At 36.9% G+C, this 230,686-nt stretch carries 245 protein-coding genes, 4 pseudogenes and 7 other annotated features (2 of these 256 cut by a window edge); of the genes and pseudogenes, 177 read left to right on the top strand and 72 right to left on the bottom strand.

Annotation, left to right across the window (positions count from 1 at the left end; genetic code table 11):
- Window positions 1-211 carry the 5' portion of a gamma carbonic anhydrase family protein gene (locus AABL52_RS03695; protein WP_000640204.1) on the bottom strand. It extends 302 nt beyond the left edge of the window, so only the first 211 of its 513 coding nucleotides appear in the window; its start codon is at window positions 209-211; its stop codon lies off the left edge, out of view.
- 74 nt (window positions 212-285) lie between these two features.
- Between AABL52_RS03695 and AABL52_RS03700 the strand changes: the two genes are divergently transcribed.
- From AABL52_RS03700 to AABL52_RS03710, 3 genes are read left to right on the top strand one after another with little or no spacing between them, the layout of a single operon-like run.
- Complete coding sequence (locus AABL52_RS03700) at window positions 286-1,089, top strand: alpha/beta hydrolase (protein WP_000267432.1); 804 nt, start codon at window positions 286-288, stop codon at window positions 1,087-1,089.
- A gap of 37 nt (window positions 1,090-1,126) precedes the next feature.
- On the top strand, window positions 1,127-2,191 hold the full coding sequence (locus AABL52_RS03705) for a tetraprenyl-beta-curcumene synthase family protein (protein WP_001102483.1): 1,065 nt from the start codon (window positions 1,127-1,129) through the stop codon (window positions 2,189-2,191).
- A gap of 43 nt (window positions 2,192-2,234) precedes the next feature.
- Complete coding sequence (locus AABL52_RS03710) at window positions 2,235-2,468, top strand: hypothetical protein (RefSeq protein ID WP_141524294.1); 234 nt, start codon at window positions 2,235-2,237, stop codon at window positions 2,466-2,468.
- Between the two features lie 37 nt (window positions 2,469-2,505).
- Here AABL52_RS03710 and AABL52_RS03715 read toward each other — a convergent pair whose 3' ends face one another.
- The 7 genes from AABL52_RS03715 to AABL52_RS03745 all read right to left on the bottom strand — a co-directional run bounded on the left by AABL52_RS03715 (window position 2,506) and on the right by AABL52_RS03745 (window position 8,360).
- On the bottom strand, window positions 2,506-3,807 hold the full coding sequence (locus AABL52_RS03715; protein ID WP_341518930.1) for a PepSY-associated TM helix domain-containing protein: 1,302 nt from the start codon (window positions 3,805-3,807) through the stop codon (window positions 2,506-2,508).
- A 115-nt stretch (window positions 3,808-3,922) separates the two neighbouring features.
- The gene (locus tag AABL52_RS03720) at window positions 3,923-4,447 is read right to left on the bottom strand and encodes a hypothetical protein (protein ID WP_341518931.1); all 525 of its coding nucleotides are present in this window, start codon (window positions 4,445-4,447) and stop codon (window positions 3,923-3,925) included.
- Window positions 4,444-5,118, bottom strand: coding sequence for an aspartate/glutamate racemase family protein (locus tag AABL52_RS03725; protein WP_341518932.1), 675 nt, complete (start codon window positions 5,116-5,118; stop codon window positions 4,444-4,446). The genes AABL52_RS03720 and AABL52_RS03725 overlap by 4 nt, the downstream gene beginning before the upstream one ends.
- A gap of 24 nt (window positions 5,119-5,142) precedes the next feature.
- Window positions 5,143-5,823: an ABC transporter permease gene (locus AABL52_RS03730; RefSeq protein WP_097845222.1), complete on the bottom strand. Its 681-nt coding sequence runs from the start codon at window positions 5,821-5,823 to the stop codon at window positions 5,143-5,145.
- 18 nt (window positions 5,824-5,841) lie between these two features.
- Entirely contained in the window at window positions 5,842-6,675 is an 834-nt protein-coding gene (locus AABL52_RS03735) for an ABC transporter ATP-binding protein (RefSeq protein ID WP_341518933.1), read from the bottom strand.
- A gap of 156 nt (window positions 6,676-6,831) precedes the next feature.
- Window positions 6,832-7,404, bottom strand: coding sequence for a tRNA (mnm(5)s(2)U34)-methyltransferase (locus AABL52_RS03740; RefSeq protein WP_000764487.1), 573 nt, complete (start codon window positions 7,402-7,404; stop codon window positions 6,832-6,834).
- On the bottom strand, window positions 7,401-8,360 hold the full coding sequence (locus AABL52_RS03745) for a TIGR01212 family radical SAM protein (RefSeq protein WP_341518934.1): 960 nt from the start codon (window positions 8,358-8,360) through the stop codon (window positions 7,401-7,403). The genes AABL52_RS03740 and AABL52_RS03745 overlap by 4 nt, the downstream gene beginning before the upstream one ends.
- Window positions 8,361-8,471: 111 nt before the next feature.
- Between AABL52_RS03745 and AABL52_RS03750 the strand changes: the two genes are divergently transcribed.
- The 10 genes from AABL52_RS03750 (at window position 8,472) to leuS (ending at window position 19,938) form a co-directional block, all read left to right on the top strand.
- Window positions 8,472-8,735, top strand: a complete 264-nt coding sequence (locus AABL52_RS03750) for a YtzC family protein (RefSeq protein ID WP_000840870.1) — start codon at window positions 8,472-8,474, stop codon at window positions 8,733-8,735.
- Window positions 8,736-8,750: 15 nt separating this feature from the next.
- Window positions 8,751-8,900 carry a hypothetical protein gene (locus tag AABL52_RS03755; protein WP_001129345.1) on the top strand — a complete coding sequence of 50 codons (150 nt, stop codon included), beginning with the start codon at window positions 8,751-8,753 and terminating at the stop codon, window positions 8,898-8,900.
- 136 nt (window positions 8,901-9,036) lie between these two features.
- Window positions 9,037-10,059 carry a DUF418 domain-containing protein gene (locus AABL52_RS03760; protein WP_341518935.1) on the top strand — a complete coding sequence of 341 codons (1,023 nt, stop codon included), beginning with the start codon at window positions 9,037-9,039 and terminating at the stop codon, window positions 10,057-10,059.
- Window positions 10,060-10,291: 232 nt separating this feature from the next.
- Entirely contained in the window at window positions 10,292-11,053 is a 762-nt protein-coding gene (locus AABL52_RS03765) for an ABC transporter ATP-binding protein (RefSeq protein ID WP_000165844.1), read from the top strand.
- A 17-nt stretch (window positions 11,054-11,070) separates the two neighbouring features.
- Window positions 11,071-12,930, top strand: coding sequence for an ABC transporter permease (locus AABL52_RS03770; RefSeq protein WP_341518936.1), 1,860 nt, complete (start codon window positions 11,071-11,073; stop codon window positions 12,928-12,930).
- A gap of 347 nt (window positions 12,931-13,277) precedes the next feature.
- Window positions 13,278-13,844, top strand: coding sequence for a tyrosine-type recombinase/integrase (locus AABL52_RS03775; protein ID WP_000454199.1), 567 nt, complete (start codon window positions 13,278-13,280; stop codon window positions 13,842-13,844).
- A 34-nt stretch (window positions 13,845-13,878) separates the two neighbouring features.
- Entirely contained in the window at window positions 13,879-14,376 is a 498-nt protein-coding gene (locus tag AABL52_RS03780; RefSeq protein ID WP_097845216.1) for a cation:proton antiporter regulatory subunit, read from the top strand.
- Between the two features lie 3 nt (window positions 14,377-14,379).
- Window positions 14,380-15,603, top strand: coding sequence for a cation:proton antiporter (locus AABL52_RS03785; RefSeq protein ID WP_000380190.1), 1,224 nt, complete (start codon window positions 14,380-14,382; stop codon window positions 15,601-15,603).
- A 259-nt stretch (window positions 15,604-15,862) separates the two neighbouring features.
- On the top strand, window positions 15,863-17,056 hold the full coding sequence (locus AABL52_RS03790) for an MDR family MFS transporter (protein WP_001137571.1): 1,194 nt from the start codon (window positions 15,863-15,865) through the stop codon (window positions 17,054-17,056).
- A gap of 188 nt (window positions 17,057-17,244) precedes the next feature.
- Window positions 17,245-17,464 (top strand) — a binding site (T-box leader).
- A 65-nt stretch (window positions 17,465-17,529) separates the two neighbouring features.
- Window positions 17,530-19,938 (top strand): leucine--tRNA ligase, encoded by a 2,409-nt coding sequence (gene leuS, locus AABL52_RS03795; RefSeq protein ID WP_341518937.1) that lies wholly within the window; start codon window positions 17,530-17,532, stop codon window positions 19,936-19,938.
- Window positions 19,939-19,965: 27 nt separating this feature from the next.
- Here leuS and AABL52_RS03800 read toward each other — a convergent pair.
- A pseudogene (locus AABL52_RS03800) lies at window positions 19,966-20,046 on the bottom strand (GNAT family N-acetyltransferase); the annotation flags it as partial.
- A gap of 95 nt (window positions 20,047-20,141) precedes the next feature.
- Between AABL52_RS03800 and AABL52_RS03805 the strand changes: the two are divergent.
- A complete protein-coding gene (locus AABL52_RS03805) occupies window positions 20,142-21,146 on the top strand; it encodes a hypothetical protein (RefSeq protein WP_341518938.1) in 1,005 nt (334 codons plus the stop codon).
- A 44-nt stretch (window positions 21,147-21,190) separates the two neighbouring features.
- Here the strand turns inward: AABL52_RS03805 and AABL52_RS03810 are convergent, their stop codons facing one another.
- The 5 genes from AABL52_RS03810 to AABL52_RS03830 form a co-directional block, all read right to left on the bottom strand.
- Entirely contained in the window at window positions 21,191-21,613 is a 423-nt protein-coding gene (locus AABL52_RS03810; RefSeq protein ID WP_048565795.1) for an HAD family hydrolase, read from the bottom strand.
- A gap of 190 nt (window positions 21,614-21,803) precedes the next feature.
- The gene (locus AABL52_RS03815; RefSeq protein WP_000038782.1) at window positions 21,804-21,989 is read right to left on the bottom strand and encodes a hypothetical protein; all 186 of its coding nucleotides are present in this window, start codon (window positions 21,987-21,989) and stop codon (window positions 21,804-21,806) included.
- A 90-nt stretch (window positions 21,990-22,079) separates the two neighbouring features.
- Window positions 22,080-23,159 (bottom strand): Ger(x)C family spore germination protein, encoded by a 1,080-nt coding sequence (locus tag AABL52_RS03820; protein WP_000416068.1) that lies wholly within the window; start codon window positions 23,157-23,159, stop codon window positions 22,080-22,082.
- A complete protein-coding gene (locus AABL52_RS03825) occupies window positions 23,135-24,229 on the bottom strand; it encodes a spore germination protein (RefSeq protein ID WP_000049079.1) in 1,095 nt (364 codons plus the stop codon). Before AABL52_RS03825 ends, AABL52_RS03820 begins: the two co-directional genes overlap by 25 nt.
- A 16-nt stretch (window positions 24,230-24,245) precedes the next feature.
- Window positions 24,246-26,624 (bottom strand): spore germination protein, encoded by a 2,379-nt coding sequence (locus tag AABL52_RS03830; RefSeq protein WP_341518939.1) that lies wholly within the window; start codon window positions 26,622-26,624, stop codon window positions 24,246-24,248.
- 155 nt (window positions 26,625-26,779) lie between these two features.
- Between AABL52_RS03830 and AABL52_RS03835 the strand changes: the two genes are divergently transcribed.
- Window positions 26,780-27,904, top strand: coding sequence for a homoserine O-acetyltransferase family protein (locus AABL52_RS03835; RefSeq protein ID WP_341518940.1), 1,125 nt, complete (start codon window positions 26,780-26,782; stop codon window positions 27,902-27,904).
- A 49-nt stretch (window positions 27,905-27,953) separates the two neighbouring features.
- Here the strand turns inward: AABL52_RS03835 and AABL52_RS03840 are convergent, their stop codons facing one another.
- Window positions 27,954-28,136: a hypothetical protein gene (locus AABL52_RS03840; RefSeq protein ID WP_000171882.1), complete on the bottom strand. Its 183-nt coding sequence runs from the start codon at window positions 28,134-28,136 to the stop codon at window positions 27,954-27,956.
- Window positions 28,137-28,335: 199 nt separating this feature from the next.
- On the opposite strand from AABL52_RS03840, the gene AABL52_RS03845 reads away from it, so the two are divergent.
- The 6 genes from AABL52_RS03845 (at window position 28,336) to AABL52_RS03870 (ending at window position 34,482) form a co-directional block, all read left to right on the top strand.
- A complete protein-coding gene (locus AABL52_RS03845) occupies window positions 28,336-28,641 on the top strand; it encodes a rhodanese-like domain-containing protein (RefSeq protein WP_000141210.1) in 306 nt (101 codons plus the stop codon).
- 78 nt (window positions 28,642-28,719) lie between these two features.
- Window positions 28,720-28,944, top strand: a complete 225-nt coding sequence (locus tag AABL52_RS03850) for a spore germination protein (RefSeq protein ID WP_000512461.1) — start codon at window positions 28,720-28,722, stop codon at window positions 28,942-28,944.
- 20 nt (window positions 28,945-28,964) lie between these two features.
- Complete coding sequence (locus tag AABL52_RS03855; protein WP_001110860.1) at window positions 28,965-29,288, top strand: hypothetical protein; 324 nt, start codon at window positions 28,965-28,967, stop codon at window positions 29,286-29,288.
- A gap of 121 nt (window positions 29,289-29,409) precedes the next feature.
- Window positions 29,410-32,265: a BclA-related collagen-like exosporium protein gene (locus AABL52_RS03860; RefSeq protein ID WP_341518941.1), complete on the top strand. Its 2,856-nt coding sequence runs from the start codon at window positions 29,410-29,412 to the stop codon at window positions 32,263-32,265.
- A gap of 173 nt (window positions 32,266-32,438) precedes the next feature.
- Complete coding sequence (moaA, locus tag AABL52_RS03865; protein ID WP_001157140.1) at window positions 32,439-33,452, top strand: GTP 3',8-cyclase MoaA; 1,014 nt, start codon at window positions 32,439-32,441, stop codon at window positions 33,450-33,452.
- 16 nt (window positions 33,453-33,468) lie between these two features.
- Complete coding sequence (locus tag AABL52_RS03870) at window positions 33,469-34,482, top strand: molybdopterin-synthase adenylyltransferase MoeB (RefSeq protein WP_048540776.1); 1,014 nt, start codon at window positions 33,469-33,471, stop codon at window positions 34,480-34,482.
- Between the two features lie 37 nt (window positions 34,483-34,519).
- Here the strand turns inward: AABL52_RS03870 and moaC are convergent, their stop codons facing one another.
- Window positions 34,520-35,005 carry a cyclic pyranopterin monophosphate synthase MoaC gene (gene moaC, locus AABL52_RS03875; protein ID WP_000094144.1) on the bottom strand — a complete coding sequence of 162 codons (486 nt, stop codon included), beginning with the start codon at window positions 35,003-35,005 and terminating at the stop codon, window positions 34,520-34,522.
- A gap of 83 nt (window positions 35,006-35,088) precedes the next feature.
- Here moaC and moeA point away from each other — a divergent pair, with 83 nt between their 5' ends.
- From moeA to AABL52_RS03910, 7 genes are all read left to right on the top strand, one after another.
- Window positions 35,089-36,378, top strand: a complete 1,290-nt coding sequence (gene moeA, locus AABL52_RS03880) for a molybdopterin molybdotransferase MoeA (protein WP_341518942.1) — start codon at window positions 35,089-35,091, stop codon at window positions 36,376-36,378.
- Window positions 36,348-36,863 (top strand): molybdopterin-guanine dinucleotide biosynthesis protein B, encoded by a 516-nt coding sequence (gene mobB / locus AABL52_RS03885; protein ID WP_341518943.1) that lies wholly within the window; start codon window positions 36,348-36,350, stop codon window positions 36,861-36,863. Before moeA ends, mobB begins: the two co-directional genes overlap by 31 nt.
- Complete coding sequence (gene moaE / locus AABL52_RS03890) at window positions 36,860-37,324, top strand: molybdopterin synthase catalytic subunit MoaE (protein ID WP_000185929.1); 465 nt, start codon at window positions 36,860-36,862, stop codon at window positions 37,322-37,324. The genes mobB and moaE overlap by 4 nt, the downstream gene beginning before the upstream one ends.
- A 2-nt stretch (window positions 37,325-37,326) precedes the next feature.
- Entirely contained in the window at window positions 37,327-37,560 is a 234-nt protein-coding gene (gene moaD, locus AABL52_RS03895; protein ID WP_048565790.1) for a molybdopterin converting factor subunit 1, read from the top strand.
- A 92-nt stretch (window positions 37,561-37,652) separates the two neighbouring features.
- On the top strand, window positions 37,653-38,072 hold the full coding sequence (locus AABL52_RS03900; protein WP_000717674.1) for a DUF3888 domain-containing protein: 420 nt from the start codon (window positions 37,653-37,655) through the stop codon (window positions 38,070-38,072).
- 36 nt (window positions 38,073-38,108) lie between these two features.
- Window positions 38,109-38,966 carry a glucose uptake protein GlcU gene (glcU, locus tag AABL52_RS03905; protein ID WP_000353526.1) on the top strand — a complete coding sequence of 286 codons (858 nt, stop codon included), beginning with the start codon at window positions 38,109-38,111 and terminating at the stop codon, window positions 38,964-38,966.
- Window positions 38,967-38,979: 13 nt separating this feature from the next.
- Window positions 38,980-39,765, top strand: coding sequence for a glucose 1-dehydrogenase (locus tag AABL52_RS03910; RefSeq protein ID WP_000286681.1), 786 nt, complete (start codon window positions 38,980-38,982; stop codon window positions 39,763-39,765).
- A 75-nt stretch (window positions 39,766-39,840) separates the two neighbouring features.
- Here AABL52_RS03910 and AABL52_RS03915 read toward each other — a convergent pair whose 3' ends face one another.
- Window positions 39,841-40,335, bottom strand: a complete 495-nt coding sequence (locus tag AABL52_RS03915) for a CarD family transcriptional regulator (protein ID WP_341518944.1) — start codon at window positions 40,333-40,335, stop codon at window positions 39,841-39,843.
- Window positions 40,336-40,591: 256 nt separating this feature from the next.
- Between AABL52_RS03915 and AABL52_RS03920 the strand changes: the two genes are divergently transcribed.
- Both AABL52_RS03920 and AABL52_RS03925 read left to right on the top strand, forming a co-directional pair.
- Window positions 40,592-40,828 carry a DUF2553 family protein gene (locus AABL52_RS03920; RefSeq protein WP_000533797.1) on the top strand — a complete coding sequence of 79 codons (237 nt, stop codon included), beginning with the start codon at window positions 40,592-40,594 and terminating at the stop codon, window positions 40,826-40,828.
- Between the two features lies 1 nt (window position 40,829).
- Window positions 40,830-41,012: a sporulation protein Cse60 gene (locus AABL52_RS03925; RefSeq protein ID WP_000621751.1), complete on the top strand. Its 183-nt coding sequence runs from the start codon at window positions 40,830-40,832 to the stop codon at window positions 41,010-41,012.
- Between the two features lie 33 nt (window positions 41,013-41,045).
- Here the strand turns inward: AABL52_RS03925 and AABL52_RS03930 are convergent, their stop codons facing one another.
- A complete protein-coding gene (locus AABL52_RS03930; RefSeq protein ID WP_033659785.1) occupies window positions 41,046-41,273 on the bottom strand; it encodes a DUF3973 domain-containing protein in 228 nt (75 codons plus the stop codon).
- A 454-nt stretch (window positions 41,274-41,727) separates the two neighbouring features.
- Between AABL52_RS03930 and AABL52_RS03935 the strand changes: the two are divergent.
- The 4 genes and pseudogenes from AABL52_RS03935 to AABL52_RS03950 all read left to right on the top strand — a co-directional run.
- Window positions 41,728-42,150 (top strand): annotated as a pseudogene (locus AABL52_RS03935) (IS607 family transposase); the annotation flags it as partial.
- Window positions 42,147-43,304: an RNA-guided endonuclease InsQ/TnpB family protein gene (locus AABL52_RS03940; protein ID WP_199713075.1), complete on the top strand. Its 1,158-nt coding sequence runs from the start codon at window positions 42,147-42,149 to the stop codon at window positions 43,302-43,304. The pseudogene AABL52_RS03935 and the gene AABL52_RS03940, both read left to right, overlap by 4 nt.
- Window positions 43,305-43,460: 156 nt before the next feature.
- Window positions 43,461-43,892: an SRPBCC family protein gene (locus AABL52_RS03945; RefSeq protein ID WP_000437776.1), complete on the top strand. Its 432-nt coding sequence runs from the start codon at window positions 43,461-43,463 to the stop codon at window positions 43,890-43,892.
- Window positions 43,893-44,216: an ArsR/SmtB family transcription factor gene (locus AABL52_RS03950; RefSeq protein WP_000098837.1), complete on the top strand. Its 324-nt coding sequence runs from the start codon at window positions 43,893-43,895 to the stop codon at window positions 44,214-44,216. It begins immediately after the preceding gene.
- Window positions 44,217-44,248: 32 nt separating this feature from the next.
- Here AABL52_RS03950 and AABL52_RS03955 read toward each other — a convergent pair whose 3' ends face one another.
- Window positions 44,249-45,688, bottom strand: a complete 1,440-nt coding sequence (locus AABL52_RS03955; RefSeq protein ID WP_341518945.1) for an MDR family MFS transporter — start codon at window positions 45,686-45,688, stop codon at window positions 44,249-44,251.
- 242 nt (window positions 45,689-45,930) lie between these two features.
- The gene (locus tag AABL52_RS03960; protein ID WP_341518946.1) at window positions 45,931-47,202 is read right to left on the bottom strand and encodes an NAD(P)/FAD-dependent oxidoreductase; all 1,272 of its coding nucleotides are present in this window, start codon (window positions 47,200-47,202) and stop codon (window positions 45,931-45,933) included.
- Window positions 47,203-47,467: 265 nt separating this feature from the next.
- Here AABL52_RS03960 and AABL52_RS03965 point away from each other — a divergent pair, with 265 nt between their 5' ends.
- Together AABL52_RS03965 and AABL52_RS03970 are read left to right on the top strand one after the other, a co-directional pair.
- On the top strand, window positions 47,468-49,120 hold the full coding sequence (locus AABL52_RS03965) for a putative polysaccharide biosynthesis protein (RefSeq protein ID WP_001284025.1): 1,653 nt from the start codon (window positions 47,468-47,470) through the stop codon (window positions 49,118-49,120).
- A 41-nt stretch (window positions 49,121-49,161) separates the two neighbouring features.
- Window positions 49,162-49,890, top strand: coding sequence for a pseudouridine synthase (locus AABL52_RS03970; protein ID WP_071722484.1), 729 nt, complete (start codon window positions 49,162-49,164; stop codon window positions 49,888-49,890).
- Window positions 49,891-49,972: 82 nt separating this feature from the next.
- On the opposite strand, the gene AABL52_RS03975 is transcribed toward AABL52_RS03970, so the two are convergent.
- Window positions 49,973-50,194, bottom strand: coding sequence for a DeoR family transcriptional regulator (locus AABL52_RS03975; RefSeq protein WP_000805512.1), 222 nt, complete (start codon window positions 50,192-50,194; stop codon window positions 49,973-49,975).
- A 357-nt stretch (window positions 50,195-50,551) separates the two neighbouring features.
- On the opposite strand from AABL52_RS03975, the gene pepV reads away from it, so the two are divergent.
- From pepV to AABL52_RS03995, 4 genes are all read left to right on the top strand, one after another.
- Window positions 50,552-51,958 (top strand): dipeptidase PepV, encoded by a 1,407-nt coding sequence (gene pepV, locus AABL52_RS03980; RefSeq protein WP_341518947.1) that lies wholly within the window; start codon window positions 50,552-50,554, stop codon window positions 51,956-51,958.
- Window positions 51,959-52,156: 198 nt separating this feature from the next.
- A complete protein-coding gene (thpR, locus tag AABL52_RS03985; protein WP_341518948.1) occupies window positions 52,157-52,702 on the top strand; it encodes an RNA 2',3'-cyclic phosphodiesterase in 546 nt (181 codons plus the stop codon).
- 138 nt (window positions 52,703-52,840) lie between these two features.
- Entirely contained in the window at window positions 52,841-54,982 is a 2,142-nt protein-coding gene (gene pulA, locus AABL52_RS03990; RefSeq protein WP_341518949.1) for a type I pullulanase, read from the top strand.
- A gap of 227 nt (window positions 54,983-55,209) precedes the next feature.
- The gene (locus AABL52_RS03995; RefSeq protein WP_120450943.1) at window positions 55,210-56,007 is read left to right on the top strand and encodes a phosphotransferase family protein; all 798 of its coding nucleotides are present in this window, start codon (window positions 55,210-55,212) and stop codon (window positions 56,005-56,007) included.
- A 3-nt stretch (window positions 56,008-56,010) separates the two neighbouring features.
- Here AABL52_RS03995 and AABL52_RS04000 read toward each other — a convergent pair whose 3' ends face one another.
- Window positions 56,011-56,289, bottom strand: a complete 279-nt coding sequence (locus AABL52_RS04000; RefSeq protein ID WP_001122236.1) for a YtzH-like family protein — start codon at window positions 56,287-56,289, stop codon at window positions 56,011-56,013.
- 232 nt (window positions 56,290-56,521) lie between these two features.
- Between AABL52_RS04000 and trmB the strand changes: the two genes are divergently transcribed.
- Window positions 56,522-57,175: a tRNA (guanosine(46)-N7)-methyltransferase TrmB gene (gene trmB, locus AABL52_RS04005; protein ID WP_001239381.1), complete on the top strand. Its 654-nt coding sequence runs from the start codon at window positions 56,522-56,524 to the stop codon at window positions 57,173-57,175.
- A gap of 71 nt (window positions 57,176-57,246) precedes the next feature.
- Complete coding sequence (locus AABL52_RS04010; protein ID WP_341518950.1) at window positions 57,247-58,101, top strand: YtnP family quorum-quenching lactonase; 855 nt, start codon at window positions 57,247-57,249, stop codon at window positions 58,099-58,101.
- A gap of 173 nt (window positions 58,102-58,274) precedes the next feature.
- Here AABL52_RS04010 and AABL52_RS04015 read toward each other — a convergent pair whose 3' ends face one another.
- A complete protein-coding gene (locus AABL52_RS04015; RefSeq protein ID WP_000118541.1) occupies window positions 58,275-58,586 on the bottom strand; it encodes a PepSY domain-containing protein in 312 nt (103 codons plus the stop codon).
- 148 nt (window positions 58,587-58,734) lie between these two features.
- Between AABL52_RS04015 and AABL52_RS04020 the strand changes: the two genes are divergently transcribed.
- The 10 genes from AABL52_RS04020 (at window position 58,735) to murC (ending at window position 71,321) form a co-directional block, all read left to right on the top strand.
- Window positions 58,735-59,808: a M42 family metallopeptidase gene (locus AABL52_RS04020; protein ID WP_002123132.1), complete on the top strand. Its 1,074-nt coding sequence runs from the start codon at window positions 58,735-58,737 to the stop codon at window positions 59,806-59,808.
- Window positions 59,809-60,087: 279 nt separating this feature from the next.
- Window positions 60,088-60,597 carry a DUF84 family protein gene (locus AABL52_RS04025; protein ID WP_341518951.1) on the top strand — a complete coding sequence of 170 codons (510 nt, stop codon included), beginning with the start codon at window positions 60,088-60,090 and terminating at the stop codon, window positions 60,595-60,597.
- An 83-nt stretch (window positions 60,598-60,680) separates the two neighbouring features.
- Window positions 60,681-60,995 (top strand): thioredoxin family protein, encoded by a 315-nt coding sequence (locus tag AABL52_RS04030; protein WP_000838193.1) that lies wholly within the window; start codon window positions 60,681-60,683, stop codon window positions 60,993-60,995.
- Window positions 60,996-61,073: 78 nt separating this feature from the next.
- On the top strand, window positions 61,074-61,886 hold the full coding sequence (locus tag AABL52_RS04035) for a DUF1444 domain-containing protein (RefSeq protein WP_000784600.1): 813 nt from the start codon (window positions 61,074-61,076) through the stop codon (window positions 61,884-61,886).
- A complete protein-coding gene (gene ytpR / locus AABL52_RS04040; protein WP_001006763.1) occupies window positions 61,883-62,497 on the top strand; it encodes a YtpR family tRNA-binding protein in 615 nt (204 codons plus the stop codon). The genes AABL52_RS04035 and ytpR overlap by 4 nt, the downstream gene beginning before the upstream one ends.
- Before the next feature lie 195 nt (window positions 62,498-62,692).
- Window positions 62,693-63,037: a thiamine transporter gene (locus tag AABL52_RS04045; RefSeq protein WP_341518952.1), complete on the top strand. Its 345-nt coding sequence runs from the start codon at window positions 62,693-62,695 to the stop codon at window positions 63,035-63,037.
- A gap of 40 nt (window positions 63,038-63,077) precedes the next feature.
- Window positions 63,078-64,016: an N-acetylmuramoyl-L-alanine amidase gene (locus tag AABL52_RS04050; RefSeq protein WP_341518953.1), complete on the top strand. Its 939-nt coding sequence runs from the start codon at window positions 63,078-63,080 to the stop codon at window positions 64,014-64,016.
- Window positions 64,017-64,171: 155 nt separating this feature from the next.
- Entirely contained in the window at window positions 64,172-68,578 is a 4,407-nt protein-coding gene (locus AABL52_RS04055; protein WP_341518954.1) for a DNA translocase FtsK, read from the top strand.
- A 61-nt stretch (window positions 68,579-68,639) separates the two neighbouring features.
- Complete coding sequence (locus AABL52_RS04060) at window positions 68,640-69,758, top strand: nicotinate phosphoribosyltransferase (protein ID WP_000658380.1); 1,119 nt, start codon at window positions 68,640-68,642, stop codon at window positions 69,756-69,758.
- Between the two features lie 252 nt (window positions 69,759-70,010).
- Entirely contained in the window at window positions 70,011-71,321 is a 1,311-nt protein-coding gene (gene murC / locus AABL52_RS04065) for a UDP-N-acetylmuramate--L-alanine ligase (RefSeq protein ID WP_000219461.1), read from the top strand.
- 54 nt (window positions 71,322-71,375) lie between these two features.
- Here the strand turns inward: murC and AABL52_RS04070 are convergent, their stop codons facing one another.
- Window positions 71,376-72,038, bottom strand: a complete 663-nt coding sequence (locus tag AABL52_RS04070; RefSeq protein WP_098258117.1) for an HAAS signaling domain-containing protein — start codon at window positions 72,036-72,038, stop codon at window positions 71,376-71,378.
- Complete coding sequence (locus AABL52_RS04075) at window positions 72,035-72,379, bottom strand: PadR family transcriptional regulator (RefSeq protein WP_000414147.1); 345 nt, start codon at window positions 72,377-72,379, stop codon at window positions 72,035-72,037. Before AABL52_RS04075 ends, AABL52_RS04070 begins: the two co-directional genes overlap by 4 nt.
- 145 nt (window positions 72,380-72,524) lie before the next feature.
- Here AABL52_RS04075 and AABL52_RS04080 point away from each other — a divergent pair, with 145 nt between their 5' ends.
- The 5 genes from AABL52_RS04080 to AABL52_RS04100 all read left to right on the top strand — a co-directional run bounded on the left by AABL52_RS04080 (window position 72,525) and on the right by AABL52_RS04100 (window position 74,672).
- Window positions 72,525-73,073, top strand: a complete 549-nt coding sequence (locus tag AABL52_RS04080; protein ID WP_098670845.1) for a GNAT family N-acetyltransferase — start codon at window positions 72,525-72,527, stop codon at window positions 73,071-73,073.
- Window positions 73,070-73,561: a GNAT family N-acetyltransferase gene (locus AABL52_RS04085; protein ID WP_098258119.1), complete on the top strand. Its 492-nt coding sequence runs from the start codon at window positions 73,070-73,072 to the stop codon at window positions 73,559-73,561. The genes AABL52_RS04080 and AABL52_RS04085 overlap by 4 nt, the downstream gene beginning before the upstream one ends.
- Window positions 73,562-73,638: 77 nt before the next feature.
- A complete protein-coding gene (locus AABL52_RS04090) occupies window positions 73,639-74,043 on the top strand; it encodes a PH domain-containing protein (protein WP_341518955.1) in 405 nt (134 codons plus the stop codon).
- Window positions 74,040-74,222, top strand: coding sequence for a hypothetical protein (locus AABL52_RS04095; RefSeq protein ID WP_340421095.1), 183 nt, complete (start codon window positions 74,040-74,042; stop codon window positions 74,220-74,222). The genes AABL52_RS04090 and AABL52_RS04095 overlap by 4 nt, the downstream gene beginning before the upstream one ends.
- A gap of 15 nt (window positions 74,223-74,237) precedes the next feature.
- Window positions 74,238-74,672 carry a hypothetical protein gene (locus AABL52_RS04100; protein ID WP_098258121.1) on the top strand — a complete coding sequence of 145 codons (435 nt, stop codon included), beginning with the start codon at window positions 74,238-74,240 and terminating at the stop codon, window positions 74,670-74,672.
- 35 nt (window positions 74,673-74,707) lie between these two features.
- On the opposite strand, the gene AABL52_RS04105 is transcribed toward AABL52_RS04100, so the two are convergent.
- Complete coding sequence (locus tag AABL52_RS04105; protein ID WP_097845548.1) at window positions 74,708-75,823, bottom strand: aminopeptidase; 1,116 nt, start codon at window positions 75,821-75,823, stop codon at window positions 74,708-74,710.
- 187 nt (window positions 75,824-76,010) lie between these two features.
- Between AABL52_RS04105 and AABL52_RS04110 the strand changes: the two genes are divergently transcribed.
- The 4 genes from AABL52_RS04110 to ccpA all read left to right on the top strand — a co-directional run bounded on the left by AABL52_RS04110 (window position 76,011) and on the right by ccpA (window position 79,590).
- The gene (locus AABL52_RS04110) at window positions 76,011-76,523 is read left to right on the top strand and encodes a DUF948 domain-containing protein (RefSeq protein WP_001197726.1); all 513 of its coding nucleotides are present in this window, start codon (window positions 76,011-76,013) and stop codon (window positions 76,521-76,523) included.
- On the top strand, window positions 76,523-76,849 hold the full coding sequence (ytxJ, locus tag AABL52_RS04115; protein ID WP_001057490.1) for a bacillithiol system redox-active protein YtxJ: 327 nt from the start codon (window positions 76,523-76,525) through the stop codon (window positions 76,847-76,849). Before AABL52_RS04110 ends, ytxJ begins: the two co-directional genes overlap by 1 nt.
- Window positions 76,850-76,966: 117 nt before the next feature.
- Window positions 76,967-77,983: a CamS family sex pheromone protein gene (locus AABL52_RS04120; protein ID WP_097845547.1), complete on the top strand. Its 1,017-nt coding sequence runs from the start codon at window positions 76,967-76,969 to the stop codon at window positions 77,981-77,983.
- A gap of 608 nt (window positions 77,984-78,591) precedes the next feature.
- A complete protein-coding gene (gene ccpA / locus AABL52_RS04125; protein WP_001103291.1) occupies window positions 78,592-79,590 on the top strand; it encodes a catabolite control protein A in 999 nt (332 codons plus the stop codon).
- Between the two features lie 34 nt (window positions 79,591-79,624).
- On the opposite strand, the gene AABL52_RS04130 is transcribed toward ccpA, so the two are convergent.
- From AABL52_RS04130 to AABL52_RS04140, 3 genes and pseudogenes are all read right to left on the bottom strand, one after another.
- Window positions 79,625-79,987, bottom strand: coding sequence for a DUF4288 domain-containing protein (locus tag AABL52_RS04130; protein ID WP_341519691.1), 363 nt, complete (start codon window positions 79,985-79,987; stop codon window positions 79,625-79,627).
- Window position 79,988: 1 nt separating this feature from the next.
- Window positions 79,989-80,225 carry a DUF3949 domain-containing protein gene (locus AABL52_RS04135; RefSeq protein WP_341518956.1) on the bottom strand — a complete coding sequence of 79 codons (237 nt, stop codon included), beginning with the start codon at window positions 80,223-80,225 and terminating at the stop codon, window positions 79,989-79,991.
- Between the two features lie 80 nt (window positions 80,226-80,305).
- A pseudogene (locus AABL52_RS04140) lies at window positions 80,306-80,601 on the bottom strand (hypothetical protein).
- A gap of 148 nt (window positions 80,602-80,749) precedes the next feature.
- Here AABL52_RS04140 and AABL52_RS04145 point away from each other — a divergent pair.
- Entirely contained in the window at window positions 80,750-81,022 is a 273-nt protein-coding gene (locus tag AABL52_RS04145; RefSeq protein WP_000636600.1) for a DUF3917 domain-containing protein, read from the top strand.
- 49 nt (window positions 81,023-81,071) lie between these two features.
- On the opposite strand, the gene mscL is transcribed toward AABL52_RS04145, so the two are convergent.
- The 3 genes from mscL to AABL52_RS04160 form a co-directional block, all read right to left on the bottom strand.
- Window positions 81,072-81,473: a large-conductance mechanosensitive channel protein MscL gene (mscL, locus tag AABL52_RS04150; RefSeq protein ID WP_061680139.1), complete on the bottom strand. Its 402-nt coding sequence runs from the start codon at window positions 81,471-81,473 to the stop codon at window positions 81,072-81,074.
- A 128-nt stretch (window positions 81,474-81,601) separates the two neighbouring features.
- Window positions 81,602-82,528, bottom strand: a complete 927-nt coding sequence (locus AABL52_RS04155) for a Gfo/Idh/MocA family protein (RefSeq protein ID WP_098238032.1) — start codon at window positions 82,526-82,528, stop codon at window positions 81,602-81,604.
- Window positions 82,529-82,607: 79 nt separating this feature from the next.
- Window positions 82,608-83,288 (bottom strand): ankyrin repeat domain-containing protein, encoded by a 681-nt coding sequence (locus AABL52_RS04160; RefSeq protein WP_341518957.1) that lies wholly within the window; start codon window positions 83,286-83,288, stop codon window positions 82,608-82,610.
- A gap of 149 nt (window positions 83,289-83,437) precedes the next feature.
- On the opposite strand from AABL52_RS04160, the gene AABL52_RS04165 reads away from it, so the two are divergent.
- The 3 genes from AABL52_RS04165 (at window position 83,438) to AABL52_RS04175 (ending at window position 85,972) form a co-directional block, all read left to right on the top strand.
- A complete protein-coding gene (locus AABL52_RS04165) occupies window positions 83,438-84,892 on the top strand; it encodes a sensor histidine kinase (protein WP_097845541.1) in 1,455 nt (484 codons plus the stop codon).
- A 1-nt stretch (window position 84,893) separates the two neighbouring features.
- Window positions 84,894-85,583 (top strand): response regulator transcription factor, encoded by a 690-nt coding sequence (locus AABL52_RS04170; RefSeq protein ID WP_098238034.1) that lies wholly within the window; start codon window positions 84,894-84,896, stop codon window positions 85,581-85,583.
- Window positions 85,584-85,747: 164 nt separating this feature from the next.
- A complete protein-coding gene (locus AABL52_RS04175) occupies window positions 85,748-85,972 on the top strand; it encodes a hypothetical protein (RefSeq protein WP_341519692.1) in 225 nt (74 codons plus the stop codon).
- Between the two features lie 51 nt (window positions 85,973-86,023).
- Here AABL52_RS04175 and AABL52_RS04180 read toward each other — a convergent pair whose 3' ends face one another.
- The 4 genes from AABL52_RS04180 to acuA form a co-directional block, all read right to left on the bottom strand.
- Entirely contained in the window at window positions 86,024-86,890 is an 867-nt protein-coding gene (locus AABL52_RS04180) for an alpha/beta fold hydrolase (RefSeq protein ID WP_341518958.1), read from the bottom strand.
- A gap of 121 nt (window positions 86,891-87,011) precedes the next feature.
- Complete coding sequence (gene acuC / locus AABL52_RS04185; protein WP_341518959.1) at window positions 87,012-88,178, bottom strand: acetoin utilization protein AcuC; 1,167 nt, start codon at window positions 88,176-88,178, stop codon at window positions 87,012-87,014.
- Window positions 88,175-88,819, bottom strand: a complete 645-nt coding sequence (locus AABL52_RS04190; protein WP_000634568.1) for an acetoin utilization AcuB family protein — start codon at window positions 88,817-88,819, stop codon at window positions 88,175-88,177. The genes acuC and AABL52_RS04190 overlap by 4 nt, the downstream gene beginning before the upstream one ends.
- A gap of 17 nt (window positions 88,820-88,836) precedes the next feature.
- Window positions 88,837-89,469, bottom strand: coding sequence for an acetoin utilization protein acetyltransferase AcuA (gene acuA / locus AABL52_RS04195; RefSeq protein WP_000581408.1), 633 nt, complete (start codon window positions 89,467-89,469; stop codon window positions 88,837-88,839).
- A 176-nt stretch (window positions 89,470-89,645) separates the two neighbouring features.
- Here acuA and acsA point away from each other — a divergent pair, with 176 nt between their 5' ends.
- The 3 genes from acsA (at window position 89,646) to tyrS (ending at window position 93,744) form a co-directional block, all read left to right on the top strand.
- Window positions 89,646-91,364, top strand: coding sequence for an acetate--CoA ligase (acsA, locus tag AABL52_RS04200; RefSeq protein ID WP_000862039.1), 1,719 nt, complete (start codon window positions 89,646-89,648; stop codon window positions 91,362-91,364).
- 89 nt (window positions 91,365-91,453) lie between these two features.
- The gene (locus AABL52_RS04205; protein WP_098258126.1) at window positions 91,454-92,011 is read left to right on the top strand and encodes a maltose acetyltransferase domain-containing protein; all 558 of its coding nucleotides are present in this window, start codon (window positions 91,454-91,456) and stop codon (window positions 92,009-92,011) included.
- 176 nt (window positions 92,012-92,187) lie between these two features.
- Window positions 92,188-92,417, top strand: a binding site (T-box leader).
- A 70-nt stretch (window positions 92,418-92,487) separates the two neighbouring features.
- Window positions 92,488-93,744 carry a tyrosine--tRNA ligase gene (tyrS, locus tag AABL52_RS04210; protein WP_000512075.1) on the top strand — a complete coding sequence of 419 codons (1,257 nt, stop codon included), beginning with the start codon at window positions 92,488-92,490 and terminating at the stop codon, window positions 93,742-93,744.
- A gap of 78 nt (window positions 93,745-93,822) precedes the next feature.
- On the opposite strand, the gene AABL52_RS04215 is transcribed toward tyrS, so the two are convergent.
- A complete protein-coding gene (locus AABL52_RS04215) occupies window positions 93,823-94,125 on the bottom strand; it encodes a YjdJ family protein (protein ID WP_341518960.1) in 303 nt (100 codons plus the stop codon).
- Between the two features lie 150 nt (window positions 94,126-94,275).
- On the opposite strand from AABL52_RS04215, the gene AABL52_RS04220 reads away from it, so the two are divergent.
- Window positions 94,276-94,404, top strand: a complete 129-nt coding sequence (locus tag AABL52_RS04220) for a hypothetical protein (RefSeq protein ID WP_000050944.1) — start codon at window positions 94,276-94,278, stop codon at window positions 94,402-94,404.
- 54 nt (window positions 94,405-94,458) lie between these two features.
- Here the strand turns inward: AABL52_RS04220 and rpsD are convergent, their stop codons facing one another.
- Entirely contained in the window at window positions 94,459-95,061 is a 603-nt protein-coding gene (rpsD, locus tag AABL52_RS04225) for a 30S ribosomal protein S4 (RefSeq protein ID WP_000135322.1), read from the bottom strand.
- A gap of 398 nt (window positions 95,062-95,459) precedes the next feature.
- Here rpsD and megL point away from each other — a divergent pair, with 398 nt between their 5' ends.
- Entirely contained in the window at window positions 95,460-96,638 is a 1,179-nt protein-coding gene (gene megL, locus AABL52_RS04230; protein ID WP_000726610.1) for a methionine gamma-lyase, read from the top strand.
- 63 nt (window positions 96,639-96,701) lie between these two features.
- On the opposite strand, the gene AABL52_RS04235 is transcribed toward megL, so the two are convergent.
- A complete protein-coding gene (locus tag AABL52_RS04235) occupies window positions 96,702-97,181 on the bottom strand; it encodes a GAF domain-containing protein (RefSeq protein ID WP_000494320.1) in 480 nt (159 codons plus the stop codon).
- Between the two features lie 147 nt (window positions 97,182-97,328).
- Between AABL52_RS04235 and refZ the strand changes: the two genes are divergently transcribed.
- Window positions 97,329-97,967: a forespore capture DNA-binding protein RefZ gene (refZ, locus tag AABL52_RS04240; protein ID WP_341518961.1), complete on the top strand. Its 639-nt coding sequence runs from the start codon at window positions 97,329-97,331 to the stop codon at window positions 97,965-97,967.
- A gap of 11 nt (window positions 97,968-97,978) precedes the next feature.
- On the opposite strand, the gene AABL52_RS04245 is transcribed toward refZ, so the two are convergent.
- Window positions 97,979-98,923 carry a DMT family transporter gene (locus AABL52_RS04245; protein ID WP_341518962.1) on the bottom strand — a complete coding sequence of 315 codons (945 nt, stop codon included), beginning with the start codon at window positions 98,921-98,923 and terminating at the stop codon, window positions 97,979-97,981.
- A 124-nt stretch (window positions 98,924-99,047) separates the two neighbouring features.
- Here AABL52_RS04245 and AABL52_RS04250 point away from each other — a divergent pair, with 124 nt between their 5' ends.
- The 8 genes from AABL52_RS04250 to AABL52_RS04285 all read left to right on the top strand — a co-directional run bounded on the left by AABL52_RS04250 (window position 99,048) and on the right by AABL52_RS04285 (window position 108,615).
- Window positions 99,048-99,890, top strand: coding sequence for a LysR family transcriptional regulator (locus AABL52_RS04250; protein WP_341518963.1), 843 nt, complete (start codon window positions 99,048-99,050; stop codon window positions 99,888-99,890).
- Window positions 99,891-100,097: 207 nt separating this feature from the next.
- On the top strand, window positions 100,098-101,810 hold the full coding sequence (gene ezrA / locus AABL52_RS04255) for a septation ring formation regulator EzrA (protein WP_000377309.1): 1,713 nt from the start codon (window positions 100,098-100,100) through the stop codon (window positions 101,808-101,810).
- 228 nt (window positions 101,811-102,038) lie between these two features.
- Window positions 102,039-103,181, top strand: coding sequence for a cysteine desulfurase family protein (locus AABL52_RS04260; RefSeq protein WP_000638956.1), 1,143 nt, complete (start codon window positions 102,039-102,041; stop codon window positions 103,179-103,181).
- Between the two features lie 6 nt (window positions 103,182-103,187).
- Window positions 103,188-104,402, top strand: coding sequence for a tRNA uracil 4-sulfurtransferase ThiI (gene thiI, locus AABL52_RS04265; protein WP_000989279.1), 1,215 nt, complete (start codon window positions 103,188-103,190; stop codon window positions 104,400-104,402).
- Window positions 104,403-104,482: 80 nt separating this feature from the next.
- Window positions 104,483-104,680 (top strand): alpha/beta-type small acid-soluble spore protein, encoded by a 198-nt coding sequence (locus AABL52_RS04270; RefSeq protein WP_000091640.1) that lies wholly within the window; start codon window positions 104,483-104,485, stop codon window positions 104,678-104,680.
- 175 nt (window positions 104,681-104,855) lie between these two features.
- Window positions 104,856-106,442, top strand: coding sequence for an acyl-CoA synthetase MbcS (mbcS, locus tag AABL52_RS04275; RefSeq protein ID WP_340421109.1), 1,587 nt, complete (start codon window positions 104,856-104,858; stop codon window positions 106,440-106,442).
- A 102-nt stretch (window positions 106,443-106,544) separates the two neighbouring features.
- Complete coding sequence (locus tag AABL52_RS04280) at window positions 106,545-106,976, top strand: VOC family protein (protein WP_000600354.1); 432 nt, start codon at window positions 106,545-106,547, stop codon at window positions 106,974-106,976.
- A 70-nt stretch (window positions 106,977-107,046) separates the two neighbouring features.
- The gene (locus tag AABL52_RS04285; RefSeq protein ID WP_341518964.1) at window positions 107,047-108,615 is read left to right on the top strand and encodes an amidohydrolase; all 1,569 of its coding nucleotides are present in this window, start codon (window positions 107,047-107,049) and stop codon (window positions 108,613-108,615) included.
- Window positions 108,616-108,722: 107 nt separating this feature from the next.
- Here the strand turns inward: AABL52_RS04285 and AABL52_RS04290 are convergent, their stop codons facing one another.
- Window positions 108,723-109,526 (bottom strand): NAD kinase, encoded by an 804-nt coding sequence (locus tag AABL52_RS04290; protein WP_000785179.1) that lies wholly within the window; start codon window positions 109,524-109,526, stop codon window positions 108,723-108,725.
- Window positions 109,527-109,731: 205 nt separating this feature from the next.
- On the opposite strand from AABL52_RS04290, the gene AABL52_RS04295 reads away from it, so the two are divergent.
- From AABL52_RS04295 to ackA, 5 genes are all read left to right on the top strand, one after another.
- On the top strand, window positions 109,732-110,370 hold the full coding sequence (locus AABL52_RS04295) for a DUF2953 domain-containing protein (protein ID WP_340421111.1): 639 nt from the start codon (window positions 109,732-109,734) through the stop codon (window positions 110,368-110,370).
- Between the two features lie 13 nt (window positions 110,371-110,383).
- A complete protein-coding gene (gene ytfJ / locus AABL52_RS04300; RefSeq protein ID WP_000350005.1) occupies window positions 110,384-110,779 on the top strand; it encodes a GerW family sporulation protein in 396 nt (131 codons plus the stop codon).
- A gap of 134 nt (window positions 110,780-110,913) precedes the next feature.
- Window positions 110,914-111,414 (top strand): thiol peroxidase, encoded by a 501-nt coding sequence (gene tpx, locus AABL52_RS04305; RefSeq protein WP_000024525.1) that lies wholly within the window; start codon window positions 110,914-110,916, stop codon window positions 111,412-111,414.
- Between the two features lie 199 nt (window positions 111,415-111,613).
- A complete protein-coding gene (locus tag AABL52_RS04310) occupies window positions 111,614-112,600 on the top strand; it encodes a class I SAM-dependent methyltransferase (protein ID WP_000084362.1) in 987 nt (328 codons plus the stop codon).
- Window positions 112,601-112,899: 299 nt separating this feature from the next.
- Window positions 112,900-114,093 (top strand): acetate kinase, encoded by a 1,194-nt coding sequence (gene ackA / locus AABL52_RS04315; RefSeq protein ID WP_000034584.1) that lies wholly within the window; start codon window positions 112,900-112,902, stop codon window positions 114,091-114,093.
- Window positions 114,094-114,118: 25 nt separating this feature from the next.
- On the opposite strand, the gene AABL52_RS04320 is transcribed toward ackA, so the two are convergent.
- Both AABL52_RS04320 and AABL52_RS04325 read right to left on the bottom strand, forming a co-directional pair.
- Window positions 114,119-114,553, bottom strand: a complete 435-nt coding sequence (locus tag AABL52_RS04320) for an NUDIX hydrolase (RefSeq protein WP_097845528.1) — start codon at window positions 114,551-114,553, stop codon at window positions 114,119-114,121.
- Between the two features lie 71 nt (window positions 114,554-114,624).
- Window positions 114,625-115,260, bottom strand: a complete 636-nt coding sequence (locus tag AABL52_RS04325) for a DUF1796 family putative cysteine peptidase (protein WP_341518965.1) — start codon at window positions 115,258-115,260, stop codon at window positions 114,625-114,627.
- A gap of 137 nt (window positions 115,261-115,397) precedes the next feature.
- Here AABL52_RS04325 and AABL52_RS04330 point away from each other — a divergent pair, with 137 nt between their 5' ends.
- Entirely contained in the window at window positions 115,398-116,231 is an 834-nt protein-coding gene (locus AABL52_RS04330; protein WP_061679878.1) for an EcsC family protein, read from the top strand.
- A gap of 31 nt (window positions 116,232-116,262) precedes the next feature.
- Here the strand turns inward: AABL52_RS04330 and AABL52_RS04335 are convergent, their stop codons facing one another.
- Window positions 116,263-116,925 carry a YitT family protein gene (locus AABL52_RS04335; protein WP_073516718.1) on the bottom strand — a complete coding sequence of 221 codons (663 nt, stop codon included), beginning with the start codon at window positions 116,923-116,925 and terminating at the stop codon, window positions 116,263-116,265.
- An 853-nt stretch (window positions 116,926-117,778) separates the two neighbouring features.
- On the opposite strand from AABL52_RS04335, the gene AABL52_RS04340 reads away from it, so the two are divergent.
- Window positions 117,779-117,973: a hypothetical protein gene (locus AABL52_RS04340; protein ID WP_000910154.1), complete on the top strand. Its 195-nt coding sequence runs from the start codon at window positions 117,779-117,781 to the stop codon at window positions 117,971-117,973.
- Between the two features lie 28 nt (window positions 117,974-118,001).
- Here AABL52_RS04340 and AABL52_RS04345 read toward each other — a convergent pair whose 3' ends face one another.
- A complete protein-coding gene (locus AABL52_RS04345) occupies window positions 118,002-118,319 on the bottom strand; it encodes a hypothetical protein (protein WP_000417208.1) in 318 nt (105 codons plus the stop codon).
- A gap of 166 nt (window positions 118,320-118,485) precedes the next feature.
- Between AABL52_RS04345 and AABL52_RS04350 the strand changes: the two genes are divergently transcribed.
- Window positions 118,486-119,691, top strand: coding sequence for an argininosuccinate synthase (locus AABL52_RS04350; protein WP_000412331.1), 1,206 nt, complete (start codon window positions 118,486-118,488; stop codon window positions 119,689-119,691).
- Complete coding sequence (gene argH / locus AABL52_RS04355) at window positions 119,688-121,076, top strand: argininosuccinate lyase (RefSeq protein WP_341518966.1); 1,389 nt, start codon at window positions 119,688-119,690, stop codon at window positions 121,074-121,076. The genes AABL52_RS04350 and argH overlap by 4 nt, the downstream gene beginning before the upstream one ends.
- Before the next feature lie 72 nt (window positions 121,077-121,148).
- Here the strand turns inward: argH and AABL52_RS04360 are convergent, their stop codons facing one another.
- Complete coding sequence (locus AABL52_RS04360; RefSeq protein ID WP_000342763.1) at window positions 121,149-121,328, bottom strand: hypothetical protein; 180 nt, start codon at window positions 121,326-121,328, stop codon at window positions 121,149-121,151.
- A 95-nt stretch (window positions 121,329-121,423) separates the two neighbouring features.
- On the opposite strand from AABL52_RS04360, the gene AABL52_RS04365 reads away from it, so the two are divergent.
- The gene (locus tag AABL52_RS04365) at window positions 121,424-122,119 is read left to right on the top strand and encodes a hypothetical protein (protein ID WP_341518967.1); all 696 of its coding nucleotides are present in this window, start codon (window positions 121,424-121,426) and stop codon (window positions 122,117-122,119) included.
- A 41-nt stretch (window positions 122,120-122,160) separates the two neighbouring features.
- Here AABL52_RS04365 and AABL52_RS04370 read toward each other — a convergent pair whose 3' ends face one another.
- Window positions 122,161-122,619, bottom strand: a complete 459-nt coding sequence (locus AABL52_RS04370) for a universal stress protein (protein ID WP_340421114.1) — start codon at window positions 122,617-122,619, stop codon at window positions 122,161-122,163.
- 182 nt (window positions 122,620-122,801) lie between these two features.
- On the opposite strand from AABL52_RS04370, the gene AABL52_RS04375 reads away from it, so the two are divergent.
- Together AABL52_RS04375 and ald are read left to right on the top strand one after the other, a co-directional pair.
- Window positions 122,802-123,560 carry an SDR family oxidoreductase gene (locus AABL52_RS04375; RefSeq protein ID WP_033656227.1) on the top strand — a complete coding sequence of 253 codons (759 nt, stop codon included), beginning with the start codon at window positions 122,802-122,804 and terminating at the stop codon, window positions 123,558-123,560.
- 213 nt (window positions 123,561-123,773) lie between these two features.
- Window positions 123,774-124,907, top strand: a complete 1,134-nt coding sequence (ald, locus tag AABL52_RS04380; RefSeq protein WP_001219387.1) for an alanine dehydrogenase — start codon at window positions 123,774-123,776, stop codon at window positions 124,905-124,907.
- A gap of 51 nt (window positions 124,908-124,958) precedes the next feature.
- On the opposite strand, the gene AABL52_RS04385 is transcribed toward ald, so the two are convergent.
- On the bottom strand, window positions 124,959-125,384 hold the full coding sequence (locus AABL52_RS04385; protein ID WP_000799011.1) for a hypothetical protein: 426 nt from the start codon (window positions 125,382-125,384) through the stop codon (window positions 124,959-124,961).
- On the bottom strand, window positions 125,381-125,644 hold the full coding sequence (locus tag AABL52_RS04390) for a helix-turn-helix transcriptional regulator (RefSeq protein WP_087957171.1): 264 nt from the start codon (window positions 125,642-125,644) through the stop codon (window positions 125,381-125,383). Before AABL52_RS04390 ends, AABL52_RS04385 begins: the two co-directional genes overlap by 4 nt.
- Before the next feature lie 130 nt (window positions 125,645-125,774).
- On the opposite strand from AABL52_RS04390, the gene AABL52_RS04395 reads away from it, so the two are divergent.
- The 10 genes from AABL52_RS04395 to AABL52_RS04440 all read left to right on the top strand — a co-directional run bounded on the left by AABL52_RS04395 (window position 125,775) and on the right by AABL52_RS04440 (window position 131,804).
- On the top strand, window positions 125,775-126,203 hold the full coding sequence (locus AABL52_RS04395; RefSeq protein WP_000534938.1) for a hypothetical protein: 429 nt from the start codon (window positions 125,775-125,777) through the stop codon (window positions 126,201-126,203).
- A gap of 44 nt (window positions 126,204-126,247) precedes the next feature.
- The gene (locus AABL52_RS04400) at window positions 126,248-126,580 is read left to right on the top strand and encodes a cupin domain-containing protein (RefSeq protein WP_000450951.1); all 333 of its coding nucleotides are present in this window, start codon (window positions 126,248-126,250) and stop codon (window positions 126,578-126,580) included.
- The gene (locus AABL52_RS04405) at window positions 126,577-127,365 is read left to right on the top strand and encodes a GNAT family N-acetyltransferase (protein WP_087957168.1); all 789 of its coding nucleotides are present in this window, start codon (window positions 126,577-126,579) and stop codon (window positions 127,363-127,365) included. The genes AABL52_RS04400 and AABL52_RS04405 overlap by 4 nt, the downstream gene beginning before the upstream one ends.
- Before the next feature lie 2 nt (window positions 127,366-127,367).
- The gene (locus tag AABL52_RS04410) at window positions 127,368-127,712 is read left to right on the top strand and encodes a DUF6176 family protein (RefSeq protein WP_341518968.1); all 345 of its coding nucleotides are present in this window, start codon (window positions 127,368-127,370) and stop codon (window positions 127,710-127,712) included.
- A 72-nt stretch (window positions 127,713-127,784) separates the two neighbouring features.
- Window positions 127,785-128,240: a GNAT family N-acetyltransferase gene (locus tag AABL52_RS04415; protein WP_097845520.1), complete on the top strand. Its 456-nt coding sequence runs from the start codon at window positions 127,785-127,787 to the stop codon at window positions 128,238-128,240.
- A 177-nt stretch (window positions 128,241-128,417) separates the two neighbouring features.
- Window positions 128,418-128,927 carry an RNA polymerase sigma factor gene (locus AABL52_RS04420; protein WP_341518969.1) on the top strand — a complete coding sequence of 170 codons (510 nt, stop codon included), beginning with the start codon at window positions 128,418-128,420 and terminating at the stop codon, window positions 128,925-128,927.
- A complete protein-coding gene (locus AABL52_RS04425; protein ID WP_097845518.1) occupies window positions 128,908-129,921 on the top strand; it encodes an anti-sigma factor in 1,014 nt (337 codons plus the stop codon). Before AABL52_RS04420 ends, AABL52_RS04425 begins: the two co-directional genes overlap by 20 nt.
- 103 nt (window positions 129,922-130,024) lie before the next feature.
- Window positions 130,025-130,288, top strand: a complete 264-nt coding sequence (locus AABL52_RS04430; protein WP_000816200.1) for a MerR family transcriptional regulator — start codon at window positions 130,025-130,027, stop codon at window positions 130,286-130,288.
- Window positions 130,285-131,442: an RNA-guided endonuclease InsQ/TnpB family protein gene (locus tag AABL52_RS04435; protein ID WP_341518971.1), complete on the top strand. Its 1,158-nt coding sequence runs from the start codon at window positions 130,285-130,287 to the stop codon at window positions 131,440-131,442. The genes AABL52_RS04430 and AABL52_RS04435 overlap by 4 nt, the downstream gene beginning before the upstream one ends.
- Before the next feature lie 155 nt (window positions 131,443-131,597).
- Complete coding sequence (locus AABL52_RS04440) at window positions 131,598-131,804, top strand: hypothetical protein (RefSeq protein WP_001248905.1); 207 nt, start codon at window positions 131,598-131,600, stop codon at window positions 131,802-131,804.
- Window positions 131,805-131,818: 14 nt separating this feature from the next.
- On the opposite strand, the gene AABL52_RS04445 is transcribed toward AABL52_RS04440, so the two are convergent.
- On the bottom strand, window positions 131,819-132,646 hold the full coding sequence (locus tag AABL52_RS04445; protein ID WP_000941481.1) for a DUF2785 domain-containing protein: 828 nt from the start codon (window positions 132,644-132,646) through the stop codon (window positions 131,819-131,821).
- Between the two features lie 93 nt (window positions 132,647-132,739).
- Between AABL52_RS04445 and AABL52_RS04450 the strand changes: the two genes are divergently transcribed.
- Both AABL52_RS04450 and AABL52_RS04455 read left to right on the top strand, forming a co-directional pair.
- Window positions 132,740-133,114 (top strand): hypothetical protein, encoded by a 375-nt coding sequence (locus tag AABL52_RS04450; RefSeq protein ID WP_000816833.1) that lies wholly within the window; start codon window positions 132,740-132,742, stop codon window positions 133,112-133,114.
- 20 nt (window positions 133,115-133,134) lie between these two features.
- Window positions 133,135-133,500, top strand: a complete 366-nt coding sequence (locus tag AABL52_RS04455; protein WP_341518972.1) for a DUF3221 domain-containing protein — start codon at window positions 133,135-133,137, stop codon at window positions 133,498-133,500.
- Window positions 133,501-133,530: 30 nt separating this feature from the next.
- Here the strand turns inward: AABL52_RS04455 and pepQ are convergent, their stop codons facing one another.
- Window positions 133,531-134,628 carry a Xaa-Pro dipeptidase gene (gene pepQ, locus AABL52_RS04460; protein ID WP_341518973.1) on the bottom strand — a complete coding sequence of 366 codons (1,098 nt, stop codon included), beginning with the start codon at window positions 134,626-134,628 and terminating at the stop codon, window positions 133,531-133,533.
- A 149-nt stretch (window positions 134,629-134,777) separates the two neighbouring features.
- On the opposite strand from pepQ, the gene AABL52_RS04465 reads away from it, so the two are divergent.
- Window positions 134,778-135,461, top strand: a complete 684-nt coding sequence (locus tag AABL52_RS04465) for a metal-dependent hydrolase (RefSeq protein WP_000868951.1) — start codon at window positions 134,778-134,780, stop codon at window positions 135,459-135,461.
- A 40-nt stretch (window positions 135,462-135,501) separates the two neighbouring features.
- On the opposite strand, the gene AABL52_RS04470 is transcribed toward AABL52_RS04465, so the two are convergent.
- Window positions 135,502-135,663 (bottom strand): hypothetical protein, encoded by a 162-nt coding sequence (locus tag AABL52_RS04470; protein ID WP_341518974.1) that lies wholly within the window; start codon window positions 135,661-135,663, stop codon window positions 135,502-135,504.
- 244 nt (window positions 135,664-135,907) lie between these two features.
- On the opposite strand from AABL52_RS04470, the gene AABL52_RS04475 reads away from it, so the two are divergent.
- The 4 genes from AABL52_RS04475 (at window position 135,908) to AABL52_RS04490 (ending at window position 139,113) form a co-directional block, all read left to right on the top strand.
- Complete coding sequence (locus AABL52_RS04475) at window positions 135,908-137,221, top strand: CBS domain-containing protein (protein WP_000201565.1); 1,314 nt, start codon at window positions 135,908-135,910, stop codon at window positions 137,219-137,221.
- A gap of 147 nt (window positions 137,222-137,368) precedes the next feature.
- Window positions 137,369-137,692, top strand: a complete 324-nt coding sequence (locus AABL52_RS04480) for a hypothetical protein (RefSeq protein WP_000348693.1) — start codon at window positions 137,369-137,371, stop codon at window positions 137,690-137,692.
- 126 nt (window positions 137,693-137,818) lie between these two features.
- A complete protein-coding gene (locus AABL52_RS04485; protein WP_341518975.1) occupies window positions 137,819-138,760 on the top strand; it encodes a phosphotransferase enzyme family protein in 942 nt (313 codons plus the stop codon).
- An 89-nt stretch (window positions 138,761-138,849) separates the two neighbouring features.
- Window positions 138,850-139,113, top strand: a complete 264-nt coding sequence (locus AABL52_RS04490) for a DUF3949 domain-containing protein (protein ID WP_341518976.1) — start codon at window positions 138,850-138,852, stop codon at window positions 139,111-139,113.
- Window positions 139,114-139,130: 17 nt separating this feature from the next.
- On the opposite strand, the gene AABL52_RS04495 is transcribed toward AABL52_RS04490, so the two are convergent.
- The gene (locus tag AABL52_RS04495) at window positions 139,131-139,427 is read right to left on the bottom strand and encodes a YtpI family protein (protein ID WP_340421122.1); all 297 of its coding nucleotides are present in this window, start codon (window positions 139,425-139,427) and stop codon (window positions 139,131-139,133) included.
- Window positions 139,428-139,587: 160 nt separating this feature from the next.
- Here AABL52_RS04495 and AABL52_RS04500 point away from each other — a divergent pair, with 160 nt between their 5' ends.
- Window positions 139,588-140,520, top strand: a complete 933-nt coding sequence (locus AABL52_RS04500; RefSeq protein WP_217992277.1) for a DHH family phosphoesterase — start codon at window positions 139,588-139,590, stop codon at window positions 140,518-140,520.
- Window positions 140,521-140,571: 51 nt separating this feature from the next.
- Here the strand turns inward: AABL52_RS04500 and ytrI are convergent, their stop codons facing one another.
- Both ytrI and AABL52_RS04510 read right to left on the bottom strand, forming a co-directional pair.
- On the bottom strand, window positions 140,572-141,075 hold the full coding sequence (ytrI, locus tag AABL52_RS04505; protein WP_001265726.1) for a sporulation membrane protein YtrI: 504 nt from the start codon (window positions 141,073-141,075) through the stop codon (window positions 140,572-140,574).
- Window positions 141,072-141,485, bottom strand: a complete 414-nt coding sequence (locus AABL52_RS04510) for a YtrH family sporulation protein (RefSeq protein WP_116329186.1) — start codon at window positions 141,483-141,485, stop codon at window positions 141,072-141,074. The genes ytrI and AABL52_RS04510 overlap by 4 nt, the downstream gene beginning before the upstream one ends.
- Before the next feature lie 42 nt (window positions 141,486-141,527).
- On the opposite strand from AABL52_RS04510, the gene dnaE reads away from it, so the two are divergent.
- From dnaE to AABL52_RS04550, 8 genes are all read left to right on the top strand, one after another.
- Window positions 141,528-144,854 (top strand): DNA polymerase III subunit alpha, encoded by a 3,327-nt coding sequence (gene dnaE / locus AABL52_RS04515; protein WP_341518977.1) that lies wholly within the window; start codon window positions 141,528-141,530, stop codon window positions 144,852-144,854.
- A gap of 133 nt (window positions 144,855-144,987) precedes the next feature.
- Window positions 144,988-146,196 carry an NAD(P)-dependent malic enzyme gene (locus AABL52_RS04520; protein ID WP_162937158.1) on the top strand — a complete coding sequence of 403 codons (1,209 nt, stop codon included), beginning with the start codon at window positions 144,988-144,990 and terminating at the stop codon, window positions 146,194-146,196.
- A gap of 14 nt (window positions 146,197-146,210) precedes the next feature.
- Window positions 146,211-146,855 carry a FadR/GntR family transcriptional regulator gene (locus AABL52_RS04525; protein ID WP_073516692.1) on the top strand — a complete coding sequence of 215 codons (645 nt, stop codon included), beginning with the start codon at window positions 146,211-146,213 and terminating at the stop codon, window positions 146,853-146,855.
- A gap of 185 nt (window positions 146,856-147,040) precedes the next feature.
- On the top strand, window positions 147,041-147,910 hold the full coding sequence (accD, locus tag AABL52_RS04530; protein ID WP_000942872.1) for an acetyl-CoA carboxylase, carboxyltransferase subunit beta: 870 nt from the start codon (window positions 147,041-147,043) through the stop codon (window positions 147,908-147,910).
- Entirely contained in the window at window positions 147,898-148,872 is a 975-nt protein-coding gene (accA, locus tag AABL52_RS04535) for an acetyl-CoA carboxylase carboxyl transferase subunit alpha (RefSeq protein WP_000818786.1), read from the top strand. The genes accD and accA overlap by 13 nt, the downstream gene beginning before the upstream one ends.
- 128 nt (window positions 148,873-149,000) lie before the next feature.
- The gene (pfkA, locus tag AABL52_RS04540; protein WP_000821161.1) at window positions 149,001-149,960 is read left to right on the top strand and encodes a 6-phosphofructokinase; all 960 of its coding nucleotides are present in this window, start codon (window positions 149,001-149,003) and stop codon (window positions 149,958-149,960) included.
- Between the two features lie 53 nt (window positions 149,961-150,013).
- A complete protein-coding gene (pyk, locus tag AABL52_RS04545; RefSeq protein WP_001232676.1) occupies window positions 150,014-151,771 on the top strand; it encodes a pyruvate kinase in 1,758 nt (585 codons plus the stop codon).
- Between the two features lie 198 nt (window positions 151,772-151,969).
- On the top strand, window positions 151,970-152,359 hold the full coding sequence (locus AABL52_RS04550; protein ID WP_000871694.1) for an FxsA family protein: 390 nt from the start codon (window positions 151,970-151,972) through the stop codon (window positions 152,357-152,359).
- Between the two features lie 629 nt (window positions 152,360-152,988).
- Here the strand turns inward: AABL52_RS04550 and ytvI are convergent.
- Window positions 152,989-154,107: a sporulation integral membrane protein YtvI gene (gene ytvI / locus AABL52_RS04555; RefSeq protein WP_001081381.1), complete on the bottom strand. Its 1,119-nt coding sequence runs from the start codon at window positions 154,105-154,107 to the stop codon at window positions 152,989-152,991.
- Between the two features lie 563 nt (window positions 154,108-154,670).
- Here ytvI and AABL52_RS04560 point away from each other — a divergent pair.
- The 24 genes from AABL52_RS04560 (at window position 154,671) to AABL52_RS04675 (ending at window position 180,262) form a co-directional block, all read left to right on the top strand.
- On the top strand, window positions 154,671-155,132 hold the full coding sequence (locus AABL52_RS04560) for a DUF441 domain-containing protein (RefSeq protein ID WP_000625507.1): 462 nt from the start codon (window positions 154,671-154,673) through the stop codon (window positions 155,130-155,132).
- Between the two features lie 386 nt (window positions 155,133-155,518).
- Window positions 155,519-156,667 carry a citrate synthase gene (gene citZ / locus AABL52_RS04565; protein WP_170956880.1) on the top strand — a complete coding sequence of 383 codons (1,149 nt, stop codon included), beginning with the start codon at window positions 155,519-155,521 and terminating at the stop codon, window positions 156,665-156,667.
- 160 nt (window positions 156,668-156,827) lie between these two features.
- Window positions 156,828-158,120, top strand: a complete 1,293-nt coding sequence (gene icd, locus AABL52_RS04570; RefSeq protein ID WP_000206899.1) for an NADP-dependent isocitrate dehydrogenase — start codon at window positions 156,828-156,830, stop codon at window positions 158,118-158,120.
- A gap of 19 nt (window positions 158,121-158,139) precedes the next feature.
- Window positions 158,140-159,078: a malate dehydrogenase gene (mdh, locus tag AABL52_RS04575; RefSeq protein ID WP_000153242.1), complete on the top strand. Its 939-nt coding sequence runs from the start codon at window positions 158,140-158,142 to the stop codon at window positions 159,076-159,078.
- A gap of 216 nt (window positions 159,079-159,294) precedes the next feature.
- The gene (locus tag AABL52_RS04580) at window positions 159,295-159,768 is read left to right on the top strand and encodes a MaoC family dehydratase (RefSeq protein WP_000914190.1); all 474 of its coding nucleotides are present in this window, start codon (window positions 159,295-159,297) and stop codon (window positions 159,766-159,768) included.
- A gap of 290 nt (window positions 159,769-160,058) precedes the next feature.
- The gene (locus AABL52_RS04585) at window positions 160,059-160,295 is read left to right on the top strand and encodes a hypothetical protein (protein ID WP_001267378.1); all 237 of its coding nucleotides are present in this window, start codon (window positions 160,059-160,061) and stop codon (window positions 160,293-160,295) included.
- A 148-nt stretch (window positions 160,296-160,443) separates the two neighbouring features.
- Window positions 160,444-161,163 (top strand): two-component system response regulator PhoP, encoded by a 720-nt coding sequence (gene phoP / locus AABL52_RS04590; RefSeq protein WP_001065221.1) that lies wholly within the window; start codon window positions 160,444-160,446, stop codon window positions 161,161-161,163.
- Window positions 161,156-162,919: a sensory box histidine kinase PhoR gene (gene phoR, locus AABL52_RS04595; protein WP_063262652.1), complete on the top strand. Its 1,764-nt coding sequence runs from the start codon at window positions 161,156-161,158 to the stop codon at window positions 162,917-162,919. Before phoP ends, phoR begins: the two co-directional genes overlap by 8 nt.
- Window positions 162,920-163,202: 283 nt before the next feature.
- The gene (polA, locus tag AABL52_RS04600; RefSeq protein ID WP_341518978.1) at window positions 163,203-165,836 is read left to right on the top strand and encodes a DNA polymerase I; all 2,634 of its coding nucleotides are present in this window, start codon (window positions 163,203-163,205) and stop codon (window positions 165,834-165,836) included.
- A gap of 12 nt (window positions 165,837-165,848) precedes the next feature.
- Entirely contained in the window at window positions 165,849-166,679 is an 831-nt protein-coding gene (mutM, locus tag AABL52_RS04605) for a DNA-formamidopyrimidine glycosylase (protein ID WP_001114500.1), read from the top strand.
- Between the two features lie 72 nt (window positions 166,680-166,751).
- On the top strand, window positions 166,752-167,384 hold the full coding sequence (gene ytaF / locus AABL52_RS04610) for a sporulation membrane protein YtaF (RefSeq protein ID WP_341518979.1): 633 nt from the start codon (window positions 166,752-166,754) through the stop codon (window positions 167,382-167,384).
- Between the two features lie 53 nt (window positions 167,385-167,437).
- Window positions 167,438-168,040 (top strand): dephospho-CoA kinase, encoded by a 603-nt coding sequence (gene coaE / locus AABL52_RS04615; protein ID WP_341518980.1) that lies wholly within the window; start codon window positions 167,438-167,440, stop codon window positions 168,038-168,040.
- Window positions 168,041-168,149: 109 nt separating this feature from the next.
- On the top strand, window positions 168,150-169,178 hold the full coding sequence (locus AABL52_RS04620) for a glyceraldehyde-3-phosphate dehydrogenase (RefSeq protein WP_061677050.1): 1,029 nt from the start codon (window positions 168,150-168,152) through the stop codon (window positions 169,176-169,178).
- Window positions 169,179-169,566: 388 nt separating this feature from the next.
- Window positions 169,567-169,950, top strand: coding sequence for an adenosylmethionine decarboxylase (speD, locus tag AABL52_RS04625; RefSeq protein WP_002003660.1), 384 nt, complete (start codon window positions 169,567-169,569; stop codon window positions 169,948-169,950).
- A gap of 285 nt (window positions 169,951-170,235) precedes the next feature.
- Window positions 170,236-170,697 (top strand): transcriptional regulator NrdR, encoded by a 462-nt coding sequence (nrdR, locus tag AABL52_RS04630; RefSeq protein ID WP_001203687.1) that lies wholly within the window; start codon window positions 170,236-170,238, stop codon window positions 170,695-170,697.
- Between the two features lie 152 nt (window positions 170,698-170,849).
- Window positions 170,850-172,256, top strand: coding sequence for a replication initiation and membrane attachment family protein (locus AABL52_RS04635; RefSeq protein ID WP_097818348.1), 1,407 nt, complete (start codon window positions 170,850-170,852; stop codon window positions 172,254-172,256).
- A 33-nt stretch (window positions 172,257-172,289) separates the two neighbouring features.
- Entirely contained in the window at window positions 172,290-173,228 is a 939-nt protein-coding gene (gene dnaI, locus AABL52_RS04640; protein ID WP_341518981.1) for a primosomal protein DnaI, read from the top strand.
- A gap of 277 nt (window positions 173,229-173,505) precedes the next feature.
- On the top strand, window positions 173,506-174,387 hold the full coding sequence (ytxC, locus tag AABL52_RS04645) for a putative sporulation protein YtxC (protein WP_000569620.1): 882 nt from the start codon (window positions 173,506-173,508) through the stop codon (window positions 174,385-174,387).
- A gap of 31 nt (window positions 174,388-174,418) precedes the next feature.
- Window positions 174,419-174,647: a binding site (T-box leader), on the top strand.
- A gap of 47 nt (window positions 174,648-174,694) precedes the next feature.
- A complete protein-coding gene (gene thrS / locus AABL52_RS04650) occupies window positions 174,695-176,632 on the top strand; it encodes a threonine--tRNA ligase (protein WP_000786073.1) in 1,938 nt (645 codons plus the stop codon).
- 210 nt (window positions 176,633-176,842) lie between these two features.
- Window positions 176,843-176,963, top strand: a sequence feature (ribosomal protein L20 leader region).
- A 62-nt stretch (window positions 176,964-177,025) separates the two neighbouring features.
- A complete protein-coding gene (gene infC, locus AABL52_RS04655; protein WP_000973214.1) occupies window positions 177,026-177,529 on the top strand; it encodes a translation initiation factor IF-3 in 504 nt (167 codons plus the stop codon).
- A gap of 21 nt (window positions 177,530-177,550) precedes the next feature.
- Window positions 177,551-177,751 (top strand): 50S ribosomal protein L35, encoded by a 201-nt coding sequence (gene rpmI, locus AABL52_RS04660; RefSeq protein ID WP_001125946.1) that lies wholly within the window; start codon window positions 177,551-177,553, stop codon window positions 177,749-177,751.
- Window positions 177,752-177,788: 37 nt separating this feature from the next.
- On the top strand, window positions 177,789-178,145 hold the full coding sequence (rplT, locus tag AABL52_RS04665; protein WP_001138364.1) for a 50S ribosomal protein L20: 357 nt from the start codon (window positions 177,789-177,791) through the stop codon (window positions 178,143-178,145).
- A 470-nt stretch (window positions 178,146-178,615) separates the two neighbouring features.
- Window positions 178,616-179,107 (top strand): dUTP diphosphatase, encoded by a 492-nt coding sequence (locus AABL52_RS04670; RefSeq protein WP_000365056.1) that lies wholly within the window; start codon window positions 178,616-178,618, stop codon window positions 179,105-179,107.
- Between the two features lie 69 nt (window positions 179,108-179,176).
- The gene (locus tag AABL52_RS04675; protein WP_000163547.1) at window positions 179,177-180,262 is read left to right on the top strand and encodes a M42 family metallopeptidase; all 1,086 of its coding nucleotides are present in this window, start codon (window positions 179,177-179,179) and stop codon (window positions 180,260-180,262) included.
- A gap of 40 nt (window positions 180,263-180,302) precedes the next feature.
- Here the strand turns inward: AABL52_RS04675 and AABL52_RS04680 are convergent, their stop codons facing one another.
- Window positions 180,303-180,920: a TetR/AcrR family transcriptional regulator gene (locus AABL52_RS04680; protein ID WP_000023671.1), complete on the bottom strand. Its 618-nt coding sequence runs from the start codon at window positions 180,918-180,920 to the stop codon at window positions 180,303-180,305.
- A 297-nt stretch (window positions 180,921-181,217) separates the two neighbouring features.
- Here AABL52_RS04680 and AABL52_RS04685 point away from each other — a divergent pair, with 297 nt between their 5' ends.
- Window positions 181,218-181,871: an HlyD family secretion protein gene (locus tag AABL52_RS04685; RefSeq protein ID WP_001071407.1), complete on the top strand. Its 654-nt coding sequence runs from the start codon at window positions 181,218-181,220 to the stop codon at window positions 181,869-181,871.
- Between the two features lie 12 nt (window positions 181,872-181,883).
- Window positions 181,884-183,683, top strand: a complete 1,800-nt coding sequence (locus tag AABL52_RS04690) for a DHA2 family efflux MFS transporter permease subunit (RefSeq protein ID WP_000094776.1) — start codon at window positions 181,884-181,886, stop codon at window positions 183,681-183,683.
- A gap of 23 nt (window positions 183,684-183,706) precedes the next feature.
- On the opposite strand, the gene AABL52_RS04695 is transcribed toward AABL52_RS04690, so the two are convergent.
- The 5 genes from AABL52_RS04695 to sspI form a co-directional block, all read right to left on the bottom strand.
- On the bottom strand, window positions 183,707-184,063 hold the full coding sequence (locus AABL52_RS04695; protein WP_000467060.1) for a hypothetical protein: 357 nt from the start codon (window positions 184,061-184,063) through the stop codon (window positions 183,707-183,709).
- Window positions 184,064-184,100: 37 nt separating this feature from the next.
- Window positions 184,101-184,472, bottom strand: coding sequence for a DNA-binding protein (locus AABL52_RS04700; protein WP_341518982.1), 372 nt, complete (start codon window positions 184,470-184,472; stop codon window positions 184,101-184,103).
- A gap of 141 nt (window positions 184,473-184,613) precedes the next feature.
- On the bottom strand, window positions 184,614-185,327 hold the full coding sequence (locus tag AABL52_RS04705; protein ID WP_341518983.1) for a CPBP family intramembrane glutamic endopeptidase: 714 nt from the start codon (window positions 185,325-185,327) through the stop codon (window positions 184,614-184,616).
- Window positions 185,328-185,616: 289 nt separating this feature from the next.
- The gene (locus AABL52_RS04710) at window positions 185,617-186,174 is read right to left on the bottom strand and encodes an HD domain-containing protein (RefSeq protein WP_341518984.1); all 558 of its coding nucleotides are present in this window, start codon (window positions 186,172-186,174) and stop codon (window positions 185,617-185,619) included.
- Between the two features lie 176 nt (window positions 186,175-186,350).
- A complete protein-coding gene (sspI, locus tag AABL52_RS04715; protein WP_000009509.1) occupies window positions 186,351-186,560 on the bottom strand; it encodes a small acid-soluble spore protein SspI in 210 nt (69 codons plus the stop codon).
- A gap of 82 nt (window positions 186,561-186,642) precedes the next feature.
- Here sspI and AABL52_RS04720 point away from each other — a divergent pair, with 82 nt between their 5' ends.
- The 4 genes from AABL52_RS04720 (at window position 186,643) to asnS (ending at window position 193,064) form a co-directional block, all read left to right on the top strand.
- Entirely contained in the window at window positions 186,643-187,440 is a 798-nt protein-coding gene (locus AABL52_RS04720; protein ID WP_341518985.1) for a TrmH family RNA methyltransferase, read from the top strand.
- Between the two features lie 48 nt (window positions 187,441-187,488).
- Window positions 187,489-187,717, top strand: a binding site (T-box leader).
- 43 nt (window positions 187,718-187,760) lie between these two features.
- Entirely contained in the window at window positions 187,761-188,795 is a 1,035-nt protein-coding gene (pheS, locus tag AABL52_RS04725) for a phenylalanine--tRNA ligase subunit alpha (RefSeq protein ID WP_000388217.1), read from the top strand.
- Window positions 188,796-188,813: 18 nt separating this feature from the next.
- Window positions 188,814-191,234, top strand: coding sequence for a phenylalanine--tRNA ligase subunit beta (gene pheT / locus AABL52_RS04730; RefSeq protein ID WP_098872325.1), 2,421 nt, complete (start codon window positions 188,814-188,816; stop codon window positions 191,232-191,234).
- Between the two features lie 134 nt (window positions 191,235-191,368).
- Window positions 191,369-191,620, top strand: a binding site (T-box leader).
- 52 nt (window positions 191,621-191,672) lie between these two features.
- Window positions 191,673-193,064, top strand: coding sequence for an asparagine--tRNA ligase (asnS, locus tag AABL52_RS04735; protein ID WP_341518986.1), 1,392 nt, complete (start codon window positions 191,673-191,675; stop codon window positions 193,062-193,064).
- Between the two features lie 191 nt (window positions 193,065-193,255).
- Here the strand turns inward: asnS and AABL52_RS04740 are convergent, their stop codons facing one another.
- Together AABL52_RS04740 and AABL52_RS04745 are read right to left on the bottom strand one after the other, a co-directional pair.
- A complete protein-coding gene (locus AABL52_RS04740; RefSeq protein WP_341518987.1) occupies window positions 193,256-193,513 on the bottom strand; it encodes a hypothetical protein in 258 nt (85 codons plus the stop codon).
- A gap of 13 nt (window positions 193,514-193,526) precedes the next feature.
- A complete protein-coding gene (locus AABL52_RS04745; RefSeq protein WP_341518988.1) occupies window positions 193,527-193,796 on the bottom strand; it encodes a hypothetical protein in 270 nt (89 codons plus the stop codon).
- Window positions 193,797-193,939: 143 nt separating this feature from the next.
- Between AABL52_RS04745 and AABL52_RS04750 the strand changes: the two genes are divergently transcribed.
- Complete coding sequence (locus AABL52_RS04750) at window positions 193,940-194,794, top strand: CPBP family intramembrane glutamic endopeptidase (RefSeq protein ID WP_341518989.1); 855 nt, start codon at window positions 193,940-193,942, stop codon at window positions 194,792-194,794.
- A gap of 69 nt (window positions 194,795-194,863) precedes the next feature.
- On the opposite strand, the gene rnhC is transcribed toward AABL52_RS04750, so the two are convergent.
- The gene (gene rnhC / locus AABL52_RS04755) at window positions 194,864-195,802 is read right to left on the bottom strand and encodes a ribonuclease HIII (RefSeq protein ID WP_341518990.1); all 939 of its coding nucleotides are present in this window, start codon (window positions 195,800-195,802) and stop codon (window positions 194,864-194,866) included.
- A 124-nt stretch (window positions 195,803-195,926) separates the two neighbouring features.
- Between rnhC and zapA the strand changes: the two genes are divergently transcribed.
- The 12 genes from zapA to srtB all read left to right on the top strand — a co-directional run bounded on the left by zapA (window position 195,927) and on the right by srtB (window position 211,552).
- A complete protein-coding gene (gene zapA / locus AABL52_RS04760; protein ID WP_000082701.1) occupies window positions 195,927-196,196 on the top strand; it encodes a cell division protein ZapA in 270 nt (89 codons plus the stop codon).
- A 1-nt stretch (window position 196,197) separates the two neighbouring features.
- Window positions 196,198-196,737 carry a CvpA family protein gene (locus AABL52_RS04765; protein ID WP_000565407.1) on the top strand — a complete coding sequence of 180 codons (540 nt, stop codon included), beginning with the start codon at window positions 196,198-196,200 and terminating at the stop codon, window positions 196,735-196,737.
- A 55-nt stretch (window positions 196,738-196,792) separates the two neighbouring features.
- On the top strand, window positions 196,793-198,511 hold the full coding sequence (gene polX, locus AABL52_RS04770; protein WP_000867554.1) for a DNA polymerase/3'-5' exonuclease PolX: 1,719 nt from the start codon (window positions 196,793-196,795) through the stop codon (window positions 198,509-198,511).
- A 19-nt stretch (window positions 198,512-198,530) separates the two neighbouring features.
- On the top strand, window positions 198,531-200,891 hold the full coding sequence (locus AABL52_RS04775) for an endonuclease MutS2 (protein WP_341518991.1): 2,361 nt from the start codon (window positions 198,531-198,533) through the stop codon (window positions 200,889-200,891).
- A gap of 195 nt (window positions 200,892-201,086) precedes the next feature.
- Window positions 201,087-201,776, top strand: a complete 690-nt coding sequence (locus tag AABL52_RS04780; protein WP_341518992.1) for a 23S rRNA pseudouridine(2604) synthase RluF — start codon at window positions 201,087-201,089, stop codon at window positions 201,774-201,776.
- A 108-nt stretch (window positions 201,777-201,884) separates the two neighbouring features.
- Window positions 201,885-202,135 (top strand) — a binding site (T-box leader).
- A 114-nt stretch (window positions 202,136-202,249) separates the two neighbouring features.
- A complete protein-coding gene (gene brnQ6, locus AABL52_RS04785) occupies window positions 202,250-203,575 on the top strand; it encodes a branched-chain amino acid transport system II carrier protein BrnQ6 (protein ID WP_120450912.1) in 1,326 nt (441 codons plus the stop codon).
- A 504-nt stretch (window positions 203,576-204,079) separates the two neighbouring features.
- Window positions 204,080-204,787 carry a heme uptake protein IsdC gene (isdC, locus tag AABL52_RS04790; RefSeq protein WP_341518993.1) on the top strand — a complete coding sequence of 236 codons (708 nt, stop codon included), beginning with the start codon at window positions 204,080-204,082 and terminating at the stop codon, window positions 204,785-204,787.
- Window positions 204,788-204,836: 49 nt separating this feature from the next.
- The gene (locus AABL52_RS04795; protein WP_341519693.1) at window positions 204,837-208,034 is read left to right on the top strand and encodes an NEAT domain-containing protein; all 3,198 of its coding nucleotides are present in this window, start codon (window positions 204,837-204,839) and stop codon (window positions 208,032-208,034) included.
- 69 nt (window positions 208,035-208,103) lie between these two features.
- Window positions 208,104-208,985 carry a heme ABC transporter substrate-binding protein IsdE gene (gene isdE / locus AABL52_RS04800; RefSeq protein WP_341518994.1) on the top strand — a complete coding sequence of 294 codons (882 nt, stop codon included), beginning with the start codon at window positions 208,104-208,106 and terminating at the stop codon, window positions 208,983-208,985.
- 27 nt (window positions 208,986-209,012) lie between these two features.
- Entirely contained in the window at window positions 209,013-209,996 is a 984-nt protein-coding gene (locus tag AABL52_RS04805) for a FecCD family ABC transporter permease (protein WP_001036828.1), read from the top strand.
- Entirely contained in the window at window positions 209,986-210,756 is a 771-nt protein-coding gene (locus AABL52_RS04810) for an ABC transporter ATP-binding protein (protein ID WP_097844319.1), read from the top strand. Before AABL52_RS04805 ends, AABL52_RS04810 begins: the two co-directional genes overlap by 11 nt.
- Before the next feature lie 31 nt (window positions 210,757-210,787).
- Window positions 210,788-211,552 carry a class B sortase gene (gene srtB, locus AABL52_RS04815; RefSeq protein WP_000095597.1) on the top strand — a complete coding sequence of 255 codons (765 nt, stop codon included), beginning with the start codon at window positions 210,788-210,790 and terminating at the stop codon, window positions 211,550-211,552.
- A 65-nt stretch (window positions 211,553-211,617) separates the two neighbouring features.
- Here srtB and isdG read toward each other — a convergent pair whose 3' ends face one another.
- Window positions 211,618-211,941, bottom strand: coding sequence for a heme oxygenase (gene isdG, locus AABL52_RS04820; protein ID WP_000587825.1), 324 nt, complete (start codon window positions 211,939-211,941; stop codon window positions 211,618-211,620).
- A gap of 297 nt (window positions 211,942-212,238) precedes the next feature.
- On the opposite strand from isdG, the gene AABL52_RS04825 reads away from it, so the two are divergent.
- Window positions 212,239-213,438 (top strand): class I SAM-dependent rRNA methyltransferase, encoded by a 1,200-nt coding sequence (locus AABL52_RS04825; RefSeq protein WP_341518995.1) that lies wholly within the window; start codon window positions 212,239-212,241, stop codon window positions 213,436-213,438.
- A gap of 39 nt (window positions 213,439-213,477) precedes the next feature.
- On the opposite strand, the gene AABL52_RS04830 is transcribed toward AABL52_RS04825, so the two are convergent.
- Window positions 213,478-213,672 (bottom strand): YwbE family protein, encoded by a 195-nt coding sequence (locus AABL52_RS04830; RefSeq protein WP_001014310.1) that lies wholly within the window; start codon window positions 213,670-213,672, stop codon window positions 213,478-213,480.
- Entirely contained in the window at window positions 213,673-213,846 is a 174-nt protein-coding gene (locus tag AABL52_RS04835) for a hypothetical protein (RefSeq protein WP_001293586.1), read from the bottom strand.
- Between the two features lie 170 nt (window positions 213,847-214,016).
- On the opposite strand from AABL52_RS04835, the gene AABL52_RS04840 reads away from it, so the two are divergent.
- From AABL52_RS04840 to AABL52_RS04870, 7 genes are all read left to right on the top strand, one after another.
- Window positions 214,017-214,709 (top strand): response regulator transcription factor, encoded by a 693-nt coding sequence (locus AABL52_RS04840; RefSeq protein ID WP_000018026.1) that lies wholly within the window; start codon window positions 214,017-214,019, stop codon window positions 214,707-214,709.
- Window position 214,710: 1 nt separating this feature from the next.
- Complete coding sequence (locus AABL52_RS04845) at window positions 214,711-215,646, top strand: HAMP domain-containing histidine kinase (protein WP_341518996.1); 936 nt, start codon at window positions 214,711-214,713, stop codon at window positions 215,644-215,646.
- A 125-nt stretch (window positions 215,647-215,771) separates the two neighbouring features.
- Window positions 215,772-216,695 carry an ABC transporter ATP-binding protein gene (locus AABL52_RS04850; RefSeq protein ID WP_000221077.1) on the top strand — a complete coding sequence of 308 codons (924 nt, stop codon included), beginning with the start codon at window positions 215,772-215,774 and terminating at the stop codon, window positions 216,693-216,695.
- Window positions 216,688-216,849, top strand: a complete 162-nt coding sequence (locus AABL52_RS04855; RefSeq protein ID WP_033691305.1) for a hypothetical protein — start codon at window positions 216,688-216,690, stop codon at window positions 216,847-216,849. Before AABL52_RS04850 ends, AABL52_RS04855 begins: the two co-directional genes overlap by 8 nt.
- Before the next feature lie 34 nt (window positions 216,850-216,883).
- Window positions 216,884-217,588, top strand: coding sequence for an ABC transporter permease (locus AABL52_RS04860; RefSeq protein WP_033691303.1), 705 nt, complete (start codon window positions 216,884-216,886; stop codon window positions 217,586-217,588).
- A 34-nt stretch (window positions 217,589-217,622) separates the two neighbouring features.
- Window positions 217,623-218,495: a DUF4097 family beta strand repeat-containing protein gene (locus AABL52_RS04865; RefSeq protein WP_341518997.1), complete on the top strand. Its 873-nt coding sequence runs from the start codon at window positions 217,623-217,625 to the stop codon at window positions 218,493-218,495.
- Between the two features lie 24 nt (window positions 218,496-218,519).
- Window positions 218,520-219,215: an ABC transporter permease gene (locus tag AABL52_RS04870; RefSeq protein WP_087968430.1), complete on the top strand. Its 696-nt coding sequence runs from the start codon at window positions 218,520-218,522 to the stop codon at window positions 219,213-219,215.
- A 63-nt stretch (window positions 219,216-219,278) separates the two neighbouring features.
- On the opposite strand, the gene AABL52_RS04875 is transcribed toward AABL52_RS04870, so the two are convergent.
- From AABL52_RS04875 to AABL52_RS04885, 3 genes and pseudogenes are all read right to left on the bottom strand, one after another.
- On the bottom strand, window positions 219,279-219,611 hold the full coding sequence (locus tag AABL52_RS04875) for a spore coat protein C (RefSeq protein ID WP_341518998.1): 333 nt from the start codon (window positions 219,609-219,611) through the stop codon (window positions 219,279-219,281).
- Window positions 219,612-219,747: 136 nt separating this feature from the next.
- Window positions 219,748-220,251: a DinB family protein gene (locus tag AABL52_RS04880; RefSeq protein ID WP_341518999.1), complete on the bottom strand. Its 504-nt coding sequence runs from the start codon at window positions 220,249-220,251 to the stop codon at window positions 219,748-219,750.
- Between the two features lie 119 nt (window positions 220,252-220,370).
- Window positions 220,371-220,622: pseudogene (locus AABL52_RS04885) on the bottom strand (iron chelate uptake ABC transporter family permease subunit); the annotation flags it as partial.
- 141 nt (window positions 220,623-220,763) lie between these two features.
- On the opposite strand from AABL52_RS04885, the gene AABL52_RS04890 reads away from it, so the two are divergent.
- From AABL52_RS04890 to uvrC, 8 genes are all read left to right on the top strand, one after another.
- The gene (locus AABL52_RS04890; protein WP_341519000.1) at window positions 220,764-221,936 is read left to right on the top strand and encodes a BclA C-terminal domain-containing protein; all 1,173 of its coding nucleotides are present in this window, start codon (window positions 220,764-220,766) and stop codon (window positions 221,934-221,936) included.
- A 191-nt stretch (window positions 221,937-222,127) separates the two neighbouring features.
- Entirely contained in the window at window positions 222,128-223,813 is a 1,686-nt protein-coding gene (locus tag AABL52_RS04895) for a long-chain-fatty-acid--CoA ligase (protein WP_341519001.1), read from the top strand.
- A 61-nt stretch (window positions 223,814-223,874) separates the two neighbouring features.
- Window positions 223,875-224,507 (top strand): TetR/AcrR family transcriptional regulator, encoded by a 633-nt coding sequence (locus tag AABL52_RS04900; RefSeq protein WP_002001012.1) that lies wholly within the window; start codon window positions 223,875-223,877, stop codon window positions 224,505-224,507.
- An 11-nt stretch (window positions 224,508-224,518) separates the two neighbouring features.
- A complete protein-coding gene (locus AABL52_RS04905; RefSeq protein ID WP_000911294.1) occupies window positions 224,519-225,295 on the top strand; it encodes an enoyl-CoA hydratase in 777 nt (258 codons plus the stop codon).
- Window positions 225,296-225,373: 78 nt separating this feature from the next.
- On the top strand, window positions 225,374-226,147 hold the full coding sequence (gene etfB / locus AABL52_RS04910) for an electron transfer flavoprotein subunit beta (protein WP_063261310.1): 774 nt from the start codon (window positions 225,374-225,376) through the stop codon (window positions 226,145-226,147).
- Between the two features lie 36 nt (window positions 226,148-226,183).
- Entirely contained in the window at window positions 226,184-227,161 is a 978-nt protein-coding gene (gene etfA, locus AABL52_RS04915) for an electron transfer flavoprotein subunit alpha (RefSeq protein ID WP_341519002.1), read from the top strand.
- A gap of 211 nt (window positions 227,162-227,372) precedes the next feature.
- Entirely contained in the window at window positions 227,373-227,687 is a 315-nt protein-coding gene (gene trxA, locus AABL52_RS04920) for a thioredoxin (protein WP_001018943.1), read from the top strand.
- 148 nt (window positions 227,688-227,835) lie between these two features.
- The gene (gene uvrC, locus AABL52_RS04925; protein ID WP_000544269.1) at window positions 227,836-229,620 is read left to right on the top strand and encodes an excinuclease ABC subunit C; all 1,785 of its coding nucleotides are present in this window, start codon (window positions 227,836-227,838) and stop codon (window positions 229,618-229,620) included.
- Between the two features lie 114 nt (window positions 229,621-229,734).
- Here uvrC and AABL52_RS04930 read toward each other — a convergent pair whose 3' ends face one another.
- The gene (locus AABL52_RS04930) at window positions 229,735-230,184 is read right to left on the bottom strand and encodes a YslB family protein (protein WP_000042227.1); all 450 of its coding nucleotides are present in this window, start codon (window positions 230,182-230,184) and stop codon (window positions 229,735-229,737) included.
- Between the two features lie 300 nt (window positions 230,185-230,484).
- Between AABL52_RS04930 and sdhC the strand changes: the two genes are divergently transcribed.
- Window positions 230,485-230,686, top strand: partial view of a succinate dehydrogenase cytochrome B558 gene (gene sdhC / locus AABL52_RS04935; protein WP_000678354.1) — the 5' portion only. It continues 425 nt past the right edge of the window; only the first 202 of its 627 coding nucleotides appear in the window; the start codon lies at window positions 230,485-230,487; the stop codon falls past the right edge of the window.

The raw sequence follows: 230,686 nt of genomic DNA on the forward strand, positions 1-230,686 counted from the left end.
GGGGATACTGTGGGCTTTGATGAAGTGTGCATTGGTCTTGTACATTTACTCGGTTTCCAATGATTGTTGGTGACACGTCACCGCGTATGACTGTATTAAACCAAATACTTGATTCTTCACCAATGGAAACGTCGCCTGTAATGGTAACATAATCAGCGATAAAAGCACTACTCGCAATTTTCGGATTTTTTTCTTTGTAAGGGTATATCATGTAAAGCCTTCCTTTCCTAGAGACTAGTTTCAGTGTATCAAATTATGAGAAAGAGTGAAATGGAGGAGAGCCGTATGTGGAATTATGAAGCAGAGGAAGCGAAAGCTGTCGTTGTTATCGTGCACGGCGCAATGGAATATCACGGACGTTATGAAGCGGTTGCGGAAATGTGGAATCATATCGGCTACCACGTCGTGATGGGAGACCTTCCGTCACATGGAACAACTTCAAGAAATAGAGGACATATTGATTCATTTGATGAATACATAGAGGAAGTTAAATTATGGATGAAAGAGGCAAGAAAGTATAGGTTACCTATTTTTATATTCGGTCATAGTATGGGTGGTCTTATTGTCATTCGTATGATGCAAGAAACGAAGAGAGAAGATGTAGACGGCATTATTTTAAGTTCGCCATGTTTAGGCGTAGTAGCTGGACCTTCTGCACCGCTTCAAGTTGCTTCAAAAATATTAAATATTATTGCTCCAAAATTGCAATTTGCAACGAATCTTACAGTGGAAATGTCAACTCGTAATCATGAAGTTCGGGACGCAATGGAGAATGATTCATTGTTCTTGCGCAAAGTATCAGTACGTTGGTATAGTGAATTGATTAAGTCTATCGAAATTGCTCATAAAAAAATAGATGATTTTCCAGATGTTCCGCTCTTGCTAATGCAGGCGTGTGAGGATAAACTTGTAGATAAAACACGTGTCCGCACTTGGTTTGATAATGTTAAAATGAGTGATAAGGCTTTTAAAGAATGGCCGAATTGTTACCATGAGTTATTAAATGAGTATGAGCGTGATGAAATTTTGAATTATATTCAGTCATTTACTGAAATACGCATCAATAACATAATAGAAACAAATAAGTAAATTATTTGTACATTGAATAGAGGAGATGAAGGAAGAAGTGAACGTACCGAGTAATCCCATAACGCTCATGGCGAAAGTATACCGTGATGTGTTTCCGGTTGTACACCATGAGCTAGCGGTGTGGAAAGAGCGTGCCTACCATATTCCGAATGATGAGCTTCATAGTCAGGCAATCGCAAGTATTGAGAATAAAACGTTTCACTGCGAAGGCGGTGGCATTTTAGCTCTATTAGCAAATGAACACCGAGAGGAATGTATTCGTTTTATCGTAGCGTATCAAACGATCAGCGACTATTTAGATAATTTATGTGATCGCAGTACATCACTTGATCCAAATGATTTTGCCGCGCTGCATGAGTCCATGTTAATGGCATTATCACCTGAAGTAGAAGGTGGCGGTAATTATTATCGTTATCGTGATGATCAAGATGATGGTGGTTATTTAGATGAACTTGTTGAAACATGCCAAGATGTTTTAAAGAAAACGAAGCACTATGACAAAATTGCTCCTGTTCTTCATGAACTCGCTTGTTATTATTGTGATTTGCAAATTCATAAACACGTGAAGTTAGAAGAAAGAGAACCACGCTTACAAACATGGTTTGAAGCACATAAAGAAAACTTACCAGAGATGAGTTGGTTTGAATTTTCAGCATGTGCCGGTTCTACGCTTGGAATCTTCTGTCTTGTAGCATATGCCTTTCATGATGAATTACATGATGAAGATATTGCGAAAATTAGACAAGGATATTTCCCTTACGTACAAGGACTTCACATCTTACTTGATTATTTCATCGATCAAGAAGAAGATCGTATAGGCGGGGATTTGAATTTCTGTAGTTATTACGAAAATGAGCAAGCGATATTAGATCGTATGAAACATTTTGTAGAAGAAGCAGAGAAGAGCATTGGCGATTTACCTCATGCGAAGTTTCATCGTCTTATAAGCCGAGGGTTACTTGGTATTTACTTATCAGACCAAAAAGTATCGGCGCAAAAGAATATGCACAAAATGGCACGGCGCATTGTTAAATACGGAGGCCTCACTTCACGATTCTTCTATTGGAACGGGAAGATGTACCGAAAGAAAATGGCGCAGTGATGAAGAAAACCACTCTTGTAGAGTGGTTTTTTTTTGTTATAATATGGTAAAGGTGGTGATCGAAGTGAAGCGATTGTTTCAAAAGCTATATGACAATATTGAAGTAACATTACTCGTGCTACTTTCCATTTCATTTGTAACTGGAATGTATGTGATGATGAATAAAGCTGGTGGTCCTACAACGATGGATTATGTAGCCCAAGTTATTATTGCATTGATTATTATAGTAGATATTGTCTTTTTAATGAGTGGTAGAAAAAAAGAAAATAGTAAATAAAGAAGCATTTGTACACGAGAGTACAAATGCTTTTTATTTATGATCGTATTTTTGCAAATACATATATGAGAAGTTCAATTGCGAAAATAACTAAAACAGATAGTCCGAATAAAGGCATGACAGCGCCTAGTATAACCATCATGATAAAGAAAAAGGATATGCTTTTCTTATCTCTTTGCTTTGGTGGTGCTGCTAATTTTCCTTTTGGTTTTCTTGCTAACCACATTTTTATTCCGTAATAAATGAGAAGTAATAAAGATAATGTCGTTAGTAAGCATAATATTTTATTTGGCCATCCGAATAAATGTCCTTCGTGAAGCGGGATACCGTAAGTGAACCATTGTGCAAATAACCCATAATCACGATAGTCCGTTTTTGAAATGAGTTCTCCGCTATATTGATCAAAGTACGCTGTTATTTCTTCATTTGGTGCCACATCCATGCCCGTAATACCGGAACCACTTGATTTGGAAACGGTGAATACACCTTTCGGATCAGCTGGTAGTGAGATAACATATGGCTTCTTTATTTCAATTCCTTTTTGTAATTCATCGACAGAAATTGCTTTCGGTTCATTTGAATTCGATTCAGGAGGAGCTTCTTTTCTTGTTGCCCATGGCAATTCTTTTACCTTTGATTCAGGCGGTGCCATATACAACTTTGGATATCCAATCGATTCATTCGACGATGCGATTTTATAAATTTGGTTACCCATAAACCCTGACCATGGCAATCCAGATGCGACTAGCAGAACGAGTGGAATTGTAAATATAATACCGATAATAGAATGACGTCGTTTTGCTTTTTCTCGCTTATTGGATGCTGGTGTGTTTTTGAATTGGCGTATACTCATATACAATCCAGTCACAATTAAAAAGATTGTCCAGCATGCCGCAAGCTCTACAATGTAGTTAACGACAGTACCACCAACTAAAAGAGAACTATGTAATTCCCTCATTATATTGGCAAACGTTTCACTTGCATTTTGATCTCCAACAATTTGATTATTACTATCTAAATACACATATTTTTGTTGCCCAGTATATTCATTTGCAATAGTAAGCCTCGTATTATAATCCCCATTAAACTCACTAATTTTCGCCACACTATAATGTGGATATTTTTTCTCTGTTAAGAAAAGCGAATCAGCCATCGAAATAGACTCTGTTTGGGCGCTCTTCCCAAAATATAAATCTTTATAGATGAAATCTTCAACCTCTTCCCGAAATAAATACCCAATTCCGCTCAGTGACAATGTAATAAGAAGCGGCGTAATAAAAAGCCCAGCATAAAAATGCCAACGCCAAAAAATATAATGAAGCGAACGATTTACTTTCATACTTTCAGTTCCCCTAACCTTCCCTATATGAATAACTACTTATTTAATATAGCGAGATTAAGTGTGATTACTTTGAAAGAATTGTGAAGAAAGTTAAAAGTTTTTAGGGCAGATTTTATCGGTGAGACATACAATACGCAATGCAAAGCTTAGTTGAATGAATTAGCTCTTCATTTCCTTTTTGTAGCCTAATTTGAAGTGCCTTTTGAAAATAAGTAAGGGCGGTGTGGAAGTCACCTTCATCTAATTTACTTTTTCCGTAATGTTGGTAGAAGAAGTCTTCATAGACGGGTAAGTCTGGTAGTGTTTGTAGAAGTTCCGTAAAGAGTGCGTTTGCAGCAGGAAATTTTCTTTCCCAATGATATGTATGTGCAAGACGAAGTTTGTTAATAAAAATTCCTTTGATGTTTTCTATTTGTGTGTAATATTGAATTGCCTCTTGTAAGTAATATTTACTTTTAGAAAGGTTGCCAGCGATTCGTTCATAAACACCGATTAATCCGCAGTTCTTTCCATACGATGAATCTGCATGTAAATGTTCTTTCAAAAATGCAATCCCTTGCTTCATTTCAGCAAGGGATATAGGTTTTTCTCTAAGGTTTTCGTCAAATGTGTATCCCATTTCAAAAGGTATATTCATTGGGACCCCCTTATATTTTTTGCATACTTCCTAACAACCGCCTCTGCAAGACATTGAGCAGAATCAACAAAATCCTCATTCGCCACAACATTCAAATCAGTACATGCGATAATAGCGGTATCTACTTCAGCTTTTAACTGTACAACGAGCACACTCCATAATTCTCGAGCTTCTTCAATTTCTCCGCCTTTAATACAAGTAATGATTTGATTAATCATTGTTTGCCATTTTTCATGATGGATGTACTCTATATTACGTTTTGTAATCCCGTCTTGGTAAATACCAGCTTGAATTGTCGCTTCTGTTGCGAGAAGAGCGACTCTTTTTGTATTTTCAGGAATTGCTTGTAACGTCTCGTCGACTATATTTAAAACCGGAATGGACAGAGAATGCTGTAATTCTTCAAAATAAAGATGCGCCGTATTGCACGGCATAGCGATAAATTCTACGCCAGTACTTTCAAGTTTTTGTGCCCCTTCAATAATCGCTTTTTTCATTGCTTCGTGATCGATAAGGCGATCCATATAAAACGGTGTTGGGCAAGAATAAATCATCATATGAGGAAAGTCCATATCATGCTTTGCTCCGTATATTGTTTGGCACGTTGCTACAACTGTATCAACGAATGGCCCAGTTGATTTTGGTCCCATTCCTGCTAGTATTCCAATCATTGGTTTGTCTCCTTTAAAATGTAATTAAAAACGTTTTTTGCGAACGACAAAAAGAAATAAAGTAAGTAATAAAAATGAATATACGATAGCCCAAGCTGTGAGCCATAGCGTGTGAGTAAGTATATTAAATTTGTATTGTCCAAGCATTAGAAAGCTTTCGACAGGTGGTAAAAACCATAGTAACTCTTTTTTAAACCTGATGGAGGCGATCGTTATAAGTAATATAAATGTCAGGCTAAGCCAAGCCGTGCTTGCTTTTTGAATAATATTTCTAGTAAATAAAGTTGCGATTGAAATTCCAAGTATAGAGAAAGACATATGAGCGAGAAATCCGACTAAAAATAAAGAAACTGTCATTTCTTCATTAAACATTTGCAAAATAATTGGGTAGATTATGGATATAAAAGATAAAACAGTACAAATGAGAAGAGCCGTAATATATTTACCAACATATAGTGCGGAAATATTATTTGTGTGAGAAATAGTAATTTGTTCTTGTACAGGGTCTTCAGTATGAAAAATTGTGACCGTAATCCAGGCAGATAATAAATAAAGCGTGAGAGCTGTTTCTAAGTATGTCGGTACAATAGGAGTCGGTTTATATGCATATACAAAAAGTAAGCTCACAAAGTACATCGCAATAGGAGGGACGTACTTATACGATTTTGTATAGTCGAGAAAATGGTAACGAATAAGAGCAAACATAATAAACCTTCTTTCGATTTAAAAGTTAGTTTGTAGCAGTGTGATAGATGCTTTTTTATGTAATAAAAACTGAAGCATTTCGTTTGTATATTCTTTTTCTATTTGTAATTGAATAAGGTTTTGATTTGAGTTGTGTGCAACGTGTATAAATCCTAATTGTTTCCGTAGTTCTATTGCTGAAAATGTTTCGTGAACGATTGCTTCAATATAGACTTGTGCGGCTGGTTTTTGTACAGAGATATTTTCCGTAATTGTGTGATTTGCTAACGTCACAATTCTATCGGCGAAGTTTTCTAGTAGTTGTTTTTCGTGACATGTGAAGAGTATAGATATGCCGTGTTGTTTTAATGAGAGTAAAATATGTTCTAATTCTTGCTGGGAGTTAGGATCCAGCCCAGAAAGTGGTTCATCTAAAATTAATAAATGGACGTCTGTAAGTAATGCTTGCATAATGCCAGTTTTTTGTTTCATACCTTTTGAAAAGTTTCGTACAACGGAATGCCTTGCATGATGTAAATGAAAAGATTCAAGAAGCAGCGGGATTTTATCTTTTAAATATTTTGTTGATAAACCGTGAATGTGGCCGAGATGATATAAATAATCCTCTAATGTAAAACGAATTCCTTCAGGAAAATGTTCAGGTACATAGCCGATTTGTATATGTTCTTTTCTTTGAAGTGTCCCTGCTGTAGGTGAAATAAATCCTGCAATGATTTTGAGCAGAGTACTTTTTCCAGTCCCATTCCCTCCAATAATAGCGAGTGCCTCTCCTTCTGGAATGGATAAATCAATGTTGTCTAGTATAAGTGATTTGCCGTACTTCTTTTGAATTCCCCTTAGTTCTACTAGCAAAGTTCTATCCTTCTTTCTTCAAATATTGTATACATCCATTATATAGGAGAATAAGAAAAAGACGTGCAATGAGTGCACGTCTTTTTTTGTTATGTTTTGTCGATAAATCAATATTGTGTGTCGAATCGTCGATATATCGAAAAAATCGTTGATATATTATCGCTTCTCAATCGCCACAATAAATGGCGGGTTATTTTGCTGGTTAATGAAGCCGTATCGCAGTACGTGAGCTTGTTTTTGGTCTAGCTCTTCTACAAATTTGAGAACAGCGTCTCGTTCTACTTGTCCTTCTGGATGTCCGTGGTAAATGACAAGGACGATGATACCTTCAGGCGCCATTACTTCTAATAATTGCTCAATTGCCGAGATTGTTGAGTTCGGTTTTGTAACGATATGCTTGTCACCGCCAGGAAGGTAACCTAAGTTGAAGATTGCGCCTGTTACTTTTCCTTTTGCATCGTCCGGTAATACGGATAGAAGCGTATCGTGACTATCGTGAACTAAAACAGTACGTCCGAAAAGCTCTTTTTCTTTTAAACGGATAGTAGAGCTTTCAATTGCTTCTTTTTGAATATCAAATCCAAATACTTTTCCGTTATCTCCAACGATTTCAGCTAGGAAGCAAGTGTCATGTCCATTGCCAAGAGTTGCATCTACTGCGTAATCGCCTTCTTTAACAGCCGTTTGCAGCAGTGTGCGAGCAAACGGTAATACGCGTTCTAATTTCATTTTTGTTTCTCCTCATTTGCATATTTTCCTTGCCAGCTTCCGCGGCGTACAAATTCTGCATCGATGGAATTTAATACTTCCCATTTATTTAAGCTCCACATTGGACCAATCATTAAATCAGGTGGACCGTCACCTGTAATACGGTGCACAATTACGTCTTCTGGAATCATTTCAAGTTGGTCAACAACGAGACTTACGTAATCTTCAAGAGAAAGGAATTCTAATTGTCCTTTTTCATATTGCTTCACCATTGGCGTTCCTTTTAATAAGTGAAGTAAGTGGATTTTAATTCCTTGTACGTCAAGTTTCGCTACTTCACGAGCTGTTTCCATCATCATGTCGTAATCTTCAAGAGGAAGACCGTTAATAATATGAGAGCAAACTCGAATGCCATGTTTACGTAATTTATTTACGCCTTCAATGTAAGAAGGATAATCGTGAGCACGATTAATAAGATTTGCAGTTCGTTCATGAACAGTTTGTAGTCCGAGCTCAACCCAAAGGTACGTGCGTTTATTTAAGTCCGCTAAATATTCAACGACATCGTCTGGTAAACAATCTGGACGAGTCGCAATAGAAAGACCGACAACGTCTTTTTCTGCTAGAAGCGGTTCGAATTTTTCTTTTAACACTTCAAGTGGTGCATGTGTATTTGTATAAGCCTGAAAATAAGCGATACATTTTCCATCTTTCCACTTTGAGCGCATTTTTTCTTTCATTTCATGATATTGCGTTATAACATCATCGCGGCGATCGCCAGCGAAGTCACCAGATCCAGCAGCACTGCAAAATGTACACCCGCCATAAGCAACTGTACCGTCACGGTTCGGACAATCGAAGCCAGCGTCTAATGAAACTTTAAAGATTTTTTCACCAAATTCATTTCGTAAATGGTAATTCCATGTGTGATAACGTTTATTGTCGTTTGTATATGGAAAAGGGTTTTGAACCTTCATTACTTTCCCTCCTAAGCCGAGTCAAAATGAAACAAAATCCATTATAACATACTCATAAGGTTCATATGGAAGGGACACACTAAAGGGGAATTGAAGCAAGGAGGGACAATTATGGCAGAGCGTCAATCACTTGAATCGTATATTACACAAGCGGAACAAGCGGTGGAATATGCGAAAGAACAATTAGACCAAGGTATGAGACAAGAGCATTACAATACGATGGAGTATTCAGATGCGCAATTACAATTAGAACAAGCATATAACGATTTACAAACGATGCAGCAACATGCGAATGATGAGCAACGTGAGCAATTAAATAGAGCACGTATGGCAATTCGCCAATTGCAACATCAAATGATTATTACACCGCGCTAATAAGGAGTGAATGTAATGGCGAAACGTTCAGATCAAAATAACCCAGAGCAAAAAACGCAAAATGGACATAACGCTGAGTTTTCGAATGAGCTTGATCCAGTTGTTCAAGTGAAACAGCGTAACAGTAAAAAGGGACAACCTCAAAGATCGAAGCAATCAGAGTAGACCAGGTCGCAATATGACCTGGTTTTATTTTATTATATTACAATAATGTAAGATTTCTGTAAGGTTTGTCGATAGTTGCGAGCCGTTTTCTCCAGTAGAGTAAGGAAGGATTAAATTTTATACAAGGAGTTGCTTTATGGGGAACAATATTACAAACAAACGAATTGATGAGTTAGATTACATTCGTGGCTTTGCACTACTGGGGATTATTTTAGTAAATATTCTCGCACTACTTAACATTAAAATTCCAGATCCTAATACAGTGGATGCTAGCTATCAAAGATTTTTATACTTATTTGTAGAAGGTCGTTTCTTCTCAATCTTCTCATTCTTATTTGGAGTGGGATTCTATATCTTTATCTCTAGAGCAATTGCGAAAGGGAAAAATGGGTATGTTTTATTTTTCCGCCGCTTAGTTGCACTATTTATTTTCGGTTTGATTCATCAAATGTTTCAGCCTGGAGAAGCACTAGCGTTATACGCAATTTGCGGGTTACTTGTTTTACCGTTTTATAAAGCGAAAAAAGAAGTGAACCTAGTTATAGGCCTTATTTTAACAATTGCCTTTAGCATAATGGGTGTTAAAGAACTATTACCACTCGGCTTAATTTTATTAGGGCTGGCTGCAGGACAATATCGTGTATTTGAAAATTTTCCGCAAAATATAAAGAAAGTCGCTATTTTTACAGGTATTATGTTTGTTTTAAGTGTCGTAGCTGTATGGTATCAATATGGGCACGTTCCTGCTGAACCATTTGTAAATGGGATAATGGAGAACGAAGATGGAACAATGGATGCTGCAAGCCAATTTTTAAAAATTGGTATTACAGTTGGACCAATCATTTCAGCTTTCTATGTGGGAGCATTAATTTTATTACTTCAACTAAAACCAGTTCAAACATTGTTAGCGCCACTAAAATATTATGGACGTATGGCGTTAACAAATTATATCGGACAAACTGCAATGATTTTAATCGCAGGGAGTGTCTTTAACTTTGCAGAAAACTTAACGTACATGCAGACGTTATATGTATGTATCGCAATTTACGCAATTCAAATTGTGTTTAGTGTGATTTGGATGAAAATCTTTAAAATGGGTCCACTAGAATGGATTTGGCGTGTTATTACGTATTGGACGGTAACACCTTTAAAGAAATAAAGAGAGAAGTGGGCTGTTTCTTTTGTGGAACAGCCTATTTTTTATTGTCATCTTTTTCGGTAAGTCGATATTACTTGTCGAATCGCTAATACAATTTCATTTACCAACGAACCTTACACACGCATCTTTTTTATATTACAAAAGTGTAAGGTAAATGTAATGTTAGCAAATAGCAGTTCCCCTCCAAAAGGCGCAAAATAGGTAATGGAAAAACAAGCGTAGGAGGATATATATGACGAAACCAGTTGTAGACGTAAAAAACGTTCAAAAAGTGTACGGTAAAAAAGGTGAGAACCAATCGCATGCGTTAAAAGGTGTGTCATTCTCGATTCAAGAGGGTGAGTTTGTCGGAATTATGGGACCATCTGGTTCTGGTAAAACGACATTATTAAATGTAATTTCAACGTTAGATAAAGCAACAGGCGGCGTTGTTGAAATTGCAGGAACAGATATTACGAAAATGAAGCAAGGTGAGCTTTCTGATTTCCGCTCGCAAAAATTAGGATTCATCTTCCAAGACTTTAACTTATTAGAAAACTTATCTATTTATGAAAACATTGCACTTCCACTTTCTCTTCAAGGTGTTCCATCACGTAATATTGGACCGAAAGTAGAAAAAGTAGCGGATATGTTAGGGATTACAGAAATTCTTCAAAAGTATCCATCTGAAGTATCTGGTGGACAGAAACAACGTTCAGCAGCAGCTCGCGCACTAGTACATGAGCCGGCAATTATTTTAGGGGACGAGCCAACAGGAGCTCTTGATTCTAAAAATGCGACGAGTTTACTTGATGCGATGACAAACTTAAATAAAGATCAAGGCGTATCCATTATGATGGTTACACATGATCCTTACAGTGCAAGTTACTGTCAGCGTATTTTATTCATTCAAGATGGTGAGCTATATAAAGAAATTCACCGTGGTGGTACGCGTGAAGAGTTTTATAAAGAAATTTTAGATGTACTTGCAGATTTAGGTACACAAAAAGCGTAAGGAAGGAGGTCTAGAGCATGTTATTCAAACTTTCCATGTCAGGGCTAAAGAGTAAGCTAAAAGATTACATCGTCTTACTTGTCGGTCTTGTCATGTCGATTTCAATTTTTTATATGTTTCAAACGTTAGCGTTAAACGAAGCCTTCCTTAAGGAGAATTCTACTATTGGTCAAATTGGATTCGTATTCCAAGCAGGTTCATTTTTACTAGCCATTATAACGTTCTTCTATATTTTATATGCGAACTCTTTCTTATTATCTCTTCGCCAAAAAGAGTTTGGTATGTATATGATGTTAGGAGCAAAAAAGCATAAAGTTACATTACTTATGTTTATTGAAACAATCGTATTAGGTGCTGCGTCTCTTGCGATTGGTATTATAGTTGGGGTAGGACTTGCAGAAGGTATCGGTCAGTTATTAATGAAACAATTAGAATTTGCAGGTGAAGGATATAAAGCATTTTATCTGCCATCTATGACTGTTACTTGTATCTTCTTCTTTGCACTATTTGTATTATCAGCAATTATGAATAGTATTAAGTTATCACGTATTTCTGTACTGCAACTTGTACATGCAGATGCACAAACAGAACGTGTTGCGGTAAAAGGAAAAATGACAGGTTTAGTCGCATTCCTTGCGGTTATTTTATTAGGAATGGGCTATGCATCAATGATTTACATGGAAAAACTAAGAGAAATGGGAATTCTTATCGCATTAATTACAACAACAGCTGGTACTTACATGCTATTTGGATCACTTCTTCCAGTTATTATTAAAAAGTTAAAAAGTAATAAAAAGCGTAGTGAAAAAGGGCTTAACGCTTTTACATTTGCACAATTAAACTTCCGTATTAATAGCTTAACAAAGGTGCTTGCGACAGTAGCGATGTTAGTTGCTCTTGGAGCTGGTGCAATTTCAGGTGGTATGGCGTTTAAAAATAACGTTATAAAAATGGTTGATGGTTTAATAATCTATGATTCAGTAGTTCATAATCCAACAGCTGAAGAAAAGAAAATTTTAGACGGTATTACATTTAAAGAGAAAAGCGAATATCGTTACAAAGTTGATGATAAATACGTTTATTATGTAAAAGAGGATTTGGAGAAAAATCGTCCTTTAGTAAAAGATATGACAAATATAAAGTCGATGAAGGATTTAGTGAATACGAAGAAGGCTTCACAGGAACTACCAGTAGGCGCAGTTTCTAGAGAAATGAATGAAAAAGATGCGAACGCTAAAGAACTTCCAGAAGAATGGGTAGATGCTTTTAGCACAATTCATCCGTATTATCTACACGAAGATCATGCAATTAAAATTGTAGATCAAAAAATGTACGATGAGATAAATGGTAAAGAAGGTATAGCATTTATCGGAAAAACAGATGATTTCTTAACATATACAAAAGAATGGAAAAAACTTGACGAGTTGCAACTAGATAAATATAAAAATGTAACAGCTGAAAGAATGAACAGTAAATATCAATCTTACGACATGTTCTACGGCGTTGCGAGCGGAACAGTGTTTATGGGATTCTTCCTTGGAATTGCTTTCTTAGCAATGATGGCAAGTTGTTTAATGTTCAAAATTCTTTCTGGTGCATCAAAAGATATTACGCGTTATCAAATGCTTCGTAAAATTGGGGTGCGCCGTGAATTATTAACAAAATCAATTTATAAAGAGTTATTCTTAGTATTCTTATTCCCAGCAATTGTAGGTATTGCTCACGTATTAGTTGGTATGAATATTTTCGGATTTATTTTAGTTGATCCGTACTTCCGTATTTGGGTACCAATCGTAATTTTCGTAGTAATTTATGCGATTTATTACTTCATTACAGTTCAATTGTATAAAGGAATTGTTCTTCCGAAAGAAGATTAATAGTAGAAACCGAGCAAAAATGCTCGGTTTTTATTATTTTCAGAAAAAAACACTTTGATGTTACTGAAATATATAATATAATATAAATAAGTAACATAACATGTAAGTATCAGCAATTGGAAAGTGAAAGGAGGAATCCAATCTAATAGAAAGAAGCTGAACTTGTACCCCCTATTTTTCTACCCACACCACATTTGTACAATCATAAATTTCCAAATGAAAAATTGTCAGACCTAAGTCGTATATTGTGAAAATAATGGATAATACATGGAAATCTCATAGCATGATAAGGTAAAATGGACAGGATAATGAGAAAATTACCGTTCATAAGATGAGGAGATACATGTATGGAAGTTGTAGAGGCATTAAAAGATATAAGCCAAATTGAGGCTATGAAAAAGTATTTAAAAGAGCACTCGCTGCGAGATTATCTTTTATTTGTTATTGGAATTAACACTGGATTAAAAATTACTGAACTACTTAGTATGAAATTTGAAGAGGTATTAAATGAAGATAAGACTGTTAAAGAGTTTTATTCCCTTCCTGTGAAAGATGAAAAATTTAAACAAGATATTTATTTAAATACAAAAGTAAAAGAAGCTCTCTTAGAGTACGTACAAACTATTGATGCTCAAAGAGAAAATTACGTATTTCAATCTAATAAAACGACAAATTCAATCTCACGCCAACAAGCGTATCGCGTTATTCATAGCGCAGCTGAAGCGGTTGGGATTGTTGGGAAGATTGGAACGAACTCAATGCGAAAAACATTTGGATATCACGCGTACAAAAGAGGAATAGCGATTGCGCTATTGCAAAAGCATTTTCATCACGCAACTCCATCAGAAACACTCAAGTATTTAGGAATCTCAAAAGATGAAAAGTTTAAAACAGAGATTGATGTAGATTTGTAAAAGCCGTAACTAAAAAATTTAGGAGGCGGAAAATATGAATATTAGAGAAAGTGAACTTCCGGGTATTGGTTGTAAGTTTGAAGTAATTACAAAAGGTAATGAAAAAATGGTTATCGTGATTCATGATGATGGCCGGAGAGAAATGTATCATTTTGATGCGGATCATGATGAGAGTATTTCAAGCGTTTCTCTTCGCGATTCTGAAGCGAGACAAATTGCAGCTATTTTAGGCGGAATGGTATATAGACCACAAGCGTTAGATACAATTGAGATGGCTTTTGAAGGATTATCAATTGAATGGTTTAAGGTGGAGAATAAGGCACCAGTAGTACAACAAACAATTGGTAGCTTACATGTCAGAAAAACATATAACGTAACGATTATTGCTATTTTGAAAAAGAATATGAAGAAATTCTTTAATCCAGGTCCAGACTCTATTATTGAAGCTGGCGATATGCTCGTGTTGTCGGGTGAAAGACATGAAGTGAAAAGAATTATTAATGAATTGCTTTCAGCAGGAGGTGATTCCTAATCGATGGATACTTTAATCTTTGAAGTTGGAACTGCGTTAGTATTAGTAGCTTTTGCAGCTATCCTCGCTGCGAAGTTAAAGTTCTCGATTATTCCGTTTCTCATTATACTCGGTATGTTAGTGGGGCCTCATGCCCCAGATTTAGGACTTATCGATTTAAGGTTTATTGAAAGCGGAGAAGTTATTTCCTTCCTCGGCCGCGTTGGCGTCATATTCCTCCTATTCTATTTAGGCTTAGAATTCTCAATAAAAAAATTAATTAAATCAGGAAAGTCGATTGCTTTCGGGGGAACCGTCCACATATCACTTAATTTCATATTAGGTTTGCTTTATGGATATGTGATGGGCTTCCCCTTATTAGAAACATTAATTATTGCTGGAATCATTACAATTTCATCGAGTGCAATTGTTGCAAAAGTAATTGTTGATTTAAGAAGATCTGGTAATAAAGAGACTGAATTAATATTAGGAATCATTATGTTTGATGATATTTTTCTAGCTGTATATTTATCAGTCGTTTCAGGATTAGTACTTGGGGGCGCAACATCATTTGTAGGTGCTCTTACATCGGTATTAATCGCAGTAGGATATATGCTACTATTCTTTGTAGTCGCTAGAAAAGCTACGCCGTTCTTAAATAAAATATTAGATATTTCGTCAAATGAAATTTTTATTATCGTAATATTCGCTATTTTATTCTTTGTAGCAGGATTTTCAGAAACGATTCATGTTGCTGAGGCGATTGGAGCATTATTGTTAGGGCTCGTTTTTTCTGAAACAGAGCATAGCGATCGGATTGAGCATCTCGTCGTCCCGTTCCGTGATTTTTTTGGAGCTATATTCTTTTTCAGCTTCGGCTTAAGTATAGATCCGTTTTCACTTGGAGGAGCAGTGTGGTTGGCGTTAGGGGCAGTTCTTATTACACTCATCGGTAATTTTACAGCTGGAATGATGGCGGGACGTAAAGCCGGGTTATCGCATAAGGCTTCTACGAATATCGGTTTAACTCTCGTATCACGCGGAGAGTTCTCCATTATTGTAGCCAATATCGGCATTGCGGGTGGCTTAATGGCAGCGATTAAACCATTCTCTGCACTGTACGTTTTAATATTAGCATCGTTAGGTCCGTTATTAACGAAAGAGTCTGGGAGAATATACTCTCTATTAGATAAGATATTTAAGTGGAGTGCTAAAGAACGTGCGAAGCGAGAAAAAGAAGTTGGGTAGTACAAAATAAAGGGAGACTGCATGAACTTCATGTAGCCTCCCCTTTCTTATATATTGTTACTGATGTCCTTTTTTGTCGGTAAGTCGATATATTTTAATAATCGCTGATATATTTTTAAGTGGCAATCAATATAATTTCATTTACCAACATACCGTTATCTGAATTTCATCAACTATTAATCAGTTGCCTTCCTATTTAAAAACGACTACAATTTTACTGTTATAGATGAACGAAAAAAATAGAATAGGAGGGGAGACTATGCCAAGGAAAGTATGGCTATTAGTAGCTGGGATGATTATTAATGTCACGGGTGCTTCTTTTTTATGGCCTTTTAATACAATTTATTTGCATGATCACCTAGGAAAATCTTTATCTGTGGCCGGAATGGTATTAATGATCAACTCGCTTACTGGTGTAATCGGAAACTTGCTCGGCGGTGTTTTATTTGATAAATGGGGCGGTTATAAATCAACTTTAGTAGGGATTGTTATTACACTCGTATCGATTTTAGGTCTTGTGTTCTTCCATGGTTGGCCGTTATATGTTGTGTGGCTAGCATTAATCGGCTTTGGTTCTGGAATGGTCTTTCCATCGATGTATGCGATGGTCGGTACGGTTTGGCCAGAGGGCGGAAGACGGGCATTTAATGCGATGTATGTTGGGCAAAACGTTGGTATTGCGATCGGAACAGCGTGCGGTGGTTTAGTTGCATCTTACCGTTTTGATTATATTTTCTTAGCCAATTTTGTTTTGTACTTTGTTTTCTTCTTAATTGCTTTTATTGGATTCCGTGGTATGGAAGACAAGAAAGAGCCAGGAGTGCAAAAAGAAGTCGAAACGAAAAAAGGCTGGACACTTACACCTGGATTCAAAGCACTTCTTATCGTATGTGTAGCATATGCTTTATGCTGGGTTACATATGTACAGTGGCAAGGGGCGATTGCGACTCATATGCGGGAATTAGATATTAGCCTCCGCCATTATAGTTTATTATGGACGATAAACGGAGCGATGATTGTTTGTGCGCAGCCACTTGTTAGTATGTTAATTCGCTGGATGAAACGTTCTTTAAAACAACAAATTATGATTGGAATCGTCATTTTTGCGGCGTCATTTATTGTGTTAAGTCAAGCGCAACAATTTACGATGTTCCTCGTTGCGATGGTGACGTTAACGATTGGTGAGTTATTCGTATGGCCAGCAGTTCCGACCATTGCAAATATACTTGCGCCAAAAGATAAACTTGGATTTTATCAAGGCGTTGTAAATAGCGCAGCGACTGTAGGGAAAATGTTCGGACCGGTCGTTGGCGGAGCGATTGTTGATTTATACAATATGGAAGTATTGTTTATAGCAATCATGGTAATGCTTGTAGTAGCGATTATAGCAACGAGCATGTATGACAAGCGAGTAAAAGTAGAAGAAACAGTTGAAGAAAAAATTGCAGTTTAGTTTGACGGAACATGTAACATGTTTTAGAATATATTTAAATAAAACAACCTTTGGAACAAGGGAGATAGCTCGGCTGTCCTAAGACGAATTCGTTAGTTAGTAAGAGTAACGATTAACCGAGAAGCCTTAGCTTCAAGTAAGCTCTTTAGAGATACGAAGTGGTGGGTAGTTCACATTAACTTATATTTGTAATAACAGTGAGAAGGAGTAGTAGTAATAGAAGCTGGTTTAGAGAGTTGACGGTCGGTGCAAGTCAATCCACGTTTCGTTATGAACTCGCCTTTGAGTTGCAGTTGTGAAACTAGTAGTAGCAATTGCCGTTAATCCACGTTACGGATCTAAGCGAATGTATATTTGTACATTAATTTAGGGTGGTACCGCGGGAATCTATAACCTCTCGTCCCTTTCTAGGGATGAGAGGTTTTTTGTATTTTGGGCGGTGAAAATAAATAGAATTTCAAGGAGGGTATCTCATGAGCTTTAATCATCAAGATATTGAGAAGAAGTGGCAAGGGTACTGGGAAGAGAATAAAACATTCCGTACGCCAGATGAGACAGAAAAACCAAAATTTTATGCACTAGATATGTTCCCATATCCATCAGGTGCAGGCCTACACGTAGGACATCCAGAAGGTTATACAGCGACAGATATTTTATCTCGTATGAAGCGTATGCAAGGATATAACGTTCTTCATCCAATGGGATGGGATGCGTTCGGTCTTCCAGCAGAGCAATATGCACTTGATACTGGAAACAGCCCGGCAGAATTTACAGAGCTTAATATTAATACGTTCCGTAATCAAATTAAAGCGTTAGGCTTCTCTTACGATTGGGATCGTGAAGTAAATACAACAGATCCAAACTACTACAAATGGACACAATGGATCTTCCTAAAACTATTTGAAAAAGGCTTAGCTTACGTTGATGAAGTACCTGTAAACTGGTGCCCAGCACTTGGTACAGTACTTGCAAATGAAGAAATCATTGACGGTAAGAGTGAGCGCGGTGGACATCCAGTTGAGCGTCGTCCGATGAGACAGTGGATGTTAAAAATTACAGCTTACGGAGATCGTCTATTAGAAGATCTAGATGAGCTTGATTGGCCAGAAAGCTTAAAAGATATGCAACGTAACTGGATTGGTCGTTCTGAAGGTGCAGAAGTACACTTCAACATCGATGGTACAGACGAGAAATTCACAGTTTTCACAACACGTCCTGATACACTATTTGGTGCGAGCTACTGTGTACTTGCTCCAGAGCATGCGCTTGTTGCTGACATTACAACAGCAGAGCAAAAAGAAGCTGTAGAAGCTTACATTAACTCTGTTAAAATGAAGAGTGACCTAGAGCGTACAGAACTTGCGAAAGAGAAAACTGGTGTATTCACTGGTGCTTACGCAGTTAACCCAGTAAATGGCGAGAAATTACCAATCTGGATCGCTGACTATGTTCTTGCAACTTACGGAACAGGTGCTGTAATGGCAGTTCCAGCTCATGATGAGCGTGACTATGAATTCGCATCAACGTTCAATCTTCCAATGAAGGAAGTTGTAAAAGGCGGAGATATTACGAAAGAAGCATACACAGGTGATGGTGCGCACGTAAACTCAGCATTCCTTGATGGCTTAAATAAAGAAGAAGCAATCGTAAAAATGATTGAATGGCTTGAAGTAACGAGCGCAGGAAATCAAAAAGTAACGTACCGTCTACGTGACTGGTTATTCAGCCGTCAACGTTACTGGGGTGAGCCAATTCCAGTAATCCACTGGGAAGATGGCACAATGACAGCTGTGAAAGAAGAAGAATTACCATTAGTTCTTCCTAAAACAGAAAACATCCGTCCTTCAGGTACTGGTGAATCACCACTTGCTAACATTGACGAGTGGGTAAACGTTATTGATCCTGAGACTGGTAAAAAAGGTCGTCGTGAAACGAATACAATGCCACAATGGGCTGGTAGCTGCTGGTATTACCTACGTTACATCGATCCAAACAACAGCGAAGCACTTGTAGATCCTGAAAAAGTAAAACAATGGCTTCCAGTTGATATTTATATCGGCGGAGCAGAGCATGCTGTACTTCACTTACTATATGCTCGTTTCTGGCATAAAGTATTATACGATATCGGTGTAGTTCCAACGAAAGAGCCATTCCAACAATTATTCAACCAAGGTATGATTCTAGGTGAAAACAACGAGAAAATGAGTAAATCAAAAGGTAATGTTGTAAACCCTGATGATATCGTAGCAAGCCATGGTGCAGATACACTTCGTCTATACGAAATGTTCATGGGACCATTAGATGCTTCAATCGCTTGGTCTGAAAATGGTCTTGACGGAGCGCGTCGTTTCCTAGACCGCGTATGGCGCCTATTCATTCAAGATAACGGTGAATTAAGCGAGAAAATTACTGATGCACCAAATAAAGAGCTTGAAAAAGCTTACCACCAAACAGTGAAGAAAGTAACAGAAGACTATGCAGAGCTTCGCTTCAACACAGCGATTTCTCAAATGATGGTATTCATCAACGATGCATACAAAGCTGAAACACTTCCGAAAGAATATGTAGAAGGTTTCGTAAAAATGATTGCACCAGTTGCACCTCACATTGGGGAAGAGCTATGGAGCAAGCTTGGTTACAATGAAACAATCACATATGCAAGCTGGCCAACATTTGATGAGTCTAAACTTGTAGAAGATGAAGTTGAAATCGTTGTTCAAGTTATGGGTAAAGTTCGCGCAAAACTAACAATGAGTAAAGATGCATCAAAAGAAGAAATGGAACAACTTGCACTTGAAGCAATTCAAGACCAAATTGAAGGGAAAACAGTTCGTAAAGTAATTGTTGTTCCTGGAAAACTTGTTAACGTTGTTGCAAACTAATTCACTCTAAATAAAAGCTCAGAGTATTTATACTCTGAGCTTTTTTGTGTAGAAAATAATCTCAGGATCACCCTCATCTAAGTTTTCAATCATTCCACTGCGTACAAATAAAAGAGCGGAATTCCAATACAGACAAACACCTATTTTTTTATAGGAAATATGATAAAAAAGGTAGGCTAAATTAAGTAGAAGAGGTGAAAGGAATGAAAGGGATGGACAATAATGCACCACATGGCTTCTTCGGAGGTGGATCGGGTAGTTATGAACAAATGATGTTAATGGGAGGAGCTGACCAACAAGGATACGGTGGAATTCCGAGCTGGATGGGTGGAGCAGCAGGAGGTTTTCCAACATCGGTAGCTGGCATGCAAACTGGAATGCCTACATCAATGGGAGGATTTTCGACATCAGGGGTTGGAATGCCTACAGTAACAGGAGGCTTTCCAACATCAGTAGCTGGCGTACAGACAGGAATTCCAGTAGGGATACCAACTACATTTCCTTCTTTCGTTGGAGGAGTGCAGACAGGATTTCCGGTACCAGGAATAGGTGTTGTAGCTGGAGGAATAGGCGGGTATCCGCAAGTTGTTCACGGTCATCATGGACATCACCACCATCAAGGTCAACATGGCCATCATGGACACCATCATCATCATCAAGGCCAATACGGTCATCATGGACACCATCATCATCATCAAGGTCAACACGGTCATCATGGACACCATCATCACCAAGGTCAACACGGCCATCATGGACACCAAGGACACCATCATCACCAAGGTCAACATGGTCATCAACAACAAGTACATCACCACGGTCACCACCATATTCATCCGCAAGCTGTTCTTTATCAAACGCACCAAGGCCAGCACGGTCAACATGGTCATCAAGGCCAACATGGTCAACATGGTCACCAAGGTCAACACGGTCATCATGGTCAACACGGTCATCATGGTCAACACGGTCATCATGGTCAACACGGTCATCAAGGCCAACACGGTCACCAAGGTCAACACGGTCATCAAGGCCAACATGGTCAACAGCACCAACAGCACCAACAGCACCAACAGCACCAACAATATCAACAATATCAACAGCAACAATCTTCTCCTTGGACAGGTGGAATTGGAGCAGGAGGAGCAGGGGCAGCGGCAGGAGCGGCTAGCATTGGTGGAGCAGCAGGGCACGCTGGACACGTGGGTCATTAATGAATTGCAGAAAAAAAGACATAATAAAAAACTGCTAGGAAATCCTAGCAGTTTTTTTCAGCTTCTTTGCGCTGGCGTTCGATTTCAGCACGAAGTTGTGGTTCTGGTGCTTGCCAGCCTTCTGGTTTTAGAATTTTGCCGTCACCTTCACGGAATCGAGGTTTTCCATCAGGGAATAGTTTTGCCATGTTTGCGTTATTTACAATTTCGAATCCTTTATCAGGACGTACGCCCATTTCCGCAAACGTGCCGAATGCAAAGTAAATAAGGTCAATTAGTGCATCATATTGATCTTCAACAGTCGTTGCTTCTAAAAATTCTTCTAGCTCTTCTTGCATAAAGCTAGCACGAATTTTTGTACGTTCTTCTGTTAATTTCGTTGGAGTATTTGTCACAGGGTGTCCGAACTCTTCATGCATTTTTGCAACAAGTTCGTATCCTTTATCTAAACCTTTTTCGTTTGTCATGTTGTTTCATCCTTTCTCGCTTTGTGCCGAATCTCATTGTAACATAAGGTGATTATGAAATGAAAAGGGACTGTTCAGAAGTTTCATCTTTTAGTTAAGTTAGTGATAGTGAAAGATTATATCGACTTAACGACAAAAATTGTTAATAAAAGAAAGCCATCCCGGAATACTTTTAGGACGGCCTTGCTCGTTATTTTTCTTCTTTTATTAAAATGGATAAAATAAGATCGATGCCAAACATACCAACGAGCAACATTGGAATAACGACAAGTAAATAACGTGTGAAGGAAACATTTTTTAAGTATGTATGAGCAAATAAAAAGACGCCGAGAAATAAAATACCATTTAAAATAGGCTTTACTAATTTTTTAGACATAAGCTCCCCCATAAATATCTTCTCTCTCTATCTAAAATAAAAACTCCTCTTTCCGTTGTATCATGCTGGAGAGAGGAGTTCAATCATTTCTCATTCAATTACACCAGAATTTGTAATATTTACGGTGTATTTTATAGTAACTGGAACATCTTTGTACATTTGTCGCCACTCTTCTAATTTAAATGGACGATAATGTTGTCTATATTTTGCTCCAAGTCCAAGGGGATCAACATTTAGAGATTTAAACTGTTTAATTAGTTTTGTAGCTTTCGCATCTAATTGTTTTTCGACCGACTTAGCTATTTTTGTTGTATTTTTTTTGTTTTCTAAATTAAATTTTCTAGAGAGCTCCTGAATACGAGCTTCCACCTTTACATGAATATAGAAAGAAGGTTTCCCATTTTTTATGTTTACCTCGTAGGTAGGAACGGAACGAATGTTATTAATCATTGCATAGCCAGGATTGGTTTTAAATTCATGTGAGTCCAAGCGGTGCTTTTCTAGCAGTCCTTTGAAAACAAACATATCGTGGTACTTAATTGTTCCGACTAACTTATCCTTTTTCAAGAGACCGATACCAGTAATCTTTATTTTATCTCCATGTTTTTTTAGGATAGGCATATAGGAATCTTGTCCTTCACGGTAGTACCTGAAGGCGCCTAAATACAAATTGTCAGTTGGCAAAGGGCCAGTGTCCATATTATGTTCTAACATTTTTTTTATATAAATCGCAACATTGTAAGATGTACTATATTTTCCTTTAAATAGTTCAGTACCATTGCCTTCTAATAGTCCAACATACAGCGAGTTACCAATATTCACATCACGAATTAATGTGTCAAAGGAGTTGGATAATCCTTTTTTAGCAATTTTTGTTGTGAATAAGGCAACACGCATTTGACCGCTTGCGAACGGTTGCGAAGATTCTAAAGATGTATCTGCCTTTACTTGTTTTACTGCGTTTCCTGTGCCCTCATAGACTTGAACTTTATTTCCCTTTTTTTGTATGGGGCAAACGAATGTAACCTTTACTTTATTATCTTTTGCTGTATCGAAGACAGTTCCTTGAATGAGTTGAACATCATCAATAATATTTTTTTGTAAGCAACCAGCTAGACTGAAGATACTGATGCAAACAAGAAGTATTAATTTTCTTTTGGTTTTTTCCATTTTCTTTTCACCCACACAATAATAAATAGAATTGGGATGTATACATATATAAGCCAAAAACTAACTTTAGATATATTGCTAATAAAATCATTAATATCATGCCTGTTCGTTAAAAGTTGTGAAACAACTAAAGTGATAAGCATAAATGCGATTAAAATACCTCGTTGCTTCACACGAAAGATTTCATGCGTTCCTCTAGTTGCAGCCCATAAAGGTAGAATAAAGCTGGTAATAATAACGAGAGCATAACCGGAAATAGCAATATACTCAAGTCGCTCTATAAAAGGAAGCTTAATAACTTGTGTCATGGACAGCTGAGACCAAATAGTTTTGAGTAATTGTTTTTCGCTAAAGAATGTAAAAGCGAGAATGGTACTAAACAAATATAGAATATTGGAAAATAATGCCCCATATTGCGCAAATTTATGGGATTTCTCTGGTTCTTTAACAAATGGATAAATCATAAGGAAAATTTCAAATCCTGTCATGCTATAAATAGATAGTTGAGCTGCTTTCAAAATATCTGTAAAAGAATGTGAAAATATTGGAAGTAAGTTATCCCAATGTGAGAATTTCAAAATGAAAAGACTTAGAAAAAGATAACCTAGTGTTCCACCAACGGAAATAACACAAATTCCTGCAATGACGCGGAATCCTGATGAAATAATGTAATAACTTATTAAACACATAAAGAATGTGAGCATCCAGGTGGATGCACTAGGAAACATCCATACTTGAATAATTTCGACATATGTTCTAACAACAGAAATGCTTACAATAAAAAAATAAGCCATAAAAATGATATTAATACCATTTCCGATCCATTTTCCAAAAAGTTGTTTGTGTAAATCAATTAAGTTCCCCTCTACATTTTTTAATGAATAATACATCATCCAGATGAGAATATGAATGATGATTCCTGTGAGGAGAACTCCTATCCAGCCGTCGTATCCAGCAGATTTTGCAATAATCCGAGCGAAACCGAGAACCCCGGCACCAAACTGTGCACTGTGAATTAAGAAGAAAACAAAGATAGGAGATATTTGATATTTCTCTTGAACTTTACTCATCAATGCACCTCATTCCTTATTCATCAAAATCCGATCGATGTTTTGTTGAAATTCCTTTTGCTGCTTTTTTTACATGTTGTGGCCTTGCTTGTACATCCCTTGTATCAATCATTGTTAAGGGAAAACGAATCCAAGAATCTTTAACAGATTGTTGTCTCGTTGGATAAAACAAAGCGTATGGTTTACGTAAGGAAGTAAGTCTAAATAGATGGGTAAATAAAAAGATAAATCCAAGAGAGATGCCGAAGAGTCCTCCTATTTCTGCGAATGCTAGAAATGGAAAACGTAGTAATCGAACGGCATTACCCATTTTATAAATAGGTGTAATAAAGGAAGCGAGTGCTGATAATGCAACGATAATTAATAAAATGTTACTCGTTAAACCAGCTTGTACAGATGCCTGCCCGATTACGATACCGCCTACAATACCGAGCGTTTGACCAACTTTCATCGGCAACCTCGCGCCAGCTTCTCTCAGTAAGTCGATTGCAAGTTCTAAAAATAGTGCTTCAATTAAAGGTGGGAACGGTACTTGTGCCCTTGATAAAATCAAGGTTTCAAGTAAATCACTTGGAATAAGTTCATAATGATAATTTAAAACTGCAACATATAGTGGTGTAGCACAGATTGAAAATAGAACAGCGATAAGGCGTAAAATGCGTGAAAATGTAGCGTATAGCCAAGAAACGTTATAGTCTTCTGGTGAAATGAAAAAATCGAAATAGGATACTGGCGTAAGTAGAACACTTGGAGAACCATCCACAAAAATAGCAATTTTCCCATCAATGAGTGCTTTTGTAACTCTATCAGTACGTTCTGTATTGATATAGAGAGGGAAAATCGACTTTTCACCCATTAGTTCTTGTATATAAGCACTATCATTAATTTGATCATATTCAAGAGCACGTAATGACTCCTCGAGAAAATCTACATTTTCTTTTTCAGCGAGGTTGTCTAAATACATCATGACAACTTTTGTTTTGGAAAACTCGCCGACAATCATTTCCTTTGTTTGTAAATCTAAAACAGGAAGACGTTTTCGAACTAAATTAATATTTGTATCAATATCCTCTACGAAACCTTCTTGAGGACCGATAACAGTCGATTCGTTTAAAGGAGGGCTTGGTGCCCGATACGTATCAATTGCAATGTTTGCAAGCATACACTTTTGGTCTTGCTGATTCAATTGAATAATCGCATGTCCCTTTAACACCATGTCCTCAATTTTTTGTAAATCGTTCGTAATTGTAATACCGCTCATTGGAATATGTTCTTTTAGCTCTTCTAGTGAAGCGTTAGGTCGTTCTAAAAGAGTAGGCATTAAATATTTTTGTAATTTCTCTCCATCAAGCGAAGGGCGATAGTAAGAAATCCAATAAGGCATCGTTTCATCGTCAGATGTGTGATAATTAACAAAATCGCTAGATTTTTTGAGTTTCTCTATTAAATCTTGTAGAGAATGAATCCGGTCTTTTTCTGGTTTCGTAAAATCATAAATACTATTATTTCCAGAGTTTTGCTGCTGATCTTGATCCGAGTTACCTTGTTTAGAATGTTGTTGCTGATTCTGATTCTGATTCGAGTCGTTTTGTTTAGAGTTTTGTTGTTGGTTCTGATTCGAGTTGTCTTGTTTAGAGTTTTGTTGTTGATTCTGATTCGAGTCGTTTTGTTTAGAGTTTTGTTGTTGATTCTGATTCGAGTTGTCTTGTTTAGAATGTTGTTGTTGATTCTGATCTGAGTCGTTTTGTTTAGAATGTTGTTGATTCTGATCTGAGTCGTTTTGTTTAGAATGTTGTTGATTCTGATCTGAGTCGTTTTGTTTAGAATGTTGTTGATTCTGATCCGAGTTGTCTTGTTTAGAATGTTGTTGTTGATTCTGATCTGAGTCGTTTTGTTTAGAATGTTGTTGATTCTGATCTGAGTCGTTTTGTTTAGAATGTTGTTGATTCTGATCTGAGTCGTTTTGTTTAGAATGTTGTTGATTCTGATCTGAGTCGTTTTGTTTAGAATGTTGTTGATTCTGATCCGAGTCGTTTTGTTTAGAATGTTGTTGATTCTGATTCGAGTTGTCTTGTTTAGAATGTTGTTGATTCTGATCCGAGTTGTCTTGTTTAGAATGTTGTTGTTGATTCTGATCTGAGTCGTTTTGTTTAGAGTTTTGTTGTTGATTCTGATCTGAGTCGTTTTGTTTAGAATATTGTTGCTGCTGATCCTGAGAAGGCTCTTTGTGTTCCTCTTTTTTTTGCTCGCTATTGCTATCTTTATTATGTTTCATACTTCTAGTCTGTTCTTTGTTATCATTCTCTTGGGTGTTAGGCTGTTGCTCCGAGTTATCTGTTTCGTTTTTCTCTGTCGTGTTTGATTTTTTTTTCTTACGTAGCCAATTCCAAATCATATGTATGCCCTCTTTGATTGTGTAATATAATGCTATTTTGTGGCTAATTTTGTATATTATTCATTTATTTACGAAAAGAAGGAGGAGATTAGTTTGCATAGAAAAAATCCTTTAGTAAGCAGCAGTTCATACTATGACGGGAAGAGGGCGAGTCTGTGCAATTTGTAAAAAAGGAAAAGTTTGTTTTAAGAGAGTTTACGTTTGAAAATGGTAGGGGAATTCCTGTTCAAATGGGGTATGAGACGTATGGTACTTTAAATAGAGAAAGGTCAAATGCGATTTTGGTATGCCATTATTTTAGTGCAACGAGTCACGCGGCAGGGAAATATACAGCGCATGATGAGGAGTCTGGCTGGTGGGATGGTTTAATTGGACCGGGAAAAGCAATTGATACAAATAAATATTTTGTTATATGTACTGATAATCTTTGTAATGTGCAGGTTAAGAACCCTTATGTGTTTACAACGGGACCGAAATCAATTCATCCGAAAACTGGAGATGAATATGCGATGGATTTTCCGGTTTTTACATTTCTTGATGTAGCTCGTGTGCAATATGAGTTAATAAAAGATATGGGAATCTCAAGGTTACATGCTGTAATGGGACCGTCAGCTGGTGGAATGATTGCGCAGCAATGGGCTGTTCATTATCCTCATATGGTAGAGCGGATGATTGGTGTTATTACGAACCCGCAAAATCCAATTATTACGTCGGTAAATGTAGCGCAAAATGCAATTGAGGCTATTCAACTGGATTCAAGTTGGAAGGGCGGGAAATATGGAGAAGAGCAGCCAATGAAGGGACTTCATTTAGCAAATAGAATGATGTTTATGAACGCATTTGATGAGCATTTTTATGAAACGACATTCCCTCGTAATAGTGTAGAGAAAGAACCTTATGAAACATTTGCTGCATTAACATCATTTGAGAAAGAAATAAATAAAGTGACATATAGAAGTATAGAGTTAGTAGATGCAAATTCGTGGATATACACTGCGAAAGCAGTTTTATTACATGATATTGCGCATGGATTTTCGTCTTTAGAAGAGGCATTGTCTAATATAGAAGCAAATGTACTTATGATTCCGTGTAAACAAGATTTGCTTCAGCCGTCACGTTATAATTATAAAATGGTAGACATGTTGCAAAAACAAGGGAAGTATGCGGAAGTGTATGAGATAGAAAGTATAAATGGGCATATGGCAGGAGCATTTGATATTCATTTATTTGAAAAGAAAGTTTATGAATTTTTAAATCGGAGAGTATCTAGTTTGGTGTAGAAAATAAATGGTGTGAAAAAGGTGCGATATATGTAGTAGGCACCTTTTTTTACATGATTTGTAGACGGAAAATATATGTGGCAATTGCTATACCGAAGAACGCTATACTAAGTAATAGAAATAAGAATGATATTTCTTGTGGCGATTTTATCTTTTTATTATTTTTCATACTAAGAGCAATAATTGCAGCGATTAAGAAAATGATGCCCATAATGAAAAGAAAAAGTGTCATTTTCATTGGCTCCTTTCATAAAACAAGTATATTGAGGATACAATGCACGAGTTATGTTTGTAAAGAATAAGTTTTGCGGCAAAATTGAGAAATAAATTTTCCATTCTTTGCGTTCTTTCTTTCGCATGCTAAAATTGATTAGACATGCTTTTTTAAGGAAGAGACTAAAGGTTTTATTGTATATAAGGAGGAACGACATATGACAGAAGTTAAAACAATTACTACAGAAGAAGTGCAAGAGCGTTTAGAAAATGGAGAAACGTTATTTTTAGTAGACGTAAGGGAAGATGAAGAAGTAGCAGCAGGGAAAATTCCGGAAGCTGTACATATTAAAATGGGCGATATCCCAAATAAAGTAGATTTCTTTGATAAAGAGAATGAATATATCTTTATTTGTCGCTCGGGAATGCGCAGTGAAAATGTATGCCATTATTTAAATGAGCAAGGATTTAAAACAATGAACATGGTTGGCGGCATGCTTCAATATGAAGGTGAAACGAAATAAGTAGCTTGAAAAAACTTGAAACGTGTTTGTTTCAAGTTTTTTTATTTTGCATACAGTGTACAAAAGGGGGATAGGTAAATGGGGATTAACTTGCGGAAAGTAAAAATTATTAATAATACAGGGGCTGTTAATGTCGGTGACTGTTATGATATCTCACCTTTAGCTGTAGCAAAAATATATGCAGGTGCTGGAGGATCGAGTGCGGCTATTTTTTTAAATGGGAAAAGACAGCCAGAAGCAGTGATTAGAACATCAGTGTTTCTTCCGCCATTAGCAACGAGTACACGTACATTAGGTTCATAGAGGAAAGGTAGAGTGTGATTATGCCTGCTCATATAAAAGAATTTGTTATTGTGAATAACACTGGTAATATATTTACCGGTGATAATTTGAGTGATACTTCATTTACTGCTACGAAATCGTATAGTGGTTCAATGGGGTGTACTTGGATTGATGTTGTTACAGTAATAGGAACGGAGACGAAGCTTTGTTTACAGCCTGGAGACTCGGTGACGACAACCTATACAAGGGGAACTCCTGCCGGTACTGTAACAGGAGCAAATATGGGGCAAAGTGTAAATGCATCGAGCATAGCACAAGCTGTCCCTAATACAGATAATATGGATTCAATTGCTGGACTCCCTTAAGGAATTAAGGGAGTTTTTATTATTAAAAATAAAAATAGTCTTGGAGATTGTTTTTGTAAATACATATTAAAAAGAAGAGGTTTGTTTGATGTGAAAAAGATGGTGTGTAGGTGGTGAAAGTGTGAAAGGGCGCGATAAACAAAATTCATTAAATTCTAATTTCAGAATTTCACCAAATCTTATTGGACCTACTTTTCCTCCCGTTCCAACCGGATTTACTGGCATTGGGATTACTGGTCCAACCGGTCCCCAAGGTCCAACAGGCCCACAAGGACCAAGAGGATTACAAGGTCCGATGGGAGAGAAGGGCCCGACAGGACCTCAAGGAGTGCAAGGGATTCAAGGACTAGCTGGACAAATGGGTGCAACAGGGCCAGAAGGACAGCAGGGGCCGCAAGGATTGAGGGGACCACAGGGGGCAACAGGAGCGACAGGACCAGAAGGAGTGCAAGGGTTACAAGGTCCGATTGGTCCAACAGGAGCGACTGGGGCGCAAGGAATACAGGGGATACAAGGAATACAGGGGCCGATTGGAGCTACTGGACCAGAGGGACCTCAAGGAATTCAAGGAGTGCAAGGGGTACCGGGTGCAACTGGTTCACAAGGTATACAAGGCCCTCAAGGTATACAAGGTCCACAAGGGCCGAGTGGAAATACGGGTGCAACCGGAGCGACTGGTCAGGGGATAACTGGTCCGACTGGCATAACAGGTCCAACAGGAATAACTGGCCCATCAGGAGGACCTCCTGGTCCGACGGGGGCAACTGGTGCGACAGGTCCGGGTGGTGGACCGAGTGGAAGTACAGGTGCGACGGGAGCAACGGGAAATACAGGGGCAACAGGAAGTACAGGGATAACTGGAGCAGCAGGAACTACAGGTCCAACTGGAAGCACAGGAGCGCAGGGCTTGCAAGGAATACAAGGGGTTCAAGGGCCGATTGGACCAACCGGTCCAGAAGGTCCGCAAGGTATTCAAGGTATTCCTGGTCCGACGGGCGTAACTGGTGAACAAGGAATACAAGGAGTTCAGGGGATTCAAGGGGTAACGGGAGCAACAGGAGATCAAGGTCCGCAAGGAATACAGGGGGCTATAGGACCACAAGGTGTAACTGGGGCGACAGGAGATCAAGGTCCGCAAGGAATACAAGGGGTACCAGGTCCAACAGGAGAAACAGGACCACAAGGAGTGCAAGGAATCCAAGGGCCGATGGGAGATATAGGACCAACAGGACCAGAAGGCCCAGAAGGACTTCAGGGTCCACAAGGAATCCAAGGTGTGCCAGGACCAGCTGGAGCAACAGGTCCAGAGGGTCCGCAAGGAATACAGGGGATACAAGGGCCAGTAGGAGCGACAGGACCAGAAGGCCCGCAAGGAATACAGGGAATACAAGGGATTCAAGGTGTAACAGGAGCAACTGGAGCGCAAGGAACAACTGGAATTCAAGGCGTTCAAGGTATTCAAGGGGCAACAGGTCCAGAGGGGCCGCAAGGAGTGCAAGGTACTCAAGGGGAAATAGGTCCAACAGGTCCAATGGGAGCACAGGGAGTGCAAGGTATTCAAGGAATTCAAGGACCGACGGGAGCACAAGGAGTGCAGGGGCCGCAGGGGATTCAAGGAATCCAAGGGCCAACAGGAGTAACAGGGGATACAGGAGTAACTGGAGCGACAGGGGAAGGAACTACAGGACCGACAGGAGTAACCGGTCCGACAGGGATAACAGGTCCTTCTGGAGGACCTGCAGGACCGACTGGTCCAACGGGGCCATCAGGTCCGGCGGGAGTGACAGGTCCATCCGGTGGACCACCTGGACCAACAGGAGCAACAGGGGTGACAGGAGCAACTGGAGATACTGGGGCGACAGGCTCAACAGGAGTGACAGGAGCGACCGGAGAAACAGGAGCAACAGGGGTGACGGGCTTACAGGGCCCTCAAGGAATTCAAGGTGTGCAAGGGATCCAAGGTCCAACAGGCGCGCAAGGAGTGCAAGGGCCTCAAGGGATACAAGGAGTAACTGGGGCGACAGGAGATCAAGGTCCACAGGGAATCCAAGGTCCCCAAGGAATTCAAGGTCCAACCGGTCCTCAAGGAATCCAAGGGGAACAAGGTCCCCAAGGGATTCAAGGAGCAACCGGAGCCACGGGATCACAAGGTCCACAGGGAATTCAAGGGATACAAGGAGTGCAGGGGCCGACCGGTCCGCAAGGCCCAACAGGAATTCAAGGTGTGCAAGGTGACATAGGTCCAACCGGTCCCCAAGGCGTGCAAGGCTTGCAAGGTCCTCAAGGCCCAACAGGGGATACGGGAGCAACTGGTGCACAAGGCCCGCAAGGAATCCAAGGTCCAACTGGAGTAACGGGAGCAACCGGAGCGACAGGTCCCCAAGGAATTCAAGGTCCGCAGGGAATCCAGGGTCCCCAAGGTCCAACGGGGGCCACAGGAGCAACTGGTGCACAAGGCCCAACAGGAGATACGGGTCCAACTGGTTCACAAGGAATCCAAGGTCCAACCGGTCCAACAGGAGCTGGAGCAACCGGGGCCACAGGAGCGACGGGTGTGACCGGAGTTAGTACAACTGCAACGTATTCATTTGCAAATAATACATCAGGAAGTGCTATTTCTGTTTTGTTAGGTGGTACAAATGTACCGTTACCGAACAATCAAAATATTGGACCAGGGATCACTGTTAATGGTACGAATACTGTATTCACAGTTGCGAATGCAGGGAATTATTATATAGCTTATACAATTAATATAACGGCAGCTTTACTCGTAAGTTCACGTATAACTGTAAATGGGGTTCAACTTGCAGGAACCGTTAATTCACCAGCAGTAGCTACAGGTTCGTTTAATGCGACAATCATTGCTAATTTGCCTGCTGGAGCTGCTATTAGTTTGCAGTTATTTGGATTAGTTGCAATCGCTACATTATCTACGACAACGCCAGGGGCTACTTTAACTATTATTAGATTAAGTTAATAGGAAGAAAACCTTGGGGCTTTTATGCTTCAAGGTTTTTTATCTCGTTATTTGTAGGTAGTCTAATTGGTTAGGAAAGTTTTACTTTATTCACTTGAGCAAAAACATCGCAGTTCGAAAATATATTATAATAGAATGAAAAGAGAGAAATTTGGCAGAAAGGGAGGGTGGCGATGCAGGAGATGGTTACAGATTTTTTTGGACGCCCACTTCAAGATTTGCGCATATCTGTCATTGATCGTTGCAATTTTAGATGTACATATTGTATGCCAGCGGAAGTTTTTGGGCCAGATTATGCTTTTTTGAAAGATGAGTTTTTACTGACGTTTGATGAAATTGAACGTTTGGCAAAACTATTTGTTAGCATCGGTGTACGAAAAATTAGGCTTACTGGTGGTGAGCCACTGCTGCGTAAAGATTTAACAAAACTTATTGCACGTCTCGTGAAAATTGAAGGGTTAGTAGATATAGGGTTAACGACAAATGCAATTCATTTAACGAAACAAGCAAAAGCATTAAAAGAAGCTGGATTACATAGAGTAAATGTTAGTTTGGATGCAATAGATGACGATGTATTTAAGGACATAAATGGCCGGAATATCAATACGAAACCTGTTATAAAGGGAATTATGGCTGCAAAAGAGGCCGGGCTTGATGTAAAGGTAAATATGGTTGTGAAAAAAGGGATGAATGACCATCAAGTACTTCCGATGGCTGCTTATTTTAAAGAGCAAGGAATCACACTTAGGTTTATTGAGTTTATGGATGTTGGTAGTACAAATGGATGGAACTTTGACCAAGTCGTTACAAAGCAAGAATTAATTGAAATGATTCATAGTGTGTATCCACTTGAGCCAGCTGAAGCGCATTATTTCGGTGAAGTTGCGAAACGATATCGTTACGTTGGGACAAATGTCGAAGTCGGTTTTATTACTTCTGTTTCAGAGTCATTTTGTTCCTCTTGTACGAGAGCAAGAATTTCGGCAGATGGAAAGTTTTATACTTGCTTATTTGCGACAGAAGGATTGGATGTAAGGGAACTTCTTAGAGGAAATCTTTCAGATGATGAGTTAGTAAGCGTTATACAAAATGTATGGATGAATAGAAAAGACAGGTATTCGGATGAACGGACAGAAGAAAGTGCAAAGAATCGTCCGAAAATTGAAATGTCTTATATAGGAGGATAAGAAAGGGGGCTATCGTATGCAGGAGCGATATTCAAGACAAATATTATTTTCTGGTGTTGGAGAAGAAGGACAGAGAAAAATTAGAGAGAAGCATGTGCTTATTATCGGCGCTGGTGCTCTCGGTGCAGCGAATGCAGAAGCAATTGTTAGAGCAGGTGTTGGCAAAATAACAATTGCGGATCGTGATTATGTAGAATGGAGTAATTTACAAAGGCAACAATTATATACAGAAGAAGATGCAAAGCAATATAAACCAAAGGCGGTAGCAGCAGCAGAGCATTTACAAGCGATTAATTCTGAGGTGAAAATAAATCCGGTTGTGACTGATGTAACAGTGCAAGAAATGGAAGAGCTAGTGAATGATGTAGATTTAATATTAGATGCGACAGATAATTTTGAAACGCGTCTTCTTATTAATGATATTTCACAAAAGTATAATATTCCGTGGATATATGGTGGTTGTGTCGGAAGCTACGGAGTAACGTATACAATTTTACCAGGAAAAACACCGTGTTTCCGCTGTTTAATGGAACATCCGGCGAGCGGAGCAACATGTGATACGGCTGGTATTATACAGCCGGCAGTACAATTAGTAGTTGCGCATCAAATAACGGAAGCGCTGAAAATATTAGTAGAAGACTATGGGGCACTTCGCGAAACGATGTTATCGTTTGATCTTTGGAATAACCAACAGATGGCATTTAAAGTGAATAGGCAGAAAAAAGACACATGTTTATCTTGCGGAAGATTACGTACATATCCGAGTTTAACATTTGAAGCACAAACGAAAACAGAAGTGTTATGTGGCCGAAATACAGTACAAATCCGTCCAGGTGTGCGGAATGAATTTAATTTAGAAGAAATTAAAAAGCGCTTACAAAGAAGTGTGGATGTAAAAGCTACTCCGTATTTATTATCATTTCCGGTGGAGGAATTTCGTTTTGTTTTATTTACAGATGGCAGGGCGTTCATTCATGGAACGAATGATATAAATATAGCAAAACGCTTATATGCAAGATATATAGGTTGAACCTAAAGGGAGCCCTTTAGGTTCAATGGAAAGAAGATTAAGACTTTCTCGTATAATCTCCACTTTTTCCACCTGTTTTTTCAAATAAGTAAGTTTCGCCAATAATCATACCTTTATCAACAGCTTTGCACATATCGTACACAGTAAGAGCTGTAGCGGAAGCGGCTGTTAAAGCTTCCATTTCAACACCGGTGCTACCTTCTGTTTTAACTTTTACTTCAATAAGTAATCGATATTGTTCTTCGGATTGTTTCCAATCGAAAGAAACGTCAACACCTTTTAATAATAAAGGATGGCACATTGGGATAATATCAGAAGTGCGTTTCGCAGCCATAATACCTGCGATTTGTGCAACTGCTAATACGTCACCTTTCCCAATTTCATTGTGAGAGATTTTATCGTAAATTTCTTTTGTAACGACAATGCTAGAGCACGCAATTGCTGTTCGGACGGTTGCTTTTTTGTCACTTATATCAACCATCTTCGCGCGTCCTTGGTCATTAAAGTGTGTGAATGAAGACATGGAATTCCTCCTTGAAGTAATTTCTATTTAATATATAAAGTTTAATCGAGATAAAAAAAATTGCAAATATGAGGTGAGAAACGATGATAGAAAAACGAATTCCAATTCAAGTTGCTGAGGCAGTAGAGAGAGTAATGGAATATGCGAAAAATGGTGAAGTAGAAGAGGTTTCTATTACGGAAAGTTACGGGAGAATTCTTGGGGAGGATGTTATCTCTGATCATGACGTTCCTCATTTCGATCGTTCTCCTTACGATGGTTTCGCGATTCGAGCAGAAGATACGAAAGAAGCAAATCAAGAGAATGCGATTGAGTTTGAAGTAATAGGAGAAATCGGGGCAGGATCTGTTTTTACAGAAGAAGTAGGACCTTTTCAGGCGGTTCGTATTATGACAGGAGCAGCTATTCCAGAGGGTTGTAATGCAGTCGTAATGCTAGAGCTGACGGAAGGTTTTGAGAAGAATGGAAAAACATATATGAAGGTAAAGCGTCCTTTTCATAGTGGTGACAATGTGTCATTTAAAGGGGAAGATATAAAACAAAATCAAGTTCTCGTTAAGAAAGGCGTTGCAATCAATCCAGGTGTTGCTGCCTTATTAGCGACGTTTGGATATAGTACTGTGAAAGTTGTAAAACAGCCTGTTGTTGGTATCGTGACGACAGGAAGTGAATTGTTAGAAGTACATGAGTCGTTACAGCCGGGGAAAATTAGAAATAGTAACTCGTATATGATTGCAGCTCAAATTATGAAAGCCGGAGGGAAAGTGCGTTATTATGGTCAACTTGCCGACGAGTTAGATGCATGTTTTGCAGCTGTTCAATCGGCGATGGATGAGGTTGATATTTTAATTACGACAGGCGGTGTGTCGGTAGGAGATTATGACTACTTGCCAGCTATTTATGAAAGATTACAGGCGAATGTACTCTTTAATAAAATAGCGATGAGACCAGGAAGTGTAACGACAGTAGCTGAAGTTGACGGAAAGTTACTTTTCGGTTTATCAGGAAATCCTTCAGCTTGCTATGTAGGCTTTGAGCTATTTGTGCATCCGGTTATAAAAACATATTTGTATGCGAAGGAGCCTCACGTATATAGAGCTGATGCCATTTTACAAAAAGATTTTCCAAAGCCAAATCCGTTTACTCGTTTTGTAAGAGCAAACGTGACAATTGTGGACGGGGCATTACAAGCGATGCCGGTTGGTTTAGATAAATCAAGTGCGGTATCTTCACTTGCGGATGCGAATGCTTTTATTGTGTTGCCTGGAGGAACGAGAGGATTTGAGGCAGGAATGAAAGTATCAGTATTATTGTTAGAGCACGCCGAGGGATGTGATTGGCCATGGGCAAAGCCTCTTCAATCTTACAAGTAGTAGGGTATCAAAATAGCGGGAAAACAACGCTTGTTGAGAAAATAGTGCATGCGTTAGCTGAACGGAAAATGAAAGTTGCTACAATTAAACATCACGGGCACGGAGGTTTTCCAGAAGTAGCGCAAAAAGATAGTGAAAGGCACCGAAATGCTGGGGCTGTTGTCAGTAGTGTAGAAGGCGCTGGATTACTTTCACTGTCGTCATTAAGAGAGGAATGGTCCTTGCAAGAAATTATTCGCTTATATGAGTTTTTTGAAGTGGATATAATTTTAATAGAGGGCTATAAAAAAGAGAGCTATCCGAAAGTAGTATTACTTCGTTCTGCGGAAGACGTTGAACTTTTACATAAAGTAGAAAATATAGTAGCGGTTATTACGTGGCATGATGCACCTGCAAACTTACGAGAAGAATATAAAGTATTTCATATAACAGAAGAAGAGTTGTATATAGACTGGTTTATACAAACGGTAAGGAGTACGAAATGACAAATACGTATTATGAAGTAATTGATACAGAAATCTCGATTGAAGAGGTAGCAAAGAAGGTTATTCGCCGCGAATGCGGTGCTGTTACAACATTTATTGGAACGGTTAGGGAGTTTACGAAAGGGCGTCGTACATTATACTTAGAATATGTCGCTTATAAAACGATGGCAGAAAAGATGCTAGAGAAAATTGGCTCAGAAGTGAAAGAGAAGTGGCCAGGTACACACGTTGCGATTACACATCGCATCGGTACACTGCAAATTTCTGATATCGCGGTTGTTGTTGCTGTTTCAACACCGCATCGTAAAGCGGCCTATGAGGCGAATGAATACATTATGGAACGCATAAAACAAATTGTTCCGATTTGGAAAAAGGAGTTTTGGGAAGATGGAGACTCATGGATTGGTGATCAATTAGAAAAAACGCCATATCCGGCAGGGGAGCCTGGGAAGGAGCTGTAAGTATGATTCGAGTATTATTATTTGCGCACTTGCAAGAGGAAGCAGGAACAAGTGAATTACAAATAGAGAAAGAAAATATTACGGTTGCAGAGTTAAAAGCTGTTGTTGCTAAAGAATATAATGTACCAGTGACAGCATCAACTATGGTTGCGATTAATGAAGAATACGCAAATGAAGATGACACGATCCGAGATGGTGATGTTGTTGCACTAATCCCACCAGTGAGCGGTGGTTAATATTGGATTCATTAAAACGACTTTCCTACATAGGGAAGTCGTTTTTTTATGGAAGTTTTGCGAACACTAACTTATAGAACAAGGAGGGTGTTATGAAAAAAATATGTGTAGTTATTACAATGCTATGTGCAATCTTTTTCTCTTCTCCAAGTGATTCTTTTGCAAAAGAATCGAGGGAGCAGCTGTTAGAGAGTGCATTATCAAATAGGTACTATTCAGTTATTAGACAAGTGACAGAAGATCAGTATGAATGTGCTTCCTTTATAAATATAAAACGTCTCGGTAAGAACGGTGAATTCGTTCCTAGATTTGAAATTACGCTACAATTTCTTACGTTCCAAGGTGCACATAATCCGCCGAATGATAAAGTTACACTTATTTTGGAAGATTATTTAGATCACGTAAAAATAAAGAAGGTGGAGCGAGAAAAGAATGTTTCTGGTGCTATTGCAGAAAAAGTTTGTGAACGGGAAAAAGAAAAAATAAAAGCTCACTCTAATGATTCAGAGTGATAACTTATGACATTTAGTAAAGAAAGGTAATGAGCGATGGACATACTTTTAGCGATTTTACCGGCTATATTTTGGGGAAGTATTGTGCTATTTAACGTGAAACTGGGCGGGGGACCGTATAGTCAAACGCTCGGTACAACGTTTGGGGCACTTATTTTCTCGATTGTTGTTTATATTTTTATGAAGCCAGTATTAACTCCTACTGTTATTGGAGTTGGAATTGTGTCAGGTTTATTTTGGGCACTTGGTCAGGCGAATCAATTAAAAAGTATTGATTTAATGGGCGTTTCGAAAACGATGCCCATTTCAACAGGACTGCAATTAGTTGCGACGACTTTATTTGGAGTCATCGTATTTCATGAGTGGTCCACGACTATATCAGTCGTCCTTGGTGTTTTGGCTCTCGTTTGTATTATTATCGGTGTTATTTTAACGTCACTTCAAAGTGAAGAAGAAAAGAATGCAGAGCAAGCAGGGAATTTTAAAAGAGGCATTATCATTTTATTAATTTCAACAGTCGGTTATTTAGTTTACGTAGTAGTGATTAGGCTATTTAACGTAGATGGTTGGTCAGCTTTATTGCCACAAGCAGTTGGTATGGTGTTAGGGGGCGTTTTGCTTACGTTTAAACATCATCCATTTAATAAATATGCACTACGAAATATTATCCCAGGATTAATTTGGGCAGCTGGAAATATGTTTTTATTCATTTCGCAGCCGCGTGTCGGAGTGGCAACAAGTTTTTCGCTATCGCAAATGGGAATTATTATTTCAACGCTTGGCGGGATTGTTATATTAGGTGAAAGAAAAACGAAACGCCAATTAACGGGGATTGTTGTCGGTATCGTTTTTATTATCGCAGCCGGAATAATGTTAGGTGTTGCAAAAAGTTAAAGGGGGTATTGAAATGTATAGTGATTTAGCAGGAAAAGTTGTCGTTATTACAGGATCAGCAACTGGTCTTGGAAGAGCGATGGGAGTACGGTTTGCTAAGGAGAAAGCGAGAGTAGTGATTAACTATCGCTCACGAGAATCAGAAGCGCATGATGTATTAGAAGAAATTAAAAAAGTAGGCGGAGAAGCAATTGCTGTAAAAGGTGATGTCACGAATGAATCTGATGTTGCGAATCTCATTCAATCTGCTGTGAAAGAGTTTGGTACGCTTGACGTTATGATAAATAATGCAGGGATAGAAAATGCGGTACCATCGCATGAAATGCCGCTTGAAGATTGGAATAAAGTAATCAATACAAATTTAACAGGTGCTTTTTTAGGAAGCCGTGAAGCGATTAAATATTTTGTGGAACATGATATTAAAGGGTCTGTCATTAATATGTCTAGTGTTCATGAGAAAATTCCGTGGCCGCTATTTGTGCACTATGCGGCTAGTAAGGGCGGCATTAAACTGATGACAGAAACGTTAGCATTAGAATATGCACCAAAAGGCATTCGCGTAAACAATATTGGACCAGGTGCAATAAATACGCCAATTAATGCAGAGAAGTTTGCTGATCCTAAAAAACGTGCCGATGTGGAAAGTATGATACCGATGGGCTACATCGGAAAACCGGAAGAAATTGCAGCAGTCGCAACGTGGCTCGCTTCTTCAGAGGCCAGTTACGTAACTGGAATTACGTTATTTGCAGATGGTGGAATGACGTTATATCCATCGTTCCAAGCTGGACGTGGGTAATAGAAAAGGACAAAGAGTTTTAGCTCTTTGTCCTTTTTTCTGCAAAAAAAAAAATAGCGGTTGGCTATTTTAAATTTAATGATTAATTGTATCTTGAAGATATTCTGTTGCTTGATGTTCAGAAAGATTTTGCACGAGTGCAACTTCGCTAATCATCATTTTTCGGGCATTATCTAGCATTTGTTTTTCGCTCGCATTTAAAGCTCTCTCTTTATTGCGGCGAAGTAAATCACGAACAACTTCTGCACTATCTTGCAGATTGCCGTTTTTCATTTTTTCCATATTCATTGTATATCTTTGTTTCCAGGAAAGTGATGTATCTGATTCCCCGTTTTGAAATTCAAGAAGTATATCATCTAACGTACCTTTATCTACGATATAACGAATACCTGATTTTTGTAATTGATCCATAGGAAGCATTACTTGCATATCTTTACTAATGATACGTATCACACAATATTGACGTATTGTCCCTAATATTTCTTTCTCTTCAATGGCTTCGATGACTCCTGCGCCGTTCATTGGATAAACGATTTTATCACCAATTTGAAACAAATCATCCACCTCCATATGTGGTAACCATCTTTAATAATAACATAAGTGAATAAAAATGTCAAATTTTATATAATACCATAATAATTATATTCGAGTCAATAAGTAAAAACTCTTTTTTTCTATATATTTTTTTGCTCTTACTTATCTATGATTTTTTTAGAAAAATAGTACAGGTGAAGAAAGAAGGCATATCCACTTATTTTTAAGCATAAAATGTAAAATCGCTAATACAATATACCTAAATCCGTTCTTTGCAAAGGAGGGAGAGAAGGTGGGGCGCACAATAAAAATTGATATTACAAATAAAGTTGTAGCTAAATTTAGACCAGATTGTTTGGAATTATATACGAGTAAATTTATGATAGGTAAGTTTTATGTCTATACTGAAGGTAAACAATATGTGTTAGAAGACGGATATATATATGAAGACGGAAAATTTTATCGCATCATAGATACGCACCGTGGCAATAATCAAGCGGCGGAGGGCTGCGATCTAGGATGGTGTTAACATGATTCGTGTGAAAGTGTTTGATGAAAGTCACGAAAAAGACTTAGAAGACGCTGTAAATGTGTTTTTGAAAAAGATTGATGATAGTAACTTTGTAGATATTAAGTACCAAGTTGGTGTTTCCATTAACGATGATGAGAACCAAATTTATTGTTTTTCAGCAATGATCGTTTATAAAGCATAAAAAAGAGCTGGCTCCCCAGCTCTTTTTTATGCTTTATGTTGGGACAACATGTGTCGGTAATACATTCATAATAGATTGGGGTGTACCTAATTTCTTTGTCGTTAAAAGAGGCTCCCCTGTTTCATGGTTTTGGGCATCAGTACACATACCAAGGTGATAACGATCACCTAAAAATGGATCAATATAAAAACCATTTTTGAATACTTTATCATTCGGATGTTTTTCATGATGAATATCAGAGCAGTTAATGCAATAGAACATAGTTGTCATCCCCTTTTTATTTTTGTTTGAAAAAAGTGAGTCGGTAGTCATTTCGCTCCTAAGGAAATGTTGAGGAGAAGAGAAATAACTACCTACTCAAATGGTGGGCATATTCCTTCTGATTTTTCATATCTCGCGTAGTGTCCCTGAGGGAAGGAGGAGAGACGAAATACGCATGATATAAGCAAGGCTCTTCTTTCAAGATGAATGATGGAGTTTCATGTTAAGAGAAGTTTTTATTTTTTGTTGCCTTTGTGAGTATATTATGAAGGAATGCTGAGAGGGTGTTTGTCCTGTTGAAAAAATGTTGAGAATTTCTCAACATTAAAAAAGAATTAGCGTTGACATGAAACTAAAAGGTGTTATATCATCTAAATGTAACCAAAAGGTGTTATATTTGAGCGCCGAATAAAGGAGAAAGAAACAGTAAACAAAAACATAGACAAAAGTAGGCAAAGTAGTTATTTACACAAGAGTATCAAATTCAGGTCAGAAAGATGATTTAGAAAATCAGGTTGAGTTTTTAAAAACATTTGCAAATGCACGAGGAATGATTGTAGATGAAGTTATCAAAGATATTGGTAGCGGATTAAACTACAAAAGAAAACAGTGGAATAAGCTGATTGACAGTTGTATGGAAAGAAATATTTCGACGATCATCATTGCACACAAAGATAGATTTGTACGTTTTGGATATGATTGGTTTGAAGAGTTTCTTCGTAAAATGGGAGTGGAAATTATGATTGTTAACAATGAAAAATTATCTCCTCAAGAAGAACTTGTTCAGGATTTAATATCTATCATTCATGTATTTAGCTGTAGAATATATGGGCTGAGAAAATACAAAAAGAAAATCTCGGAAGATGAAGACCTATGAAAAGAGCATATTTAATAGAAATCAAACCGACAACTGAACAAGTTAGTAAAATCCGTCAAACTATTGGGGTGTGTCGATATGTATATAACCTGTATATCTCTAAAAATAAAGAGGCATATGAGTCGGAGGGGAAATTTCTTAGTGGCTATGACTTTTCCAAATGGCTAAACAACATTCATACAAAAGAGTGTGATCAGTGGATTAAAGAAGTGTCGAGCAAAGCGGTAAAACAAGCGATTATGAATGGAGATAAAGCTTTTAAGCGATTTTTTAAAGGTTTATCTCAGTTTCCACGATATAAAAAAAAGAGGAAGCAAGATGTGAAGTGCTACTTTCCGAAAAACAACAAAACAGATTGGACAGTAGAAAGACATAGAGTAAAAGTCCCTACAATTGGTTGGGTAAGGTTAAAAGAGTATGGATATATCCCTAAAAATGCAACTGTAAAAAGTGGCACAGTATATCAAAGAGCAGGAAGATATTTTGTATCTGTACTTTGTGAATTGGAAGAAATGGCAACAAAGTTAGCACTCAATAAAATAGGTCTAGGGATTGATTTAGGGGTGAAGGATTTTGCTACACGTAGCGATGGTATCGTTCATGAAAACATCAACAAAACAATAAAAGTAAAAAAGATAGAAAAACGGTTAAAACGTGAACAACGCTCTTTAGCACGTAAATTTGAAAATCTAAAAAAGAGAGGTGAAAAATCTGTTACTAATAAAAGAGTGAATATAGATAAAAATGTTCTTAGAGTGCAAAAGTTGCATGCTCGATTAGCGAATATTCGAATAGAGTATGTAAAGTCTATTGTAAATGATGTGGTGAAAACCAAGCCAACGTTTATTACAGTAGAAGATTTGAATGTGAAAGGTATGATGAAGAACAAACATCTATCTAAAGCTGTAGCACAACAATGTTTTTATGCTTTTAAAACATTGTTATCAACGAAATGTAGGGAATATGGAATTGAACTACGGCAAGCGGACAGATTCTATCCATCTTCTAAAATATGTTCATGTTGCGGTCAAAAAAAGTCGGATTTAAAGCTGTCTGACCGAGTATATACATGTGAATGTGGCAATGTAATAGATAGAGATTTAAATGCGTCAATCAACCTTTTACAAGCAAAAAAATATACAATACTAACGTAAATAGATTGTATATATGTACGGTGGGCTACATCGGAATTTACGCCTGTGGAGTGTCACAGCAAACTGTAGTAGCAAGTGATTAGCGAGGCAGGGCACGTAGAAGCAGAAATACTCTAAGAATATTCATTTGTCTATATTTTTAGTAGCAGAATGAAAATGGAACAACAAAATACATTAACTGATATTAAACAAACAATCGTTTTTAACGCGTCTATTCAAAAAGTATGGAATGTAGTATCAACTGCAGAAGGGATTGCCTCATGGTTTATGCCAAATGATTTTGTATTAGAGGTAGGACATGAATTTCATGTGCAATCACCATTTGGGCCATCACCATGTAAAGTGTTAGAAATTGATGAGCCAAATCATCTATCTTTCTCATGGGATACAGATGGCTGGGTTGTTTCATTTAATCTGAAAGATCTAGGAGATAATAAAACAGAATTTACATTAATTCACGGCGGCTGGAAACATCCTGATGAAATTCTTCCGAAAGCGAATGCGAAGAGCTCTATTATTCGCGATAGAATGAGCGGTGGATGGGTAGCGATTGTAAATGAAAAACTGAAAAAGGTTGTCGAAGGTTAAGTGTCCTCTTCAGCAGCGAAATATGATGTATTTCAAGCAATTGCTGATCCAACCCGCCGAGAAGTAATACGGTTATTAAGTGACAAAGAGTTACCGATTTCAAAAATAACGGATCATTTTCCGATGAGTCGTACTGCGGTTGTAAAGCACCTTCATATTCTTTCAGAAGCGAATTTAGTAAGTGGAAGAAAAAGTGGAAGAGAGAAGATATATCGTTTGCATCCAGAACCACTAGAGGAATTACAACAGTGGCTCTCGTATTATGAGCGTTTTTGGGATAATAAATTGTCCATGCTGAAACATATTGTGGAGAATGAAGAGTAAAAAGAGGATGACCATTTTGGTCATCCTCTTTTTTATTGCTCACTTGTTTGTATAGCTGGCTTTAATAAAAGCCAAGCGATAATTAATGTAAATACTGCTAATACGAAAGTACTCATATAAATGACGTGAACACTTGCTGCTAACGCTTCTTGCGATTCGGTTACTACGTTTGCTGTAGTTCCTCCGTGTCCGCCACCAGATACAAGATCAAGGTTTTTAATACCACGTGCGTGAATCATCGTATTGAAGATTGTGCCGAATATTGCAGCACCTAATGTTTGACTAAATGTATTAATAAATGTGTTTAAACCAACGGCTGTTCCGCGTGTATGAGCTGGTACGGCTGCTTGAATTGTTACCATGTAAATCGGTGTCACAAGCCCCATTCCTAAGCCGAATAATCCGACTGCTACATAAATAAGAAACGATGGTGAATTTGTTGATAATGTAAATAATAAGAACGTAGCGACTGATAAAATGCTAGCTCCAAGTAAAATAATTTGTTTCGTTTTTAATTTGCCAACTAAGTTACCAGAGAACATTGCACCGAATGTCCACATAACAGGAATCGGCATTAAAATGAGTCCGGCTTCTGTCGCGTTTTTTCCTAATACACCTTGGCTCCAGATTGGAAGGTATACCGTAATACTAATAATCATGGCACCGGCAATGAGAGTTAGTATGTTTATCGTAGATAATGTACGATTAGAGAAAAGTGCTAACGGAATTAATGGTTCCGGAGATTTTTTCTCGATGAATAAGAAAATAATGAATGAAACGACGGCGAAGATTAATAGGCCGATAATTGTTATGTCTCCCCAGTTTTGCTTACTGCTACCTGTTAATAATGCGTATAGTAAAGCGATTGTGCTTAATGAAAAGACTGTAGCCCCAAGATAATCGATATGTTGCTTAGATGATTTAATAGATTCTTTGTAGTAAATTGCAATCATTAAGCAAGCGATAATTCCGAATGGAACGTTTAAGAAGAAAATATAACGCCAAGATAGGGAATCAACTAAAAATCCACCTACTAACGGTCCGATAACACCAGATACACCCCAAACGGCACTCATCCAGCCTTGTGCTTTCGCGCGGTCTCTCGCTTCACTATATAAGTCTCCAATAATCGTCATTGTGATCGGCATGACAGCACCAGCACCAATACCTTGAAGAGCGCGGAAGAAAATTAATTGTTCCATTGATGTAACGACTCCGCAAAGTGCAGAACCGACTAAAAAGATTGTAGCTCCGATAAGCAAGACTTTTTTACGACCAAATAAATCAGCGAGCTTTCCATATATTGGGGTCGAAACTGCTGTTGCAAGCATATAAATTGCATATACCCAACTAACAAGTTCGACGCCTGACAAATCACTCGTTATACGAGGGATTGCTGTACTAACAATCGTTCCTTCTACCGCAGAAAGAAACGTCATTAGCATTAAAGACATCATGACTTTTTTTCTCATATGTTTTCCCCTTACCCTTTTTCAAATATTCAACAATATAAAATATAAAGGTACTAAGGTATATAAAGCAACAAAAAAGCAATGGGAAGTTACGTGGAGCGTATATTTGTCGCTTCTTGTCGGTAAGTCGATAAATTCGGGAAATTGCCGATATAAGTTGAAGAATCGTTGATAAATTCGGGGAATCGCCGATATAATTTCATGTACCTATAAAAAAAGAAACAGGAATCCCTGTTTCTTTTTTAATACTGCATTTTCGCGTTTTCTCCAGCCGTTGTCCCGGCAATTCTACCAGTAACGAGAGCGGATGTAATGTTATAGCCGCCAGTATAACCGTGAATATCAAGAACTTCTCCGCAGAAATATACGCCGTTTGTGAATTTAGAAGACATTTCTTTCGGATTAATTTCTTTCACGGATACACCGCCGCCAGTAACGAATGCTTTTTCAATTGACTGCGTACCATTTACATTCACAGTAAATTCTTTAAAGTCTTTCACAAGTGCACGAATCTTCTCGTGAGAAACTTGTCCAGCTTGTTCGCTGCCATCAATTTCATTTTTTTCTAATAAGAATAGGAAGTAACGCTCAGGTACATAACCTTTTAAAACGTTTTTAATTCCTTTTTTCGGATCTTCCTTCATTTGTTTCAGCATGCGCTGGAATAGTTGTTCACTATTTTCCTCTGGCAATGCATCAATACTCATTTGAATCGTATTCGTTTTAAACTTTTTCAGTGCTTTCACGACGAATTGGCTACAACGAAGAGCGGCAGGACCAGATAGGCCGAAATGAGTGAAGAGCATGTCCATTTTGTGAGAAATGATTGCTTTTCCTTTCGGGTTTAATACGCTTAAGTTTACATCGCGTAAAGCAAGACCTTGTAAGGAGCGATCACGAATAAATGGTTCGTTTGAAAGGATCGGTACTTCTGTTGGGAATAATTCTGTAATAGTATGTCCAGCCTTTTCAGCCCAAGCATATCCATCTCCAGTAGAACCAGTTTGAGGAACAGATTTTCCACCAACAGCGATAACGACGTGATTCGTTTCTAACACTTCACCAGTTTGTAGTACGACTGCTTTCGTTTGACCGTTCTCATATTCAATCGTTTCAACAGGTGTATTTGTACGGATTTTTACACCTAAGTCTCTTAATCGTGTTAAAAGTGCATCTACTACTGATTGTGCTTTATTTGATACAGGGAACATGCGACCATGATCTTCTTCTTTTAGTTGCACGCCAAGCTTTTCGAAGAATGTAATAATATCTTCATTATTGAAAATAGAAAAAGCGCTGTATAAGAAGCGGCCATTTCCAGGTATATGTTTAACAATCTCATCAAGTGGTAGACGGTTCGTTACGTTACAACGACCACCACCAGAAATCGCAAGTTTACGTCCTAGTTTATTTCCTTTATCAAGAAGTAAGACATTTGCGCCTTCTTCTGCAGCACCGATTGCAGCCATTAGCCCAGAAGGCCCGCCGCCGATGACAATAACATCATAATGCATAATATATCGACCTCATTTTCTACATTTCCTGCCTAAAAGAATAGCATGTTTTCCCTTAAAAGAAAAATAGAGTGAAGTACTGCTTAAGGAGAGAATTGTGGTACAATACAAAAGTTAGAGTTCAGCACTATCCTGCTATTTGTGGGCAATAAGACTAAAACCTTAATATGTAAGAGAAATAAAAAGGGTATTTGGTAGCCTGTAAATACTTGAATAGTTCAACTAATCATAGTTTCACTTTATGTAGATGTAGGAGGATTTTTGTATGTCCGATTCGAAATTTCTGCGCGGAACGCTTATTGTTACGTTAGGGACATTTTTAGTAAAGTTCTTAGGCATGATTTACGTCTTTCCGTTTCATGCATTAGTAGGTACAGAAGGCGGAACGCTCTATACATATGGATACATTCCATATACGATCTTTTTAAGTATTGCAACGGCAGGGGTGCCGCTTGCTGTTTCCAAATTTGTTTCCAAATATAATGCGCTTGGCGATTATAAAACGAGCCGGAGAATGTTCCGCTCGGGAATGGTTATGATGATAGTAACAGGAGTTCTTTCATTCCTAGTTCTATATATGTCGGCGCCATTGTTTGCAGAAGCAATGCTTGGTAAACAAAGTATACACAGTAATGTAGAAGAAGTTACGACGATTATTCGTCTTGTGAGTTTTGCACTTATTGTTGTACCAGCAGCGAGTTTAATTCGTGGTTATTTCCAAGGTCACCAATCTATGGGACCGACTACTGTTTCGCAAATTATTGAACAAATTATTCGTATCGTCTTTTTATTAGCGGGTAGTTTTATCGTTATTAAAGTACTTGGCGGTACAGTTGCAACAGCAGTTGGGGTAGCAACATTTGCTGCGTTCGTTTCAGCAGTTGGAGCACTCGGCGTATTAATTTGGTACTGGTTAAAACGTAAAAAACATTTGGATCAATATTTAATTGAACAAACTGTACCAGAATCGACAGTGAGTACCGTTCAATTATTTAAAGAATTATTTGCATATGCGATTCCTTACGTTGTAATTGGGTTAACAATTCCTTTATATCAACAAATTGATACATTGACATTTAACTCAATTATGCAAGCGATTGGCCAAGGTGATATCGCAGAACGAGCGCTTGGTATTTTCACAATGTGGACGCATAAATTAATTATGATTCCTGTATCACTTGCAACAGCGTTTAGTTTAACGCTTGTACCAGCGATTACAAAATCATTTACTGAAAAACAATACCGTTATTTAAAGTTACAAATCACACAAACATTCCAGGCAAATATGTTCTTAACATTGCCAGCGGTTGTCGGCATTTCAACACTTGCATATCCAATCTATACTGCGTTCTATGACTCAGATCCATTAGGTGGACAAGTGTTAATGTGGTATGCACCGGTTGCGTTGTTATTCGCTTTATTTACAGTAACAGCAGCAATTTTGCAGGGAATCAATCAACAAAAACATGCGATTGTCGCGCTTATTATGGGTGTTATTTTGAAATTCGTATGTAACGTAATCTTTATTCGTTATTTCGGTACAGTTGGAGCAATTTTAGCAACAGCAGTCGGATTCTTAGCTTCCGTATGGTATACGAATAGACAAATCAAAAAACATGTACACTATTCATTTGGTGTTGTATATAAGAGAACATTCCAAATTGCAGTATTAACACTTGTAATGGTCATTGCTGTAAAGTTATCACAATGGATTCTATCCTTCATGATTTCACCTGATGGACGAATGGGTGCTCTTATTACCGTTGTGGTTTGTGCAGGTATTGGTGGTCTTGTGTACGGATTGTTAGCAATTCGCACAGGAGTACTAGAAAGAGTATTTGGCGGAGAAGCGTTAGAGAAAATCCAACGTAAACTTGGCAATAGATTCAAAATAAAGTTGAAATCAAAAGGGGCGTAATTACGTCCCCTTTTCTATGATAAAAAAAGAAGGTGAAAAGCGTGAGATTAGATAAATTATTAGCGAATATGGGATACGGAAGTAGAAAAGAAGTAAAGAAATTGTTGAAAGACGGCGTTGTGAAAATTGATGGAACGCCAGTGAAAGATGCAAAGGTTCATGTAAATGTAGAAGAACAAGAAGTTATGATTCACGGAGAAGTTGTGGAATATAAAGAGTTTGTTTACTTAATGATGCATAAACCACAAGGCGTTATTTCAGCGACAGAAGATGATAATCATGAAACAGTAATAGATTTATTAGAGTTAGAAGATGCAATCTTTGATCCGTTCCCAGTTGGAAGACTTGATATTGATACGGAAGGTTTCTTATTGATAACAAATGACGGGAAGTTATCACATCAATTGTTATCTCCGAAAAAGCATGTGCCGAAAAAATATTATGCACACGTTGCAGGAGTCGTAACAGAAGAGGATGTAAAAGAGTTTGCTAAAGGTGTTATTTTAGATGATGGCTATGAAACAAAGCCAGGTGCACTTACAATATTAAAAAGCGATGAGATTTCTGAAATTGAGCTTGTCATTACAGAAGGAAAGTTCCATCAAGTAAAGCGTATGTTTGAAGCGGTAGGGAAAAAAGTAGTCTACCTAAAGAGAACAGAGATGGGACCGTTAGTATTAGATGCAGAGTTAGAACTTGGAGAATACCGAGAGCTATCAGATGAAGAAGTAGAAATGTTAAAAACATATCAAGTAGATACTGAGAAATAGTGCTGTTTTTCGGCGCAGAAAAGACCCCTTTCTAATGAGTTAGAAAGGGGTATGTATTTATTTACATACAATTATTTTTTCATTATGAGGTCATTCTCACTTTCTTTCCTGTTGTTGTCCACTTACCGCGGCAAGGGCTATACACGAGTTCATTAAACTGCAACACATTTAGATCACGTTGTATCGTTCGCGGTGTGATCCCGAACTCATCTACAAGGTCTTTCGTCGTTACCGTTCCGTTTTCATTGATGTACATATAAATTGATTTAATGCGTGTTAGCATACGAGTAGTTGTAGGTTTCAAGAGAAAACCACTCCTCTACTAGTTTTTTTGACCCCATTCAGGAAAGAAGGTCGTTACTACCATTGTACTCTACATGATAAAATTCATGCTTTAATCTACTTAAATTTTACAAAAGTTTAACAAATATTCATATAGAAAAATATTGGTAGTTGACATTGTATATATGGTCAGTCAACTAACACATAAAATTCTACGTAAAACGCCAAATTCCTGCAAATTTTTTTGGAAAAATAAAAGAAAAACTAATGGGAAATATCTGAAATATTACAATTGTTCGGTATTTGATTTTCGTGTATGGCATAAGAGATTTCGGTTTGTTATGATGAAAGAAACAATATAGTGAAGGATGGATGCGTGATGTCAGCAATTAATTGGACAGAAGAAGTTGCAAAACGAAAAGACGATTTAATTCGTGATACACAACAATTTTTACAAATTAAAAGTGTATGGGAAGAAGAATCGGCGAAAGAGGGCGCACCATTCGGTGAAGGTGTAGAAAAAGCCTTATCTTTCATGTTACATAAAGGAGAAGCTGAAGGATTTGCTTCTAAAAATTTAGAAGGATATGCAGGTCATCTTGAAATGGGGCAAGGAGAGGAATTAGTAGGTATTCTATGTCACGTTGATGTTGTACCAGAAGGAGATGGCTGGACGACTCCTGCATATAGTGCAGATATTCGCGATGGAAAGATTTTTGCACGTGGTGCAATTGACGATAAAGGCCCAACGATGGCAGCTTATTATGCGATGAAAATTGTGAAAGAATTAGGTTTACCTCTTTCAAAACGTGTTCGCATGATTTTAGGAACAGATGAGGAAAGCAATTGGAAATGTGTAGATCACTACTTTAAAAACGAAGAAATGCCAACAATCGGTTTTGCACCAGACGCGGACTTTCCTATTATTAATGCAGAAAAAGGCATTTCTGATATACAAGTTGTGCAAAGTGGTAGTGAAGAGAAGAAAGGTACATATGAACTTGTTTCATTTGAATCAGGTCGCCGTTTAAATATGGTTCCTGATTTTGCAGAAGCAATTATTATAGGAGAAGATGTAGATGCACTTACAGTAGCATATGAAGAGTATTTACAAACTGCTAAAAAAATAGGTGAAGCAATTGTAGAAGGTAATACGGTGACGTTGCAAATTAAAGGGATTTCAGCTCACGGATCTACTCCAGAGAAGGGCGAGAATGCAGGTTTATTATTGGCAAACTTCTTAGCGAAAGTCGCTCTTGATGGAAAAGGAGCTTCGTTTGCAACATTTGCAACAGAAACATTTACTGGTGATATTTATGGTGAAAAGGCTACTATCGCTTATAAAGATGAAGTTAGCGGTCCGTTAACAGTGAATGTTGGTCGTCTTTCTTATACGAAAGAAAATGGTGGTAATTTAGGATTAAATGTACGTTATCCAGTTACGACTAACTTTGAAGAGATGATTGCGAAGTTAAAAGAATACGTTGGTACTCATGGATTTGAAGTAGCGGACTATTCGAACTCTCGCCCGCATCACGTTGATAAAGACCACGTATTAATTCGTACGTTACAGCGCGTATACGAAGAACAAACAGGTGAAAAAGCAGAACTATTAGCAATTGGCGGTGGTACTTATGCACGTTCATTGAAAGCTGGTGTTGCATTTGGTCCGCTATTCCCTGGAAAAGAAGAACTTGCGCATCAAAAGGATGAATATATTGAAATTGAAGACTTATTAAAAGCGACAGCAATTTACGCGCAAGCAATTCATGAATTAGCGAAGTAATAGATATATAAATAATAAGAGGCCGTCCCGATACATATTTTGGGACGGTTTTCTGTTACGTATTGTTTATTGTTAAGCCAATATAATTTCATTTATTAACGCGACCTGAACTTGGTTAGACTTGTAGGGAAGTTTGATTCTTTTTACCTGAATGAGATAAGAAAGAAAAGCAACAATAGAAAGAAGGAGAAGATGTACATGGAGCCGCATTATTTCGTCGCGATTACGTTACCAAATCATATAAAAGAAGTGCTGTCTAACTATAAAGAGGAAATGCAGGGAGAATTACCATTTCGTTCATGGGTACATAAAGAAGACTATCATATTACCCTTTCATTTTTAGGAAGTGCGACAGAGGAACAAGTAGATGGAATACAGAATGGATTACAAACACTTACGGAAATGAAAGAACTATCGTTCACATTACAAGGATTTTCAACATTCGGTATGGAAGATAGGCCGCGTATTTTTTGGTCGAAGGTAAGTGAGAATCACGATTTGTTCCAGTTACAAAAGCAAGTACACGCTATTTGTGAAGGGAATGGATTTTCTTTAGAAACACGCCCGTATCATCCGCATATTACTGTTGCTCGTAAATGGGTAGGAGAAGAGAAGTTTGATTTAGAACATATAAAGGAAGTGCCGGAAATATCATTTCAAGCGGATACAATTATTTTATACGAATCTCACGTGAAGGAGACACCGAAGTATAAAGCGATTGCTGAAATAAAATTACAAAAATAGAATGTATGAAAACGTTTTTTATACAGGTGAATATACTATAGAGAATAATGTGTTACTGTATAGAGCTTTGCTGATAAGAAAAGCCTTATCGTTTGCAGCTCGTTTCATTTTAACTTTAAGAATGATGGTGATTTTTTTATGTTGAAAGTAAAACGTCCATTTGATGCCTATTTAGATGAAATGAATAAAATTACAATTTTGCTCCCACATGCGTATGGAACAAGTCGGACATTTCGTTTGCAAGAAGGAAGTAACGTGAAAGATTTACCGATTGCTCATACAATTGCGCTTCCGGATGCAACGAAGTATGAGTGCTTTATAGAAGAGCCGCTAGATGTGGGGAAGTATTATACAGTACGAGATGAACGGAATGAAGAAACAGATTTACAAATAGGTGCTGTCATAAGAACAGCGATTTTCGATGAAAAGTATTATTACGAAGGTACTGATTTAGGTGCTGTGTATCAAAAAGAAGCAACGACATTTAAAGTATGGGCTCCAACTGCGAGGCTTGCGAAAGTAAGGATTTATAAAAGTGATAAAGAATATACCGATCATGAAATGTACAGAGGACAAAATGGAGTTTGGACTCATACATTACAAGGCGATTTAGCCGGGGCAAAGTATACATTTCTTGTTTGTATTAATTTAATATGGAATGAAGCGGTGGATCCTTACGCAAAGTCAGTGACTGTAAATGGGAAATACGGCGTTGTTATCGATTTAGAAAAGACAAATGTAACAAAGCAGGAGCAATTACCACCATTACAGGCAATGACAGATGTCATATTGTATGAACTGCATATTCGTGATGCTACTATTCATCAGGGTAGCGGAGTGAGTAAAAAAGGAACATATAAGGGGCTAATGGAAGAAGGAACAACAGGTCGAAATGGGACGTTAACAGGCTTGTCTCATATAAAAGATTTGGGTGTTACACATGTTGAATTATTACCTTTATATTGTTTCGGTGGTGTAGATGAGGCGAATCCTTCCTCTGCATATAATTGGGGGTACAATCCATTATATTACAATGCACCAACAGGATATTATGCTACAGACCTCTCTGATCCGTATAACAGGATAGTAGAGTGTAAACAGTTGATCGAAACATTCCATGAGCATGGCATTAGGGTGATTGTAGATGTTGTATATAATCATGTGTATGAAAGAGAGTTATCATCATTTGAAAAGCTTGTCCCAGGATATTATTTTCGGCATGGTGAAGATGGCATGCCTTCTAATGGGACGGGAGTCGGGAATGATATAGCATCTGAACGGAAAATGATGAGGAAATTCATTGTAGAGTCTATTTTATATTGGCTTACTGAATACAATGTTGACGGATTCCGATTCGACTTAATGGGGATTTTAGATGTCAATACGATGAATATAATAGAAAAAGAAGTGCGAAACATAAAGCGAGATGCTTTGTTATTAGGAGAAGGGTGGGATCTACAAACACCACTTCCTGCCGAAGAGAAAGCAACTTTAAATAATGCAAAGAAAATGCCGTATATTGCGCAATTTAATGATCAATTTCGTGATGGAATAAAAGGGAGTACCTTTCATATAAATAGACGTGGTTTTGCATTTGGTGGGCATGTGGACTGTAATCATTTGCAGTATATAGCATCAGGAAGCCTTTTGAGTATGAAAGAAACAGGTTTGTTTTTAGAGCCTGTGCAAAGCATTAACTATGTAGAATGTCATGACAATATGACGATGTGGGATAAACTAATGCGCAGTAATGAAGAGCCAGAAGAGATTCTGAAAAAACGTCACCTTCTAGCGAGCGCAATGGTGATCCTTTCGCAAGGCATTCCTTTCTTACATGCTGGGCAAGAGTTTTATCGTACGAAACAAGGAAATGAAAATAGTTATAATGCAAATGATGAAATTAATCAATTAGATTGGGATCAAAAAGAGAAAGAGATAGAGACCGTTAACTATATAAAAGGTTTAATTGCGATTCGTAAAGAGCATGGAGCATTCCGATTACAAAACGCAGATCTTATAAAAAAGCACATGACTTTTTTGCAAACATCTCCAGAAGTACTTGCATATCACCTAGAGCATGCAGAATCGTTTGGACCGTGGAAAGAGATTATAGTTTTATTTAATAGCGGTTTAGAAGCTAAAACGGTGCAACTTCCGAAAGAAGAAACGTGGCATGTGTTAGTAAACGAAAAGCAAGCAAAAATAGAGCCAATTTCTTCATTTAGAGGAAAGGAACTTAGGCTCGCTCCAATTAGCACGTATATATTGACGATAATGTGACAAATCGCTACTTGACGATGAGAATGTAATAAATGTAGAATTGACAAAGGTGACGATTTTGATAAGTTGTCATTCTATGACTGGTTTTGTAAAATAAAATAGAGAGTTTTTGGCTTATGCCAAGTTTTCTTTTCATTTACAGTAAAATATATGAATCCACAACATGTGTAGAAATGTTGCGGTTTTTCTTTTCATAACTATAAAAGATAAGGATTTGTTAACGGGTAATGAATATGGAATGGTTGGAACAATTATTAGGAAAAGAGTGGAGTCTTGTACCGGCTGGTGGAGTAACGGGCGATGCATATATTGCGCAAAACGGACAACAGAAGTTATTTTTAAAGCGGAATACATCGCCCTTTTTAGCGGTATTGTCAGCAGAAGGAATTGTTCCAAAATTACTTTGGACAAGAAGGGTAACGAACGGTGATGTAATTTCTGCTCAAAAATGGCTTCCGGGACAGAAGCTAGAGCCAGAGGATATGAAACTAGAACGTGTTGCAAAACTTTTGAAGAAAATACACTCCTCTAAAGCGCTTGTACAGATGATTCAAAGACTTGGGAAGCAGCCGCTTCACGCACAAGAGTTATTACAACAACTGCAACTTGTTTTAAGAGGAGATATAAGGGATGATGAAGCAATTCAGCAAGGCCTTCAATATTTAATGGATTCATTAAAAGATATTGAACACAATGAATTCGTTGTATGCCATTGTGATGTAAACCATAACAACTGGCTATTGTCGGATGAAGATGAGCTGTTTTTAATTGATTGGGATGGAGCTGTAATTGCTGACCCAGCTCTAGACCTCGGTATGTTATTATATTGGTACATTCCGCGCCACGAATGGAGCGAGTGGCTCGAATATTATGATATTGAAATGGATGAATTGCTGCTTAGGCGTATGAGGTGGTATGTAATAGCGCAAACGATTTTGTCTATTCAATGGCACACAACAAAAAAGCAGCAAGCAGAAGCTGAATATTGGCATCAATATTTACAGCAACTACTTGCTTCAGAGTAATACTTAAGAAAAATTGTCCATTCCAGCAATCCACTGAGTAAGTTGTTCTTGATTATTGGAAATGTGGTTGTCCAAATTAGAGGAAGATTTACCCGATTGACTATAAGAATATACATCGTTTAGCATTGCTTTAGCGTCACTACTTATACTATCGTTTGCGAGTAACGATTGAATGAGACGCTCTAATTGCTCGCATTCAGAAACTGTCCCGCAACAATCACTTTGGTGATTGACTAAAATATCTTTCAGCACTTCTAATTGATGTTGTTGATTAATTGGCATGAACGGATCATCCTTTCGATTGTTTTTCTCTTCCTAGAAATGTAAGAGAAAAAGCTGTTTCGTCATGGAATGTTTAATGCTGTATGTAGTTTTTATCAAAATGGTACATCTTATACTTGAAAGAAACGGACCGAGTGCTCGTACGTACTTGGTTTTTTGTTTGGTAGATTGATTAAAACAGAAAGAAGGAATTATTCCTTTAAAATAGCTATGTAAAGAGAGGGAAACATCTATGCGTTTAAGACATAAACCATATGCAATGGATCGAATTAATGAGTATTCACATATCGTAATCGGAAACCCAGAGGAGCGCGCTGGTAATTGGAAAGAAGTATTTGGAAATGAACAACCAATTCATATTGAAGTAGGTACAGGTCGTGGCCGCTTTATGTATGATATGGCAAAAGCAAATCCGCATATTAATTATATTGGAATTGAAAAATTCACAAGTGTTGTTGTAGATGCACTTGATAAATTAATTGAAGAAGAATTACCGAACTTAAAGTTAATTAATAAAGATGCTGAAGATTTAACAGTTTTCTTTGCAAAAGGTGAGATTGATCGCGTTTATTTAAACTTCTCAGATCCATGGCCAAAGAAACGTCATACGAAGCGTCGTTTAACGTATAAAACATTTTTACGCAATTATGAAGAAGTGTTAGTAGAAGGCGGAGAAATTCATTTCAAAACAGATAACCAAGGTTTATTTGAATACTCTCTAATGAGTATGGCTGAGTATGGTATGTTACTAACTTACCTTAGCCTAGATCTTCATAATAGTGATTATGAAGGTAATATCATGACTGAATACGAAGAGAAATTCTCTAGTAAAGGTCATCGTATTTACCGAGTGGAAGCGAAATATCGTACAGAGCCTATGCAGTAATGCATAGGTTTTTTTGTAGCTAAAATAATCAGAATTTTATGTTAAAATTAAATTTAAAAGGGGGATGCGTAATGGAACAGTTACAAATTGGAGATATAAAAGTGACGTGGCTAAAAGGTGGGAACACACATTTAGATGGAGGAGCAATGTTTGGCGTTGTACCGAAAGTACTTTGGTCACGTAAGTATAAACATAATGATACAAATCATATTTATTTACGAACAGATCCGTTACTTTTGCAAACGAAAGACGGAAATATGCTCATTGATTCCGGAATAGGAAAAGGTAAATTGAATGAGAAGATGAAGCGGAATCAAGGTGTAACAGAAGAATCATCGGTTTATGAATCATTAGAAAAACTAGGATTAAAGCCTGAAGATATCCACTACGTTTTAATGACGCACCTTCATTTTGATCATGCATCTGGTTTAACAAAATGGGAAGGTGATCACCTTGTACCAGCTTTTCCGAATGCGAAAATTTACGTAAGCGAAACAGAATGGAATGAAATGAGGAACCCAAATATTAGATCACGCAATACATATTGGAAGGAAAATTGGGAGCCAATTGTAGATCAAGTTATTACGTTCCAAAAAGAAATAGAAATTACAGATGAAATAAAAATGGCGCATACAGGCGGTCATAGTGATGGACATGCAGTTATTGCTTTAGAAAGCAAAGGTGAAACGATGCTTCATTTAGCAGACTTATTGCCGACGCACGCCCATCAAAATGTACTATGGGTAATGGCATACGATGATTATCCAATGACATCAATTGAAAATAAGCAAAAGTGGATGAAGTACGGTGCTGAAAAAGATGCTTGGTTTACGTTTTATCATGACGCGTATTACCGTGCCGTAAAGTGGAACGAGGAAGGGCATATCGTAGAAAAAATAGAGCGGAAAACGAGTATAGAAGCATAAAATGAGGAGGTTGCTCCAGAAGGCTGTTGGAGCAGCCTTTTTATTATTGGCGTTTTTGTCGGTAAGTCGATATATTTCAAAAATCGCTGATATAAACTGAGTTGCGCCGATATAATTTCAATTACTATCCACAATTAAAAAATAAGAGGTTCACCTAATGGGAACCCTCCTTTTTATGCTGCTATAACCTCTAAAACAGTACCTGTTTTAGCATCTACTAAAAATTCAAATCGTTCTTGTATATCATCTAACATCGTTGTAAGACCGCCGCGATAAACTTCATATGCGACATCATATTTTTCAAATGTCTCTGGAACCATATGTACCCAAGAGCCAGTAATTTCACCTTTATGACTTAATGCTTGTTTCACCATTTTCAATGCTTTTTCTGAAGAAATATGGGATTGTTCTTGGACTTTGTTTGCAACAAGATAACCAGCTGCAAATCCAACGCCAAGACCTGCTACTAAACCTTTCCAGCTCATATATTCACCTCAATTCTATAAAATAAAAATAGTGTACCAATAATAATTATAAAGCAAATACAGCTAAAAAAGAAGAAACTAGAAACATTTCGAAAATTTCGTTACAATAAAAGAGGTATTCTACTAAGGTTTGAAAGAAGGGGACTTCGTGAATAAAGAGACATTACAATTATTTCGTACGTTAACAGAATTACAAGGTGCATCAGGTTTCGAACATGATGTACGCCGTTTTATGAAGCAAGAATTAAGCAAATATGCGGATGAAATTGTGCAAGACGGTTTAGGTAGCGTATTTGGTCTGAAAAAAGGGGACGAAACTGGCCCACGTGTTCTTGTAGCAGGTCATATGGATGAAGTAGGTTTCATGGTTACGCAAATTACGAAAAACGGGATGCTTCGTTTTCAAACATTAGGCGGCTGGTGGAGCCAAGTACTATTAGCACAGCGTGTACAAGTTATGACGAAGAATGGTCCTGTTATTGGGGTTGTTGGTTCTATTCCTCCTCATTTATTAAGTGACGCGCAACGTGCAAAACCAATGGATATAAAAAATATGTTAATTGATATAGGTGCAGACAGCTATGAAGATGCGATTGAAATTGGTATAAAACCAGGACAACAAATCGTGCCAATCTGCCCGTTTACGCCGATGGCAAACGAAAAGAAAATTATGGCGAAAGCTTGGGACAACCGTTACGGATGTGGCCTTGCAATCGAATTACTAAAAGAATTAAAAGACGAAACATTACCAAACACATTATACTCTGGCGCGACTGTACAAGAAGAAGTTGGTCTTCGCGGTGCGCAAACAGCTGCAAATATGATTCAACCAGACATTTTCTATGCGCTTGATGCGAGCCCAGCGAACGATGCATCTGGTGATAAAACGCAGTTCGGTCAATTAGGAAAAGGTGCTCTTCTTCGTATTTACGACCGTACGATGGTAACACATAGAGGAATGCGCGAATTTATTTTAGATACAGCAGAAACACACAACATTCCGTACCAATACTTTATTTCACAAGGTGGTACAGATGCGGGCCGTGTACATACAAGTAACTCAGGTATCCCATCAGCGGTAATTGGTGTTTGCGCACGTTACATTCATACACATGCTTCTATTTTACATGTTGATGATTATGCAGCAGCGAAAGAGTTAATTACGAAGCTTGTAAGAGCAACGGATAAAACGACGTTAGAGACAATTAAGAATAACGCGTAGAGAGGAAGGGCGAAAAACCCTTCTTTTTTTAGGTTGAATAGATGATCCATCCATGTGTGGGAGCGGTCAGTGCCTAATTGGTGCTCGAATGGTGTATTAAGAACGTGGGTAGGAAGAAGAAGCCTGTTTTTTTATTTAGGACCAGTAAGATATTGTGGAAAGCCATCTTTTTTTATAGGTAGAAGGGATTCCACGGTGGTGTGTGATAGTGGTTCGTACTTAATTTGTACCGAAGCCGATATTAGAACGAAATGATAAATTTTTATAGAGGTGAATGAAATGAAAGTAGTAGTTGGATCGAAGAATAAAACGAAAGTTGGAGCTGTGGAGAAGGTTTGGAATGGTGCTACAATTACATCTCTTTCTGTTCCTTCAGGAGTAGCGAACCAGCCGTTTTCAGATGAAGAGACGATGCAAGGAGCGGTTAATAGAGCGAAGCGAGCGCTACAAGAAGGTGAAGCTCAAATTGGTATTGGGCTAGAAGGCGGCGTAATGAAAACGGAGCACGGTTTATTTATGTGTAACTGGGGCGCGCTAGCAACAAGTGACGGTAAAACATTCATTGCAGGCGGGGCGCGTATTAAGTTACCAGACGATTTTTTAGCACCTCTTGAAGATGGCAAAGAGTTAAGTGAAGTGATGGAAGAGTTTGTGCAGAGAAAAGACATTCGTAGTCACGAAGGTGCAATCGGTATTTTTACAGATGATTATGTCGACCGTACGGAATTATTTGTACACGTTGTTAAGTTACTTGTTGGGCAATATAAGTATGACGAAAAGCAAGCATAAACCTTGCACCATGCGCGATGTATGGTAGTATAAAAGAAAGATTATAACATGAAAAAATGTACTCGTTAGAGGAGGAAATATAGATGAAATCATTAGAAAGCATGGAGCAATTCCAACAATTAAAAAATGAAGAGAATGTAGTCTTTATGTTCTCAGCAGAATGGTGCCCTGACTGCCGTTTTGTAGATCCATTTATGCCAGAAGTAGAAGAGAAATATAGTGATTTCTCATTTTACTATGTAGATCGTGATGAGTTTATTGATCTATGCGTAAAATTAGACGTATTTGGCATTCCGAGCTTTGTAGCGTACAATAAAGGTGAAGAAACAGGTCGCTATGTAAACAAAGACCGTAAAACACAAGAACAAATCGAAGAGTTCATTGAAGGTTTAAAATAAGGCAATTTGCCAATTGAATTGTAAAACAACCTCTACCTTCGCGGGGGAGGTTATTTTTTTGGAAGGGAGGAAAAAGAGATGAAGATGACAAGTAAAAAGATGAAAGACGAGTTAATGAAGAAATTATCTCGCCCAGAATGGGACTTTCAGTATGATAGCGAGAAAGAAGTTCTACGTATAGAGCAAAAAGACTCGAAAAAAGGTATTAACGTATCGCTTCCAGGAGTTGTGGCAAAATGGGAAGTGAATAAAGAAAAAGCAATTGAAGAGGTTGCTTATTACGTACAAGAAGCGTTAATTGCGATGCATAAAGAAGAAAATAGCGCAGCGAAAATTTTACCTGTTATTCGCTCTACTTCTTTCCCGAAACAAGCAGAAGAAGGAAATCCGTTTATTATGACGGATCATACGGCGGAAACACGTATTTACTACGCATTAGATTCGAATAAAACGTATCGATTAATTGATGAACGTCTATTACAAAAATTAGAACTTACAGAGCAACAAGTGCGTGAGATGGCATTATTCAACGCCCGCTCATTAGGTTATGAATTTAAACAAGACACAGTAGCAGGGAATACATTCTACTTCTTAAACACAAATGATGGGTATGATGCGACTCGTATTTTAAACGAATCGTTACTACAATCGATGCGTGAAAAGATTTCTGGTGACATGGTTGTTGCTGTTCCTCACCAAGATGTATTAATTATTGCTGATATCGTCAACGAAATCGGTTATGATATTATTGCACAAATGACAATGAAATTTTTTGCCGAAGGGCATGTTCCGATTACATCACTTTCATTCGTATATGAAGATGGGGACTTTGAACCAATCTTTATTTTAGCGAAAAATCGGAAGAAGACAGATGGAAAAGAGAAAGGATGAACGAAGTGAACGTTTTTTACAACCTTGAAGGAATTGGTGACACTCTAATTGTTGCCTTACAAGATATTACTTTAGAGAACCGTACTTTTGATCGCAAAGGAGATGTTGCACGCGTATATGATCGTGAAAGCAACGAAACAGCAGGATTCAACATCTTTAATGCATCTTCTTACTTAGAAGTAAAAGAAACAGGTAACTTAACGTTAACGAAAGAGCTTGTAGAACAAATCAACGGAATTTTAGCGAAGAACGGCTTTGAAGAAACAGTAGAAGCAGATCTTTCTCCGAAATTTGTTGTAGGCTATGTAGCTGAAAAAGAGAAGCATCCAAATGCTGATAAGTTAAACATTTGTAAAGTAGAAATCGGTACAGAAACATTACAAATCGTATGTGGCGCACCGAACGTTGATGCAGGACAAAAAGTTGTCGTTGCAAAAATTGGCGCTGTAATGCCAAGCGGTATGCTAATTAAACCAGCTGAACTTCGCGGCGTTCCTTCTTCTGGAATGATTTGCTCAGCACGTGAATTAGAGCTTCCAGATGCTCCACAAGAAAAAGGTATTCTTGTATTAGAAGATAGCTTTGAAGTTGGACAAGAGTTCAAATTTTAATTGATGTAAAACAAGAGAGGTTGTCCTTTTGGACAGCCTCTCTTTTCTATTGAATCGTTGATATATTGTGAGTTGTAATAGATATATGTAGAAAACCGTTCATATTCATAAGGATGTCACCTTTTTTCTTAAAATCTATATTGTATTTTATAAACAAACTAGTTAAAATTTAGAAAAATAGAAGGGGATAGACGTATGAAACAACAACTAAAAATCGCAGAACTTCTGAAACGAATTGAAACTTCAAAACAGCAAGATATCGAGTTAGGTTCCTATGAAATATATTTGTTTAGTGAAAATGAATTAGAAAAAGGACAAATCGGTTATCGATATGATAAACATAAAAATTCATTAATAAGTGAAGAACATGGAAAATGGAAAGAAGAATGGGTTGTTATCGGATATGAAACAGATATGGGGGATCCAGTTTTCGTAAATGTGTCTGATGATACGTATTTAGTTTATACGGCAGAGCGTGGTACTGAAACGTGGCAACCCGTTCATATTGGAAATATGGATGAGGTTATAAAACAATTATAAGAAAAACTTTGAGACCGGTGCAAAGTGATGGGAGAAAAACATGAAGTATATAAAAATAATGAGCATGATTGCATTCATTGGAATATATATGGGTGGTTGTTCGCAAGAAGAGCCGAAACAAGAAGTAACATCTTCTATGCAGGAAGCAAACAAAGATAATAAGGAAGACGCACCGGTAGAAAAACAGAAAGAAGAACCGCAAGCAGTACAAACGAATGAGCAAGTAGAGCAGAAGCAGGAGGAAGTGCCGGCCGAAGAAAAGAAAGAGGAATCGACGCCAGTGCAGCCAACTGAGCAACCGCTACAAAATAATGAACAAAAAGTAGAGAGTAATGAAAAACAAGGAAAGTTTCTTGTCGTTATTGATCCAGGGCATCAACAAAAAGCGAATTTGAATTTAGAACCGATTGGGCCAGGAGCAGCGACGCAAAAATATAAAGTGACAGATGGTACAACTGGTGTTGTGACGAAAAAAAGAGAGGCTGTTCTCGTATTAGAAATGGCTTTCGTATTAAAAGAAAAGTTAGAAGCAAAGGGAATGCAAGTATTAATGACGAGAACGTCACAAGATGTGGATATAAGTAATAAAGAGCGCGCGAAATTTGCAAATGATCATAAGGCAAACTTGTTTTTACGTCTTCATGCAGATGGTTCTGAAAATCCGGATCAAAGTGGATTTGCTGTATTAACGCCGACAGAAGGAAGTCCGTACACGAAAGAGATTTATGCTGAAAGTCTTCAAATCTCTCAAACGATTGTAAATAAAATGAGAGAGAATCAGCAAGTGAAAGTGAATGGAATTAAATTCAGGGATGATCTTTCTGGATTTAATTGGTCCAAAGTACCTGGTGTACTATTAGAACTTGGGTTTATGTCAAATCCTGAAGAAGATAAAAAATTATCTGACTCGCAGTATGTAAATTCTTTATTGCAAAGTGTAACAGATAGTGTAGAGGAATATCGGAAGAGTAAAGCTTAAACGCAGTCTTATATGTAAGGGTGCGTTTTTCTGTATGAAAATACTCGTAAATTAGAATGTTATGGATAAATATGACATGCTTAATTTTACCTGCACTTTTTGCCGAATGCTGATACAATAAAGGATGTTACTATTTAGTAGAAAGAGTGGTAAACATGTTAGATTGGATGAAAAAGCTGTTTAACAAAGAGGAAGAACAAACAGCGATGAATAAAGAAGTGTTAAAGCAAGTTGAAAGTCAGCCGAAAATTCCTCGCGTAAACCACTACACTGAAGCAAGAGAAGCACAAATGGCAAGTAGGAATGCAGGTAAATGCCGTTTTCCATTAGTACCGGATAATGGGTTCGATGAAGAGGATGTTATAGAAACAGGGCATTTTGAAGAACAACCTGTTCAAGCTGTAACATATGAAAATCAGCCTACTCAAAGAGGAATCAAAGTGGAAAGAAGTAGACGACAGTATGTGGAGAAGGTAGTTTCTACATATGAAGAGCCGGAAATGCAATATGAACCGGAGCGAGAGCCTGTCGTAAAGAAAGCATCTGTACCTACGCAAGAAAGTAACCGTAGACCATTTCGTCCAACAGAAATGATTTCGCCAATTTATGGATATAATCGTCCTTCAGTAGAGAAAAAGGTAGAAAAGCAGGAGGAAGAAAAGGAAAGAGAAGACCTTGAAATATCTGTAGAGGGCAAATCAGTCGTTGATGCATGGTTAGAGAAAAAAGGGTATGCATTATCTGATTTCTCAGAAGGACAAGCAACGAATTCTTCCAGTCATGAAGGAGTTGATCAGCGAGATCAACAAAATAAAAAGGAAGAAAAGTCAGTTGTCGATCAATGGTTAGAGAAAAACGGTTATGAAATTGAACGCCAAGAACCTATAGTAGAAGAAAAAGAAGTGGTTCAAGAAATTAGTGCACCGCAGGAAGTTCCAGCGGCTGAATTACTTCAGCAAGAAAGTGATGTAGTGGCCAAAAACACTCTACAAGCAGAATTAGTAGATTCTAAAGTAGAGCACGAGGATACAATATTATTAGAAGAAACTAAACGTAATACAGAAATAGAACAACCTACTATTGAAGTAGAAAAGCAAGCTCCAGAAGAATCAGTGATTGTTAAAGCAGAAGAGAAACTTGAAGAAACAATCATTGTGGAAATACCAGAAGAAGTGGAAGTAATTGCAGAAGCAGAAGCGCCAGAAGAAGTGGAAGTAATTGCGGAAACAAAAGATTTAGAAGAAGTAGAAGTAATTGCAGAAGCAGAAGCGCCAGAAGAAGTGGAAGTAATTGCGGAAACAAAAGATTTAGAAGAAGTAGAAGTAATTGCAGAAGCAGAAGATTTAGAAGAAGTGGAAGTAATTGCAGAAGCAGAAGCGCCAGAAGAAGTGGAAGTAATTGCGGAAACAAAAGATTTAGAAGAAGTAGAAGTAATTGCAGAAGCAGAAGATTTAGAAGAAGTGGAAGTAATTGCAGAAGCAGAAGCGCCAGAAGAAGCGGAACCTGTAGAACTTGAGGAAACGCAGCAAGAAATATTGTTAGATGAAGCAATTGAACAAAAGAATGGGTTCATACATGTTGCTGAGGCTGATGAACAAACGCAGAAAGATGTTCAAAGCTTTGCGGATGTTTTAATTGCGGAAGAAGCACCGATTGCAGAGGAGCAGCCAGTTGTAGAAGAGGCACCGATTGCAGAAGAGCAGCCAGTTGTAGAAGAAGCACCGATTGCAGAGGAGCAGCCAGTTGTAGAAGAGGCACCGATTGCAGAAGAGCAGCCAGTTGTAGAAGAAGCACCGATTGCAGAAGAGCAGCCAGTTGTAGAAGAAGCACCGATTGCAGAAGAGCAGCCAGTTGTAGAAGAAGCACCGATTGCAGAAGAGCAGCCAGTTGTAGAAGAAGCACCGATTGCAGAAGAGCAGCCAGTTGTAGAAGAAGCACCGATTGCAGAAGAGCAGCCAGTTGTAGAAGAAGCACCGATTGCAGAAGAGCAGCCAGTTGTAGAAGAAGCACCGATTGCAGAAGAACAACAAGTTGTAGAAGAAGCACCGATTGCAGAAGAGCAGCCAGTTGTAGAAGAAGCACCGATTGCAGAAGAGCAGCCAGTTGTAGAAGAAACACCGATTGCAGAAGAGCAGCCAGTTGTAGAAGAAGCACCGATTGCAGAAGAACAACAAGTTGTAGAAGAAGCACCGGTCGCAGAAGAACAACCAGTTGTCCAAAAAGAAGAACCAAAACGTGAGAAGAAGCGTCACGTACCATTTAATGTTGTTATGTTGAAACAAGACAGAACGCGATTAATGGAAAGACATGCGGCTAGAGCAAATGCAATGCAATCTTCTATGAGTGAACGAGTAGAGAATAAGCCTGTACAACAAGTAGAAGAAAAACCAGTGCAGCAAGTGGTAGTGGAACCACAAGTGGAAGAAAAGCCAATGCAGCAAGTAGTGGTAGAATCACAAGTAGAAGAAAAACCAATGCAGCAAGTAGTAGTAGAACCACAAGTGGAAGAGAAACCAATGCAGCAAGTGGTGGCAGAATCACGAGTGGAAGAAAAACCAATGCAGCAAGTGGTAGTAGAACCACAAGTGGAAGAGAAACCAATGCAGCAAGTGGTGGTAGAATCAAGAGTGGAAGAAAAACCAGTGCAACAAGAGGTAGTGGAACCACAAGTGGAAGAAAAACCAGTGCAGCAAGTGGTAGTGGAACCACAAGTGGAAGAAAAGCCAATGCAGCAAGTAGTGGTAGAATCACAAGTAGAAGAAAAACCAATGCAGCAAGTAGTAGTAGAACCACAAGTGGAAGAGAAACCAATGCAGCAAGTGGTGGCAGAATCACGAGTGGAAGAAAAACCAATGCAGCAAGTGGTAGTAGAACCACAAGTGGAAGAGAAACCAATGCAGCAAGTGGTGGTAGAATCAAGAGTGGAAGAAAAACCAGTGCAACAAGAGGTAGTGGAACCACAAGTGGAAGAGAAACCAGTGCAGCAAGTAGTGGTAGAATCACAAGTGGAAGAAAAGCCAGTGCAACAAGTAGTGGTAGAGCAAGTACAAAAGCCAATTTCAAGTACGGAAGTACAAGAGAAAGCATATGTTGTAAATCAAAGAGAGAACGATATGCGAAATGTATTGCAAACACCACCGACATATGCAATTCCACCATTAACATTGCTATCGATTCCGCAGCAAGCAGCGTTAGATAATACGCAATGGTTGGATGAACAGAAAGAATTATTAGATACAACGTTTAATAATTTCCATGTTGGCGCACATGTTATTAATGTATCGCAAGGTCCGGCAGTAACTCGTTTTGAAGTACAGCCAGACCCAGGTGTGAAAGTAAATAAAATTACAAACTTAAGTGATGATATTAAGTTAAGCTTAGCAGCGAAAGATATTCGTATTGAAGCACCGATTCCAGGGAAGAGTGCGATTGGAATCGAAGTTCCAAATAAAGAAAGTAAGCCAGTATTTCTTCGTGAAATTTTAAGAAGTCCTGTGTTTACAAAGAGCGAATCACCGCTTACAGTTGCGCTAGGACTTGATATTTCAGGTGATCCAATTGTAACGGATATTCGAAAAATGCCACATGGACTTATTGCGGGTGCAACGGGTTCTGGTAAAAGTGTGTGTATTAACGCAATTTTAACGAGCATTTTATATAAAGCGAAACCGCATGAAGTGAAGTTAATGTTAATCGATCCGAAGATGGTGGAGCTTGCACCATACAATTCTGTTCCGCATCTTGTAGCACCTGTTATTACGGATGTAAAAGCAGCGACAGCTGCATTAAAGTGGGCAGTTGAAGAAATGGAGCGCCGTTATGAATTGTTTGCGCATGCAGGGGCTCGTGATTTAACTCGTTACAATACGATTGTAAGTGGGCGAGAAATTCCAGGAGAGACATTACCTTATATCGTTATTGTCATTGACGAGTTAGCCGACTTAATGATGGTAGCACCTGGTGATGTTGAGGAAGCGATTTGTCGTATTGCGCAAAAAGCACGTGCTTGTGGTATTCATTTATTAGTAGCGACACAGCGTCCGTCTGTAGATGTTATTACAGGTCTAATTAAGTCAAACATTCCAACGCGTATTGCGTTTACTGTATCATCTCAAGTTGATTCGCGTACGATTATCGATATTGGTGGCGCGGAGAAATTACTTGGCCGTGGTGATATGTTATTCTTAGGGAACGGTACATCTAAGCCTGTTCGTGTACAAGGTGTATATGTATCGGATGATGAGATTGAAAAGACAGTTGATCATGTGAAAAAGCAAATGAAACCGAATTACTTATTTAAGCAAGAGGATTTATTAGCGAAAACAGAACAAGCTGAGTCGGAAGACGAATTGTTCTTTGAAGCATGTCAATTTGTTGTAGAACAAGGGGGAGCGTCCACATCTTCTGTACAGCGAAAATTCCGCATCGGTTATAATCGCGCGGCACGTCTCATTGAAGAGATGGAATCGCAAGGGATTATTTCTGAAGGAAGAGGAACGAAACCGAGAGATGTCCTTATTTCTGAGGATGAATTCGCTGCTATGCAGGAAACAAATGTATAGTAAACGGTTTTGCTGTATACTAAGAGAAAATGTTGGATAGTAAAGTAGGGAGTAAAGCGACATGAAAGAAATTGAATTAAAATTAAAAGGTGAAATAAATAGACTAACAAATAGAACATTTAAATTTGACGAACGTGTTGGAGAAGGTTGGTTCTCTGCCGTTTACTTTTTAAAGACTAGAGAAATCATTGAAGAATTTCGCCCGAAAAGTGTTGTAACGATGCAATTTTTCCAAAAGGAAAATGCAGTTCTTTGCGGAACAGATGAAGTGATTGCGTTGCTACAAACATTCGCTAAAAATCCTGAGGAACTTGAAATTAACTCTTTAAAAGATGGCGATAATATTAGTCCGTTTGAAACAGTGTTAACAATTCATGGTCCTTATGAAAATTTCGGATTTTTAGAAGGTGTCATTGATGGGATTTTAGCTCGTCGTACATCAGTTGCGACAAACGTTTATAACGTTGTCCAAGCTGCGCGTAGCGTAGATAAAGAAAAACCAGTTATTTTCATGGGAGACCGTGATGATCATTATACACAACAAGCTGGTGACGGTTATGCAGCATACATCGGAGGTATGAGCGCACAAGCGACGCATGCGATGAATGAATGGTGGGGCAGAAGTGGTATGGGGACAATGCCTCACGCATTAATTCAAATGTTTAATGGTGATGTTGTGGAAGCGGCAAAAGCATATCATAAGAAATTCCCAGAAGATGAATTAGTTGTATTAATTGATTACAATAATGATGTCATTACAGATGCACTTCGCGTAGCGCGTGAATTTGGATCAACATTAAAAGGTGTACGTGTAGATACGTCGCGTACGATGATTGATCAATACTTCATTCGCCACCCAGAAGTACTTGGAACATTCGATCCACGTGGTGTAAACCCATCGCTTGTATTCGCACTTCGTAAAGCACTTGATGAAGAAGGATTCCAGCATGTAGACATCGTTGTAACTGGTGGATTTGATGAGAAGCGTATTCGTGAATTTGAAGCTCAAAACGTACCTGTTGATATATACGGAGTAGGAAGTAGCTTATTAAAAATGAATATTGGCTTTACTGGTGATAACGTAGAATTAAATGGAAAACCAGAAGCGAAAGCTGGTCGTAAATATCGTCCAAACCCACGTTTAGAGCGTGTTCAATTAGAAAAAAGAGAAGATATGTAAAAGAGAGAAAAACTGATAGGTGATTGACCCTATCAGTTTTTCTGTTATCATAGTATAGCGGCTTCTTTTTTGCTATAATGGATTTGTTATGGACATAAAAAAGAAGTACGTACGAGTTTATCCTGATAAGTGAAGGGAAGAATAACTTCACTACATCAAAAATGTATGATGATTACCAAAATAAGAAAAGATTCATATACTGTCTTATAGATAGGCCGTTGTATTAGTTCGAAATGTTGGAGGTTCTTTAAGATGACAGTTTACCATTTTGTAGGAATTAAAGGAACAGGAATGAGTTCATTAGCTCAAATTCTTCATGACATGAAGCATACTGTTCAAGGGTCTGATTATGAAAAGCGTTTCTTTACACAAACAGCGTTGGAAAAGCGTAATATCTCGATCCTTCCTTTTGATAAAAATAATGTAAAAGAAGGACAAGTGATTATTGCAGGAAATGCATTTCCTGATACGCATGAAGAAATCGTAGCAGCAAAAGAATTAAACATCCCAGTACATCGTTACCATCACTTCTTAGGTGACCTTATGAACCAATACACAAGTGTTGCTGTAACTGGTGCGCATGGAAAAACATCAACAACTGGTTTGTTAGCCCATGTAATGCAAGGTGCACACCCTACATCTTACCTTATTGGAGATGGAACAGGGCATGGGGTAGAAAATAGTAAGTATTTTGTATTTGAAGCTTGTGAGTATCGTCGTCATTTCTTGTCTTACAATCCAGACTATGCGATTATGACAAATATTGATTTTGATCATCCAGATTATTTCTCAGATATCAATGATGTATTCAATGCATTCCAAGAGATGGCATTGCAAGTGAAAAAGGGCATTATTGCATGTGGAGATGATGAAGAACTTCAAAAAATTCAAGCGAAAGTACCTGTTATTTTCTATGGATTTGGAGAAGATAATGATTTCCAAGCACGTAACATTCAAAAGAGAACAGATGGTACTATTTTCGATGTATTCGTTCGTAATACGTACTATGACACGTTCAAAATTACAGGATACGGCAACCACAGCGTATTAAATGCATTAGCAGTAATCGCGCTTTGCCATTATGAAAACGTTGATGTAGAAGCAGTTAAGCATCAGCTAACAACTTTTGAAGGCGTAAAACGTCGCTTTAATGAAAAGCCAATGGGAGAGCAAGTTATTATCGATGACTACGCACACCATCCGACAGAAATTAATGCAACGATTGAAGCAGCTCGTCAAAAGCATCCAGAGCGTGAAGTTGTCGCTGTATTCCAGCCACATACATTCTCACGTACAGAAAAGTTCTTAGATGAGTTCGCTGAAAGTTTAAGCAAAGCTGACCAAGTATACTTATGTGATATTTTCGGATCAGCACGCGAAAATAAAGGTGAATTAACAATCGAAGATCTGCAAAAGCGTATTGATGGTGCAGAACTAATTACAGATACAACAACGGATGTATTAAAGAAACATAAAAACGGCGTTCTAATTTTCATGGGCGCAGGCGACATCCAAAAATTCGAAGCAGCTTACGTAAAAGAAGTTCAAGTTGCAGAGAAGTAATAGAAAAGACGCATAGCGGTGGCTATGCGTCTTTTTTGTTGTGCTCGATATATTTTAAAAAGCGTTGATATGTTGGTATTGTTTATTTTTTTTGTATAGTTGTTTTAACAAAATGATATAAATTGAACTAAAAAGTACATATCCGATTAAATAATAGAATGAAAACATGTCGAATTGTTTTGTTATCATAATTCGAATCGCGAAAAAGCTGAATGGGAGAGCAATTAGCAGTCTTGAACTGATGAAAATAATTGTTTTAAAGTATTTTAATAAATCTATATTCCAATGGTTTTCTCTAAAGATAAACCAAATGTTGCTTGCAATAAAGGCTAGTAAAAATGGTAAATTAGCAGAAAAATTTATAAAACCGAGTACAATAGGCACTGATAAAGCGCCGAGTGGACCGATAGATAGGCCGGAATAATATTTAATAAATGTATTTGTAGATTGCTGTGCATCTTGAATAACATCTGTATATTCTACTGCAATTTCCTGTGCTAATTCTTTTGGAGGAAGAAATTCTTCAATTACTTGTGAAGGAATGATTTCTAATGGTACCCCTTCGCTTTCTTTACATAATGCATTTTCATATAAATCCGATTTGATCTCTAGCACATGTTGTTCTCTTGCTGACGCAGGTAAGTTCATTAAACCTTTATGAAGATCGTGTAAGAAAGAAGTAATGAGTTCATTTGAAAAGAATTGTTCCTTGTTCATTTTTTATCCTCTCCTTTAGCTAGTAACATTAGAGCATGATACACTGCATCATAATCATGTAAGCGACTATTTAAAATTTCTCTCCCTTCGTCTGTCATGCGATAGTATTTTCTTTTTGGACCATCACCGGACTCTTCCCAATAGGAAACAGCCCAATTGTTTTTCGTGATTCGATTTAATATGGGGTAAATCGAACCGTTTGGGATATGAAACACAGGGATATCTTGTAATGCACTTGTAATTTCGTATCCGTACATAGGTTGTTTACTTAGTAAAGACAAAATAGCGAGATCAAAAACACCTTTACGTAATTGAATTATAAAATTATCATTTTTTTCCATACTTTAACTATATATGATTGATATCTAGATATCAATCATACATAGTGGTTATTCACATATGAAGTTCAAAAGAAAGTGTGAATATTTAACAATTTACATCTATAAGTGTTAGAATAATAAGAAAACTAAAAGGGAGCTAAAAAACATGTTCACACTTCGAGTAGACGATGAAATCGAATTACAGTTATTAGAGAAGCACCATAAAGAGGAACTATATCAATTAATAGACCAAAACCGTAATCATTTACGAAGATGGCTTCCTTGGGTGGATGGGGTAAAATCTGCTGGTGCGTATGATGAAATTTGTCCAATGTGGTTAAAGAAGTTTGCAGAGGGAGACGGTTTTGAAAGTGGCATACGTTATAAAGGTAAGCTCGTGGGGATGGTAGGCATTCATCCGGTAAGTTGGGGGAAGAAAGCGGCAAGTCTCGGATACTATCTTGCAGAAGATGCTGGCGGGAAAGGCATTATGACGCGTAGTGTGAAGGCTGTACTTCACTATGCATTTGAGAATTTAAAGTTAAATAAAATGGAAATTAGATGCGGTGTTGAAAATGTGAAAAGCCGCGCTATTCCAGAGCGTTTAGGATTTAAGCTAGATGGTATTTTAAGAGATGATGAGTGGCTATACGATCATTTCCATGATATCGCTGTATATAGTTTACTAGCTTCAGAATGGAAGGAGATTCGATGAACGAGAAGATACGCATTATTCCGTATGAAAGTACGTTTCAAGATGAAGTAGTAGATCTTATCGTTCATATTCAGCAAAAAGAGTACAATGTTCCCATTACGAAAGAAGAACAGCCAGACTTACTTGAAATAGAAACGTTCTATCAAAGGGATTATGGAAACTTTTGGGTTGCGATTTGTGATGATAAAGTAGTTGGAACAGTGGCGTTATTAGATATTGAGAATCAGCAAGTAGCGCTAAGAAAAATGTTTGTAAAAAAAGAATTTCGTGGAAAAGAGTGGGGCGTATCACATAAGTTGCTCCAAACAGCAATTTCGTGGGCTGAGAATAAAAAACTGAAAGATATTTACTTAGGAACGACAGTAAAGTTTTTAGCAGCGCATCGCTTTTATGAAAAGAATAATTTCCAAAGTGTGAGTATAGACGAGTTGCCAAAAAGTTTTCCAGTGTTGCAAGTGGATAAGAAATTTTATAGATATATTGTTTAAGAAGGTCATGTAGAAATGGCCTTTTTTTATGAACTAAAATGGAAAAAGTGGTATAATTTAGGTTGGGAGGTGCGTGTATGAACATTCCAATTCAAAGAAGTAAGTCGGTAGTAATTTTCGTTTGTCTCACGTTAGTTTTTATGTTCGTATATCCACTTGTCATGCTTTGCGCAAATAAAGAGCAGTGGATGTCAGCGTTAATTGGAATGGGTTTATGCTTCCTTGTGAATGTGCCACTCGTTTGGGAAGTATTTATTAAAAAGCATAAAGTAGAAAATGGTGTATTAAAGTACGGCATTTTAAATGACGATATTGTATTGAAAGAGATAAGAATCATTCGTCAAGTTGGGAAATCCCTTGAAATTACGACGAATGCATATAAAGTACATATGATTGCGATGCCGCAAAATATGGAGCAGTTTTTATCGCTTGTAGAAAAAGAAAATCCACATGTGAAAATAGAAATGGTAGGTAAGAAATGAAATATGTAAAACCTTTGTTTTGTTTGGAAATTTTGTTTGTGCTTGCTATTTGCACTAGAGTATATATGAAATGGGATCTGCCCTTATATGAACCAATATTAATAGGTACTATCGCAGTGGCGCTTTTATATTATTTTCATTTTCAGCAAACAAAAAACGAAAAAAGTAGCTCTATGTAGTTAGGAGGATTAGAAATGAAAAAAGTCCTTATGTTATTTTTACTTCTGCTAACCGCATCCGTTCTTTTAATAGGTTGTAGTGCGAAGAAGGAAAAGGCTGATATGAACTTTGAAAAGGCACAAAAGGTTGAGATTGAATCACTTACAGATTCAAGTGATAAAAAAGTAATTACCGATAAGAAAGAAATTGAAAAGCTGTTTGAAGTCATGAAAATGGATAAGTGGGAAATGCAATCGGCTCCTTTAGATACTCCACAAGGGAAAACATTCAAAATGTATCAAGAAGATACACCAAAATTATCAGAGTCGAGTAAAGATAAAAAAGAGTTACATGAAATTGGTACAATGACAGTATATAAAGATGTCCCTTATGTCGAAGTTGAAATGAAAAATAAGAAGATGAGTTTTAAAGTGCCGGAAGATGTGGCGAAAGACTTATTAAAGTATTAAAAAACGCTCAGAGAAAATTCCGAGCGTTTTTATTATTATTTTAAGTTCTCTGGGTTTAAAGCTTCTAGTTCAGATACAACGAAACGTCCGTCTTTACGGATTAGTACGTCGTCGAAGTAAATTTCGCCGCCGCCGTATTCAGGGCGCTGGATGCATACTAAATCCCAGTGAATGTTCGAGTTGTTGCCGTTCCATGCATCGTCGTAAGCTTGTCCAGGAGTGAAGTGGAAGCTGCCATCGATTTTTTCATCGAATAGGATGTCTCCCATTGGATGTAAGATGTATGGGTTTACGCCGATTGCGAACTCACCAACGAAGCGTGCGCCTTCGTCTGTATCGAAGATTTTGTTAATGCGCTCTGTATCGTTTGCAGTTGCTTCAATGATTTGACCGTTCTCAAACTTAAGTTGTACATTTTCAAATGTATAACCGTTGTAAGGCGATGGTGTGTTGTAAGAAACTGTACCGTTAACAGAATCGCGAACTGGTGCAGAATATACTTCACCGTCTGGAATATTTAAATGACCTGAGCATTTAATAGCTGGAATGTCTTTAATAGAGAATGTTAAGTCAGTTCCAGGGCCAGTTAAACGAACTTTGTCTGTTTTATTCATTAATGTAACAAGGCTATCCATTGCCTTATCCATTTTACCGTAGTCTAAGTTACAAACTTCGAAGTAGAAGTCTTCAAAAGCTTCTGTGCTCATTTTAGCAAGCTGTGCCATAGAAGCATTTGGGTAGCGAAGAACAACCCAGCGCGTTTTCGGAACGCGGATGTCTCTATGAACTTTTTTACCAACTGTTTGACCGTGAATTTGCATTCTTTCACTTGGTACGTCAGCTTGTTCGTTAATGTTATCGCCAGAGCGAAGACCGATATAAGCGTCCATATCTTTCATTACGCTTGCTTCATATGCAGCGATTTGTTCAAAATGTTCTTCAGTAGCACCCATTAATAAAGAGCGATCTACTTGATGATCTTTTAAAGAAACGAATGGGAAACCACCAGCTGCATATGCTTCTTTTACAAGTGCAGTTACAAGTTCTTTTTGTAAGCCAAAGTTTTCAATTAATACTTTTTCGCCTTTTTGTAAGCGAATAGAGTAGTTAATTAAATTGTATGCTAACTTTTCAATGCGTGGATCTTTCATATGTAAAGCCTCCCTACTAATTATGTATCCTCTCCTATTGTAACCTACTTAGTGGAATTTGTTGAATCATTTATGTTAAAGTTAACGAATAAGTATGAAAATTCTAATGAAAAGATAAGGATTAGAACGAAACGGAAAATGATTGTATAATAGGAGAAAGTATGAAAAAGATAAAGGAAGTGATGAAATGCAAGTTCTTTTATATGTAAGTGCGGCTATTATCGCGGTTGCTTTCGCTGTATTAGTAGTGTATGTATGCAGAACGTTGTTATCGGTTCAAAAGACGTTAGAAAACGTTGCGAGCACGTTAGAAGGTTTAGAAAAGCAAATGCAAGGGATTAGCGTAGAGACGGAGCAATTATTACATAAAACAAATGCGTTAGCTGATGACATTCAACAGAAGTCACAATCATTAAATAAGGTAGTATCGGGTGTAGATGGAATTGGAACGACAATCCATTCTTTAAATACGAAACTTCGTAATGTATCAGAGTCTGTTACAGACGAAATTGAAAACAATGCAGATAAAGTAGCGCAAGTTGTACAGTGGAGCAGCGCAGCAATTGAAGTATACAATCATTATCGTGCGACAAGACAAGAGAAAAAGGTCGAAAAAGAAGAGCGTAAATTAGAAAGACTTGAGAAAAAGGCTGAAAAGAAAGAGAAGCGCTCTAGACTTCGTATGAGAGGTGAATCGTGATGAATATGACAAAAGTTGAAACAATTGAAGAGCTTGAAGTATTAGTAGAAAAAAACGAGCCTTATGTTCTTTTTAAACATAGTACGACATGCCCAATTAGTCACGGTGCCTATACAGAATTTCAAGCGTATTGTAGTGAAGAAAGAGCAGTACCAGCGTATTACTTATACGTACAAGATGCGAGAGATGTTTCGAATCGTGTTGCAGAACAGTACAGCATTAAACATGAATCTCCGCAAGTGTTATACATAAAAGATGGGATGGTAGTATGGAATACGTCTCATTGGAACATTAAAAAAGACGCTTTAGAAGAGAATATTAAGTAAAAAGAAGCAAGCTAAAGGTGCTTGCTTCTTTTTTTTGTTTTTGTTGAAATATATTTAATGGTACACTGTTAATAGTTCAAATTAAATAACTAGATTGTTGAAAGTAGGTTTTAAGTAATGAAGAAAATGGCATTATCCTTCGCGGTCGTAAGTTTATTACTAGGAGCTTGTAGTAATAATACGATTAGTAAGAAGGATGAAGTTATACAAAAGGATACGAAAGAAAAAAGTATGATTCCGAGAACTGCTGTTTCTAAAGATTATTATAGAACTGTAATTCCTTTAAAAGAACAAAAGGTTATAAATACAGCTAATATAAAAACGAATTCTAAATTAGATTTAGCAGAGTATGAAAATGGTTTAATGAATATTGCGAAAGAGCAATTTGATACAGAAAGTCATGTACTGCAATTAAATCAATATATTCCAGAGAAGTTAATTGATGAGCTAGTCGCGAAAGTAGAAGCGCCAGTTTTGACAAATATTATAGAGCAAGACTATTTCGGGAAGCAGAACTCAAATGAATTAAGTTTATCTGGTGTTGTGATTGGGTTAGCAATGTCGTCAAGTGTATCGAATGAAGAAGCAATGTCTAAAGGTACTGAAGTTGCCAAGCAACTTACTGAAGCTATTAATAAAAATGACAAGTATAATAAATCTCCAATTACGTTTGCTATCTTTAAGCAAGAAAATACAAGTTCTTTAAAAAATGGTACGTATATTGCTAGTGCTACCGTTCAAAAGAATGATACGAATCTTGGAAATTGGAGCACGATCGATGAACAAGCATTTTCATATCCTTCTGATGAATTTACAAAAGCACATGGAGAAGATAATACAAAAATAACTGAATTTGCTGATGCAATAAAAGGTTTTTCTACTGGAGATTTTATCCCAGTAAATGCTAAGGTTTCTTATAAGAAAAATCAAATGGATACATTAAATATGAATATTGTTATTAAATATAACGGTAAAACAGAATTAATGGCCCTTACCCAACTGGCTGCTCAAAGTATGTTAGAAAAATTGCCTAAAGATGCGAAAGTGCAATTGCAGATAAAGTCTGAGAGTAAAATCGAGGCAATTATTATAAAAGAGAAAAACGGCGATAAACCATTCGTTTCCTTCTTATAAAAAAAGACAGTGTTTAAACTGTCTTTTTTTATTGTAAGTGAAAATGTACGATGGGAAAGAGCACGTCATATTTCCGCTGTACCAATTTTAAAGGAAGAAATATATTTACCCCTGTCGTTCTTGATATAACGCATTCTACAGGGCGCCGCGCACCTCCAGATCCAGTGCAACAAATGAATATCATTGTCGGTTTCTGTCGGTAAGTCGATATATTTAAAAAATCGGTGATATAATTTGAGTTGTAATCGATATATTTGGAAAATCGCTGATATATTTCGAGTTGCGGTCGATATATTTGAAAAATCGCCGATATAAATTTCATTTACTATCGTACTGCTTAAAATAAGGTTTCTACGTATGGAATATCTATATTTTTACAAAAATTACCCTTTTTTTCATAAAAAATACGAAAATACGAGAAAAGAAGCGAATTTTTTCGAAACTTTTGCGGGAAAATATTGTATGAGCCTGCGTTTTTATCGTATCATTAGTAAAAGGAAGAACTCGGGACGATTGGTGGCATCTGCAAATAGAGTTGATGTCTTTTTTTCATTCAAGTAACCGATACATAAAAATAGATAACAAAAATAGAAGGAGTGTGCGATGAGATGAACGTAACAATCTATGATGTAGCGCGCGAAGCGAACGTTTCAATGGCTACCGTATCACGCGTTGTGAACGGTAACCCAAATGTAAAGCCTACAACAAGAAAGAAAGTATTAGAAGCAATTGATCGTTTAGGATACCGCCCGAATGCGGTAGCACGTGGACTAGCAAGTAAGAAGACAACTACAGTAGGTGTTATTATTCCTGATATCTCAAATACATTTTATGCAGAACTTGCTCGTGGAATTGAAGATATTGCAACAATGTACAAATATAACATCATTTTAAGTAACTCTGACCAAAACAAAGAGAAAGAGTTCCATTTATTAAATACGATGCTTGGAAAACAAGTGGACGGAATTGTTTTCATGGGTGAAGATATTACAGATATTCACATTGAAGAATTCAAAAAGTCTCCAGTACCAATCGTATTAGCAGCGTCATTTGATGAGCAAAATGAAACGCCATCAGTAAATATTGATTATACACAAGCAGCTTACGACGCAATGAAGCACTTTATTGAGCAAGGACATAAGCGTATCGGTTTCGTCTCTGGTCCTTTCATTGATAAAGCGGGAAGCGCGAAGAAGTTACAAGGTTATAAAAAGGCTTTAGAAGAAGCAGGTATTTCATATGATGAAAATCTTATAATCGATGGAGATTACACATATGATTCAGGTATCGAAGCATTCGAAAAGCTTTGGAGCAGTGATGAAAAGCCAACAGCAATCTTCGTATCTTCTGACGAAATGGCACTAGGTGTAATCCATGCAGCACAAGACGCTGGATTGAACGTACCAACTGATGTAGAAGTACTTGGTTTCGATAATACACGCCTTGCATTAATGGTTCGTCCACAACTTTCAACAGTTGTACAACCAATGTATGATATCGGTGCAGTAGCAATGCGTTTATTAACAAAGTATATGAACAAAGAAAAAGTGGAAGATCACACTGTTATCTTACCTCACCGTATCCAATTTAGAGATTCAACGAAGTAAGTATAAAAAAGCTCACAGCATTCGCTGTGAGCTTTTATTCGTATTCGGGATAGTATTTTTGTACGACTGTATCTACCGTTTCATTTTTCTTAACGTGTAAAAATCTTGCGTATAATTCTTTTCCAGTTTCAAATGGTGTATCGTCTAATTCAAACACATGCAACACTTTTCGAAATGTCCATTTCACTTGCTCATCATACATGTTATCGTACGTATCCTCAGATTGCATAGCGATTTTTTCACCTAGTTTGTGTGCTTCTTCTAAACTGTTTGCTTTAACAAGAATAATACTTTCTTCAAAAAGTGTATCGTGATTTCCTTCATAATGCTCAGCCATTTTTGTAGGATTAGGCTCACCAGAATGAACAGATTCAAACAATAATTTTACAGCATACATATTATGCTGCATGTTTCACTCTATAAATAATACTTGCGACAAGCGAAGCAGGTATTGTAAATACGTTACTTTGATAGTGATAGTGTATTTGGGATTCTTCATAAGACATGTTGTCATATAGTTCGTTTTGTGACATGTTCATTTTTTTCTGTTTTGTCTTGAGCATCTTAATATAGTTATATTGTATTGGGACGAGAATGAGGAAATAGGCTAATACGATTAGTGAAATCCAACTCATTATGAAACACTCCCTTATAAAGAATATTTATATATGGTAATTATATCAATTTATATGAAGAATATCCATTTTTCTGGCGGTCAATTTCCTTTCCAAAATGCAAAAAGTTCTTCAGGACTTCGTAAATTATGTTCAAGGCATGTTTGTGCAGTGAGCGTAAAATTTTGTATTAAATGCTCTAACCTAGAAGGATCGTATTGTTTCACATTGCCAGCAATAATGGTTTCATCCTTGTCTAAGTTAAGTGATATTTTAGCAAAGTTATATTTGTTTCTAGTTGTACAACTTCGATATAAAAAAACTTTTTGTCTAAGTCGATTGTAATATAATCGAATCGCTCTACTTGTTTAAAGTATCCTACAATATCATCTTCCAATTGAAATCCTCCTCAGTATATGACCTATTGGTGACTTCGCTGTAAAATAATATGATTCCTTGTTATATGTCACATAAGTGCAAATTTAGCTATTATAGGGCAATGTCATGTATAATAGAAAGAAAAGGCTTGTGAGGGGGGAGAAGAGATGATCGTTCTTTGGATAATTACGCTTTGTATGACTGCTATTTTTGCATATATGACGTTAAAACAAAATGGCTTAAAGCGATTAGTTCCAGGAAGTATTCTTGCAGGAATTGCCCTTATCACGTATGTAATTTCTATTTTTATTGAAAGTGTATCAATGGACATGAGCACAAGTTTAATGTTCATGGGTATTACACTATTTGCAGGTAGTATTATGGTACTTATGGTTGCAGGTATTATTTTATTTATTCATATGAATTCGGAAACGTTATAGCATATAGAAAAGGCATGTCCAGAGGGGACATGCCTTTTTATCCGTTCAATTATGCTCTATCTTTAGAAGAGTTTTGTTGTTTTAATAAGTCGCGAATTTCGCCAAGAAGTTCTTCTTCTTTTGTTGGTTCTGGTAGTTCTTCTTCTTTTTCTTCTTCTTCTCTTTTAGATGTTAGTTTGTTGAATACTTTAATGAACATAAAGATAGCCGCTGCAATAATTAAGAAATCAAAAATAGTTTGGATGAAGTTACCATACATAATAGATGATTTACCGAATGTAATTTTTAAATCTGTAAAGTCAACGCCACCTAATACCATACCAAGTAATGGTGTGATAATATCTTTTACTAAAGAACTAACGATTTTACCGAATGCAGCACCGATTACAACCCCGACAGCTAAATCGATTACATTCCCTTTGAATGCGAATTTTTTAAACTCGTTCCACATGTGTTAATCCCACCCTTTCCACGATTCAATATGAAATTTATAATTCCTATCAACATATTCTATAGAAATTTGCGATAGAAATAAAGGGGAAATGGGAATGAAAGTAAATTCTGAAAAATGTATCCGTTTTACTTTTTATTTGCATCGTTTAGTAGAGATTGCAACAGCTGCTGTGTTTTTAATCCTTCTAATCCATCTACAACAGGCTTTGTATTTCCTTGTACACATGCAATAAAATGATGAACAGCATCTTCAAAACCACGTTGTTTTAACGTCGTATCCCATGATGGTGAACCGCTTTGAGAAACGGAATTTTCCTGCTCAACTTCAAATGTGTTCATATTTTTTACGCGAATGATTTTCCCTGTCGTTACAAGTTCAATTTGTTCTAAATTTGTACCAGCATGGCGATGCATCGCAGTGGAAAGTAACAGTCCACTTGGCGTTGTATATGTATGATGTCCGTAAAGAAGTTCATTCTTTTCATTCATTTGCATCATATTATGAACGACGTTAAGATCATCGTTAGCTAACCAACGAGCAGTATCTACAATATGTAAGTAATCATCTAACATAGTAAAGTCGTACGTATATGGCCCAACTTTATTTGTGCGATGCTTTTCAATTCGGACCCATGAAATATTATGAGCTTGCTCTTTTGCCGCAACATACATAGGAACGAACCTGCGATTAAATCCGACCATTAATTTTCGGTTATGCTTTTCGCTCAACTCGACTAGTTTCTCAGCTTGTTCTACTGTAGCTGCTAGCGGCTTATCAACATAAACGTCGATTCCTTTTTTCAGAAGTTCAGAAACGATTTCATAATGTGTAGCAGTTGAACTATGAACGAAGATTGCATCGCATTCTGAAGCTAACGTTTCAATAGAATGAAAGTCTTGCATGCGGTATTGCTGGCAAACTTGTTTTCTTTTCTCAGCGTTAGGTGTAAACGCCCCTACAAAATTCCAATCTGTTTCTTTTGTAAGTGTTGGAAGGTAGGCTTTTTGCGCAATACTTCCAAGTCCAATCATCCCAATTTTAGGTTTGTTCATGTATATTCCCACCTTATTAATATTGAAGTAACGGGTTAAATGTAGCATAGGGCGGGGGAGGAAGGCAAAGATTAGCTTTTTATTTACGTCCTTCTAACAAAATCTTCTCTATCTCTTCAAAGTTATGAGCACGAGCATGCTCTAGCGGGGTAACACCATCGTTGTCTGGAATATTTACATCAGCACCGTGCTCAATAAGAAGGCGAATGACTTGTTGTTGTGTTTCGTTTCCGTTACTTAGTACGATGGCTTCCATTAAAGCTGTCCATCCGAGATTATTTATATGGTTAACATCAATAGATGTCCGGGTGAGGAGCTCGTTAATAACATCTATATAGCCATGTTCAGAGGCGGGGATAAGAGCTGTTCCGCCGTAACGATTCGTAAGTGATGGATCAGCGCCGGCATCAATCGTTAATTTTAAAATATCCAAGTAACCTTCAGCACCGGCGTATAGAAAGGGATTGTTTTTCATATCGTCTTGGATATTTACGTCAGCACCTGCTTCAATAAGCGCTTTTGCGGTTTTTACATCATTTTTGTATGTAGCAATCATAAGAGGGGTACGTCCTTTACTGTCTGTTATATTTATGTCAGCCCCTTTTTTGAGTAATGAGATAACAGTAGTTGTTTCTTGTTTCTCAGTAGCTGTTAGTAGCGCTGTCTCCATGTTTTTCATCTCCTTTTTAACTTCTTGTTCTTGTGAGCAACCTTGTAAAAAAATTACGCAACAGATCATACTTAATGTTTTTTTGAACATGGAATTTCAACCTCCTCATTTCAACTGTAAAACAAGAATATTAAATTTTTATAAACTGACGCTAAAATTACTATAAAATCGCTTGAGTATTTGAACATATATTTTTATGCTTAGGAATAACAAGGTTTGATAAAGTGAGGATGTAACATATGTCTATTAAAACAAGATTTTTATTCTCTTATATCGCTGTTATTCTCGTTTCCATCACGCTCATATTAGTTGCGGGATTTTTAATTGTTTTTTCCATAACAGGAGACTTGGAATCAGTGAAAAATTTCTATAAAAGTTCCTATATTCAAAAGCCGCTTACGCCAGAAGAAGAGAATACGTATATTGAGTTGAAATTAGCGGCAAAGAAAAATCAATCACAATTATTAGATGAATCGTTCGTTTCATCACTTGAAAAAGAAGGTGTGAAAATAGTTGTAAGAAAGGGAGAAACCATTTCTTATGCTACAAAAATATTTGAAAGTATATCTTTAAAAGAAGCTCTTCCGAAATTTGAATCAGCAAATATTAATAGTCGTGGTACAACGGAACTAGGCGATACATTTTATCGATATGTAAAATTTGATTTTTATTTTCCGGGGGATGAAGAAGGGAGTATATTTGTACTAAAAAGACAAAGTTCATTTGTAGATCTTACACAAAAGTTATTTCCGATTTTGTTCGTAGCGCTTTTACTGTTAGCCATTTTACTTATAGGGCTAGTAAGCTATTTCGTCTCAAGAAGTGTGATAAAGCCAATCTTTGTATTGAAAAATGCGACTGGGAGAATTAAAGAAGGGGATTTAAATTTTCAAATTCCAGTTACATCGCACGATGAAATCGGGCAATTAAATCAAGGATTTGAGGAAATGAGGAAGAAGTTAAAAGAATCGATTGAAGTGCAAACACAGTATGAAGAAAATCGAAAAGAGCTCATTTCAAACATATCTCATGATTTAAAAACACCGATTACATCTATTATTGGATATGTAGAAGGCATAAAAGATGGAGTCGCAAATACGCCAGAAAAAATGGATAAGTATTTAACAACGATTCATACGAAGGCAAAACATATGGATACACTCATTGATGAGCTCTTTTTGTTTTCGAAGCTAGATTTGAATCGAGTTCCTTTTCAGTTTGAAACGATAGAATTAAACGTATTTATGCAGGAATTGTTGGAAGAGATGCAGATGGATTTAAGTGAGGAAGGTATAGAAGTTCGCTTACAATTACATTCATCACCACTATATGTAACGGCCGATTGCGAAAAGATAAATAGAGTGATATCCAATTTAATTCATAATAGTGTGAAATACATGGATAAAGAAGAGAAGAAAATTACTGTAACAGTATTAAGTGATAACAATACAGTCATTGTGAAAGTGATGGACAATGGGTCAGGTATAGAAGCTGATACGCTGCCGTATATATTTGAGCGGTTTTATCGTGCAGAGCAATCGCGAAACTCTAGCACAGGTGGAAGTGGACTTGGCTTAGCGATAGCGAAGCAAATTGTTGAAGAACATGGTGGGGAAATTTGGGCGGAAAGTAAGCTTGGGGAAGGTACAAGTATTTTCTTCTCATTGAAAAAAGTACAGGAATGTGGTGAGTAGAATGAAGAGAATTTTACTAGTAGAAGATGAAATAAGTATTGCAGAATTACAGCGAGATTATTTAGAAATTAGTGATTTTCAAGTCGATGTAGAACATTCAGGAGAAGTAGGTCTACAAATGGCTCTTCAGGAAGATTATGATTTAATTATTTTAGATATTATGCTTCCGAAAATGAACGGTTTTGAAATTTGTAAACAAATACGTGCTATAAAGGACATTCCAATTTTACTTGTTTCAGCAAAGAAGGAAGATATAGATAAAATTCGCGGACTCGGTTTAGGGGCGGATGATTATATAACGAAACCGTTTAGTCCAAGTGAATTAGTCGCAAGGGTAAAGGCGCATATTTCTCGTTATGAAAGATTATCAGGGAATGTGAGTAAGCAACGCGATACGTTATACATTCACGGAATTTCTATTGATCAGCGAGCAAGAAAAGTTTGTATAAACAATGAAGAAATCGCGTTTACAACGAAGGAATTTGATTTATTAACATTCTTTGTAACGCATCCAAACCAAGTATTAAATAAAGAACAGTTATTTGAACGTATTTGGGGACTAGACTCAGCTGGCGATTTAGCCACTGTCGTTGTTCACATTAGAAAGCTACGTGAAAAAATTGAAAGAGATCCCGCTCACCCGCAATATATTGAAACAGTGTGGGGAGCTGGTTATCGCTTTAACGTGTAATGTACCTGCCGAGTCATTGGCAGGTTTTTTATGTTATTCGAACGAAAAGAAAAAGGTAATTTATGTTAAAAAATAAAGAGAGATAAAACATAGGAGAGCATGAGAGGGCGTGCTACATTTTGGGAGATACATGAAAAGATAATAAATCAACCAAGGCTTTAAAGATTGGAACCAATATCATACTTATTTTATTAATTATTGGTGCAATACAAATGTTTTATGATGAAGATTCTACAAATGATCATTTCGGTGGGTTATTTATGATGGTCTTTTTTGGAATTAAAATAATTTCTAATTTTATGATGAGTATAAAAGAAGGAGATAAAAAGTCGATATTCATTGATGTAGGTTTGATGATTTTTTTGTTCTTCTTGCTGTTTTTAGTGTGAAATATTTCTTTTGAAAAAAGCTCATAGTCTTATAGAGACTGCAAGCTTTCCTTAATAATAGCGGAACGATTTATAAAATGTTTGAGTAGTAGAAGTGAACTGAGCAGCTTCTTCTAAAAAAGGATAATGGTTGCTGTTCTCAAATGGAATGAAGATAGAATTACGTATACCCTTATGCATCTCAATAGAATATTGAATCGGGCACTGTACATCATGTCTTCCGCATATAATGAGAGTCTTTGTTTGGATGGAAGATAAATGCTCTCTTAAATCAAATGAAGGATATTCATTGGCGAAAGCATTCATCCGACTAGCGAACATTGTTTTTTGGATTGGTTTACTAAAATAAGAGTTATGGTTTTCGGGTTTATACAATGATAATTTTGTCCTATTAGTAGATAGTTCTTTTCTTTTTGCATTTGTAAGGTGAGGGGTTTTTAAGTTTTCGATGAGCTTTTGCATATAATGAAACTGTGGATGTGCGGGGTGATAAATACAAAATGGTGTTTCGGTATAGTTACTTGCTGCAGCTCCGGCCAAGGCTAATGATTGTAAGGAATTTGGATATGTAATTGCATATAAAAGTCCAAGCATACCACCTGTTGAATGACCGGCGAAATGCCATATTGGAAGGTGCAATGCTTCTCGTATTGCTTCTAAGTCGTGAACTGTTTCAATCATACTTAATTCTTTTTCTGAATTGGCTTTTGCTGAGTTACCAGCGTCTCGTAAATTAATGAGGAATACACGATGCGTAGCAGTGAAAACATCCGCAAAGTAATCACCAGTTTCATTAAATTGTGAATAGTGATGTGTAATGCAAAGTGGCTCGCCATTTCCTTTTGTAAAGAGTTCAAATGTGCCACGTTTTGTGTTAATTATTTGTTGTGTCCACATAATATCACTACCTTTTCTCATAAAAGTTGGACCAGTTAATTATGAAATAAAATATATCAGCGCAACTCGAAATATATCGACTTACCGACAACAGTCGACAATAAATAAAAGGAGGCTATTCAAAAACGAGCCTCCTTTTCGTTTAGTACAAAGATTTTTTCATATTATTCCGAATAATTTCAAGGGATTTCGTTACAGTTAATGCATTCTTTTCTTCAATTTCTGGTTTACGGGGGATAGGTTTATACATGTTGTCTGGATCTTCCCATGTGAGGGGAAGTTCTGTTTCGGCTTGTCCTTTCCAAGCGTCAATCCATTCTGGAGGGAGATAACCTGAGATGTTTTGGATGTTGTTCATTTCGAGCCAAATGAGTGCCCAAGCTCTTGGGACGACGCGCCAGTGGTCATAGCCACCGCCGCCGACAGCAATCCAGCGACCTTCGCAATATTCGTTAGCGATTTCGCGAGCGAGCTTCGGTATTTCACGGTAAATATTCATCGTTGCGCAAAGGTGTGTAAGCGGGTCGTAATAATGTGCGTCAGCGCCATTTTGCGATAAAATAATATCCGGTTTAAAGTAGGCTGCAACTTCTTTTACGACAGTTCGATATGAATTTAAAAACGATTCGTCTTCTGTAAAAGCATCGAGTGGAACGTTAAAAGAATAACTATAGCCATTACCTTGTCCGCGTTCATTTACAGCGCCAGTTCCAGGGAATAAATAGCGCCCCGTTTCATGTAGTGAAATGGTGCATACGTTAGGATCGTCGTAAAAAGACCACTGTACACCATCACCGTGATGAGCATCTGTATCAATATATAAAACACGTAAACCGTATTTTTTCTGTATATATTTCATTGCGATGGAACTATCGTTATAAATGCAAAATCCAGACGCCTTGCCACGGAAGCCGTGATGTAAGCCGCCGCCTAAATTAAGTGCGTGTTTTACTTTCCCGGAAAGAACAGCATCGACAGCAGTTAACGTACCACCAACGAGTAATGCGCTTGCTTCGTGCATATTTGGAAACATCGGTGTATCTTCTGTTCCGAGTCCATATGTCATCGCAATTGATTTTTCTAACTTACCTTCTCCAGCACGTTTTACCGCATTTATGTATTCCTCTGTATGAACGTAGGCAATCTCTTCATCTGTAGCCATCCGTGGTGAGATGATTTGGGAGGGAGAGATAAAACCGCCCTTTTGTAATAAATCATACGTGAGTGTGACGCGCAATTGGTTAAAAGGATGATCAGGGCTAAACGAATAGCCCCGAAAGTCATCCGAATAAATAAAAGCGCTACTCATGCTTGCATCCCCATAATGTTCGGCCACAATACGCGGTAGCCTTCTGCTTCAAGTGCATCAATCACTTTTAGCGGATTCATCGTTTGAATGCGGAAAACGAGTACTTTATCATTCTCATCTTTTGCTGGATAGACGAGAACGCTCACGATATTTATTTGTAACTCACTAAAAATGGCAACGACTTTTCCGAGAATGCCAGGTTCATTTTTTACTTGAATTTCAATTTGTGAACTCGGTTGATGTGCTCCTGTTAATTTCACTAACGTGTGCAGTACAGTAGATTCAGAGATGATTCCTACTAACTTTCCTGCTTTTGTAACAGGGAGACAGCCAATTTTATTTTCAAAAAATAAAGTAGCAATTTCCTCAACGAAATCGAGAGGATGGCAAGTCATAACAGGATGTTTCATAATCAGTTCAAGTGGTTGCTTCAGCATATCGAGTGAAACTTGTTCATCTAAAATAGACGGACTTGCATCTCTTACATCCCGATCAGAAATAATGCCTACGACATGATTATTTTGATCGACAATTGGAATGTGCCGAATGCCTTTCGTGCGTATCGTTCGGATTGCTGTTTCAATTGTATCGTTTGGATGTAGTGTCACCACATCTTGATTCATAATTTCTTCTACAATCATTCCAGTTGCCCCCTTTATTAATACATAAAACGATTGTGAAAACGTAGACGATCAAATGCTTGAATAGAATCCGTATCAACGCGTTTACCGATGCGGACCATTAAACAGTTAGCAGGATGCGAACAAATTTCAGGATCATCTGTAGCCATCCATTGTAAACCGCCAGCATTCATCATTTTTTCCATTACTTTTCGGTACTCCCAAACATTTAAGCCTGTTTGTTTTAAATCCCAGTGCCAATAATATTCAGTCGTCAATATAATGTAATCTTCCATATGGTCGTCCATCATTGAAACTTCTAATAAGTTCTTTCCGACAGCGCAACCGCGGAAGGCAGGGACAACTTCAATCGCCCCGAGTTCAATTAAGTTTTCTATTTTTCCTTCTGACCATCGTTCGAGTGGATCAGGATACAGGTATGTAACATATCCAACAATCGTTTGGTCATGTCTAGCAATAATGAGACGAGCTTCTGGTAATTTAGAAATTTCGACAATTGCTTTATATTGCTGCTCGGCAGGACGAAACGCAATTAAATCTGGATGAAATTTATACATTTCTAAGCTATGTGTAGAGACAGGACCTTCAATAATTAAAGTGCCTTTCGCTGTTTTTAAGTTTCTAGCATTATATATTTTCTTATGAATCAATGTATTGCTCACCACCTTGAGGGTTTGTGAATCTATTCATATCGTACTTTATAATATATGCGATGTGAATCGAAATTTGTCATTAAAAATTTGTCTAAAAATCAACAAATATACTGAAAATTTTAAATAATGTTATTATAATAGATAATAGAATACATAGGAGGGGGATGTAAAGTATGAAAGTAGAAACGCTTCCTGTCATTAAAGGAGAAAATAATTTGCCGAATTATGATGAGGCATACGCGAATTTTAACTGGGAAGAGGTTAATAAAAACTTTACTTGGAATGAGACAGGCCGAGTAAATATGGCGTATGAAGCAATTGACAAGCATGCGAAATCCGATCGTAAAAATAAAGTAGCCCTTTATTATCAAGATGGAGCGCGAAAAGAGAAGTATACATTTAAGGAAATGAAGGATTTTTCTAATAAAGCAGGAAACGTCCTGAAAAATTATGGCGATGTAGAAAAAGGCGATCGCGTTTTTATTTTTATGCCGCGTTCTCCAGAATTATATTTCGCACTTCTTGGTGCAGTGAAATTAGGGGCAATCGTTGGTCCACTATTTGAAGCGTTTATGGAAGGCGCAGTTCGCGATCGTTTAGAAGATAGCGAAGCAAAGGTGTTAATTACAACGCCTGAATTGTTAGAGCGCGTACCATTAAATGATTTACCTGCTTTAAAAACAGTCTTCCTTGTTGGAGATAATGTAGAAGAAGGCGGTAAAACGGTAGCGTTCAATCCTTTATTTGAACAAGCTTCAAAAGAATTACATATTGAATGGTTAGGCCGTGAAGACGGTTTAATTTTACATTACACGTCTGGTTCTACTGGTAAGCCAAAAGGTGTGCTTCATGCGCAAAATGCAATGGTGCAGCATCATCAAACGGCGAAATGGGTATTAGATTTAAAAGAAGACGATGTATATTGGTGTACAGCTGACCCAGGCTGGGTAACTGGAACAGCTTACGGTATTTTCGCACCGTGGTTAGTTGGGGCGTCAAATGTTGTTTTAGGTGGCCGCTTTAGTCCAGAAGCGTGGTATGAAGCACTGCAAGATTACGGTGTAACAGTTTGGTACAGTGCGCCAACAGCGTTCCGTATGTTAATGGGAGCTGGACAAGACGCAATTAAAAAATATGATTTATCACAAGTTCGTCACGTATTAAGCGTTGGTGAACCGTTAAATCCAGAAGTAATTCGCTGGGGTATGAACGCATTTGGACTTCGTATTCATGATACGTGGTGGATGACAGAAACAGGTGGACAAGTTATTTGTAACTACCCTTGTATGGAAATCCGTCCAGGTTCAATGGGTAAACCGATTCCAGGTGTGAAAGCAGCGATTGTTGATAATGAAGGAAATGAAGTTCCTCCATACACAATGGGTAACTTAGCAATTGGTAAAGGTTGGCCAGCGATGATGCGTGGAATCTGGAATAACCAGCAAAAGTATGAATCTTACTTTATGCCGGGAGATTGGTACGTATCAGGTGACTCTGCTTATATGGATGAAGATGGATACTTCTGGTTCCAAGGGCGTATTGATGATGTAATTATGACGTCAGGTGAGCGAGTTGGTCCGTTTGAAGTAGAAAGTAAATTAATCGAGCATGCTGCTGTTGCAGAGGCTGGTGTAATTGGTATTCCTGATCCAGTGCGCGGAGAAATCATTAAAGCATTTATCGCGCTTCGGGCGGGATATGAACCATCTGATGAATTAAAAGAAGAGATTCGTCAATTTGTAAAGAAAGGCCTAGCAGCTCATGCAGCGCCAAGACAAATTGAATTTAGAGATAAATTACCGAAAACGAGAAGTGGTAAAATTATGCGCCGCGTACTAAAAGCGTGGGAATTAAACTTACCAACAGGTGACTTATCAACGATGGAAGATTAAGAGAGGAAGGTCTGAACGAAATAACGTTCAGGCCTTTCTTTTTTTATGGTATCATAAACTTATACATACGAGTTAAAGGGGAGAAGAAAATGAAAACAGAAAAAGAAAAGATGATACTTGGGGAAATGTACATACCAGCTGATCCTGTTTTGATTCAAGAGAGGGAGCATGCTCGTATACTAACGAGAAAATTAAATGAAACACCAGAAGTACAATTAAAAGAGCGTAGCGAAATCGTAAAAGAATTATTCGGAACGACTGGAGATAACATTCATCTTGAATCTTCTTTCAGATGTGATTATGGCTATAACATTCACGTTGGTGAAAATTTTTACGCGAACTTTGACTGTACAATTTTAGACGTATGCCCGGTGACAATTGGAGTGAACTGTATGTTAGCTCCAGGTGTTCACATTTATACTGCAACACACCCGCTTGACCCAGTAGAGCGCATAAGCGGATCAGAATACGGAAAACCAGTTACAATTGGTGATAACGTATGGATTGGCGGAAGAGCGATTATTAATCCTGGTGTAACAATTGGAGATAATGCGGTGATCGCATCTGGCGCTGTTGTAACGAAAGATGTGCCAGATAATGTAGTAGTTGGCGGGAATCCTGCGAAGATTATTAAAAAAATAAAATAATATTTGAACGAAGTGCCTTCCTCGTCTGTATACATTTATGAAAGAATAGATGAGGGAGGCTTTTTTATGTCTAATAAATTACTCTTTGCGACGTTGTAAAGGATTGGCAAGGAGAGAACACCTACCTCTATTTGACATGCCTATATAAATGATGGTATAAAGAAAAGTATATGAATAATTGAGCGTGGAAAGGGAGAAGTAGTGATCATTTCCCTGTTTTAGAGAGCTGATGGCCGGTGAAAATCAGCACATAGATGATCGCGAATTACGCCCCTAGAGCATCTTTTTTCGATTGAATTGTATTCAAAAGGGAAAAGACGGTGCTAAGCCGTTATGTAAATAAGGTGGTAGGCTTTTTTTTGCCTGCAACTAGGGTGGTAACGCGATAATCAAAATCGTCCCTTATTTAAAGGGGCGATTTTTTTATGTTTTCAACCTTCACGCCAGTAATGAACTTAAAGGAGAGTATGTAGGATATGGGTATTTTACAAGATCTTGAATTTCGCGGTCTAATTAATCAGCAAACAGATGCTGAGGGACTTGAGCAATTATTAGAAAAAGAAAGCGTTAAATTATACTGCGGTTTCGATCCGACAGCGGATAGCTTACACATCGGTCATATGTTACCAGTATTAATGTTACGTCGTTTCCAATTAGCTGGTCACCAACCAATCGCACTTGTTGGCGGTGGTACTGGTATGATCGGTGACCCAAGTGGTAAAAAAGCAGAACGTACATTAAATACGAAAGATACAGTTGCTTACTACACAGAAAGCATTAAAAACCAACTTTCAAACTTCTTAGAGTTCGAAAACGTGGACAACCCAGCAACAATGGCTAACAACTATGACTGGCTTGGTAACTTAGATGTCATTTCATTCTTACGCGATATCGGTAAAAACTTCGGTTTAAACTATATGTTAGCAAAAGATACAGTAGCATCTCGTTTAGATACTGGTATTTCATTCACTGAGTTTAGTTATATGATTTTACAATCATACGACTTCTTAAACTTATACCAAAACCATAATTGCCGCTTGCAAATCGGTGGTAGTGACCAATGGGGTAACATTACAGCTGGTCTTGAATTAATCCGTAAATCAGAAGAAGATGCGAAAGCATTCGGTTTAACAATTCCACTAGTTACGAAATCAGACGGTACGAAGTTTGGGAAAACAGAAGGCGGCGCAATTTGGTTAGACCCAGAGAAAACAACTCCTTACGAGTTCTACCAATTCTGGATTAACACAGATGACCGCGACGTTGTTAAATACTTAAAATACTTCACATTCTTATCTCATGAAGAAATTCTTGAGCTTGAAAAGCAAGTAGCTGAAGCGCCAGAAAAACGTGCAGCACAAAAAGCATTAGGTTCTGAAATGACAAAACTTGTTCACGGTGAAGAAGCGTTAGAGCAAGCGATTAAAATTTCAGCTGCATTATTCAGCGGTTCTGTAGCAGAACTGACTGCAAGCGAAATCGAGCAAGGATTCAAGGACGTACCATCTGTAGAACGTACTGCCGAAGATACAGTATTAATCGACTTACTAGTAGAAAGCAAAATCTCTCCATCAAAACGTCAAGCACGTGAAGATGTAACGAACGGCGCAATCTACGTAAACGGTGAGCGTACACAAGCATTAGACTACGTTGTAACAGAAAACGACCGCATCGAAGGTAAATTCACAATCATTCGCCGCGGTAAAAAGAAATATTTCTTAATCCGTTACTAATCAGAAACGAATATAAAACAAATAGTACCCCGAATTGTAGGCTGAAAAGTCTATGATTCGGGTTTTTTATGTATGGATTTAAATCGCCGGATCTTTTCTTTTAAATAGAATATAAAGAATTAATACGAGCATATAAAGTAAGCTAATGAGCATAACAACAAATGCTGTTGGATAAAATTTTGCCGCATATATAAAGAAATCGATTTGATAAATATCTTCGTAATTTGAAACGGTGCCTTTAAAGTAATGCGTAAACTTAGCGCTATATTTCCATTCATCAGGATCATCTATTAAATTACTCCCCTGATACCAACTCATAAGTGCGGAAGTGATAAAGAACATAAATGAACTACCTAACTGAACCATTTGGTTTATTGTCAAAATGAATCAACCTCCTATTTAATGGTTATTATAGCGTGCATTCATATTCCTGTAACCTTTTTGTTGTAATCTCCTTTTCGAGTTCATACGGAAATCACATGTAAGCGGTATGATAAACGTATAACAACTAGAAAGGAGTGGTAAAACAAAATGTCACTAGAAGCGCTTATTATTTTTTCTTTGCTAAACGCGGGTCAGCTTGCAGAGAATTCGAAGGTGGATGTACATAAAGAGCAGAAAGATGCTTATGTATATGTTCAGAAAGAGGAAAATAAATAATTTTATTTTATATATAAACGAAAAAAGCCAATCCACAGGATTGGCTTTTTGTCATTAACGAGAGTAGAACTCTACGATTAATGCTTCGTTGATTTCAGCTGCTAACTCAGAACGCTCAGCGTGACGAGTGTAAGTAGCTTCTAATTTATCAGCATCGAAAGTTAAGTATTCTGGTACGAAGTTGTTAACTTCGATCGCTTCTTTAACAACAACAAGGCTGTTAGATTTTTCGCGAACGCTGATTGTTTGACCAGGTTTTACACGGTAAGATGGGATATCTACGCGAGATCCATCAACTGTGATGTGACCGTGGTTTACTAATTGGCGAGCTGCACGACGAGTGCGAGCTAAGCCCATACGGTAAACTAAGTTGTCAAGACGAGCTTCAAGAAGGATCATGAAGTTTTCGCCGTGCTTACCAGGCATTTTACCTGCTTGGTCAAATGTGCGACGGAATTGACGCTCAGTCATGCCGTACATGTGACGAAGTTTTTGTTTCTCTTGTAATTGTAAACCGTATTCTGAAAGTTTCTTACGTTGGTTAGGACCGTGAGGACCTGGTGCGTAAGGGCGTTTTTCTAATTCTTTTCCTGTGCCGCTTAGAGAGATTCCAAGACGACGAGACAGTTTCCAAGCTGGACCTGTATAACGAGCCATAGTTGACTCCTCCTTTAAAAATGTTTTTATTTACGTAAAATAAAAACAGACGTAATCGATATTTACGGGCATTTTGTTTTCATGTACCTTCGCTCCAGCAGCAGGGAGTTACGAGATACACCTCCGTAGAGGAACAAAATACAAACGATAAACTCACATTACAAGGCTGCCTTTTTATTTTACACAAACGCTATTATATCTTTTACCCAGAGTTTCGTCAAGCGAGTACGTTTTTGTTTTATGCATATAAATTTTGGAAATTAACAAGAAGGAATTTAAAACGATATAAAAGAAGTGATAGAAACACAAATAAAACGCTTACATAAAATGTAGTAAAAAATGTTCATTAATTTTTTTGATGAATATGCGGTAATAAAAACATAAAAGGGGATGTTTTTATGAAAAAGAAGCATATGGAGACAGCGTTAATTCATCACGGTTATACATCAGAGGAACATAAAGGAAGTTTAACACCACCTTTATTTCAAACGTCTACATTTACATTTGAGACTGCGCAGCAAGGGGAGGCGAGTTTTGCGGGAGTGGATTCGTCTTATATTTACTCAAGACTTGGAAATCCAACCGTAAAATTATTTGAAGAACGTATGGCGGTGTTAGAAGGAGGAGAAGAAGCTCTTGCTTTCGGATCCGGTATGGCAGCTATTTCAGCAACGTTAATTGGTTTTCTAAAAGCTGGAGATCATATTATTTGTTCAAATGGATTATATGGGTGCACGTACGGTTTTTTAGAAGTATTAGAAGAGAAGTTTATGATTACGCATTCGTTTTGTGATATGGAGACAGAGGATGATGTCGAAAATAAAATCCGTCCAAATACAAAGGTTATTTTCGTTGAAACACCGATTAATCCAACGATGAAATTAATCGATTTAAAACAAGTGATTCGGGTTGCGAAGCGAAATGGCTTACTTGTCGTTGTGGATAATACGTTTTGTTCACCTTATTTACAAAGACCGCTTGAGCTTGGTTGTGACGTAGTTGTGCATAGTGCAACAAAATATATTGGCGGTCATGGCGATGTTGTGGCGGGTGTAACGATTTGTAAAACGAAAGCGTTGGCTGAAAAAATTCGCCCGATGCGCAAAGATATCGGTGGTATTATGGCGCCGTTTGATGCGTGGTTATTGTTACGCGGATTAAAGACATTAGCGGTAAGAATGGACCGCCATTGTGATAATGCCGAAAAAATTGTATCGTTCCTGAAAAATCATGATGCGGTAGAAGGTGTTTGGTATCCAGAAGGGGAGTTAGCATCTCGCCAAATGAAACGAGGCGGCGGTGTGATTTCTTTTTCAGTAAAAGGCGGAAAAGAAGAGACGCAAGCGTTTATCAATGATCTTCATTTTATTACAATTGCTGTAAGTTTAGGGGATACAGAAACATTAATTCAGCATCCGGCAACGATGACGCACGCTGCGATTCCAGCTGAGCTAAGACAAGAAATGGGCATTTATGATAATTTAATACGTTTATCTGTCGGTTTAGAATCATGGGAAGATATCGTGTCTGATTTAGAACAGGCACTAAAGAAAATATCTGCAGTTAGTAATCAATAAAAAAAGAGTGAGCTATCGGTTTCGTACGTGATGTACGCAATCGATAACTCGCTCTTTTCTTTTTTAAATATGTTTTAGGAGTGTTTCCACAAATTTTTCTAAATAGCGCTGATCTACTTCATCAAAACGATTTTTTTCAGGGCTATCAATATCAAGTACACCAATGACAGTTCCTTCTTTCACGATTGGTACAACGATTTCTGAATTCGAAGCACTGTCGCAAGCAATATGTCCTGGGAATTGGTGAACGTCTGCTACAAGCTGCGTTGTTTTCGTTTCAGCTGCAACGCCGCAAACGCCTCGTCCAAATGGAATGCGCACGCAAGCAGGCATTCCTTGGAATGGTCCAAGAACAAGCTGATTTCCTTCTGTTACGTAAAAGCCAACCCAATTCACACGATCTAAAAATTGGTTTAATAATGCGGACGCATTTGATAAGTTTGCGACTACGTTTGGTTCGCCAGTTAATAATGCATCCAGTTGTTTAATTACTGTCTCATATTGCTCTTCACGAGAACCTGCATAACTTTCTTTTGTAAACATGGAAACAACTCCCTTTTTATCGAGATGTGTAAAATATTAGCAAAATACGATGTATTTCACATGACTTTGTCGATAGAAAATTAAAGGAATTTGTCTTAAAAGTCAAGAAATTTAAACTATAGCTGTTCAGTGAGAGGAAGTGAGCGCATGAAACAGACGAAACAAAAAGTAATTGATGCGGCAATATCATTGTTTAACACGAAAGGTTATGATGGAACGTCGGTGCGAGAAATTGCAAAGCGAGCGGATGTGAATGTAGCGAATATTTCATATTATTTTGCTGGAAAGCAAGGTTTATTAGAACAGCTTATTACTGACTTTTTAGAAGGGTATATTCATGTGATTGAAATGTCGTTCGAACAGAGAGAATATTTGTCGGCTAAAGATGTGATGGTGCAACTGGTGCGTGGGATTTTACGATATCAATTTGAAAATAGGGAACTGACACGTTTCTTCTACCGAGAGCTTTCACTGGATACGACATTAATTCGTGAAGTGATGACCATTTATTTTTCTAAAGAAAGATATTATATAGAGCAAATCATAAAGCAAGGACAAATGAAGCAAGAATTCAAAAAGGTATCTTTTACAATGTTTATGACGCAATTAAAAGGCATGATGAATATGCCGTTTTTATATCCGCAATATATATCAGAAGTGTTGCATTCTTTTCCGTCTGAGACATTTTTCATAGAAATGTACACGAAGGAAATTGAACAATGGATGGAACAAACATTATGTATAACGAATATGTATCAGGAATGGCCAAGGGCTGTTCATATGTGAAAAATCCCCACCTAACGAACTGAGGTGGGGATTTCTGTGCTTTCTTTTCTTTGCCATATATTGTTGCATAATAGCGCGATAATTGTTAAAGCGGATCCGGAAATTTCAATTTTTTCGACTGTATAACCTCGAAAGATGGAACCGATAAGTGCAAGTACAGGAACTAAATTCATAAATAATATGCCATTAATAGATGAAATATAGCGATTTCCTGTGTTCCAGCAAAATACAGCGATAACACCTGCAATAATCGACATATACAAGAGTTCAAAACGAACGTTCATAATGGTACGTAGTGACGGTACAGTAATGAAGTTTGTGTAAGTGAAGAAAGTGACGATAACGATGAGTGAAATTGAGCCGAATAAACAAGTTAACGTCGTATATCGAAGTGGTGACCAAGATTGAAAACGAGCACCGCCGTTCGTGTAAATGACCCAGCAAGTAACGCCGCACAGCATAAGTATATTTGTTGAGAGGTGACTGGCAGCTCCAAATAATAAGTGAATATTTCCTTTTGAAATGACAAGTATAACCCCGAGTAATGCAACGAACATACAAAGGAATGTGTAGTTTTGTGGGCGTTTATTTTTTGTTATCCACTGCAATAATAAAGCGATGAGTGGCATAAGAGACTGAATCATCGCGGCATGGATGGCTCCAGAAGGTCCGGCAAGTTGTTGACCGTAAAAAACGAGAAAACCGTATCCAGCGAAGCCGACCGTTCCGTAAAAGAATAACGAAAGTGTTCTTTTTTCTAATCGGAGTGAAGTTTTTCCTTCAGTAATGAATAGCAAAATAAGAAAAATTATAGCTGCTGATCCGTACCGGATAGTTGTGAAGAAGAACGGATCGATAAACTGTAGGGCATTTGCCATGACAGGAAACATAAATCCCCAAGCAGTTACGGCAAGTAGGCATAAGAGGGATCCGAGTAGCATTTGTTTTTTGTTCAAGAGTTTCATTCCCCTTTATATTTCGTTATAGTAAGTTGATGAAATAAGTATAAAGAGTAATTGTTTATAGTAGGAAATATCGATTTTTTATGACAGTTATAACTTTTTGTTAGAGGTGTGTACGATGGATTTGGAGGCAGTACGATCGTTTATTGAAGTAAAGAATACGCGAAGTTTATCGAAGGCGAGTAAGCTTTTACATATTTCTCAACCGGCGCTTAGTAAGCAAATTCAAAGATTAGAAGCGGATTTAGAGGTTACTTTACTTAAGCGTTCCGCGCAAGGAGTGGAGTTAACAGAGGCTGGAGAGTTATTTATAACAAGAATGTTACCGATTTTGAAACACATATATGAAGTGAAAGCCGAAATGAAGACTTTTCAAGAGAAGCGGAAAATTTCTATAGGCATATTGCCAAGTTTAGCAGCTCATTACATATCAAAATGTAAAGATGTATTAGGTGAAGGATTCGAAGTAGAATGGAAAATTGAGCATACGAAAGTACTAATGGGACTCTTTAAAGAACGGAAGATTGAAGCGATGTTCGTCGATTCAATAGTAGAAGGCGCTACGTGTATAAAAGAAATGCGAGAAGAAACAATTGTTTGTGTCGTTTCAAATGATCATCTTTATAACGAGAAAACAGTGATTCGAATGGAAGATTTGCAAAATGAAAAGTTAATCGTATATCCAGAAATCTGTGATGTAAGGAAAATAATTACGAATATGTTTCGGGGGATAGGTGCGAAACCAATCATTGCATTTGAAACTTCTTACGCAGAACCGATGCTTGCGATGGTCGGAGCTGGACTTGGTATTACGTTACTTCCAGAAATGGCAGTAGAGCAAGCGGTAAAGCAAGGGAATGTGCATGCGATTTCTATTGAACCACCACTTGTGCGTAAAATTTATTTCGTATCTCATATGAAAGAGAACCTGTTATTACACTCATTTGATGATGGGAGATAATCCAAACAGAAGATTGAGAAAGATTACAATTGCATTGAAAGAAACATGAAATTTTAAAAAAAACTAGGTCAAAAACAAGCCATTACATGGTATGATTAGTACATTGTTAGTTGTTAAATATAGGGGAATTCCCTTTTTATACATAATGCCTTCCATTTCATAAACGGAACGGACAAAAAAAGAGATATAACTAGGAGGCTTTTTTGCATGGATTCTATCCTGACGATCGTTATCATTGTAGTAAGCTCTATTCTAGTGCTGCTCATGATAGAGCTTGTGATAAGAAATCGTTCATATAAAGATATTGAAGCACTGGAGCAGTGGAAACAAGAGATAAAAGATAAACCTGTGGCAGATGAACTAAAGCGGGTGAAAGACTTAAATATGACGGGTCAAACAGAAGAACTGTTTGGTAAATGGCGTGAAGAATGGGATGAGATTGTATCAACAACCCTTCCGAAAGCCGACAAAGATTTAGCGCAAGCGCGAAAATTCGCCTCGCAATTCTCCTTCCGAAAAGCAAAGCATGCGATGAATGAATCCATAAGTGGTTTAGATGACGCTGATAATCGTATTACAGACATTTTAAATGAATTACAGCAATTGTTAGAAAGCCATGAAAAAAATAGCTCGGAAATTGAAGGGTTACGTGATACATATCGTAGTATGAAGAAGAGTGTTCTTGCTCATAGACATATGTATGGAGCAGCAGAGCAGAAAATTGAAGAGATGCTAGACGCTGAATCTAATAAATTTAAAAGCTTTGAAGAGGCAACAGATAATGGTGACTATTTAAAAGCGAGAGAAATTGTTATTAGTTTAGAAGAAGGTTTGGCAAGCTTAGAAATCATTATTCACCAAATTCCAGATTTATTGGTAGAGTGTCAAGCGACGTTACCAGTTCAGCTGGAAGATTTATTACACGGACATAATGATATGGTAAGACAAGGTTATGTATTAGAGTACTTGGAAGTCCCTAAAGAAGTTCGTGATATGACGACACAACTACACACATGTTTAATGGATATACAGGAGCTTCATATAACGGAAGCTGCTGAAAAAGTAGAAAACTTAAAAACACGTTTAGATGGCTTCTATGATCAACTGGAACAAGAAGTACATGCGAGACATTATGTGGAGCAAAAAACACTTTCTGTTTATGAAGACTTAGAAGAAATTCGTACTGAAACGATTGAAACAAAAGCAGAAACACAACTTGTGAAACAAAGTTATCAGCTACAAGATAAGGATATTGAGTCTCAAAAAGTAATTGAAAAGCAAATGCATATTTTAACGAAACGTTTTGAAATGCTGCAATTACGCGTTGCGGAACAAGATATTGCCTTCTCTATTATTCGTGAGGAACTAGAAGAGGTTTATGAGCAATGTGAAACGTTAAAAGTACTGCATGCGGAATATAAAGAAATGCTGCAAACGATGCGTAAAGAGGAATTTGAAGCGCGTGAGAAGTTGCAAGAAATGCGAAATATCATTTTTGAAACGAAACGTTTTATGCAAAAGTCGAATTTGCCAGGTCTTCCAGAAAGCATTATGGAAGATTTAAAAAGAGGACAAATGGCAATGCAAGCTGTATATGAACAGTTAGAAGTGAAACCGTTAAATATGAACGCTGTAAATAGCAGTTTAGAAGAAGCGTACACAACTGTTAATGGGGTAGCTGAAATGACAGAAGAGTTAATTGGACAAGCGTATTTAGTTGAAAAATTAATTCAATACGGTAATCGTTACCGCAGTCATGATGAGAACCTTGCAGAGAGCTTAAATTATGCGGAGAAATTATTCCGTGAATATCAATACGATGCAGCTTTAGAACAAGCGGCTTCTGTACTAGAGCAACTTGAACCTGGCGTTGTTCAAAAAATAGCTGAATATGTAGACAATGAACAAACCCTTTCATAGGGGTTTGTTTTTTTGTGTAATTTTGGGGACGATGTTGCTATAATGAATAGCGGAATACAGTAAGGTTATTCGTTTTAAAATATAGTGAAACTGTAATCGGTAGGGCCATCCTCACTAATTATCGGCCTTCACAATCGGGATAAAATGGAACCTTTGAGTAGTCTTAGCGTAATTACACGTATTTGTGATATGATTATATGATGTGATAGCGCTGAAAGGGGAAGAATGATGATCTATTTTGATAATAGTGCGACGACGAAGCCATATCCAGAAGCCCTTCAATCGTACGTAACGGTTGCTGGAAAATATTTTGGAAACCCTTCTTCTATTCATTCGCTTGGGGGAGAGGCAGAGCGTCTATTAACACAATCAAGAACGATTGCAGCGCAGCTTCTGCACGTTAAACCTTCTGAAATTATTTTCACATCAGGTGGAACGGAAGGGAATAACCTTGCGATTAAAGGAATAGCGATGAGGAATCGTTCGCGCGGTAAACATATCATTACAACAAATATTGAACACGCGTCTGTGTTTGAAGCATATAAACAATTAGAAGATCTCGGTTTTGATGTAACATATTTACCGGTTAATGAGCATGGTGTTGTATCGGTAGAGGATGTAAAACGAGCACTTCGTGAAGATACGATTCTTGTGTCAATTATTCACGTGAACAACGAGACTGGAGCAATTCAGCCTGTTGCTGAAATTGGAACGTTATTATCGAACTATCCGAAAATAAGATTCCATGTGGATCATGTACAAGGGATAGGAAAAGTACCGCTTGATTTATATGCTTCTCATATTGACCTTTGCTCAATATCTGGACATAAATTTCACAGTGTAAAAGGAACGGGTCTTCTTTATGTGCGTGATGGCGTAAGGTTAGATCCAATTTTATCAGGTGGTCAACAAGAGCTTAAGTATCGCTCTGGTACAGAAAATTTACCTGGCATTGTAGCGATGGTGAAAGCACTTCGCATGACAATGGAACAAGTGAAAGAAAAGATAGCTCATTTGCACAATTTACAAACAGAGCTTGTCCGTTTCTTTAAAGAGATGGAAGATGTCACGATTAATACGTCGCTTGCCTATGCAGCACCGCATATTTTAAATGTATCATTCGTTGGTTTAAAACCAGAAGTAGTCGTTCATGCTTTAGAAGAGTACGGTGTATATGTATCGACGAAGTCTGCTTGTTCTTCAAAAGCAAATGAAGTGAGCAGAGTGTTAGTGTCAATGGGAGTACCGCATGCCGCTGCTGCGAGTGCTATTCGCATTAGTTTGGCACCAGAAAACACGATGGAAGAAGTAAAACAATTTGAAGGTATTGTGAAAGAGACGATGCCAAAATTATATGAAGTGATGAGGTAAAGAAATATGATGACATATGAATATATTTTAGTTCGTTATGGAGAGATGACGACTAAAGGTAAGAACCGTTCTAAATTTGTAAGCACATTAAAAGATAACGTAAAGTTCAAACTGAAAAAGTTCCCAAATATTAAAATCGATGCAACACATGATCGTATGTACATCCAATTAAATGGCGAAGACCATGAAGCAATTTCTGAAAGATTGAAAGATGTATTTGGTATTCATAAGTTTAACTTAGCGATGAAAGTACCATCAGAATTAGAAGATATTAAAAAAGGTGCATTAGCAGCTTTCTTACAAGTAAAAGGCGATGTGAAAACATTTAAAATTACAGTGCACCGTTCTGATAAACGCTTCCCGATGAAGACGATGGAGCTACTTCCAGAAATCGGTGGGCACATTTTAGAAAACACAGAGGATATCACAGTAGATGTTCATAATCCAGATGTGAATGTACGTATAGAAATTCGCAGTGGTTACACATATATTATGTGCGGTGAGCATATGGGAGCTGGCGGTTTACCAGTTGGTGTTGGCGGAAAAGTAATGGTACTTCTTTCTGGTGGTATCGATAGCCCGGTAGCAACGTACTTAACGATGAAACGCGGCGTGTCTGTGGAAGCAGTTCACTTCCATAGCCCACCTTTCACAAGTGAGCGTGCAAAACAAAAAGTAATCGATTTAGCACAAGAGTTAACGAAGTACTGTAAACGTGTAACGCTTCACCTTGTTCCATTTACAGACGTGCAAAAAACGATTAATAAAGAAATTCCATCTAGCTATTCAATGACAGTTATGCGCCGTATGATGATGCGTATTACAGAGCGTATCGCAGAAGAGCGTAATGCGCTTGCAATCACGACGGGTGAAAGTCTTGGACAAGTAGCAAGCCAAACATTAGATAGTATGCATACGATTAACGAAGTAACAAACTATCCAGTTATTCGTCCACTTATTACGATGGATAAATTAGAAATTATTAAAATTGCTGAAGAAATCGGCACATATGATATTTCAATTCGTCCGTACGAAGATTGCTGTACAGTATTCACACCAGCAAGCCCAGCGACGAAACCGAAGCGTGAAAAAGCGAATCGTTTTGAAGCGAAATACGATTTCACACCATTAATCGATGAAGCTGTAGCGAATAAGGAAACAATGGTATTACAAACAGTAGAAGTAGTGGCGGAAGAAGAAAAATTCGAAGAACTTTTCTAAACCCATAAATTACCATATATAAAACGTGTATGAAGTCATGTTATTTATCACACTCTATACTCACAAGGAGGTGATATAACATGTCACGTAGCACAAATAAATTAGCGGTTCCTGGTGCTGAATCAGCATTAGACCAAATGAAATACGAAATCGCTCAAGAGTTTGGTGTTCAACTTGGAGCAGATGCAACAGCTCGCGCTAACGGTTCTGTTGGTGGTGAAATCACTAAACGTCTAGTTTCACTAGCTGAGCAACAATTAGGCGGTTACCAAAAATAATCCCATATAAGATGGCTTAGAAAGAGCGGGTTCTCCCGCTCTTTCTTTTTGTTGTTTACATCGTTATACATTCATTTCGACATAGACATAAAAAATTTGTCAAAAGAAGAGGGTTCAAAATAGACAGAAAATTCTTTATTATATAAGGGAGGCATAAAGAAAAAGGAGGATGTTTATGAAGAGAGAGGAATTGTTGGCGCCGCCGTCTTATAATTTAGTTTCTGAAATAGAGAAATATACAGGTGATAAAGAGAAGCTTGCTTTAATTTGGCAAGATGATAAAGGGAATAGACGAGAAGTTACATATGCTGAGTTAATGCAAGGTGCGAATAAAATTGGAAACGCTTTTATAAAGAGTGGCCTACAAAAAGGGGACAAGCTTCTTATTATGATGCCGCGTTTAATTGAAGCGTACATGACGTATATCGCTGCAATTAAAGCAGGATTTGTCGTAATTCCGAGTTCGGAAATGTTACGTAAAAAAGATATTGAATATCGAATCGGGCACGGGGAAGTAAAAGCGATCGTAAGTTATGAGCCGTACATTGGACAGTTTGATGATATAGAAGCGATGGGGTCTCTTCAAAAATTCGTTCTGAGCGAGCAGTCAGTAGATGGATGGATTAATTTAAAAACAGCGTTAGAAACAGAAAGTGACCTGTTAGAAATGGCGAAGACAGATAAAGAAGATATGGTCTTTTTATCTTACACGTCAGGGACGACAGGAAATCCAAAAGGTGTTGTTCATACGCATGCTTGGGCATACGCTCATTTACGTACGAGCGCTCCAAACTGGCTCGGAATTGAAGAGAATGATGTTGTATGGGCAACGGCTAGTCCGGGCTGGCAAAAGTGGATTTGGAGCCCGTTTTTAGCAACTCTCGGCTCAGGTGCAACAGGATTTGTATACAACGGTAAATTTGAACCGAAAACATATTTAAATTTATTAGACAATAATAAGGTGAATGTGCTTTGTTGTACGCCAACTGAGTATAGATTAATGGCAAAGGTAGAAGACTTAAGTGAGTACAATTTAGAGGCGTTACATAGCGCTGTATCCGCAGGTGAGCCGTTAAATAGAGAAGTCATTGAAACATTCCAAAAGCACTTTAATATTACAGTGAGAGACGGCTATGGGCAAACGGAAAATACATTACTTGTTGGTGTAATGAAAGGGATGGATATTAGACCAGGATCAATGGGAAAACCAACGCCAGGCAACCACGTTGATATTGTAGATGAGGAAGGCCTTCCGGTAAAGGTAGGAGAAGTTGGTGATATTGCAGTTCACATTGAGACACCGGCCCTCTTTAAACAATATTATAAAGACGATGAGCGCACAGCGATGCAATTCCGCGGTGATTATTATATTACCGGTGATAAAGCGAAGAAAGATGAAGACGGTTATTTCTGGTTTGAAGGGCGCGGTGATGATATTATTATTAGCTCTGGTTATACAATTGGGCCGTTTGAAGTAGAAGACGCGCTTGTAAAACATCCTTACGTAAGAGAGTGCGCAGTTGTCGCAAGTCCTGATGAAATTCGCGGAAGTGTCGTGAAGGCATTTATCGTATTAAGAGAGAATATAGAAAAGAACGAAGAAACATTAATTCCAATACTCCAACAACACGTCAAAGAACTTACTGCACCATATAAATATCCTCGTAAAATTGAATTTGTAGATGAACTACCAAAAACGATTTCTGGAAAAATTCGCCGTATTGAACTTAGAAAACAAGAGATGGAGATTCCGTCAAAATAATTTTGAAAACAGTGAAGGAAATAGTTGAATGAAATGGCAAACAATGATAATATAAAAACGAACACAAGTTCGATTTTATAAACTTAAAAAAGAGGTGTCCGTATGATTTTAGGTATTAATCCGTACTTAGTTTTAGATGGTAGTGGGCAAGAAGCTGTACAGTTTTATAAAGAGGCGTTAGATGCAAAAGTAGAAGTCATGCAAACTTTTGGTGACATGCCTGAAAATCCAGAATATCCGATTCCAGCTGAAGCAAAAGAGCGCGTTTTACATGCTACTTTAAAAGTTGGTAATACGGACCTTATGATTTCTGATACATTCCCAGGTCAAGGGCATGCAATCGGATCTCAAGTAACAATCGCAATTCAAATTAGTAATGCAGAAAAAGCGAAAGAAGTATTCGAAAAGTTACAAGAAGGTGGAGAAGTTATTATGCCACTTCAAGAAACGTTCTGGAGCCCAGCATACGGACAACTTAAAGATAAATTTAGCATTGAATGGCAAATCACAACGTCTACTACTGAACAAAAGTAATTTTTAGAAAAGCACCATGTTTTGAAATGGTGCTTTTTTTTATACAATAAAAACAAAGGAGATGGGATATATGGGAGAAGTTTGGTATGGCGGCACCATTTACACGATGCGAGAAGAGAATGAAAAAGTAGACGCTGTTTATGTTGAAAAGGGCATGATCGTTGATGTCGGGAGTAAAGAAGAGTTAGAAGACCGATATGCTACGGTTAAATTTCACGATTTAGAAGGCAAAGCGATGATTCCAGGTCTCGTTGATAGTCATATGCATCTTATTGGGCATGGAGAGAGGTTACTTCGTCTAGATTTATCAGATTGCACATCTTATAGTGAAGTGCTGAATCTCGTGCGGAAACGAGTAGAAGAAGCCCTGAAAGGTTCTTGGATTATTGGAGAAGGTTGGAATGAAAATAATTTTACAGATACGAAACAAGTCCATGTACGTGATCTAGATGAAATTTCTAAAGAACATCCGATTTTATTAAAGCGTGTTTGTCGTCACGTGACATGGGTGAATTCATACATACTGCAAGAAGCGAACATAACAGAAGCGACGCAAGACCCGAAAGGCGGGAAAATTGGCCGTGATTCATCAAATATGTTAACAGGGCTTTTATATGAACAAGGGCAAGAATTAATTAAACATGTGCAGCCAGAAATTGATGAAGTTTATTTACAAAGAGCTTTGCAAACAGCGATTAAAGACTGCTGGCAATATGGTCTCGTTGGTGGGCATACGGAAGATTTAAATTATTACGGTGGCTTTAGAAAAACGCACAATGCGTTTTCTCATGTCATAAAGGAAATGCCATTTAAAGCGCATTTACTCGTTCACCATGAAGTAGCACATGAACGAAAAGAATATGAAAATGAGCATTATATTGAATTTGGAGCGATGAAAATTTGTTCTGATGGCTCTTTTGGCGGAAGAACAGCTTTATTAAGTGAACCGTATGAAGATGCGCAGGAAACAAATGGAGTTGCGATTTTCTCACGCAAAGAGCTTGCGGAGTTAGTGAAAAAAGCACGTGATTTACATATGCCAGTAGCGATTCATACAATCGGTGACTTATCGTTAGAATATGTCATTGATGCGCTTGAATTATATCCACCAGCAGAAGGATTACGTGACCGCATTATTCATTGTCAGCTTGCTCGTGAAGAGTTGATTGAGAGGATGAAACATTTGCCGGCTATTATTGATATTCAGCCTGTCTTTGTGTCATCGGACTTCCCATCAGTCATTGAAAAACTAGGTGAGCATCGTCTTCGTTATGCGTACGCTTGGAAGACGTTACTGGAAGCGGGATTACATTGCAACGGTGGATCTGACGCGCCAATTGAACAAGTGAATCCGTTTTTAGGCATATATAGCGCTGTTACACGTAGAAGTTTTATTGACGGTATATGTTATATGCCGGAAGAGAGATTAACGGTATATGAGGCTGTCTCTTTATTTACAACAGGAGGTGCCTATGCAATCGGAAAAGAAGCGAAGCGAGGACAAATCGCGAAAGGATATGAAGCGGACTTTACGATATTAAATCGCAATATTTTTGAGATAGAGGCAGAAGAAATAAAAGAAGTGCAAGCAGAAATGACCGTAATTGATGGGAAGATTGTGTATAGGAAAGACGTGTGAAAATATATCGACTTACCGACAAAAGCTAACAAGAATATTGGCCGATAGCGAGAGAAATAAAAAACCGCCGCATTATGGAATATCATAATGCGGCGGTTTTTTTCATGTTATAAAAATGTTCTTTGTACTTTTTCCCAGAAGGAATTGTTTTTTAATTTAACTGTTTTAATTTGTTTATCGCTTAAGCGTACAACAGCTTTTTCTACTTGTTTAATGCTAAGCGCTTCATTATCCATACCGATAACAGGATAATCGTTACCGTCTGGTCGTAGTTTTAAAGTTAATGTACGCTCGTGATTTAAAATGAACGGTGAGCCAAGCGTACGGTATGTGTTGTTATTTAATGATGCTAGTTCGCTTACTTGGAAGCATGGGATAAGCGGATCCACAACCGCACCATGTAATGATTTATTGTAAGCTGTACTTCCTGTTGGGGTAGAAACAACTAAACCGTCCCCTCTAAATGTTTCGAAATATAGATCATCAACGTGAACATCTACAACGAATGTTTTAATAATGCTAGAACGTAATGAGAACTCATTTAAACAATGGAAAGATGTACCGTGATCAACATCTACCTGAATTGTTGGGTATTTTCGCACTTCAATTTCATTTTTTGTAATTTCTTGAAGGGCTGTATCAACGTGATCAATATGGAAATCGCAGTAGAACGAAATTTCATCTTTCGTAGAAATCCCTGCGTATAAGCAATCTTCTCTAAAACCAGTTTTACGAACGGCTTGTAAGAAAGTTGCATCATCTCCAACACTGACGATAGCGTTTGCATTTTTTGGATGATCTAATATGGTAAATCCATTCTCTTCTAAAATACGATAGATTGGTTTCATTTTTTCAACGAGCGTTGCTTTGTCATCACCATAAAAGAAAAATAAATTGCGACGATCTGCCATTATGTATCCCTCCACTGCAGTTAAATTTTCTGTTCTTCGTGCTACATATCATCAGAATACGTTCCCCGACGATATGTTCAAATAATATATTTCGATATAAAATGTCAAAATCCCTTTTTATTTTTAGAAAAATTTTTATATTCAATCTTATGGGATTCTGTTTAATGATGCATAAACTTGTCGATAATGGGTATGGAGTGAAAGGATGATACGTATGAAGTGGCTCGTAATTGGAATAATAATTCTTCTCCTTTTTATTTTGCTTATACTATTGTCGAAAATAAAGCTTAAAGTGACATTTTTATATTCAGAAATGGAAAAGCAATGTTTGTTTCAAGTGAAAATATGGATGATTCGATATACATTCGATGTACTGGAAAGAATTGAAAAACAACAGAAGAAGACAGGACAAAAGATCGAGAAAGCTGAAGAGGACGGCGGATTAGATAATAAAATTATAGCGCAACTTGATAGTATGGGGGAGCTGATAAAAAAGCTGCAAGAAGTTCATACTATTGTTAAAGATTTTCTCAAACGAGTGAAAATCAATGGTTGGAAATGGCACACGCAAATTGGTGCAGGTGATGCAGCTAGCACTGGAATTGTCACTGGATATGCATGGGGGACAAAAGGAATGGCTGCTGGAGTTGTAGGACAATATATGCATATTGTCGATGTACCGGAATTTGAAATTACGCCTGTGTTTCAAGGGAAAGGATTTGCGTCAAGATGTGAGTTAACAGCATCTTTTCGTATATTCCGTACTATAAAAACAGCGGTGAAATTGCTCATGTTTATGAGAAAGCAAAAATCTGGTGTGACAGAAAAATCTGTTCAAGCATAAGGGGGGATATAGAATGGACCATCCAATTCAAGGTTTAATGACAACCGCAATGCAGCATTTAAAACAAATGACTGATGTAAATACAATTGTTGGTGATCCAATTAAAGCGGCAGATGGAAGTGTAATTCTTACCGTTTCGAAAGTTAGTTTCGGATTCGCCGCTGGTGGAAGTGAATTTGGTAAAGTAGAACATTCAGGTCGTCATCCATTTGGCGGGGGAAGTGGTGGAGGAGTTTCGATTAATCCTGTTGCTTTTCTTGTAATAAATGGAGAAGGCGTAAAAGTGTTACATTTAGATAAGCAAACACACGTCATCGATAAAATAATTGAATTAGCGCCACAAGCTGTTGATAAAGTGAAGGAAATGATGGATAAACGAAAAGAAGACGATCCTGAATTTCAAATTTAACGAATAAAGAAGCTGATCAATGGATTGGCTTCTTTAATTTTTTTGTAAATAAAGCGATTTTATTTGCATTATCGATAGGGACAAACTATCATTTACAGTGTACATATTTTGTTTAAATAAGGGAGGATTTTCAAGTGGCAAACGTAACTTTTAAAGGTAATCCAATGACTTTAGTTGGAACAGAAGTTAAAGTTGGCGATCAAGCGCCAAACTTCCAAGTATTAGCAAATGACTTATCTCCAGTAAGTTTAGAAACATACAAAGGCGAAGTAAAATTAATTAGTGTTGTACCTTCAATCGACACAGGTGTGTGTGATGCACAAACACGTCGTTTTAACCAAGATGCAGCAGGTATTGAAAACGCGAAAGTATTAACAATTAGCGCTGACTTACCATTCGCTCAAAAACGCTGGTGTGCAGCAAACGGTTTAGAAAATGTTGTAACACTTTCTGACCACCGTGACCTTTCATTCGGTGAAGCTTACGGCTTAGTAATGAAAGAGCTTCGTTTACTTGCTCGTGCAGTATTCGTAGTAGATAGCAATGACAAAGTAGTTTACGCAGAGTACGTAAGCGAAGGTACAAGCCATCCAAACTATGAAGCAGCATTAGAAGCAGCTAAATCTGCAAAATAATGTGAAGGAAATGACCTCTTATAAAGAGGTCGTTTTTTCTCATATATTGCTGCGTAACGGTACCAATATATGAGAAAAAACGTTATATCGCATATAACTGAAAGGGGAGCTCTTTGCAGGAGGTCGCTTTTTCTTTTTGGAAAAAAACACTTTGTGGTATGATATAAGTTATGTGTAAAAGAGAGAAGGAGGAATGTACGTGAGTCAGACAGTAGAAACATTATTTTCTATTTTTGATTCTTCTGCGGTAGTTTTACGTAAAGAATTAGATGTAACATATTTAGAGGCGCTTGTAGAAACAGGTGATAACTTGTTTGAAGGAGCGATTTTACAAGAGGAATTATCTGAGTCAGCAATTGAAAGGCTGAATCGTGAATATAGTACGTTTAATGAAGAAACATATAAAGGTGAAGAAATTCGTAAAGCATTTCAGTTAGCCATTTTAAAAGGAATGAAAGAAGGCGTACAAGCGAATCACGAAATGACGCCTGATGCAGTTGGCATGTTCATGAGCTACTTATTCCATAAATTTATGCAAGGTCAAAACGAAATTACGGTGTTAGACCCTGCGATTGGAACAGGTAACTTAATGACTACAGTGTTTAATAGCGCCAAAGAAGGACTAGCAATGAGTGGGTTTGGTGTAGAAGTGGATGAAGTGCTAATTAAACTTGCTTTAGTAAATGCGAATTTACAAAAGCATGCAATCGAATTCTTCCATCAAGATGGACTAGCGCCACTTTATATCGATCCGGTTGATGCAGTCGTTTCAGACTTACCGATTGGTTACTATCCAAATGAAATCGGTGCAAGTGAATATAAGTTAAAAGCAGATGAAGGAATGTCATATGCACATCACCTATTTATTGAACAAAGTGTGAAACATACGAAAGAAGGCGGGTACTTATTCTTCCTAGTGCCAAACTTCATCTTTGAAAGTGATCAAGCACCAAAATTACATGCATTTATTAAAGAAACATGTTTTATTCAGGGGTTATTACAGCTACCTGTTTCCATGTTTAAAAACGAGAAAAATGCAAAAAGTATATTTGTTCTCCAAAAGAAAGGCCCTAGTGTAACGATGCCAAAACAGGCGTTATTAGTGGAGTTACCTAAATTTTCTAACATGAAGGCGATGGAGAACATTATGGACCAATTAAATACTTGGTTTGCAACGCATAAATAAGGCTAGGTATATGTAACAGGGTTAGTAATTCATGTAGTACAGTTTTATATGATATGTCATATTTTTAAATATATACTAGATTTAACTGAATTTTTTTGAAATCTGTAATATATATTTTTTCTTGGTGTTACAATTTTTTCACTTGAAATATATGTCGGACGATGTTTAAATTAAAATCGTGAGTATAAAATTTGCTAATGATGAAACGTTTTCATATGTAGTGAATTTAATTAGATAAAATCGAGCGGTTTGTGGAAACATCCACACAACTACCAAGAGAAAAAGGGGCGAAAGACTAGATGTCAAAAATCATCGCGATTAACGCAGGAAGCTCTTCCTTAAAATTCCAATTATTTGAAATGCCAAGTGAAACAGTATTAACAAAAGGTTTAGTAGAACGTATCGGTTTAGAAGATAGTATCTTCACTATTACTGTAGATGGCGAAAAACAAAAAGAAATTACAAACATTCCAGATCACGCAGTAGCAGTTAATATGCTTCTTAACAAATTAACTGAAAACGGAATCGTTAAATCTCTAGATGAGATTGGCGGTATCGGTCACCGTGTTGTTCACGGCGGCGAAAAATTTGCTGACTCTGTTTTAATTACTGATGAAGTATTAGCTGATATCGAAGAATTAAGCGATTTAGCACCACTTCATAACCCAGCAAACCTTGTTGGTATTAAAGCATTCCAAGAAGTATTACCAAACGTACCAGCAGTAGCAGTATTTGATACAGCGTTCCACCAAACAATGCCGGAATCTGCATTCCTATACAGCTTACCATATGAGTACTATGAAAAGTTCGGCATCCGTAAATACGGTTTCCACGGAACTTCTCATAAATACGTAACTGAGCGTGCGGCTGAATTATTAGGTCGTCCACTTGAAAGCTTAAGCTTACTTTCTTGTCACTTAGGTAACGGTGCAAGTATCGCAGCAGTAGAAGGCGGTAAATCTATCGATACTTCTATGGGCTTCACTCCACTTGCTGGTGTAACAATGGGTACACGTTCTGGTAACATTGACCCTGCGTTAATTCCATACATCATGGAAAAAACAGGCCAAACAGTAGAAGAAGTAGTTAGCGTATTAAACAAGAAGAGTGGTATGTTAGGTCTTACTGGTTACTCTAGTGACCTACGTGACATCATTGCGAAAGAAGAAGAAGGCGACCACCGTGCGAAAGTAGCACTTGATGTATTCGTAAGCCGTATCCATAAATACATCGGTTCTTACACTGCTCGTATGAAAGGTGTAGACGCAATCATCTTCACAGCTGGTGTAGGTGAAAACAGTGCAATTATTCGTGAGCGCGTATTAGAAGGCCTTGAGTACATGGGCGTATACTTCGACGTAAAACGTAATAACGTATTCGGTGAAGAAGCATTCATCAGCTTCCCGCACTCTCCAGTAAAAATTATTGTAATTCCAACTGACGAAGAAGTTATGATCGCTCGTGACGTACTACGTCTTGGAAATATTGGTTAATATACTATATAAAAAAGACGAGATCCTATAGGATTTCGTCTTTTTTTTGTTGGATATAGTTTAAAATTCCATCTGGATATAATACTTTCTTCTCCTGAATGAATGCAGTAATGGGAATCCATTTCGCATACGATACTGTTTGCTCATCTTGTATATTCATTTTGTCTATTTCATATAGTGATGTGTCTAATAAGCGTACAGAATATAGTTGAATGATTTCATGACCAATTTCTCCATCAAGATGAAAGATGTTTTCTAAGCAGCCTAAATAATTGGTGATTTCCACTTCTGCATGAAGCTCTTCTTGAAATTCACGAATAACGGTATGTGCTGATTGTTCACCAAGTTCAATTGATCCACCAAGAGGTCGGTAAAATGTTTCATCGCCTGCATGATATTCTTGTACGAGAAGGCGACCTTGATGTGTAGCAAGACCAAAAGCTTTTGCACGTGGATACATATACGATCACTCCTTATTTATTGTGTATAAGGATGATTATAATGTGTTTTGTAATAAAAGATGTCGTGTATTTAAGCTTTTGGTCTAATCGTGATCCCATCAAATAAGTCATTCCAAAATGCTTCATTGTACTGGAATACATCCATAATAGGGCATTTTATAACACAAATGTTTTGTAATCCCCAATCGTCTTGGGTGATAGTTGGTACATCTTCAGGAATGAGTAATAGGACAGAGAATGTATGTTTAACTAATTGAGATAAAATGTGTTCCAAGGAACGTGCTTCTTCGTATGTTCCTCCAGTTCGAATAAACAATGTGGATTCTGCCGTTTCAATTGTAGTTAGAAAACGATGAATTCGATGCTCATAGTTTAACTTAATTTCTGTATAAGAAGGCCAAGAAGTTGGTGTGTTTACATCTGTTTTAAAGTCGTGGCAAGAGTCGATTTCATATAGATTATCACGGAGTCTTAGTTTTGCACCATCATCCCAAAATGAGATGAAGGATAAGTTTTCGAACTTTAAAAAACGGTCAAATCGATTTTGTAATAATACATTCACTTTTTCTAATGAAGGGCTTAGCATAAAATCGATAACACCAAAAAATGGTGATAATTCGAATTGATATAAAGCCCAAGCAGGCCAGCAGTTTTGTCCTAAGCTGAATACTGCATTATAGTTTTGTTTTAGATTGGATAGATTCATGTGAAGTATCTCATCCTTTTTGCTATTATTTTATGTCACTCATAAAGGGTATGTGAAAAGAGATATACAAGCATATTTGCAAAGAATAAGCAGAAATATGTTACAATAGAAAAAAATCGAACGAGGTGGTTGTTACGATGCGATCGAAGCGAGAACAAGCCATTTTAGACAATATAAAAGAATGGGAATCGCAATTAATTGAGCAAGAAGCGACTGATTTTCAAAAAATGTTTGATAAATGGGTACATACTACAATTGCGAAATTACCTGAGAAAAAACGAAAAGATTTCTTTACGAAAGCAGATGGATGGCTCTTTCATTTGCATGCATTGATTCAAAGTTCGCAATCACAGTTAGATGCACGTAATCGTATTTTAGGAACGTCGAGATTATTTGATGAATCGATTGAGCAATTAGAAGATTTAAAAGCGTTATCTATTGATCAGTTAACATACATAGCAGAGCAGCAAACAGCACGACATCGTTTATATTCATTCGTACAAGGCGGAGCAACGGGTGCTGGAGGTTTATTATTATTAACGGCTGATTTTCCGGTTATGATTGCGTTAAATGTGAAGGCTGTCCAACTTATTGCCACATCATTTGGACATGATGTGAACAAGCCTTATGAAATGATGCTTGCGTTAAAGGTGTTTCATGCGTCATTACTACCAGGAAGGCTTCAGCAATACGCATGGTACAATTTACTGCAAGAGCTAGAGCAAGAAGATTCGTTCTTCTACGAAGGAGACGAAGCGGTGTTACAGCCAGCTTCTACTGAAGTTGTATTAAAACAAATTTTAAAAACATTTTCGATTTATGCTCTTCGTCGTAAATTATTCCAAGGTATTCCGGTAATTGGAATGGCAATTGGGTCTACAGTGAATTATCGTTTAACAAGAAACGTTACTGAATTTGCAAATAGATTTTATCAAGTGCGCCACATAGTCGAGAAGGAAAAAAGAGCGTAAAAAAAGCGAGAGGCCGAAGCCTTTCGCTTTTTTAATTTGTTGCATGCTTTTTGGACATTGGAATAGATACTGGTTGCTTTTCTGTTTTCTTCTCTGCTTTTGGATAATAAATTAAGTCCAATGTTTTTGCCTGTACGGCAATCGAAAGAATAGTAAAAGCAATTTCTGTCCAATTTAAATAATATAATGAAAGCGCAAGAACAATCGCGTCAAAGACGAAGAAAATTTGCCCAATTGTAAAACGAGTTCGTTTGCTTAATACAATTGTTAAAATGTCGTCTCCGCCGGTTGCACCGCCAAATCGCAATATAAAACCGAGTCCAATACCAGCTAATGCACCGCCAACTACTGCAGCTATAAATAAATTATTTGATAAATCGACCGTAAATGGAGAATAATTTTCCATAAGAGAATAAAATACTCCGAATGAAATCGAACCTAGGAATGAATAGCCAACCATTTTTCTACCTAAAAATGAAGCACATAGTAAAATAATTGGGATATCCATAATTACAGTTGAAATAGATGGTGAAATATCATAAAAATTTTGGATGAATAGTGCAATTCCTACAAAGCCACCTTCTGTTAAGTGGTTTTGGAAGTGAATGTGATATAGCGCTGCTGCTAAAATAAATGAACCGATTAAAACCATAAAAATTTCTTTAATAATTTGTCGACTTTGGATGTTCCTCATCGTTATTCCTTCTTTCCGTAGTTAGTAGTCCTTTTTGTGTTGTAAACTAACTACGAGCTCACATGTAGCTTCAGTTAGTTTACGAAAAAAACTAACTACGCTATATGTCGCTGAAGAAATAACGAATAATCCTCTCGTCCATCAATTCTCCCTACCTTCGTTTTAGTTTAAGTCTTAAAACGACTAAACAAAACGTGGAGTAGGATTCTTCATTTAGCAATCCTGCTCTTCTTTGTTTTGTTTAGCTAGTAACAATTAAGTCCTAAACAAAACGCTATGTGTAAGAAGAGTCTTTTTTTTGCCAAATTATCCTTCGGGCAATCATAATTTCCCCACTCTCGTATTTTTTTCGCTAGACTAAAGTATCTGAGCTGAAAAATACGCTACGTGTATGATTCGTCAATACGATGCCACATGCTCCTTCGAGCGATCATGATATCAAAATCCCTTCCTTCAAGATTTATATTATTATATCATACTTTCAAAAAATGTATGCGGATGGAAACCGACAATAAACGGAGGGAATCTACAAAAATTGTTATGTTTAAATATTTTTGTAGAAAAGCCTAAGTTGTTTTGTTAAGTCGGACAGTTTTTTAGTTTGTCCAATAAGTAAGAAAAGAAGAGTTTTTATTCAGTTGTATTCTTTTCATCACCTTTTTCTTTAAAAAACGCATCCCAGCTAATCACACTTAAAAAAGTTAAAGCGATAATAACGAAAGCGCGCATAAATTTTAGACCTCCTTTTGTACACATTATATGAATCGTTCACTTTGGAATGTGTCATTTTTTTACAAATGTTAACTATTATGAGAGTATATTAATATAGATAGATAAAGGGGAGAGTGGAGATATGCTAAAAGACATATTCAAAAGAAAAGAATTAACGTGCGTTTCATGTAAGAAAAAGATTCAATATGAAGAAGAACTTGTCGCTTTTGTAAAGTTGCCGAAAGAAAGAAGTATATTAGTCGGTCCATTTGATGTGTGTTTGGCGAAAACAGCACAAGAAATATATTGTAAATCGTGTTACGACAAAAAAGCATGACCCAAAGTGATTGAGGGGCATGCTTTTTTCATTGGTGTGCTTTCCCCTCAGATACATTTTGAGTGAGTCGATACCAAAGCCAAAGGTCATTAATGATGGAAGCGAGATCGGCAATTTCTGAATTCAGTTTGCAAGAAATTTCGAAGTCTTCTTCGTTATTTAAATGATGCTGTTTTGCATTAATAGAGTGTTCGAGTTCTTTTATACGATCAGGAATTTTTCCGCGAACTTGTTCCCATTTCAATAAAATAGCATGCTGCATTTTTTCGGAGATATCTTCCCAATCTTCCTGTAAATGAGGAATTTCAATTCCTAGATGATCATCGTATAAGAAATACTTTTCCATAAGTTCACCCCCGTTTTCCTGCTTATATTGTACATGAAAACAGAAAGAAGCTCGATGGAATTGTTTGAAAAAATTTGAAAATGACTCTTGATACATTTTGTAAAAGGTGTTAAAGTGTGAATTATTATAAAAGAAAATGAATATTTATTCTTTAGGGGGATGCAAAATGGAGAAGAAAAAAGTGGTATTAGCATATTCCGGAGGTCTTGATACTTCCGTTGCAATTAAATGGTTACAAGAGAAGAATTATGATATTATCGCGCTTTGTTTAGACTTAGGGGAAGGTAAAGACTTAGCATTTGTAAAAGAAAAGGCACTTTCAGTAGGTGCAATTAAATCATATATGATTGATGTTCAAGAGGAATTTGCAAATGAATATGCATTGATGGCGATGCAAGCGCACACGTTATACGAAGGGAAATACCCTCTCGTTTCTGCGTTATCACGCCCGCTTATCGCGAAGAAATTAGTAGAGATTGCAGAACAAGAAGGGGCGACTGCAGTTGCACATGGATGTACAGGGAAAGGGAATGATCAAGTTCGTTTTGAAGTTTCTATTCAAGCTTTAAATCCTTACTTAGAAGTGATTGCGCCTGTACGTGAATGGAAATGGTCACGTGAAGAAGAAATTGCCTATGCAAAAGAAAACAACGTACCAATTCCGATTAATTTAGACAGCCCATTTTCAATCGATCAAAACTTATGGGGACGCAGTAACGAATGTGGCATTTTAGAAGATCCATGGGCAGCACCACCAGAAGATGCATATGAGATGACATTAGCTTTAGAAGATACACCGAATAAACCGGAGTTTGTAGAAATCGGTTTTGAAGCAGGCGTACCGACGACTTTAAATGGTACTGCATATTCACTTTCAGAACTAATTAAAACGTTAAATGCACTTGCTGGAAAGCATGGCGTTGGACGTATTGATCACGTAGAAAATCGTCTTGTTGGTATTAAATCGCGTGAAGTATACGAATGCCCAGCAGCGATGACATTAATTACGGCGCATAAGGAGCTTGAAGATTTAACACTCGTAAAAGAAGTAGCGCATTTTAAACCGATGATTGAGCAGAAAATAACAGAACTTATTTATAATGGTTTATGGTTCTCTCCTTTAAAACAAGCGCTTAACGCTTTCTTACAAGAAACGCAAAAGAATGTAACAGGTACAGTGCGTGTGAAATTATTTAAAGGCCATGCGATTGTAGAAGGACGTAAATCTGAGTACTCTTTATATGATGAAAAACTAGCAACGTATACTGCCCAGGACGAATTTAATCATGATGCAGCAATTGGATTCATTTCATTATTCGGTTTACCAACGAAAGTATACAGCCAAGTGAATCAAAAGAAGGTGGAAGCGTGAGCAAACTTTGGGGCGGACGTTTTACAGAAGAAGCGGAAGCGTGGGTTGAAGAGTTCGGAGCATCCATCTCCTTTGATCAACAATTAGTAAATCAAGATATAAACGGGAGTATTGCACACGTAACGATGCTAGCAAAGCAAGGCATCGTTACGAAAGAAGAAGCAGAGAAAATAAAGATAGGTCTTCAATATTTATTAGAAGAAGCGAAACAAAATAAATTACATTTTTCAGTTGAAGCGGAAGACATTCATTTAAATATTGAAAAGATGTTAATTGAAAAAATCGGTGAAGTAGGAGGGAAACTTCATACTGGCCGAAGCCGTAATGATCAAGTGGCGACTGATATGCATTTATATTTAAAAGAAAAAGTAGAACATATTATAAAAGCTACAAAACAATTGCAAACTGTTCTTGTTCATCAAGCAGAAAATAATATTGAAACAATTATGCCTGGTTATACGCATTTGCAACGTGCCCAGCCAATTTCATTTGCTCATCATATTCTCGCTTACTTTTGGATGTTAGAGCGTGATGTAAATCGTTATGAAGATTCGTTAAAGCGTATTAACATTTCGCCATTAGGAGCAGGAGCGTTAGCTGGGACAACATTCCCGATTGATCGAGAATATAGTGCGGAGCTTCTTGGATTTAATGGAATCTATGAAAATAGTTTAGATGCAGTAAGCGATCGTGATTTCATACTGGAGTTCCTAAGTAACTCATCTATGCTTATGATGCACTTATCACGCTTTTGCGAAGAACTTATTTTATGGAGTAGCCAAGAGTTTCAATTTATTGAAATGAGCGATCAATACGCAACGGGAAGCAGCATTATGCCGCAAAAGAAAAATCCGGATATGGCGGAACTTATTCGTGGTAAAACAGGCAGAGTATACGGTAATTTATTTAGTTTACTTACAGTCATGAAAGGATTACCGCTCGCTTACAATAAAGATTTGCAAGAAGATAAAGAAGGAATGTTTGATACAGTAAAAACAGTAGAGGGATGCCTTCATATTATGGCAGGCATGTTAGAGACGATGACTGTAAACAAAGAAAAGATGGGGCAAGCTGTCACCCAAGATTTCTCAAACGCAACAGAAATTGCTGACTACTTAGCAAGTAAAGGACTCCCATTCCGTCAAGCTCATGAAATTGTTGGGAAGCTAGTGCTACACTGCACACAAAAAGGAATTTATTTAGTAGATGTACCACTTGCAACATATGAAGAAATGAGCTCATTATTTGAAGAAGATTTGTATGAAGTTCTTTCGCCGTATGCAGCTGTGAAACGTCGTAATAGTGCTGGCGGTACAGGGTTTGAGCAAATTGAGAAAGCTTTGGAGAAGGCGAAGGGGTTAGTTGGAGAGTTTGTAGGAAGTTGATTGGTAAGAAAGAAGGTGCGCTAACCTTAGTAGAGGGAAGCGTACCTTTTTTGTGATGTTTATAGCTTAAAATCAATCATACTTATGTCGATCTTCCGTAATTCGAATATACTCAATATCCATTAAATCTCGTAGTAATGCACCGTTACTTAGTTCAATTCCGTGTGTCTCTTTAAAATGTTCACGAATCGTCTCTAACATTTCGATTTCTTTCCCATTCACATCTAAAATAATACGTTCAGAATCATCCATGTAGCATCCTCCTTTTTTAAACATATATATTTTGTCCGTCTATTTCTAAAAAATGTATGTTAACCTAATGTTAGGAAATAAGAAAGGGATGGAAAATGAGACGTATTTATTTTATAGGGCTAATTTTGTACACATTAATTGTATTACATGTTGCATTCCCAAATATCTTTTCATTTGAGGATGTAGAAACAGTACACGTTGGGATATTTATCTTTATTCTATTCGTAGTAGATTGCTGTATTTCAATATGGCATTCGAAAAGAAAACATGTACAAAATAAAAAAGAAATGGAACGAAAAAAGAGAAAATGTTCCTTTTGGATGATGACGTACTGTTTGTCTTTATCGCTTACTGCTGTTTTTTTTAGTGAGCATATTCCATTAGAAAGATTAGATATTGGATTTGGGGCGTTCGTATTTGCATACTATTTTTTTATGCACTTTCTTCCTTATATGAAAGAAAAGCGAGGAGAAGAGGAAGATCCGCTTGTAGAAGAAGCGAGAGAACAAGAGCATAAGAGAATAGAAGAAGATATAAAGAAACTCGGAGAACAAAAATGGTATTTAAAATCTAAAATCATATATGTTCTTTGCTTTATCACGCCGCCAATCGGTTATTTGTATGTGTTCTGCTTTCGTAAAAAAATGACAGAAGATGCACGACAATCGTATTTAACGGTTGCGACGATCATGATGGCATTATGGTCTTTGAAGTTTTTACCGCCTTATGTGCTGGCAATCGTTATTGTTGTTGTGGTTTGTCTTGTGTTTATAGTAAAATATGTGAAATGAAAAACACCAAGCCCATGTGGACTTGGTGTTTTATTTATAAATTAAAGATCACCTTGCTCCTCATCACCACGAACAACAAGGACATCGCATTTCGCATAGCGAATAATATGTTCAGAGACACTACCAATTAGGAAACGCTCAACAGCATTTAAACCAGTTGCACCACACATAATTAAATCTACTTTATGATTTGGAGCGATTTCTTTTGAAATTTTAGATTTAGGATTACCAAATTCTAATACAGTTTCAATTTTTTCAAGGCCAGCTTCAAGCGCAGTTTTTTTGTAGTCTTCTAATAAGTCTTCTGCAAATAGATTTGCACGTTCAGCAATTGCACGGCTATAAGCTTCTACTGCTGAGTATGCTTTTACATCAACGATATGAGCAATTGTTAATGTTGCATCGTTTCGTTTTGCGACTTGAATTGCTTTTTTAAAGGCTCTTTCTGCTTCTTTAGAACCATCCACCGCGATTAAAATATTTGTATATGTATTATTCATAGTAAATTCCTCCCAATCATTTTTATTACCGTTTACAACTTTATTATAAAACAAATTTTGGTAATGTGCTTGTCGGAAACGTTACAGAATTTTGAAAACTTTATTTTAATTCATTTTAGTTGTAATTGGAGCGAGAACTTGTTACATATGAACTATGGCAATTTAAAAGGAGGCAGTTTTTTGTGAGACATGCGCTCATTACAGCCGGTACGAAAGGTTTAGGAAAGCAAGTAACAGAAAAGTTATTGGCTAAAGGATATTCAGTAACAGTAACATATCATAGCGATATAGCGGCTATGGAAATGATGAAAGAAACATATAAAAATATGGAAGAGCGTCTACAATTCGTGCAAGCGGATGTCACGAAAAAGGAAGATTTACATAAAATAGTAGAAGAAGCGATAAGCCGTTTTGGCAAAATTGACTTTTTAATTAATAATGCTGGTCCATATGTATTTGAACGAAAAAAGTTAGTCGATTATGAAGAAGACGAATGGAATGAAATGATTCAGGGTAATTTAACAGCGGTGTTTCATTTGTTGAAACTTGTCGTTCCAGTTATGAGAAAACAGAACTTTGGTCGTATTATTAATTACGGATTCCAAGGGGCAGATAGCGCACCGGGATGGATTTATCGTTCAGCTTTTGCAGCAGCGAAAGTAGGACTTGTTTCATTAACGAAAACAGTTGCTTATGAAGAAGCAGAATATGGTATTACTGCAAATATGGTATGTCCTGGTGATATTATTGGTGAAATGAAAGAAGCGACAATTCAAGAAGCACGTCAGTTGAAAGGACATAACACACCAATTGGTAGACCTGGAACAGGTGAAGATATCGCAAGAACCATTTCGTTTTTATGTGAGGACGATTCCGATATGATTACCGGTACAATTATTGAAGTAACTGGTGCAGTAGATGTTATTCATAGACATCGATAGAATAAAATAAAGTGAAGTTTCGAATAATTGGACAGTTTATCCTTTATGCTGAGAGGTGCGGATAATACTGTCCTTTAATGTAAGATTAAATCTATCGGAAAACTTGTATTATTTTTTGTCAAATATTGAGATATTATGTTAGAATATAAGAGCGTAGAAAGCGCTTTAAAAAATGATTCAGGGGTCATTTCATAACTCAAGGGGGAACTAATAATGCGTATCGGTATTCCAACAGAAATTAAAAACAATGAAAACCGCGTGGCAATGACGCCAGCGGGAGCGGTACATTTAGTACAAAATGGTCATGAAGTTTTTGTTCAAAAAGGAGCAGGTATAGGATCAGGCTTTACAGATGAAGAATACGTACAAGCTGGTGCGAAACTTGTTGAAACTGCTGAAGAAGCATGGAATCAGGATATGGTTATGAAGGTAAAAGAGCCAGTTGCAAGTGAATATGGTTATTTCCACGAAGGTTTAATTTTATTCACATACTTACATTTAGCTCCAGAACCAGAATTAACGAAAGCATTAATTGATAACAAAGTTGTATCAATTGCATACGAAACAGTGCAATTAGACAATCGTTCTTTACCATTACTTGCACCTATGAGTGAAGTAGCTGGTCGTATGTCTGCACAAATCGGTGCACAATTCCTTGAGAAAAACAAAGGTGGTAAAGGTATTTTACTTGCAGGCGTTCCAGGGGTAAAACGCGGCAAAGTAACAATTATCGGCGGTGGTCAAGCTGGTACAAACGCAGCGAAGATCGCAGTAGGTTTAGGTGCAGATGTAACAATCATCGACTTAAGTGCAGAACGTCTTCGTCAACTAGATGACATTTTCGGTAACCAAGTAAAAACGTTAATGTCTAACCCGTACAACATTGCAGAAGCTGTAAAAGAATCTGACCTTGTGATTGGTGCGGTATTAATCCCAGGTGCAAAAGCACCAAAACTTGTAACAGAAGAAATGATTCAATCAATGGAACCAGGTTCTGTCGTTGTAGATATCGCGATTGACCAAGGTGGTATTTTCGAAACAACTGACCGTATTACAACTCACGACAATCCAACTTACGAAAAACATGGCGTTGTTCATTATGCAGTTGCTAATATGCCAGGTGCGGTTCCACGTACATCAACTCTTGCATTAACAAACGTAACAGTACCATATGCAGTACAAATTGCGAACAAAGGCTACAAAGATGCTTGCCTAGGCAACACTGCATTATTAAAAGGTATTAACACATTAGATGGCTATGTAACATTCGAAGCAGTTGCAGAAGCTCACGGCTTACAATACGCTGATGCGAAAGAGCTTCTTGAAAAAGCTCCTGCTTTATCATAATAGAGATACATGTAAACCCCTCCTTTTGTAAGGAGGGGTTTTTTACTTGGGTTAATTGTCTAGTTTCTTTACGATTCTCAATCCGAACATCATTGTAAAGAAAAGAATGCCGAATAAATAATACAAGGCATACTCAACTCGTATCATCGAATTTTTGTCAGTGATATATAAAATAAATAGTATCGCAGAACCGATTAAATGAGAGAGACCGAAAATTTGCGCCATAAGTTTTAAACTCATCTTCTCGATTCTTTCATCCATTTCAGGTAATGGATATTTTTCGGGATCGTTCTTTTTTTTCTTAAAGAATATCCGTTTCACTACGAATAGTATCAAGGCTAAGAGTATGTATACACCAGCGAATAGAAGGACAGAACTAATTTTTTCTTCATCATTACTATTGAAATAAAGAAAAGTTGAACCTAACAATAAAATGGTAAGATGCGAAATGAATTCTTGATTAAAAGTGTTTTTCATTTTTTTTCCTCCCCAGTTTTATCTAATTGAAATAAATCTTCTACTTTACAGTTGAAAAACTCACATAATTTCAATGCTAATTCTAAACTCGGGTTGTATTTATTCTTCTCGATAGCGATGAGGGATTGTCTAGTAATTTGAACAGAGGAAGCTAATTGTTCTTGGGTGATGTCTCTAACGACGCGGAATTGTTTCACCTTATTTTTAATCAAATATACAAAGTCTCCTTTTTGTAAATTTGTTACATTTATTATATCCATTTTTAGGTAATAAGTAAATGAAACTTTACAAAAAGTAAATGAAACTTTACGTGAAATATAGCTTGTTAAAATGTTATTTTTTGTGATAATTTGGAATTAAATGAAAAAAGAAGTCGGAAGAGGAGAGTCAATGGGGAGCAAAAAGAGGAAGAAAAAGCAAGCTAAAAGACAAAAGTATATAAAGAAAAAACAGGAACAGAACATACCTCTTTCAAAAAAAGTAGTCATTATGATAGAGAAAACATTTCGGTATATTTGTATGGCTCTGTATGTGATTTTGTGTATGTATTCATTTGGAGTGTTTTACAGTTTTGAGATAACCCCCAATATTATTGAGAGCATTCTAGAATTTACACTTGTCGTAATAGAATTAGTCTTATTCGGTATATTCTTTCATAAAGTATGGCCTAGTCATGAAAGTAAGAAGGATAAGCAAAGAAAAATGAGAAAAAAATCTTCATATGCTTCAAGCTCATCAAGTGGATTTGGTGACTACAGTAGCAACGATTGTAGCAGCTCAAGTGATAGTGGAGGAGATTGTGGAGGTGGTGGAGACTAAGCTAGTTTTTCAGAAGAACGACTAATGAAAGGGTGAGACGGAATATGGAGACTGTGAATTTATTAGAATTAACAAAGGACATTCAAGATCAACATAAAAACTTCGTCGTTTCAAATGTGAATAGTCATTGCTTACGAATCGCTGTATTTAATGGTGAATACGATTGGCACTATCATTCTAATTCGGATGAATTATTCATTGTACTAGAGGGAGAATTACTTATTGATTTTGAAGATGGAGAAACAGCGGTTTTAAAGCCGAATGATTCTATTTTAATTCCAGCGTGTACGATTCATAGAACGAGAGCATTAAAGAGAACGGTAAATCTTTGTTTTGAAAATATAGAGGCGGATACGATTAAAGTGGAGCAATTATGAAAAAATTATCTGTAGCCGAGTATAGAAAAATCCTTCCGATTTTAGAAAGTAATACAACAACGACGACGTTTGCTTATGCGGTATGTGACCAAATGATAGATGGTGAGATTTTTGCCAACGAGAAGTTAACAGCAGGATTAATTCGTACAGCTAATGGTATCTATTATTTATTTGGTGATACGGATGATCAAAATTATAACGAAGATCTATTTGCGTATTTAAAAGTGGCTATTGAAAAAACAGAGAAGAGATTTACACTCTTCACTTCAATTGAAGAGTGGGAAATAATGATTGAAGGGCGTTTTAGTAATGTACTTCGGAATATGCCGCGAATGAAATTCCAAAGAGAAATTTCTGAAGAGAGAAAACGAGATGCAAGCAAAAATACATATGAAGTGAAGCGTATTGATAAAAGTGATATAGAACGAAGCAATGAATTTACAGAGGAGTATTATAAAGAATATTGGGGATCAAAAGAGCTGTTTTTAAACGGTGGTTTCGGATTTTGTATAGAACAAGATGGGATGATTGTAGCTGAATGTGTTTCGATATTTAGCGGGAATGGATTTGCTGAAATTGATATTGTGACGCATGAAGCGTATCAAGGAAAAGGATTAGCACAAGCTGTTGCAACACGATTTATTGAACATTGCATGCAAAATGATATTACACCGTGCTGGGATTGTTATGTAGAAAATATTCCTTCGCAAAAACTAGCTAGTAAATTAAGTTTTTATAATCCAATAGGATATAGATTGTTTGTACGGAAGAAAACGGGGGAATAAAAATGAATGTGGAGTTAACGAGATTCAAAGTGAAACAAGGTAAAAGTCAGCGTGTAGATGAATGGATGCAGCTTCTTAATGACAATATGAAAGAAGTGCTTTTGACATTAAACGACGAAAAGATGTATGTAGAGACAATTTTCCGGGAAATAAGAGGTGGAGAAGAGTACTTATATTGGTATTCTGTGCAAGGAGAAGGCGGGGCTCTTGTCGAAAATTCTCATCATGAAATTGATAAAAAGCACTTAGCGTTTTGGTATGAATGTATTGATGAAGAAGTACAGTCTGTTGATATGAAAACAGAAGTTGTTATGATTCAAGATGTTGTGAAGGAAGTTATGAAATAATAGATTGGTATTTTATAAACGTAAAAAGGTCTTCTTTTTTGTTGGAATATATATTATTGGAGATGCTGTAAGATGAGAATTAGTAATAAATATATCACTCTCGATGAAATAGAAATAATAAGAGAACCCTTAAATAAATTGCATGAATATCATAATAATAAATCAAAACATTTTTCTGGTGATTATCCAAGAATGACATTTGAGGAACGTATTGAAAATTATAAACAGAATTCAAAGTACGGAGAATATAGAATTGAATTATTAGTTGAGGCGGAAACAGCTAATATATTAGGATTTTGTATAGCGTATAGTAAAAGTGTAAGCGGAAAGATTGAAGTTTTATTCGTTGATGAAAAGTACCGAAGAAACGGATTTGGTTTAAAATTAATGAATAGTGCAGTGGAATGGTTTAAAGCGAAGAAGATAGATGAAATTGAATTAACAGTAGTGTACGGAAATGAAGCTGTATTGTTTTATGAAAAGCTGGGGTTTTATCCTCGTTCAATTATTATGGCAACTAAGTCATAACGATAGTTTGGGGAGAGATGAGTGGGAGTTTTTGTTTCAAAAAATGATTCATATGTTACTAAAGTATATGTGTAGAGCACATCAAAATAGATGTGCTTTTTATTATTAAAAAATTTTAAAGAAAAGCTGTATACATTTTACGCTCTCAAACGTTGAGTATATAGAAAGGAGAGCAGAATGAGTCATGATACGTTTGAATCGTTATTAATAGAGAAGTCAAAAGCTGTGTTTGGATACTTAATTAAGATTGGAGCAGATGGAAAAGAAGCGGAAGATATTGTGCAAGATACGCTGTATAAAGCTTTATTGCTTATGGAGGAAATACCGTTAGAGCATTTAACACCGTGGCTCTTTAGGGTTGCGATCAATCAACACCGAGATTTATATCGGAAAGAAAAAAGGCTAAATCCCATTGCGATTGAATCTGTTGTTCTTATTGGCCAAAAGTCATTAGATGAAGTGCTTTTAACAAGTGAACTACAAGGCGAGGTACAAGAAATATTGGAGACGATGACGGAGGATTATCGTCATATTTTACTGTTGAAATATGAATATGAACTATCTTATAAGGAAATTGCCATTTTATTAAGTATGAAAGAAGAAACAGTGAAAACAAGTTTGTACCGTGCAAGAAATCAATTTAAAAAATTGTATAGGAGGAGAAACGATGAGTCGGAAGGACTTTGATTTGAATATGGATGATAAGCAGATGAAGACTTTGATGAAGAAGGCGAAGAGGAAGCAGTTTTGGAGAAATCTCGTGATTTCAGTAGTTGTGACATTGGTCTTGATTATAGGTAGTATGAGTTTGTTAATTTATTTTAACGAGAAGAATAAGCGAGAAATGGATCAGAGAGTATATTTACGACACAGTGTTCAAGGGCCTAATATTATTTTTAATGGACATACAAAACTAAGTATGGGAATAGCTAGCGGTACAATGATGTACAGTTCCTATAAAAATATTCAAGGACAACCAGTTAAATGGATTGATGAAATTTATGAGTATTCGATCTTTGGTTATAGTCAAAAAAATGATAATGGAAATACAGGTTTAGAAGAAGAGAATATAAATAAACAATCAGAATTTGAGACAAGACAAGATTACAATCGACAGACAATGCAAAGAGAAATGCGGTTTTATTTACCTTTTGTAAAGTATTTAAACTATGTGAACGATTTAGAGAGAATTAGTGAATTGCAGAATAAAGTCGCAGAGGTAGCTCTATCTTTTGATAAGGCATATACAGCGGAGGAAGTAGTGAAAATGCTTCCTGAAGGAATACGACCTGTGTGGCTTTGGGTAGATACATATGATGAAACGAAAGCAGAGACGTATACCGGACTAGCAGAACCTGAAACGGGAGCGGTGTTAAATGCAGAGGTATCAATGAATATTTTTGGTTTTGAGGGTAGTTATGCTGATAAGAAGGAAGATGAGTACGAGGATATTAAAGGAAACTCAGCGGGGTTTCTTGGATCTATGAAATCCTTAAGTGAAAATAAAGGGGGATTTCAAGAGTATTTTGGGACAAACTATAATGAAATCAAAAACACCGAACCGAAAGACCTACCAATATACGGTGTAGTTGTAACAGGCAAAACAGAGGATTTACAAAGTTTACAAGGAGCACCATATATTAAGGCGGCTGTTAGAGGTGTAACAGTTGAGAAATATTAATCACAAACGATTAATGTGAATAATCAGAAAATTATGCTATAATATGGGAAAAGGAGAAAGAAACAGTAAACAAAAACATAGACATATATAGTAAAAAGTAATTATGAAACAATATAAACCAAAAGAATTTTCAGAAATGCTTAATGTCTCTGTTAAGACATTGCAAAGGTGGGACAATCAAGGTGTTTTACCTGCTTACCGAAACCCAAAAGGAAGAAGATACTATACAGAAGAACAGTATAAGGAATATATGGGTATTCAAGAAGAACTTGTTCAGGATTTAATATCTATCATTCATGTATTTAGCTGTAGAATATATGGGTTGAGAAAATACAAAAAGAAAATGTCGGAGGATGGAGACTTATGAAAAGAGCATATTTAATAGAAATCAAACCGACAACTGAACAAGTTAGTAAAATCCGTCAAACTATTGGGGTGTGTCGATATGTATATAACCTGTATATCTCTAAAAATAAAGAGGCATATGAGTCGGAGGGGAAATTTCTTAGTGGCTATGACTTTTCCAAATGGCTAAACAACATTCATACAAAAGAGTGTGACCAGTGGATTAAAGAAGTGTCGAGCAAAGCGGTAAAACAAGCGATTATGAATGGAGATAAAGCTTTTAAGCGATTTTTTAAAGGTTTATCTAAATTTCCACGATATAAAAAAAAGAAGAAGCAAGATGTGAAGTGCTACTTTCCGAAAAACAACAAAACAGATTGGACAGTAGAAAGGCATAGAGTAAAAATCCCCACAATTGGTTGGGTAAGGTTAAAAGAATATGGGTATATCCCTAAAAATGCAACTGTAAAAAGTGGCACAGTATATCAAAGAGCAGGAAGATATTTTGTATCTGTACTTTGCGAATTGGAAGAAATGGCAACAAAGTTAGCACTCAATAAAATAGGTCTAGGGATTGATTTAGGAGTGAAGGATTTTGCTACACGTAGCGATGGTATCGTTCATGAGAACATCAACAAAACAATAAAAGTAAAAAAGATAGAAAAACGGTTAAAACGTGAACAACGCTCTTTAGCACGTAAATTTGAAAATCTAAAAAAGAGAGGTGAAAAATCTGTTACTAATAAAAGAGTGAATATAAATAAAAATGTTCTTAGAGTGCAAAAGCTGCATGCTCGATTAGCGAATATTCGAATAGAGTATGTAAAGTCTATTGTAAATGATGTGGTGAAAACCAAGCCAACGTTTATTACAGTAGAAGATTTGAATGTGAAAGGTATGATGAAGAACAAACATCTATCTAAAGCTGTAGCACAACAATGTTTTTATGCTTTTAAAACATTGTTATCAACGAAATGTAGGGAATATGGAATTGAACTACGGCAAGCGGACAGATTCTATCCATCTTCTAAAATATGTTCATGTTGCGGTCAAAAAAAGTCGGATTTAAAGCTGTCTGACCGAGTATATACATGTGAATGTGGCAATGTAATAGATAGAGATTTAAATGCGTCAATCAACCTTTTACAAGCAAAAAAATATACAATACTAACGTAAATAGATTGTATATATGTACGGTGGGCTACATCGGAATTTACGCCTGTGGAGTGTCACAGCAAACTGTAGTAGCAAGTGATTAGCGAGGCAGGGCACGTAGAAGCAGGAATACTCTAAGAATAAACATTTGTTTATATTTTTAGTAGCAGGTTCATATGAGGCAAATACATGGAGCAATTTATATTTACATAACAATGTTTTTCGTGGCGATATCCTATGGATTAGGGCACGTGTATTCGCATCCTATACTAACTTTTTTAAGCGGAGCATGTATGGCGTTTGCGCTTCTTGTCCACCTTTTCTCAGTTTGGATCGTGAAATTTCAATTAAATATTAGTGAAATAGAGGAAGGCACTTTTTAAGTGGCCTTCTTTTTTTAATAATATTTTGGAAGTTCTTGTAGCAATTTTTCAATTTCGCATTCTGTTTCTTTGCATATAGACAGTGTGCGTAGTCTGAAAAATAAGCTGCGTAAGAAAGATTTTATATTTCCGTATAAAAACTCATACGATTTAATCTGTAATGTTTGTTTTTGGACGGGTAATTGAGCTGCTAAATCATGAAGGGCTAATATGAGTGTTTCTTCTTGTAGACCATTTTGTAGCATTGAGACAATTGGATAAACGAGACGCTCGTCTTCTTCATATTTGTAATAGATGGAATGAACACAAACTTTGTTTAATAAAGTTTGTAGTATCTCTTCGTAATATAAATTTTCCAGTTTAGGACTATTCACAAGCGCCTCAAATGTATCAGAAGCATGAGCGATACTATGTGCCCAGCCATGGTCTTGAACATATCCACGGAAATCATGCTCTTTGTTCATATATAGAATTAATTGATCTTTTACAGTTAAAATATCATTCTGTGATAAGAAATTATATTTTGTATCCGCATCAATAAGGAGCGCAATTAATAAGGTCGTAAATGCACGGGTAAATACAGCATCTTCGTCATCTGAACGAATTTTATAAAATAAATAGTTTTCGCTGATGCTTTCTAATAACAATTTCTGTAATTGTGTGTGTGAAATGTAGTCCTTTTTGATGAGATGGTAAAAAGTAGAGTAAATAAGTTTGTCTCTTAAATAGCTATCAGTAACACCGATATGTTTAAGCATATTTGAACTTAAAGAATCCATGTTAATTGTGTTATCCATTATGTAATTATTATTACGAATTTCTTCTAGCTGCTGTTGTAACATATAAACCTCCTATTTTAGAAAATTCTGTATTTTAATAGTATAATAAGAGAAAGAAATAGACAATAAATAAATGCTTTTGAATGGAGGGGCATTATGAAGAGAGCATTAGTCTTTTTTATTAGTATTTTCTTTTTAGGAAGCTGCTCGCTTTCGTATGTTACTTTTTCTAGCGAGAGCAAAAGTTGGACGGGGCAATATAAAGGGCATATTAAGGATGACAGTGAAGATGGAATGTTTACGTTTCAGTATAAAGGCGGAGATGGAAATACAGAATTTAAAAATTTAGAGATTGCTATTAATGAAACCTTTCGTACAATGACACAAACTTCAGAAGTTCATAAAGGAGCAAGGATTGAAATGAAGTCTTCTTGTGTAAGTTGTGCGCCTCTATCTAAAGATGAACCGATAGAGGTTGTGATTAAATGGGATGATAAGTATGAGGAGAAGATGGTGTTAAATTTGAAATAGCCTAGAGTAAGGAGTTAAAAATGAATAGGCGTATGAAAAACTTTATGTTTTTAAGTGTATTTCTAATCATATTATCAACGTGTGATATAAAACAAGTAGAGCAAGTAGCGGTAAAAAAAGTACCTGAAGAGGGGTATGTCATAGTAAGAAATGACACGGTATTTTTTGTCGATGATAAAACGTTTAATACAAAAGTAGAATTGCAACATTATATGGAACAACAAATAAATAAAGAGCATCCATCACATATAGTTTTGAGCTTTAAAGATAAAGGCGCATATAAACAGTTAAAAACAGGGGATAAAATAAAAGTATGGTTTTCTCAAATGCTTGAAAGCTATCCAGCAAAAATGATTGTAGAGAAATTTGAAATAGTAGAGAAATAGAAAAAGGCAGCCATCACGCTGCCTTTTTTCTTATTTCACAAATTGTAATTCTTTCGGGAATTTCGTTAAAATTTCTGATCCGTCTTTTGTGATGTAAATATCATCTTCAATACGAACGCCGCCTACGTTTGGTACGTAAATACCTGGCTCGATTGTGAAGACCATACCTTCTTTTAATGGGGACTCGTTACCAGCTTTTACATCTGGATATTCGTGTACGCTAATTCCAAGTCCGTGACCAAGGCGGTGCGGGAAGAAGTCGCCGTAACCTGCATCTGCGATCACAGAGCGAGCAGCGTTGTCGATTGCACCAAGTGTAACACCTGGTTTACATGCTTCAACTGCTTGTAGTTGTCCAGCAAGTACAGTTTTATAAATGCGAGTTTGTTCTTCAGAAATGTCACCGAATGCTACTGTACGTGTAATGTCAGAGCAATAACCTTCAATGATTACGCCTAAATCAAATAGTACGAAATCGCCGCGTTTCATTTTATTTGCACCTGGAATACCGTGTGGAAGAGCAGAGTTTGCACCTGCTAATACCATCGTATCAAATGACATTTTATGTATGCCTTTTGTTTTTAATTCGTGTTCAATAATTGCTAATACTTCTAGCTCACTACGATCTTCTTTAATTGCATTTACACCAACTTCAACAGCGTAGTCCGCCATTTTAGCTGCTTCGCGTAAAATAGAAAGTTCTTTTTCATCTTTAATTAAACGAAGTTCACGAACTTTCTCCTCAGCTGATTTGAACGCTGCATTTGGGAATAATTTTGTTAGTTCTTCGTAACGTTCTACGTTTAAATGTTCTTTTTCGATTGCAACTGCGTTTGCATTGATGCCGCGGTCTTTAATTGCTTTTGCAATCATATCCCATGGTCTGTCAGTATCAGTAAATCCGATAATTTCATGTGCCCAGCCAGCGTTACGCGCTTGACCTTCTTCCATTTTAGGGCAAATTAAAATAGGCTCTTTTTCTTGGAATACAAACATACCAAGAAGTCTTTCGTGTGGTTCACAGTGGAAGTTTGTCATGTAGAAAACGTTTGGTGTAGAAGTTAAGAACGCAGCTTCTACGTTTTTTTCTTTTAGCCATTGCATTAAATTTTCTAATCTAGCATTCATCGATTGGCACCCCCGAGATATTTAATTACAAATATAACTTTACATCGGAAGAAAGCGTTATGACAAGTAAATAGATGTTAGAAAAGACAGGGAATTGAAAAATCATGTAGAATAAAAAGTGAGAATGTGTATAGGGGAGGAATGTAGTAATGAAAGTATCTTATCACGGGCATTCAGTTGTAAAGATTGAAACGAATGGAAAAGTGATTTTAATTGACCCATTTTTAACTGGAAATCCTACAACAGATTTAAAGGCTGAAGATGTCAAAGTAGATGCGGTTCTTTTATCGCATGGACATGGTGATCATGTTGGAGATACAGTAGAGCTTGCGAAGAAAAATAATGCAGTTGTTGTGGCACCATTTGAACTAGCGACCTTTTTAAGTTGGCAAGGTGTGAATACACATCCGATGCATATTGGTGGTTCGCATGAATTTGGCTTCGGAAAAGTGAAGTTTACACAAGCATTCCACGGTTCTAGTTATATTGATGAAGAAAATAAGACGATTACATATACAGGTATGCCAGCAGGTATTTTATTTACAGCAGAAGAGAAAACTGTATACCATGCAGGAGATACCGCTCTATTCTCTGATATGAAATTAATTGGGGAACTGAACAACATTGATATAGCATTTTTACCCATTGGTGATAATTTCACAATGGGACCAGAAGATGCTGTTTTAGCAGCAAAATGGGTTCAGGCGAAAACTGTTGTACCGATGCATTACAATACGTTCCCAGTAATTGAACAAGATCCATATCAATTTGTAGAAAAGCTACAAAATTGTACAGGGAAAGTATTAGAGGCTGGAGAAAGTATTACACTATAGAAAAGAAACCCTTCATTTGAAAAGACAAGTGAAGGTTTTTTTACGTGTGTAGGACAGCTTTTAAAGTTTGTACTTGTTTTGGTGATTCTTTCCTTTTTGGAAGTGGATGTTCAGGTGTTTCATTCAATTCCATTGCAACTTTTTTCCCGTCTACGAAAGCTAAAAATACAGCACCTACAACTTCTAATAATTTTTTCATCATGTATCCGCTCCTTTGTTTTATTTCTTGTCTTCATTGTATATTGAAGCGGCTGGACAAACTATCGAACGAGATGACAATACCATTACATTGTTGTAATAGAAGAAGTAGTATAATGTAAGGCGTATTTTGTTATAAAAAAAATAGTACAGACATACAAAGAGAGAGTGTAACAGTTTTGAAAATATAGTATACTGAAAATACAACACATGAAGAATTTAGGGAAAAGAAAGTATGGTGAAACCATTTGGCTACCAAGCATAACCAAATTTTAGAACATATTAATGGCCTGCCAGTAGGGCATAAAATTTCTGTAAGGCAAATTGCAAAAGATTTGAGTGTAAGTGAAGGTACAGCTTACCGTGCAATTAAAGATGCAGAAAATAAAGGATATGTTAGTACGATTGAACGTGTCGGAACAATTCGAATTGAACAAAAGAAGAAAGAGAATATTGAAAAGCTGACATATGCAGAAGTCGTTAACATTGTCGATGGTCAAGTACTTGGGGGCAGAGAAGGACTACATAAGACGTTAAATAAATTCGTAATTGGGGCAATGAAATTAGAAGCGATGATGCGCTATACAGAAGCTGGGAACTTACTTATTATCGGTAACCGTACGAACGCACATCAATTAGCGTTAGAAGCCGGAGCTGCGGTATTGATTACGGGTGGATTTGATACGGAAGATCATGTGAAGAAATTAGCAGATGAATTAAAATTGCCGATAATTTCAAGTAGTTACGATACATTTACAGTTGCAACGTTAATTAACCGTGCGATTTACGATCAGCTTATCAAGAAAGAAATTGTACTCGTTGAAGATATTTTAACGCCAATTGAAGAGACATTATATTTAAAACCAAATGATACAGTACAGCAATGGCATGCGTATAATGAAGAGACGATGCACGGAAGATATCCAATTGTTGATGAAAATAAAAAGGTATTAGGTATTGTAACTTCAAAAGATATGATTGGTGTTGCGAAAGAAACACCAATTGATAAAGTGATGACAAAACATCCAATTACGGTAAATGGAAAAATGTCTGTCGCAGCTGCGGCACGTATGATGGTATGGGAAGGTATTGAGTTACTTCCTGTTGTTGATGAAGGAAATAAACTGCAAGGTATTATTAGCCGTCAAGATGTACTTCAGGCATTGCAAATGATTCAGCGTCAACCACAAGTCGGTGAAACAATCGATGATATTGTAACGAATCAATTCATGACGCCGAAAGAAGCAAAAAATGAACATCTATATCAATTTTCAGTGACGCCGCAAATGACGAATTCAATCGGAACGTTATCTTACGGTGTATTCGCAACAATTGTGACGGAAGCAACGAATCGCGTTATTCGTGCGCAAAAGAAGAGTGATTTAATTGTTGAGAACTTAACAATTTATTTCGTAAAACCAGTTCAAATTGACAATGTTGTATCGGTTCATCCGAAAGTATTAGAAATTGGACGTAAATTTGGTAAGGTTGATGTAGAAGTGCATCATGAAGGTAATGTTGTCGGGAAAGCATTACTTATGGTGCAGTTGATCGATAAATAAAAAGATGGAGCAAGCCGCTTTGGTTTGTTCCATTTTTTTATTTAAAAGGATAGAAACAAAAAATAAATAGCGTATCATTTCATAGTTATAATAAAAGACTAAAAAATTTGAAGATGTGGAAATGGAATAGCGATAAGGAGGAAGGGCATGGACGGAATCATTTTCTTTTTAGTGGTCGTATGTTTCATCATTATGCATGTGTTAACGCATAGAAGGATGAACGCTATTAAAAAGAGGCTGTATTTTGTAAGTGTAACTCTTGCTAGTGTGGGCGCCTTTATTCCTATATCAGGAGAAAATGAGCCGGATTTTCTTTACTTTGGTATACCAGCTGAAACGTTTGTTTATTATGGCGGATGGGAATGCTGGTTTAATCCATTAGGTTTTTTCGTTAACTTTATTTTGTTTTATTGGGTTTTGAAGTTAATAATTAAGCTACGTAAGAGTTCGGGTAGAGAAGTGAAAAAATAGAAGGATATGTATCAATGTGGATAGAAAATTAGTTGTTAATCGATTACGCTACTAATCGTTAAGAGATAACAATCGTGTAATTGGATAGGGAAACGATGCTTCACTATATGAACTAGGGGGAGAAGAATGGATTTTCACATTACAGAGCAGTTATGTAAGCAATATAATTTAAATAGCCTTACGAAAGTTTCATTGTTGCATGGGGGAGAAAATCAAACATATATATTCAAATCGGACAAAAATAAATTTGTAGTGAGGCAGTATAGAGAAGGACGTTATACAGCCGAGCAAATAGAGGCTGAAATACATTGGTTAATAGCGATGCAAAAACAAATGTTAGTACCAGAAGTAGTTGTAAATACAAATGGTGATTGGATTACATCTGTTATGAAAGATGAGAGAAGTATTCAGTATTTTGTTGTCTTTAAGTTTATAAACGGAAATGAAATTTTAGAACCAAGGGATAGGGACTATGAAAAACTTGGGTCACTAATGCGAATATTTCATGAAAAAACAAATGAAGTGCTCAAAAGAGTGCCGCAAACTTGGAGAGGTTACGAAAGGCCTATATATAGTGAGAAAAAGATAATCCACGAGCCTTTACAGCGATTACTAAATGCTTCATTTCTATCGCATGCGGATAAGCATAAATGCATGAAAATTGCAGAAAGAATACAAGAACTCACAAATTCAACTCAACTAGGAGAAAAACAATTTGTTCATGGGGATATGCATTTTGGTAATGTTCTTGTAGACAAAGAGGATTGGTATTTACTTGATTTTGATGAATGTGGATTTGGGTATAAAGAGTTTGATATTGGTGTTCCGAGATTACATTTAATTGCTTCGGGACAGTTAGAAGATGTATGGGGGGATTTCATAATGGGGTATGGAGAAAATATTTCAGAACCAGCCATTCGACTTGGGACTGCTTCAAGAATCTTTTATATGGCTGGAAAAATACCATTAAGGCTTGATATTGAACCTATTAGAAAAGATCCTGGCGCTTTTATTCGCCGATATATTCATTATGCGGAAGAGGAATTATGCGGGGAGACAATTGCCTGATAAAAAAACAGAATATTAATTCATTTGGATTCTAGACTATATTATAATTTGATTGTAAGAAAATGGATTTATGGAAGGTGGTATGCATTATGTCATCAACAGTACTCTTTTTTGGTAGTATCGCACTATTTTACTTCCTTGTGATGATACCGTTTCAATATTTATACTTACAAGGTTTACATGAAAAAAAGAAAAAAACAGGATTACCTCAGCGAGAGCCATATGAAAAAATGTCTTTTGAGGAAGAACAATTACATTTCCACGTACAAGGGAATCTCTTTAATATACCGTCTGCGTTTGTTGCATATATGATTTTGAAAGTTAGAGGACGTAAAAAAGCATCACAATATTGATGCTTTTTTACGTTGCTTCAGACAGATTCAGCTTCTTCAACGGCCAATGGTAAGAAATGTTTGTATTGGCGAAATCCATTAAATACACTTGCAATACCAAATAGAACAAATAAAACACCAACGATAATACGAGCGGTTGAAAGTTCTAAAAAGAATTGGTTTATCCCGAAGAATAAGACGAATGAACCGAGTGCCATTGCGGATTTTCCTGAGAGCCAACCTTTCTCCATTGGGCGGTTTGTACGAAAGTATTTTGTTTTGTAGAAGAGGTACAACATAAATGAGACGATAATACAGAAGACTAATACTGGCATAATGCACACTCCCATCGCTTTATGAAAAATAATAGTGAAGAAAAAAGAAATATCTAAACTTTCTAACTTTTATTATAAAGCAATTATTCGCATGTATGAAATACTTTCCGTTATAATGGAAGATAAAGTGAAGAAGTTGAGTAAAAAGGAGATTATACATATGCATGAGCAAATTTTAGGAGCAATTAAAGAGTTTGATACAATTATTATTCATCGTCATGTACGTCCAGATCCAGATGCGTTAGGTTCACAGGGCGGTCTTGGTACCATTCTACAAGAATCGTTTCCAGAGAAAAATATTTATACGGTTGGGTACAACGAACCGTCATTAGCATACTTACGAGTAATGGATGATATTGAAGATAGTGTATATGAAAATGCACTTGTTATCGTATGTGATACTGCGAACCAAGAACGTGTTGACGATCAACGTTATGCAAAAGGGAAGATGTTAATTAAAATTGACCATCATCCAAATGAAGATCCGTACGGAGATATTACGTGGGTAGATACGACAGCAAGTTCTACAAGTGAAATGATTTATGAGTTTTACACGTATGGAAAAGATAAAGGGTTACAGATAACAAAAGAAGCAGCTCGTCTTATTTTAGCGGGTATTGTTGGGGATACAGGTCGTTTCTTATTTCCGAATACAACAGCGAAAACACTTCGTTACGTAAGTGAGCTTGTTGATATGGATGTGAAATTCACAGATTTATACAATGAAATGTATAAGACGAAAGAAAAGATTGCTCGTTTGAACGGCTATATTTTACAAAACTTTACGATGGTAGAAGAAGGAGCAGCTTACATTAAATTAACGAAAGAAGTATTAGAAAAGTTTGATGTGCTTCCTTCTGAGGCATCTGGCGTTGTTGGAGCACTTGGTAATATAGATGGATTAAAGTCGTGGGTTCTATTTTTAGAGGAAGATGATGTGATTCGTGTTCGTCTTCGTTCAAAAGGACCAGTTATAAATAAATTAGCAATGCAATATAATGGCGGAGGGCATCCGATGGCGTCTGGTGCAAAAGCATCTTCTTGGGAAGAAGCGGATCGTCTTTTTGCTGATTTATGTGAGTTGTGTAGATAAGAGATTATATATGAAAACGAAAAGAAGGAGCGGCGCTAAAGCCCTCCTTCTTTATTTTTCTTTCTCTATAGTAATGCTAATTTCAAGCACGGTATCAAAAGATATTGTATCGACTTTAAAGCGGTATAGACGATCGTAATGTTTGTACGTTTTGTTTTCGATTACCTTTTTGAGTAGGTCTTTATTTTTTGCGATACTTTGTATGTTTTTCGTTAAAAGGTGCTGGAGGTCATTATGGATAGATGTGGTCATATTTTCGAGTGTAAGATTGTCTAAATCGTATTTTTCTCGATTTATAAGTTTTATTTTAATCTCTTGAATAGTTAAGAGCCGTTTATTTTCAGTGTTCAATTTTTCTTGATCTTCGAGAAGGACGTGAAGCTTTGCTTCTTGTTTTTCTATAATTTCTCGTTGCTCTGCTATTTTACTAGCTTGTTCTTCTTGAAAAACACCGTATATGTACAAAAAAATAAACCAGCTCAATACGCCTCCAACAGCAGCACCAGCTAAAACTAAATACCATTTTTTTGCTGTATTGGCACTTGGTACTCTCATACATGTTCCTGCGTTAGCCATTTAATAATAGTAAGACCTGTTTGCATACCACCCGTTGCAAAAAAAATAAGGAGAATTTGTTTTACGATATCTTTCATATCTCCGCCAAAGAAACTTCTTTCAAAGCTATAAAAAGTATCAAATGTTCCGCCAATTGCTGCAACGAGTGCCCAAATTTTTAAATTTTGGGCGAATTGATTAATGTAAGTTAGAGTTGGTTTTCCGATAAGAAATGCACCAAAGCCGCCAATTAATGAACCACCGAGTATAACCCCAAAGGCAATAAAGTAACTAATAATAAGCAGAGAGAAAAAAGTGTGTTCTCTTACATCCATCGTCATTCCCCTTTCTTCTTCATATATATGGACAAAGTATAAGAAGTATGTTTTGATTTCCGCTTTCCTCATCACCTATAATAAAAGTAGTCAAATTGGTAAAGAGAGGGTACAACAGTGAAGTTTGTGCATTTACAATGTCAAACCGTTTTTAGTTTATTAAAAAGTGCTTGTAAAATTGATGAGCTTGTAGTCAGGGCGAAAGAACTTGGTTTTTCATCACTCGCTATTACGGATGAAAATGTTATGTATGGTGTTATTCCATTTTATAAAGCATGTAAGAAACATGGTATACAGCCTATTATCGGCTTAACAGCTTCTATTTTTAGTGAAGAAGATGAAAAATCTTATCCGCTTGTTTTACTTGCTGAAAATGAAATAGGCTATCAAAATTTATTAAAGATTTCTAGTAGCATTATGACGAAGTCAAAAGAAGGTATTCCGAAAAAGTGGCTTGCCCATTATGCGAAAGGATTAATTGCTATTTCACCAGGTAAAGATGGGGAAATCGAACAATTATTATTAGAAGACAAAGAGAGTGAAGCTGAAGAATTAGCTCGCATGTATCAAAGCATGTTCGGCAATTTTTATATGAGTTTGCAGCATCATGCGATTCAAGATGAACTGCTTCTGCAAGAGAAATTACCTGCATTTATGGGTAGGATAAATGTTCCAGTCGTTGCAACAAACGATGTACGCTACATCAATCAAAGTGACGCACTTGTTCATGAGTGCTTATTATCTGTTGAAAGTGGAACGAAAATGACTGATCCAGATAGACCGAGGTTGAAAACGGATCAATATTATTTAAAATCATCAGATGAAATGGAAGCACTATTTTCTCACGTAGAAGAAGCGATTTATAACACAGTAGAAATTGCAGAACGTTGCAGAGTAGAAATACCGTTTCATATAAATCAATTACCGAAATTTCCTGTTCCGGCTAACGAGACGAATGATATGTATTTACGCCGCGTTTGTGAAGAAGGGTTGCAGAAACGTTATGGTACGCCGAAAGAAGTACATATAAAGCGTTTAAATCATGAATTAAACGTTATTTCTAGTATGGGGTTTAGTGATTATTTCCTCATCGTATGGGATTTTATGAAGTATGCGCATGAAAATCATATTTTAACAGGACCAGGACGTGGATCGGCAGCTGGCTCACTTGTTTCTTACGTATTGGAAATTACAGATATTGATCCGATTGAATATGATCTATTATTTGAAAGGTTTTTAAACCCCGAACGTGTGACACTTCCAGATATTGATATCGATTTTCCAGATATAAGACGTGATGAGATGATTCGATATGTGAAAGATAAATATGGTCAGCTTCGTGTTGCACAAATCGTAACGTTTGGGACGCTTGCAGCAAAAGCGGCAATTCGAGATATTGCGCGTGTAATGGGGCTTCCGCCGCGAGATATTGACATATTCTCAAAACTTATCCCATCAAAGCTTGGTATAACGTTAAAAGATGCATATGAGGAATCGCAATCACTCCGTGAATTCATACAAGGGAATCTGTTACATGAGCGTGTGTTTGAAATTGCAAAACGTGTAGAAGGCTTACCACGTCATACGTCTATTCATGCAGCTGGCGTTATTATGAGCCAAGAGCCGTTAACAGGAAGTGTTGCAATTCAAGAAGGGCATAACGATGTGTATGTTACGCAATATCCAGCTGATGCATTAGAAGAACTTGGTTTGTTAAAGATGGACTTTTTAGGATTGCGTAATTTAACGTTACTTGAAAATATTATAAAGTTTATCGTGGAAAAAACGGGGACACAAATTGATATAAGAAATTTACCACTTCAAGATGAAAAGACGTTCCAATTGTTAGGTAGAGGGGATACAACAGGTGTATTCCAGCTTGAATCAGGTGGTATGCGAAATGTACTTCGCGGGTTAAAACCGAATGAATTTGAAGATATTGTTGCTGTTAACTCGTTATATAGACCAGGACCGATGGAACAAATTCCGACCTTTATTGAATCAAAGCATGGAAAAAGAAAAATTGAATATTTACATCCGGACTTAAAGCCAATTTTAGAAAGAACGTACGGTGTAATTGTATATCAAGAACAAATTATGCAAATTGCGTCGAAATTAGCAGGATTCTCGCTCGGAGAAGCAGATTTATTGCGCCGTGCAGTGAGTAAAAAAAATCGTGATATTTTAGATCAGGAACGTAAGCATTTTGTGCAAGGTTGTTTACAAAATGATTATGACGAGACATCCGCGGAGAAAATTTACGATTTAATTGTAAGATTTGCAAATTACGGTTTTAACCGAAGTCACGCGGTAGCCTACAGTATGATTGGATATCAGCTTGCCTACTTAAAAGCGAATTATACGCTGGAATTTATGACAGCACTATTATCAAGTGCAATTGGAAATGAAGATAAGATTGTGCAGTATATACGAGAAACGAAGCGGAAAGGTTTTCACGTTTTGCCACCGTCTCTTCAGAGGAGTGGTTATAATTTTCAAATAGAAGGCAATGCGATACGTTACAGCTTACTTTCCATTCGAAACATCGGAATGGCTACAGTGACAGCATTACTCGAAGAACGAGAGAAAAAAATGTTTGAAGATTTATTTGAATTTTGTCTTCGCATGCCATCAAAGTTTGTAACAGAGCGAAATTTAGAGGCGTTCGTCTGGTCTGGATGTTTTGATGATTTTGGTATTTCGAGAACGAATTTATGGAAAAGTCTTAAAGGAGCGTTAGAGTACGCAAATCTTGCACGTGATTTAGGAGATGCTGTTCCGAAATCGAAATACGTACAAGGAGAAGAGCTCTCTTTTATTGAACAGTTAAATAAAGAAAAGGAAGCATTAGGCTTTTATTTATCAAGCTATCCGACAGCGCAGTATGTAAAGTTAGCGAAAGAATTAGAAATTCCATCTCTCGCTCAGGCAATGCGGCATAAGAAAAAAGTACAAAGAGCAATCGTGTATATAACAAGCGTGAGAGTAATTCGTACGAAAAAGTTGCAAAAGATGGCGTTTATTACATTTTGTGATCAAAATGATGAAATGGAAGCAGTTCTTTTCCCGGAAACGTATATACATTTCTCAGATAAGTTACAAGAAGGCGCAATTGTATTAGTTGACGGCATGATTGAGCTTAGAAATCATAAGTTGCAATGGATTGTAAATGGGCTATATCCGTTAGAAGAAATGGATGTGTATGAAGAAAAAAAAGACGCAACTGTTTACGTGAAATTGCCGTCTCAGTATGAGAAAAAGCAGTTAAATCAGGTTACTAAAATATTGTTTGACTATTCGGGTTTTGCGAAAGTACTAATTTATTATGAAAAGGAACATAAAATGGTACAATTATCACGAAGTTTATCGATTCATCCAAGTGAAGAATGTTTAGGAGCACTTCGTGAAATTGTCGGGGAAGAAAATGTGGTTGTGAAAATATAATGGACAATTTCCCTACACTTCGATTATTATAGTAGTAGTGTTCGTGGTCAGACCACTTGGAGAAATTGATATCAGCTAGAATAATTTGAGGAGAGTGGATAGTTTGTCAACACTTCGTGAAGAAGCACTTCACATGCATAAAGTGCATCAAGGAAAATTAGAAACTGTATCAAAAGTAAAAGTAGAAAATGCAAAAGATTTAAGTCTTGCATATTCTCCAGGGGTTGCAGAGCCTTGTAAAGAAATTTATGACGATAAAAGTAAGGTATATGAATATACGATGAAGGGAAATATGGTAGCAGTTGTGACTGATGGAACGGCTGTACTTGGTCTTGGTAACATTGGACCTGAAGCATCTCTTCCAGTAATGGAAGGTAAAGCTGTATTATTCAAGAGCTTTGCTGGTGTAGATGCATTCCCAATTGCCTTAAATACAAACGATGTAGATAAAATTGTTGAAACTGTAAAATTAATGGAGCCAACTTTTGGCGGCGTTAACTTAGAGGATATCGCAGCACCAAACTGCTTCATTATTGAAGAACGTTTGAAAAAAGAAACAAATATTCCTATCTTCCATGATGATCAACACGGAACAGCTATCGTAACAGTAGCAGGTCTTGTGAACGCGCTAAAATTAGTTGGAAAGAAAATGTCTGACATTAAAGTTGTCGCAAATGGCGCAGGTGCAGCAGGTATTGCAATTATTAAACTTTTATATCGCTATGGTGTACGCGACATTATTATGTGTGACCGTAAAGGTGCGATCTATGAGGGTCGTCCTACAGGTATGAATCCTGTGAAGGATGAAGTTGCAAAATATACAAATAAGAATCGTATCGAAGGTTCTTTAGCTGATGTTGTGCAAGGTGCGGACGTATTCATTGGTGTATCTGCAGAAGGTGCATTAACAGAAGAGATGGTTCGTACAATGAATGACGATGCAATTATTTTTGCAATGGCGAATCCAGTTCCAGAAATTATGCCAGAATTGGCAAAAGCAGCGGGCGCAGCTGTTGTTGGAACGGGTCGTTCTGACTTCGCAAACCAAGTAAATAATGTACTAGCGTTCCCTGGTATTTTCCGTGGTGCACTTGACGTACATGCGACACAAATTAACGAAGAAATGAAGATGGCAGCTGTACAGGCTATTGCTGAGCTTGTAGCAGAAGATGAGTTGAATGCAGAGTATATCATTCCTGCACCGTTTGACGCGCGTGTAGCGCCTCAAGTGGCAGCTTACGTTGCGAAAGCTGCAATGGAGACAGGAGTAGCTCGCCGTCAAGTAGATCCAAATGAGATTGCTGAGAAAACAAAACAATTAGCGCTGATTGGTAAAGAATAAGCGAGGAATTTCCATTGACATCATCAAATACAAAAGTATATCTCGAAATTGTAAAAAAAATCCGTTCCATTATGGAAGAAGATGGATTGGTGGCGGGGGATCGTTTGCCGTCTGAGCGTGAGTTAAGTTCACGTTTAAACGTAGGGCGTTCCTCTGTAAGAGAAGCATTGCGTGCTTTAGAACTGGTAGGGTTGATTGAAACGAGACGTGGTGAAGGGACGTTTATTCGAAACTTTTACGATAACGGTCTTGTACAATTGATTGCGCCGTTCTTGCTGCAAGATGAGAAAACAATTCGTGATTTATTACAAACAAAAGGATTGCTCGAGAAAGATATGATTCGAATTGTATGTAATTTACCGAAAGAAACGTTTTCTAAAGTGCTAAGTAAATTACACAAAGTGCTTGAAGAAAATGAAAACTCAATTCCAATGCTTCATCAAACGTTCTTTAAAACACTTATTGAACAAGTCGATAATTATTTACTTTATCGCATTTGGATGATCGTAAATGATTACGTATCAACTCTTTCTTGTAAAGTTTCAGGAGATTCTATCGATATGTATAGAAAGCTTTATGCTACTTTGGAAGAAAAACAAGAAAATGATGCACTAAAAATTTACGATGAATTAGTAGAGAATATACAGTTTCACTCGTAATGTATAAAATTTGTCGAAATGACCATGACACGTTATGACAAACATTCTATCGCGTAGCGGTTAAAGTTAAACGTAAAGAGTGAGGTTATTAGACAGATTGAGAAGATAAGGCTAACATCAAACTTTGGTGTTAGCCCAATTTTCTTCTTGCGCTAACCTTAGCTCTCAACGAAGGGGGTCAAATTGTGCTAAGAGATTTATTCGTGAAAAAGAAAAAGTACGCTGCAATACCTTCAGAACAAGTACGAAAAGATGTACCAGATGGCGTTATGACAAAATGTCCGAAATGTAAAAAAATCATGTATACGAAAGAGGTTCTAAAAAATTTAAAAGTATGTGTGAATTGTGGATATCATCATCCTATGAATGCATGGGAACGTCTTGATAGTATATTGGACGAAGGGTCATTCCGTGAGTATGACAAAGAAATGGTTTCATTAAATCCACTCGAGTTTCCAGGATACGAAGAGAAACTAGAGAGCGATCGTAAGAAGACTGAATTGAACGAAGCGGTTGTAACTGGTGAAGGAACAATTGATGACATGCTTGTTGTTGTTGCAGTAATGGATTCTCGTTTTCGAATGGGCAGCATGGGCTCTGTTGTAGGAGAGAAAATTGCCCGTGCAGTTGAAAAAGCATACGACTTACAAGTTCCATTTATTATCTTTACTGCGTCGGGTGGTGCCCGTATGCAAGAAGGGATATTAAGTTTAATGCAAATGGCAAAAACAAGCGTAGCTTTGAAAAAGCATAGTAATGCAGGAGGGTTATTTATTTCTGTTATGACTCACCCAACGACGGGCGGGGTTTCAGCGAGTTTCGCTTCACTTGGTGATTACAATCTTGCAGAGCCAGGTGCACTTATCGGATTTGCTGGTAGACGTGTAATTGAACAAACAGTGCGTGAGAAACTACCGGAAGATTTCCAAACGGCAGAATTTTTATTAGAGCACGGTCAATTAGATGCGGTGGTGCATCGTGATGATATGAGAGAATCGCTCCGTAAGATTTTAGAAGTTCATCAAGGAGGGGAAATGGCTGTATGGCAGAGCTAGAATTTGAGAAACCAGTTGTTGAGCTAAGAAATAAGATTCGTGAACTGAAAGACTATACGAAAAACAGCCAGATGGACTTCAGTGAGGAGATTCGTATTTTGGAAGACAAGTTAGAAAAATTAGAGGAAGATATATACGGGAATATGAAAGTATGGGACCGTGTTCAAATTGCTCGTCATGCAGAACGACCGACAACGCTCGATTATATTGAGCACTTATTTACTAATTTTTTTGAATGTCATGGAGATCGCCTATTTGGCGACGATGCAGCGATTGTCGGCGGCATTGCGAAATATAAGGGGATGCCAGTAACTGTAATTGGGCATCAACGCGGAAAAGATACGAAAGAAAATATTCGTCGTAATTTTGGGATGCCTCATCCAGAAGGATATCGAAAAGCACTGCGTCTAATGAAACAAGCGGAAAAGTTTAACCGTCCTATTATTTGTTTCATTGATACGAAGGGAGCTTATCCTGGTAAAGCAGCTGAAGAACGTGGACAAAGTGAAGCGATCGCTCGTAATTTATTTGAAATGGCGGGTTTAACTGTACCTGTTATTTGTATTGTTATCGGTGAAGGTGGTAGTGGTGGTGCGTTAGGTCTTGGAGTAGGAGATTACATTCATATGCTGGAAAATTCCACGTATTCTGTTATTACACCAGAGGGTGCGGCGGCAATTCTTTGGAAAGACGCTGGTAAAGCAAAAGAAGCTGCAGAAGCGATGAAAATTACAGCATTAGATTTAAAAGAATTAGGTGTAATTGACGAAATCATTCCAGAGGCAAAAGGCGGAGCACATCGTAATATTTTAAAACAATCAGAAAATATAGATTTAATGCTTAAGAAAACTTTTGAACAATTAAGCGGAATTTCGAAAGATGAGTTAATCGAAAAACGTTATGAAAAATATATGAAAATTGGGCAAGTTTCGTTTTCAAACGCTTCCATTGGGATAAAATAATAAAAGCGTGCGTTCCTCTTCGCGAATGCACGTTTTTATTATGAAAAGACACATCTTCTCCATTGTGTTTTTATATTTTTTCGTGTTATTTTATTATAAGGCAAATAATCTTTATGAGGTGAGTACAAATGAAACGTATTGGTGTATTAACAAGTGGTGGAGATTCACCTGGTATGAATGCTGCCATTCGTGCAGTTGTTCGTAAAGCGATTTTCCATGATATTGAAGTATATGGTATTTACCATGGATACGCTGGTTTAATTTCTGGTCATATTGAAAAATTAGAACTTGGTTCTGTTGGCGATATTATCCACCGTGGTGGTACAAAATTATATACAGCAAGATGTCCTGAGTTTAAAGATCCAGAAGTACGACTAAAAGGTATCGAGCAATTAAAGAAACACGGTATCGAAGGACTTGTTGTTATTGGTGGAGATGGTTCTTACCAAGGTGCTAAAAAATTAACTGAACAAGGATTCCCATGTGTTGGTGTACCAGGTACAATCGACAATGATATTCCTGGAACAGACTTCACAATTGGTTTCGATACAGCTTTAAATACTGTTATTGATGCAATTGATAAAATTCGTGACACAGCTACATCTCATGAACGTACATATGTTATCGAAGTAATGGGACGTCATGCTGGAGATATCGCATTATGGGCTGGTTTAGCTGATGGTGCTGAAACAATTTTAATTCCAGAAGAAGAGTATGACATGGAAGATGTTATTGCTCGTCTGAAGCGTGGTAGTGAACGTGGTAAAAAACACAGTATTATCATTGTGGCTGAAGGTGTTGGAAGTGCAATTGACATCGGTAAGCATATTGAGGAAGCAACAAACTTTGATACTCGTGTAACTGTATTAGGTCACGTACAACGTGGTGGATCACCAAGTGCACAAGACCGTGTATTAGCAAGTCGTCTTGGCGCAAGAGCAGTTGAATTATTAATTGCTGGTAAAGGTGGACGTTGTGTAGGTATTCAAGATAATAAACTTGTTGATCATGACATTATCGAAGCGTTAGCTCAAAAGCATACAATCGATAAAGATATGTATCAATTATCTAAAGAATTATCCATCTAATCGGCTTAACGTCGGATATTTGGGAACGGTTTCATAATTTTCGGAGGTGCAATATGCGTAAAACTAAAATTGTATGTACTATAGGTCCTGCTAGTGAAAGTATTGAGAAATTAGAACAATTAATCGAAGCGGGTATGAACGTTGCTCGTTTAAACTTCTCTCATGGTAGCCATGAAGAGCACGGCGCTCGTATTAAAAACATTCGTGAAGCTTCAAAGAAAACTGGTAAAACAGTTGGTATCTTACTTGATACAAAAGGTCCAGAAATCCGTACTCACGACTTCGTAGACGGACAAGCTGAGCTTGTAACAGGTGCAGAAGTAGTTCTTTCTACTGAGCAAGTATTAGGTACTGCAGAGAAGTTCTCTGTATCTTATGCTGGTCTTTATGACGATGTAGACCCAGGTTCTCGTATTCTAATCGATGACGGTCTTATCGAACTAGAAGTAATCGAAAAAGCTGACGGAAACATCCGTACAAAAGTTCTTAACAGTGGAACTGTAAAAAACAAAAAAGGTGTTAACGTACCAAACGTAAGCATTAAGCTTCCTGGTATCACTGAAAAAGACGTAAAAGATATCATTTTCGGTATCGAGCAAAAAGTTGATTTCATCGCAGCTTCATTCGTGCGTAAAGCGTCTGACGTATTAGAAATCCGTGAATTATTAGAAGAGCATAACGCTCAATACATCCAAATCGTACCAAAAATCGAAAACCAAGAGGGTATCGATAACATCGATTCAATCTTAGAAGTTTCTGACGGTTTAATGGTAGCTCGTGGTGATATGGGTGTAGAAATTCCACCAGAAGAAGTGCCATTAGTACAAAAACGTCTAATCAAAAAATGTAACGTGTTAGGTAAACCAGTTATTACTGCGACACAAATGTTAGATTCTATGCAACGTAACCCACGTCCAACTCGTGCGGAAGCAAGTGACGTAGCTAACGCAATCTTCGATGGTACAGATGCAATCATGCTTTCAGGTGAAACAGCTGCTGGTCAATACCCAGTAGAAGCAGTAACAATGATGGCTAACATTGCAGTACGTGTTGAAAAATCATTACAGTATGAAGATATGTTCAAAAAACGTATTAAAGAGTTCACTCCAACAATTACAGATGCAATTAGCCAATCTGTTGCGCATACAGCACTTGCTCTTGATGTAGCTGCAATCGTAGCTCCAACAGAAAGTGGATATACTGCGAAAATGATCTCTAAATACCGTCCGAAATCTCCAATCGTAGCTGTAACATCTGATGAGCAAGTAGGACGTCGTCTTGCACTTGTTTGGGGTGTACAAGCATTTATGGCTGGAAAACGTGCAGCGTCTACTGACGAAATGTTAGATACTGCAATTCAAACAGGTATGGATGCAGGTCTAATCGGACTTGGAGACACTGTAGTAATCACTGCTGGTGTACCAGTTGCTGAAACTGGCACAACAAACTTAATGAAAATCCATGTTGTTGGTGAAGAAGTTGCAAAAGGACAAGGAATCGGTCGTAAAGCTGCAAAAGGTAAAGTAGTTGTAGCGAAAACAGCTGCTGAAGCTGTAGCGAACGTAAACAAAGGTGATATCCTTGTTACAACAAGCACTGATAAAGATATGATTCCTGCAATTGAAAAAGCTGCTGCTCTAGTTGTAGAAGAAGGCGGTCTAACAAGCCACGCGGCTGTTGTAGGTGTATCAATTGGTATTCCTGTTATCGTTGGTGTAAACGGCGTAACAGCAACTTTAAAAAATGGCCAAGAAGTAACAGTTGATGCGGCACGCGGAATTGTTTATAATGGACATGCGGAAGTGCTATAAGTAATACGGAGAGAAGGATCGGAGTCCTTCTCTTTTTTTTACACAAAAATGAGATATAACTAGCTTGAGACGTCTGAAATTGCTTTTAAAAGCTATTTATTATGAGGTTTGATATGAAAATGTATTTGGCTTTTGTGTGGTGTATATGGGCGTTGTGAGGGTGTTTAAAGTCATGGTATGTGAGAGGAGTGTGGAACTATGAAGTGGTTACTAGTCTTGTTTATTTTAATACCGGCTATTGAGATTACAGTCTTAATTGGATCGAGTCATGTAATAGGTTTGTGGTCTACGTTCGCTATGATTGTATTTACGGGTGTTGTAGGTGTCTATTTGGCGAAAAGGCAAGGATTTAAAGTACTTGGAGAGATTCAATCTAAGTTGAATAGAGGAGAAATGCCAGGAACGGCAGTACTCGATGGTATTTTTATCTTTGTAGGAGGTATTCTTTTGGTACTTCCTGGATATGTAACGGATATAATAGGTTTTATCTTTGTTCTTCCTGTGACGAGGGCTTTATTGAAGCCGTTTGTTATGAAATGGATGGAATGGAAGTTTAGAAAGAACTCTACTATTATTGTGCAGAAATAATGCTTAGATTATAGCGATCTAAGCATTATTTTTTTTGCCTGCAAAAGGATGAGGAGGGTGATTAAAGTTAAGTTAATTAAAGATGCACTTTATCCTACCTTAACATCTGGTGAGTGCAAAGGAGTTAAGTGGAAATCGGACTGCTTATGAAAGTTCATAGTCGGTGGTGGGCAAAATCCTTATTAATCGTTGTCTTACTTTATTGTATTCGCTGTGTGTTTTTGGTTGGATATGTGATTTGGGGAGTTGGTAGCTCTTAATGAGTCTGCTGCGCGAAAATTTTTGTGAACTCAAACTTGTTTTTGTATATAAAAAGAATCAATTTGCATGGAAAAGTTAGATAAGGACAGGGAAGTTATTAGTTTAAGTCTTATTCTAATTCATTTTGTATATTTATTCATTTACATAAAAAGTAATAAATGTAAGTAATAATTATGAAAAAAATAGAATAAAAATGTAAAAAGACATCGAAATATGCGTTTTTTATACAAAAAAACAAGAGAATTATCCTTTTTGGTTGCAATTCTCTTGTTGGATGTAATGAGTATGAAAAATAAGTACAAGGAATAATCAGTGGGAATTTCCCACTGATTACATGTAAGTTTTTGTTGTATATGAATTAGAAACTATTATTTTGAAGGTGAGCCTTTAATATATTTCCACAAATCATGGAATACACGAGCTTTGTGCAATGTATTAAGTAGTACTAAGGTGACTGGACCGATGATTAATCCTAAAAAGCCAAAGAGTTTGAAGCCGACAAATAGAGCAATCAGAGTTGCTAATGGATCGAGGCCGATATTAGAAGAAAGTACTTTAGGCTCCATAATTTGTCTTTGGACAATCACGACGATGTATAAGATGAGAAGACCGATGGCGAAAGCAGTGTCGCCAGTGAAAAATACGTATATAACCCAAGGAACGAAGACGGCTCCTGTTCCTAGATACGGGAGTAAATCTACAACCCCTGTAATAATTGCGATAGTAATGGCGTATGGTACGCGTAATATTAACAGTCCGATTAGTACAATAACAGTTGTCATAGATACGAGTGTAAGTTGCGCTTTAACAAAACCAAATAAAGCTTTTCTTAGATCGACAAAAATAGTTTTTCCGTAGCCATGAACACGATTGGGCAAAAATTTTCTTACTTTCTGAGCAAGACGGTGCCAATCGTAACTAATGAAGAAAGTGGCTAATAAAACGAATACAAGAACAGTTAAAGTTGTTGGTAATGCACTAATGAAATTTGTTAATCCGCTTATAATAGCAGTTAAAAGTTCTTTCATTTGTGTCGTTGCTTCGGTTCCTAAGTTTTGAATGTTTTGTGTAATCGTATAGCGCTGTGGTTCCCCAAGATGATTAAATTTAGAAATTAAATCATCATAGAGAGGCATAATATGATTAAGTGCAAATTGCTCTGCGAATTTAACGATATCTGGAAACTTTACTGTAACAAGTTGTAGTAAGTATGTTGTGGCAGATATTGCTTCTGTTACAAGATATGTAACGAGTCCGACGATAGCTCCGAATACGAGAATTAAGCTAACGAGTACTGCTAGTGCGCGAGGAAATTGTAGTTTTTGATTAAGGAAATTGACGACAGGATTAATCAAATAAGCAAATGCGAAAGCGATAATAAAAGGGTAGATAAGTCCTGACATATATAGTAATGCATAGAACCCGGCTACCGTTGCTACAATGACAAATATAAGTCGCAATATCATATATAGTAAGTTTCGGTTCAAAGATGTATACCTCCCATTCCAATTTGGATTATCCTAATTCGTTCAACTTATAACGAGTGTGTCGCCACTGATTAAAGTTTCACTTTACCCCGCATTAACGGGCAGTAAATCTCCTACCCAAAGTGCGGCTGGATTAAAGGAGTTAGATGGAGATAAACTGCCCGTAAAAGCCCGATTGGTTCAACTAATAATCAGTGGAAAATGCCCCACTGATTAAAGTTTCACTTTATGTTATAGTGGAATGATGGATTTTTCCTGCTTTTTCAGTATATGAGTGACTGTAAAGGCTTGGTGTTGATGCTTCTACTATATGGTAAAAACTTCATTTTCTCTTCTTTTTATTTTACCTGTTTCTTATTAGAAAAGAAAGGAGAGACAATCGTTTTAAAAATGTATACATGCTTAAATCTTTGATGGTGAAAGTCTCAGTTTTTCATTTTAAAATACATAAAAAAATGAAGTGGTTATTGTTGCATATACATCGATATAGCATGTATAACGATAGGTTTAAAGGTATTTTTATTTGGAAATGAGTTCATTATTTTCAGAAAGGAAGTGCAAACATGATTAGTCAGTCAACGTTATTTTTATTCATACTACTTATTATAGGACTTATTGCGAAAAACCAATCGCTTACTGTAGCTATTGGTGTGTTGTTTTTATTGAAATTTACGTTTTTAGGAGACAAAGTCTTTCCTTATCTACAAACGAAAGGGATTAACCTTGGTGTTACGGTTATTACAATAGCAGTGCTCGTACCGATTGCGACGGGGGAAATAGGTTTTAAACAACTTGGTGAAGCGGCGAAATCGTATTATGCATGGATTGCTTTAGCTTCGGGGGTAGCGGTTGCTTTGTTAGCGAAAGGCGGCGTACAATTATTGACGACGGATCCTCATATTACAACTGCGCTCGTTTTCGGTACAATTATAGCGGTTGCTTTATTTAATGGAGTTGCTGTAGGTCCATTAATTGGGGCTGGAATTGCCTACGCAGTTATGAGTATTATACAGATGTTTAAATAAGGAATTTTATAGTAATATAAAATTTTTGAATTCTTTCTGTTCACAAAAGTCAGATAATTGTTTATAATAGGATTAGAAACTTTGAAAAGTTACATAACAGCAGAGACTTTACACCAGATAAAATAAAAACAACATAAAACAATTTTATAATGATATTGTTTTATGTTGTTTTTATCATAAAACTCTTCGGAATTAATTTTCCTCACTAACTTGTTGTTTTGAGCGTGAGGATTCGGGGAGACATTCACGCTCATGCTTTCCATGTAAACAATGGACATAAGAGGGGAACATCGCAACAAATTTGCATGATCGTGCATTTTGCTTGCCTAAAGAGTGAACGGGCGTTCATAATTCAAAAGGGGAGCAAATAGATATAAGGAGCAAGGTTGGGAGAATTTTCAGGAAAAGGAGAGAATGTCATGACTGTTATTCGAGGTTTAGAAGGGGTAGTAGCAACAACATCATCTGTGAGCTCTATTATTGATGATACATTAACTTATGTTGGGTATAATATTGATGATTTAGCTGAGAATGCTACATTTGAAGAAGTAGTGTACTTATTATGGCATCGCAAGCTTCCGAATGAACAAGAACTAGCGAAATTTAAAGAGACTGTATCGGAATACTATAAAGTTCCAGGTGAGATTTTAACATATTTGAAACAAGTAGATTTAAAGATCGCACATCCGATGTCTGTTTTACGAACTGCAATTTCCATGCTATCATTATACGATGAGAGCGCTGAAATTATGGATGAAAACTCCAATTATTTGAAAGCGGTTAAATTGCAGGCTCAAGTGGGAACTTTAGTTGCTGCTTATGCAAGAATTCGTAAAGGTTTAGATGTTGTTGAGCCTAGAAACGATTTATCATTAGCTGCAAACTTCTTGTACATGTTAAATGATCGCGAGCCAAATGAAGTTGAAATTGAAGCTTTTGATAAGGCGCTTGTACTTCACGCAGATCATGAGTTAAACGCTTCTACATTTACTGCACGTGTTTGTGTAGCTACACTTTCAGATGTATATTCTGGTATTACAGCAGCAATCGGTGCGTTAAAAGGTCCTCTTCACGGCGGGGCAAATGAAAATGTAATGAAGATGTTAACTGAAATTGGCGAAGAAGAAAATGTAGAATCATATATTCATAATGCTCTTCAAAATAAAGTGAAAATCATGGGCTTTGGCCACCGTGTATATGAGCAGGGTGATCCGCGTGCAAAACATTTACGCGAAATGTCCAAGAGATTATGCGTGCTTTTAGGAGAAGACAAATGGTATAATATGTCTATCAAAATTGAAGACATTGTAACAAAAGAAAAAGGTCTTCCACCAAATGTTGATTTCTATTCAGCTTCTGTATACCATTGTTTAGGAATTGACCATGACTTATTTACACCTATTTTTGCAATTAGCCGTATGTCAGGCTGGTTAGCTCATATTCTAGAACAATATGAAAACAACCGTTTAATCCGTCCACGTGCTGATTATAATGGACCAACACATCAAGTGTATGTTCCAATTGCACAACGATAAGCGAAAAACACTATTTTGATAGTGAAAATACGCTTTCAAAAGTCTGATTTTTTCGGAAAGACGTAATGATTAGAATATTTTAATTTGAATAACGGTTTGAACTGAGGGGTTATTCCCTCAGTTTCATACATATGAAATTTCAAACATGGGGGTTATCACATTGACGACAGGTGAAAAAATTACTGTAACTAACGGTGTTATGAATGTACCAAACAATCCGATTATTCCATTTATCGAAGGAGATGGAATTGGTCCTGATATTTGGGCAGCTGCATCTCGTGTACTAGAAGCAGCAGTTGAAAAAGCTTATGATGGTGAGAAGAAAATCGTTTGGAAAGAAGTGCTTGCAGGGGAAAAAGCATTCAACCAAACAGGCGAGTGGTTACCAGAAGAAACTTTAAATTTAATCCGTGAATATTTAATCGCGATTAAAGGTCCACTTACAACTCCAGTTGGCGGTGGTATTCGTTCTCTAAACGTAGCACTTCGTCAAGAATTAGATTTATATGTATGTCTACGTCCAGTTCGTTATTTTGAAGGTGTTCCTTCACCTGTAAAACGTCCGGAAGATACTGATATGGTTATTTTCCGTGAGAATACAGAAGACATTTATGCTGGAATTGAATATGCACAAGGATCTCCAGAAGCAGAAAAAGTTCTTGCTTTCTTAAAAGAAGCAATGGGTGTTAATAAAATCCGCTTCCCAGAAACATCTGGTATTGGTATTAAACCAATCTCAGAAGAAGGGACAAAGCGTCTTGTTCGTGCTGCAATTCAATATGCAATTAACGAAAAACGTTCTTCTGTTACATTAGTTCATAAAGGAAACATTATGAAATTTACAGAAGGTGCTTTCAAAAACTGGGGTTACGAAGTAGCGGAACAAGAATTCGGCGACAAAGTATTTACTTGGGCTGAATATGACCGTATCGTTGAGAAAGATGGTAAAGATGCAGCGAATAAAGCGATGGCAGATGCTGAAGTGGCTGGAAAAATCATCGTAAAAGATTCTATTGCAGACATCTTCTTACAACAAATTTTAACTCGTCCACGTGAGTTCGATGTTGTTGCAACAATGAACTTAAACGGAGACTACATCTCTGATGCACTTGCTGCACAAGTAGGTGGAATTGGTATTGCACCTGGTGCAAACATTAACTATGTGACTGGACATGCTATTTTTGAAGCTACACACGGTACAGCTCCAAAATATGCAGGTTTAGACAAAGTAAACCCATCTTCAGTTCTTCTTTCTGGTGTATTATTATTAGAGCACTTAGGATGGAACGAAGCTGCGAAATTAGTAACTGCTTCTGTTGAGAACACAATTGCTTCAAAAGTAGTAACTTATGATTTCGCACGCTTAATGGAAGGTGCAACAGAAGTGAAATGTTCTGAGTTCGCTAATGAACTTATTAAAAACATGGATGTAGCGATAATCAAAAACGCATAATTAAAGCGGGGGGTAAATTATGACAATCAAACGCAAGAAAGTTTCAGTCATCGGTGCAGGATTTACAGGAGCAACAACAGCATTCTTATTAGCACAAAAAGAACTTGCAGATGTTGTATTAGTGGACATTCCACAACTGGAAAATCCAACAAAAGGGAAAGCGTTAGATATGTTAGAAGCGAGCCCAGTACAAGGTTTTGATGCTAACATTATTGGAACATCTGATTACGAAGATACTGCTGATTCTGACGTTGTTGTTATTACAGCAGGTATTGCGCGTAAGCCTGGTATGAGCCGTGATGACTTAGTAGCAACAAACTCTAAAATTATGAAAAGCATTACGCGCGACATTGCAAAACATTCACCAAATGCGATTATTGTTGTATTAACAAATCCAGTTGATGCAATGACATATTCTGTATTTAAAGAAGCAGGATTCCCGAAAGAGCGTGTTATCGGTCAATCGGGTGTATTAGATACAGCTCGTTTCCGTACATTTATTGCACAAGAATTAAATCTTTCTGTGAAAGATATTACAGGATTTGTTCTTGGTGGACACGGTGACGATATGGTACCTCTTGTACGTTATTCTTATGCAGGTGGCATTCCGTTAGAAACGTTAATTCCGAAAGAGCGTTTAGAAGCAATCGTAGAACGTACCCGTAAAGGTGGCGGCGAGATTGTAGGCTTATTAGGAAACGGTAGTGCATATTACGCACCAGCTGCTTCTTTAGTTGAAATGACAGAAGCAATCTTAAAAGATCAACGCCGTGTATTGCCGGCTATTGCGTACCTTGAAGGTGAATATGGTTATAGCGACCTTTACTTAGGGGTACCAGTAATTCTAGGTGGTAACGGAATTGAAAAAATTATTGAATTAGAACTTCTTGCAGATGAAAAAGAAGCGTTAGATCGCTCTGTAGAATCTGTACGTAATGTAATGAAGGTTCTTGTTTAATAATTAAATATAAGCGGAAAAAGATTCGGGGCCCCGAATCTTTTTCTACTATTTATTCAAATGTTTTTTTGGAATAATATGAAAACGCTATCATTTGGTGTATCCTATAATGAAACTATAGATTTATACTATACATTGCCCTCATCATAGTAAATTTCGGATTAGGTATCGGTTTTAGTAGGATAATAAGGTGAAAAAATCGGAGGGGGTTGTAACATGTTAAAGAAAAAAGTTCAAATTGGTCGTAGAATGGATGAAATTACAGTAGGAGAGAAATTATCTATCACTGAAAAAATTGAGGATAAAGATTTGTTATTGTACTTAGGGTTAACAAATGATGCCAATCCATTATATATTCAGCATGATTACGCATCCCAAACTCCGTATGAAAAGCCGATTGTACCAAGCATTATGCTAACGGGAATGATTACAACGGCAGTTACGAAATATTTACCAGGTCCAGGTAGTCATATTACAAGGAAGGACCTTACGTTCGTGAAGCATGTTCACCATTATGAAACGTTACAAATCCACTTTGAAGTTGTGGCTGTCTCTGAGGAGGAACATACAATTGATATGCTTGTATCTGCTCATGATGAAAAAGGAGAAACGGTTGTAAAAGGTTCCTTAACAGTAACGCCGCCTTTTAAATCAGTTTCTATTATGGAAAAAGCATTAGATAATTTTTAAAAAGTAAAAATATGAATAGCGCTAGCATACCTTTGTATAAGGGGGCTAGCGCTATTTTTAGTTAAAGAATCCTTGTGTGAATCCTTCGGCGAAATCGGAACAACCTGTTTTAATCGTGTCCCAGCTTGGGGCGTTGAATGTAAGAATGCACGTTACTATTAAAGACAGAATAGGTAGCACTAGTCGCATAATAGAGTCTCCTTATACCTTATATTTGGATTTTTAGATTAACAGTATTTACTATATCGTGATTTGATAATTGAAGTCAATTTAAGGAGTGGTTTTTTAAGATGAGATGGAAAAGAGAAGATGTTATCTTTGAAACGATAAGAGAAGCTGAAGTGTGGGCAGACGGGGTAGCGAATGAAATGTATGGAAGAGTATTTGATGGATATGAAACGCTAGACTATAAAATAGCGTATGCTCTTGCATTTTTGTTAGCGCAAAATCGAGAATTTAATATTTATACGAATGTGGAATTTAATAATGATATAGAAGTGTATAAAGTATGGATAACAACACGTTAATTGGAGTGAATGAGTAATAACAATAGCACAATCTGAATCCATGTATAGACAATTATATTGAGAGGGACCTTGTTTTCTAGTATGATGAGAATAACGGGGAAAATACTAGGATGAAGAAGGTTTCAAGTCTATAACTTGGAGGAAAAGAATGAACAATCGTATTTTAGTAGTTGATGATGAGGAATTTATCTTAACTTTAATTGAATTTAATCTACAACAAGCTGGGTTTGAAGTGATAACAGCGATGGATGGAGAAATGGCGCTTCAAAAAGCGACAACAGAACGCCCAGATTTAATTATATTAGATTTAATGCTTCCAAAAATGGATGGTATGGAAGTATGTAAAGAATTACGATTGCAGCGCGTTATGACGCCGATTTTAATGTTAACAGCAAAAGATGATGAATTTGATAAGGTGCTAGGTCTTGAACTTGGGGCAGATGATTATATGACGAAGCCATTTAGCCCAAGGGAAGTTGTTGCGCGTGTGAAGGCAATTTTGCGCCGCACGAAATTGCAACAAGAAGAACAAGTTAAAGATACATCAGATGAAGAGAGCATCACAATTGCTGAACTTAAAATTTTGCCAGAATTTTATGAGGCTTATTTCCAAGGAAGAAAGCTTGAATTAACACCAAAAGAATTTGAACTACTTGTTTATCTTGCGAAAAATAAAAGTCGCGTGTTGACACGTGATCAATTATTAAGTGCTGTATGGAACTATGATTTTGCCGGTGATACACGAATTGTTGACGTTCATATTAGCCATTTGCGCGATAAAATTGAACAAAATACGAAAAAACCGACGTACATTAAAACGATACGTGGTTTAGGATATAAATTAGAGGAGCCAAAAGGGGATGAATAAATTTCGTTCCAGGCTTCTTTTTACATTTGTTTCTCTTATTGTTTTTATTTTAGTTGGACTAGGTTTATTGCTGGAAACTGTGTTTGAAAACTACTATATAGAACATGCCAAAGAGAGAATGGTAAAAGAGACAGAGTATGTTGCAGTATTAGCAGAAGAACAGGGTTTTGATGATGTTTTAAAAAATCCATATGTATTTGAAAAGTTAGAAGAAAAAATACAGGCTTCTATTGCATTTGTAGATGAAAAAAAGAAAGTACAATATAGCGGCGGAGAACAGTCTGCGTTTAGCCAAGGGATAATGAAAGAACTTACTTCTGAAACAACGAAACAAAGAAATAAAGTCATTACGAAAGAAACAGATCAGAATAATGAATTTTACCATGCGGTTTTCGTTCAAGATGTGGCAGGAAAACAAGGGTATATTTTGGTGAAAAGTACAATTGAGCCTTTGAAAGCTGTTCATCAAAAAACGTGGGGATTATTAATTATCGGATTTGTTATCGCTTGTCTCGTAGTCGTATTTTTAGGTATGAAAATTACAGGGCAATATATTAGGCCAATTGAATCCGTTACGAAAGTTGCTATCGAATTAGCGAAGGGAAATTATAAAGCACGCGCTTATGAAAGTCATTCAGATGAAACAGGAATGCTGAGTAAAGCGATTAATATTTTAGCCCGGAATTTACAAGAGATGACACTTGAGCAAGAAATGCAACAAGATCGTCTGCATACGTTAATTGAAAATATGGGCAGCGGAATGATTTTAATTGATAGCCGCGGTTATATAAACCTTGTAAACCGTTCGTATAAGGAGACTTTCCACGTAACAGATGAAGAATATTTAGATCGTTTATATTATGAATCGTTTCATCATACAGAAATTATAGAGCTCGTGGAAGAAATCTTTATGACAGAAGTGAAAGTGCGTAAACAAATGTTATTGCCGCTTGGAATTGAGCGAAAGCATTTCGAAGTATATGGAGCACCAATTATCGGGACGAACCATGAATGGAAAGGGATTGTCCTTGTATTCCATGACATTACTGAGCTAAAGAAATTAGAACAAATGAGAAAAGACTTTTTAGCGAATGTTTCTCATGAACTAAAGACACCTATTACTTCTATTAAAGGTTTTTCAGAAACGCTCTTGGACGGTGCGATGGATAATAAAAAATTCTGCGAACATTTCTTGCACATTATTTTAAAAGAAAGTGAACGCATGCAAGGGTTAATTGAAGATTTATTAGATTTATCAAAGATTGAGCAACAAGGATTTAAATTGAGTATGGGGACCGTTGATATGAAGGGACTTCTTGAAGACATTCATATGGTGCTTGATAACAAAGCAGGAGAAAAAGAAATTTCTTTACAAGTAAATGCGCTAAAAGGAGTCTCGGTCATTGGAGATCCGAGTCGTTTGAAGCAAATCTTTATTAATTTAATAAATAACGCAATCGTATACACGCCGGCTGGAGGCGTTGTTTCTGTAGAATTAGCAGAAGATAAATATAATGCTTATATAAAAGTATCGGATACGGGAATTGGTATTAGTAAAGATGAAATTCCGCGTATTTTTGAACGCTTTTACCGAGTGGATAAAGCGAGAAGTAGAAATACTGGTGGTACAGGCCTTGGGTTATCAATTGTAAAGCATTTAGTTGAGGCGCATCACGGTACGATTACAGTGGATAGTGAAGTTGGGGAAGGGACAACATTTACAGTTGTTTTACCAAAATCAGCAACCGAAAAATAGGATGAAGGATGTTTACAATATATTAACAATGGCTTAATTAAATATTAATAAAGCTCTGTTAATATAATACATGAAAACCCCTTCATCCAAGGAGTAATTTTGGACGAGAATAGTTATGCTGTTCTCGTCACTTCCCTTTTATATTAGTAAACGTTTGTATATATAATAGAAAATAGCCGTTATTTTTCTTCTCTCTATTAGTCATGTTAATATAGAGAGAGGAAAGGAACGGTTTTTTTCTGTGAAAAAAATCATTTCAAATTTGTATGGGGAGGTTTCTGTTTTGGAAAAAAAGGTCGTATTAGTAGATGGTAATAATATCGCGTATCGTGCTTTCTTTGCACTACCGCTTTTAAATAACGACAAAGGTATACATACGAACGCAATTTACGGTTTTACAATGATGTTAATGAGAATATTAGAGGAAGAAAAACCGACGCATATGTTAGTAGCGTTTGATGCGGGTAAAACAACGTTCCGTCATAAAACGTATAGTGATTATAAAGGAGGACGTCAAAAGACTCCACCTGAATTGTCAGAGCAATTCCCGTTTATTCGTGAGATGCTTGATGCATTCAACGTACCGCGTTATGAATTAGAAAATTATGAAGCGGATGACATTATGGGAACGCTAGCGAAAGAAGCAAGTGAGCAAGGAGCAAATGTAAAAGTTATTTCAGGAGATAAAGATTTACTTCAGCTTGTTTCTGATAACACGCTTGTATGCATTCCTCGAAAAGGGATTACGGAAGTAGATGAATATACGAAAGAAGCTTTATTTGAGAAATACAGCTTATCACCGAAGCAAATTATCGATATGAAAGGTTTAATGGGAGACCAATCAGATAATATTCCAGGGGTACCAGGAGTTGGTGAAAAAACTGCGATTAAATTGTTAACACAGTTTGGAACGGTTGAAGAAGTGTATGAAAATATAGAGCAAGTAAGCGGAAAGAAATTAAAAGAAAAACTGGAAGCAAATAAAGACCAAGCTCTTATGAGTAAAGATCTTGCAACTATTATTACAGATGCGCCGATTACAGTACATGTGGATGATATGGAGTATAAAGGGTATGAAGCAAGTGATGTTATTCCAATGTTCGAGAATTTAGGATTTACATCTCTTTTAAATAAATTAGGTGTTACGCCAGAAGAAACGGCTCCAGCTGAATTAGATGATATTACATTTGATATTGTGGAAGAAGTTACAGAAGAAATGCTTCAGCAAGATAGTGCGCTTATTGTTGAAGTACAAGAAGATAACTATCATAAAGCGGACATTCAAGGTTTTGGTATTCAAAATGAAAATGGCTGTTACTTTATTCAGACAGACATTGCTCTTAAGTCAGATGCTTTTAAAGAGTGGCTTGCAGATGGAGAAATGAGAAAGCATACATTTGATGCGAAGCGTGCGATCGTTGCACTTAAATGGAACGGGATAGATATGCAAGGGATTGACTTTGATCTATTAATTGCTGCTTATTTACTTGACCCGGCTGATACGGATAAAGATTTCCGTACTGTAGCGAAAATGAAAGAAACGCATGCCGTGAAATCCGATGAAGAAGTTTACGGAAAAGGTGCAAAGCGTGCTGTTCCAGAGCTAGAAGTAGTAGCGGAGCATGTAGCTCGTAAAGTGCACGTATTATATGATGTAAAGCAAACATTCGTAGAAGAGTTACAAAAGAATGAGCAATATGAACTGTTTACAGAGTTAGAATTACCACTTGCGCGTGTATTAGCTGATATGGAAGTAAAAGGTGTAAAAGTTGATACGGAGCGTCTTCGTAATATGGGAGAAGAACTTGCAGGTAGATTAAAGGAAATGGAACAGGAAATTTATAAGCTTGCGGGAACAGAATTTAATATTAATTCGCCGAAGCAGCTTGGTGTTATTCTGTTTGAGAACTTAAACTTACCAGTTATTAAAAAGACGAAAACAGGTTATTCTACGTCAGCTGATGTACTAGAAAAGCTTATGGATCGCCATGAAATCATTCCAAACATTTTACATTATCGTCAATTAGGGAAACTAAATTCAACTTATATTGAAGGTTTATTAAAAGTTGTACATGTAGATTCATCTAAAATCCATACTCGTTTTAATCAAGTATTAACGCAAACAGGTCGATTAAGTTCAACGGATCCGAACTTGCAAAATATCCCGATTCGATTAGAAGAAGGAAGAAAGATTCGTCAGGCATTCGTTCCATCACAAGAAGGATGGATTATGTATGCGGCAGATTATTCACAAATTGAACTTCGTGTATTAGCTCATATTGCAAATGATAAAGGGCTAGTTGATGCGTTCCAACGTGACATGGATATTCATACGAAAACAGCTATGGATGTATTTGGCGTTGAAAAAGATGAAGTAACTTCAAATATGAGACGACAAGCGAAAGCTGTTAACTTCGGAATTGTATATGGTATTAGTGATTATGGTCTTTCACAAAACTTAGGAATTACAAGAAAAGCAGCAGCGGAATTTATTGAAAAGTATTTAGAAAGCTTCCCTGGTGTACAAGAATACATGGACGACATCGTAAAAGATGCGAAACAAAAAGGATATGTGGCTACATTATTAAAGCGCCGCCGTTATATTCCAGAAATTACGAGTCGTAATTTCAATTTACGTAGTTTTGCTGAGCGTACAGCTATGAATACACCAATTCAAGGTACTGCAGCAGATATTATTAAAAAAGCGATGATTATTATGGCAGATCGTTTAGAAGAAGAAGGATTACAAGCTCGTCTTCTTCTGCAAGTACACGATGAATTGATATTTGAAGCACCACAAGAAGAAATTGAAAAATTAGAGAAGCTTGTACCAGAAGTAATGGAGCATGCAATTGAACTCGCAGTTCCGCTGAAAGTTGATTATTCTTACGGTCCAACTTGGTACGATGCAAAATAAGGAAGTGATGAGATGCCTGAATTACCAGAGGTTGAAAACGTCAGACGGACACTTGAAAATCTTGTAACAGGAAAAACGATTGAAGATGTCATTGTTACTTATCCGAAAATAGTAAAACGACCGGATGATGTAGAAATTTTTAAAGAAATGTTAAGAGGCGAGAAGATTGAAAATATAAAGCGAAGAGGGAAATTTTTGCTTTTATATGTAACGAATTATGTTATTGTTTCACATTTGCGTATGGAAGGTAAGTTTTTACTGCATCAAGAAGACGAGCCAATTGATAAGCATACGCATGTCCGTTTCTTATTTACAGATGGAACTGAATTACATTATAAAGATGTGAGAAAGTTTGGTACGATGCATCTCTTTAAGAAAGGTGAAGAATTGAATCAAATGCCTCTTGCTGACTTAGGTCCGGAGCCGTTTGATGCTGAATTGACACCGCAGTATTTACAAGAAAGATTGCAAAAGACCAATCGTAAAATAAAAGTCGTATTATTAGACCAGCGACTTTTAGTAGGGCTTGGAAATATATATGTAGATGAAGTTTTATTCCGTTCTCAAATTCATCCGGAACGAGAATCGTCGTCTTTAACAGCAGAAGAAGTTGAACGAATTTACGAGGCGACTGTTACAACATTAGGTGAAGCAGTGAAGCGTGGCGGAAGTACAATTCGAACGTATATCAACTCGCAAGGGCAAATTGGTTCGTTCCAAGAACTTCTAAATGTATATGGAAAAAAGGGAGAACCGTGTGTAACTTGCGGTACGATATTAGAAAAAACAGTTGTTGGCGGAAGAGGAACGCATTACTGCCCAATTTGTCAGCCGAGAATATAGAAAAGAGATAACATCGGATAGGCATTTGTCATATACATACAGCAGGGCTATGTATAAGGGAGGAGCTTACCGATGTACCTTTATTTATCTCTTATTTTATTAGCTTTTACATTAAGCTTAGATAGCTGTAGTGTAGGGCTAACATATGGTTTAAGAAGTGTAAGAATTCCACTAAGATCAATTATAATTATCGGAATGTGTTCAGCGGCTGTTATGCTTGTTTCAATGGGAATTGGACATATGATAGCGAAAGTATTTTCACCTGTTATCGCAACGCGTATCGGTGGGCTTGTTCTTATTGGAATTGGAATTTGGGTGTTATACCAATTTTTTCGAAGTGAGAAAAAAGAAGAAACGAAGCAAGAGGAGAAGGTTTGGAAATTAGAAATTTCTTCACTCGGGCTAGTGATTCAAATTTTACGGAAACCGACTGTTGCAGATTTTGATAAATCAGGCACCATTTCTGCAGGAGAAGCGTTACTTCTTGGTATCGCTCTTTCTATAGATTCGTTCGGTGCTGGAATTGGTGCATCTTTATTAGGGTATGCACCTGCTATGATGGCGATATTAGTTGCAGTGATGAGTTCTTTGTTTTTATTTATTGGAATGAAACTTGGAACGGTTTTATCAAATATGAAATGGTTACAAAAATTTACATTCCTGCCTGGGGTATTACTCATTATTATTGGAATTTGGAAAATGTAAGTATGGGCGTGGAACATTAGTTTCGCGCCTTTTATATTGTGAGGAGGATTATGATGACAGTAGTAATTGGATTAACGGGAGGCATTGCAAGCGGGAAAAGTACGGTATCAGAAATGTTCCGTGAACTGAGTATACCAGTTATTGATGCGGATATTATTGCGAGAGAAGTTGTAGAGCGAGGAAAACCAGCATATAACAAAATAGTAGAAGTGTTTGGAACGGAAGTATTAAAAGAAGATGGAGAATTGGATCGGCCGAAATTAGGAAGTGTCGTTTTCTATAATGAAGAAAAACGACTGCAGTTAAATAAAATTGTTCATCCTGCGGTGCGTGAGGAAATGAATACGCAAAAGGAAATGTACATAAAAGAAGGTATGCAAGCGGTTGTGCTAGATATTCCTCTTCTGTTTGAAGGGAAATTAACAAGTCTCGTTGATCGTGTTTTAGTTGTAGCAGTTAAGCGACATACGCAATTAGAACGTTTAATGAAACGAAATAATTTTTCAGAAGAAGAAGCAACGGCGCGTATTCAATCTCAAATGCCGTTAGAAGAAAAAGTGAAGAATGCAGATGAAGTGATAAATAATGATGGCACAATTATGGGAACGAAAACACAATTACAGGTGATTTTAAAGAATTGGAACATTATTGACTAAAAAATTGTGAAATTAATGAAAATGCTTAGTGACATATCCCCTTTTTGTGTTATACTATTATTGGGATTGGAGATAAATAGTATAACGCATTCAAGGGGGATAACATATTATGACTCGTGTGGCAATTAATGGATTTGGACGTATTGGGAGAATGGTATTTCGTCAGGCAATAAAAGAAAGCGCATTCGAAATTGTAGCAATCAATGCAAGCTATCCATCTGAAACGTTAGCACATTTAATTAAATATGATACAGTTCACGGCAAGTTTGACGGAACAGTAGAAGCATTCGAAGATCACTTATTAGTTGATGGGAAAATGATTCGCCTTTTAAACAACCGCGATCCAAAGGAATTGCCTTGGACAGATCTAGGTGTTGAAGTTGTAATTGAAGCAACTGGTAAATTTAATTCAAAAGAAAAAGCAATTCTTCATGTTGAAGCTGGAGCGAAAAAAGTGATTTTAACAGCGCCTGGTAAAAATGAAGATGTAACAATTGTAGTTGGTGTGAACGAAGACCAATTAGATATTACAAAACATACTGTTATTTCAAATGCATCTTGTACAACAAACTGTTTAGCGCCTGTTGTTAAGGTGTTAGATGAGCAGTTTGGAATTGAAAACGGTTTAATGACAACTGTTCATGCTTATACAAATGACCAAAAAAATATTGATAACCCACATAAAGATTTAAGAAGAGCGCGTGCTTGCGGACAATCGATTATTCCGACAACGACAGGTGCTGCGAAAGCGCTTGCAAAAGTTCTTCCGCACTTAAACGGAAAACTTCATGGTATGGCACTTCGTGTACCAACGCCAAACGTGTCTCTTGTTGACTTAGTAGTAGATGTAAAACGTGATGTGACAGTTGAAGCTATTAATGAAGCATTCAAAACTGTTGCAAACGGTGCATTAAAAGGTATTGTAGAATTCAGCGAAGAGCCTTTAGTATCTATTGACTTTAATACAAATACACACTCAGCTATTATTGATGGTTTATCTACAATGGTAATGGGTGATCGTAAAGTAAAAGTACTTGCTTGGTATGATAACGAGTGGGGCTACTCTCGTCGTGTTGTGGATCTTGTAACGTTAGTGGTTGACGAATTAGCGAAACAAGAAAATGTGCAACATATTTAAGTGGATAAGGGAGAGGGCGATTGAATATTTGCCCTCTTTTTTTTATTTTTTTCTGAAAAGGAAAAAAATTATATAAGTATATTTTTAAAAGTGGACATACCACGAAACGTTGTGATTACTGTATTTGTGAATCATTTATTTTTTTTAGGGAAAAGTAAAGAGGAAAATATGACAGAAAATCGAAAAAACTGTTGTTGCAAAATGAAAATAAACAAAGTATACTAACACTCGTAAACTTAAGAGCTGAGGTACGTAGTCACTACTTAAAGGGTTAGGACCTCTCTGGACTAACTTTCCCCCGTGGTAGTGGAGCAAGCCAAATTGCAAATTAGTTTTCAATTCGAACAGTTAGAATAAATTTACAAGGGGGAACTGTAGAATGGATACTATGGATACGATGGGTCGTCACGTGATCGCTGAACTTTGGGATTGCGATTTCGACAAGCTTAATGACATGCCGTATATTGAACAATTATTTGTGGATGCAGCACTGAGAGCTGGTGCTGAAGTACGTGAGGTGGCTTTCCATAAATTTGCACCACAAGGTGTAAGTGGAGTAGTCATTATCTCGGAATCACATTTAACAATTCATAGCTTTCCGGAGCACGGTTACGCAAGTATCGATGTTTATACTTGTGGGGATCGTATTGATCCAAATGTTGCTGCAGAATATATTGCAGAAGGTTTAAACGCGAAAACGCGTGAGAGCATCGAGCTTCCTCGAGGCACTGGTAGCTTCGAAATTAAGCAGAGAGAAACAAAAGCTCTTTAAAAAAGAACATAATTGATTTAAAATGTAAAGAGGTGTATAATGCACCTCTTTTTTAGTTTATAAAAAAGGGAAAATATAACGTACTCGTTAGTTAGATAAATTGAGCTCTTATGAATAAGTTAACGCCCCATCTATCATCATAGTTTTGAAAACGAGATGATAAAATAATGTGCGTAAACTTAAAGTGGTAAGAGAGTTAGAATGAGTTATATAATATTATATATATATTGTCAGATGAAGTAAGTAGAGGAAAAATAAAGAGTATAGTGTAAAGGAGTGAATATATTGCGTTGTCCATCCTGTTCTCATAATGGTACAAGAGTGTTAGATTCGCGTCCGGTAGACGAGGGGCGCTCTATTCGAAGAAGGAGAGAGTGTGAAAGTTGTTTAAGTCGCTTTACAACATTTGAAAGAGTAGAAGAATCACCTCTTATTGTTGTAAAAAAAGAAGGCACACGTGAAGAGTTTAATAAAGAAAAGATTTTACGCGGCTTAATTAAAGCATGCGAAAAAAGACCAGTATCTTTAAGGCAATTAGAAGAAGTAACTCAAAGTGTGGAACGTGAACTTCGTAATTTAGGTATATCAGAAGTGAAAAGTGATATGATTGGTGAAATTGTTATGGAAGAACTGCGTGATATTGATGATGTTGCTTACGTGCGTTTTGCTTCTGTATATCGCCAATTTAAAGATTTAAATGTATTTATTGAAGAATTAAAAGATATACTGCAAAAAGAAAGAGAGTAGAAGTTGTATTTTATTCTCTTTACATACCGTAAGGAATGAGATAAGAGAGCTAGAAGCGAAAGCTAATAGCTCTTTTTCGCTAAGAAATTATATAATGAAGATAGAACGAATGAAGTAGAGGATAGATTGGATGAGAGAAAGGAAAAGCAAGAATGGAAAAACAGTCATGGATGGAGCTATTGCCAATTGATCGTTATAAAGTAAGTGCGAAAGGGTTACTGCATAATTACGACCGAAAAGTGTTAACGATGTTGTATCAGCCGTTAGTAGGTAGTAGAGCTTTTAGCTTGTACATGACGCTATGGGGAGAGTTAGAGCAAGATCGTGTGTTTGGAAAAGAGAATACACATCATTCCCTTATGGTGACCATGCAAATGCAGCTTCCCGAAATATATGAGGAACGAGTAAAATTAGAGGCAATTGGGCTTTTGAAGGTATATATTAAGAAAGAAAAAGATATTCGAATGTTTATATACGAATTGCAACCGCCTTTATCTCCGAAACAATTTTTTGATGATATTGTGTTAAGTATCTTTTTATACAATCGATTGAGTCGGACAAAATATAATCAAGTAAAGCAATATTTCTTAGAAGAAGAATTTGATTTTGCTTCTTATGAAAATGTTACGCGTTCTTTCAATGATGTGTTTGGTTCGTTTAATCCAGGACAGCTTGAGCATGCGCAAGAAGATCTTCGTATTCCAAAAACGACAGCTATGCCAAGTAACGAGAAGGGAGACGCTCCAAAGGTTTGGAATGATTTCTTTGATTTCTCCTTATTTGTAGATGGCTTGTCCGCTCTTGTCCCTAAAAAGGCGATTACAGATCAAGTGCGAGAATGTGTCATTACACTTGCTTACGTGTACGATGTAGATGTGTTATCGATGCAAAATATCGTTCTTGGTACGGTGACAGAGATGCAGACAATTGATATCGAAAGGCTTAGAAAAGGAGCACGTGATTGGTATCAGTTCGAAAACGGTCAAGCGTTACCTGTATTAAGTGAAAGAGTACAACCGCACGCTGCACGTATGATGGAAGGGAAAGAGCCTTCTACGCAAGAAGAGATGTTAATAAAACAGTTAGAGGAAATCTCACCAAAACAACTATTGAAAGAAATCTCTGGTGGTGCAGAGGCGACAAAGGCTGACTTGCAGATCGTTGAAGATGTAATGATCAATCAAAAATTAACGCCAGGTGTTGTGAATGTACTTATTTATTACGTTATGCTACGCTCAGATATGAAGCTTGCAAAAACGTATGTGGAGAAAATTGCTGGGCATTGGGCACGTAAAAAGGTCGGTACAGTAGCTGAAGCAATGGCGTTAGCGAAAGAAGAGAATCGTCAATATCAAGAATGGGCTGAGACGAAGAAAAAAGGCCGTACGTCGAAGAAAACGATAAGAAAAGAAATGGTACCAGATTGGCTGAAAGAAGAGCCGAAAGAACAAGAGAAAGAAACAGTGAAGAAAGATGTAAGTAAGAAAAAAGATGCAAGTACGTTAGATGATGAACGAAAACGACTAGAAGAAGTGTTAAAAAAATATAAGCGTGATTAATAGAAGAGAATGAACGCTCTTTGAGGTGAGAAAATGGAGCATATTCAAAATTCATTTGCAAAGTTAATGGAAAATAAAAATTTTAAAAATAGATATGAAGTATTAAAGGCGGAAGTAATGGCACATCCGCGTGTGAAAGAATTTATAGACGAACATCAAGGTGAAGTAACAACTTCTATGATTGAGCGCAGCCTTGTGAAGTTATACGAATATATCGGACAAAGTGTAGGTTGCGCAGATTGTCCGGATTTAGGTTCGTGTAAAAACATGCTGCAAGGATATGAGCCAAAGCTCGTTATTCAGGGGAAGATGATTGATATTCAATACGATCGTTGCGTGAGAAAAGTAGCATATGACGAGAGAAAGAAATATGAAAAACTCGTTCAAAGTGTATATATGCCAACTGACATTTTACAGGCAACGATGGAGAACTTAGATCCTTCAGAGTTAGATGCGCGTATTGATGCAATTGGTGCAGCTAATGAATTTTTAAGTACATATGAACCTGGTAAAAAAGTACAAGGTTTATATTTGTACGGTAAATTTGGTGTAGGGAAAACGTATTTGTTAGGAGCAATGGCAAATGAGCTTGCTCAAAAGAAAATCAGTTCGATGCTCGTATACTTCCCTGAATTTCTACGTGAAATTAAAAGTTCGATTCAAGATAATTCGATTGGGGAAAAGATTGATGCGGTGAAGCGCGTACAAGTTTTAATGCTAGATGATATCGGAGCAGAAGCGATGTCAAGCTTTGTACGTGACGATGTGCTTGGTGCAATTTTGCAATTCCGTATGTTAGAAAACTTACCGACGTTCTTTACGTCTAACTTTGATTTTAAGGAGTTGGAGCATCATTTAACGTATACACAGCGTGGTGAAGCAGAACAAATGAAAGCAGCACGTATTATGGAACGAATTAAATATTTAGCGAAGCCAATTCCAATTGGCGGGAAAAACCGACGTCATAAGTAAAGAGTAAGCTGAAAAGCTTGCTCTTTTTTCGTTTTGAACACTTTTTAGACTAGGTGAATTGTAAAACGAAAAGTTCTTATGGAAAATTCATTGTAGCTTGTATCATTTTTTTCTCCCTCCCTTAATATATATAAAATTAGCAAGCCATATCGAGTGAATCTTCTAACGATAGGAAATGTAATTCTACTAAGAGTGAACTTCACGCGGGACGGACTCTTATAGGATTTGTAACGTATAGATACAATCCTTTAGAGCAGGGATAAAAGGGGGGACAAAAGTGATTGAAATTTGCTTCGAAGAAAAAAATGATGCTATGCATGTATATAGACAACTACTGAAAAGGGCGGAACTGTTATATAAGGAAACGAGTGTGTATTTACAGGAACAAAAAGTGGTGATTCACATACCAGTATGTGAATCGAATTATATTGAAAAGATTTTATTGCCAGTCATGGTATATTTCATTGTGAATGTAAAGCAAAATGAGTGGATGTATACGATCTTAAAAGAAAAGTTTTTTTATGAAGAAGAGGAAGAGTGTCATCAAATATTGCATATGGCACAAGAGATTTTAAAAGGAAGAAGAAAAGGGATTGCTCATGAATTAACACGTCATACATTTGAATCGTATATTAAATCTTCTTTAAATAACTGGCTTTGTGATCCGCTTTCGTTCTCGTTTTCATCATATGTTCGTTTTCGCCTTCGTACATATAGGGAAATGGTAGCTAAGCTTGCTGAAGTGTCGATTGATGAGTATAAGTTGGAACAAGAATATCAAATGTTTATTGAGACGCTAAGGCAACAAGTGCGTAGCCGAAAATCGCGGTTGTCCTGTGTGCATCTTATTTTTGATGAAAGTTTTATTTTCTATGATGATAAAGGTAGACGTTTAAAACAGGAGAAATTGGTCCAATATATAGATGAGGAATTATTGAAGCAAAAGGATGTATATATTGATACGAAAGTAATTGCACCACTTCTCTCTATTTCGCCGAAAAAAATTTATTTATATACGAAAGAACAAGACCATAATATGATTATTACTTTGCGAAATGTATTTCAAGAACGGGTCCAATTACATGGATTACATGAGTTTGAGCGCAATGTGAAAAATTTAAAAAATAAAGGTAACGCCCTTGATTTTCTAAGTTTTTGAGCATATAATTACCTACATAAATGAAATATATTGAAATGTCATGATGAGGACATGAGTAGTTTTCTACGATTTTCAGAGAGGGAAGCCTTAGGGTGTGAGCTTCCTAGTACGGGATTATTACTTACCACCTCTAAACTTTAGCAGTGAACGGTTTTTCTAGTAATTGCTAACGGACAACACCGTTATGTTGAACTTGAGCAATTAACAATAAGGTTAATTGGAACAAGGGTGGAACCACGAATTCAACACTCGTCCCTTTTTACGGGATGAGTGTTTTTTATTTTGAAAAAAAGAGGAGTGACCAGTGATGGCAGATGTAGTTAAAATTACTTTCCCTGATGGAGCTGTGAAGGAGTTTCCAAAAGGCGTAACAACTGAAGAAATCGCAGCTTCTATTAGCCCAGGCTTAAAGAAAAAAGCTGTGGCTGGAAAATTAAACGATGAGATGATCGATCTTGTTACACCAATTGAAGAAGATGGTGCAGTTTCTATTATTACATTAGATTCTGAAGATGGCTTATACATTTTACGCCATTCAACAGCCCACCTTTTAGCGCAAGCGTTAAAACGTTTATATAAAGATGCTAAGCTTGAGCTTGGTATTGGTCCAGTAATCGAAAATGGCTTCTACTACGATATTGATATGGAAGAAGCAATTACAGTTGAAGACTTCAAGAAAATTGAAAAAGAAATGCAAAAAATCGTGAACGAGAACTTAGAAATCGTTCGTCATGAAGTACCACGTGCAGAAGCACTTCGTCGCTTTGAAGAAATCGGCGATGAGTTGAAATTAGATTTAATTAACGATCTTCCAGAAGATGCGGTTATTTCAATCTATGAGCAAGGCGAATTCTTCGACCTTTGCCGTGGTGTTCACCTTCCATCTACAGGGAAAATTAAAGTATTTAAATTATTAAGCGTTGCGGGTGCTTACTGGCGCGGCGATAGCAATAATAAAATGCTACAACGTATTTACGGTACTGCATTCGTTAAGAAAGCAGAATTAGATGAGCACTTACGTATGCTTGAAGAAGCGAAAGAGCGCGATCACCGTAAATTAGGTAAAGAATTAAAACTATTTACTAATAGCCAAAAAGTAGGACAAGGTTTACCACTTTGGTTACCAAAAGGTGCAACTATCCGCCGCATTATCGAGCGTTACATCGTTGATAAAGAAGCAAGCTTAGGCTATGATCACGTATACACTCCAGTACTAGGAAGCAGAGAGCTTTATGAAACTTCTGGTCACTGGAATCACTACCGTGATGGTATGTTCCCATCAATGGAAATGGATAATGAAGAGTTAGTTCTTCGTCCAATGAACTGCCCTCACCACATGATGGTTTATAAAAATGATATTCACAGTTACCGTGAACTACCAATCCGTATTGCGGAACTTGGAACAATGCACCGCTATGAAATGTCAGGTGCGTTATCTGGATTACAACGTGTACGTGGAATGACTTTAAACGATGCGCACATTTTCGTTCGCCCAGATCAAATTAAAGAAGAGTTAAAACGTGTTGTAAACTTAACTCTAGAAGTGTATAAAGATTTCGGTTTAGAGAACTATTCATTCCGCTTATCTTATCGTGATCCAGCTGATACTAAAAAGTACTATGCTGATGACGAGATGTGGGAAAAAGCACAAGGTATGTTAAAAGAAGCTATGGATGAAATGGGTCTTGATTACTATGAAGCTGAAGGTGAAGCGGCATTCTACGGTCCAAAACTTGACGTTCAAGTTCGTACTGCTCTTGGAAAAGACGAAACACTTTCAACTGTACAATTAGACTTCTTACTTCCAGAACGCTTTGAATTAGCTTACGTTGGTGAAGACGGTAAACAACATCGTCCAGTTGTAATTCACCGTGGTGTTGTATCAACTATGGAACGTTTCGTAGCCTTCTTAATTGAAGAATACAAAGGTGCATTCCCAACTTGGTTAGCTCCAGTTCAAGCACAAGTAATTCCAGTTTCTCCGCAAGTACATTTAGACTATGCGAAGAAAGTGCAAGATGAGCTACGCCGTGCTGGTATCCGTGTTGAATTAGATACTCGTGAAGAAAAAATTGGTTACAAAATCCGTGAAGCACAAATGCAAAAAATTCCGTACATGCTTGTAGTAGGTGACAATGAAGTAACTGAAAACGGCGTAAACGTACGTAAATACGGTGAACAAAAATCAGAAACAATCGCATTAGATGCTTTTGTTGATATGATTAAAGTAGAAGGAAAACGATAAGACAGAGCCGCGGTATACCGCGGCTTTCGTATGTATTATAAAAAAGAAAAACTAGAAAAAATAACCAAACAATACTTATCATAAAAAAGTATTGCAAGTATGTTAGTTGTTTGTTACAATATTTCTTGTTGTTAGTAAAACACATCGCGTCTTCTTGACAGACGTCATGTCCTATGATAAACTCATCAAGGATAATAGAATATTGTTTTGTGGAACAAGTAGAAGCACCCGCTTCTCACCTGATGGACGCATTCGCAGTTTACAGGTAAATGTATTTCTTACTTAAGAATTTACAAGTGTGGGTGTCGTATGCCCGCACTTTTTTTGTCGGGTTCTATGACTACAAAAGATGTTCTGAAAAAACCTTGGAGGTGGCTTACTATTAGCAAGGATATGATGATTAACGAGCAAATTCGTGCACGTGAAGTACGTTTAGTTGGTGCAAATGGCGATCAACTTGGAATCAAGTCTCGTAATGACGCTTTAGACTTAGCTGCAAATCTTAATCTTGATTTAGTATTAGTTGCTCCAAATGCGAAACCGCCAGTATGCCGCATTATGGACTACGGTAAATTCCGCTTTGAGCAACAGAAGAAAGAAAAAGAACAGCGCAAAAATCAAAAAGTAATTAGCATGAAAGAAGTTCGTTTAAGTCCAACAATTGATGAACACGACTTTAACACAAAACTTCGTAATGCTATCAAGTTTTTAGAGAAAGGCGACAAGGTTAAAGCGTCAATTCGCTTTAAAGGACGTGCCATTACTCATAAAGAAATCGGTCAACGTGTTTTAGATCGCTTCTCAGAAGCTTGTGCTGAAGTTAGTACAATTGAATCTAAGCCTAAAATGGAAGGACGTAGTATGTTCTTAGTTTTAGCACCGAAAAACGATAAGTAATAGATAGAGGAGGAAATACCTATGCCTAAACAAAAAACTCATCGCGGCTCTGCAAAGCGTTTCAAAAAGACTGGATCAGGTAAACTGAAACGTTCTCACGCTTACACAAGCCATTTATTCGCTAACAAATCTACAAAAGCTAAACGTAAACTACGTAAAGCTGGTGTAGTAAGCGCTGGTGACTTCAAACGCATTCGTCAAATGCTTGACAACTTAAAATAAGTTCGGCTGATATATAGAACAATTAGGAGGTAATATTATGCCAAGAGTAAAAGGTGGTACAGTTACTCGTCAACGTCGTAAAAAAGTTATAAAATTAGCAAAAGGTTACTACGGTTCTAAGAGTACATTATTCAAGGTTGCTAACCAACAGGTTATGAAATCTCTAATGTATGCATTCCGTGACCGTCGTCAAAAGAAACGTGACTTCCGTAAATTATGGATTACACGTATCAACGCAGCAGCTCGTATGAATGGTCTTTCTTACAGCCGCTTAATGCACGGTCTTAAAAATGCTGGCATCGAAGTTAACCGCAAGATGCTTGCTGACTTAGCTGTTCATGACGAAAAAGCTTTCGCTGAATTAGCAACAGTTGCAAAAAACAACATTAACTAATTAATTAGTTGAAACCTTAGAAGATTTTTCTTCTAAGGTTTTTTTATTTGTATGCAAAAGGAAGTATGTTGTTATGGATATGACAAAATCAATATAAAAGCTATAGCGATATAGAAGAATATATATATGAAGCCAGGAGAATTCTCCTGGCTTTTTTCAATTATCTCCCTTTGGAAAGAAGAGTATCTTTCCTACCTGAAACGACACTGCTATAATGGAAAGATGATATGGAACTTTCATCAGATAAAATAAAATTTTTATCAGTGGACAATCCCCGGATAATGATTAACTATCACCAATCGGAGTGAACAATCTAATAGTGATGATTGAAACGTATTTGTAAATTAAGGACAAGCTATTTTGTAAAGAGATAAATGGCTGACTTATTAATAAGAAACGAAAAATAATAATGAACTTTGAGATGAAACAACATTGTTGCGTAAAATGCGATGTTGGAGGAGGACAATAGAATGGACTTACTACAACTATTTAAATTACAAAAAGAATTAGATGACCGTATTGTGAAAGAGCATGATTTACAACCGAAAAAATTGTTAAAAGAAAAAATGTTAGCTCTTCTTGTAGAAATTGGAGAACTTGCAAATGAAACACGTTGTTTTAAATATTGGAGCAACAAACCAGCATCAGAACGTGAAGTAATATTAGAAGAATACGTAGATGGTTTGCATTTTATTTTATCAATCGGAATTGATTTAGGTATTGATAAAAACTTCCTATTCTATAAATGTGCACAAACGAATAAAACACAAGTAGAAATTTTCTTAGACACATATGCGAAGGTGATTCGCTTTACAGATCAACCATCTATTACGAACTATATTGAATTATTTACAAGCTACCTTCGACTTGGACAGGCGCTAGAGTTTGAACAAGAAGAGATTGAAAAGGCATATTTAGATAAAAACGAAGTAAATCATGAGCGTCAAACACAAGGATACTAATTTAATTTTTGAATATTTCAGTTTCCTTTTGTATAATGAAGTGACTGAAGAAAAAGGAGGGTGTTGGCAATGACAAAATTAGACGCGACATTGACAATGCTAAAAGAATTAACAGATGCACGTGGTATTGCGGGTAACGAGCGTGAACCACGTGAAGTAATGAAGAAATATATTGAGCCGTTTGCGGACGAACTTTCTACTGATAATTTAGGAAGTTTAGTTGCGAAAAAAGTAGGGGAAGAAAATGGCCCGAAAATTATGGTTGCAGGTCATTTAGATGAAGTTGGCTTTATGATTACGCAAATTGATGACAAAGGTTTCCTTCGTTTCCAAACAGTTGGTGGCTGGTGGTCACAAGTTATGCTTGCGCAGCGCGTGACAATTGTAACGCGTAAAGGAGATGTAACAGGTGTAATTGGTTCAAAACCACCGCACATCTTACCTCCAGAAGCGCGCAAAAAGCCAGTTGATATTAAAGACATGTTCATCGATATTGGTGCTTCTAGCCAAGAGGAGGCAATGGAGTGGGGCGTACGACCAGGAGATCAAGTTGTACCTTACTTTGAATTCCAAGTGATGAAGAATGAAAAAATGTTACTTGCAAAAGCATGGGATAACCGAATCGGTTGTGCAATTGCAATTGATGTATTAAAACAATTAAAAGATGAAAAGCATCCAAACGTTGTATATGGCGTAGGGACTGTACAAGAAGAAGTCGGTCTTCGTGGTGCGAAAACATCTGCAAACTATATTAAACCAGATATCGCGTTCGCAGTAGATGTTGGTATCGCTGGTGACACGCCTGGTGTAACGGCAAAAGAAGCGCAAAGTAAAATGGGTGATGGACCACAGATTATTTTATATGATGCGTCTGTTATTGGTCATACTGGTTTACGTGACTTTGTAGTTGATGTTGCTGACGAATTAGAAATTCCATATCAATATGATTCAGTAGCGGGCGGTGGAACGGATGCAGGTGCAATTCACATTGCTGTAAATGGTATTCCGTCTATGGCAATTACGATTGCAACGCGCTACATTCATTCTCATGCGGCAATGTTACACCGTGATGACTATGAAAATGCAGTGAAGTTAATTGTAGAAGTTATTAAACGTCTTGATAAAGAGGCTGTACATAACATTACATTTAATTAATAGAAAAAGCGAAGGAGTCTCTCCTTCGCTTTTTTATGTTTTAAAAAGGTCTCTCTAATCCAGCGGCAGTATGAGCTCCTAAAATAATTAAACGAGTTAATTGCATGGCCATAAAATGCGGAGTATATATCATCCCTCTTTTTAACCATGACATAATCATCCCGATATGAGCCCCTGTTACATAGCTAATTAAAATATCACGAGGAACCATAAGATCTTTATCATCTGGTTGTGAAATAGATAAGCTTAATGTTAAATGAGTTTGTATTGTTTTCATCATTTTATAAGAGTAGTTTCCAGCAGCTTTATCACCAAGCATAACGTTATAGAAGTTCGCATTTTCTGCAATATGTTCGAATAAGGCTAGAAAGGTTGGATTTGGTGAATCAAATGTAAGTTGAAACTCTTCTTTATTTCTATTTTTGGGTTTAATAACTTCTGTTAGCTTCTCTAACATTTCTTCAATGCTTTTGTCTAATAAGTCATATTTATCATGGTAATGACTATAAAACGTAGCACGATTTACAGGAGCGCGTTCTGCGATATGTTGAACAGTTACATTTTCAAAGCCCTTTTCGCCTACTAAAGCGACAAAAGCATCCTGTATGAGTTGTCTCGTCCGCTTTACACGTGGATCATTTGTATTTTTAATAGACATTGTTACTTCTCCTCGTTTAATTTTTTATACTTAAACAACACGATGGTATTATATTGTTGTTTAAGCGACATTTCATACGGAAATTGTCGGTTGTAGTTTCAAAATAATTATTTATAATTATAAACGATAGTCCTTCAGAAATCAGCACCGCTCGCAGGTAGACATATTCTCGTTTACGCTGTAAATGGTGTGATTTTTTTGTTTAAAGGTTAATATAATTAACAATTAAACAATCTAAACAATAAGGACGTAAATAGTTTAGAAAAAAATTATATGCGATATAAGGAGAGGAATGCAATGAATCAGTTTCGAAGAATGGTGATTATCAACATTATCACATTAATTGTACTAGTTGGCGGCGGTATTGGCGGTTATTATTATTACAATCAAGCGGAAAATTACTTGAAAACAGACAATGCAAAAATTGATGGAAAGGTAATTTCGATTGCATCACCAGTAGCAGGTAAATTAACTGACTGGAAAGCTGAAGTAGGTAAGAATTACAATGAGAACGATAAATTAGGTGCTGTGACTGTAGCGGCAGCAAATGGGGAACAAACAGTAGATGTAACAATTCCGCAAAATGCAACAGTTGTACAATCAAACGCGACGACAAATGCTTTCGTTGGAGCAGGTAGCCCAATTGCTTATGCATTTGATATGAACAACTTATGGGTAACAGCAAACATTGAAGAAACAGATGTTGACGATGTACAAAAAGGTCAAGACGTAGATGTGTATGTAGATGCATACCCAGATACAACGTTATCAGGAAAAGTAGAGCAAGTCGGATTAACAACAGCGAACACATTCTCTATGTTACCATCAAGCAACGCAACAGCGAACTATACGAAAGTAACACAAGTAGTACCAGTTAAAATTTCTTTAGATCATAGTAAATCAGTAAATATTGTTCCTGGAATGAATGTGTCAGTTCGTATTCATAAGTAAGGGGGAGATGAGATGTCCTCAATTGCAATTGTAGGATATGCACTATTTTGTATAATCGTCTTCTTCCTTGTAAATCGTCTTTTACGAAAGAAAAAAACGAACGTGGGAGAAGAACAAGTCCCAGCCGTAAATAAAATAGAAGTAAGTAAAGTAGAAACAGAAGAGAAAGAAATAGAACGAAAGCAAGAAAAGGAAATTTCTAATGTAGTTGAGTTAGAAACCGGAAAGCAAGAAGAAGTAAAACAAGAAAATGAAGTGCCGAAAAAACAAATGTCTACGCCTGTAGAGAATGTGAACGTAAAAGCAGTTGTAGCTGTATTAATTCTTGGCATGTTCGTTTCTATTTTAAACCAAACAATCATTAACGTTGCATTGCCTCCGTTAATGAATGAATTTAACGTATCAACTTCAACAGCACAATGGTTAATTACCGGTTTCATGCTTGTGAATGGTATTTTAGTACCGATTAGTGCCTTTTTGGTTTCACGATTTACGTACCGTAAATTATTTGTAGCGGCAATGTTATTCTTCACGGTAGGATCTATCATTTGTGCTACTTCAGGAAACTTTACGATGATGATGACAGGCCGCGTTATTCAAGCGGTTGGAGCAGGTATTTTAATGCCGGTTGGTATGAATATCTTCATGACGTTGTTCCCGCCTCATAAGCGCGGAGCGGCGATGGGATTACTAGGTGTAGCGATGATTTTAGCTCCAGCTATCGGACCAACTGTAACAGGTTGGGTAATTGAAAATTACAGCTGGAACTTAATGTTCTATGCGATGTTTATTATCGGTTTAATTATTACGTTCCTATCTTTAAAATTCTTTACACTAGCTCAGCCAGTATCTAAAACGAAATTAGATATATTTGGTGTTGTTAGTTCAAGTATTGGACTAGGAAGCTTATTGTACGGATTTAGTGAAGCTGGAAATAATAGTTGGACTAGTGCAGAAGTTATTATTTCACTTGTTATCGGTGTAATTGGGTTAGCATTATTTATTTGGAGAGAGTTAACAACGGACAATAAAATGCTTGATTTACAAGTGTTTAAATATCCAGTATTTACGTTTACTTTAGTAATTAATGCAATCGTTACGATGGCATTATTCGGAGGTATGTTATTGCTTCCGGTATATCTGCAAAACATTCGCGGTTTCACACCGATAGAATCAGGCTTATTATTACTTCCAGGATCATTAATTATGGGGATCATGGGACCTATTGCAGGTAAACTATTTGATAAATATGGTATTCGTCCGTTAGCGATTGTTGGATTAGCCATTACAACGTTTGCGACATATGAATTCACAACGTTATCGATGGATACACCATATAGCGTTATTATGACGGATTATATTATACGTTCAATTGGTATGTCATTCATTATGATGCCAATTATGACAGCTGGTATGAACGCACTGCCGATGAAATTAATTTCTCACGGTACAGCAACGCAAAATACATCAAGACAAGTAGCTGGTTCAATTGGAACAGCGATATTAATTACACTTATGACGCAACAAACGACTGCTCACGTAGCAGATTACGGCAACATGTTAACGACGTCAAACCCAATTTTAGTTGATAAAGTACATGGTATGGGCCAAAGTTTAGCAGCGATTGCCGGATCAGCTCAAGCAGGAGATGCGATGAGCACGCAACTATTATTCGGACAAATTTCAAAGCTATCTGCAATTAACGGTATTAACGATGCCTTCTTAATTGCAACGATACTCGCAGGTATTGCTTGGGTGTTATCGTTCTTCTTACCATCAGGCAATAAACCAAATAGAAAAGCAGGGAATTAATTTCCCTGCTTTTTTTTGCTTTTTTATGCAGTTAGATATAAAAGATGATAACCAGTTACGGAGCACAGCCCTGTTATGACTAAAATCGTCCCCATAGAACGAATACTCGATATTTGTCTTCCGCTTATAATAGCTAATAGTCCAGCTAAAGAGAAGAAGCACCAATATAAAGTTCCTGAAATTGGAACAATCCCCTCTAAATCTATTCCAGAACCTATACAAATGATAGGAACAACGATAAGTAATATGCTAATTAAACCTGCTATAAGAGTAAGTAATTTACGGTGTTTCATGCCAGCAATAATTAAAAAAATGCCGACGATGAGCTCGCATAACATCAAAGTAAGAGCTAAAATCATCCAAGTTAATATTCCGAACACTTTTGTATTACCTCCAATTTGTGAGTCTCAAAAAATGTTATAGATAGTATGAATCACCTACAGTCATGAGTAACCAGAAGATAACCCCTAACATACCAGCGATAAAAATAATGAATCCCATATTACGTATACTTTTAATTTTTGCTTGTAATCCACTTAAACCTGCCAATAATCCAGTTAAAGAAAACAGTATCCAATATAAAGTAGTTGAAATAGGGAGGATTGTATTGCTCTCCACTCCCATGCCCCAAAAAACAAAAGGTAGTGTGACAAAGGAAAAGCTAAGTAGCCCCATTAAACCGACAAATAATTTACGGTGCTTCACGCTAGTAACAATTAAAAAAATACCACCGAAAAATCCGCATAAAACAAGAAGTGGCATATAAACAACCCAAAGTAAGCTCAACATATGTAATCTCCTTCTATGTAATCAGTTATATTTTACTACATGAGGTTTATTTTAGGTATTATTAATAAATATGTATAAATTGATAGAAATGAGAAGTAACAATACGAATTAATAAAAGAGGTATCGCAATGATACCTCTTTTTAACTCAAGAATGCTAACGTATTATTCATAATATGGAATAAAATAGCTGGAATAATGGATTTTGTTTTTTTACATAAAATAGCCATTAATAATCCCATGAAGAAAGTAATTACCATTACTCCAAGTGAGTATGTATGAGCGATACCGAAGAAGAAACTTGTTATGATGGCTGCAATCCAAAATGGAAAGCGCTCTGAGAAGAAGCGAAGTATAAAGCCACGGAAAATAAGCTCTTCAAAAATTGGTGTAAGTATTGCGAAACCGATAAGTAATAATATTTGATACTGCTTAAAAACGTCTAAGTTTAATGCGGAAGATTGCTGTTTTGTTGCGTCTTGGAACACATAATTTAACAAGATGTAATTGAGTAAAATGTTTATAGCGAAGAAGAGAAGTAAGTATACGTATGTACGCCATTCTTTAAGTGCTTTAAAGTTAAATGATTGTAGTAGTAATTTTTTTGCGGGTTCGAATTTAAAAATGAAGAATAACAACACGGCTAGTTGTAATACGATACTTGTAGTATTTACGCTAGATTCATACAGGGCAATTTGTTTTTTATCTGTAAGACCTGCTGTATAAATTGTTAAGGGCATTGTGAGGAACACAGTAATAAGTCCGGTTCCGAAAAAAGCGAATAAAACGGAGCTAATAAATTGTCCCCATGACATAGAGTATTTCTGTTCATTAGAAAGTTGTGTAGCGGGTTGCATTTATAAAATCACCTCTTTATATTTGTATATTTAATTATAAAGTATTTTGTTTTTATATGTAACATTTAAATATTACATATAAAGTGAAACTTTAATCAGTGGGGAGGTTCATCCCACACTGATTATTAGTTGAACCAATCGGGCTTTTACGGGCAGTTGATTCCCCTACCTAATTTCTTTACTTCCGCTGAATTTTGAGGTGGGGGTCTTACTGCCCGTTAATGCGAGGTAAAGGTGTATTTTCCATAAAATAATAAAAGAGGTATCACCCTATAGTGATGCCTCTTTCTCATTGATAACTATGTTCTGCCTGGTTATTCGATTTTGATTGCTCTATTTGTAATTCACGCTCTACCAATCGATCTAACTGCTGAATTGCTTTTAGTGCTTTTTCATAAGAGATAGTTCGATAGTGGTGTGCGCCGCCTGGTTCTTCGTCTGCTTCATCTGCCCACTTAATAATGTTTTGTAGAGGTGTTCTTTCAATTGATTGTTCTACTAGGAAAGAATCAGTATGCAATAGAATTGCAACAGAAATTTCTTTGGCTTGCTTCGGATGTTCGCCTAATCGGATTAATAACTTATGAGCTCTTTCAGCGCCTTTAATTGCATGGATATCATTCTTTTTATATAAGTCATAGTCCCATTCGCCGCCTGTGTACCAAGTATGATGTCCGATATCATGAAGGAAACCAGCTTTTGTTGCAGCATCGACTGAGGCATGATGCTTTTTCGCTAAGTGAAACGCATGGTAAGCGACAGCAATCGCGTGGACCATTCCAGAACGGTTTACATATTTTTGTGTAATGTGGTGTTTAAAAACTTGTTCAAGCGTAATACGTTGCATAAAACATTCACTCCTTTTATCTAATGGTGTCTGTGAAGAAAATCGATCGGTTTAAATGTATTTTGAACATTGTACTCCATCCGGGTAGCGTTAGTAAAGTAGAAATGTTTAGGAGAAGAAAAAAAATTTCCGCAAAAAAATCACCTTAGCTTATGCGAAGGTGATTTTCAAATTGCTTATTTTTTTAATCCTTGCTCTAGCGTTTCTAACATTTCGTGCTTTTCATTTTCATCAGCGTTTTTCCAAATGACTTCGAATAAAACACCAAGACCTGGAAGCATTTTTTCTTCACCGCTTTGAATTGCATCGACAATTGTTTCTTGTAATTGGTCTTGTGAATTTCCAGATACATTTGCTAATACAGCACCACGTAAATTAAAACTCATTGCTTTCACCTCTTCTTCAGAATTGAAACTGACGTTAGTTTTTGTTCTTTTTTATGTAAATATGTATGAGAAATAGGCTATAATGATAAGACAAGAAGAGAGGGAAATACATATTATGAAAAACATTGATTCAGTACAAAATCCGCGTGTGAAGCAGTGGAAAAAGCTGCAGACGAAAAAAGAGCGCGATAAAAAAGGTTTATTTTTTGTAGAAGGATTCCACTTAGTCGAGGAAGCTTTAAAAGCAGGAGTTGTAACAGAACTTATCGTTTCTGATCAGACAGATCTTCCGAAAGATTGGACAGTTGATGATGTGGAAATGTATATCGTACCTGAAGCAATCGTAAAAATACTTCGTGAAACAGAAACGACGCAAGGTGTGTTTGCTGTTTGTGAGAAACACGAGAGTGAAGTAGCTCTTGCAGATGGTAAGTTTCTTTTATTAGATGGCCTTCAAGACCCAGGAAATTTAGGGACAATTATTCGTACAGCTGATGCAGCTGGTATTCATGCCGTTGTGCTTGGAGAAGGATGCGTTGATGCATATAATAGTAAAGTGCTTCGCTCTACACAAGGTTCTATTTTCCATTTATCAGTTGTAAAAGGTAACTTAGAAGAATGGGTAGACAAGTTAAAAGAAAACAACGTTCCTGTATATGGAACAGCTCTTGAAAATGGAGTTCCGTATGGTGAAGTAACACCAGCTGGTAGTTTTGCATTGATTGTAGGAAATGAAGGAAGCGGCGTAAGCCAAGAAATTCTTGCAAAAACGGATCAAAACTTGTATATTCCGATTTACGGCGGGGCAGAATCATTAAATGTTGCGGTTGCAGCAGGGATTTTAACGTATTATTTGCAAAGCCCAGTTGCGAACAAATAAAAAACTTCTTATAATAAGTTGAAGTATATTATATTAAAAGTTAAATAACGAAAAACGTTGATAGAGAAAAGTAACTTACAAAATCGCCATATAGGGAGAGAATGCCTTAGACTGAAAGCATTCTTATGGTAGACGGAAGTGAATTCACCTCTGGAGTTGACGCCAGGACCATGTATATGTAAAGGCGTTCCGGTCAGAATTGATCGTTATAACTAATGAGTGGGCAGACTTGTTCTGTCAATTTAGGGTGGTACCGCGAATTTACCTCGTCCCTTTTTGGGAGCGAGGTTTTTTTATTTTTAAAATTAGGAGGGTTCCAAATGGAAGCACGTTTAAAAGAGCTAAAGCAAAAAGCGTTAGAGCTTATTGAAGAAGCGAAAGAGCTAAAGGGCTTAAACGACGTACGCGTAGCGTATTTAGGGAAAAAAGGTCCAATTACAGAAGTATTACGCGGCATGGGAAAATTATCAGCAGAAGAGCGTCCACGTATGGGAGCATTAGTAAATGAAGTACGTGAAGCGATTCAAACGCGTTTAGACGACAAAATTGGTAACTTAGAAAAAGCAGTAATTGAAGCGAAGTTAGCTACTGAAACAATTGATGTTACACTACCAGGTCGTCCTGTTGAAACAGGTTGTCATCATCCGTTAACAGCTGTTGTCGAACAAATTGAAGATGTATTCATCGGTATGGGTTATGAAGTAGCTGAAGGAACAGAAGTAGAAAAAGACTACTACAACTTCGAAGCATTAAATTTACCGAAAGATCACCCAGCGCGTGATATGCAAGATACATTCTACATTACAGAAGAAACGTTACTACGTACACATACATCTTCTGTGCAAGCACGTACGATGGAAAATAATAAAGAAAAAGGCCCGATTAAAATTATTTGTCCTGGTAAAGTGTATCGCCGCGATGATGATGATGCGACGCATTCACACCAGTTCATGCAAATTGAAGGTCTTGTAATTGATAAAAACATTCGCATGAGTGACTTAAAAGGTACACTACAAGTATTCGTGAAAAAGATGTTCGGTGAAGATCGTGAAATCCGTCTTCGTCCAAGTTTCTTCCCATTCACAGAGCCATCTGTAGAGATGGATATTTCTTGTATGATGTGTCACGGCAAAGGTTGCGGCACTTGTAAAGGAACTGGCTGGATCGAAATTTTAGGCGCAGGTATGGTTCACCCGAACGTACTTGAAATGGCTGGTTATGATTCAAAAGAATATCAAGGTTTCGCATTCGGTATGGGCGCAGAGCGTATCGCAATGTTGAAATACGGCGTAGATGACATTCGTCATTTCTATACAAATGATGTACGTTTCTTACAACAATTCAAACGAGCGTAAGGGAAGGAGAGGATAAGTATGTTCGTATCATATCGTTGGTTACAAGAGTATGTAGATATTAAAGATGTAACAGCACAAGAACTAGCAGACAAAATCACGAAAAGTGGTATTGAAGTAGAAGGTGTTGAAGTATTAAATAAAGGTGTAAAAGGTGTTGTAGTTGGTCACGTATTAGAATGTGAAAAACACCCAGAAGCTGATAAATTAAGCAAATGCTTAATCGATATCGGTGAAGAAGAGCCAGTTCAAATTATTTGTGGAGCTGCTAACATTGCAAAAGGTTTAAAAGTACCAGTTGCAAAAGTTGGAGCTGTACTTCCTGGCAACTTCAAAATTAAAAAAGCAAAACTACGTGGTGAAGCTTCTCACGGTATGGTTTGTGCTCTTCAAGAGCTTGGTATTGATGGGAAACTAGTTGCGAAAGAATACGCAGACGGTATCTTCATCTTCCCAAGTGACGCTGAAGTTGGTGCAGATGCACTTGAAATTTTAAACTTACATGACGAAGTACTTGAGCTTGGTTTAACACCAAACCGTGCAGATTGCTTAAACATGTTAGGTGTTGCATATGAAGTCGCTGCTATTTATGGTCGTGAAGTAAAACTTCCAGCTATCAGCTTACAAGAAGCAACAGAAAAAACTTCTGATTACATTTCTGTAAGTGTAGAAGCGAAAGAAGAAAACCCATTATATATTGCAAAAATGGTGAAGAACGTAAAGATTGGTCCATCACCAATGTGGATGCAAACGCGCCTTATGGCAGCTGGCATTCGTCCAATTAGCAATGTAGTTGATATTACAAACTACATTTTAATGGAATACGGCCAACCGTTACATGCATTCGATTACGATAAATTAGGTTCAAAAGAAATCGTTGTTCGTCTTGCAAAAGAAGGCGAAAAAATTGAAACGTTAGATGATCAAGAGCGTACGTTACAAAGCCACCACCTTGTAATTACAAACGGAACAAAAGCTTTAGCTGTTGCTGGTGTAATGGGCGGAGCGGATTCTGAAGTTACAAATGAGACAGTGAACGTTTTAATCGAGTCTGCATACTTTGCAGGTCAAACAGTACGCCGTACATCAAAAGACTTAGGTCTTCGTAGTGAATCAAGTGCACGTTTTGAAAAAGGAATCGATCCAACACGTACATTTGAAGCAATTCAACACGCAGCTGCTTTAATGGCGAAATACGCTGGCGGAGAAGCACTTGAAGGTGTAGTGGAAGCTGATAACTTACAAGTACAAGAGCATACAGTATCTGTTACTGCTGAAAAAGTAAACCGTGTATTAGGTACAAATATTTCTGCAAGTGAAATGGGTACAATGTTCACAAACTTGAAGTTCCCATTCACAGAAGTAGAAGGAACATTCCATATAAATGTACCGGCACGTCGTCCTGATATTACAATTTCAGAAGACTTAGTAGAAGAAGTAGGTCGCCTATACGGTTATGACCACATTCCAGTTACATTACCTTCTGGAACAATGACACGTGGTAAATTAACATCAGCACAAACGAAACGTCGTAAAGTACGTCGCTTCTTAGAAGGTGCTGGTTTATATGAAGCAATCACGTATTCGTTAACAAGTGCTGACAAAGCGAAACAATATATGGTTGAGCCAAACGAAAAGGCGCCTGTAAATCTTGCACTTCCAATGAGTGAAGAACGTAGCCAACTTCGTTTAAGCCTAGTGCCACAATTGTTAGAAGCAGTTTCATACAATGTTGCACGTAAAAACGACAGTGTAGCTTTATACGAAGTAGGTTCTATCTTCTTACCAACAGAAGCAGGAGAACTTCCGAAAGAAGAACAACATCTTGCAGGTGTTATGACAGGTCTTGCTCTTCACCATGCATGGCAAGGTGAGAAAAAAGTAGTAGACTTCTTCGTTGTGAAGGGTGTACTAGAAGGATTATTTGACGTACTTGGCGTTGCAAACCAAATCACTTATGCACCAGCAAAACGTGAAGGTATGCACCCAGGTCGTACAGCTGACATCGTATTAGATGGCGAAGTAATTGGTTTCATCGGTCAATTGCACCCAGAAGCAGAAAAACAATTAGATGTGAAAAATACATTCGTATTCGAACTATCTCTTGTAAAAGTATTCGGTGCAGATGCTGAAGAAACTTACTACGCAGCAATTCCACGTTTCCCATCTATGACACGTGATATGGCTGTTGTCGTAACGAAAGAAACAAAAGCTGGCGAAATGAAGCAAGTTATTGCTGAAGCTGGCGGAGAACTTCTGAAAGACGTAACACTATTCGACTTATACGAAGGTGAAAAAATGGAAGAAGGCAAGAAATCACTTGCATTCTCTATGACTTACTTCGATGCAGAACGTACGTTAACAGACGAAGAGGTAACAGAAGCACATAACCGTGTATTAACAACGGTAGAAGAGAAATTTGGTGCGGAGTTACGTAAGTAATGAGAAATTGCCGGATTCATTCCGGCAATTTTTTTATGGCACGATTGTCGATATATGATAAAAATCGCCGATAAATATCAAGGTATCTTGCATCTTTCTCTCGAATGTAGTACATTAATTTTAGTTTAACAAAATGAAAGACGATGATAAGGAAAAGTAGTATATACTATAATCCAAAGCGAGTCAGGGACGGTGAGAGCCTGATGAGGCGGTATATGTGAAGAACACCTTGGAGTTGCTAACCGAAATTGAATCTTGTATTCAAGAGTAGACTTAGACGGGAATCCGGCCTGTTACAAACCGGGAAGTATGTATTACATACGAGTTAAAGTTGGTCTTTATGACAAATTGGGTGGTACCGCGAAGTTTAACCTTTCGTCCCTTTATGGATGAAAGGTTTTTTTGTATTTAAATATATGTGCAAAGGAGAATTTCACTATGGAAAACACATTAGTAAAAAGTCTGTATAGAGATACAGATAAATACGCAGGTCAAACAGTACAAGTATCAGGGTGGATTCGTAACTTACGTGATTCAAAAGCATTTGGTTTCATCGAATTAAACGACGGTAGCTTCTTCAAAAGCGTTCAAATCGTTTTCGATACAGAGTTAGAAAACTTCAAAGAAATTGCAAAGCTTCCACTTAGTTCTTCAGTTAAAGTAGAAGGTAAAGTAATTGCAACGCCTGGAGCGAAGCAACCATTTGAAATTAAAGCAGAAAAAATTGATATCGAGGGCTTATCAGATTCTGATTACCCACTTCAAAAGAAACGTCACACGTTTGAATACTTACGTACAATCGCTCACTTACGCCCAAGAACAAATGCATTCTCTGCAACGTTCCGTGTACGTTCTGTCGCAGCATTTGCGATTCACCAGTTCTTCCAAGAGCGTGGATTCGTACATGTTCACACACCAATCATCACTGGTAGTGATACAGAGGGTGCAGGCGAAATGTTCCGCGTAACAACGCAAGATTTAAACAACGTACCAAAAGGTGAAGACGGACAAGTTGATGAATCAAAAGACTTCTTCGGCAAAGAAACAAACTTAACAGTAAGTGGACAGCTGAACGCTGAAGCTTATGCATTAGCATTCCGTGACGTATACACATTCGGACCTACATTCCGTGCAGAAAACTCTAACACAACTCGCCACGCGGCTGAGTTCTGGATGGTTGAGCCGGAGATTGCATTCGCTGAATTAGGCGACGTAATGGATCTTACAGAAGATATGCTGAAATATGCAATGAAATACGTACTAGAGCATGCACCAGAAGAAATGGAATTTTTCAACAGCTTCGTTGATAAAACAGTTCTAGAGCGCATGAACAACGTGATCAACTCTGACTTCGGTCGCATCACTTATACAGAAGCAATTAAAGTACTTCAAGAATCAGGTGCTGAATTTAAATACCCAGTAGAATGGGGTATTGACTTACAAACAGAGCACGAAAGATACTTATCAGAAGAAATCTTCAAACGCCCTGTATTCGTAACTGACTATCCAAAAGACATTAAAGCGTTCTACATGCGTATGAATGAAGATGGAAAAACAGTAGCTGCTACTGACCTTCTAGTTCCTGGCATCGGCGAGTTAATCGGCGGAAGCCAACGTGAAGAAAGAATGGACGTTTTAGTAGACAGAATTAAAGAACTAGGTATGAACGAAGAGGACTACTGGTGGTACTTAGAACTTAGAAAATACGGCGGTACAAAACACGCTGGATTCGGCCTAGGTTTCGAGCGCTTCCTAATGTACATCACTGGCATGGCTAACATCCGTGACGTAATTCCATTCCCAAGAACTCCAGGTTCTTCTGAATTCTAAAATATGAAAAAAAGCGAGAGGATTTCCTCTCGCTTTTTTATATGTATTACATCTTATCCCGCTTTAATGGGCAGTAAGACCCCCATCTCAAAATTCAGCGAAAGTAAAGAAGTTAGGCGGGGGTCGGGCTGCCCATTAAAGTCCGATTGGTGAGGGCTAATAATCAGTGGGGGGATGAACCCCCCCACTGATTAAAGTTTCACTTTATTATCATTAATCTCTTTTGTAATCTTATCTACATCTTTGTCTAATCGATCTAAATAGAAAAACCATAGTAAGCTCATGAGCACGTAGTAGATGGCCATCACACCAAGATTATCAGATATATTTTCGAATGTGGATTTAGTAGTGAAAAAAGCTCCCCAAATGATAGAAATAGTGAGGAAAGAAAGTGGGCCCACGAGGTGTACGAAAACATATAATAACTTTTTAACTTTTGCAGCGTTCATATGAATTCCCTCCTTATGTAAACAATCCTTTTCTTCTAATCATAAATTCAAGTTCCTCACAGAAGTGTTGTAGCTTTGCTGGATTATGTATTAACAAGCGGGCATCGTGTTTCCCGATAAATCTTCGAATGCGAAAGTTTAATAAGAAAGATCGACCATATCTTTCAATCAAATTTTGGAACTCCTTTTGCTCACTTAGTAATTGAATATTTTCCCTAATTTCGAATTGTCTTTCGTGGGGATCGCCTAGTAAAATATTTAGAATCATTTGTAGAAGTAGCAATGGGAATCTCCTCCGTTGTTGTAACTTAATTCTGTATATTTAGATTATAACAAAAATAGGGTTTTTTTGTAAATTTTATATGTTATGATGAAGTAAAAAGTGGTTTGAGGATGTTTATATGATTGAGGAGAGGGAGTAATACTTTGACAAACAATGCATTGTTTATATTGAAATTTCGTTATATGCTACTATACTTATTAGCTGGATTTTTCCTTATGGAATGCTTAATTAGATTACCGTTGTTTCATGGAGCATCTATGGCGTTAAAACAGGAAATTGGTTTGCTCACTGTTTTGTATGTTATCCCAGTTTTATTCTTTTATAAATATTGCAGAAAGCATGGTATAAATTTTCAGAGGACGTTTTTCGCAAAACCATCTGTAATATCTACTAGAATGGTTGTTATGCCAGTTGTAATGTTATTGGTATTTCAACTAGGTTGCCTTATGGCGCTGGGCGTTCTAATATTGAGTTTTAGTTCCGGGGAATTAGCTACTTCAAGTATTGCAAAAACGAAAGAAACAGCAGATGTATTACAAGTGTGGATTCGGTGTATTGGGGTGGCATTTTTTGCACCTATTGCTGAAGAAATACTGTTCCGTGGATATTTATTGAGTAAGTTACATTTGAAATTTAGTATAAAAACGAGTGTAATAATCTCCTCGATTATATTTGGTATATTGCATTTGCAAGCAACATTTAGTGCTATTCTTTTTGGAATAGTTATGTGTTTATTGTATATAAAATCTAAAAGCCTTGTTTTGCCGATTATTGTACATATGATATCCAATGTATTAGTAGTAATAAAAGACGTTATTATTATTTCTAATCCATCTGAATCTACCAGTGTATCTACTGCTCCTATGGGTATAACAATTGGAATTATCACAGCATTGCTCTTTTTAGGAGTCGGGTTATTATGGGTTATTCCATTTTTAAAAAGAAATTGGCGTGACTGTATGGAGAAGGGGCTGCCGAAAATAATATATCATCCATAAAAGGCGAAAAGAATTCAATTCTTTTCGCCTTGTTTAGTTCATGCAAATCATGTCGATACTAAAAATTAGTTATTTTTTTAATAAGCGAAACGCCTTCTCCGTATTAGCAAAATGCAGTTTCACAAACTCGGGTAATCTTTCTTTGCCAAGCCTTTGGATTAATTTAGCGGCTGCGATATCAACTTGTTTACCGGCACCTTTTGGAAGCGGCATACCAGCTTTCTTGCTTAGTTCGTCAAACTGTTTTACGAATGAGTAACGGGCTAAAATGGAAGCAGCGGCTACTGCTAAATGGACACTTTCGCCTTTCGTCGCGAAGTAAACATTTTCACGCTGTACCTGTTTTTGTTTTGCTAAATATTTGTAGTATGTATCAGGTTGTGTGAATTGATCGATTAAGACGCCTTCAGGTTTTGTAGGTGCGATTTTTGCTAATAAGTTTGTAATAGCTTTATTATGTAGTAAAGCTTTTAACTTACCTTGGTTGTTTCCTTTATCAAATAGCTCATTATATTTTTCGTTATGAAGGACAAGAGAGCTGTAAGGAACAACGTGTAGAAGTTGTTTCGCAATGGCAGAAATTTGATCGTCATTTAAGTTTTTAGAGTCTTTTACACCAAGTTCTTTTAAAAGTGGAATTTGCTTCGCATCCACATATACAGCAACTACTGTCATCGGTCCGAAGAAATCGCCAGTACCAACTTCATCTGAACCTACGATAGACATTGTACCGATGGAAGCAGGCGGTGCATAACGGTGTGAATCGACAGATTTTTTTACAGCTGTTTTCGGTGTTTGAGAGACAGTTTGCCAACGAGAAGCTTCTGCTTCAGCACGTCCACCTTGGAACATTACTTTTCCAGATTTATACGCTGTAATTGTGCAAGATGGCACCTTTGCCATGAAGATTCCGCCTTGTGGAATCTTCGGGCTAAGCGATTGTTTATATTGTTGTTTCATGTCTTCAATTACTGTAGAATTTGTTTGAATTACGATAGAATTTGACATAGTGGTCGCCCCTTTTTTTATATTGTTATTTTTATCATATCGGATTGTTCTTTCTGTTTCCATAATATGATGGTTCATGGTATGATAAACTTTAGGATTCTGTACGTGATTGGAGGCCGGTGAGTTGTCACAACAAAAGGGAAAGAAAAGTCGAATTAATGTAGAAATCTATGGTCAACAATATTCAGTTGTTGGCGATGAAAGTACAAGTCATATCCGCATGGTAGCAGCGATTGTGGATGATAAAATGCGCGAACTCAATGCCAAGAATCCTTCGCTTGACACGAGTAGACTAGCGGTATTGACGGCGGTAAACGTCATACACGATTACATAAAATTAAAAGAAGAACATGAGAAATTGAAAGAAAGTATGACAAAAAAAGGAATGGAATAACATGATTGATATTATTATCATTTTACTGCTTGTTATGGGATTTTTCCTCGGCTTACGCAGAGGGTTTATTCTGCAACTTGTAAAGTTAACAAGCTTTATTATCGCATACCTTGTTGCATACTGGTACTGTAAAGATTTAGCGCCAGCACTTGCGAAATTTATTCCGTATCCATTTGATAAAAACGTATCTGTTCCAGAATGGATTGATGCAAATAATATTGAGACAGTATTTTATCAAGCGCTTGCGTTTATCATATTGTTTATTATTACAAAAATTGCACTTTCATTACTTGGTAATTTGTTAAATATGTTTGCAGAAATACCGGTTTTAAAGCAAGTCAATGCGTTCGCGGGGGCAATCCTCGGATTTTTAGAAGTATATATTATTTTGTTTGTGTTAATTATCATTGGAAACATTCTTCCGATTGAACAACTACAAACACCATTACAAAAATCATCAATTAGCAAAATAATTGTAGACGATACACCGATTCTCTCTGAAAAGGTGAAGGAACTATGGCAGACAGGTAGCAGAGTATAACTTCTCTTTTTTCGGAAAGAGGAGTTTTTTTCTATGAAAGAAAGGCGGGGTAATGATGAAAGTAAATAAAAAACAAGTTATTAAATTATTAGAGACAATCGGCCTGTTTATGGAACTAAAGGGCGCGAATCCATTTAAAATATCTGCATTTCGTAAAGCGGCAGCAGCACTAGAAAGTGATGATCGTAGTCTTTCTGAGATTGAAGATTTCACGAAGATTCCGGGCATTGGAAAAGGAACAGCAGCAGTTATTCAAGAATATATAGAATCGGGAACATCTGAAGTATTACAAGAGCTTGAACAAGAAGTGCCAAGTAGCTTATTGCCGTTATTAAAATTGCCAGGCCTTGGTGGTAAAAAGGTAGCTAAGTTATATAAAGAACTTGGTGTTGTTGATATGGAATCGTTAAAAGCGGTTTGTGAGGAAAATAAAGTACAAGCTTTAGCAGGTTTCGGTAAGAAGACAGAAGAGAAAATATTAGAAGCAATCGATCAAGTAGGATCTCGTCCAGAGCGTTTACCAATCGCGATGGTATTGCCTATTGCCGGGGAAATAGAGGAGAAATTGTCGAATATTGCTGAAGTAATTCGTTTCTCTCGCGCTGGTAGTTTGCGCCGCGTTCGTGAAACGGTGAAAGATTTAGACTTTATCATTGCAACGTCAGAACCAGCTGCAGTACGTGAGCATTTACTGCAATTCGATAATATGATTGAAGTAATCGCAAGTGGAGATACGAAAGTTTCTGTTCGTCTTCAATATGAGTATGATATTTCAATCGATTTCCGTTTAGTAAAACCAGAAGAATTTATTACAACTCTTCACCATTTCACAGGATCAAAAGACCATAACGTAAAAATGCGTCAAATCGCGAAAGATAGAGGCGAGAAAATTAGCGAGTACGGTGTAGAAAACTTAGAAACAGGTGAAGTGAGAACATTTGAAACAGAAGAGGAGTTCTTCGCTCATTTCGGTCTTCCATTTATCCCGCCAGAAGTGCGTGAAGATGGAAAAGAAATTGAATTAATTAAAGAGTATCCAAACTTAATTCAATTCTCTGATATACAAGGTGATTTACATATGCATACAACATGGAGTGACGGTGCTTTTTCAATTGAGGAAATGGTACAGGCATGTCGTGCTCGTGGTTATAAATTTATGGCAATTACCGACCACTCTCAATACTTAAAAGTAGCGAACGGTTTAACGAAAGAGCGCCTTCGTGAACAAGCGAAAGAAATTGAACGCATGAACGAAAAGTATCCAGACATTACAATTTTACGCGGAATTGAAATGGATATTTTACCGGATGCAACACTTGATTTTGATGATGAAGTATTAGCAGAATTAGATTATGTTATTGGAGCGATTCACTCTAGCTTCTCACAAGACCGTGAAACGATTATGAAACGTCTTCGCACTGCGCTAGAGAATAAGCATGTCACAATGATTGCGCATCCGACAGGACGTCTTCTTGGGCGACGCGCAGGCTATGATGTAGATACAGATTTATTAATCGAACTCGCAAAAGAAACAAATACAGTTTTAGAATTAAATGCGAATCCAAACCGTCTAGATTTAAGCGCGAAATTATTAAAACAAGCACAAGATGCTGGTGTAAAAGTAGCGATTAATACGGATGCTCATACGCTTGAAATGTTAGAAGATATGGAAACCGGTGTAGCAGCAGCACGTAAAGGTTGGATTCAAAAAGATAACGTGATTAACACGTGGGATATTGAACGTTTATTAGATTATATTAAACGTAATAAGTAACACAAGGGGGACCTGCAACATGTTAGAAAGAACGTTGCGTGTATTAGAATATAATAAAGTAAAAGAACAATTACTTGAACATACAGCCTCTTCACTTGGCCGTGATAAAGTGAAACATTTAGTGCCGAGCACTGATTTTGAAGAAATTGTAGAAATGCAAGATACAACGGATGAAGCAGCGAAAGTCATTCGTTTAAAAGGTAATGCACCATTAGGTGGTATTACGGATATTCGCTCAAATGTGAAGCGTGCAAAGATTGGAAGTATGTTAAGCCCAAATGAACTACTTGATATTGCCAATACGATGTACGGTAGTCGCAATATGAAACGTTTCATTGAAGATATGGTTGATAATGGTGTCGAGTTGCCAATTTTAGCAACTCATGTCGCTCAAATTGTATCTTTATATGATTTAGAAAAGAAAATTACAAATTGCATCGGTGACGGCGGAGAAGTAGTCGATAGCGCAAGTGATAAACTACGCGGTATTCGTACTCAAATTCGTACTGCGGAAAGCCGTATTCGTGAAAAGTTAGAAAGTATGACGCGTTCTTCAAACGCGCAAAAGATGCTATCTGACGCGATTGTAACGATTCGTAACGAACGTTACGTAATCCCAGTAAAACAAGAATACCGCGGTGTATATGGCGGTATTGTTCACGATCAATCAGCTTCTGGACAAACGTTATTTATTGAACCACAAGTCATTGTAGAGTTAAATAATGCGCTTCAAGAAGCACGAGTGAAAGAAAAACAAGAAATTGAACGCATTTTATTAATGTTAACAGAAGAAGTGGCAGTAGAAGCGGATATTGTTTTATCTAACGTAGAAGTAGTTGCGAATCTTGACTTCATTTTTGCGAAAGCTTTTTATGCGAAGCGTATTAAAGCAACGAAGCCAATCGTAAATAACGAGCGCTATATGGATTTAAGACAAGCGCGTCATCCGCTTATTGATCCAGAAATTATCGTGCCAAATAACATTATGTTAGGTAAAGATTTCACGACAATTGTTATTACAGGACCGAATACAGGTGGTAAAACAGTTACGCTGAAAACAGTTGGTATTTGTGTATTAATGGCGCAATCGGGTCTTCACATTCCAGTAATGGATGAGTCAGAGATTTGTGTATTTAAAAATATCTTTGCTGATATCGGTGATGAGCAATCGATTGAACAAAGTTTAAGTACGTTCTCCTCACATATGGTGAACATTGTTGATATTTTAGAAAAAGCTGATTTTGAAAGCTTAGTTTTATTCGATGAATTAGGTGCTGGAACAGACCCGCAAGAAGGGGCTGCACTAGCAATTTCAATTTTAGATGAAGTATGTAATCGTGGTGCTCGCGTTGTTGCTACGACGCATTACCCAGAATTAAAAGCATACGGATATAACCGTGAGCAAGTTATTAATGCGAGCGTTGAGTTCGACGTGAATACATTAAGCCCAACGTATAAATTATTGATCGGTGTACCAGGACGTAGTAATGCCTTTGAAATTTCGAAGCGTCTTGGCTTATCTGATCGCGTGATTGATCAAGCTCGTAACCACATTAGTACAGATACAAACAAAATTGAAAATATGATTGCGAAGTTAGAAGAAAGTCAAAAGAACGCAGAGCGTGACTGGAACGAAGCAGAAGCACTTCGCAAGCAATCTGAAAAACTGCATCGCGAATTACAGCGTCAAATTATTGAATTTAATGATGAGCGCGATGAAAAATTATTAAAAGCGCAAAAAGAAGGGGAAGAAAAAGTCGAAGCTGCAAAGAAAGAAGCAGAAGGCATTATTCAAGAACTTCGTCAATTGCGTAAAGCACAGCTTGTGAACGTGAAAGACCATGAGCTTATTGAAGCGAAGAGCCGTCTAGAAGGTGCGGCGCCAGAGCTTGTGAAGAAACAAAAAGTAAACGTGAAAAACACAGCGCCAAAACAACAATTACGTGCAGGCGATGAAGTAAAAGTATTAACGTTCGGTCAAAAAGGTCAATTACTTGAAAAGGTAAGTGATACAGAGTGGAGCGTACAAATTGGTATTCTGAAGATGAAAGTGAAAGAATCCAATATGGAATACATTAATACACCGAAGCAAACTGAGAAAAAAGCAGTTGCAAGTGTGAAGGGTAGAGATTATCACGTTTCATTGGAACTTGATCTTCGCGGTGAACGTTATGAAGATGCAATGATGCGCGTTGAAAAATATTTAGACGATGCACAGCTTGCAAGCTATCCTCGTGTATCAATCATTCACGGTAAAGGAACAGGAGCACTTCGCCAAGGTGTACAAGATTACTTGAAGAAGCATCGCGGTGTGAAGAATTACCGTTACGGTGACATGGGCGAGGGAGGCCTAGGCGTAACAGTTGTCGAATTAAAATAGAAAACAACGAAACAAAGGGGAAACCATTATATGTTTATGGACAAACTTGCAAAAGTATTGTTAGCTTGTTGTGGAATATTTTTGGTGATTGGGGTTATTTATTTAGTTGTTTTTGCGAAGTAAAAGAGCGTCAATCGTGGCAGAGTGATATTGCCATAGATTGACGCTTTTAATATATAGGAAAAGGAATAAGCTATGAAAATCAACCAATACATAAGCGAAGCAAAATCTTGCTCAAGACGCGAAACAGACCGTCTCATTAAAGCAGGACGCGTGGCTATTAACGGTGAAATATGTACGCACGGTGCACTTGTGAGCGATGGTGATGTTGTAACAATTGATGGACAGGTTATTGCAAAGGAAGAGAAAGAAAAGGTGTATATTGCCTTTCATAAACCAGTTGGCATTACTTGTACAGCAGCCGATCATATTGAAGATAATATTATTGACTATATTAATTATCCAGAACGAATTTTTCCTGTGGGACGATTAGATAAAGCATCGGAAGGACTTATTTTATTAACGAATGATGGCGCCATTGCCCATCAAATTTTACATGGTGATCATGAGCACGAGAAAGAATATGTTGTTACTGTCGAGAAGCCGTTTACAGATTGGTTTATTAATGAAATGTCCAGCGGTGTAAAGATTAAAGATGGAATGACGAAACCATGTAAAGTGACGAGAGTGGATCAATCTACATTTCGCATCGTTTTAACGCAAGGAATGAACAGACAAATTCGTAGAATGAGCCGTGCTTTCGGGTTTACTGTAACAAAGCTAAAGCGAGTTCGTATTATGAATATAGAACTAGATAATCTAGAAGTGGGAAAATGGCGGAGCGTTACATCTGAGGAATTAGAAATATTAATAGGGCAGTTATAGGGAGGGAAAATTTTCTCCCTATATTTTTTTGTCAGAAAAAATAAAACTATTGATTTTTTAAAAAATAGCCCATATAATAAAAAACAACAAGTTTCGACAAGATATTTTATAAAAGTAATGATGAGGACATGAGTTGTTTTTGACGATTCTCAGAGAGGGAAGCCTAGGCTGTGAGCTTCCTAATACGGAAAGACAAACTTACCACCTCTAAACTTCAAGAGTGAACTGCTTGATGCATTGTAATTCTTGGCGGATAAAACCGTTATCAATTTACACGAGCTATAAAATGAGCTTATTTTGCTATAAATTCATTTTATTAGAATAAGGGTGGAACCACGATTTCAACACTCGTCCCTTTGTTAGGGACGGGTGTTTTTTGCGTTCTTTTACGGGGAAGTATGCTTGAAAGAGGACATATGACGGATTTTGATTCAGAATATTTTGTCAATAAATCATTTAGGAGGTTAGTAGAAATGAAATCATCTTTAAAGTTTTCTGAGATGTTTGCAATAAGTTTAATGTTATTTGCACTATTTTTCGGTGCAGGTAATATGATTTTTCCGCCAGCGTTAGGACAAGGTGCTGGAACAGATGTATGGATTGCGTTGTTTGGTTTTATCGTAACAGGTGTTGGATTGCCTTTATTAGGAGTTATTGTTATAGCTCTAAAGGGAGATATTAATGAGCTAGCGGGACGTGTACACCCTGTATTCGCACTTGTTTTTATTACTGCAATCTATTTATGTTTAGGCGTATTCGTAAGTGTGCCGCGTACAGGAACTGTTGCTTATGAAATGAGTGTTGCACCATTTTTACCAAGTGAGATAGCTGGTCAATCGTATCCACTTGTTATCTTTACATTCATTTTCTTTGCCGTAACTTTCTATTTAGCTTTAAACCCATCGAAATTAGTGGGCCGCATCGGTAAAGTATTAACTCCGATTTTATTAGCTGTTATTGCAATTATCGTAGGTAAAGCACTTATTACACCAATTGGAGAATTTGGTGCACCGACAGAAGCATATAGTGCTCCGCTCTTTAAAGGTTTTATTGATGGATATTTAACTTTAGATGGACTTGCAGCACTTGTTTTCGGAAATGTTGTTATTAATGCGTTAAAAGCAAAAGGTGTTACAAATAAGAACAGCATTGCAAAAGTAACAATCTTTGCAGGGTTTATTGCAGCGCTTGGTTTACTACTTGTTTATTTAGCGCTTGCTTACCTTGGAGCTTCTAGTGTATCTCTTGGAATGGGGGCAAACGGAGGAATTATTTTAACAAACGTTGTAAATCATTTATTTGGTAGTTACGGCACTCTATTACTAGGAATCGCAATTACAGCAGCATGTTTAACAACTTCTGTAGGTATTGTTGCAGCTTGTGGGGAATATTTTTCTTCCTTATTACCAAAGCTTTCTTATCAAAAGGTCGTTTTCATTTTCTGTGTATTAGCATTTATGGTAGCAAACCTTGGGTTAACTCAGTTAAACGCATTAGCATTACCGATTTTAATTGCAATTTATCCAATTGGTATCGTACTGATTGTATTATCAATTGTTGAAAACTATATTCGTCTTCCATTAGCGATGTATGTAGGCGGTATTGTAGGTTCATTTGCAATTAGCTTCTTTGATGGATTGCATAATGCAAATCTTCAAGTAGCGGCCCTTGCTCCTATCTTAGATAAGATTCCATTATATAGTGTAGGGATTGGTTGGCTAGTTCCGGGTATCATTGGAATTGCAATTGGATATGTAGTTTCTTTATTTCAAAAGCAAGAAGTTGCTGTAGAAAAATAGCGAAAAGAGGCTTTCTTTCATAGAAAGCCTCTTTTTTTGTAGGGAAAATTGCATATAGGGAAATTTAGATATTAAAAATTTTATACGTAATATAGTTGACAAAAAAATTAGCATTAGGCTAAGATTGACTTAGTTGTGGAAATATTGGAAGGAAAGTGAGGAGTGAAAGGTTTAAGGTTTTCTATAACGATATCATTTTGTAGATAGAGGTGATAGAGTAGGAGAATGGTTAGTTTTATTTTTTTTGACCTTCATTGAGAATGATAATCACCAAAAGAAATAGGGACTTATGTTAAAATGTAAATCGCTCTTTATAAGGAATAGGGAGGGATATTATTTTTAACACGTAGTGAGAATGATAATCAATAATATCTATATTACATAAATAAATTACAATTAAATAATGATAGAATAGAGGATTATTATTTTTTTCTCATAAATTGAGAATAATTATCATTTTCAAAAAAGTATGGATGAAAGATAAACAAGGAGGAAGTAAGCCAAATGAGAAAGATTTCTGTATTACCCGCTTTTATTATGACATTCGTATGTATGCTAGCTTTTTTCGTAGTGCCATTTGGACAAGCTTCGGCAAATGTAGCTGACGGTACTTATGATATTAACTATGTCATACAAAAAGCAGAAAATGATTCAGCTTCAATGGCAAATGATTATTTTGAAAAACCAGCTAAGTTAATTGTGAAAAATGGTGAGATGAGAGTACAAATTCCGATGAATCATAGTGCTTGGATTACAGAATTTAAAGCACCAGAGAACGGGAACTTTGTTGATGCAAAAGTTGTTAGTAAAGATGAATCAGCAGATAAAAGAACTGTAGAGTTTAAAATAGACGATTTATCTAAGCCAGCAGCTGCAAAAATTCATGTTGTTGTACCTAACGTAAATTATGACCATAACTACACAATTCGCTTTGCGTTTGATGCAAATGTAAAAGCGGTAGGTGGAGAAAATAAAGTAACTGCTGCAACAAAGAATAATGATCAGACAAAAACAGATACAAAAGTAAAAGAAGAAGTGAAGAAAGAAGAGAATAAAGAAACAAATAAAGAGGCGAACAAAGGAACAAATGAAAGTGGTAAAGCTGAAAAAACAGATAACCCAAAAACAGGCGATGAAGCACGCATCGGATTATTTGCAGTGTTAATTCTTATTTCAGGTGTTTTCTTAATTCGTAAAGTACGTCAAAACTAAATAAAGGAGCGTTATCCCATTGAATAGATATCTTAAAATTGTTGTTGCGATGTGTTTAATGATATTTACATTCGTATCAACATTACAACCTCTTGCAGTTCAAGCAGCAAGCCAACTAGCTGACGGTGAATATTCAATCGGTTTCAAAGTTCTTAAGGATACATCAGATGAAGAATCTATGATGAATCAATACTCTGTAAGTCCAGGAACTTTAAAAGTAAAGGATGGGAAGAAGAAGGTATCCTTTACGTTAGAACATAGTTCATGGATTACGAAGTTTGAAACAGAAAAAAGTGGCCAGTTTGTTGCGACAAATGTAATTAGTGAAGATAAAGAAAAAGATACACGAGTAGTAGAATTTGAAGTGGACGATGTAGAGAAAGTATTAAATGCGAAAGTAAAAGTAGACATAGACTTTTTAAGTTATCATCATGACTATGATGTGCGTATTGCATTTGATCAAAATAGTATTACACCGATTCATGTAGAAAAACCAAATGAAAAAGAGGATCCAGCAAATAAGCCAGATCCAAATGAAAAACCGGATCCAAGTCAGAAGCCCGACCAAAAGCCTGACCCAGATCAACAACCCAATTCTAACACAATTAACGATGGGAATTATAGTATTCCATTTAAAGTGTTAAAAGATCAAACAGATGAAGAATCTAAGATGAATACTTACATGGTAAATCCAGGAGTATTAAAAGTAGAAAACGGTAAGAAAAAGGCAATTGTAACACTAACAAGTAGCTCATTAATTAAAAATTTCCAAACGGAAAAAGATGGCGCATTTGTTGATGCAAAAGTAGTGAGTGAAGATAAAGAAAAAGATACAAGAGTAGTAGAGTTTGAAGTGGACGATTTATCTAAAAAAATAAATACAAAAGTATTTATTGAAGTGGCATCACAAGGTTACAAGCAAACACATAATGTACAGCTTTTATTTGAACAAGATAAACTTGAACAAATTAAAAATGAAGAAAAACAACCGGATGGAGATAAAAAGCCGGAAGTAGAAAAACCAGAAGTTGAAACAATTAAAGATGGAGAGTACAGCATTCCATTTAAAGTATTAAAAGATAAGACAGATGAAGAATCTAGAATGAAAGACAAGCTAATAAGTCCAGCAGTATTAAAAGTAGAAAACGGTAAGAAAAAAGCGACTGTAACATTAACAGATAACGCATCAATTAAAAATTTCCAAACAGAAAAAGATGGTTCATTTGTTGATGCGAAAGTAGTAAGTGAAGATAAAGAGAAAAATACAAGAGTAGTAGAATTTGAAGTAGACAGTTTATCTAAAAAGTTGAATACAAAAGTATTTATTGAAGTGGCATCACAAAATTATAAACAAACGCATGAATTACAACTTCAATTTAATCAAGATAAACTTGAGCCAATTAAGAACGAAGAAAAGCAACCAGATGGAGATAAAAAGCCAGAGGTAGAGAAACCAGAAGTAGAGAAGCCGAATGTTGAAACAATGAAAGATGGCGAATACAGCATCAGTTTCAAAGCTTTAAAAGATCAAACAGAAGAAATTTCAATGATGAACACGTATACGAAGAGTCCGGGCGTGTTAAAGGTGAAAGATGGTAAAAAATATGTATCATTCACATTAACGAATAGTGCATGGATTACAAAGTTTGAATTTGAGAAAAATGGTTCGTTCGTTGATGCGAGTGTATTAAGTGAAGATAAAAAAGCTGATACACGCGTAGTGGAAGTAGAAGTAGATGATTTATCTAAAAAGTTAAATGCAAAAGTAAAAGTAGATATCGATTCAATGAATTATCATCATTTCTACGACATTCAATTCGCATTTGATAAAGATAGCGTTAAACCGTTAGACAATCAAGGCGGAAACGATAATCAAGGCGGAAACGATAACCAAGGCGGAAACGATAACCAAGGCGGAAACGATAACCAAGGCGGAAACGATAACCAAGGCGGAAACGATAACCAAGGCGGAAACGATAACCAAGGCGGAAACGACAACCAAGGCGGAAACGATAACCAAGGCGGAAACAACAACCAAGGCAACAACACAACCATTGATCCAAAAGCCCTTAAAGATGGTGAATACAGTATTGGTTTTAAAGTTCTAAAAGATAAAACAGAAGAAATTTCAATGATGAACACATATACAAAGAGTCCAGCTGTACTAAAAGTGAAAGATGGCAAGAAGTATGTATCGTTTACATTAACGAATAGTGCATGGATTACAAAATTTGAGTTTGAGAAGAATGGTTCTTTTGTTAACGCAAAAGTCTTAAGTGAGAATAAAGAGAAAAATACAAAAGTAGTAGAGTTAGAAGTAGATGATTTATCGAAAAAATTAAATGCAAAAGTAAAAGTAGATATTGATGCAATGAATTATCACCATTTCTACGATGTTCAATTTGTATTTGATGAAAATAGTATTAAAGCTTTAGGTAATCAAGGCGGAAATGATAACCAAGGTGGAAACGACAACCAAGGTGGAAACGACAACCAAGGCGGAAATAACAACCAAGATGGAAATAACAATCAGGGCGGAAACGATAACCAAGGTGGAAACAACAACCAAGGCGGAAATAATCAACCAAAAGTAATAGTTGATCCCAAAAATTTAGTAGATGGTGAATATGATATTCCATTTAAAGTGTTAAAAGATAAAACAAATGAGCTTTCAAAGATGCATGACTATACTGTACATCCAGCAAAATTAATCGTGAAAGATGGTAAAAAGTACATTGAGATGACGTTAAAAAATAGTGCATGGATTACAAAATTCCAAACGGAAAATAACAGTCTTTTTGCTGATGCGAAAGTAGTAAGTGAAGATACAAATGCAAATACGAGAGTAGTGCAATTTGAAGTAAGTGATTTATTTGCAAAATTAAATGCAAAAGTAAAAGTTGATATCAACGAAATGAACTACCATCATTTCTACGATGTCCAAATTCAATTTGATACAAATAATATTGGGGGGTTAGGAACGATTAAAGAGGATCCAAAAAAAGATCCGAAAAATGATCCGAACAATCCAGTGATTACACCGAAAGTAGATAATGTAAAAAAAGTAGATAATCCTGATTTTAACCGAAATGCAGATGATAAGAAGAAAAAAGAAGGTCAAAAAAATGATCCGAAAAAAGAGAAAAACTCAAAAACGGCAGATACAGCACAACTAGGTTTATACATGGTGCTACTGTTTGGATCACTTGCTTTACTAGTTCGTAAATATAGAGTAGGTAGATTGTAATTTTTGGAGTCTTGATGCATGTTCGTATGCATCAAGACTTGTTTCATATTGTTTGGAAAGGAGTGGTGATTGAGAGTGAAGAAAATTGCAAGTGTACTAATGGCTATCATTTTATTAGTGAGTATAGCTGGATGCTCGGCGCCAAAAAAAGAAGCTGCAAAACAGGTGAAGAGTGAGAGTAAAGAGAGAGTCGTTGCCACAACAGTCGCTGTTACTGAAATTATGGATGCGTTAGAAGTAGATTTAGTTGGTGTTCCAACAAGTACGAAAGATTTACCAAAGAGATATAAAGGTTTACCTGAAGTCGGGAATCCGATGAGTCCTGATATGGAAAAGGTAAAATCATTAAAGCCGTCAGAAGTATTATCCGTGACAACACTTGAATATGAATTAAAGCCAGTTTTTGAAGGTGTAGGTATGAAAGCAAACTTTGTAGATTTAACTAGTTTAAAAAATATGCAAAACTCCATTAGTAATTTAGGTAAGCAATATGGACGTGAAAAGCAGGCTGAAGCAGTTGTAACGAAGTTAGATAACAAAGTTGCAGAGATTAAAAAAGCAGTAAAGGGAAAGAAAGAACCGACAGTGCTTATTTTATTAGGTGTACCGGGGAGTTATTTAGTAGCAACAGAGCATTCTTATATTGGAGATTTAGTGAAACAATTAGGTGGTAAAAACATTGTACAAGGTGAGCAAGTAGAGTATTTAGCCTCTAATACAGAGTACTTAAAAAAAGCAGATCCAGATATTATTTTACGAGCAGCTCATGGTATGCCTGATGAAGTTGTGAAAATGTTTGATAAAGAATTTAAAACAAATGATATTTGGAAACATTTCGCTGCAGTTAAAAATAACCGTGTTTATGATTTAGAAGAGCGCTTATTTGGGACGACAGGTAATTTAGCAGCAATTGAAGCGTTAGATGAATTGAAAAAAATGATGTATCCGTGATGCATTTTAATATAAAGGAAGAGTGGAATGAATAAAAAAACTTGGAGTTTCCTCATTGTTACTGCATTGCTTATTGTTATGACATCATTGTCAGCGATGAAAGGGAGTTTAGAAATAGGTATTGTTGAGCTTGTGCAAGGGATATTTACAGGGGGGAATGAAGATGTTGAAGTGATTAAAGATTTACGTTTCCCGCGTATTATTATTGCACTATTTACTGGAGCAGCTCTGGCCGTTTCAGGTGTGCTGTTTCAAGCTGTTATGAAAAATCCACTTGCTGATGCTGGAGTGATCGGTATTTCTTCAGGAGCAAGTTTTATGACACTTGTTATTATTACGTTATTCCCGCAATTCTTTTTCTGGACACCAGTATTCGCCTTTTTAGGTGGTGCGTTCGCATGTTATCTCGTTTATGCATTTTCGTGGAAGTCAGGGTTAAGTCCACTTCGCATTATTTTAGTTGGTATAGCTATTAATGCGATGTTCACTGGATTAAATGAATCGTTCATTACGATTTGCGGATACTTCATTAAGAGTATTAAGCAAACGACGACTTCTAACATAACGATGAAGACGTGGGGCGATGTAGAAATAATGGTTACGTATGGAACAATTGGTCTTATTCTTGCTCTGTTTGTAGGAGCTTGGTGTAACTTATTATCGCTACAAGATAAGACTGCGAAAAACTTAGGCTTGCACGTAACGAGAGTTCGCCTTATTATTTCTGCTATTGCAGTACTTTTAGCGGCAGTATCAACAGCGATTGCAGGAGTTATTGCTTTCGTAGGATTGCTCGTTCCGCACATTTCAAGACAATTAGTCGGTTCAGATCATAAAGTATTAATTCCATTTTCTGCTCTTGCAGGAGCGTTGTTAATTTTGACGGCGGATACGATTGGAAGGTTAATTGTGCCACCTAACGAAATTCCAGCGGCGACGATTATGGCAGTTATTGGTGGTCCATTCTTAATATTCTTGCTTAGAAAGAGTGATAAAGTTCATGGAAATTAAAAATGTAACCTTTTCGTATGATAATGTAACGGATCGATTAAAGTCGGTTAGTAGTGAAATAGAGCTTGGTAAAATTACAACAATTATTGGTCCGAACGGTTGCGGGAAATCGACATTACTTGGCGTGATGTCAAGAAATCACGATCCTCGTAGCGGAGAGGTAATACTGGATGGGAAGGCGATTACCCAATATAAACCGAAAGAGTTTGCTAGAAAGTTAGCCGTTGTTCATCAACAAAATGAAGCACCGGCAGATATGACGGTTGAGAAATTAACAAGTTTTGGTCGTATGCCTCATAAAAATATCTTTTCTTCGCAAACTGATGAAGATAGAGAGGCGATCGAAAGGGCTTTAGCATGTACGAATTTGCTAAGTAAACGTGATAAAGAGATTCATGCTTTATCTGGTGGAGAAAGACAACGTGTTTGGATTGCCATGACGTTAGCTCAGAAAACACCAATGCTCTTTTTAGATGAACCGACAACATATTTAGATATTTATTATCAACTTGAAATATTAGAGCTAGTAAAAGAGTTAAATGAAGTACATGGATTGACGATTGTTATGGTATTACACGATATTAATCAGGCTATTCGCTATAGTGATCATATCATCGTTATGAAAGACGGCGAAATTGTTACGAAAGGTAAGCCGGATGATGTTGTGACAGAAAGTATGATAAAGACGATATACGGTGTAGATGTCGTTGTAAAGCAAGATGAAGATACAGGGTTGTATATGGTCCCAATGGGTATTTAAATATACGAACAATCCGTTTTGAGGTGATAATTTGAGTAGTAAAAAAGAACGGAAGAAGAATTCTTTTTTTCAACGAATACTTACAGTTGTTTTTTTAGGTACCTTTTTCTATTCAGTATATGAATTAGGTGATATTTTCATGGATTACTATGAAAATCGTAAAGTAATGGCCGAAGCACAAAACATTTATGAAAAAAGTCCGATGGAAGAGCAATCACAAGACGGGGAAGTGCGTAAACAGTTCAAAGCTCTGCAGCAAATTAACCAAGAAATAGTTGGATGGGTTACGATGGATGATACACAAATTAATTATCCAATCGTTCAAGCGAAAGACAATGATTACTATTTATTTCGTAATTATAAAGGTGAAGATATGAGAGCAGGAAGCATCTTTATGGACTATCGTAATGATGTGAAATCTCAAAATCGAAATACTATTTTATATGGTCACCGTATGAAAGATGGTTCTATGTTTGGAAGTCTAAAGAAAATGTTAGATGAAGATTTCTTCATGTCGCATCGTAAATTATATTACGATACATTATTTGAAGGATATGATCTTGAAGTGTTCTCGGTGTATACAACAACAACTGATTTTTATTACATTGAAACGGATTTTAGCAGTGATACGGAATACACCTCATTTTTGGAGAAAATTCAAGAAAAGTCACTGTACAAAACGGATACAAAATTGACAGCAAGTGATCAAATCGTAACACTTTCAACGTGTGACTATGCACTTGATCCGGAAGCAGGAAGGTTAGTCGTGCATGCGAAACTAGTAAAAAGACAGTAAAAAAAGTATAGAATATGAGAAGCGGTAACGCTTCTCATATTCTATACTTTAAAAAAGAAATATGTTTACTGTGCTGCAGCCATTGGCATACGTACAACTTCAACATTGTAGTAAGTGATCTTATTATCAAGAATATATTCTGGCATCCCGCCTTGATGTGAGTGAGCATCTTTAAATGCTGAGCTCTTCGTCCAACCTTGGAAATCTTCTTTTGCATTCCAGCGTGTGCTAATTGTTACTTCATCATAATCAACTGTATTTTGTGTTAAAAGAACTTCTAATCCTAAAAAGCCTGGCATCGTTTCGACTTGACCTACTTTATTAAAACGCTCAATTAATTTATGCCCATTTCCCTTTGTAATTTTAGCTGTATTTGTAACAATAATCATGTTTTATTCCTCCTATTAAATGTAGCCTGTATTTTCGAGAACTCATATACATTAAATGATAATGAAAATCATTATCATTGTCAATGGTAAATGTGAAATAAATAAGTTTTTTTATTATTTTGGAGAGTAAGATTTCCATTTCAAAATGTAGTAAATATGGGGCAGTTAAGCGAGAGAATGAGCTAGTTGTACTAGCAAAGCAATAATATGGTATAGTGAAACGAGGCTGTTTATTCAGTCTCGTTTTTTAAATGCTTCCTATAGTAGAAAGCATGCAAATGGAAAGGAAGTTATTATATGCGATCAGAAGTTACTATAAAAATAAAACCGAAATTTATAAAAGAAATTAAAAGTGGATATCCGCTTATTTTAAAAGATGCGATTCAAAATTCAAATGATGTTCAGGAAGAAGGAACAATCATTAAAGTGGTAGATGAGAAGAACAAATTCATCGGAAAAGGCTATTATGGAAAACAAAATAAAGGATACGGCTGGATTTTAACGAGAAAAGAGAGTGAACAAATTAATCAATCTTTCTTTGAAAGTAAAATAAAATCTGCCTTACATAAACGAAAGCAATTTTACAAATCAAGTGATACGACAGCATTCCGCGCCCTAAACGGTGAAGGTGATGGTCTTGGCGGACTAATTATCGATTATTATGATGGCTATTATGTAGTAAGTTGGTATAGTGAAGGAATTTATACTTTCAGAGATGAGATTATAGCAGCTCTTCAAAAAGTAGCAAACTTTAAAGGGATTTATGAGAAAAAGCGTTTTGATACGAAAGGGAAATACATTGAAGGCGATGATTTCGTAGCAGGAGAGCGCGGCGAGTTCCCGCTTATCGTAAAAGAAAATGGTGTGAACTTTGCGGTGTATTTAAACGACGGAGCGATGGTTGGTGTATTTTTAGATCAGCGTAACGTTCGAAAACAAATTCGTGATAAGTATGCAAAGGGAAGAACTGTGTTAAATATGTTCTCTTATACAGGTGCTTTCTCTGTATTTGCAGCGCTTGGCGGAGCGAGCAAAACGACGAGTGTTGACCTTGCAAATCGTAGTTTAAGTAAAACGATTGAGCAGTTTAGTGTAAATGAAGTTGATTATGAAGCGCAGGATATTATTGTAGAAGATGTCTTTCTTTACTTCAAATATGCAGCGAAGAAAAAGATGAAATTTGATATGGTCGTACTTGACCCTCCAAGCTTTGCACGCTCAAAGAAATATACATTTAGTGCAGCGAAAGATTATAAAAACTTATTAAAAGAAACAATTGCCATTACAGAAAATAATGGGATTATCGTTGCTTCTACAAATTGTAGTGCGTTCGATATGAAAAAGTTTAAAGGCTTTATCGATACGGCATTTAAAGAAATGAATGGCAAATATAAAATATTAGAAGAACATTCTTTACCAGAAGATTTCCGTACCATTGATCAATTTAAAGAAGGAGACTATTTAAAAGTAGTTTTCATCGAGAAAATTAAAGGTTAATAAAGAAAAAGGAGCTCGAGTTTACTTGAGCTCCTTTTCTTATTGAACGATATTTTGTACTCTACCGACTTGCCCGTCCTGCAATCGCACTTTAATGCCATGCGGATGGGAAGGGGAGTTTGTTAAAATATCTTTTACAATTCCACGTGTTAATTTGCCTGTGCGTTGATCTTGTTTTAATACAATATCAACTTCAAGGCCGGGTGCGATATTAGAACGTTTTTGTCCGTTCATTTATACACCTGTACGTCTACGTTGGTTGTTTGTTTTCTTCGTTTGTTGGTTTTGTAATTTTTTTGTTTCTTGGCTTTGGTTTTTGGCATTTTGACCATTACCGCTACCTTGCTTTTTCTTTGCAAGTTGTTCACGCATTAAATCAGCTAAGCTTACTTTTTTATTTTCTGACATGATAAAGTCTCCTTTATATAAAGTTAATTATGAACTATCGTCGTAAATTTCATCATATCATTGTTATGGAAGGAAGGGAAGTTGGTTTGAAAATTCATATAATTCTTCACAGTATTCATTCGTTACGATACAATTAAAATGTTAATGTTTGTAAAAAAGGGGATAGACATATGTCACATCATATTTTATTAGTTGAAGATGACATCTCAATTCAAGAGATGGTGGAAAAGTATTTAATAAAAGAAGGCTTTCAAGTAACAATTGCGTCTGATGGAGAAGAGGGCGTGAACACATATTTAAAAGGTTCATTTGATTTGATTATCCTTGATATTATGATGCCAAAGCTAGATGGCTTAGAGGTTGTGCGAATCATTCGAGAAAAAAGTGCTGTTCCGATTTTAATGATGTCGGCAAAAGATACAGATGTTGATAAAGCTGTTGGATTAGGACTTGGAGCAGATGATTACATTTGTAAGCCATTTTCTATGATTGAATTAGCTGCACGTGTAAAGGCAGGTATTCGGAGATCTACGAAATACTCGGCTACAGAAGAAACAGAAAAGATGATTCAAATTGGCGATTTAACAATCGATCCAATTAATTTTACCGTAGAAAAAAACGGGAAATCTCTCAAACTTACTTTAAAAGAATTTGAGATTTTAAAACTGTTCGTAAAAAATCAAAATCGTGTATTTACAAAAGCACAAATATATTCATTAGTTTGGAACGAAGAGTATTACGGTGATGATAACGTTATTAATGTTCATATGAGAAGATTGCGTGAGAAAATCGAAAGTGATCCATCTAATCCAGAATATATTAAAACGTTATGGGGCATCGGCTATAAATTGGAAGTGATGTAATATGGTCAATTTGTTACTAGGTATTATTTTTATATTGTTATGTATCATTTACATACAATATAAAATGAGAAAAAATAGTAGTAAAAATTTACGATACACATATGAAAAGTTAGAAAGTATTGTAAATGGACAAACAGGTGAGAAGTTACTCGTTATGACAGATGATCTAGAATTACAAAAATTATTAGTAGCAATTAATCAACTATTAGATGCAAAACAAAAAACGAATGCAGATCATGCAAAAGTAGAAATTTCGATGAGAAAAATGCTTTCAAATATTTCACATGATTTAAAGACGCCACTAACAGTTATTCTTGGATATACAGAAATGTTAAATAAGGATAAAACGATAAGTAAAGAAGAACAGCAAATATTACTTGAAAAGGTGCATGTGAAAACACTAGAAGTAATGGAACTAATTCATAAGTTTTTTGATTTAGCAAAATTAGAATCTGGTGACAAGGCAATCGAGATGACAAAAGTAAATATGAATGAAATTTGCCGTGAGAAGATTTTATCTTTTTATGATTTAGTGACGACGAAAGGGTTTCAAGTTCATATTGATATACCAGAAAGAAATATATATGCACTTGGAAATGTAGAAGTATTAGGTAGAGTATTGAATAATTTAATATCAAATGCGATTACATATGGAGACGATGGAAAGACACTTGGTATGACGTTAAGAGATGATGAAACGAGTGTGTATATAGATGTATGGGATACAGGAAAAGGAATTGACGAATCTCATGCTGATAAAGTGTTTGAACGTATGTACACACTTGAAGATTCTAGAAATAGATTGTACCAAGGAAGTGGCCTAGGGTTAACGATTACAAAACGGCTTGTGGAAGCGATGGATGGAAAAATTCACCTTTCTAGTAAGCCGTATGAAAAAACGATTTTTACAGTTGTATTAAAAAAGATGCTGTTTTAGCTTGTAGAGAAGAAAATTCTACAAGCTTTTTTTCAGCGTAAGGAATTTGTAAGGAACGGGTAAGAAAAAAGAGATTTCCATTGTCTATTATAGAAGTATAAGGTAGTGCGAAAGGAGAGAGTGACATGACATATATATTAAAAACGAATCAGTTAACGAAAGTGTTTAAAGGGAAAGAAGTTATTTCTAGCGTCAACATGCATGTAAAAAAAGGAGAGATATACGGTTTCTTAGGACCGAATGGTGCCGGAAAAACAACGATTATGAAAATGATCACAAATTTAATAAAACCGACGAGCGGTGATATTGAAATTTTTGGTGAGAAGTTAACAGATACATCTTATGAATTGTTAAAGCGCATGGGGACCATTATCGAATATCCAATCTTTTATGATAAATTAACGGCGAAGGAAAACCTAGAATTACATTGTGAATATATGGGGTATTACGATAAGAACGCAATTGATCATGCTTTACATTTAGTAAAACTGCACGGTATAGATGATAAAAAAGTAAAAGACTTTTCATTAGGGATGAAGCAACGACTTGGTATTGCAAGGGCGATTATGACGAAGCCAGAATTACTCATTTTAGATGAACCAATTAACGGTTTAGATCCAATTGGTATTAAAGAATTACGAGACTTATTTAAAATGCTTTGCAAAGAATATGGCATTACATTATTAGTGTCTAGTCATATTTTAGGTGAGATGGAACTAATGGCAGATACAATTGGTGTGATTCAAAATGGAAAACTAATAAAAGAAGTTTCAATGAAGAGCATTAACGGAAAACAAACAGAGTACATTGAAATTACTGTTCCTGATGTGAAGCGTGCAGCTTATATTTTAGAAGATAAACTCGGTATAAAAAATTACAAAATAATGAGTGGAAACATGATTCGTGTGTATGATACGTCAGCGACGCAACAAGCTATTTCAAAAGCACTTATTATGAACGATGTAGAAATTGAAAGTATTAATAAGAAACATAGTTCCTTAGAAGAATATTTCTTAAATGTAATGGATGGAGAGGGCATTCATGCTTAATGGATTGTTAGTGAATCTAGTAAGTGGATTGGTCGTAATGTTCATAAGCGGGATTTTATATTATAAGAAACCAGAGCGGAAATGGTTGTTAATTCTGCTAATGATAGGAATGTTAAGCGTAGTTACTGCTGGAATTAGAATGTTAGCAGTGTAGAGACAGTTATATAAAGAATGGAGGCGTGGTTTGTATGCTTAGATTAATGAAGCTCGAGTGGAAAAAGCATCAATTATCTAGTTACTTTAAAAGTGTAGCAATTTGTATTATAGCAATTTTCGCTGTAGTAAGCCTTATGGCATTGGGAATGAAAGCTGAAGGAGACGTGCTCTTCTCTGACTTCAAACAGAACATGGATTTAGCAAATATTTTTATTAGAATAACATTCATTATTTTTAGTTCGGTCATTTTATCACGTTTAGTAATTGATGAGTATAAGAACAAAACGATACAACTATCATTTATGTATCCGCTACAAAGGAAAATGCTAATGAGTGCGAAATTAACAATTGTTTTCTGTTTTTGTTTTGTGAGCACGATTATCGCTACTTTCATTATTAGTTTGCTCGTGTATTTTGTGAGCCCAATGATTGGACTGATTGAAACACCTGCTACGATAGGCGAAATAATAGCTATCGTTCCAGCTACTATTATAAGTGCATTTATGATATCTGGTATAAGTTTAATTCCTTTATTTTTTGGAATGAGAAAGAAATCGACACCGACAACGATTACTTCTGCAGTAATAATTGGTATGCTGATTAGTGGTAACGTTGGTGCTGGAAACGATCAAGTAAGTATGTTTGATTTTATAGCTATCCCAATCGTGCTCTGTTTATTAGGAATTTTCATTAGTTATCTATCATTTCATAAAATCGACAAGATTGATGTGGCGTGAAGCAGGCCTAAAACAAAAACGAACTGGGGTATGAATGGTGAAAAAAATAATAGTAATTGCAATATTATTCATTACAATTGCTAGTGCGGTTTTTGGTTTTAAGGTATTTCAGGGGAAGGATTTTAAGAGAGAAAAGTCTTTTGAGATCAATAATATAAAAGAAATAGAAGTAGACAATGAAAATTGGAATATTGAATTTAAAAGTACAGACGCTAATAAAATAGTAATTTCCGCTCAAGGGCAACAAGTAGGTAAAGAGATAGATCCTGTCAAAATAGAAAATGACGAAAATGAAATTTTGATCAAACAAAAACAAAAGGTGAATAGATTTTTTTATGGTTTTACGTTTAGGAAGAAAAATAGTATATCTATAGCTATTCCGAAGAAAGAAATAGATAAAATTGTATTAAATAATAAATCGGGTGATGTGAAAATAAACGATATAGTAGTAAAAAGCATCGTGACAAAAGGCAAATCTGGAGATGGAATGATTACAGGACTATGGGCAGAGAAGGGTGAATTCACATCCGAAAGTGGAGATTTAATGTTAAAAGATAGTTTATTACAAGATGTAAATATAACTTCCACTACTGGCGATAATTATGTGGAAAATGTAAAAAACGAAAATATGAACATCACTTCAACATCTGGGGAAGTATTACTGAAAGATATGACAGAAGGAAAATCATTATTTGTAGAAACAAAATCAGGAGATATTGGCGTACGGTATAAAGGTGTCCCAGCATCATTGAAGCTTATGGCTAAAAGTAATTCAGCTGACGTAATAGTGGATTTAAAAGGACTTAATAAAGATAAAAATACAGAAAAAATAAAAGTAGGAACGATTGGTGATGCGAAAAATGAAGCGAAGATTTTAAGTGAAACAGGAGTCATTTATATTGATTAAGTCTTAGGAGGAAGGAGGACTATCATGCTACATTTAATGAAGCTAGAATTGAAAAAGTTTAAGCTTGGTTGGTACGTGAAGAGGGCAATTATTGCAAATATTGTTATACTGGCATTAATGATCTTTGTGAGCATCATCGCTCAAGTAGAAGGTGATGCAGAAATAAGGAATCCAGAGACGATATTGTTAATGGCTAGCACAATAGTAAGAGCAACATTTATTATTTTTGGTAGTGTGTTAATCGCAAGGTTAATAATTGGCGAATATAAAAATAAAACAATACTACTTATGTTTTCTTATCCTATTAACCGAAAGAAAATGATGGCTAGTAAGTTGGCTATTACAGCGATAGTAACATTTATAACAGTTATTGTATCTAACATTTTAGTAGTAGGAATTTTCTTTGGGATAGATAGCTATTTTTCAATTCTTCCTAATTCATTCACAGTAGATCAATTGGTGCAAGAAGGAATAAAACTGGTTCCTTTAGCCATTGCAACTGCGGGAATGAGTTTAATCCCTCTATATTTCGGAATGCGTAAACGTTCAGTGCCAACTACAATTGTTTCATCTCTTATCGTTGTCTCAATTGCAATGAATAGCAACCCAGAGTTTCCCACAGCAACTTTTCTTCCCCTTCAACTAGCACTTGCAGCAATTGGAGTGGTGATTGCATATTACGGAATTAAAAATATAGAGAAGGAAGATATAACTGTATGATAAGAATACGTAAAAAAGAGTTGGCGTTACACCAACTCTTTTTTGTATATGTATGCTTCGTTACTACTCTGTAAATTTGGAGTGTTTGCTTAAATACTCTTGCACTCCTGGAGAAATATGAAAGTTATTAGGACTTTTATATTCGATAGTAAACTCTCCGTCTTTATTTGTTTCAAAGGCGATTGCATAGCTATTCATTTTAGCATCGTAAGAAGTGTTTTTGACTTCTGCATCTAGATTAAAATATTTTGTAATATACTCTTTTGATTCCGTAATTGCTGCTTGTTTTCCCCAAGGGGTACCATAATAGGTGAAATAAAGAGATACACTAATAACTCCAATAATAGAAGTTAATAAAATAGTTCCCAGAGCTATTTTTTTATTCTTTGTATTCAATTTGGTTACTCCTCTTCATAGTATGTATTCATTTTAACCTATCTTTTCCATAAAACAACCATTTAGAAAAAATAGTTTCACATGAAACAAGTTACAGAAAAAGACAAGATGTGTAAACACCTTGTCTTTTTTGTCGTTACATTTTAGGAGCTTCCATTCCAGCTGCAGCCCATTCTTCTTTTGCAGGGCCATATACGCCAGGGACAGTTAAGCCGGCTTGTCGCATTAAAACCGTCATTTGTCCGCGATGGTGATTTTGATGATTAATAAGTGTCATTAGAAATATAGAATTTGGCATAGGACGACCAAAGAAGTCATTAATAGTAGCTAAGTCTTTATCCGTCCATTCGCCTTGAAGAGCTTCAACAAAAGCTACATTCACTTTACGGTATTGATTAGCAATTGTTGTTGCAGAAATTGGTACAGGATAATCCTTCGTTTCTCCTTCAAACTTAAGCCCTGTGCCAGATAGCATAACAGGAATTGCAGTCACGATATGCCAAGCAACTCTGCCTAATGTCCAGTGCCCAGATGCAATTTCTTGTGATAAAGACTCATCTGTTAATGCATCGAGCATTTTTTGAGTAGACTCAGCCTCGTATGTCCATGATTGCAAGAAGCCTTCAATAGTTTGGTACATATTTATCCCTCCTAGTTATGTTCATAGGTTACATTCGTGAAAAAAAGATAGTTTCCTTTTTAACTAACCTTCTTCCCACTCTTCCTCATCAACCATAAGAAATAAGGTGCTCCAAGTATAGCAAAGTTCAAATTTGCTCTAACAATAAATATTTGAATAATCGCTGAACTGAGGGCTGAAATACCGATTCCTATTAAAGCAAGGGCTGTTGGGCTAAATCCTGATTTCCATGAAAAGAAAAGGACAATTCCAACTGCAAGTAGTCCGCTGATAAATGCACCAATTGGATTGAAATTTATATGTATATGCAGAATGGAGAAAAAGAATTTCGTTTGAGCAAGAAGGCGAAAGTACAAGCAAAAAGAGAGCAAATTGCATGTAATAATTAATAGAATGTATGGACTAAATCTGTGTTTATCCCCACTAGGTAAAATATTTCTTTGTTATTTAAATAGATGTTTTTTAACTCGGTGATTGTACTTAAAAGATCGAATGTAAAGGAAGGGGTCAACATGTCTTCATGGCGCAATAATATAAATGGGTATTGTGAGTGTAATAATCAAAATGGTGTACATGTTGATTCATGCTGTTTTAGTTGTGATGGGACAGTTCCTAAGCTGGGCCCAACAGGTCCAACAGGAGCGACGGGAATAACGGGAACAACAGGTCCAACAGGAGCGACAGGAATAACAGGTCCAACAGGAGCGACAGGAATAACAGGCCCAACAGGAGCGACAGGAATAACAGGCCCAACAGGAGCGACAGGAATAACAGGTCCAACAGGAGCGACAGGAATAACAGGCCCAACAGGAGCGACAGGAATAACAGGCTCAACAGGAGCGACGGGAATAACGGGAGCAACGGGAGCAACGGGAATAACGGGAGCAACAGGTCCAACAGGAGCAACGGGTCCAACGGGTCCAACAGGAGCGACAGGAATAACAGGCCCAACAGGAGCGACGGGAGCAACAGGAATAACGGGAGCAACAGGTCCAACAGGGGCGACAGGAATAACAGGCCCAACAGGAGCGACGGGAGCAACAGGAATAACGGGAGCAACAGGTCCAACAGGGGCGACAGGAATAACAGGCCCAACAGGAGCGACGGGAGCAACAGGAATAACGGGAGCAACAGGTCCAACGGGGGCGACAGGAATAACAGGCCCAACAGGAGCGACGGGAGCAACAGGAATAACGGGAGCAACAGGTCCAACGGGGGCGACAGGGATAACAGGGGCAACAGGCTCAACCGGTCCAACGGGAATAACAGGTACAAGTATCACAGCGACGTATGCATTTGCAAATAATACGTCGGGAACAGCAATATCGGTACTTCTTGGTGGAACGAATGTCCCGCTTCCAAATAATCAAAACATCGGTCCAGGTATTACTGTTTCTGGGGGGAATACAGTATTTACGGTTGCGAATGCTGGGAATTATTATATTTCATATACGATTAATATAACGGCTTCATTATTAGTAAGTTCACGGATTACAATTAATGGAACACCACTTGCTGGCACGATCAATTCTCCTGCGTTAGCAACTACATCATTTAGCGCAACAATCATTACAACTCTTGCAGCGGGGGATGCTATTAGTTTGCAACTATTTGGTTTGTTAGCTGTTGCCACATTATCAACAACTACACCAGGAGCTGTGTTAACGATAATAAGATTAAGCTAAATAATAACTCTCTTACTTCTTTTATAGATTAGGAGAGTTTATACATATAATAAGAAGTTAATGGAGTGAAGCATAGTTATATAAAAGTCAGAATATTATGATTGTAACGTTATGGCGACTATAATATAATGAAAACAACCATCATGAATGAACATTCATTTATTTTTTATGTATTTGAAGGGGGAATGAAGGTGGAAAAACCATGGTTGAAAAGTTATCCAGAGGAAATTCCAAGTACGATTTCTTATGATATTCAGCCGCTTCATGGATACGTGGAACAGGTGGCTTCTCGCTATCCAGAAAAGAAAGCGCTTCACTTTTTAGGGAAGGATATTACATTTTCAGACTTCCACGATAAGGTGAAGAGATTTGCAAATTATCTTCAAAAGCTCGGTGTGGAAAAGGGGGATCGAGTTGCTATTATGTTGCCGAACTGTCCGCAATCTGTAATTGGTTATTATGGTACATTACTTGCGGGAGGTATCGTAGTACAAACAAATCCACTATATACAGAAAGAGAATTAGAATACCAGCTTTATGACTCGGGAGCAAAAGTAATTCTTTGTCTTGATTTAGTGTTTCCAAGAGTAACGAATGTTCAAGCTGCTACAAAAATTGAACATATTATCGTAACCCGTATTGCGGACTTTTTACCCTTCCCTAAAAATTTACTTTACCCATTTGTACAAAAAAAGCAGGCAAATCTTGTTGTGAATGTGTCGGAAAGTGAAACGATTCATCTATGGAAATCAGTAGAACGAGAAAGTAATGTTAATGTTGAAGTTCCTTGTGATCCTGAAAATGATCTAGCTCTTTTGCAGTATACAGGGGGAACAACGGGATTTCCAAAAGGGGTTATGTTGACGCATAAAAACCTTGTTTCAAACACTTTAATGGGAGCTCATTGGCTATATAATTGTAAAGAAGGGGAAGAAGTAATTCTTGGTGTTCTTCCGTTCTTTCATGTGTATGGGATGACAGCTGTAATGAATTTAAGTATTATGCAAGGATATAAAATGGTGCTGATTCCGAAGTTTGATATGAAAATGGTTTTTGAAGCAATAAAAAAACATAAAGTCACACTATTTCCAGGGGCACCAACCATTTATATTGCTCTATTAAATAGTCCCCTCTTAAAAGAATATGATATTTCTTCTATCGAGGCTTGTATTAGTGGATCTGCCCCGCTTCCTGTAGAAGTACAGGAAGAGTTTGAGAGAGTTACAGGTGGAAAATTGGTAGAAGGTTATGGATTAACGGAGTCGTCGCCAGTTACACATGGGAACTTTTTGTGGGAAAAACGCGTGCCAGGAAGTATTGGTGTGCCGTGGCCAGATACAGAGGCAAACATTATGTCACTTGAAACTGGAGAGGCTTTACCTCCAGGTGAAATTGGTGAAATTGTTGTAAAGGGCCCTCAAATTATGAAAGGGTATTGGAATAAGCCAGAAGAAACAGCAGCTGTATTACAAGACGGGTGGCTTCATACAGGGGATGTTGGTTACATGGATGAAGATGGATTTTTCTATGTGAAAGATCGTAAGAAAGATATGATTGTTGCGAGTGGCTTTAATGTATATCCTCGTGAAGTAGAAGAAGTATTATATGAGCATGAAAAGGTGCAAGAAGTAGTGACGATTGGGATTCCCGATCCGTACCGAGGAGAGACAGTTAAAGCATTTGTTGTGTTAAAAGAAGGTGCGGAGTGTTCTGAGGAAGAATTAAACCAGTTTGCGCGTAAATATTTAGCGGCTTATAAAGTGCCGAAAGTATATGAGTTTAGAGATGAACTGCCGAAAACGACAGTCGGAAAAATTTTACGCCGTGTCCTAATAGATGAAGAGAAAAGAAAGAATGAGGATGAGCAAACGGGCTAAGGCCCTTTCTTTTTGAAAAAATGGGATTGACACTTTTCTAAATAGTCAGTATTATAAGAATATGAATGACTATTCATTCAGTCATCTTCTTGAAGGGGACAGTAAAGTGAAGAAAAATAGACCGAAATACAATCAAATTATTGATGCGGCAGTCATTGTGATTGCGGAGAATGGGTACCACCAAGCGCAAGTTTCTAAAATAGCAAAGCAAGCTGGGGTAGCTGATGGCACGATTTACTTATATTTTAAAAATAAAGAAGATATATTAATATCCTTATTCCAAGAGAAGATGGGAGAATTTGTCGAAACAATTCGTCAAAAAACAGCAGGAATTGAAAGCGCTGTATCGAAATTGTTCATGTTGGTAGAAACGCACTTCTTGCTGTTGTCACAAAATGATCCTCTTGCTATCGTTACGCAATTAGAGCTAAGACAGTCCAATCAAGACTTACGACTGAAAATAAATGAAGTATTAAAAGGCTACTTACAAGTTATGGATGAGATTTTAGAGACAGGTATAAAGCAAGGTGAATTCCAAGCGGATTTAAATGTTCGTGTGGCAAGACAAATGATCTTTGGAACAGTAGATGAAGTTGTGACCAATTGGGTAATGAGCGATCATAAGTATGATCTGGTCGCACTTTCAAAAACGGTACATGGGCTACTTATTGCAGCTTGTGGTTATCGTCAATAATGGGAGGGATCATGTTGAAATTCCTATCTGTAAGAGTTGAAGATCATATCGCGGTGGCGACGTTAAATCATGCGCCAGCTAACGCGATGTCTTCACAAGTTATGCATGACGTTACTGAATTAATTGATCAAGTGGAGAAAGATGATAACATTCGTGTTGTTGTTATTCACGGTGAAGGGCGCTTCTTCTCGGCGGGAGCAGATATTAAAGAATTTACATCTGTTACTGAAGCGAAGCAAGCGACAGAATTAGCGCAGCTTGGACAAGTTACGTTTGAGCGTGTTGAAAAATGTTCAAAACCAGTTATCGCGGCAATTCATGGAGCGGCACTTGGCGGCGGCCTTGAGTTTGCTATGTCTTGCCACATGCGCTTTGCAACTGAAAGTGCAAAACTTGGTTTACCTGAATTAACACTTGGATTAATTCCTGGATTTGCAGGTACACAGCGATTACCACGTTATGTTGGGAAAGCGAAAGCTTGTGAAATGATGTTAACAAGTACACCGATTACTGGTGCAGAAGCATTAAAATGGGGACTTGTTAACGGAGTTTTTGCTGAAGAAACATTTTTAGATGATACGCTTAAAGTTGCAAAACAGATTGCTGGAAAAAGCCCAGCGACGACTCGTGCTGTACTAGAGTTATTGCAAACGACGAAATCGTCTCATTATTATGAAGGTGTACAACGCGAAGCTCAAATCTTTGGTGAAGTATTTACGGGTGAAGATGGAAGAGAAGGTGTAGCAGCGTTTTTAGAAAAGCGTAAACCTTCATTTAGTGGCAGGTAGTTCAATTATTTTTTTAATATAAATTAACAGAAAATTAAAATTGATAGAATCTTTCTGAAAAACAAGGGGGTAAATGGAATGAACATCTACGTACTCATGAAACGAACATTTGATACAGAAGAAAAAATCGTAATTAAAAACGGTGCAATTTACGATGGCGAAGCGGAATTCATCATCAACCCTTACGACGAATATGCGATTGAAGAAGCAATTCAAGTAAGAGACGCACAAGGTGGCGAAGTTACTGTTGTAACAGTCGGTGGCGAAGAAAGTGAGAAAGAACTTCGTACGGCATTAGCGATGGGCTGCGATAAAGCGGTATTAATTAATATTGAAGATGATGTTGAAAATGGTGACCAGTTCACGACAGCAAAAGTACTTGCTGAATATTTAAAAGATAAAGATGCAGATTTAATTTTAGGTGGGAACGTTGCAATTGATGGTGCATCTGGACAAGTTGGTCCACGTGTAGCTGAAGCGTTAAATATTCCGTACGTAACGACAATTACAAAACTTGAAATTGACGGTACAAATGTGAAGATTGAGCGTGATGTTGAAGGTGATACGGAAGTGATTGAAACTTCATTACCAGTTTTAGTAACAGCACAACAAGGTTTAAATGAACCGCGTTATCCATCGCTTCCAGGTATTATGAAAGCGAAGAAAAAGCCACTAGAAGAAGTAGAATTAGATGATTTAGATTTAGAAGAAGATGATGTGGAAGCAAAGACAAAAACAATTGAAATCTATTTGCCTCCTAAGAAAGATGCAGGAAAAGTGTTACAAGGCGAGCTGCAAGATCAAGTAAAAGAACTTGTATCGTTGCTCCATACAGAAGCGAAAGTAATCTAATAAAATACGAAATTATATATGCAGGAGGGAAAATCTATGGCTCGTAAAGTATTGGTAATGGGTGAAGTTCGTGATGGATCGCTACGTAACGTTTCGTTTGAAGCGGTAGCAGCAGCAAAAACAATTGCAGAAGGCGGTGAAGTAGTAGGTCTTCTAGTTGGAGACAGCGTTGCCTCTTTTGCAAATGAATTGATTCATTACGGTGCAGATCGCGTTGTGACAGTTGAAAATGATAAATTAAAATCATATACATCTGATGGATATGCACAAGCGTTTTTAGCTGTATATGCTGAAGAAAAGCCAGAGGGTATTGTATTTGGACATACAGCACTTGGTAAAGATTTATCACCAAAGTTAGCAGCGAAACTTGAAGCTGGTCTAGTTTCTGACGTAACTGCTTTAGAAGTTGAAGGTGGAAATGTTATCTTCACTCGTCCAATCTACTCTGGTAAAGCGTTTGAGAAGAAGATTGTAACAGACGGTATGTTATTTGCGACAGTGCGTCCAAATAACATTGCAACGCTTGGAAAAGATGAGTCTCGCAGTGGTGACGTATCTTCTATTACAGTAGATGTGAAAGACTTACGTACAATCATTCAAGATGTCGTCCGTAAAACTGCAGAAGGTGTTGATCTTTCTGAAGCGAAAGTTATTATCGCTGGCGGACGCGGTGTGAAGAGTGAAGAAGGATTCAAGCCATTAAAAGAGTTAGCTGACGTATTAGGCGGCGCTGTTGGAGCATCTCGTGGTGCTTGTGACGCTGAGTATTGCGATTACTCATTACAAATTGGTCAAACTGGTAAAGTTGTTACGCCAGACTTATATATTGCATGCGGTATTTCTGGTGCGATTCAGCATTTAGCTGGTATGTCTAACTCGAAAATAATCGTTGCGATTAATAAAGACCCAGAAGCAAGTATCTTCAAAGTAGCTGACTATGGTATTGTTGGCGATTTGTTTGAAGTCTTACCTCTTTTAACAGAAGAGTTTAAAAAGTTAAAAGTACATTCATGATTTGAGTACCCTTGAGTTCCAAGTGAAGTACCCCTATATATAGAAAAAGGTGAGAGATCCCCTGTCTCTCATCTTTTTAGTATGTAATCCGTATTTTTATATAGTATAAAGGAACACTTTTTTGTTACAATACATAACGATACATATTATTCGCCACGTATATAAGTTAATGATATACTCTTGGTAGAATATACTTGAAGGAGGAAATAAAATGGCAATTGTAAACGCAAATGACCAAAGCTTCGCAGCTGAAACTAGCGAAGGTGTTGTATTATTAGATTTCTGGGCACCTTGGTGTGGACCTTGTAAAATGATCGCTCCTGTATTAGAGGAAATTGATGCAGAACTAGGCGAAAAAGTAAAAGTAGTAAAAGTAGACGTGGATGAAAACCAAGAAACTGCTCGTCAATTCGAAGTAATGAGCATTCCAGCTCTTTTCGTATTAAAAGACGGTAAAGTAGTTGATCAAGCGTTAGGTTACAAACCGAAAGAAGCGTTAGTAGAATTAGTTTCTAAACACTTCTAAAATAAAGGGGCTGCCATTTGGTAGCTTTTTTTATTTTCCTTTTTTACACCTTTCCGTTACAATAAAAGAACGTATGTTGGGTATTTTGGCATAGTATGTTTTCGTGTGAAAATAAAAATGCTAAGCATGTAGAAATGGAGGGTGACGAGTGCACGAACATTTAAAAGAGAAGTTGGCTATTTTACCAGATCAACCCGGTTGTTATTTAATGAAAGATAAGCAAGGAACGGTTATATATGTCGGAAAGGCAAAAGTGCTTAAAAATCGTGTGCGCTCGTACTTTACTGGTTCGCATGATGGAAAAACACTTCGGCTTGTCGGAGAAATTGTAGATTTTGAATATATTGTAACCTCCTCAAATCTAGAAGCTCTCATTTTAGAGTTAAATTTAATAAAAAAACATGATCCAAAATATAATATTCAATTAAAAGATGATAAGACATATCCTTTTATTAAAATTACAGCTGAAAAACAGCCGCGATTACTCATTACGCGAAACGTAAAAAAGGATAAAGGAAAGTATTTTGGCCCTTATCCGAATGCACAATCAGCTCATGAAACGAAAAAATTGCTAGATCGTATGTATCCGCTTCGTAAGTGTTCAAATATGCCCGATAAAGTTTGTTTATATTATCATATGGGTCAATGTTTAGCACCTTGTGTGAAAGAAGTTACGGAAGAACAAAACAAAGAAATTGTAGATGAAATTATTAAGTTTTTAAATGGTGGACATAAAGAAGTTCGTTCAGAATTAGAAACAAAGATGTATGAAGCTTCAGAGAAACTAGAATTTGAACGCGCAAAAGAATTACGCGATCAAATTGCGCATATTGATGCGATTATGGAAAAACAAAAGATGATTATGAGTGACTTAGTGGATCGTGATGTGTTTGGGTATGCAGTTGATAAAGGGTGGATGTGTGTTCAAGTTTTCTTCGTTCGAAAAGGAAAGCTAATTGAACGTGACGTTTCTATGTTTCCAATCTACGATGAACCAGAAGAGGGATTTTTAACGTTTATCGGTCAATTTTATGAGAACAGCAGTCATTTTAAGCCGAAGGAAATTGTCGTTCCAGGAAGTATAGACTCAGAGCTAGTAGAGCGCTTTTTAGAAGTGGAAGCGACACAGCCAAAACGTGGCAAGAAAAAAGATCTTGTAGAATTAGCAAATAAAAATGCGAAGATTGCTCTTGAAGAGAAATTCTACTTAATTGAACGTGATGAAGAGCGAACGATTAAAGCGGTAGATCATTTAGGGAAGCAGCTTGGGATTGAAACACCGTATCGTATTGAGGCGTTTGATAACTCAAATATTCAAGGGACGAATCCTGTTTCTGCAATGATTGCTTTTATCGATGGGAAACCAGCTAAGAAAGAATACAGGAAATATAAAATTAAAACGGTTCAAGGACCGGATGATTATGAGTCTATGAGAGAAGTTGTGAGACGCCGTTATACAAGGGCACTGAAAGAGAGTTTGCCTTTACCAGATTTAATCATTATTGATGGTGGAAAAGGTCATCTGGCAGCTGTAAGTGATGTTCTAGAAAATGAACTCGGTTTATATATTCCGATGGCAGGTCTTGTAAAAGATGACAAACATAAAACCTCCCATTTAATTATTGGGGACCCGCCTGAACCTGTGATGCTTGAGAGAAATAGCCAAGAATTTTATTTATTGCAGCGCATTCAAGATGAAGTGCATCGATTTGCGATTACATTCCATCGTCAATTACACGGGAAATCTGTTATTCAATCAGCACTGGATGATATTCCTGGAATTGGGGATAAACGAAAAAAGATATTGTTGAAACATTTTGGATCGCTAAAAAAGATGAAAGAAGCTTCTGTAACGGAATTTGTCGAAGCGGGTATGCCGAAAAATGTCGCAGAAACGATTTATACTTATTTAGCGGATAAGAAGACGTTGTAGTTTACAACGTCTTCTATTTTCTGGTATAATTTCTGAAGATTTAAAATAAATTCAACTGAATGAAAATACAAAAAAGTCAACTAAACTTATATGTCTAGTTGACTGTAGGTAATGCTACACTTCAATGAGATCTTTTATATCCCATTTCACAAGAAATGTAATAGAATCTGAACGTTTTTTCTTTTCTTCATAGGACTCTGCAACGACGTTTCGTTGTTTTTGAATTTGTTCAGCGATGAATCCAGCTTCTAATTGATAAGAAGAATGTCTGTTTTGTTTTTGGCGTTCAGCGATGAGTGTGCCTTTAAGTTGAAACTGCATTTCACGACGCTTATGTTCAATAATGCTTAAAGTGCCCCAGCCAGCTTTTTCGAAGAACTGAATGACTTCTTCAGTTGTTTCTAGTGGATATTTTCTTGCAAGGTTTCTACCGGACCAGTATAAAATACCATCTAAATCGTTACCGATTAAATCAGGTAGTAATTCTTCACGTAGCAATTCATAAGCGAAGGCGTTCAATGAAACATCTTCTAAAGATGTTGTATCGATTGTATTTTTACTCACAATATTCCCCTCTTTCTATAGGGATTATTATATAACATTTCTCATTTATAAAAACAGATTTTTCTTTGGGAAAATCTGAATAGATAAGAAGAAAAAAAGAATTGGCAAATTATATGCAAATTATGTATACGTTTTCTTGACGCTTCGACAAAAATAGGAGTAAAATGAACTTGGTATCAAATTATGCTGAAATATTTCGAATAATTTTTTCAGTTTTTCTTATGTCAATAGTGAAAAAACATTATTGTTGTAAACTAATCTGAAAACAGCAGTCAAACATTCAAGGGGGGTAATGGGGACATGAAAGGCCGCGAGTATACGTTTCGTAAGTGGCACTCATTAATGGGGGTCATCCCGGTTGGTGTCTTTTTGACGCAACATTTAATTGTAAACAACTTTGCAACACGAGGAGCAGAGGCTTTTAACAAAGCTGCAGGCTTTATGGAGCTCCTTCCATTCCGGTACGCGCTAGAGATTTTCATCATCTTTTTACCGATACTGT

The organism is Bacillus paramobilis, from assembly GCF_038096195.1.
Lineage (GTDB): Bacteria > Bacillota > Bacilli > Bacillales > Bacillaceae_G > Bacillus_A > Bacillus_A mobilis.

Bases quoted from the DNA above. Each gene is read 5' to 3' on its own strand.
- AABL52_RS04495 (WP_340421122.1), bottom strand. From the start codon at position 139,427: ATGCCAGTATTAGTCTTCTGTATTATCGTCTCATTTATGTTGTACCTC.
- ytfJ (WP_000350005.1), top strand. From the start codon at position 110,384: ATGGACCATCCAATTCAAGGTTTAATGACAACCGCAATGCAGCATTTA.
- AABL52_RS04865 (WP_341518997.1), top strand. From the start codon at position 217,623: ATGGTGAAAAAAATAATAGTAATTGCAATATTATTCATTACAATTGCT.
- AABL52_RS04520 (WP_162937158.1), top strand. From the start codon at position 144,988: ATGCATAAAGTGCATCAAGGAAAATTAGAAACTGTATCAAAAGTAAAA.
- AABL52_RS04705 (WP_341518983.1), bottom strand. From the start codon at position 185,327: ATGCAACCCGCTACACAACTTTCTAATGAACAGAAATACTCTATGTCA.
- AABL52_RS04330 (WP_061679878.1), top strand. From the start codon at position 115,398: ATGCGATCGAAGCGAGAACAAGCCATTTTAGACAATATAAAAGAATGG.
- AABL52_RS03940 (WP_199713075.1), top strand. From the start codon at position 42,147: ATGAAAAGAGCATATTTAATAGAAATCAAACCGACAACTGAACAAGTT.
- AABL52_RS04160 (WP_341518957.1), bottom strand. From the start codon at position 83,288: ATGTTCAAAAAAACATTAAGTATGATCTGTTGCGTAATTTTTTTACAA.
- AABL52_RS04765 (WP_000565407.1), top strand. From the start codon at position 196,198: ATGATTGATATTATTATCATTTTACTGCTTGTTATGGGATTTTTCCTC.
- AABL52_RS04285 (WP_341518964.1), top strand. From the start codon at position 107,047: ATGGGAGAAGTTTGGTATGGCGGCACCATTTACACGATGCGAGAAGAG.
- AABL52_RS03845 (WP_000141210.1), top strand. From the start codon at position 28,336: ATGACAGAAGTTAAAACAATTACTACAGAAGAAGTGCAAGAGCGTTTA.
- AABL52_RS04805 (WP_001036828.1), top strand. From the start codon at position 209,013: ATGAATAAAAAAACTTGGAGTTTCCTCATTGTTACTGCATTGCTTATT.
- AABL52_RS04105 (WP_097845548.1), bottom strand. From the start codon at position 75,823: ATGAAAGATCCACGCATTGAAAAGTTAGCATACAATTTAATTAACTAC.
- megL (WP_000726610.1), top strand. From the start codon at position 95,460: ATGAAAAAGAAGCATATGGAGACAGCGTTAATTCATCACGGTTATACA.
- AABL52_RS03775 (WP_000454199.1), top strand. From the start codon at position 13,278: ATGGAAGTTGTAGAGGCATTAAAAGATATAAGCCAAATTGAGGCTATG.
- AABL52_RS04000 (WP_001122236.1), bottom strand. From the start codon at position 56,289: ATGCCAATTAATCAACAACATCAATTAGAAGTGCTGAAAGATATTTTA.
- ald (WP_001219387.1), top strand. From the start codon at position 123,774: ATGCGTATCGGTATTCCAACAGAAATTAAAAACAATGAAAACCGCGTG.
- ytxJ (WP_001057490.1), top strand. From the start codon at position 76,523: ATGAATATGACAAAAGTTGAAACAATTGAAGAGCTTGAAGTATTAGTA.
- AABL52_RS04320 (WP_097845528.1), bottom strand. From the start codon at position 114,553: ATGTATCCACGTGCAAAAGCTTTTGGTCTTGCTACACATCAAGGTCGC.
- AABL52_RS04425 (WP_097845518.1), top strand. From the start codon at position 128,908: ATGAGTCGGAAGGACTTTGATTTGAATATGGATGATAAGCAGATGAAG.
- AABL52_RS03780 (WP_097845216.1), top strand. From the start codon at position 13,879: ATGAATATTAGAGAAAGTGAACTTCCGGGTATTGGTTGTAAGTTTGAA.
- AABL52_RS04550 (WP_000871694.1), top strand. From the start codon at position 151,970: ATGAAGTGGTTACTAGTCTTGTTTATTTTAATACCGGCTATTGAGATT.
- polX (WP_000867554.1), top strand. From the start codon at position 196,793: ATGAAAGTAAATAAAAAACAAGTTATTAAATTATTAGAGACAATCGGC.
- ytrI (WP_001265726.1), bottom strand. From the start codon at position 141,075: ATGAGAGTACCAAGTGCCAATACAGCAAAAAAATGGTATTTAGTTTTA.
- pheS (WP_000388217.1), top strand. From the start codon at position 187,761: ATGGAAGCACGTTTAAAAGAGCTAAAGCAAAAAGCGTTAGAGCTTATT.
- ezrA (WP_000377309.1), top strand. From the start codon at position 100,098: ATGGATTCTATCCTGACGATCGTTATCATTGTAGTAAGCTCTATTCTA.
- rplT (WP_001138364.1), top strand. From the start codon at position 177,789: ATGCCAAGAGTAAAAGGTGGTACAGTTACTCGTCAACGTCGTAAAAAA.
- AABL52_RS03965 (WP_001284025.1), top strand. From the start codon at position 47,468: ATGTCCGATTCGAAATTTCTGCGCGGAACGCTTATTGTTACGTTAGGG.
- AABL52_RS04015 (WP_000118541.1), bottom strand. From the start codon at position 58,586: ATGAGCTGGAAAGGTTTAGTAGCAGGTCTTGGCGTTGGATTTGCAGCT.
- AABL52_RS03785 (WP_000380190.1), top strand. From the start codon at position 14,380: ATGGATACTTTAATCTTTGAAGTTGGAACTGCGTTAGTATTAGTAGCT.
- isdG (WP_000587825.1), bottom strand. From the start codon at position 211,941: ATGATTATTGTTACAAATACAGCTAAAATTACAAAGGGAAATGGGCAT.
- AABL52_RS04675 (WP_000163547.1), top strand. From the start codon at position 179,177: ATGACAAAATTAGACGCGACATTGACAATGCTAAAAGAATTAACAGAT.
- AABL52_RS03810 (WP_048565795.1), bottom strand. From the start codon at position 21,613: ATGACAAACGAAAAAGGTTTAGATAAAGGATACGAACTTGTTGCAAAA.
- AABL52_RS04235 (WP_000494320.1), bottom strand. From the start codon at position 97,181: ATGTTTACAAAAGAAAGTTATGCAGGTTCTCGTGAAGAGCAATATGAG.
- AABL52_RS04025 (WP_341518951.1), top strand. From the start codon at position 60,088: ATGAAAGTAGTAGTTGGATCGAAGAATAAAACGAAAGTTGGAGCTGTG.
- rpsD (WP_000135322.1), bottom strand. From the start codon at position 95,061: ATGGCTCGTTATACAGGTCCAGCTTGGAAACTGTCTCGTCGTCTTGGA.
- AABL52_RS03945 (WP_000437776.1), top strand. From the start codon at position 43,461: ATGGAACAACAAAATACATTAACTGATATTAAACAAACAATCGTTTTT.
- AABL52_RS04205 (WP_098258126.1), top strand. From the start codon at position 91,454: ATGAAAACAGAAAAAGAAAAGATGATACTTGGGGAAATGTACATACCA.
- AABL52_RS04290 (WP_000785179.1), bottom strand. From the start codon at position 109,526: ATGGCAGATCGTCGCAATTTATTTTTCTTTTATGGTGATGACAAAGCA.
- asnS (WP_341518986.1), top strand. From the start codon at position 191,673: ATGGAAAACACATTAGTAAAAAGTCTGTATAGAGATACAGATAAATAC.
- AABL52_RS04620 (WP_061677050.1), top strand. From the start codon at position 168,150: ATGACTCGTGTGGCAATTAATGGATTTGGACGTATTGGGAGAATGGTA.
- trxA (WP_001018943.1), top strand. From the start codon at position 227,373: ATGGCAATTGTAAACGCAAATGACCAAAGCTTCGCAGCTGAAACTAGC.
- AABL52_RS03850 (WP_000512461.1), top strand. From the start codon at position 28,720: ATGGGGATTAACTTGCGGAAAGTAAAAATTATTAATAATACAGGGGCT.
- mscL (WP_061680139.1), bottom strand. From the start codon at position 81,473: ATGTGGAACGAGTTTAAAAAATTCGCATTCAAAGGGAATGTAATCGAT.
- AABL52_RS04870 (WP_087968430.1), top strand. From the start codon at position 218,520: ATGCTACATTTAATGAAGCTAGAATTGAAAAAGTTTAAGCTTGGTTGG.
- AABL52_RS04340 (WP_000910154.1), top strand. From the start codon at position 117,779: ATGCTAAAAGACATATTCAAAAGAAAAGAATTAACGTGCGTTTCATGT.
- glcU (WP_000353526.1), top strand. From the start codon at position 38,109: ATGGACATACTTTTAGCGATTTTACCGGCTATATTTTGGGGAAGTATT.
- etfB (WP_063261310.1), top strand. From the start codon at position 225,374: ATGAACATCTACGTACTCATGAAACGAACATTTGATACAGAAGAAAAA.
- AABL52_RS03815 (WP_000038782.1), bottom strand. From the start codon at position 21,989: ATGTCTAAAAAATTAGTAAAGCCTATTTTAAATGGTATTTTATTTCTC.
- AABL52_RS04580 (WP_000914190.1), top strand. From the start codon at position 159,295: ATGTTAAAGAAAAAAGTTCAAATTGGTCGTAGAATGGATGAAATTACA.
- mbcS (WP_340421109.1), top strand. From the start codon at position 104,856: ATGAAGAGAGAGGAATTGTTGGCGCCGCCGTCTTATAATTTAGTTTCT.
- AABL52_RS04010 (WP_341518950.1), top strand. From the start codon at position 57,247: ATGGAACAGTTACAAATTGGAGATATAAAAGTGACGTGGCTAAAAGGT.
- AABL52_RS04035 (WP_000784600.1), top strand. From the start codon at position 61,074: ATGAAGATGACAAGTAAAAAGATGAAAGACGAGTTAATGAAGAAATTA.
- pulA (WP_341518949.1), top strand. From the start codon at position 52,841: ATGTTGAAAGTAAAACGTCCATTTGATGCCTATTTAGATGAAATGAAT.
- AABL52_RS04775 (WP_341518991.1), top strand. From the start codon at position 198,531: ATGTTAGAAAGAACGTTGCGTGTATTAGAATATAATAAAGTAAAAGAA.
- AABL52_RS03700 (WP_000267432.1), top strand. From the start codon at position 286: ATGTGGAATTATGAAGCAGAGGAAGCGAAAGCTGTCGTTGTTATCGTG.
- moaE (WP_000185929.1), top strand. From the start codon at position 36,860: ATGACAAATACGTATTATGAAGTAATTGATACAGAAATCTCGATTGAA.
- AABL52_RS04145 (WP_000636600.1), top strand. From the start codon at position 80,750: ATGATCGTTCTTTGGATAATTACGCTTTGTATGACTGCTATTTTTGCA.
- ytpR (WP_001006763.1), top strand. From the start codon at position 61,883: ATGAACGAAGTGAACGTTTTTTACAACCTTGAAGGAATTGGTGACACT.
- brnQ6 (WP_120450912.1), top strand. From the start codon at position 202,250: ATGAAATCATCTTTAAAGTTTTCTGAGATGTTTGCAATAAGTTTAATG.
- moaC (WP_000094144.1), bottom strand. From the start codon at position 35,005: ATGTCTTCATTCACACACTTTAATGACCAAGGACGCGCGAAGATGGTT.
- AABL52_RS03770 (WP_341518936.1), top strand. From the start codon at position 11,071: ATGTTATTCAAACTTTCCATGTCAGGGCTAAAGAGTAAGCTAAAAGAT.
- AABL52_RS03710 (WP_141524294.1), top strand. From the start codon at position 2,235: ATGGTAAAGGTGGTGATCGAAGTGAAGCGATTGTTTCAAAAGCTATAT.
- AABL52_RS04405 (WP_087957168.1), top strand. From the start codon at position 126,577: ATGAAAAAATTATCTGTAGCCGAGTATAGAAAAATCCTTCCGATTTTA.
- AABL52_RS03915 (WP_341518944.1), bottom strand. From the start codon at position 40,335: ATGGAGGTGGATGATTTGTTTCAAATTGGTGATAAAATCGTTTATCCA.
- AABL52_RS04470 (WP_341518974.1), bottom strand. From the start codon at position 135,663: ATGATGAAAAAATTATTAGAAGTTGTAGGTGCTGTATTTTTAGCTTTC.
- AABL52_RS04030 (WP_000838193.1), top strand. From the start codon at position 60,681: ATGAAATCATTAGAAAGCATGGAGCAATTCCAACAATTAAAAAATGAA.
- AABL52_RS04490 (WP_341518976.1), top strand. From the start codon at position 138,850: ATGTCATCAACAGTACTCTTTTTTGGTAGTATCGCACTATTTTACTTC.
- AABL52_RS03820 (WP_000416068.1), bottom strand. From the start codon at position 23,159: ATGGAAAAAACCAAAAGAAAATTAATACTTCTTGTTTGCATCAGTATC.
- AABL52_RS04890 (WP_341519000.1), top strand. From the start codon at position 220,764: ATGTCTTCATGGCGCAATAATATAAATGGGTATTGTGAGTGTAATAAT.
- AABL52_RS04395 (WP_000534938.1), top strand. From the start codon at position 125,775: ATGGGGAGCAAAAAGAGGAAGAAAAAGCAAGCTAAAAGACAAAAGTAT.
- AABL52_RS04465 (WP_000868951.1), top strand. From the start codon at position 134,778: ATGAAAGTATCTTATCACGGGCATTCAGTTGTAAAGATTGAAACGAAT.
- thpR (WP_341518948.1), top strand. From the start codon at position 52,157: ATGGAGCCGCATTATTTCGTCGCGATTACGTTACCAAATCATATAAAA.
- AABL52_RS03870 (WP_048540776.1), top strand. From the start codon at position 33,469: ATGCAGGAGCGATATTCAAGACAAATATTATTTTCTGGTGTTGGAGAA.
- AABL52_RS04905 (WP_000911294.1), top strand. From the start codon at position 224,519: ATGTTGAAATTCCTATCTGTAAGAGTTGAAGATCATATCGCGGTGGCG.
- rpmI (WP_001125946.1), top strand. From the start codon at position 177,551: ATGCCTAAACAAAAAACTCATCGCGGCTCTGCAAAGCGTTTCAAAAAG.
- AABL52_RS04780 (WP_341518992.1), top strand. From the start codon at position 201,087: ATGAAAATCAACCAATACATAAGCGAAGCAAAATCTTGCTCAAGACGC.
- AABL52_RS04410 (WP_341518968.1), top strand. From the start codon at position 127,368: ATGAATGTGGAGTTAACGAGATTCAAAGTGAAACAAGGTAAAAGTCAG.
- AABL52_RS04420 (WP_341518969.1), top strand. From the start codon at position 128,418: ATGAGTCATGATACGTTTGAATCGTTATTAATAGAGAAGTCAAAAGCT.
- AABL52_RS04095 (WP_340421095.1), top strand. From the start codon at position 74,040: ATGAAATATGTAAAACCTTTGTTTTGTTTGGAAATTTTGTTTGTGCTT.
- AABL52_RS04680 (WP_000023671.1), bottom strand. From the start codon at position 180,920: ATGTCTATTAAAAATACAAATGATCCACGTGTAAAGCGGACGAGACAA.
- AABL52_RS03765 (WP_000165844.1), top strand. From the start codon at position 10,292: ATGACGAAACCAGTTGTAGACGTAAAAAACGTTCAAAAAGTGTACGGT.
- AABL52_RS04795 (WP_341519693.1), top strand. From the start codon at position 204,837: ATGTGTTTAATGATATTTACATTCGTATCAACATTACAACCTCTTGCA.
- AABL52_RS04080 (WP_098670845.1), top strand. From the start codon at position 72,525: ATGTTCACACTTCGAGTAGACGATGAAATCGAATTACAGTTATTAGAG.
- AABL52_RS03960 (WP_341518946.1), bottom strand. From the start codon at position 47,202: ATGCATTATGATGTTATTGTCATCGGCGGCGGGCCTTCTGGGCTAATG.
- phoP (WP_001065221.1), top strand. From the start codon at position 160,444: ATGAACAATCGTATTTTAGTAGTTGATGATGAGGAATTTATCTTAACT.
- AABL52_RS04670 (WP_000365056.1), top strand. From the start codon at position 178,616: ATGGACTTACTACAACTATTTAAATTACAAAAAGAATTAGATGACCGT.
- AABL52_RS03900 (WP_000717674.1), top strand. From the start codon at position 37,653: ATGAAAAAAATATGTGTAGTTATTACAATGCTATGTGCAATCTTTTTC.
- phoR (WP_063262652.1), top strand. From the start codon at position 161,156: ATGAATAAATTTCGTTCCAGGCTTCTTTTTACATTTGTTTCTCTTATT.
- AABL52_RS04390 (WP_087957171.1), bottom strand. From the start codon at position 125,644: ATGGATATAATAAATGTAACAAATTTACAAAAAGGAGACTTTGTATAT.
- AABL52_RS03750 (WP_000840870.1), top strand. From the start codon at position 8,472: ATGGCAGAGCGTCAATCACTTGAATCGTATATTACACAAGCGGAACAA.
- AABL52_RS04480 (WP_000348693.1), top strand. From the start codon at position 137,369: ATGGACGGAATCATTTTCTTTTTAGTGGTCGTATGTTTCATCATTATG.
- infC (WP_000973214.1), top strand. From the start codon at position 177,026: ATGATGATTAACGAGCAAATTCGTGCACGTGAAGTACGTTTAGTTGGT.
- AABL52_RS04070 (WP_098258117.1), bottom strand. From the start codon at position 72,038: ATGAACAAGGAACAATTCTTTTCAAATGAACTCATTACTTCTTTCTTA.
- AABL52_RS03715 (WP_341518930.1), bottom strand. From the start codon at position 3,807: ATGAAAGTAAATCGTTCGCTTCATTATATTTTTTGGCGTTGGCATTTT.
- AABL52_RS04365 (WP_341518967.1), top strand. From the start codon at position 121,424: ATGAGACGTATTTATTTTATAGGGCTAATTTTGTACACATTAATTGTA.
- pepV (WP_341518947.1), top strand. From the start codon at position 50,552: ATGTCAGCAATTAATTGGACAGAAGAAGTTGCAAAACGAAAAGACGAT.
- AABL52_RS04485 (WP_341518975.1), top strand. From the start codon at position 137,819: ATGGATTTTCACATTACAGAGCAGTTATGTAAGCAATATAATTTAAAT.
- AABL52_RS04685 (WP_001071407.1), top strand. From the start codon at position 181,218: ATGAATCAGTTTCGAAGAATGGTGATTATCAACATTATCACATTAATT.
- AABL52_RS04445 (WP_000941481.1), bottom strand. From the start codon at position 132,646: ATGTTACAACAGCAGCTAGAAGAAATTCGTAATAATAATTACATAATG.
- AABL52_RS04280 (WP_000600354.1), top strand. From the start codon at position 106,545: ATGATTTTAGGTATTAATCCGTACTTAGTTTTAGATGGTAGTGGGCAA.
- AABL52_RS03825 (WP_000049079.1), bottom strand. From the start codon at position 24,229: ATGAGTAAAGTTCAAGAGAAATATCAAATATCTCCTATCTTTGTTTTC.
- AABL52_RS03840 (WP_000171882.1), bottom strand. From the start codon at position 28,136: ATGACACTTTTTCTTTTCATTATGGGCATCATTTTCTTAATCGCTGCA.
- AABL52_RS04325 (WP_341518965.1), bottom strand. From the start codon at position 115,260: ATGAATCTATCCAATCTAAAACAAAACTATAATGCAGTATTCAGCTTA.
- AABL52_RS04850 (WP_000221077.1), top strand. From the start codon at position 215,772: ATGACATATATATTAAAAACGAATCAGTTAACGAAAGTGTTTAAAGGG.
- AABL52_RS04270 (WP_000091640.1), top strand. From the start codon at position 104,483: ATGTCACGTAGCACAAATAAATTAGCGGTTCCTGGTGCTGAATCAGCA.
- AABL52_RS04085 (WP_098258119.1), top strand. From the start codon at position 73,070: ATGAACGAGAAGATACGCATTATTCCGTATGAAAGTACGTTTCAAGAT.
- AABL52_RS04370 (WP_340421114.1), bottom strand. From the start codon at position 122,619: ATGAATAATACATATACAAATATTTTAATCGCGGTGGATGGTTCTAAA.
- AABL52_RS04170 (WP_098238034.1), top strand. From the start codon at position 84,894: ATGAAGAGAATTTTACTAGTAGAAGATGAAATAAGTATTGCAGAATTA.
- AABL52_RS03745 (WP_341518934.1), bottom strand. From the start codon at position 8,360: ATGAAGGTTCAAAACCCTTTTCCATATACAAACGACAATAAACGTTAT.
- ccpA (WP_001103291.1), top strand. From the start codon at position 78,592: ATGAACGTAACAATCTATGATGTAGCGCGCGAAGCGAACGTTTCAATG.
- AABL52_RS04635 (WP_097818348.1), top strand. From the start codon at position 170,850: ATGGAAAAACAGTCATGGATGGAGCTATTGCCAATTGATCGTTATAAA.
- AABL52_RS04350 (WP_000412331.1), top strand. From the start codon at position 118,486: ATGGAGAAGAAAAAAGTGGTATTAGCATATTCCGGAGGTCTTGATACT.
- AABL52_RS04155 (WP_098238032.1), bottom strand. From the start codon at position 82,528: ATGAACAAACCTAAAATTGGGATGATTGGACTTGGAAGTATTGCGCAA.
- pyk (WP_001232676.1), top strand. From the start codon at position 150,014: ATGCGTAAAACTAAAATTGTATGTACTATAGGTCCTGCTAGTGAAAGT.
- thiI (WP_000989279.1), top strand. From the start codon at position 103,188: ATGATGACATATGAATATATTTTAGTTCGTTATGGAGAGATGACGACT.
- isdC (WP_341518993.1), top strand. From the start codon at position 204,080: ATGAGAAAGATTTCTGTATTACCCGCTTTTATTATGACATTCGTATGT.
- AABL52_RS03720 (WP_341518931.1), bottom strand. From the start codon at position 4,447: ATGAATATACCTTTTGAAATGGGATACACATTTGACGAAAACCTTAGA.
- AABL52_RS04100 (WP_098258121.1), top strand. From the start codon at position 74,238: ATGAAAAAAGTCCTTATGTTATTTTTACTTCTGCTAACCGCATCCGTT.
- AABL52_RS04250 (WP_341518963.1), top strand. From the start codon at position 99,048: ATGGATTTGGAGGCAGTACGATCGTTTATTGAAGTAAAGAATACGCGA.
- AABL52_RS04415 (WP_097845520.1), top strand. From the start codon at position 127,785: ATGAGAATTAGTAATAAATATATCACTCTCGATGAAATAGAAATAATA.
- refZ (WP_341518961.1), top strand. From the start codon at position 97,329: ATGAAACAGACGAAACAAAAAGTAATTGATGCGGCAATATCATTGTTT.
- dnaI (WP_341518981.1), top strand. From the start codon at position 172,290: ATGGAGCATATTCAAAATTCATTTGCAAAGTTAATGGAAAATAAAAAT.
- AABL52_RS04260 (WP_000638956.1), top strand. From the start codon at position 102,039: ATGATCTATTTTGATAATAGTGCGACGACGAAGCCATATCCAGAAGCC.
- AABL52_RS04690 (WP_000094776.1), top strand. From the start codon at position 181,884: ATGTCCTCAATTGCAATTGTAGGATATGCACTATTTTGTATAATCGTC.
- acsA (WP_000862039.1), top strand. From the start codon at position 89,646: ATGAAAGTAGAAACGCTTCCTGTCATTAAAGGAGAAAATAATTTGCCG.
- AABL52_RS04360 (WP_000342763.1), bottom strand. From the start codon at position 121,328: ATGGATGATTCTGAACGTATTATTTTAGATGTGAATGGGAAAGAAATC.
- AABL52_RS04455 (WP_341518972.1), top strand. From the start codon at position 133,135: ATGAATAGGCGTATGAAAAACTTTATGTTTTTAAGTGTATTTCTAATC.
- mutM (WP_001114500.1), top strand. From the start codon at position 165,849: ATGCCTGAATTACCAGAGGTTGAAAACGTCAGACGGACACTTGAAAAT.
- AABL52_RS04345 (WP_000417208.1), bottom strand. From the start codon at position 118,319: ATGGAAAAGTATTTCTTATACGATGATCATCTAGGAATTGAAATTCCT.
- AABL52_RS04190 (WP_000634568.1), bottom strand. From the start codon at position 88,819: ATGATTGTAGAAGAAATTATGAATCAAGATGTGGTGACACTACATCCA.
- AABL52_RS04825 (WP_341518995.1), top strand. From the start codon at position 212,239: ATGCGATCAGAAGTTACTATAAAAATAAAACCGAAATTTATAAAAGAA.
- murC (WP_000219461.1), top strand. From the start codon at position 70,011: ATGACAGTTTACCATTTTGTAGGAATTAAAGGAACAGGAATGAGTTCA.
- AABL52_RS04500 (WP_217992277.1), top strand. From the start codon at position 139,588: ATGCATGAGCAAATTTTAGGAGCAATTAAAGAGTTTGATACAATTATT.
- pheT (WP_098872325.1), top strand. From the start codon at position 188,814: ATGTTCGTATCATATCGTTGGTTACAAGAGTATGTAGATATTAAAGAT.
- AABL52_RS03830 (WP_341518939.1), bottom strand. From the start codon at position 26,624: ATGATTTGGAATTGGCTACGTAAGAAAAAAAAATCAAACACGACAGAG.
- AABL52_RS04090 (WP_341518955.1), top strand. From the start codon at position 73,639: ATGAACATTCCAATTCAAAGAAGTAAGTCGGTAGTAATTTTCGTTTGT.
- AABL52_RS04180 (WP_341518958.1), bottom strand. From the start codon at position 86,890: ATGAGAAAAGGTAGTGATATTATGTGGACACAACAAATAATTAACACA.
- AABL52_RS04700 (WP_341518982.1), bottom strand. From the start codon at position 184,472: ATGTTGAGCTTACTTTGGGTTGTTTATATGCCACTTCTTGTTTTATGC.
- AABL52_RS04855 (WP_033691305.1), top strand. From the start codon at position 216,688: ATGCTTAATGGATTGTTAGTGAATCTAGTAAGTGGATTGGTCGTAATG.
- AABL52_RS04110 (WP_001197726.1), top strand. From the start codon at position 76,011: ATGCAAGTTCTTTTATATGTAAGTGCGGCTATTATCGCGGTTGCTTTC.
- AABL52_RS04560 (WP_000625507.1), top strand. From the start codon at position 154,671: ATGATTAGTCAGTCAACGTTATTTTTATTCATACTACTTATTATAGGA.
- AABL52_RS04860 (WP_033691303.1), top strand. From the start codon at position 216,884: ATGCTTAGATTAATGAAGCTCGAGTGGAAAAAGCATCAATTATCTAGT.
- AABL52_RS04130 (WP_341519691.1), bottom strand. From the start codon at position 79,987: ATGTATGCTGTAAAATTATTGTTTGAATCTGTTCATTCTGGTGAGCCT.
- mobB (WP_341518943.1), top strand. From the start codon at position 36,348: ATGGGCAAAGCCTCTTCAATCTTACAAGTAGTAGGGTATCAAAATAGC.
- mdh (WP_000153242.1), top strand. From the start codon at position 158,140: ATGACAATCAAACGCAAGAAAGTTTCAGTCATCGGTGCAGGATTTACA.
- AABL52_RS03755 (WP_001129345.1), top strand. From the start codon at position 8,751: ATGGCGAAACGTTCAGATCAAAATAACCCAGAGCAAAAAACGCAAAAT.
- AABL52_RS04165 (WP_097845541.1), top strand. From the start codon at position 83,438: ATGTCTATTAAAACAAGATTTTTATTCTCTTATATCGCTGTTATTCTC.
- AABL52_RS03725 (WP_341518932.1), bottom strand. From the start codon at position 5,118: ATGATTGGAATACTAGCAGGAATGGGACCAAAATCAACTGGGCCATTC.
- AABL52_RS04880 (WP_341518999.1), bottom strand. From the start codon at position 220,251: ATGTACCAAACTATTGAAGGCTTCTTGCAATCATGGACATACGAGGCT.
- AABL52_RS04295 (WP_340421111.1), top strand. From the start codon at position 109,732: ATGATACGTATGAAGTGGCTCGTAATTGGAATAATAATTCTTCTCCTT.
- accA (WP_000818786.1), top strand. From the start codon at position 147,898: ATGGCAGAGCTAGAATTTGAGAAACCAGTTGTTGAGCTAAGAAATAAG.
- AABL52_RS03910 (WP_000286681.1), top strand. From the start codon at position 38,980: ATGTATAGTGATTTAGCAGGAAAAGTTGTCGTTATTACAGGATCAGCA.
- AABL52_RS04585 (WP_001267378.1), top strand. From the start codon at position 160,059: ATGAGATGGAAAAGAGAAGATGTTATCTTTGAAACGATAAGAGAAGCT.
- AABL52_RS04845 (WP_341518996.1), top strand. From the start codon at position 214,711: ATGGTCAATTTGTTACTAGGTATTATTTTTATATTGTTATGTATCATT.
- AABL52_RS04440 (WP_001248905.1), top strand. From the start codon at position 131,598: ATGAGGCAAATACATGGAGCAATTTATATTTACATAACAATGTTTTTC.
- pepQ (WP_341518973.1), bottom strand. From the start codon at position 134,628: ATGAATGCTAGATTAGAAAATTTAATGCAATGGCTAAAAGAAAAAAAC.
- acuC (WP_341518959.1), bottom strand. From the start codon at position 88,178: ATGAGTAGCGCTTTTATTTATTCGGATGACTTTCGGGGCTATTCGTTT.
- AABL52_RS04450 (WP_000816833.1), top strand. From the start codon at position 132,740: ATGAAGAGAGCATTAGTCTTTTTTATTAGTATTTTCTTTTTAGGAAGC.
- moaD (WP_048565790.1), top strand. From the start codon at position 37,327: ATGATTCGAGTATTATTATTTGCGCACTTGCAAGAGGAAGCAGGAACA.
- AABL52_RS04830 (WP_001014310.1), bottom strand. From the start codon at position 213,672: ATGAACGGACAAAAACGTTCTAATATCGCACCCGGCCTTGAAGTTGAT.
- AABL52_RS04120 (WP_097845547.1), top strand. From the start codon at position 76,967: ATGAAGAAAATGGCATTATCCTTCGCGGTCGTAAGTTTATTACTAGGA.
- AABL52_RS03855 (WP_001110860.1), top strand. From the start codon at position 28,965: ATGCCTGCTCATATAAAAGAATTTGTTATTGTGAATAACACTGGTAAT.
- AABL52_RS03805 (WP_341518938.1), top strand. From the start codon at position 20,142: ATGAAAGGGATGGACAATAATGCACCACATGGCTTCTTCGGAGGTGGA.
- AABL52_RS04900 (WP_002001012.1), top strand. From the start codon at position 223,875: ATGAATGACTATTCATTCAGTCATCTTCTTGAAGGGGACAGTAAAGTG.
- AABL52_RS04810 (WP_097844319.1), top strand. From the start codon at position 209,986: ATGGAAATTAAAAATGTAACCTTTTCGTATGATAATGTAACGGATCGA.
- AABL52_RS03930 (WP_033659785.1), bottom strand. From the start codon at position 41,273: ATGTTCTATTGCATTAACTGCTCTGATATTCATCATGAAAAACATCCG.
- AABL52_RS04050 (WP_341518953.1), top strand. From the start codon at position 63,078: ATGAAGTATATAAAAATAATGAGCATGATTGCATTCATTGGAATATAT.
- coaE (WP_341518980.1), top strand. From the start codon at position 167,438: ATGACAGTAGTAATTGGATTAACGGGAGGCATTGCAAGCGGGAAAAGT.
- AABL52_RS04400 (WP_000450951.1), top strand. From the start codon at position 126,248: ATGGAGACTGTGAATTTATTAGAATTAACAAAGGACATTCAAGATCAA.
- thrS (WP_000786073.1), top strand. From the start codon at position 174,695: ATGGCAGATGTAGTTAAAATTACTTTCCCTGATGGAGCTGTGAAGGAG.
- AABL52_RS03790 (WP_001137571.1), top strand. From the start codon at position 15,863: ATGCCAAGGAAAGTATGGCTATTAGTAGCTGGGATGATTATTAATGTC.
- etfA (WP_341519002.1), top strand. From the start codon at position 226,184: ATGGCTCGTAAAGTATTGGTAATGGGTGAAGTTCGTGATGGATCGCTA.
- AABL52_RS04430 (WP_000816200.1), top strand. From the start codon at position 130,025: ATGAAACAATATAAACCAAAAGAATTTTCAGAAATGCTTAATGTCTCT.
- AABL52_RS03955 (WP_341518945.1), bottom strand. From the start codon at position 45,688: ATGAGAAAAAAAGTCATGATGTCTTTAATGCTAATGACGTTTCTTTCT.
- AABL52_RS03740 (WP_000764487.1), bottom strand. From the start codon at position 7,404: ATGAAATTAGAACGCGTATTACCGTTTGCTCGCACACTGCTGCAAACG.
- ytaF (WP_341518979.1), top strand. From the start codon at position 166,752: ATGTACCTTTATTTATCTCTTATTTTATTAGCTTTTACATTAAGCTTA.
- AABL52_RS04135 (WP_341518956.1), bottom strand. From the start codon at position 80,225: ATGAGTTGGATTTCACTAATCGTATTAGCCTATTTCCTCATTCTCGTC.
- tyrS (WP_000512075.1), top strand. From the start codon at position 92,488: ATGGGTATTTTACAAGATCTTGAATTTCGCGGTCTAATTAATCAGCAA.
- trmB (WP_001239381.1), top strand. From the start codon at position 56,522: ATGCGTTTAAGACATAAACCATATGCAATGGATCGAATTAATGAGTAT.
- AABL52_RS03730 (WP_097845222.1), bottom strand. From the start codon at position 5,823: ATGTTTGCTCTTATTCGTTACCATTTTCTCGACTATACAAAATCGTAT.
- AABL52_RS04060 (WP_000658380.1), top strand. From the start codon at position 68,640: ATGAAAGAAATTGAATTAAAATTAAAAGGTGAAATAAATAGACTAACA.
- rnhC (WP_341518990.1), bottom strand. From the start codon at position 195,802: ATGTCAAATTCTATCGTAATTCAAACAAATTCTACAGTAATTGAAGAC.
- AABL52_RS04740 (WP_341518987.1), bottom strand. From the start codon at position 193,513: ATGAACGCTGCAAAAGTTAAAAAGTTATTATATGTTTTCGTACACCTC.
- speD (WP_002003660.1), top strand. From the start codon at position 169,567: ATGGATACGATGGGTCGTCACGTGATCGCTGAACTTTGGGATTGCGAT.
- ackA (WP_000034584.1), top strand. From the start codon at position 112,900: ATGTCAAAAATCATCGCGATTAACGCAGGAAGCTCTTCCTTAAAATTC.
- AABL52_RS04435 (WP_341518971.1), top strand. From the start codon at position 130,285: ATGAAAAGAGCATATTTAATAGAAATCAAACCGACAACTGAACAAGTT.
- moaA (WP_001157140.1), top strand. From the start codon at position 32,439: ATGCAGGAGATGGTTACAGATTTTTTTGGACGCCCACTTCAAGATTTG.
- moeA (WP_341518942.1), top strand. From the start codon at position 35,089: ATGATAGAAAAACGAATTCCAATTCAAGTTGCTGAGGCAGTAGAGAGA.
- AABL52_RS04840 (WP_000018026.1), top strand. From the start codon at position 214,017: ATGTCACATCATATTTTATTAGTTGAAGATGACATCTCAATTCAAGAG.
- AABL52_RS03925 (WP_000621751.1), top strand. From the start codon at position 40,830: ATGATTCGTGTGAAAGTGTTTGATGAAAGTCACGAAAAAGACTTAGAA.
- AABL52_RS04720 (WP_341518985.1), top strand. From the start codon at position 186,643: ATGATAAGACAAGAAGAGAGGGAAATACATATTATGAAAAACATTGAT.
- AABL52_RS04075 (WP_000414147.1), bottom strand. From the start codon at position 72,379: ATGGAAAAAAATGATAATTTTATAATTCAATTACGTAAAGGTGTTTTT.
- AABL52_RS04335 (WP_073516718.1), bottom strand. From the start codon at position 116,925: ATGAGGAACATCCAAAGTCGACAAATTATTAAAGAAATTTTTATGGTT.
- pfkA (WP_000821161.1), top strand. From the start codon at position 149,001: ATGAAACGTATTGGTGTATTAACAAGTGGTGGAGATTCACCTGGTATG.
- leuS (WP_341518937.1), top strand. From the start codon at position 17,530: ATGAGCTTTAATCATCAAGATATTGAGAAGAAGTGGCAAGGGTACTGG.
- sspI (WP_000009509.1), bottom strand. From the start codon at position 186,560: ATGAGTTTTAATTTACGTGGTGCTGTATTAGCAAATGTATCTGGAAAT.
- AABL52_RS04045 (WP_341518952.1), top strand. From the start codon at position 62,693: ATGAAACAACAACTAAAAATCGCAGAACTTCTGAAACGAATTGAAACT.
- AABL52_RS04055 (WP_341518954.1), top strand. From the start codon at position 64,172: ATGTTAGATTGGATGAAAAAGCTGTTTAACAAAGAGGAAGAACAAACA.
- AABL52_RS03995 (WP_120450943.1), top strand. From the start codon at position 55,210: ATGAATATGGAATGGTTGGAACAATTATTAGGAAAAGAGTGGAGTCTT.
- AABL52_RS04710 (WP_341518984.1), bottom strand. From the start codon at position 186,174: ATGCAACGTATTACGCTTGAACAAGTTTTTAAACACCACATTACACAA.
- AABL52_RS03760 (WP_341518935.1), top strand. From the start codon at position 9,037: ATGGGGAACAATATTACAAACAAACGAATTGATGAGTTAGATTACATT.
- AABL52_RS04385 (WP_000799011.1), bottom strand. From the start codon at position 125,384: ATGAAAAACACTTTTAATCAAGAATTCATTTCGCATCTTACCATTTTA.
- AABL52_RS04835 (WP_001293586.1), bottom strand. From the start codon at position 213,846: ATGTCAGAAAATAAAAAAGTAAGCTTAGCTGATTTAATGCGTGAACAA.
- AABL52_RS04220 (WP_000050944.1), top strand. From the start codon at position 94,276: ATGTCACTAGAAGCGCTTATTATTTTTTCTTTGCTAAACGCGGGTCAG.